This window comes from Streptomyces flaveolus (assembly GCF_014648815.1).
Taxonomy (GTDB): Bacteria; Actinomycetota; Actinomycetes; order Streptomycetales; family Streptomycetaceae; genus Streptomyces; species Streptomyces flaveolus.
The window spans coordinates 111038-330645 of sequence record NZ_BMRV01000003.1; the positions used below are offsets into that span (position 1 = coordinate 111038).

The 219608-nt window shown below is 72.4% G+C and carries 220 protein-coding genes, 9 pseudogenes and 1 riboswitch (2 of these 230 running past the window's edge); of the genes and pseudogenes, 105 read left to right on the top strand and 124 right to left on the bottom strand.

The window, feature by feature from the left end:
• Positions 1 to 50, bottom strand: partial view of a hypothetical protein gene (locus IEZ05_RS08130; protein WP_189229331.1) — the 5' end (the start) only. It extends 211 nt beyond the left edge of the window; 50 of the gene's 261 nt are visible here — the first part of the coding sequence; it begins with the start codon at positions 48 to 50; its stop codon lies beyond the left edge, outside the window.
• A gap of 130 nt (positions 51 to 180) precedes the next feature.
• Positions 181 to 864: a snapalysin gene (snpA, locus tag IEZ05_RS08135; RefSeq protein WP_189229332.1), complete on the bottom strand. Its 684-nt coding sequence runs from the start codon at positions 862 to 864 to the stop codon at positions 181 to 183.
• Between the two features lie 195 nt (positions 865 to 1059).
• On the opposite strand from snpA, the gene IEZ05_RS08140 reads away from it, so the two are divergent.
• Together IEZ05_RS08140 and IEZ05_RS08145 are read left to right on the top strand one after the other, a co-directional pair.
• Positions 1060 to 2049 (top strand): LysR family transcriptional regulator, encoded by a 990-nt coding sequence (locus IEZ05_RS08140; protein WP_189229333.1) that lies wholly within the window; start codon positions 1060 to 1062, stop codon positions 2047 to 2049.
• 81 nt (positions 2050 to 2130) lie between these two features.
• Positions 2131 to 2889 carry a PepSY domain-containing protein gene (locus IEZ05_RS08145; protein WP_189229334.1) on the top strand — a complete coding sequence of 253 codons (759 nt, stop codon included), beginning with the start codon at positions 2131 to 2133 and terminating at the stop codon, positions 2887 to 2889.
• A 75-nt stretch (positions 2890 to 2964) separates the two neighbouring features.
• Here the strand turns inward: IEZ05_RS08145 and IEZ05_RS08150 are convergent, their stop codons facing one another.
• From IEZ05_RS08150 to mdlC, 3 genes are all read right to left on the bottom strand, one after another.
• The gene (locus IEZ05_RS08150; RefSeq protein ID WP_189229335.1) at positions 2965 to 4218 is read right to left on the bottom strand and encodes an MFS transporter; all 1254 of its coding nucleotides are present in this window, start codon (positions 4216 to 4218) and stop codon (positions 2965 to 2967) included.
• 60 nt (positions 4219 to 4278) lie between these two features.
• Positions 4279 to 5733 (bottom strand): benzaldehyde dehydrogenase, encoded by a 1455-nt coding sequence (locus IEZ05_RS08155; RefSeq protein WP_189229336.1) that lies wholly within the window; start codon positions 5731 to 5733, stop codon positions 4279 to 4281.
• 81 nt (positions 5734 to 5814) lie between these two features.
• Positions 5815 to 7395 carry a benzoylformate decarboxylase gene (gene mdlC / locus IEZ05_RS08160; protein WP_189229337.1) on the bottom strand — a complete coding sequence of 527 codons (1581 nt, stop codon included), beginning with the start codon at positions 7393 to 7395 and terminating at the stop codon, positions 5815 to 5817.
• Between the two features lie 94 nt (positions 7396 to 7489).
• Between mdlC and IEZ05_RS08165 the strand changes: the two genes are divergently transcribed.
• The 3 genes from IEZ05_RS08165 (at position 7490) to pgm (ending at position 10990) form a co-directional block, all read left to right on the top strand.
• A complete protein-coding gene (locus IEZ05_RS08165) occupies positions 7490 to 8428 on the top strand; it encodes a LysR family transcriptional regulator (RefSeq protein WP_189229338.1) in 939 nt (312 codons plus the stop codon).
• Positions 8429 to 8629: 201 nt separating this feature from the next.
• On the top strand, positions 8630 to 9058 hold the full coding sequence (locus IEZ05_RS08170) for a hypothetical protein (RefSeq protein WP_189229339.1): 429 nt from the start codon (positions 8630 to 8632) through the stop codon (positions 9056 to 9058).
• 291 nt (positions 9059 to 9349) lie between these two features.
• On the top strand, positions 9350 to 10990 hold the full coding sequence (gene pgm, locus IEZ05_RS08175) for a phosphoglucomutase (alpha-D-glucose-1,6-bisphosphate-dependent) (RefSeq protein WP_189229340.1): 1641 nt from the start codon (positions 9350 to 9352) through the stop codon (positions 10988 to 10990).
• A 27-nt stretch (positions 10991 to 11017) separates the two neighbouring features.
• On the opposite strand, the gene IEZ05_RS08180 is transcribed toward pgm, so the two are convergent.
• On the bottom strand, positions 11018 to 12211 hold the full coding sequence (locus IEZ05_RS08180) for a cytochrome P450 (RefSeq protein WP_189229341.1): 1194 nt from the start codon (positions 12209 to 12211) through the stop codon (positions 11018 to 11020).
• A gap of 416 nt (positions 12212 to 12627) precedes the next feature.
• Between IEZ05_RS08180 and IEZ05_RS08185 the strand changes: the two genes are divergently transcribed.
• Positions 12628 to 13068, top strand: coding sequence for an ATP-binding protein (locus IEZ05_RS08185; RefSeq protein ID WP_189229342.1), 441 nt, complete (start codon positions 12628 to 12630; stop codon positions 13066 to 13068).
• Positions 13069 to 13096: 28 nt separating this feature from the next.
• On the opposite strand, the gene IEZ05_RS08190 is transcribed toward IEZ05_RS08185, so the two are convergent.
• Positions 13097 to 13648: a GNAT family N-acetyltransferase gene (locus IEZ05_RS08190; RefSeq protein WP_189229343.1), complete on the bottom strand. Its 552-nt coding sequence runs from the start codon at positions 13646 to 13648 to the stop codon at positions 13097 to 13099.
• A gap of 168 nt (positions 13649 to 13816) precedes the next feature.
• Here IEZ05_RS08190 and IEZ05_RS08195 point away from each other — a divergent pair, with 168 nt between their 5' ends.
• The gene (locus IEZ05_RS08195; RefSeq protein WP_189229344.1) at positions 13817 to 15724 is read left to right on the top strand and encodes a SpoIIE family protein phosphatase; all 1908 of its coding nucleotides are present in this window, start codon (positions 13817 to 13819) and stop codon (positions 15722 to 15724) included.
• Between the two features lie 162 nt (positions 15725 to 15886).
• Positions 15887 to 15964, top strand: a pseudogene (locus tag IEZ05_RS36195) (hypothetical protein); the annotation flags it as partial.
• Between the two features lie 146 nt (positions 15965 to 16110).
• Here IEZ05_RS36195 and IEZ05_RS08205 read toward each other — a convergent pair.
• The 3 genes from IEZ05_RS08205 to IEZ05_RS08215 are packed head-to-tail and all read right to left on the bottom strand — an operon-like array spanning position 16111 to position 20170.
• Complete coding sequence (locus tag IEZ05_RS08205) at positions 16111 to 16749, bottom strand: response regulator (protein ID WP_189229345.1); 639 nt, start codon at positions 16747 to 16749, stop codon at positions 16111 to 16113.
• Complete coding sequence (locus tag IEZ05_RS08210) at positions 16746 to 17966, bottom strand: sensor histidine kinase (RefSeq protein ID WP_189229346.1); 1221 nt, start codon at positions 17964 to 17966, stop codon at positions 16746 to 16748. The genes IEZ05_RS08205 and IEZ05_RS08210 overlap by 4 nt, the downstream gene beginning before the upstream one ends.
• Positions 17967 to 17971: 5 nt before the next feature.
• Positions 17972 to 20170: an MMPL family transporter gene (locus IEZ05_RS08215; protein WP_189229347.1), complete on the bottom strand. Its 2199-nt coding sequence runs from the start codon at positions 20168 to 20170 to the stop codon at positions 17972 to 17974.
• A gap of 257 nt (positions 20171 to 20427) precedes the next feature.
• Between IEZ05_RS08215 and IEZ05_RS08220 the strand changes: the two genes are divergently transcribed.
• The 3 genes from IEZ05_RS08220 to IEZ05_RS08230 all read left to right on the top strand — a co-directional run bounded on the left by IEZ05_RS08220 (position 20428) and on the right by IEZ05_RS08230 (position 23068).
• Entirely contained in the window at positions 20428 to 20949 is a 522-nt protein-coding gene (locus IEZ05_RS08220; RefSeq protein WP_189229348.1) for a hypothetical protein, read from the top strand.
• A 106-nt stretch (positions 20950 to 21055) separates the two neighbouring features.
• Positions 21056 to 21763: a class F sortase gene (locus IEZ05_RS08225; protein WP_189229349.1), complete on the top strand. Its 708-nt coding sequence runs from the start codon at positions 21056 to 21058 to the stop codon at positions 21761 to 21763.
• A gap of 147 nt (positions 21764 to 21910) precedes the next feature.
• Positions 21911 to 23068, top strand: coding sequence for a SchA/CurD-like domain-containing protein (locus IEZ05_RS08230; protein ID WP_189229350.1), 1158 nt, complete (start codon positions 21911 to 21913; stop codon positions 23066 to 23068).
• Between the two features lie 78 nt (positions 23069 to 23146).
• Here the strand turns inward: IEZ05_RS08230 and IEZ05_RS08235 are convergent, their stop codons facing one another.
• The gene (locus IEZ05_RS08235; protein ID WP_189229351.1) at positions 23147 to 24178 is read right to left on the bottom strand and encodes a methyltransferase; all 1032 of its coding nucleotides are present in this window, start codon (positions 24176 to 24178) and stop codon (positions 23147 to 23149) included.
• A gap of 49 nt (positions 24179 to 24227) precedes the next feature.
• Complete coding sequence (locus tag IEZ05_RS08240) at positions 24228 to 25304, bottom strand: right-handed parallel beta-helix repeat-containing protein (RefSeq protein ID WP_189229352.1); 1077 nt, start codon at positions 25302 to 25304, stop codon at positions 24228 to 24230.
• A gap of 164 nt (positions 25305 to 25468) precedes the next feature.
• Between IEZ05_RS08240 and IEZ05_RS08245 the strand changes: the two genes are divergently transcribed.
• Positions 25469 to 26311, top strand: coding sequence for a restriction endonuclease (locus tag IEZ05_RS08245; protein WP_229869608.1), 843 nt, complete (start codon positions 25469 to 25471; stop codon positions 26309 to 26311).
• A gap of 74 nt (positions 26312 to 26385) precedes the next feature.
• Positions 26386 to 26922 (top strand): cysteine hydrolase family protein, encoded by a 537-nt coding sequence (locus tag IEZ05_RS08250; protein ID WP_189229353.1) that lies wholly within the window; start codon positions 26386 to 26388, stop codon positions 26920 to 26922.
• Positions 26923 to 26949: 27 nt separating this feature from the next.
• Here IEZ05_RS08250 and IEZ05_RS08255 read toward each other — a convergent pair whose 3' ends face one another.
• On the bottom strand, positions 26950 to 27447 hold the full coding sequence (locus tag IEZ05_RS08255) for an SMI1/KNR4 family protein (RefSeq protein ID WP_189229354.1): 498 nt from the start codon (positions 27445 to 27447) through the stop codon (positions 26950 to 26952).
• On the bottom strand, positions 27444 to 28061 hold the full coding sequence (locus IEZ05_RS08260) for an SMI1/KNR4 family protein (RefSeq protein ID WP_189229355.1): 618 nt from the start codon (positions 28059 to 28061) through the stop codon (positions 27444 to 27446). The genes IEZ05_RS08255 and IEZ05_RS08260 overlap by 4 nt, the downstream gene beginning before the upstream one ends.
• Before the next feature lie 233 nt (positions 28062 to 28294).
• Here IEZ05_RS08260 and IEZ05_RS08265 point away from each other — a divergent pair, with 233 nt between their 5' ends.
• Entirely contained in the window at positions 28295 to 28660 is a 366-nt protein-coding gene (locus IEZ05_RS08265; protein ID WP_189229356.1) for a transglycosylase family protein, read from the top strand.
• 111 nt (positions 28661 to 28771) lie between these two features.
• The gene (locus IEZ05_RS08270) at positions 28772 to 29647 is read left to right on the top strand and encodes an oxygenase MpaB family protein (protein ID WP_189229357.1); all 876 of its coding nucleotides are present in this window, start codon (positions 28772 to 28774) and stop codon (positions 29645 to 29647) included.
• 28 nt (positions 29648 to 29675) lie between these two features.
• Here the strand turns inward: IEZ05_RS08270 and IEZ05_RS08275 are convergent, their stop codons facing one another.
• From IEZ05_RS08275 to IEZ05_RS08305, 7 genes are all read right to left on the bottom strand, one after another.
• Entirely contained in the window at positions 29676 to 30641 is a 966-nt protein-coding gene (locus IEZ05_RS08275; RefSeq protein WP_189229358.1) for a YihY/virulence factor BrkB family protein, read from the bottom strand.
• Between the two features lie 294 nt (positions 30642 to 30935).
• Positions 30936 to 32306: an LLM class flavin-dependent oxidoreductase gene (locus IEZ05_RS08280; protein ID WP_189229359.1), complete on the bottom strand. Its 1371-nt coding sequence runs from the start codon at positions 32304 to 32306 to the stop codon at positions 30936 to 30938.
• Positions 32303 to 33058, bottom strand: a complete 756-nt coding sequence (locus tag IEZ05_RS08285; RefSeq protein WP_189229360.1) for an ABC transporter ATP-binding protein — start codon at positions 33056 to 33058, stop codon at positions 32303 to 32305. Before IEZ05_RS08285 ends, IEZ05_RS08280 begins: the two co-directional genes overlap by 4 nt.
• Positions 33034 to 33888, bottom strand: a complete 855-nt coding sequence (locus IEZ05_RS08290) for an ABC transporter permease (protein WP_189229361.1) — start codon at positions 33886 to 33888, stop codon at positions 33034 to 33036. Before IEZ05_RS08290 ends, IEZ05_RS08285 begins: the two co-directional genes overlap by 25 nt.
• A complete protein-coding gene (locus IEZ05_RS08295; RefSeq protein ID WP_229869609.1) occupies positions 33885 to 34985 on the bottom strand; it encodes an ABC transporter substrate-binding protein in 1101 nt (366 codons plus the stop codon). Before IEZ05_RS08295 ends, IEZ05_RS08290 begins: the two co-directional genes overlap by 4 nt.
• 309 nt (positions 34986 to 35294) lie before the next feature.
• A complete protein-coding gene (locus IEZ05_RS08300; protein WP_189229362.1) occupies positions 35295 to 36131 on the bottom strand; it encodes an ABC transporter ATP-binding protein in 837 nt (278 codons plus the stop codon).
• Positions 36132 to 36282: 151 nt separating this feature from the next.
• Positions 36283 to 36999 (bottom strand): S1 family peptidase, encoded by a 717-nt coding sequence (locus IEZ05_RS08305; RefSeq protein WP_189229363.1) that lies wholly within the window; start codon positions 36997 to 36999, stop codon positions 36283 to 36285.
• Positions 37000 to 37234: 235 nt separating this feature from the next.
• On the opposite strand from IEZ05_RS08305, the gene IEZ05_RS08310 reads away from it, so the two are divergent.
• Both IEZ05_RS08310 and IEZ05_RS08315 read left to right on the top strand, forming a co-directional pair.
• Positions 37235 to 38524: a sensor histidine kinase gene (locus IEZ05_RS08310; RefSeq protein WP_189229364.1), complete on the top strand. Its 1290-nt coding sequence runs from the start codon at positions 37235 to 37237 to the stop codon at positions 38522 to 38524.
• Positions 38524 to 39156 (top strand): response regulator transcription factor, encoded by a 633-nt coding sequence (locus IEZ05_RS08315; protein WP_189229802.1) that lies wholly within the window; start codon positions 38524 to 38526, stop codon positions 39154 to 39156. Before IEZ05_RS08310 ends, IEZ05_RS08315 begins: the two co-directional genes overlap by 1 nt.
• 15 nt (positions 39157 to 39171) lie before the next feature.
• On the opposite strand, the gene IEZ05_RS08320 is transcribed toward IEZ05_RS08315, so the two are convergent.
• A complete protein-coding gene (locus IEZ05_RS08320; RefSeq protein ID WP_189229803.1) occupies positions 39172 to 39924 on the bottom strand; it encodes a sulfite exporter TauE/SafE family protein in 753 nt (250 codons plus the stop codon).
• Positions 39925 to 40251: 327 nt separating this feature from the next.
• Here IEZ05_RS08320 and IEZ05_RS08325 point away from each other — a divergent pair, with 327 nt between their 5' ends.
• From IEZ05_RS08325 to IEZ05_RS08350, 6 genes are all read left to right on the top strand, one after another.
• A complete protein-coding gene (locus IEZ05_RS08325) occupies positions 40252 to 41424 on the top strand; it encodes a sensor histidine kinase (protein ID WP_189229365.1) in 1173 nt (390 codons plus the stop codon).
• Positions 41421 to 41822: a roadblock/LC7 domain-containing protein gene (locus IEZ05_RS08330; RefSeq protein ID WP_189229366.1), complete on the top strand. Its 402-nt coding sequence runs from the start codon at positions 41421 to 41423 to the stop codon at positions 41820 to 41822. The genes IEZ05_RS08325 and IEZ05_RS08330 overlap by 4 nt, the downstream gene beginning before the upstream one ends.
• A complete protein-coding gene (locus IEZ05_RS08335) occupies positions 41819 to 42196 on the top strand; it encodes a DUF742 domain-containing protein (RefSeq protein WP_189229367.1) in 378 nt (125 codons plus the stop codon). Before IEZ05_RS08330 ends, IEZ05_RS08335 begins: the two co-directional genes overlap by 4 nt.
• The gene (locus tag IEZ05_RS08340; RefSeq protein ID WP_189229368.1) at positions 42171 to 42764 is read left to right on the top strand and encodes a GTP-binding protein; all 594 of its coding nucleotides are present in this window, start codon (positions 42171 to 42173) and stop codon (positions 42762 to 42764) included. Before IEZ05_RS08335 ends, IEZ05_RS08340 begins: the two co-directional genes overlap by 26 nt.
• Positions 42765 to 42778: 14 nt before the next feature.
• Positions 42779 to 44128: a cytochrome P450 gene (locus tag IEZ05_RS08345; protein ID WP_189229369.1), complete on the top strand. Its 1350-nt coding sequence runs from the start codon at positions 42779 to 42781 to the stop codon at positions 44126 to 44128.
• Positions 44129 to 44333: 205 nt separating this feature from the next.
• Complete coding sequence (locus IEZ05_RS08350; RefSeq protein WP_229869611.1) at positions 44334 to 45455, top strand: tryptophan dimethylallyltransferase family protein; 1122 nt, start codon at positions 44334 to 44336, stop codon at positions 45453 to 45455.
• An 88-nt stretch (positions 45456 to 45543) separates the two neighbouring features.
• Here IEZ05_RS08350 and IEZ05_RS08355 read toward each other — a convergent pair whose 3' ends face one another.
• The 3 genes from IEZ05_RS08355 to paaI all read right to left on the bottom strand — a co-directional run bounded on the left by IEZ05_RS08355 (position 45544) and on the right by paaI (position 48830).
• Positions 45544 to 46842: a flavin-containing monooxygenase gene (locus IEZ05_RS08355; RefSeq protein ID WP_189229370.1), complete on the bottom strand. Its 1299-nt coding sequence runs from the start codon at positions 46840 to 46842 to the stop codon at positions 45544 to 45546.
• A 156-nt stretch (positions 46843 to 46998) separates the two neighbouring features.
• Positions 46999 to 48360: a phenylacetate--CoA ligase PaaK gene (gene paaK, locus IEZ05_RS08360; RefSeq protein WP_189229371.1), complete on the bottom strand. Its 1362-nt coding sequence runs from the start codon at positions 48358 to 48360 to the stop codon at positions 46999 to 47001.
• A complete protein-coding gene (gene paaI, locus IEZ05_RS08365) occupies positions 48357 to 48830 on the bottom strand; it encodes a hydroxyphenylacetyl-CoA thioesterase PaaI (protein ID WP_229869612.1) in 474 nt (157 codons plus the stop codon). Before paaI ends, paaK begins: the two co-directional genes overlap by 4 nt.
• Before the next feature lie 205 nt (positions 48831 to 49035).
• Here paaI and paaA point away from each other — a divergent pair, with 205 nt between their 5' ends.
• Genes paaA through paaE form a run of 5 tightly spaced genes read left to right on the top strand, consistent with a single transcriptional unit; the run spans position 49036 to position 52740 of the window.
• Positions 49036 to 50013 (top strand): 1,2-phenylacetyl-CoA epoxidase subunit PaaA, encoded by a 978-nt coding sequence (gene paaA, locus IEZ05_RS08370; protein ID WP_189229372.1) that lies wholly within the window; start codon positions 49036 to 49038, stop codon positions 50011 to 50013.
• A complete protein-coding gene (gene paaB / locus IEZ05_RS08375; protein ID WP_077797331.1) occupies positions 50010 to 50303 on the top strand; it encodes a 1,2-phenylacetyl-CoA epoxidase subunit PaaB in 294 nt (97 codons plus the stop codon). The genes paaA and paaB overlap by 4 nt, the downstream gene beginning before the upstream one ends.
• A gap of 9 nt (positions 50304 to 50312) precedes the next feature.
• Positions 50313 to 51140, top strand: a complete 828-nt coding sequence (gene paaC, locus IEZ05_RS08380) for a 1,2-phenylacetyl-CoA epoxidase subunit PaaC (protein WP_189229373.1) — start codon at positions 50313 to 50315, stop codon at positions 51138 to 51140.
• Complete coding sequence (paaD, locus tag IEZ05_RS08385) at positions 51134 to 51640, top strand: 1,2-phenylacetyl-CoA epoxidase subunit PaaD (RefSeq protein ID WP_189229374.1); 507 nt, start codon at positions 51134 to 51136, stop codon at positions 51638 to 51640. Before paaC ends, paaD begins: the two co-directional genes overlap by 7 nt.
• Positions 51640 to 52740, top strand: coding sequence for a 1,2-phenylacetyl-CoA epoxidase subunit PaaE (gene paaE / locus IEZ05_RS08390; protein WP_189229375.1), 1101 nt, complete (start codon positions 51640 to 51642; stop codon positions 52738 to 52740). Before paaD ends, paaE begins: the two co-directional genes overlap by 1 nt.
• On the opposite strand, the gene IEZ05_RS08395 is transcribed toward paaE, so the two are convergent.
• Both IEZ05_RS08395 and IEZ05_RS08400 read right to left on the bottom strand, forming a co-directional pair.
• On the bottom strand, positions 52728 to 53663 hold the full coding sequence (locus tag IEZ05_RS08395) for an aminoglycoside phosphotransferase family protein (protein ID WP_189229376.1): 936 nt from the start codon (positions 53661 to 53663) through the stop codon (positions 52728 to 52730). The genes paaE and IEZ05_RS08395 overlap by 13 nt on opposite strands.
• A gap of 69 nt (positions 53664 to 53732) precedes the next feature.
• The gene (locus tag IEZ05_RS08400) at positions 53733 to 54314 is read right to left on the bottom strand and encodes a tellurite resistance TerB family protein (RefSeq protein ID WP_189229806.1); all 582 of its coding nucleotides are present in this window, start codon (positions 54312 to 54314) and stop codon (positions 53733 to 53735) included.
• Between the two features lie 277 nt (positions 54315 to 54591).
• On the opposite strand from IEZ05_RS08400, the gene IEZ05_RS08405 reads away from it, so the two are divergent.
• The gene (locus tag IEZ05_RS08405) at positions 54592 to 55101 is read left to right on the top strand and encodes a GtrA family protein (RefSeq protein WP_229869613.1); all 510 of its coding nucleotides are present in this window, start codon (positions 54592 to 54594) and stop codon (positions 55099 to 55101) included.
• A 227-nt stretch (positions 55102 to 55328) separates the two neighbouring features.
• Here IEZ05_RS08405 and IEZ05_RS08410 read toward each other — a convergent pair whose 3' ends face one another.
• Positions 55329 to 56231 carry an endonuclease/exonuclease/phosphatase family protein gene (locus IEZ05_RS08410; RefSeq protein WP_189229377.1) on the bottom strand — a complete coding sequence of 301 codons (903 nt, stop codon included), beginning with the start codon at positions 56229 to 56231 and terminating at the stop codon, positions 55329 to 55331.
• 64 nt (positions 56232 to 56295) lie between these two features.
• Positions 56296 to 57108, bottom strand: coding sequence for an SAM-dependent methyltransferase (locus IEZ05_RS08415; protein WP_189229378.1), 813 nt, complete (start codon positions 57106 to 57108; stop codon positions 56296 to 56298).
• A gap of 155 nt (positions 57109 to 57263) precedes the next feature.
• On the opposite strand from IEZ05_RS08415, the gene IEZ05_RS08420 reads away from it, so the two are divergent.
• The 3 genes from IEZ05_RS08420 (at position 57264) to IEZ05_RS08430 (ending at position 59698) form a co-directional block, all read left to right on the top strand.
• Positions 57264 to 58463, top strand: coding sequence for an MFS transporter (locus IEZ05_RS08420; RefSeq protein WP_189229379.1), 1200 nt, complete (start codon positions 57264 to 57266; stop codon positions 58461 to 58463).
• Between the two features lie 83 nt (positions 58464 to 58546).
• Positions 58547 to 59128, top strand: a complete 582-nt coding sequence (locus tag IEZ05_RS08425) for a sugar O-acetyltransferase (protein ID WP_189229380.1) — start codon at positions 58547 to 58549, stop codon at positions 59126 to 59128.
• Between the two features lie 12 nt (positions 59129 to 59140).
• Positions 59141 to 59698 (top strand): TetR/AcrR family transcriptional regulator, encoded by a 558-nt coding sequence (locus tag IEZ05_RS08430; protein WP_189229381.1) that lies wholly within the window; start codon positions 59141 to 59143, stop codon positions 59696 to 59698.
• A gap of 46 nt (positions 59699 to 59744) precedes the next feature.
• Here the strand turns inward: IEZ05_RS08430 and IEZ05_RS08435 are convergent, their stop codons facing one another.
• Positions 59745 to 60410, bottom strand: a complete 666-nt coding sequence (locus IEZ05_RS08435; protein WP_189229382.1) for a GntR family transcriptional regulator — start codon at positions 60408 to 60410, stop codon at positions 59745 to 59747.
• A 97-nt stretch (positions 60411 to 60507) separates the two neighbouring features.
• On the opposite strand from IEZ05_RS08435, the gene IEZ05_RS08440 reads away from it, so the two are divergent.
• The 6 genes from IEZ05_RS08440 to IEZ05_RS08465 are packed head-to-tail and all read left to right on the top strand — an operon-like array spanning position 60508 to position 66522.
• Complete coding sequence (locus tag IEZ05_RS08440; protein ID WP_308426900.1) at positions 60508 to 60816, top strand: hypothetical protein; 309 nt, start codon at positions 60508 to 60510, stop codon at positions 60814 to 60816.
• Positions 60813 to 62033: a sarcosine oxidase subunit beta family protein gene (locus IEZ05_RS08445; RefSeq protein WP_189229383.1), complete on the top strand. Its 1221-nt coding sequence runs from the start codon at positions 60813 to 60815 to the stop codon at positions 62031 to 62033. Before IEZ05_RS08440 ends, IEZ05_RS08445 begins: the two co-directional genes overlap by 4 nt.
• Positions 62034 to 62058: 25 nt before the next feature.
• Positions 62059 to 62352: a sarcosine oxidase subunit delta gene (locus IEZ05_RS08450; protein WP_189229384.1), complete on the top strand. Its 294-nt coding sequence runs from the start codon at positions 62059 to 62061 to the stop codon at positions 62350 to 62352.
• Positions 62349 to 65255 (top strand): sarcosine oxidase subunit alpha family protein, encoded by a 2907-nt coding sequence (locus tag IEZ05_RS08455; protein ID WP_189229385.1) that lies wholly within the window; start codon positions 62349 to 62351, stop codon positions 65253 to 65255. Before IEZ05_RS08450 ends, IEZ05_RS08455 begins: the two co-directional genes overlap by 4 nt.
• On the top strand, positions 65248 to 65883 hold the full coding sequence (locus IEZ05_RS08460; protein ID WP_229869614.1) for a sarcosine oxidase subunit gamma: 636 nt from the start codon (positions 65248 to 65250) through the stop codon (positions 65881 to 65883). The genes IEZ05_RS08455 and IEZ05_RS08460 overlap by 8 nt, the downstream gene beginning before the upstream one ends.
• Positions 65884 to 65913: 30 nt before the next feature.
• The gene (locus IEZ05_RS08465; protein WP_189229386.1) at positions 65914 to 66522 is read left to right on the top strand and encodes a DUF998 domain-containing protein; all 609 of its coding nucleotides are present in this window, start codon (positions 65914 to 65916) and stop codon (positions 66520 to 66522) included.
• Positions 66523 to 66565: 43 nt separating this feature from the next.
• Here IEZ05_RS08465 and IEZ05_RS08470 read toward each other — a convergent pair whose 3' ends face one another.
• Positions 66566 to 67237, bottom strand: a complete 672-nt coding sequence (locus IEZ05_RS08470) for a CBS domain-containing protein (RefSeq protein WP_189229387.1) — start codon at positions 67235 to 67237, stop codon at positions 66566 to 66568.
• 177 nt (positions 67238 to 67414) lie between these two features.
• On the opposite strand from IEZ05_RS08470, the gene IEZ05_RS08475 reads away from it, so the two are divergent.
• Positions 67415 to 68077, top strand: a complete 663-nt coding sequence (locus tag IEZ05_RS08475; RefSeq protein ID WP_189229388.1) for a VOC family protein — start codon at positions 67415 to 67417, stop codon at positions 68075 to 68077.
• Positions 68078 to 68100: 23 nt separating this feature from the next.
• Here the strand turns inward: IEZ05_RS08475 and IEZ05_RS08480 are convergent, their stop codons facing one another.
• From IEZ05_RS08480 to IEZ05_RS08490, 3 genes are all read right to left on the bottom strand, one after another.
• Positions 68101 to 70182 carry a SpoIIE family protein phosphatase gene (locus IEZ05_RS08480; RefSeq protein WP_189229389.1) on the bottom strand — a complete coding sequence of 694 codons (2082 nt, stop codon included), beginning with the start codon at positions 70180 to 70182 and terminating at the stop codon, positions 68101 to 68103.
• Positions 70183 to 70318: 136 nt separating this feature from the next.
• Positions 70319 to 71467: a hypothetical protein gene (locus IEZ05_RS08485; RefSeq protein WP_189229390.1), complete on the bottom strand. Its 1149-nt coding sequence runs from the start codon at positions 71465 to 71467 to the stop codon at positions 70319 to 70321.
• Entirely contained in the window at positions 71464 to 72060 is a 597-nt protein-coding gene (locus IEZ05_RS08490; protein WP_189229391.1) for an ankyrin repeat domain-containing protein, read from the bottom strand. The genes IEZ05_RS08485 and IEZ05_RS08490 overlap by 4 nt, the downstream gene beginning before the upstream one ends.
• A 398-nt stretch (positions 72061 to 72458) precedes the next feature.
• On the opposite strand from IEZ05_RS08490, the gene IEZ05_RS08495 reads away from it, so the two are divergent.
• From IEZ05_RS08495 to IEZ05_RS08510, 4 genes are all read left to right on the top strand, one after another.
• Positions 72459 to 73667 carry a Cmx/CmrA family chloramphenicol efflux MFS transporter gene (locus IEZ05_RS08495; RefSeq protein WP_189229392.1) on the top strand — a complete coding sequence of 403 codons (1209 nt, stop codon included), beginning with the start codon at positions 72459 to 72461 and terminating at the stop codon, positions 73665 to 73667.
• Between the two features lie 530 nt (positions 73668 to 74197).
• Positions 74198 to 75526 carry a uracil-xanthine permease family protein gene (locus tag IEZ05_RS08500; protein ID WP_373298742.1) on the top strand — a complete coding sequence of 443 codons (1329 nt, stop codon included), beginning with the start codon at positions 74198 to 74200 and terminating at the stop codon, positions 75524 to 75526.
• Positions 75523 to 76938 (top strand): amidohydrolase family protein, encoded by a 1416-nt coding sequence (locus tag IEZ05_RS08505; RefSeq protein ID WP_189229393.1) that lies wholly within the window; start codon positions 75523 to 75525, stop codon positions 76936 to 76938. The genes IEZ05_RS08500 and IEZ05_RS08505 overlap by 4 nt, the downstream gene beginning before the upstream one ends.
• On the top strand, positions 76935 to 77645 hold the full coding sequence (locus tag IEZ05_RS08510; protein WP_189229394.1) for a sulfite exporter TauE/SafE family protein: 711 nt from the start codon (positions 76935 to 76937) through the stop codon (positions 77643 to 77645). Before IEZ05_RS08505 ends, IEZ05_RS08510 begins: the two co-directional genes overlap by 4 nt.
• A 52-nt stretch (positions 77646 to 77697) precedes the next feature.
• On the opposite strand, the gene IEZ05_RS08515 is transcribed toward IEZ05_RS08510, so the two are convergent.
• The 3 genes from IEZ05_RS08515 to IEZ05_RS08525 all read right to left on the bottom strand — a co-directional run bounded on the left by IEZ05_RS08515 (position 77698) and on the right by IEZ05_RS08525 (position 80684).
• On the bottom strand, positions 77698 to 78738 hold the full coding sequence (locus IEZ05_RS08515; RefSeq protein WP_189229395.1) for a LacI family DNA-binding transcriptional regulator: 1041 nt from the start codon (positions 78736 to 78738) through the stop codon (positions 77698 to 77700).
• 96 nt (positions 78739 to 78834) lie between these two features.
• A complete protein-coding gene (locus IEZ05_RS08520; RefSeq protein ID WP_189229396.1) occupies positions 78835 to 80049 on the bottom strand; it encodes a bifunctional class I SAM-dependent methyltransferase/NUDIX hydrolase in 1215 nt (404 codons plus the stop codon).
• Positions 80050 to 80069: 20 nt separating this feature from the next.
• Positions 80070 to 80684, bottom strand: coding sequence for a class I SAM-dependent DNA methyltransferase (locus tag IEZ05_RS08525; RefSeq protein WP_189229397.1), 615 nt, complete (start codon positions 80682 to 80684; stop codon positions 80070 to 80072).
• Between the two features lie 167 nt (positions 80685 to 80851).
• On the opposite strand from IEZ05_RS08525, the gene IEZ05_RS08530 reads away from it, so the two are divergent.
• Together IEZ05_RS08530 and IEZ05_RS08535 are read left to right on the top strand one after the other, a co-directional pair.
• The gene (locus IEZ05_RS08530) at positions 80852 to 82150 is read left to right on the top strand and encodes an ATP-grasp domain-containing protein (RefSeq protein ID WP_189229398.1); all 1299 of its coding nucleotides are present in this window, start codon (positions 80852 to 80854) and stop codon (positions 82148 to 82150) included.
• A 21-nt stretch (positions 82151 to 82171) separates the two neighbouring features.
• A complete protein-coding gene (locus tag IEZ05_RS08535) occupies positions 82172 to 84217 on the top strand; it encodes a CocE/NonD family hydrolase (protein ID WP_189229399.1) in 2046 nt (681 codons plus the stop codon).
• Positions 84218 to 84246: 29 nt separating this feature from the next.
• On the opposite strand, the gene IEZ05_RS08540 is transcribed toward IEZ05_RS08535, so the two are convergent.
• Together IEZ05_RS08540 and IEZ05_RS08545 are read right to left on the bottom strand one after the other, a co-directional pair.
• Complete coding sequence (locus IEZ05_RS08540; protein WP_189229400.1) at positions 84247 to 85437, bottom strand: GDSL-type esterase/lipase family protein; 1191 nt, start codon at positions 85435 to 85437, stop codon at positions 84247 to 84249.
• The gene (locus IEZ05_RS08545) at positions 85427 to 85999 is read right to left on the bottom strand and encodes a TetR/AcrR family transcriptional regulator (RefSeq protein ID WP_189229401.1); all 573 of its coding nucleotides are present in this window, start codon (positions 85997 to 85999) and stop codon (positions 85427 to 85429) included. Before IEZ05_RS08545 ends, IEZ05_RS08540 begins: the two co-directional genes overlap by 11 nt.
• A 166-nt stretch (positions 86000 to 86165) precedes the next feature.
• Here IEZ05_RS08545 and IEZ05_RS08550 point away from each other — a divergent pair, with 166 nt between their 5' ends.
• Together IEZ05_RS08550 and IEZ05_RS08555 are read left to right on the top strand one after the other, a co-directional pair.
• Positions 86166 to 86819: a TetR/AcrR family transcriptional regulator gene (locus tag IEZ05_RS08550; protein ID WP_189229402.1), complete on the top strand. Its 654-nt coding sequence runs from the start codon at positions 86166 to 86168 to the stop codon at positions 86817 to 86819.
• Positions 86820 to 86899: 80 nt separating this feature from the next.
• Positions 86900 to 87457: a pyridoxamine 5'-phosphate oxidase family protein gene (locus tag IEZ05_RS08555; protein WP_189229403.1), complete on the top strand. Its 558-nt coding sequence runs from the start codon at positions 86900 to 86902 to the stop codon at positions 87455 to 87457.
• 27 nt (positions 87458 to 87484) lie between these two features.
• On the opposite strand, the gene IEZ05_RS08560 is transcribed toward IEZ05_RS08555, so the two are convergent.
• The gene (locus IEZ05_RS08560; RefSeq protein ID WP_189229404.1) at positions 87485 to 87889 is read right to left on the bottom strand and encodes a PGPGW domain-containing protein; all 405 of its coding nucleotides are present in this window, start codon (positions 87887 to 87889) and stop codon (positions 87485 to 87487) included.
• Between the two features lie 150 nt (positions 87890 to 88039).
• Positions 88040 to 88211 (bottom strand): annotated as a pseudogene (locus tag IEZ05_RS08565) ((R)-mandelonitrile lyase); the annotation flags it as partial.
• Positions 88212 to 88344: 133 nt separating this feature from the next.
• Here IEZ05_RS08565 and IEZ05_RS08570 point away from each other — a divergent pair.
• A complete protein-coding gene (locus IEZ05_RS08570; RefSeq protein ID WP_189229405.1) occupies positions 88345 to 89241 on the top strand; it encodes an aminoglycoside phosphotransferase family protein in 897 nt (298 codons plus the stop codon).
• Positions 89242 to 89266: 25 nt separating this feature from the next.
• Here the strand turns inward: IEZ05_RS08570 and IEZ05_RS08575 are convergent, their stop codons facing one another.
• From IEZ05_RS08575 to IEZ05_RS08615, 9 genes are all read right to left on the bottom strand, one after another.
• Complete coding sequence (locus IEZ05_RS08575) at positions 89267 to 90028, bottom strand: ZIP family metal transporter (protein ID WP_189229406.1); 762 nt, start codon at positions 90026 to 90028, stop codon at positions 89267 to 89269.
• 72 nt (positions 90029 to 90100) lie between these two features.
• Positions 90101 to 90892: an alpha/beta fold hydrolase gene (locus tag IEZ05_RS08580; RefSeq protein ID WP_189229407.1), complete on the bottom strand. Its 792-nt coding sequence runs from the start codon at positions 90890 to 90892 to the stop codon at positions 90101 to 90103.
• Positions 90893 to 90984: 92 nt separating this feature from the next.
• Entirely contained in the window at positions 90985 to 91377 is a 393-nt protein-coding gene (locus tag IEZ05_RS08585) for a VOC family protein (protein ID WP_189229408.1), read from the bottom strand.
• A complete protein-coding gene (locus IEZ05_RS08590; RefSeq protein ID WP_189229409.1) occupies positions 91374 to 91682 on the bottom strand; it encodes an ArsR/SmtB family transcription factor in 309 nt (102 codons plus the stop codon). Before IEZ05_RS08590 ends, IEZ05_RS08585 begins: the two co-directional genes overlap by 4 nt.
• Before the next feature lie 33 nt (positions 91683 to 91715).
• On the bottom strand, positions 91716 to 92885 hold the full coding sequence (locus tag IEZ05_RS08595) for a PP2C family protein-serine/threonine phosphatase (protein WP_189229410.1): 1170 nt from the start codon (positions 92883 to 92885) through the stop codon (positions 91716 to 91718).
• 149 nt (positions 92886 to 93034) lie between these two features.
• Entirely contained in the window at positions 93035 to 94477 is a 1443-nt protein-coding gene (locus tag IEZ05_RS08600; RefSeq protein WP_229869616.1) for a vWA domain-containing protein, read from the bottom strand.
• Positions 94474 to 95742 (bottom strand): AAA family ATPase, encoded by a 1269-nt coding sequence (locus IEZ05_RS08605; RefSeq protein ID WP_189229411.1) that lies wholly within the window; start codon positions 95740 to 95742, stop codon positions 94474 to 94476. The genes IEZ05_RS08600 and IEZ05_RS08605 overlap by 4 nt, the downstream gene beginning before the upstream one ends.
• A gap of 106 nt (positions 95743 to 95848) precedes the next feature.
• Positions 95849 to 97288: a hypothetical protein gene (locus IEZ05_RS08610; protein ID WP_189229412.1), complete on the bottom strand. Its 1440-nt coding sequence runs from the start codon at positions 97286 to 97288 to the stop codon at positions 95849 to 95851.
• 115 nt (positions 97289 to 97403) lie between these two features.
• Positions 97404 to 97793, bottom strand: a complete 390-nt coding sequence (locus IEZ05_RS08615; protein ID WP_189229413.1) for a VOC family protein — start codon at positions 97791 to 97793, stop codon at positions 97404 to 97406.
• 154 nt (positions 97794 to 97947) lie between these two features.
• On the opposite strand from IEZ05_RS08615, the gene IEZ05_RS08620 reads away from it, so the two are divergent.
• Positions 97948 to 98829, top strand: coding sequence for a LysR family transcriptional regulator (locus tag IEZ05_RS08620; RefSeq protein WP_189229414.1), 882 nt, complete (start codon positions 97948 to 97950; stop codon positions 98827 to 98829).
• 15 nt (positions 98830 to 98844) lie between these two features.
• Here IEZ05_RS08620 and IEZ05_RS08625 read toward each other — a convergent pair whose 3' ends face one another.
• The 4 genes from IEZ05_RS08625 to IEZ05_RS08640 all read right to left on the bottom strand — a co-directional run bounded on the left by IEZ05_RS08625 (position 98845) and on the right by IEZ05_RS08640 (position 102780).
• Positions 98845 to 99402, bottom strand: coding sequence for a YciI family protein (locus IEZ05_RS08625; protein ID WP_189229811.1), 558 nt, complete (start codon positions 99400 to 99402; stop codon positions 98845 to 98847).
• Between the two features lie 146 nt (positions 99403 to 99548).
• The gene (locus tag IEZ05_RS08630; RefSeq protein ID WP_189229415.1) at positions 99549 to 99986 is read right to left on the bottom strand and encodes a hypothetical protein; all 438 of its coding nucleotides are present in this window, start codon (positions 99984 to 99986) and stop codon (positions 99549 to 99551) included.
• Positions 99987 to 100141: 155 nt separating this feature from the next.
• Positions 100142 to 101362 (bottom strand): amidohydrolase, encoded by a 1221-nt coding sequence (locus IEZ05_RS08635; protein ID WP_189229416.1) that lies wholly within the window; start codon positions 101360 to 101362, stop codon positions 100142 to 100144.
• Positions 101359 to 102780, bottom strand: coding sequence for an MFS transporter (locus IEZ05_RS08640; protein ID WP_189229417.1), 1422 nt, complete (start codon positions 102778 to 102780; stop codon positions 101359 to 101361). The genes IEZ05_RS08635 and IEZ05_RS08640 overlap by 4 nt, the downstream gene beginning before the upstream one ends.
• 106 nt (positions 102781 to 102886) lie before the next feature.
• Between IEZ05_RS08640 and IEZ05_RS08645 the strand changes: the two genes are divergently transcribed.
• Positions 102887 to 103909: an Lrp/AsnC family transcriptional regulator gene (locus IEZ05_RS08645; RefSeq protein WP_189229418.1), complete on the top strand. Its 1023-nt coding sequence runs from the start codon at positions 102887 to 102889 to the stop codon at positions 103907 to 103909.
• A 13-nt stretch (positions 103910 to 103922) separates the two neighbouring features.
• Here IEZ05_RS08645 and IEZ05_RS08650 read toward each other — a convergent pair whose 3' ends face one another.
• Together IEZ05_RS08650 and IEZ05_RS08655 are read right to left on the bottom strand one after the other, a co-directional pair.
• The gene (locus IEZ05_RS08650; RefSeq protein WP_189229419.1) at positions 103923 to 104342 is read right to left on the bottom strand and encodes an SRPBCC family protein; all 420 of its coding nucleotides are present in this window, start codon (positions 104340 to 104342) and stop codon (positions 103923 to 103925) included.
• 62 nt (positions 104343 to 104404) lie between these two features.
• Positions 104405 to 105403, bottom strand: a pseudogene (locus IEZ05_RS08655) (aldo/keto reductase); the annotation flags it as partial.
• A gap of 253 nt (positions 105404 to 105656) precedes the next feature.
• On the opposite strand from IEZ05_RS08655, the gene IEZ05_RS08660 reads away from it, so the two are divergent.
• Positions 105657 to 106757: an NAD(+)/NADH kinase gene (locus IEZ05_RS08660; RefSeq protein WP_189229420.1), complete on the top strand. Its 1101-nt coding sequence runs from the start codon at positions 105657 to 105659 to the stop codon at positions 106755 to 106757.
• A 57-nt stretch (positions 106758 to 106814) separates the two neighbouring features.
• Here the strand turns inward: IEZ05_RS08660 and IEZ05_RS08665 are convergent, their stop codons facing one another.
• A complete protein-coding gene (locus IEZ05_RS08665) occupies positions 106815 to 107282 on the bottom strand; it encodes a MarR family winged helix-turn-helix transcriptional regulator (RefSeq protein WP_189229421.1) in 468 nt (155 codons plus the stop codon).
• Positions 107283 to 107473: 191 nt separating this feature from the next.
• Here IEZ05_RS08665 and IEZ05_RS08670 point away from each other — a divergent pair, with 191 nt between their 5' ends.
• Positions 107474 to 108571, top strand: a complete 1098-nt coding sequence (locus tag IEZ05_RS08670; RefSeq protein ID WP_189229422.1) for an NAD(P)/FAD-dependent oxidoreductase — start codon at positions 107474 to 107476, stop codon at positions 108569 to 108571.
• A 237-nt stretch (positions 108572 to 108808) separates the two neighbouring features.
• Here the strand turns inward: IEZ05_RS08670 and IEZ05_RS08675 are convergent, their stop codons facing one another.
• The 3 genes from IEZ05_RS08675 to IEZ05_RS08685 all read right to left on the bottom strand — a co-directional run bounded on the left by IEZ05_RS08675 (position 108809) and on the right by IEZ05_RS08685 (position 111413).
• Entirely contained in the window at positions 108809 to 109636 is an 828-nt protein-coding gene (locus tag IEZ05_RS08675; protein ID WP_189229423.1) for an aldo/keto reductase, read from the bottom strand.
• Positions 109637 to 109737: 101 nt separating this feature from the next.
• Positions 109738 to 110163, bottom strand: a complete 426-nt coding sequence (locus IEZ05_RS08680; RefSeq protein WP_189229424.1) for a GlcG/HbpS family heme-binding protein — start codon at positions 110161 to 110163, stop codon at positions 109738 to 109740.
• A 41-nt stretch (positions 110164 to 110204) separates the two neighbouring features.
• A complete protein-coding gene (locus IEZ05_RS08685) occupies positions 110205 to 111413 on the bottom strand; it encodes an MFS transporter (RefSeq protein ID WP_189229425.1) in 1209 nt (402 codons plus the stop codon).
• A 259-nt stretch (positions 111414 to 111672) separates the two neighbouring features.
• On the opposite strand from IEZ05_RS08685, the gene IEZ05_RS08690 reads away from it, so the two are divergent.
• Positions 111673 to 113538, top strand: a complete 1866-nt coding sequence (locus IEZ05_RS08690; protein ID WP_189229812.1) for an ABC transporter ATP-binding protein — start codon at positions 111673 to 111675, stop codon at positions 113536 to 113538.
• A 201-nt stretch (positions 113539 to 113739) separates the two neighbouring features.
• The gene (locus tag IEZ05_RS08695; RefSeq protein ID WP_189229426.1) at positions 113740 to 114060 is read left to right on the top strand and encodes a GYD domain-containing protein; all 321 of its coding nucleotides are present in this window, start codon (positions 113740 to 113742) and stop codon (positions 114058 to 114060) included.
• A 129-nt stretch (positions 114061 to 114189) separates the two neighbouring features.
• Here the strand turns inward: IEZ05_RS08695 and IEZ05_RS08700 are convergent, their stop codons facing one another.
• Entirely contained in the window at positions 114190 to 114327 is a 138-nt protein-coding gene (locus IEZ05_RS08700; protein WP_189229427.1) for a hypothetical protein, read from the bottom strand.
• Positions 114328 to 114906: 579 nt separating this feature from the next.
• Here IEZ05_RS08700 and IEZ05_RS08705 point away from each other — a divergent pair.
• Positions 114907 to 115698 (top strand): GNAT family N-acetyltransferase, encoded by a 792-nt coding sequence (locus IEZ05_RS08705; RefSeq protein ID WP_189229428.1) that lies wholly within the window; start codon positions 114907 to 114909, stop codon positions 115696 to 115698.
• Positions 115695 to 115919 (top strand): translation initiation factor IF-1, encoded by a 225-nt coding sequence (infA, locus tag IEZ05_RS08710; RefSeq protein WP_189229429.1) that lies wholly within the window; start codon positions 115695 to 115697, stop codon positions 115917 to 115919. Before IEZ05_RS08705 ends, infA begins: the two co-directional genes overlap by 4 nt.
• 136 nt (positions 115920 to 116055) lie before the next feature.
• On the opposite strand, the gene IEZ05_RS08715 is transcribed toward infA, so the two are convergent.
• Positions 116056 to 116766 (bottom strand): peptidase dimerization domain-containing protein, encoded by a 711-nt coding sequence (locus IEZ05_RS08715; protein ID WP_189229430.1) that lies wholly within the window; start codon positions 116764 to 116766, stop codon positions 116056 to 116058.
• A 360-nt stretch (positions 116767 to 117126) separates the two neighbouring features.
• On the opposite strand from IEZ05_RS08715, the gene IEZ05_RS08720 reads away from it, so the two are divergent.
• Positions 117127 to 118248, top strand: a complete 1122-nt coding sequence (locus IEZ05_RS08720; RefSeq protein WP_229869617.1) for an Lrp/AsnC family transcriptional regulator — start codon at positions 117127 to 117129, stop codon at positions 118246 to 118248.
• 26 nt (positions 118249 to 118274) lie between these two features.
• Entirely contained in the window at positions 118275 to 118484 is a 210-nt protein-coding gene (locus IEZ05_RS08725) for a hypothetical protein (protein ID WP_189229432.1), read from the top strand.
• Between the two features lie 48 nt (positions 118485 to 118532).
• On the opposite strand, the gene IEZ05_RS08730 is transcribed toward IEZ05_RS08725, so the two are convergent.
• Complete coding sequence (locus IEZ05_RS08730) at positions 118533 to 119192, bottom strand: TetR family transcriptional regulator (RefSeq protein WP_189229433.1); 660 nt, start codon at positions 119190 to 119192, stop codon at positions 118533 to 118535.
• 128 nt (positions 119193 to 119320) lie between these two features.
• Here IEZ05_RS08730 and IEZ05_RS08735 point away from each other — a divergent pair, with 128 nt between their 5' ends.
• On the top strand, positions 119321 to 120106 hold the full coding sequence (locus tag IEZ05_RS08735) for an SDR family NAD(P)-dependent oxidoreductase (protein WP_189229434.1): 786 nt from the start codon (positions 119321 to 119323) through the stop codon (positions 120104 to 120106).
• Between the two features lie 130 nt (positions 120107 to 120236).
• Positions 120237 to 120692, top strand: coding sequence for a VOC family protein (locus IEZ05_RS08740; RefSeq protein WP_189229435.1), 456 nt, complete (start codon positions 120237 to 120239; stop codon positions 120690 to 120692).
• 80 nt (positions 120693 to 120772) lie between these two features.
• Here IEZ05_RS08740 and IEZ05_RS08745 read toward each other — a convergent pair whose 3' ends face one another.
• Positions 120773 to 122818, bottom strand: a complete 2046-nt coding sequence (locus tag IEZ05_RS08745) for a TerD family protein (protein WP_189229813.1) — start codon at positions 122816 to 122818, stop codon at positions 120773 to 120775.
• A 244-nt stretch (positions 122819 to 123062) separates the two neighbouring features.
• Between IEZ05_RS08745 and IEZ05_RS08750 the strand changes: the two genes are divergently transcribed.
• The gene (locus tag IEZ05_RS08750) at positions 123063 to 123548 is read left to right on the top strand and encodes an NUDIX domain-containing protein (protein WP_268255179.1); all 486 of its coding nucleotides are present in this window, start codon (positions 123063 to 123065) and stop codon (positions 123546 to 123548) included.
• A gap of 9 nt (positions 123549 to 123557) precedes the next feature.
• Here the strand turns inward: IEZ05_RS08750 and IEZ05_RS08755 are convergent, their stop codons facing one another.
• The 4 genes from IEZ05_RS08755 to IEZ05_RS08770 all read right to left on the bottom strand — a co-directional run bounded on the left by IEZ05_RS08755 (position 123558) and on the right by IEZ05_RS08770 (position 129801).
• Positions 123558 to 125843 (bottom strand): prolyl oligopeptidase family serine peptidase, encoded by a 2286-nt coding sequence (locus tag IEZ05_RS08755; RefSeq protein WP_229869619.1) that lies wholly within the window; start codon positions 125841 to 125843, stop codon positions 123558 to 123560.
• The gene (locus IEZ05_RS08760) at positions 125819 to 127600 is read right to left on the bottom strand and encodes an N-acetylglutaminylglutamine amidotransferase (RefSeq protein WP_189229437.1); all 1782 of its coding nucleotides are present in this window, start codon (positions 127598 to 127600) and stop codon (positions 125819 to 125821) included. The genes IEZ05_RS08755 and IEZ05_RS08760 overlap by 25 nt, the downstream gene beginning before the upstream one ends.
• Before the next feature lie 148 nt (positions 127601 to 127748).
• Entirely contained in the window at positions 127749 to 128939 is a 1191-nt protein-coding gene (locus tag IEZ05_RS08765; protein ID WP_189229438.1) for a carboxylate-amine ligase, read from the bottom strand.
• Positions 128940 to 129144: 205 nt separating this feature from the next.
• Positions 129145 to 129801, bottom strand: coding sequence for a type III effector protein (locus IEZ05_RS08770; protein ID WP_189229439.1), 657 nt, complete (start codon positions 129799 to 129801; stop codon positions 129145 to 129147).
• 127 nt (positions 129802 to 129928) lie between these two features.
• Between IEZ05_RS08770 and IEZ05_RS08775 the strand changes: the two genes are divergently transcribed.
• From IEZ05_RS08775 to IEZ05_RS08785, 3 genes are all read left to right on the top strand, one after another.
• Entirely contained in the window at positions 129929 to 130366 is a 438-nt protein-coding gene (locus IEZ05_RS08775; protein WP_189229440.1) for an Hsp20/alpha crystallin family protein, read from the top strand.
• 103 nt (positions 130367 to 130469) lie between these two features.
• Entirely contained in the window at positions 130470 to 130898 is a 429-nt protein-coding gene (locus tag IEZ05_RS08780) for a DUF2267 domain-containing protein (RefSeq protein ID WP_189229441.1), read from the top strand.
• A 73-nt stretch (positions 130899 to 130971) separates the two neighbouring features.
• Complete coding sequence (locus IEZ05_RS08785) at positions 130972 to 131412, top strand: DUF2267 domain-containing protein (protein WP_189229442.1); 441 nt, start codon at positions 130972 to 130974, stop codon at positions 131410 to 131412.
• A gap of 228 nt (positions 131413 to 131640) precedes the next feature.
• On the opposite strand, the gene IEZ05_RS08790 is transcribed toward IEZ05_RS08785, so the two are convergent.
• The 5 genes from IEZ05_RS08790 to IEZ05_RS08810 form a co-directional block, all read right to left on the bottom strand.
• Positions 131641 to 132402 carry a helix-turn-helix transcriptional regulator gene (locus IEZ05_RS08790; protein ID WP_229869620.1) on the bottom strand — a complete coding sequence of 254 codons (762 nt, stop codon included), beginning with the start codon at positions 132400 to 132402 and terminating at the stop codon, positions 131641 to 131643.
• 121 nt (positions 132403 to 132523) lie between these two features.
• Positions 132524 to 133462 carry a transcriptional regulator CynR gene (gene cynR / locus IEZ05_RS08795; RefSeq protein ID WP_189229443.1) on the bottom strand — a complete coding sequence of 313 codons (939 nt, stop codon included), beginning with the start codon at positions 133460 to 133462 and terminating at the stop codon, positions 132524 to 132526.
• A gap of 122 nt (positions 133463 to 133584) precedes the next feature.
• Positions 133585 to 134085 carry a nucleoside deaminase gene (locus IEZ05_RS08800; protein WP_189229444.1) on the bottom strand — a complete coding sequence of 167 codons (501 nt, stop codon included), beginning with the start codon at positions 134083 to 134085 and terminating at the stop codon, positions 133585 to 133587.
• A 49-nt stretch (positions 134086 to 134134) separates the two neighbouring features.
• Positions 134135 to 134605 carry a cyanase gene (gene cynS / locus IEZ05_RS08805; RefSeq protein WP_189229445.1) on the bottom strand — a complete coding sequence of 157 codons (471 nt, stop codon included), beginning with the start codon at positions 134603 to 134605 and terminating at the stop codon, positions 134135 to 134137.
• A 61-nt stretch (positions 134606 to 134666) separates the two neighbouring features.
• The gene (locus tag IEZ05_RS08810; RefSeq protein ID WP_189229446.1) at positions 134667 to 135260 is read right to left on the bottom strand and encodes a carbonic anhydrase; all 594 of its coding nucleotides are present in this window, start codon (positions 135258 to 135260) and stop codon (positions 134667 to 134669) included.
• Between the two features lie 255 nt (positions 135261 to 135515).
• On the opposite strand from IEZ05_RS08810, the gene IEZ05_RS08815 reads away from it, so the two are divergent.
• The 4 genes from IEZ05_RS08815 (at position 135516) to IEZ05_RS08830 (ending at position 139021) form a co-directional block, all read left to right on the top strand.
• Positions 135516 to 135884, top strand: a complete 369-nt coding sequence (locus tag IEZ05_RS08815) for a hypothetical protein (protein WP_229869621.1) — start codon at positions 135516 to 135518, stop codon at positions 135882 to 135884.
• A gap of 133 nt (positions 135885 to 136017) precedes the next feature.
• Entirely contained in the window at positions 136018 to 136746 is a 729-nt protein-coding gene (locus IEZ05_RS08820; protein WP_189229447.1) for a VOC family protein, read from the top strand.
• Between the two features lie 203 nt (positions 136747 to 136949).
• Positions 136950 to 138371: a purine-cytosine permease family protein gene (locus IEZ05_RS08825; RefSeq protein WP_189229448.1), complete on the top strand. Its 1422-nt coding sequence runs from the start codon at positions 136950 to 136952 to the stop codon at positions 138369 to 138371.
• 107 nt (positions 138372 to 138478) lie between these two features.
• Positions 138479 to 139021 (top strand): MarR family winged helix-turn-helix transcriptional regulator, encoded by a 543-nt coding sequence (locus IEZ05_RS08830; protein ID WP_189229449.1) that lies wholly within the window; start codon positions 138479 to 138481, stop codon positions 139019 to 139021.
• Between the two features lie 49 nt (positions 139022 to 139070).
• Here IEZ05_RS08830 and IEZ05_RS08835 read toward each other — a convergent pair whose 3' ends face one another.
• Genes IEZ05_RS08835 through IEZ05_RS08885 form a run of 11 tightly spaced genes read right to left on the bottom strand, consistent with a single transcriptional unit; the run spans position 139071 to position 149085 of the window.
• Positions 139071 to 140081, bottom strand: coding sequence for an aromatic ring-hydroxylating oxygenase subunit alpha (locus IEZ05_RS08835; protein ID WP_189229450.1), 1011 nt, complete (start codon positions 140079 to 140081; stop codon positions 139071 to 139073).
• Between the two features lies 1 nt (position 140082).
• Entirely contained in the window at positions 140083 to 140310 is a 228-nt protein-coding gene (locus IEZ05_RS08840; RefSeq protein ID WP_189229451.1) for a recombinase-like helix-turn-helix domain-containing protein, read from the bottom strand.
• Positions 140311 to 140348: 38 nt separating this feature from the next.
• Positions 140349 to 141296, bottom strand: a complete 948-nt coding sequence (locus IEZ05_RS08845) for a PDR/VanB family oxidoreductase (RefSeq protein ID WP_189229452.1) — start codon at positions 141294 to 141296, stop codon at positions 140349 to 140351.
• 12 nt (positions 141297 to 141308) lie between these two features.
• A complete protein-coding gene (locus IEZ05_RS08850) occupies positions 141309 to 142934 on the bottom strand; it encodes a thiamine pyrophosphate-binding protein (RefSeq protein WP_189229453.1) in 1626 nt (541 codons plus the stop codon).
• A 9-nt stretch (positions 142935 to 142943) separates the two neighbouring features.
• A complete protein-coding gene (locus IEZ05_RS08855) occupies positions 142944 to 143729 on the bottom strand; it encodes an SDR family oxidoreductase (protein WP_189229454.1) in 786 nt (261 codons plus the stop codon).
• Between the two features lie 16 nt (positions 143730 to 143745).
• Complete coding sequence (locus IEZ05_RS08860) at positions 143746 to 144489, bottom strand: SDR family oxidoreductase (RefSeq protein WP_189229455.1); 744 nt, start codon at positions 144487 to 144489, stop codon at positions 143746 to 143748.
• Positions 144482 to 145003 carry a cupin domain-containing protein gene (locus IEZ05_RS08865; RefSeq protein ID WP_189229456.1) on the bottom strand — a complete coding sequence of 174 codons (522 nt, stop codon included), beginning with the start codon at positions 145001 to 145003 and terminating at the stop codon, positions 144482 to 144484. The genes IEZ05_RS08860 and IEZ05_RS08865 overlap by 8 nt, the downstream gene beginning before the upstream one ends.
• Positions 145004 to 145005: 2 nt before the next feature.
• The gene (locus IEZ05_RS08870) at positions 145006 to 145812 is read right to left on the bottom strand and encodes an alpha/beta fold hydrolase (protein WP_189229457.1); all 807 of its coding nucleotides are present in this window, start codon (positions 145810 to 145812) and stop codon (positions 145006 to 145008) included.
• Positions 145809 to 146618, bottom strand: a complete 810-nt coding sequence (locus tag IEZ05_RS08875; RefSeq protein ID WP_189229458.1) for an aspartate dehydrogenase domain-containing protein — start codon at positions 146616 to 146618, stop codon at positions 145809 to 145811. The genes IEZ05_RS08870 and IEZ05_RS08875 overlap by 4 nt, the downstream gene beginning before the upstream one ends.
• Complete coding sequence (locus IEZ05_RS08880; RefSeq protein ID WP_189229459.1) at positions 146615 to 147580, bottom strand: VOC family protein; 966 nt, start codon at positions 147578 to 147580, stop codon at positions 146615 to 146617. The genes IEZ05_RS08875 and IEZ05_RS08880 overlap by 4 nt, the downstream gene beginning before the upstream one ends.
• 17 nt (positions 147581 to 147597) lie before the next feature.
• Positions 147598 to 149085: an aldehyde dehydrogenase gene (locus IEZ05_RS08885; protein WP_189229460.1), complete on the bottom strand. Its 1488-nt coding sequence runs from the start codon at positions 149083 to 149085 to the stop codon at positions 147598 to 147600.
• Positions 149086 to 149371: 286 nt separating this feature from the next.
• Here IEZ05_RS08885 and IEZ05_RS08890 point away from each other — a divergent pair, with 286 nt between their 5' ends.
• A complete protein-coding gene (locus IEZ05_RS08890) occupies positions 149372 to 150760 on the top strand; it encodes an MFS transporter (protein WP_189229461.1) in 1389 nt (462 codons plus the stop codon).
• Positions 150761 to 150775: 15 nt separating this feature from the next.
• Here IEZ05_RS08890 and IEZ05_RS08895 read toward each other — a convergent pair whose 3' ends face one another.
• The 3 genes from IEZ05_RS08895 to IEZ05_RS08905 form a co-directional block, all read right to left on the bottom strand.
• Positions 150776 to 151201, bottom strand: a complete 426-nt coding sequence (locus tag IEZ05_RS08895; RefSeq protein ID WP_189229462.1) for a VOC family protein — start codon at positions 151199 to 151201, stop codon at positions 150776 to 150778.
• Between the two features lie 102 nt (positions 151202 to 151303).
• Positions 151304 to 152281 carry an RICIN domain-containing protein gene (locus tag IEZ05_RS08900; RefSeq protein ID WP_229869622.1) on the bottom strand — a complete coding sequence of 326 codons (978 nt, stop codon included), beginning with the start codon at positions 152279 to 152281 and terminating at the stop codon, positions 151304 to 151306.
• Positions 152282 to 152763: 482 nt separating this feature from the next.
• Positions 152764 to 152949: a hypothetical protein gene (locus tag IEZ05_RS08905; protein ID WP_189229463.1), complete on the bottom strand. Its 186-nt coding sequence runs from the start codon at positions 152947 to 152949 to the stop codon at positions 152764 to 152766.
• Between the two features lie 61 nt (positions 152950 to 153010).
• Between IEZ05_RS08905 and IEZ05_RS08910 the strand changes: the two genes are divergently transcribed.
• The 4 genes from IEZ05_RS08910 (at position 153011) to IEZ05_RS08925 (ending at position 156935) form a co-directional block, all read left to right on the top strand.
• Positions 153011 to 153772 (top strand): hypothetical protein, encoded by a 762-nt coding sequence (locus IEZ05_RS08910; RefSeq protein WP_189229464.1) that lies wholly within the window; start codon positions 153011 to 153013, stop codon positions 153770 to 153772.
• A 260-nt stretch (positions 153773 to 154032) separates the two neighbouring features.
• On the top strand, positions 154033 to 154644 hold the full coding sequence (locus tag IEZ05_RS08915) for a hypothetical protein (RefSeq protein WP_189229465.1): 612 nt from the start codon (positions 154033 to 154035) through the stop codon (positions 154642 to 154644).
• Positions 154645 to 154911: 267 nt separating this feature from the next.
• Complete coding sequence (locus IEZ05_RS08920; RefSeq protein ID WP_189229466.1) at positions 154912 to 155304, top strand: DUF485 domain-containing protein; 393 nt, start codon at positions 154912 to 154914, stop codon at positions 155302 to 155304.
• Positions 155301 to 156935: a sodium/solute symporter gene (locus IEZ05_RS08925; RefSeq protein WP_189229467.1), complete on the top strand. Its 1635-nt coding sequence runs from the start codon at positions 155301 to 155303 to the stop codon at positions 156933 to 156935. Before IEZ05_RS08920 ends, IEZ05_RS08925 begins: the two co-directional genes overlap by 4 nt.
• 109 nt (positions 156936 to 157044) lie before the next feature.
• Here the strand turns inward: IEZ05_RS08925 and IEZ05_RS08930 are convergent, their stop codons facing one another.
• The 4 genes from IEZ05_RS08930 to IEZ05_RS08945 form a co-directional block, all read right to left on the bottom strand.
• Positions 157045 to 158124: a sensor histidine kinase gene (locus IEZ05_RS08930; protein ID WP_189229468.1), complete on the bottom strand. Its 1080-nt coding sequence runs from the start codon at positions 158122 to 158124 to the stop codon at positions 157045 to 157047.
• Positions 158117 to 158812 carry a response regulator transcription factor gene (locus IEZ05_RS08935; protein ID WP_189229469.1) on the bottom strand — a complete coding sequence of 232 codons (696 nt, stop codon included), beginning with the start codon at positions 158810 to 158812 and terminating at the stop codon, positions 158117 to 158119. The genes IEZ05_RS08930 and IEZ05_RS08935 overlap by 8 nt, the downstream gene beginning before the upstream one ends.
• Before the next feature lie 91 nt (positions 158813 to 158903).
• Positions 158904 to 159608 (bottom strand): VanZ family protein, encoded by a 705-nt coding sequence (locus tag IEZ05_RS08940; RefSeq protein WP_229869623.1) that lies wholly within the window; start codon positions 159606 to 159608, stop codon positions 158904 to 158906.
• A 115-nt stretch (positions 159609 to 159723) separates the two neighbouring features.
• On the bottom strand, positions 159724 to 162168 hold the full coding sequence (locus tag IEZ05_RS08945) for a polysaccharide lyase 8 family protein (protein ID WP_189229470.1): 2445 nt from the start codon (positions 162166 to 162168) through the stop codon (positions 159724 to 159726).
• A gap of 162 nt (positions 162169 to 162330) precedes the next feature.
• On the opposite strand from IEZ05_RS08945, the gene IEZ05_RS08950 reads away from it, so the two are divergent.
• Positions 162331 to 163461, top strand: coding sequence for a substrate-binding domain-containing protein (locus tag IEZ05_RS08950; RefSeq protein ID WP_189229471.1), 1131 nt, complete (start codon positions 162331 to 162333; stop codon positions 163459 to 163461).
• 16 nt (positions 163462 to 163477) lie between these two features.
• Here the strand turns inward: IEZ05_RS08950 and IEZ05_RS08955 are convergent, their stop codons facing one another.
• The 6 genes from IEZ05_RS08955 to IEZ05_RS08980 form a co-directional block, all read right to left on the bottom strand.
• Complete coding sequence (locus IEZ05_RS08955; protein ID WP_189229472.1) at positions 163478 to 164128, bottom strand: DUF7691 family protein; 651 nt, start codon at positions 164126 to 164128, stop codon at positions 163478 to 163480.
• 95 nt (positions 164129 to 164223) lie between these two features.
• Positions 164224 to 165054, bottom strand: coding sequence for an ammonia-dependent NAD(+) synthetase (gene nadE / locus IEZ05_RS08960; RefSeq protein WP_308426902.1), 831 nt, complete (start codon positions 165052 to 165054; stop codon positions 164224 to 164226).
• A gap of 42 nt (positions 165055 to 165096) precedes the next feature.
• On the bottom strand, positions 165097 to 166401 hold the full coding sequence (locus IEZ05_RS08965; RefSeq protein ID WP_189229473.1) for an MFS transporter: 1305 nt from the start codon (positions 166399 to 166401) through the stop codon (positions 165097 to 165099).
• A 261-nt stretch (positions 166402 to 166662) separates the two neighbouring features.
• Positions 166663 to 167265 (bottom strand): HD domain-containing protein, encoded by a 603-nt coding sequence (locus IEZ05_RS08970; protein WP_189229474.1) that lies wholly within the window; start codon positions 167263 to 167265, stop codon positions 166663 to 166665.
• A gap of 60 nt (positions 167266 to 167325) precedes the next feature.
• Entirely contained in the window at positions 167326 to 167964 is a 639-nt protein-coding gene (locus IEZ05_RS08975) for an HD domain-containing protein (protein WP_189229475.1), read from the bottom strand.
• A gap of 137 nt (positions 167965 to 168101) precedes the next feature.
• The gene (locus IEZ05_RS08980) at positions 168102 to 169109 is read right to left on the bottom strand and encodes a GlxA family transcriptional regulator (RefSeq protein WP_189229476.1); all 1008 of its coding nucleotides are present in this window, start codon (positions 169107 to 169109) and stop codon (positions 168102 to 168104) included.
• Positions 169110 to 169459: 350 nt separating this feature from the next.
• Here IEZ05_RS08980 and IEZ05_RS08985 point away from each other — a divergent pair, with 350 nt between their 5' ends.
• Positions 169460 to 171736 (top strand): FlgD immunoglobulin-like domain containing protein, encoded by a 2277-nt coding sequence (locus IEZ05_RS08985; protein WP_189229477.1) that lies wholly within the window; start codon positions 169460 to 169462, stop codon positions 171734 to 171736.
• 283 nt (positions 171737 to 172019) lie between these two features.
• On the opposite strand, the gene IEZ05_RS08990 is transcribed toward IEZ05_RS08985, so the two are convergent.
• Positions 172020 to 172934, bottom strand: a complete 915-nt coding sequence (locus IEZ05_RS08990) for a YceI family protein (protein WP_189229478.1) — start codon at positions 172932 to 172934, stop codon at positions 172020 to 172022.
• 348 nt (positions 172935 to 173282) lie between these two features.
• Between IEZ05_RS08990 and IEZ05_RS08995 the strand changes: the two genes are divergently transcribed.
• The gene (locus IEZ05_RS08995) at positions 173283 to 174662 is read left to right on the top strand and encodes an APC family permease (RefSeq protein WP_189229479.1); all 1380 of its coding nucleotides are present in this window, start codon (positions 173283 to 173285) and stop codon (positions 174660 to 174662) included.
• Here IEZ05_RS08995 and sigJ read toward each other — a convergent pair.
• Complete coding sequence (gene sigJ, locus IEZ05_RS09000; protein ID WP_189229480.1) at positions 174655 to 175596, bottom strand: RNA polymerase sigma factor SigJ; 942 nt, start codon at positions 175594 to 175596, stop codon at positions 174655 to 174657. The genes IEZ05_RS08995 and sigJ overlap by 8 nt on opposite strands.
• 222 nt (positions 175597 to 175818) lie before the next feature.
• Here sigJ and IEZ05_RS09005 point away from each other — a divergent pair, with 222 nt between their 5' ends.
• On the top strand, positions 175819 to 176367 hold the full coding sequence (locus IEZ05_RS09005) for a YceI family protein (RefSeq protein ID WP_189229481.1): 549 nt from the start codon (positions 175819 to 175821) through the stop codon (positions 176365 to 176367).
• A gap of 29 nt (positions 176368 to 176396) precedes the next feature.
• Here IEZ05_RS09005 and IEZ05_RS36200 read toward each other — a convergent pair whose 3' ends face one another.
• From IEZ05_RS36200 to IEZ05_RS09040, 7 genes and pseudogenes are all read right to left on the bottom strand, one after another.
• On the bottom strand, positions 176397 to 176582 hold the full coding sequence (locus IEZ05_RS36200) for an MmyB family transcriptional regulator (RefSeq protein ID WP_308426904.1): 186 nt from the start codon (positions 176580 to 176582) through the stop codon (positions 176397 to 176399).
• Positions 176583 to 176739: 157 nt separating this feature from the next.
• Positions 176740 to 177273, bottom strand: a pseudogene (locus IEZ05_RS09015) (epoxide hydrolase); the annotation flags it as partial.
• The gene (locus IEZ05_RS09020; protein WP_189229482.1) at positions 177246 to 177824 is read right to left on the bottom strand and encodes a hypothetical protein; all 579 of its coding nucleotides are present in this window, start codon (positions 177822 to 177824) and stop codon (positions 177246 to 177248) included. The pseudogene IEZ05_RS09015 and the gene IEZ05_RS09020, both read right to left, overlap by 28 nt.
• Positions 177821 to 179161 (bottom strand): DUF58 domain-containing protein, encoded by a 1341-nt coding sequence (locus IEZ05_RS09025; RefSeq protein WP_189229483.1) that lies wholly within the window; start codon positions 179159 to 179161, stop codon positions 177821 to 177823. Before IEZ05_RS09025 ends, IEZ05_RS09020 begins: the two co-directional genes overlap by 4 nt.
• Positions 179158 to 180156, bottom strand: a complete 999-nt coding sequence (locus IEZ05_RS09030) for an AAA family ATPase (RefSeq protein WP_189229484.1) — start codon at positions 180154 to 180156, stop codon at positions 179158 to 179160. The genes IEZ05_RS09025 and IEZ05_RS09030 overlap by 4 nt, the downstream gene beginning before the upstream one ends.
• Positions 180153 to 180728, bottom strand: a complete 576-nt coding sequence (locus IEZ05_RS09035; protein ID WP_189229485.1) for a hypothetical protein — start codon at positions 180726 to 180728, stop codon at positions 180153 to 180155. The genes IEZ05_RS09030 and IEZ05_RS09035 overlap by 4 nt, the downstream gene beginning before the upstream one ends.
• Complete coding sequence (locus IEZ05_RS09040) at positions 180725 to 181663, bottom strand: DUF4129 domain-containing protein (RefSeq protein WP_189229486.1); 939 nt, start codon at positions 181661 to 181663, stop codon at positions 180725 to 180727. Before IEZ05_RS09040 ends, IEZ05_RS09035 begins: the two co-directional genes overlap by 4 nt.
• 189 nt (positions 181664 to 181852) lie before the next feature.
• Here IEZ05_RS09040 and IEZ05_RS09045 point away from each other — a divergent pair, with 189 nt between their 5' ends.
• From IEZ05_RS09045 to IEZ05_RS09060, 4 genes are all read left to right on the top strand, one after another.
• Entirely contained in the window at positions 181853 to 182077 is a 225-nt protein-coding gene (locus IEZ05_RS09045; protein ID WP_189229487.1) for a hypothetical protein, read from the top strand.
• A 199-nt stretch (positions 182078 to 182276) separates the two neighbouring features.
• Positions 182277 to 182852 (top strand): dihydrofolate reductase family protein, encoded by a 576-nt coding sequence (locus tag IEZ05_RS09050; RefSeq protein ID WP_189229488.1) that lies wholly within the window; start codon positions 182277 to 182279, stop codon positions 182850 to 182852.
• A 77-nt stretch (positions 182853 to 182929) separates the two neighbouring features.
• Positions 182930 to 183766 (top strand): DUF2182 domain-containing protein, encoded by an 837-nt coding sequence (locus IEZ05_RS09055; protein ID WP_189229489.1) that lies wholly within the window; start codon positions 182930 to 182932, stop codon positions 183764 to 183766.
• A gap of 114 nt (positions 183767 to 183880) precedes the next feature.
• A complete protein-coding gene (locus IEZ05_RS09060; RefSeq protein ID WP_189229490.1) occupies positions 183881 to 184537 on the top strand; it encodes a DUF1326 domain-containing protein in 657 nt (218 codons plus the stop codon).
• A 61-nt stretch (positions 184538 to 184598) separates the two neighbouring features.
• On the opposite strand, the gene IEZ05_RS09065 is transcribed toward IEZ05_RS09060, so the two are convergent.
• The gene (locus tag IEZ05_RS09065) at positions 184599 to 185225 is read right to left on the bottom strand and encodes a TetR/AcrR family transcriptional regulator (protein ID WP_189229491.1); all 627 of its coding nucleotides are present in this window, start codon (positions 185223 to 185225) and stop codon (positions 184599 to 184601) included.
• Between the two features lie 133 nt (positions 185226 to 185358).
• On the opposite strand from IEZ05_RS09065, the gene IEZ05_RS09070 reads away from it, so the two are divergent.
• On the top strand, positions 185359 to 186822 hold the full coding sequence (locus IEZ05_RS09070) for an amidase (protein WP_189229492.1): 1464 nt from the start codon (positions 185359 to 185361) through the stop codon (positions 186820 to 186822).
• A 9-nt stretch (positions 186823 to 186831) separates the two neighbouring features.
• Here the strand turns inward: IEZ05_RS09070 and IEZ05_RS09075 are convergent, their stop codons facing one another.
• Positions 186832 to 188049 (bottom strand): MFS transporter, encoded by a 1218-nt coding sequence (locus IEZ05_RS09075; RefSeq protein WP_189229493.1) that lies wholly within the window; start codon positions 188047 to 188049, stop codon positions 186832 to 186834.
• A gap of 68 nt (positions 188050 to 188117) precedes the next feature.
• On the opposite strand from IEZ05_RS09075, the gene IEZ05_RS09080 reads away from it, so the two are divergent.
• Both IEZ05_RS09080 and IEZ05_RS09085 read left to right on the top strand, forming a co-directional pair.
• Positions 188118 to 189149: an ArsR/SmtB family transcription factor gene (locus IEZ05_RS09080; RefSeq protein ID WP_189229494.1), complete on the top strand. Its 1032-nt coding sequence runs from the start codon at positions 188118 to 188120 to the stop codon at positions 189147 to 189149.
• Between the two features lie 294 nt (positions 189150 to 189443).
• Positions 189444 to 189619, top strand: a riboswitch (cobalamin riboswitch).
• Between the two features lie 55 nt (positions 189620 to 189674).
• Positions 189675 to 190058: a (2Fe-2S) ferredoxin domain-containing protein gene (locus IEZ05_RS09085; protein ID WP_189229495.1), complete on the top strand. Its 384-nt coding sequence runs from the start codon at positions 189675 to 189677 to the stop codon at positions 190056 to 190058.
• A gap of 96 nt (positions 190059 to 190154) precedes the next feature.
• Here IEZ05_RS09085 and IEZ05_RS37045 read toward each other — a convergent pair.
• Positions 190155 to 191530, bottom strand: a pseudogene (locus tag IEZ05_RS37045) (erythromycin esterase family protein).
• A gap of 182 nt (positions 191531 to 191712) precedes the next feature.
• On the bottom strand, positions 191713 to 192165 hold the full coding sequence (locus tag IEZ05_RS09095) for a winged helix-turn-helix transcriptional regulator (protein WP_189229496.1): 453 nt from the start codon (positions 192163 to 192165) through the stop codon (positions 191713 to 191715).
• Between the two features lie 93 nt (positions 192166 to 192258).
• Between IEZ05_RS09095 and IEZ05_RS09100 the strand changes: the two genes are divergently transcribed.
• Positions 192259 to 193521 (top strand): MFS transporter, encoded by a 1263-nt coding sequence (locus IEZ05_RS09100; RefSeq protein WP_189229497.1) that lies wholly within the window; start codon positions 192259 to 192261, stop codon positions 193519 to 193521.
• A 20-nt stretch (positions 193522 to 193541) separates the two neighbouring features.
• On the opposite strand, the gene IEZ05_RS09105 is transcribed toward IEZ05_RS09100, so the two are convergent.
• Entirely contained in the window at positions 193542 to 194486 is a 945-nt protein-coding gene (locus tag IEZ05_RS09105) for an NADP-dependent oxidoreductase (RefSeq protein WP_229869625.1), read from the bottom strand.
• Between the two features lie 79 nt (positions 194487 to 194565).
• Here IEZ05_RS09105 and IEZ05_RS09110 point away from each other — a divergent pair, with 79 nt between their 5' ends.
• The 5 genes and pseudogenes from IEZ05_RS09110 to IEZ05_RS09125 all read left to right on the top strand — a co-directional run bounded on the left by IEZ05_RS09110 (position 194566) and on the right by IEZ05_RS09125 (position 198738).
• The gene (locus IEZ05_RS09110; protein ID WP_189229498.1) at positions 194566 to 194964 is read left to right on the top strand and encodes a winged helix-turn-helix transcriptional regulator; all 399 of its coding nucleotides are present in this window, start codon (positions 194566 to 194568) and stop codon (positions 194962 to 194964) included.
• 395 nt (positions 194965 to 195359) lie between these two features.
• A complete protein-coding gene (locus tag IEZ05_RS09115) occupies positions 195360 to 196721 on the top strand; it encodes a bifunctional o-acetylhomoserine/o-acetylserine sulfhydrylase (protein ID WP_189229499.1) in 1362 nt (453 codons plus the stop codon).
• A complete protein-coding gene (gene metX / locus IEZ05_RS09120; protein WP_373298743.1) occupies positions 196718 to 197863 on the top strand; it encodes a homoserine O-acetyltransferase MetX in 1146 nt (381 codons plus the stop codon). Before IEZ05_RS09115 ends, metX begins: the two co-directional genes overlap by 4 nt.
• Before the next feature lie 37 nt (positions 197864 to 197900).
• Positions 197901 to 198084, top strand: a pseudogene (locus IEZ05_RS36215) (cupin domain-containing protein); the annotation flags it as partial.
• 57 nt (positions 198085 to 198141) lie between these two features.
• Positions 198142 to 198738, top strand: a complete 597-nt coding sequence (locus tag IEZ05_RS09125) for a GNAT family N-acetyltransferase (RefSeq protein ID WP_189229501.1) — start codon at positions 198142 to 198144, stop codon at positions 198736 to 198738.
• A gap of 81 nt (positions 198739 to 198819) precedes the next feature.
• Here the strand turns inward: IEZ05_RS09125 and IEZ05_RS09130 are convergent.
• From IEZ05_RS09130 to IEZ05_RS09140, 3 genes and pseudogenes are all read right to left on the bottom strand, one after another.
• Positions 198820 to 199038: pseudogene (locus tag IEZ05_RS09130) on the bottom strand (amidohydrolase family protein); the annotation flags it as partial.
• 94 nt (positions 199039 to 199132) lie between these two features.
• Positions 199133 to 199672 carry a GNAT family N-acetyltransferase gene (locus tag IEZ05_RS09135; RefSeq protein WP_189229502.1) on the bottom strand — a complete coding sequence of 180 codons (540 nt, stop codon included), beginning with the start codon at positions 199670 to 199672 and terminating at the stop codon, positions 199133 to 199135.
• A 66-nt stretch (positions 199673 to 199738) separates the two neighbouring features.
• A complete protein-coding gene (locus IEZ05_RS09140) occupies positions 199739 to 200383 on the bottom strand; it encodes a TetR/AcrR family transcriptional regulator (RefSeq protein WP_189229503.1) in 645 nt (214 codons plus the stop codon).
• A 97-nt stretch (positions 200384 to 200480) separates the two neighbouring features.
• Between IEZ05_RS09140 and IEZ05_RS09145 the strand changes: the two genes are divergently transcribed.
• From IEZ05_RS09145 to gvpJ, 5 genes are all read left to right on the top strand, one after another.
• Entirely contained in the window at positions 200481 to 201443 is a 963-nt protein-coding gene (locus IEZ05_RS09145) for a zinc-dependent alcohol dehydrogenase family protein (RefSeq protein ID WP_189229504.1), read from the top strand.
• 475 nt (positions 201444 to 201918) lie between these two features.
• Complete coding sequence (locus IEZ05_RS09150; protein ID WP_189229505.1) at positions 201919 to 202728, top strand: alpha/beta fold hydrolase; 810 nt, start codon at positions 201919 to 201921, stop codon at positions 202726 to 202728.
• Positions 202728 to 203996, top strand: coding sequence for a PP2C family protein-serine/threonine phosphatase (locus IEZ05_RS09155; protein ID WP_189229506.1), 1269 nt, complete (start codon positions 202728 to 202730; stop codon positions 203994 to 203996). The genes IEZ05_RS09150 and IEZ05_RS09155 overlap by 1 nt, the downstream gene beginning before the upstream one ends.
• Positions 203997 to 204069: 73 nt before the next feature.
• Entirely contained in the window at positions 204070 to 205065 is a 996-nt protein-coding gene (gene ppk2, locus IEZ05_RS09160) for a polyphosphate kinase 2 (protein ID WP_189229507.1), read from the top strand.
• A gap of 169 nt (positions 205066 to 205234) precedes the next feature.
• Positions 205235 to 205612 (top strand): gas vesicle protein GvpJ, encoded by a 378-nt coding sequence (gene gvpJ / locus IEZ05_RS09165; protein WP_189229508.1) that lies wholly within the window; start codon positions 205235 to 205237, stop codon positions 205610 to 205612.
• 43 nt (positions 205613 to 205655) lie between these two features.
• Here the strand turns inward: gvpJ and IEZ05_RS09170 are convergent, their stop codons facing one another.
• A complete protein-coding gene (locus IEZ05_RS09170; RefSeq protein ID WP_229869626.1) occupies positions 205656 to 206183 on the bottom strand; it encodes a GNAT family N-acetyltransferase in 528 nt (175 codons plus the stop codon).
• A gap of 50 nt (positions 206184 to 206233) precedes the next feature.
• Here IEZ05_RS09170 and IEZ05_RS09175 point away from each other — a divergent pair, with 50 nt between their 5' ends.
• The gene (locus IEZ05_RS09175) at positions 206234 to 206830 is read left to right on the top strand and encodes a TetR family transcriptional regulator (RefSeq protein WP_189229509.1); all 597 of its coding nucleotides are present in this window, start codon (positions 206234 to 206236) and stop codon (positions 206828 to 206830) included.
• A gap of 85 nt (positions 206831 to 206915) precedes the next feature.
• On the opposite strand, the gene IEZ05_RS09180 is transcribed toward IEZ05_RS09175, so the two are convergent.
• The 3 genes from IEZ05_RS09180 to IEZ05_RS09190 form a co-directional block, all read right to left on the bottom strand.
• The gene (locus IEZ05_RS09180) at positions 206916 to 207104 is read right to left on the bottom strand and encodes a DUF6381 family protein (protein ID WP_189229510.1); all 189 of its coding nucleotides are present in this window, start codon (positions 207102 to 207104) and stop codon (positions 206916 to 206918) included.
• A gap of 116 nt (positions 207105 to 207220) precedes the next feature.
• Positions 207221 to 208021, bottom strand: coding sequence for an MBL fold metallo-hydrolase (locus tag IEZ05_RS09185; protein ID WP_189229511.1), 801 nt, complete (start codon positions 208019 to 208021; stop codon positions 207221 to 207223).
• 61 nt (positions 208022 to 208082) lie between these two features.
• Positions 208083 to 208649, bottom strand: a complete 567-nt coding sequence (locus tag IEZ05_RS09190; RefSeq protein ID WP_189229512.1) for an RBBP9/YdeN family alpha/beta hydrolase — start codon at positions 208647 to 208649, stop codon at positions 208083 to 208085.
• Here IEZ05_RS09190 and IEZ05_RS09195 point away from each other — a divergent pair.
• Together IEZ05_RS09195 and IEZ05_RS09200 are read left to right on the top strand one after the other, a co-directional pair.
• The gene (locus IEZ05_RS09195) at positions 208648 to 209082 is read left to right on the top strand and encodes a MerR family transcriptional regulator (RefSeq protein WP_229869627.1); all 435 of its coding nucleotides are present in this window, start codon (positions 208648 to 208650) and stop codon (positions 209080 to 209082) included. The two genes, IEZ05_RS09190 and IEZ05_RS09195, sit on opposite strands and share 2 nt — an antisense overlap.
• Before the next feature lie 169 nt (positions 209083 to 209251).
• The gene (locus IEZ05_RS09200) at positions 209252 to 210310 is read left to right on the top strand and encodes a methyltransferase (protein ID WP_189229513.1); all 1059 of its coding nucleotides are present in this window, start codon (positions 209252 to 209254) and stop codon (positions 210308 to 210310) included.
• 33 nt (positions 210311 to 210343) lie between these two features.
• Here the strand turns inward: IEZ05_RS09200 and IEZ05_RS09205 are convergent, their stop codons facing one another.
• Positions 210344 to 210736 carry an SgcJ/EcaC family oxidoreductase gene (locus IEZ05_RS09205; RefSeq protein ID WP_189229514.1) on the bottom strand — a complete coding sequence of 131 codons (393 nt, stop codon included), beginning with the start codon at positions 210734 to 210736 and terminating at the stop codon, positions 210344 to 210346.
• 236 nt (positions 210737 to 210972) lie between these two features.
• Here IEZ05_RS09205 and IEZ05_RS09210 point away from each other — a divergent pair, with 236 nt between their 5' ends.
• Complete coding sequence (locus IEZ05_RS09210; protein ID WP_373298735.1) at positions 210973 to 211527, top strand: YceI family protein; 555 nt, start codon at positions 210973 to 210975, stop codon at positions 211525 to 211527.
• Positions 211528 to 211594: 67 nt separating this feature from the next.
• On the opposite strand, the gene IEZ05_RS09215 is transcribed toward IEZ05_RS09210, so the two are convergent.
• Entirely contained in the window at positions 211595 to 212068 is a 474-nt protein-coding gene (locus IEZ05_RS09215; protein WP_189229824.1) for a DUF6194 family protein, read from the bottom strand.
• A gap of 47 nt (positions 212069 to 212115) precedes the next feature.
• Between IEZ05_RS09215 and IEZ05_RS09220 the strand changes: the two genes are divergently transcribed.
• Together IEZ05_RS09220 and IEZ05_RS09225 are read left to right on the top strand one after the other, a co-directional pair.
• The gene (locus IEZ05_RS09220; RefSeq protein ID WP_189229515.1) at positions 212116 to 212865 is read left to right on the top strand and encodes a MerR family transcriptional regulator; all 750 of its coding nucleotides are present in this window, start codon (positions 212116 to 212118) and stop codon (positions 212863 to 212865) included.
• Positions 212866 to 212994: 129 nt separating this feature from the next.
• Positions 212995 to 213267 (top strand): DUF4190 domain-containing protein, encoded by a 273-nt coding sequence (locus IEZ05_RS09225; protein ID WP_189229516.1) that lies wholly within the window; start codon positions 212995 to 212997, stop codon positions 213265 to 213267.
• Between the two features lie 277 nt (positions 213268 to 213544).
• Here IEZ05_RS09225 and IEZ05_RS09230 read toward each other — a convergent pair whose 3' ends face one another.
• Together IEZ05_RS09230 and IEZ05_RS09235 are read right to left on the bottom strand one after the other, a co-directional pair.
• Positions 213545 to 213988: a MarR family transcriptional regulator gene (locus IEZ05_RS09230; RefSeq protein ID WP_189229517.1), complete on the bottom strand. Its 444-nt coding sequence runs from the start codon at positions 213986 to 213988 to the stop codon at positions 213545 to 213547.
• On the bottom strand, positions 213985 to 214479 hold the full coding sequence (locus tag IEZ05_RS09235) for a MarR family winged helix-turn-helix transcriptional regulator (protein WP_189229518.1): 495 nt from the start codon (positions 214477 to 214479) through the stop codon (positions 213985 to 213987). The genes IEZ05_RS09230 and IEZ05_RS09235 overlap by 4 nt, the downstream gene beginning before the upstream one ends.
• Positions 214480 to 214617: 138 nt before the next feature.
• Here IEZ05_RS09235 and IEZ05_RS09240 point away from each other — a divergent pair, with 138 nt between their 5' ends.
• Positions 214618 to 215040, top strand: a complete 423-nt coding sequence (locus IEZ05_RS09240; RefSeq protein WP_189229519.1) for a DUF6003 family protein — start codon at positions 214618 to 214620, stop codon at positions 215038 to 215040.
• A 90-nt stretch (positions 215041 to 215130) separates the two neighbouring features.
• Positions 215131 to 217815: a SpoIIE family protein phosphatase gene (locus IEZ05_RS09245; RefSeq protein WP_189229520.1), complete on the top strand. Its 2685-nt coding sequence runs from the start codon at positions 215131 to 215133 to the stop codon at positions 217813 to 217815.
• A 35-nt stretch (positions 217816 to 217850) separates the two neighbouring features.
• On the opposite strand, the pseudogene IEZ05_RS09250 reads toward IEZ05_RS09245, so the two are convergent.
• Positions 217851 to 218060: pseudogene (locus IEZ05_RS09250) on the bottom strand (mycothiol transferase); the annotation flags it as partial.
• 79 nt (positions 218061 to 218139) lie between these two features.
• Here IEZ05_RS09250 and IEZ05_RS09255 point away from each other — a divergent pair.
• Positions 218140 to 218586 (top strand): TIGR03618 family F420-dependent PPOX class oxidoreductase, encoded by a 447-nt coding sequence (locus tag IEZ05_RS09255; protein ID WP_189229521.1) that lies wholly within the window; start codon positions 218140 to 218142, stop codon positions 218584 to 218586.
• Between the two features lie 135 nt (positions 218587 to 218721).
• Here IEZ05_RS09255 and IEZ05_RS36220 read toward each other — a convergent pair.
• Positions 218722 to 219120, bottom strand: a pseudogene (locus IEZ05_RS36220) (STAS domain-containing protein); the annotation flags it as partial.
• A gap of 150 nt (positions 219121 to 219270) precedes the next feature.
• Here IEZ05_RS36220 and IEZ05_RS09265 point away from each other — a divergent pair.
• Positions 219271 to 219608: the 5' end (the start) of a PaaX family transcriptional regulator gene (locus IEZ05_RS09265; RefSeq protein ID WP_189229825.1), read on the top strand. It continues 490 nt past the right edge of the window; only the first 338 of its 828 coding nucleotides appear in the window; it begins with the start codon at positions 219271 to 219273; the stop codon falls past the right edge of the window.

Consider the following 219608-nt stretch of genomic DNA (forward strand, 5'->3'; position numbering starts at 1 on the left):
GGTTCCAGATCGCCGAGACCGTTGCCTGCGGGTGCCTTCCGACCGTCCACGTAGGGCTCCTTCGCTGGAGTACTCACGAGTGGGCGTCGGGTACCCCCTCGGGGGTCTCGCAAGCGGTCCGGGCACGGATGCGCGGGGACGGCCCGCTCCGGCCGTCCCCGCGACTGTCCTCACGTACTGTCAGCGCTGTCCGCTCTTCTCCAGCGCCTTGTCCAAGGCGGCCGCGAACCCGTAGGCCCACAGCTGGTTCACCCGGCTGCGCTCGGTGGCGTTGGGGTACGCGTTGGTGCAGGACGGGCCGGGGCCGCCGCCCGACATCAACTCGCTGCACGGGCCGGTGTAGTGGTCGGGCAGGCCGAGCACGTGCCCGGTCTCGTGGGCGGTCACGCGGGTCGAGTCGTACTGCCGGTTCTGTGCGTAGTCGAGGAAGATGTAGCCGCTGCCGTGACCGTCCGTGGAGGCGTACGAGCCGCGCGAGTCGTTGCCCTCGTAGTACGAGAAGTCGGCGCCGGAGCTGCTCTCCTGGAGTCGTACGTTGGACACCGAGCTGTTCCAGATCTGGGCGCTGCGGGATATCTGGGTGCGGAAGCTGGGCGCGTTTCTCGTGCTGTAGTAGACGGTGACGGCGGCCGTCGAGGACGGGTTGGCCGCCCGCTTCTCGGCGACGGACTTGACGACCGCCTCGAAGAACTCCTGGTTGGCGCGGGCGTCTTCGCCCGAGCCGGCCGAGGGCTGGTAGCCGGCCTGCGCCGCGGGGGCCTGGGCCTGGGGAGCGGCGGCCGTCGCGGCCGGGCCGGTGCCGAGCACGGCGGCGGTCAGGCCGAGGCCGACCGCGGTGGACAGCAGGGGCAGGGTGATGCGCATCGATGACTCCTTGTGTGGGGGAGTGGGGAGAAGTCGTCACCGGTGAGTGTGGGGCGCCCAGGAGCCCGCTGTGATGATGGCAACAGGCGATAGGTCCGGGCTATCGCCCAGGTTCTGCCGGAGTGCAGAACTCGCCCTGTTCCGCCGCGTTTTGTTCACCTGGCGCAACCAACTGTTCCGCTCTACGCTCCCTGCATGGAGCTCGAGGTGAGGCACCTTCGCGCGCTGTGCGCCATCGCCGACGCCGGCAGCCTGCACCGGGCGGCACGCCAACTGGGCGTCACCCAGCCCACGTTGAGCACCCAGCTGAGCCGCATCGAACAGGCCCTGGGCGGGCAGCTGTTCGTCCGGGAACGCAGCGGCTGCCGCCCCACCCCGCTCGGCCGCACCGTCCTCGGCCGGGCCCGCCCGCTGCTGGCCGACATGCGGACCCTCGTCCGCGAGGCCCGCGCCGCCGCGGCCGGCGGTGACAGCCGGCTGCGCGTCGGCTCCACCGCGAGCCGGGCCCTCGCCGGCTGGCTGCGCCGGCTCAGACGCCCCGGCCTGGAACCGACGCTCCAGATGGACGTCTCCGCCAACGCGCTGCTGCGCAGGGTCGGCGACGGCCAGCTCGACGTCGCCTTCGTGCACGAGGTGGAGGGCTGCCCGCTGCGCGTCCCCGAGGGCCTGCGGCTGCGGGTCCTGATCGAGCGCGAACCGCAGTTCGTCATGCTGCCCGCCGACCACCCGGCGGCGGTACGCCCCGTCGTCCACCTCACCGACCTCGCCGACGACCGGTGGATGGTCGACCCCACCGTCGACGGCGAATGGGACGGCGTGCACCGCATGCTGCGCGCCGTCGGCCTAGACCCGCGGGTCCTGCACGGCGACTACCACACCGCCGCGTCCCTCGTCGCGACCGGCGAAGTCGTCACCGTCTGCCAGCCCAGCTCCCAGTCCCGCCCCGACATGGCGGTACGGCCCCTGTACGGCGACCCCCTCGGCGTGCGCCTGCTGCTGGCCGCCCGCACCCGGGCCGAACTGGACGCGGTCTACCCCGCGCTCGAGGAGGCGTACTGGGAGGTCGCCCGCCAGTCCTCCGCCTACCGCGAGTGGCTGGAGGGCCCCCGGCCGCCCGCCGTGACCCCGTGCTCACCGGCGTCCGGAGCGGGGACCGACCGGACGGAGTTCGTTCCCGCCCGCTGAAAAAACGGACGATCCGGCCATTCAGGTGTTTTCCCTCCCGAACCGGTATGACAACAGGGCCAAACGGTTACGGAGAGGGGCATGAGCTCTGCGCGACGACTTCCCCCCATGCGTTCGATGGCCGTGATGTGTGCCCTGGGCAGTTCCGTACTGCTGATGACGGCCTGTACCAATGCCGATACGACACGTTCGAGTGTCGCCGAGGCGGCACCGACCGGTTCCCCCACCGGCACCGCTTCCCCGACCAACACCACTTCCTCCCCCACCGCCTCCCCCTCCGCCTCGATGGACGAGGACAAGGCCGAGCGCAAAGCCTTGGTCCCGATGGCCAAGGTGACCTGGGACAAGGCCGCCGACACCGCCGTCAAGGAGGTCTCCGGCAGCAAACTCGTGGACCTCGAACTGAAGAAGACCTCGGCCGAGGCGACCGCGTCCCCCACGGGCTCGCCGATGCCGAGCACCCCGAACCCCGCCCCCAGCACGGGCGCCCCCGAGTGGGAGGCCAAGGTCGCCACCTCCGACGGCACCGTGCACCGCATCGACATCGACGCGGTCAGCGGGAAGGTCTTCCGCACCCAGGCGGAGGCGGACCAGGACGCCGACGACAAGAAGGAGATCGCCGACCGGCTGAGCAAGGCCACCCAGACCCCGCAGCAGGCGGTGAAGGTCGCCACCGGCAAGGCCAAGGGCACCGTCACCGGCGTCGAACTCGACGAGAACGACAACCAGCAGGTCATGTGGGCCGTCGACGTCGTGGACACCAACAACTGGAACGAGACGACCGTCGGGGTCGACGCCACGAACGGCAAGATCCTCAGCGAGAACGTCGACACCGACTGAGCGCCGGTCCGGCAAGCACTTCGGGAGCAGCGGGCCATCCAGCCCGACTGCTCCCTTTCCTCGTGCCGTTCGCTGTCAGACGGCGGCCTCGACGGCCTCCGTCGCCTCGCCCCGCATCCGGCCCGGCAGGGTCAGTACGGCCAGGAAGCCGCAGACCGCGACCGCGGCGAAGAAGTAGAAGCCCCACGGGTGACCGATCCCCGAGGAGACCAGGGCCCCGGTGATCGACGGGCCGACGATCGAACCGATCCGGCCGATGCCGGACGCCGAACCGAGCGCCGTGCCGCGCACGGAGGCCGGGTAGAAGTTCGTCACGTACGCGTAGACGAGCACCTGCGCGGAGAAGACGAACACACCGGTGAGGAAGACGACCGTGTTGAGCAGCAGGTCGCTCTCCATCTTGACGCTCAGACAGGCCAGCATGAGCACCGACACCGCGAACCAGCCCATCGTGGTGCCCTTGATGCCCCGCCGGTCGGCGACCCACCCGCCGAGGACCAGGCCGACCACGCCGCCGACGTTGAGCACGAGGAGCTGGGTGACGGCGGTGGGAACCGGGTAGCCGGCGTCGTTCATGAGCTTCGGCAGCCAGGTGTTGAGGCCGTAGACCAGCAACAGGCCCATGAACGAGGCGACCCAGATGCCGATGCCCGCGCGCAGGTACGCCGGCTTCAGCAGCTCCGTGAACGGCACCCGCGCCGCCCCGTCCCGCTGGGCCCGCACGAAGGCCTCCGACTCCGGCAGCTTGAACCACTGGACGGCGGCGACGACGAGGCCCACGACGCCGAGCACGTAGAAGAGGACCTCCCAGTCGTCGGTGACCTGGAGGGCCAGCAGCGAGGTGATGACGGCGCCGGTGTGGTAACCGGTCATCGTCAGGGTGCTGGCCCGCGCCCGGCGGCTGGCCGGCATGTGCTCGGCCATCATGGTCAGCGAGACCGGCATGCAGGCGCCGAGACCCAGACCGGCGGCGAGGCGCAGCGCGGCGAACATCGCCACGGAGTTCGCCAGCGGCACCACGATGGTGAAGACCGAGAACACCACCACCGAGCCGATGAGCAGGCGGCGGCGCCCCAGCCGGTCGGCGAGCGGTCCGACGCAGACCGCGCCGATGGCCACGCCGACGAGTGAGAGCGTCGCGACGGTGGTCGCGTCACCCGCGGTCATGCCGAGATGGTGGGTCTTGAGCAGGGTGGGGATGATGGCGCCGAGGACGACGAGGTCGTAGCCCTCGAGCAGGACGGTGATCCAGCACAGGAGCACGGTCCATCTGCTGTTTCCGGTGGCGCCGGTGCGGGCCGGCGCGTCGGACGCGGTGGCGGAGGCCATGGTGACATTCCCCCCAGGGACGGGAGTGGGCGAGCGGACGGGGAGGAGCGGGGAGGGTTCTCAGAACGGGTAGTCGGCGATGTCCGGGCGGACCGTGACCCACTGGGTCTCGGTGAACGCCTCGATGTTGGCCGCGGCGCCGCCGAATCGGGAGCCGGTGCCGGAGGCCTTGACCCCGCCGAAGGGGGCGTTGGGTTCGTCGCCCACGGTCTGCTCGTTGATGTGGATCTTTCCGGAGTCGATCCGGTCGGCGAGCTTCATCGCCGTGCCGACGTCGCCGAGGATGCCGACGGACAGTCCGTACTCGCAGTCGTCGACGATCCGCGCGGCCTCCTCCAGCGTGGAGAAGGAGATGACGGGGGCGACGGGGCCGAAGATCTCCTCGCGCCAGGCCGGCATGTCGGTGGTGAGGCCGGTCAGCACGGTGGCGCGGTAGCAGGCGCCGTCGATCTCGCCGCCCGCGGCGACCTTCGCGCCCGCCGCGACGCTGTCGGTGACGATGCCGTGCACCCGCTCCAGCTGACGGCGGTCGATGATCGGGCCGAGCGCGACGTCCTCGCGCGCCGGGTCGCCGACGGGAAGCGCCTCGGCCTTCGCGGCGAGCGCGGCGGTGTACTCCTCCACCAGCGACTCGTGGACGATGTGCCGGCCGGTCGTCATGCAGATCTGGCCCTGGTGCAGATAGGAGCCGAACGCGCCCGCCGAGGCCGCCCTGCGCACGTCCGCCCCTGGCAGCACGACCAGCGCGTTGTTGCCGCCCAGCTCCAGGTGGGCCCGCTTCAGCAGCCGGCCGGCCTGCTCGCCGATCGCCCGGCCGACCGGCGTGGAGCCGGTGAAGGAGACGACCCGGACCTCCGGTGCCTCGACGACCGCCTTGCCGACCGAGCCGTCGCCCGGCAGCAGGTGGAGGACGCCGGCGGGGAGTCCGGCCTCCTCGAAGATCCGGGCGATGGCGACACCGCCGCTCACCGCCGTGCGCGGATCCGGCTTGAGCAGCACCGCGTTGCCCAGGGCGAGGGCGGGGGCCACCGAGCGCAGACCGAGGATGAGCGGGAAGTTGAAGGGCGCGATCACGCTGACGACACCGGCCGGACGGCGGCGCGCCAGTGACCAGCGGGCCTCCTCGGAGGTGAGCACCTCGCCCTGCGGATGCGTCGGCAGGCCCGCGCACTCGAAGCACTCGCCGATCGCGAGCCCCACCTCGAAGCCCGCCTTGGTCCGCACCGAGCCGGCCTCGCGCACCAGCCAGTCCTCGATCTCGGCGGCGTGCTCGGTGAAGAGCTCGCCCGCGCGGCGCAGTACGGCGGCCCGCTGCTGCGGGGAGGTCGCCGCCCACGCGCGCTGGGCCTCGGCGGCCCGGGCGGCGGCGCGTCCCACGTCCTCGGCGGTGGCCAGGCCCACCGCGCCGAGCGTGTCACCGGTAGCCGGTTCGACGACCGGCTGCTCGGCGGGGGCGTCCTGCCAGCCGTCGCTGAAGAACTTCCCGCCCCAGACGTCGCTGTCCAGGAATGTCATCGTCTTCCCCTTCATCGGGATCTACGGGTGCCGAGCGCCTCGGCGGCTCCGGGCGCTCGGCCGGTCGGTCGGGCCGGGCGGTCAGGACGGCGTGGTGAGTGCCGTGTCCACCTGGATCAGCCGCGGACCGTCGGGCCGCTCGGCGAGCGCGGCACGCAGCTCCTCCACACCGCCGACGTGCCGGGCGCGGACGCCGTAGCCCTCGGCGATGCGGGTGAAGTCCAGTCCCGGGATGTCCAGTCCGGGAGCGTCCGGCACGCCGAGCAGGCCGCCGAACCAGCGCAGCGCCCCGTACGTGCCGTTGCGCAGCAGGACGACGGTCAGCGGAACCCGGTGCTGGGCGGCCGTCCACAGGGCGGTGATGCCGTAGTTGGCCGAGCCGTCGCCGACGACGCCGACGACCGGGCGGCCGGGCTGCCCCATCGCGACGCCCACCGCGCCGGGCAGTCCGAAGCCGAGGCCGCCGGCCGCCGGGAAGTAGTAGGAGCCGGGGCGGCGCAGGTCCATCTGGCGCCACCACGCGGCGTTGGTCGACGTCGACTCGACGACGTACGCGGTGTCCTCGGGCAGCTCGTCGCGCAGCGCGGCGAAGACCTGCTCGGGGTGCAGGCTCGGCCCCTCGGCGGTGAGCGGCTCGGGCACCGGCAGATAGGCGCCCGCCGGCTCGGCAGGGGCCTCGAGGGTCTTCAGCAGCAGGTCGATGACGGCGCCCGGGTCGGCCACCAGTGCCTCGCCCATCGGTGCCCGCGCGGCGGCCGAGGCGTCCTCGGTCACCTGGACGAGCCGGGTGCCCTCGGGCAGATACCGGCCGGGCAGGTACTCGTGGTACCGGAACACCGGGGCGCCCAGCACGAGCACCAGGTCGTGGCCCTCGAACGCCTGCGAGACCGGCGCGATGCCGGCGGGCAGCACGCCCCGGAACAGCGGGTGCCGGTTCGGGAAGGGCAGCCGGAACTGCGACGGGGCCGCCCACACCGGCCCGCCCAGGCGCTCCGCCAGCCGGACGGCGTCGTCGAACAGGCCCGCCGAGTCGATGTCCCCGCCCAGCACCAGCGCGGGCCGCCGGGCGGCGGTGACCCGTTCGGCGAGCCAGCGGCTCTGCTCCCCGTCGGGCACGGAGGCCCGCCGCACCTGACGGTCGAGGACGGCGAGGCTGTTGTCGCCGGCCTCGGCGGCCCAGTCGTCGTAGGGGACGGAGAGGTACGTCGGCCGTCGCTGGAGCCGCGCCTCGAAGACGGCCTGGGCGAGCGCCCGCGGCACGTCCTCGGCGCACGCCGGCTCCGCCGCCCAGCCGACCAGCGGCTTCATCAGGGCCGGGGCGTCGACGCTGGCCAGGTTGGCCTCCGGGCCGACGGCCGGCCGCACCTGCTGACCGGCGACGACCACGAGCGGGGTGCGGGAGGCCACGGCGTTCGTCAGGGCGCCCATCGCGTTGCCGGAGCCGGAGGCGGCGTGCAGGTTGACCAGCACCGGACGGCCGGTCGCCTGGGCGTACCCGTCGGCCATGCCGACGACGGCACCCTCGTGCAGCCCGAGCACGTAGCGGAAGCCCTCGGGCAGGCCGGCGAGGAAGGGCAGCTCGTTGGAGCCCGGATTGCCGAAGACGGTGGTGAGGCCCTGGCGCTCCAGGAACTCGTGGGAGACACGACGCACGGATGGCACGGACGTTCCTTTCGAAGTGACGTCCGACACGCTAAGCACCCCGCGACATGGGCACCAATAGATGTTTCGGCGGCCCGATATAGAGTCCATCGATATGGGCACCTTCGATCTCAACCTGGCCCGCGTCTTCGTCCTGCTGTACGAGACCGGCAGCGTCACGGCCACCGCGGAGACGCTCCACGTCACGCAGCCCACCGTCAGCTACAGCCTGGGCAAGCTCCGCCGGCACTTCGACGACGAGCTGTTCCGCCGCACCGGCCGCGGACTGACGCCGACGGCGGGCGCCCGGCGGCTGTACGAGCCGCTGCAGCGTGCCCTCGCGGACATCGACGGGACGGTCCGGCAGGCCGACACCTTCGACCCCGAGACCATGTCGGGCCGCTTCACCATCGCCCTGTCCGACCTCGGCGAGGCGACCCTGCTGCCGCGGCTCCTCGCCGCCGCCCGCGAGCGGGCACCGGGAGTGTCCTTCACCGTGCGCCCGTTCGACGTGGAGGACGCCGAGAGTCATCTGCGCCGCGGCGACCTGGACGCGCTCGTGGCCACGCCGGTGCTGACCTCGCACCGGACCGTGCGCATCCCGCTCTTCCAGGAGCGGTACGTCCTCATGGTCGCCGCCGACCACCCCCGCGTCCGGGGCGACGCGGTCACCCTGCCGGAGCTCGCCGCCGAGCACCACGCGACGGTGTTCGGGCCGAGCGGCCACGTCACGCCCCGCGCGCTCCTGGCGGCGCACGGGCTGCTCGACCGGGTGGTCGTGGACGCCACCCGCTTCTCGATGCTGCCCTACCTGCTGGAGCAGACCGACCTGATCGCCATCGTCCCCGAGTACGTCGGGGAGGTCTTCACCGCCTCCCACCGGGTGCGCCTGGTGCGGCTCCCGTTCGAGACCGAACCGATCGAGGTGGCGCTGTACGCCCGCCACGAGTCCTCGCGCAGTCCGGCGCAGCGGTGGCTCGTGCGGTTCATGGCCGAGGTGCTGGGCGAGCAGGTGAGCCCCGCCCAGCTCCCGCCGACGGCGGCGGTGACGTAGCCGTCACGGCCGGGGCGCTCACCCCTTGCGGCCCGCCCCGCCGAACAGGGCGAGATCGGCGGGGAGTTGGTTGTGGGGCCGACGCCGTTCGCCGGCGCCGGAGCACCGAAGTGCACGGCAACAGGACGAGGCGGCGTCCGGATCCGTGACAGCCGGGCGCGGCACGTGTTTGCCGCCGGAGTGACAGGCAAGGCGGAGTCCATGAGCGATCCGAACAAGGACACGAACCAGAAGACCGACACCACCCGGACGGCCGCGTCCAAGGCGCGCGGTGCCGCGGACCGGGCGACCGCTCCCGCCTCGCGGACCGCGAAGTCCGCCGGCGGCAAGGCCGCTGACGCGGGGTCAGCGGCCAAGGCCGGGGCCGAACGCTCGGCCCAGGCCGCGTCCGGGGCGGTGCAGACGGCGGCCAAGGGCGTCGAGGCCGGCCGGCAGGCGGTCATCACCACCTCGGGGCACGTCGCCACCACGGCGAAGACGGCGTGGACGGTCATCGCCCAGCGCCGCCTCGTCGCCGCGGGCGTGGGCGCCGGCCTGACCGCGCTGAGCGCCGCCTCGTACGCCATGGGCCGTCGCGCGGGACGCCACACGCACGGCCCCCTCACCCGGCTCACCGGCGGCCGCATCTGACGCCCGTCGCCCGGCGCGCCGGGACCGGCGGTCACGCCCGTCCGGGGACGCGGCCGGGCAGGACGGGCCACCGGGAAAGCCGAGCCACCGGCCTCGCGGTCCAGAGCGCCGGCCGGTGGCCGCGCCGTGCCCCGGCGCCGCTGCCGGCGCGGCCGGTTCCGGCAGGTGCCGCACCACCGCCTCGGACATGACGTCCGCCCCGCCCCCGGGCGGGAAGGTCCGCCACCGCTCCCCGGACAGGGGAAGATAGGACCGCGAGCGAATGCATGACCGATGCGGAGGAGTGGGCGCATGCAGCACGACCGGGCCGGGCGGCCGGCCGACCCCGAGGACCTGATCGACGTCGCCAGGCTGGTGACGTCCTACTACGCCCTGCACCCGGACCCGGCCGAGCCCGGGCAGCGCGTGGCCTTCGGCACGTCCGGGCACCGCGGATCGTCCCTGGCGGTGGCGTTCAACGAGGACCACATCGCCGCGACCAGCCAGGCCATCTGCGAGTACCGCGCGGCCCAGGGCACGACCGGCCCGCTCTTCCTCGGCGCCGACACCCACGCGCTGTCCGAGCCGGCGAGGATCACCGCGCTGGAGGTGTTCGCCGCCAACGACGTCACCGTGCTCATCGACACGGCGGACGGTTACACCCCCACGCCGGCCGTCTCCCACGCCATCCTCACCCACAACCGGGGCCGCACCTCGGGGCTCGCGGACGGCGTGGTCGTGACCCCCTCGCACAACCCGCCGGCCGACGGCGGATTCAAGTACAACCCGCCGAACGGCGGCCCGGCGGGCTCGGACGCGACCTCCTGGATCCAGGACCGGGCCAACGAGATCATCGCGGCCGGCCTGAAGGACGTCCGGCGCGTCCCCTACACGCAGGCCCTCGCCGCCCCCGGCACCGGCCGCTACGACTTCCTCGGCACGTACGTCTCCGACCTGCCGAGCGTCCTGGACCTCGACGCCGTCAGGTCCGCCGGAGTACGCATCGGCGCCGACCCGCTGGGCGGCGCCTCCGTCGCGTACTGGGGCCGGATCGCCGAGCAGCACCGCCTCGACCTGACCGTGGTCAATCCGCTGACCGACCCCACCTGGCGGTTCATGACGCTGGACTGGGACGGCAAGATCCGCATGGACTGCTCGTCGCCGCACGCGATGGCGTCCCTCATCGAGCAGCGCGACCGCTTCACCATCGCCACGGGCAACGACGCCGACGCCGACCGGCACGGCATCGTCACCCCCGACGCCGGCCTGATGAACCCCAACCACTACCTGGCCACCGCCATCCACTACCTGTACGCCCACCGCACCGAGTGGCCCGCCGACGCGGGCGTGGGCAAGACGCTGGTGTCCTCCGGCATGATCGACCGGGTCGCCGCGGACCTCGGCCGACGGCTGGTCGAGGTGCCCGTCGGGTTCAAGTGGTTCGTGGACGGACTGGTCGGCGGCACGCTCGGCTTCGGCGGCGAGGAGTCCGCCGGCGCCTCCTTCCTGCGCCGGGACGGCTCCGTCTGGACCACGGACAAGGACGGCATCATCCTGGCCCTGCTCGCCTCCGAGATCACCGCCGTCACCGGCAAGACCCCGTCCGAGCACTACGCCGCGCTCACCGCCCGCTTCGGCGAGCCCGCCTACGCCCGCATCGACGCCCCCGCGACCCGCGAGGAGAAGGCCCGCCTGGCCAAGCTGTCCCCGGCCCAGGTCACCGCCGACACCCTCGCCGGCGAACCGGTCACCGCGGTGCTCACCGAGGCGCCGGGCAACGGCGCGTCGATCGGCGGCATCAAGGTGACCACGGAGAACGCCTGGTTCGCGGCCCGCCCCTCGGGCACCGAGGACGTCTACAAGATCTACGGCGAGTCGTTCCTCGGCCCGGACCACCTCCGGCAGGTGCAGGACGAGGCCAAACTCGTCGTCCTCGGCGCCCTGGGCGGCTGACACCCACGCCTGTGCTCCCCGGGCCGGTCACTTCCGGCCGGCCCCGGCGAGCGCCACGGTCAGCCCGCGGATCTCGTAGCCGCCGATCGCCTCCTGGAAGCCGACGCGCGGCCGGCCGGTCATCCGCAGGCCGTCGAGGGCGAACAGGCGGCTGAGGAACACATCGGTCTCCAGGAGGGCGATGTGCGCTCCGGGACACCGGTGCGGTCCGTCGCCGAAGGAGAGCCCCGCACCGATCTCCGGCGTCCTGCCGGGCCGGACCAGCAGGGGATCGTCGCCCGCGGCCGTCGGGTCGGCGTTGGCATGGTCCAGCAGGATCTCGACGTGCTCGCCCGGACACACCGCCACCGGCCCGTCGGTCGCGTCCAGTCGAAGCTCCTCGGTCGCCCGGCGGCGCAGTTGCCCGACCACCGGCTCCAGTCGCAGCAGCTCCTGGAGGACGGCCAGGCGACCGGCCTCGTCCGCCGAGCGGTAGTGGTCGAGCAGCCCGGCGTCCGTGAACAGGTGCCAGGCGGCCAGACACACGAACTCGCGGGTCGTGACCATGCCGGCCGCGGCGAACGTGAGGCACTCGCCGAGGATCTCCGCGTCCGAGCAGCCCTCCGCGATCAGGTGGGAGATCAGGTCGTCGTGCGCCCGGCGGCGGTGCGCGCGGATCGCGGGGCGGACGTCGGCGAGATGGATGCGCAGCCAGTTGGTGTTCTGCCGCACGAACCAGTAGAGGCCGCGCACACTGGTCAGGCCCGGCTCGCCGAACTCCTCCGGGAAGAACCGCTCCAGCCTGCGGCGGATGCCGGGTCTGCCGTACCGCAGGCCGACGACCTCGCTCACCACGCCGATGGCCAGGTCGAAGGCGAGGTCGGACAGCTGGGCCGCACCGGCCGTGCGCAGGGCCGCCAGCTGTTCCTCGGCGATGCGGACCATCAGCTCGCGGTAGTGCTCGTCCACCCGGCGGGGAGTGAAGAAACGCGCGGTCTGCCGGCGGTGTTCCCGGTGTTCGGGCCCGTCCCGGTAGAGCACGGGCCGGCGGATGCGGGGCGGCAGCTTCTCCACCGTCTCGATGCCGAGACCGGCCTGCACGGTCCCCGGGCCGCGCAGCAGCGCACGCGCCACGGCATAGTCGTGCACCCGCCACGTCCCGTCGTCGGCGCGGCTGACCGGGCACGTCGGCCGGTCCCTGCCCCGGTCGGCCTTGCGCGCGGATCCCGTCCCGTCCTGCACCGGCGGACACCCCCAAGCCCGTTGGCGGGCAGCCCTGGTGACCGCCCGGCCCGACCGTCGTGGCCCCAGGATCGGGCACGCGCCCGTCCGCCGGCCACCCCCGAACCGGGCATGTCGCCGGCCGTCACGACGCGGTGGCCGCGGGAGGCGTCCGCCGTGGTGGTCCAGATGCTCGGCGGTCCCAGCGGTCGACCACGCGTGGGCCTGGACCGACTCGCCGGCCTCCTGGTCCTGGACCGTCCCTCCGACCCGGACAGCACCCCGGCGCGGCACCCTGACGGGTGGCTGCGCGGGTGCGCCCGCGGTGACACGAGGGACGTTCCGGACAGCCCGATGACGACCGTGCCTGATGTTTCCCGGTATTCGGGGGTAGACGGCTGACGTAACGGTCAAGGCTCAGGAAGAGGGCGGATCGGATGAACGGGGCTGCCCACCATGGGGACCGGCTCGGAACGACGCCGGTCAGAGTTTCGGCGGAGTACGAGGGCATTCCCGGTGACATCGCCCGGGGCCGGGAGCTGGCCCGGGGCTTTCTGGCACGTCTGCGGGCGGCCCGGGGGGTCGCCGTGTCCGACCGGACGGTGGACGTGGTGCAGCTCGTGGTCAGCGAGCTGCTGACGAACGCCTGCAAGTACGCGCCCGGGCCGTCTCTGGTCGACCTGGAGCTGGCCGAGGACCGGGTGGAGGTCAGCGTGTGGGACAGCGATCCGGTGCTGCCCGTGCCGGGGGCCTCGGACCCCGGCCGGGTCGGCCGGCACGGGCTGGAGATCGTCATGGCCGTCTGCCAGACGTACGAGGTGCGCAGGGAAACGGTCGGCAAGCGCACGACGGCCGGGGTACGGCTCGCCGACGCATGAGGGCCGGCCGGGAAACCGGGGGCCTCCGTCACGTGCCGGCGGGCCGCCTGCCGGGGCGCGGGAGCCGGTACAGCACACTCCGGCGCAGCGGCCCCTCCGGCACGCCCGGGTCGTCGAAGTCGTCGGCCGGATCACGGGTCATGCCCAGACGGGTCATCACGGCCCGCGAACGACGATTCGCGACCGCCGTGATCGCGAGGACCTCCGGCAGAGCGAGCTCCTCGAAGGCGAAGGTCACCGCGGCACGGGCGGCCTCGGTGGCGTAGCCGTGTCCCCAGTCGGGGCGGGCCAGCCGCCACCCGGCCTCGATCCCGGTGAACGGCATGCCGTCCTCGACCGGATCGAGTCCCGTGAACCCGATGAACTCACCGGTGGCCGCGACCTCCACCGCCCACCATCCCCAGCCCCGCCGCTCGAGATCGGCCTGGAAACCGGCCGCGGACGCCTCACTCTGCTCCCGGCTGAGCACCCCGGGGAAGTACGCGCGGACCTCCGGGTCGGCGTTCATGGCCGCCCACGGGGCCAGGTCGGACTCGCGCCACTCGCGCAGGACAAGACGATCGGTACGCAGCTCGGACATCACGCCAACCTAGAGCGACCGCGTCCGCGGAGCGACCGAATAACGGCTCGCCCGGGCGCCGCCCGGCAGGCCGCCGGCGTTCCCTCCATCGGCCGCCTCCGGGGCGGTTCGTCCACGCCCTCTGAGGGAACCTGGCGGGGTGGACGGCATCGGAAGGCTGTGAGGGTCGTGACGTCACGCTGGGCGGGCCACCGGGAGGGCGACGGACCAGGACACGACGGATCGGACGGTGTCCCCGAGCCCGGCTTCGCCCGCGCCGTCCTCCACGACCTCGGCGCCGGCGTCCTCACCCTCGACCCGTCGGGCCGCATCACCTCGGTGAACCCGTGGGCCGAGCAGATGCTGGGGCGGCCGGCGGCGGAGATGAGCGGACACGACGCGCACGACCTGCTGCACCGGTACGCCGACGGCAGCCCCGTCCCCCGTGAGCGGTGCGCGCTGCGCAACCCCCTGAGCGGGGCGTCCGCCGAGGAGGGCAGCGAGGAGTACTTCCAGCGGGCCGACGGCAGCACGGTTCCGATCATCTGGGCGGCCACCCCACTGGTCGTGGACGGCCGTCCGGCAGGGCTGGTGCTCGTCTTCCACGACTTCAGCCTGCACCGCAGCGCCGCCGAGGAGGCGCAAGGACGCACCGAGGCCCTGGAGACCCTCACCGCCCAGCTGCACCTGGTGGCCGAGATCTCGACGGTGCTGATCCCCACCGAGCGCACCTCCGTCACCATCCGCCGCCTCCTGCGGCTGCTGGTGCCGGAACTGGGAGGGTGGGCCGCCGTCGACGTCGACCCGGGACAGCAGGACGCCCTGGAACGGCTCGCCGTCCGCAGCAGCACCCACCCGCACCGGGCGCGGCGGCTGCGAGGGCCACTGTCCCCGCTGCCGGACCCGTCCCGCGCGGCACTGGCCCGGCTGGTCAACGGCGACCGTCCCGTCGTGCTGACCGCCGAGGACCTGCTCCACGACCCGCGCGCCCCGCTCGCGGCCACCCACCGCGCACTGTTCGAACAGCTCGGCGGCCACACCGCCGTGGTCGTCCCGCTCCGCACCCGGCAGCGGTCCTACGGAATCCTGACCGTCGCCCGCACCGGGGACTCGCCCGCCCACACCGAGGCCGAGGCCGCCCTGCTCGCCGACATCGGCCGCCGTGTCGGGCTGGTCCTGGACAACGCCCGGCTCTACCACGAGCAGCAGAACGTCGCCGAGACCATGCAACGCCAGCTGCTCACCCCCCTCCCGCAGGTCGACCACGTCCGCATGGCCGCCCGCTACTGGCCCGCCGAGAGCGCCATGGAGATCGGCGGCGACTGGTACGACGCCTTTCTGCTCGCCGACGGGGTGCTGGCCCTGGTCATCGGGGACGTCGTCGGGCACGACCTGCAGGCCGCGGCCCACATGGCGGAGGTCCGCAACATGCTCCGCGCCCTGGCCTGGGACCATCAGGAACCGCCCAGCGTGATCATGCACCGTCTCGACGAGGCCGTCACCCACACCAGCGACGCCCCCATGGCCACGCTCGTCTTCGCCCGCGTCGAGGGCCCCGAGGGCGGCCCCTGGCAGCTCCACTGGGTCAACGCCGGCCATCCGCCGCCCCTGCTGATCACGTCGGACGGCGAGACCCGCTACCTGGAGGGCGGCCACGGTCCGCTGATCGGCATGAGCGAGACACTGCGCCTCGGCCTGGAATGGCCCGACGCCCGCGAGGAACTCCCGCCGGAGAGCATCCTCCTGCTCTACACCGACGGCCTGGTCGAAAGCCGTGAGCGCCCGATCGACCTCGGCATGGCCAAGCTCCGCCACCACGCCGGCGTCCTGGCCCGCCGGCTGGGCGAGCGGACCGTCGACGACTTCTGCGACGAACTCCTGGCACGCATCGCGCCCCGCGGCGACGACGTGGCCCTGCTCGCGCTGCGCCTGCCCGCCGCGGGCGTCGGTGCCGCCGGTGACACCGCACCGCCCCCGCCGTCCCAGTCCCCGCACAGCGAGGCCGCCCCCGACCGGGCCGCCCCCGGCTCCCGCCGCGAGCACCCGGAGGTCACCGACCCGACCCACGACGACCCGGAGGACCAGGGCCCGCGGTAGACGCGGCCGGCACCGACGAGAGGGGGAGGTCACCTCAGTGGACGGTGAAGCCACCGTCGACGGGGCGGGCTGTCCCGACGACGAAGCCGGCGCCGGGGCTGCACAGCCACAGGACGGCCGCCGGCGACCAAGCACGACGTGCGCCGCCGCTCGCGCGGACGCATGATCGTCGATCACCCGGCCGTAGGCAGGATGGACCTCGCGTACGACGACTTCGCGCTGCCCGGCGACCCGGGCGTCTCCATCACCACCTACACCGCGGATCCCGGTACGCCCAGCGCCGGCGGTCTCACCCTGCTGGCGACCTGGGCCGACACGCAGAAGCGGCCGCAGACCGTCCACGACGGCGTACGCCGCCCCGCCACCCTCAGGTGTTCGATCCCGTCCTACGGCCGCGGCAGCAGCCCCCGCTCCATGGCCACCACCACCGCCCGCGTCCGGTCGTTCACGTCGAGCTTGGCGAACAGGCGCAGCAGATGGGTCTTGACCGTCGCCTCCGAGATGACGAGGCGTCTGCCGATCTCCGCGTTGGTGAGACCGTCGGCCACCGCCCCGAGCACGTCCGTCTCACGGGCGGTGAGCGGGTCCTGCGCCGGACGCCGCATGCGCGCGATCAGCTTCTCGGCCACCCGCGGCGCCAGCACGGTCTCCCCCCGCGCCGCCGCGTGGATCGCGTCGGCGAGCTGCTCACGGGTGGTGTCCTTGAGCAGATAGCCGATGGCGCCGGCCTCCACCCCCCGCTCGATGTCCTGGTCGGTGTCGTACGTCGTCAGGATCAGCACCCGGGTCCGCGGATACCGGGCGACGATCTCGGTGGTCGTCCCCACCCCGTCGAGCACCGGCATCCTCAGGTCGATCAGCGCGACGTCCGGGGCGTGCCGCTCGACCAGGTCGAGGGCCGCCCGGCCGTCCCCCGCCTCCCCGACGATGTCGATGCCGTCCTCACCCGCGAGCAGCGCGACCACGCCCGCCCGCATGACGGTGTGGTCGTCCACCACGATCACCCGGATCCGTCCGCCGGTCATCGCCTCGCCTCGCCTTCCGTGTCGCCGGCCTCGGCCGGCATGTCCAGGGGTATCACCGCGAGCACCCGCGTGCCGTCGCCGACCGAGCTGGTGACCGTCAGCCGGCCGCCCAGTTCCGCCAGGCGTTTGCGCATCCCGTCGAGCCCGAAGCCCGTCGACTCCTCCGGTACGAAGCCGATCCCGTCGTCGGTGATCTCCAGCTCCACACCGTGGGGCCGGCGGCCGAGGACCACCCCGACCGTCGAGGCCCGCGCGTGCTTGCGGACGTTGGCGAGGGACTCCTGGGTGCAGCGCACCAGCGCGATCCGGGTCTGCTGGTCGCACCGGACGTCCGCCAGGTCGGCGGAGACCGAGAGCCCGGTGTCCTCCGTGAAGCGGTCCAGGACGCGGCGCAGTGTCTGCGTCACGGTGCCGGCCGCCGCCCCGCCCCGCCGCTGCGCCGAGCCCACCAGTTCCCGTGCCTCGGCGAGGTTCTCGCGTGCCGTCGACTCGATGGAGCGCAACTGCTGGGCACTGCGGCCCGGTTCGGTGCCGAGGCCCGCCCGGGCCGCCTCGGCGAGGACCACGATCGACGCGAACCCCTGGGCGAGGGTGTCGTGGATGTCCCGGGCCATCCGCTCCCGTTCGTCCGCGGCCCCCTGACGCTGGTGCGCCTCCGACAGCTCCGCCTGGGCCCGCTCCAACTCGACGATGAGCCGGGCCCGTTCGGAGCTCTGCGCGACCACCGCGTGCGCCCACAGCCCGATCAGCACGCCCACGGCCACGACGATGAGAGTGGACACCATCGTCTCGCCGAAGAACTCCAGCGACCAGCCCTGCCGGGACCAGCTCCCCGCCAGCGTCGTGGCGGTCGCCAGTGCGAGGAACGCCATGGACGCCTTCGGAGTCCGTCCGAACATCCAGTAGTGCGGCAGCGTCACCATGAACAGCGCCGCGTAGCTGCCGCCCAGATACGCGAGGCCGCCCAGCGCGCCCACCAGCACCGAGAGGTACACCTGCGGCCGTACCACGGGGTTGCCGGGGTAACGGTCGAGGATTGCGTAGCAGAGCACCACACAGCCGAGCAGCGCGAGCGCCCCGTACCTGCTCCCGCCGGGCCCTTCCATCGTGGCCAGACCGACGGCCATGGCGGCGAACAGCACCCAGCACACGGCGTTCCAGCGGCGCAGCGAAGCGGACCAGAGGGCGTCGGCGGAGGGCCCGGTGAGAGCGGTCATGCCGGTCAACGTACGTCGGCCACCGGCCGGCCTGATACGGCGAGGTCCGGTTCGGAGGTGCCCTGCGGTCCCGGGCGCGACGGCCACCAGGTCTTCTCGCCGAGCAGGAGCAGCGCCGCCGGCAGGATCATGACGCGAACCACGAAGGCGTCGAGCAGCACCGCGGCCGCGAGGACGAAGCCGATCTGCTTCATCTCGATGATGTGCAGGAGGACGAAGCTCGCGAAGACGGTCGTCATCACGACCGCGGCGCTGGTGACCACGCTCGCCGACGTCCGGATCCCGTCGAGCACCGCCTGCCGCGTGGGCACCCCGGCGAGCGCCGCCTCCCTGATCCGGCTGACCACGAACACCTGGTAGTCCATGGATAGGCCGAACAGGATCACGAAGAGGAAGAGCGGGACCCGCGAGCCGATCGAGCCCGTGGAGTGGAAGTCCAGCAGCCCCTCGGCCCAGGTGCCCTGGAAGACGAGGACGAGCACGCCGAGCGCCGCGGCCGCCGACAGCAGGTTCAGTACGACGCCGATCAGACCGAGCACCACGGAACGGAAGGCGTACACGGTCATCGCGAACGTCACCAGCAGCAACGCCCCGAGAACGAGCGGGAGTTTGCTGTTCTGGTGGGCGGGATAGTCCGCGTAGCGGGCCACGTCCCCGCTGACGCCGTACTCCACGCCGTCGACCCGGCCGACCGTGGCCGGCAGATAGTCGTCGCGCAGATGCGCGAGGGAGGAGCGGGCCTCGGAGGAGTTGCCGAGGTGGGGCACCGTCAGCCGCAGCACGCTGATGCGGTGGTCGGCCGAGGTGCTGATGTCCGAGGCGCCGGAGAACAGCGGGTCCTGGCCGGCGAGCCCGGCGAGCCCGCGCAGCGCCTCGCCGACCTCCCCGGCGCGTTCCGCGTCGGCGCGCACCACGACGTCGTGGGTGACCCGACGGTCGGGGAAGGCCTCGTTGAGGCGGTCGTACACCCGCATCGCGGCGACCTCCCGGGAATGCGTGTCCCGGCTCATCTCCGTGATCTTCAGGCCGGCCAGGGGGAGCGCGAGGGCGAGCAGGGCGAGCACCGAGACGCACAGGGTGGCGAGCGGGTGCCCCGTGGCGGGTCGCAGCAGGGCCGTCCAGATCCGGCCGGCGCCGTCGCCGCGCACGCGCCGGACCGGTTTCCCGTGTTCCGCCCGGCGCAGTGCCCTGCGTTCCGCGCGCCTGCCGAGCACGGTCAGCAGCGCGGGCAGTGCCGTCAGGGAACTGGCCACCGCTATCAGCACCACCACGATGGTGCCGGTCGCCAGCGACGAGAAGATCACGTCGGAGGCCAGGTACAGCGTCGCCGTCGAGGCCACGACCGCCAGGCCCGACACCACGACCGCCCGGCCCGATGTGGCCGCCGCCAGCTCCACCAGCGCCTCGCTGCTCAGCCGGCCGCCGGCCCTGGCCCGTTCCTCCCGCTCCCGTTTCAGGTAGAAGAGCGTGTAGTCGACGCCGACCGCCAGGCCGATCATCAGGATCACGTTGGTGCCGACCCCGGCGTCGGGGGAGAGGTGGGAGACCACCATCGACAGGCCGATCGCCGCCGCGATCGACGACAGAGCGAGCAGCAGCGGCACCGCGGCCATGACCACCGAGCCGAAGGCGATCAGCAGGGTGATCAGGGTGACGGGCAGCGTGATCTTCTCGGACAGCGCCAGGTCCTCACCGCGCTGCCGGTCGACCCCCTTGCTGACGGACGGGCTCCCGGTCTCCTCCAGCAGCAGCCCGGGGTGGGCCCGCTGCACGGCGGCGGTCTGGGCGAGGAGAGCGTCCACCTTGTCCTTCGCCTCGCGCTCCTCGCCCTTCAGGGACACCTCGACCATCAGGATCCGGTGGTCGCCCGACCACACCGGTGCGGTTACGCCCGCCACATCGGGCAGCGTCCTCATCCGGTCCGTCAGATCCCGTGCCGCCGCCTCGGCCACCTGCCCGTCCGTGGCACCCGATCGGGCGGAGATCAGCACCTGCTCGGCGGACCTGCGCTCCAGGTGCCCCTCGGCCGCCATGGCCTCGGCGCGGCCGGCCTCGCCGACGCGATAGTCGGCCGTCCTGGCGCTGTTCGTGCCGACGGCCGTGCCGGTCACCAGGCACAGCACCACGAACAGGAGCCAGCCGACGACGGCCCGCCAGGGGTGCCGTGCGCTCCAGCGCGCCATGCGCACAGTCATTGAGTTCATGCCCGAAAGCCTCGCGGGACGGGGCAGTTGACGGACAGAGGTGTCCGGCTGAACCTGCCGTCCACCGATCGGTGGACGGCGGCGGTGGGGAAGACCCCCGTGCCCGCCGGCCGCATGCTCCGGGCCGGTGGGGTTCACCCGGGTGAGCGCCTTGAGTGGTGGAAGCGAGACGGCTGACTGACGGTAAATCACGTCAGGGCCGGGTCGGATCAGCTGACGAAGCACCAGCTGCCCGGTCGTGGCGGAAGGAATCTCAGATGCGATCTGCTCGCACTCTCCTGGCCACAGCGGCGGCTTCGGCCGTCCTCGTCCTCGGCGCTCCCGGCGCCTACGCGGCCGGTGGCGACTGGGACCACGACGACTCTTCCTACAGCAAGGAGCAGGGCAACGGAAACAAGCACGACGAGCCGCGAGGCGGGATGCACACGGGTGGCGGCGCGCTGACCGCGGTGAACGAGGGTGACTGGGGCGGTTCCGGTGACGGCGGCGGTCAGAAGTCCTGGGGTGGCGGCGAGCAGGAGAAGCCCCACGGCGGGATGCACACGGGTGGCGGTGCGCTGACCGCGGTGAACGAGGGTGACTGGGGCGGTTCCGGTGACGGCGGCGGTCAGAAGTCCTGGGGTGGCGGCGAGCAGGAGAAGCCCCACGGCGGGATGCACACCGGCGGCGGCGGACTGGCCCAGCCGGGCGCGACCGCCGGCGGCCTGGCCGTCCTGGCCGTCGCCGCCACCGGTCTGTACGCCGCCCGTCGCAGGAAGTCGGCTCACGGAGCGGCCTGAGCCATGCCGGGCGCGATAGCGGTCGGGCCGCCACCCGCGCACCGCGTGGCGGCCCGGCTCGCCGCCCGCCCCCGCCCCGCCGCCGTGCCTAGTGAGGTGTTTCCCGATGGCAGTACCCCCCTCTTCACCCGCCGGTGACGCCCCGGCCCCCTCCGGCTCCCGCGGAGGCTGGACGGTGCTGTGCGCCGTCGCCCTCCTGCTCCTCGCGATGAGCCTGCTCGGCGGGCACGACACGTCGGCCGACTCCTCCCGTCCGCCGCTCGCCCCGGGGGCCGGGGCGTCGGCCCCGGCGGTCGCCGCGGACCCGCCCCGCGACGACCCGCCCACCGCCGACCCGACCGCCGAGGAGCGGGCGACGGATCTGCCCCGGTCGAGACCCGTGCGCCTGCTGATCCCGGAGATCTCCGTCGACGCCCCCTTCACCGACCTCGCCATCGGTGAGAACAGGCAGCTCCAGCCCCCTCCCGCGAACGACACCAACCTCGTCGGCTGGTACGCCAAGGGAGTCTCCCCCGGGGAAACCGGCACCTCGATCATCGCCGGCCACGTCGACACCAAGACGTCCGCCGCCGTCTTCGCCCGCCTCGACCAACTGGAGGAGGGAGACGTCTTTCACGTCGAACGCGCCGACGGACGCACGGCTTCCTTCGTCGTCGACAGCCTGGAGACCTACGACAAGGACGACTTCCCCAGCAGCCGCGTGTACGGCGACGCGGACCGGCCGGAGGTACGGCTCATCACCTGCGCGGGTGACTACGACCGCAAGGTCCGGGACTACACGGACAACCTGGTGGTCTTCGCGCACCTGACCTGAGCCCGCCCCGGCCCGGTCCGCGCCGGTCACCCGCGCAGTTCATACGAGTCGCGCGCTCCCGGGGGCGGGCACAGGATCGAGGCACGCTGGCGTCGCATCACCGCGGCCGACGTTCAGTACCGCCCCCGCGAAGGAGATGTGCGCAGGATGACCACCATGTCCACCCCTGCTTCAGAACCGCTGACGCGACAGGTGTCGCACCGTGTCTCCCAGTCCGTGTTCGACGGCTCCAGGCTCCGCGTCGTCCTGCTGGTGGACGTCAACGACGGAGCCCAGCAGCAGTTCCTCGAGACGTACGAGCAGCTGCGCAGCCATGTCGAGTCCGTACCCGGGCACGTCAGCGAACAGCTGTGCCAGTCCATCGAGAACCCGTCCCAGTGGCTCATCACCAGCGAGTGGGAGAGCGCGCCGCCGTTCCTCGACTGGGTGAGCAGCGAGGAGCACGTGCGGATGGTGAAGCCGCTGCACAGCTGCGTCCGGGACACCAGGTCGCTCCGCTTCCACGTGGTTCGCGAGACCGGCGGCCCCGCCGCGGGCGCCGAGGCCGGCAAGGGCAGCCTCCAGACGTCGCCCCGGGTGGGCGACGGCGTGATCCGCCACGCTCTGACGTTCACGGTCGAGCCGGGCAGCGAGGAGGCCGTCGCGAAACTCCTCGCCGACTACGCCGCCCCCGAGCCGCAGGTCGACGCCAACACCCGGCTGCTGCGCACCTCCCTGTTCATGCACGGCAACCGCGTGGTGCGGGCCATCGAGGTGCGGGGCGACCTGCTCGCGGCGCTGCGGCACGTGGCCCAGCAGCCGGAGGTGCGGGCCGTCGAGGAGGCCATCAACCCGTACCTGGAGCAGGACCGGGATCTGAGCGACCCCGAGTCGGCCCGGGTCTTCTACACCCGGGCCGCGCTGCCGGCCGTCCACCACGTGACGGCGGGGCAGGAGGCACCGGAGGCGGAACGGCACGCGTTGTCGTACCCGGCCCGCCCGGGGTGCGGCATGCGGCTGGCCCGGCTGCTGGCCCAGCGGGACGAGGCGGCGGCGGACGACCCGCGCAGCCCGGTCCTGTGCAGCACCATCTTCCAGCGCGACGACGTCGTGGTCCGGCTGATCGACCTGCGGGGTGGTCTCGACGCCTGCGACCCGGCGGTCGCCCTCGGTCTGCCCGACACCGGTCAGGCGGCGGAGCTCACGACGCTGCTGGACGACCCGGACGGTGCGGACGCCGCGCGGGAAGGCGGCGACGACCTCGCCCGAGCCCTCCGGGGCGCCCGGATGGACCCCGTCACCGACCGCCGCTCACCCGGCGTCTGAGCGGCTCCGGACCCGGAACGGCCGGCCGCCGGACCGCGACGAGCGCGGTCCGGCGGCCGTTGTGCTGAGCGAGTCGGCCTACCCGTTGGGCACGGTGCAGTCGAACGCGTGCAGATAGGGGTTGACCGGGCGGATGTCGTCGATGACGAGGCCCGCGTCGGTCAGCCGGCCGACCATGCTGTCGGTGGTGTGCTTGGCACCGCCGACATTGAGGAGCAGCAGCAGGTCCATGGCCGTGCTGAACCGCATCGAGGGCGTGTCGTCGACGAGGTTCTCGATGACCACGACCCGGGCCCCCGGGCCGCCCGCCTCCATGACGTTGCGCAGGGCACGGGCGGTGCTGTCGTCGTCCCACTCCAGGATGTTCTTGATGATGTACACATCGGCCTGGACGGGGATGGCCTCGCGGCAGTCGCCCGGCACGATGCGCACGCGGTCCGCGAGCGCACCGCCCTCGCGCAGCCGCGGGTCGGCGTTCTCGACGACGCGCGGCAGGTCGAGCAGGACGCCCTGCATCGAGGGGTACTTCTCCAGCAGGCTCGCCACCACGTGCCCCTGCCCGCCGCCGATGTCCGCGACCGACCGGCTTCCCGACAGGTCGAGGAGGGCCGCGACGTCCTCGGCGGACTGCCGGCTGGACGTCGTCATGGCGCGGTTGAAGACCTCGGCCGACTCGGGAGCGTCCTCGTTGAGGTACGTGAAGAACTCCTTGCCGTACAGGTCCTCGACAACGTTCCGGCCGGTCCGCACGGCCTCGTCCAGCCGGGGCCACGCGTCCCAGGTCCACGGCTCGGTGCACCACAGGGTGATGTAGCGCAGGCTGTGCGGGTCGTCCTCGCGCAGCAGCAGGGACATGTCGGTGTGGGCGAACGTCCCGTCCTTGTGCTCGGCGAAGACGCCGTAGCACGTCAGGGCGCGCAGCAGCCGGCGCAGCGGCCTCGGCTCGGTCTTCACCGCGGCCGCGAGGTCGTCCACGGTCATGGGGGTCTCGCCGAGGGCGTCGGCGACGCCGAGCCGTGCGGCGGCGCGCAGGGCGGCGGCGCATGCCGCCCCGAACACGAGCTCCCTCAGCCGCATCGGCGGGGGAGGGGCGGTCTGTACGGTCGTCATGTGCCGCTTTCCTTCCTTCTTAGGTCCACGGGTGGCTACGGCCGGGCGGTCAGCACAGTCCCGCGGGCTTGGAGGCCCGGCACGAGTTGCCGCTGAAGGTGTTGCTCTTGCCGGTCTCGGTGCTGACGAGATCGGCCGGCGAGTTGTCGCGCAGCGTGTTGCGGCTGACGTCGTTCTTCTCGCCGGAGACGCCCACGAGGCTCTTGAACAGGACGATGCCGCCCGACAGCGGCGAGGTGCCGGAGTGGCCCTCGACCGTGTTGGCCGTGACCCGGACCTTCTCGGTGCCGGTCAGGACGATGCCGGAGCCCTGCAGGGCGGGCAGTCGCTCGGTCTTCGGGCAGGACTTGTTGTTGCGGACGACGTGGTTGCCGCTCACCACGAGGTCGCCGGCCTTGGGGCTGTTCTCGTCGCCGACGACGAAGACGCCCGCGCAGTTGCCGGTGATGTAGTTGTCCGCCACGGCGAGGTTGCGCAGCCGCCGCACGGTGACGCCGATCCGGTTGCCCTCGAGCCGGTTGTCCTCGACGACCGTGCCGCGGGTGTCCTCGGCGCCCTCCTCGGCCTTGATCGTGTTGGCGAGGAAGATTCCCGCGTCGCCGTTGTCGCGGGCGGTGTTGTCCCGGAAGACGCCGCGGACCGAGCGCTCCTGGGCGATGCCCCAGACGTCGTTCTTGTCGGCCGTCACGTTGCGCACGGTCAGCCCGTCGGTGGCCATCGAGAACACGCCCGCGCGGGCGAACCCGGTCACCTTCAGGGAGGCGACGGTGACGTCCTTGACCTTCTTGTCCTTCGTCCCGACCACGCAGATGCCGTTGCCGTTCTCGGCGCAGGTGCCGGTGGCCTTCTTCGCGCTCGGCTCGATGACCGTGTACCGGCCCATGCCGCGCAGGGTGAGCCCGGGGGTGCTCACCGTGACGCTCTCGCGGTAGGTGCCGACGCTGACGAGGACGGTGTCGCCCGTTTCGGCGGCGTCCACGGCCTTCTGGATCGATTCTCCGGGGTGGACCACGTGGACCGCCGGGATGTGGGGGACGTCCGGGAAGGCGCCCGCCGGAGCCGCACCAAGACCCGTTCCGACCATCGCAGCGGTGCACACCAGGTACACGACATGGCATTTCTTCATATTCCGCACGTTATGCCGGAAGGCTTCCGGGGTGGCGGACGATGAGCCATCCGACGGCGTGTCATGTGACCGGCGCCCACGGGGCGTTCGCCCCGACTGGTCACGCCGCCCGAGGGCAGACGCAGAGGTGATCTTCACATCGGCTCCCCGAGGAGGACCCGCCCGTGACCTCGCCCGAGCAACCGACCCGCCGCCTGCCCGTCGGACGCCGCTTCGACCTGCGCGCGACCGCCATGTTCTTCGGACTCGCCGCCCTCGGCCTCGGACTCGTCGGCCTGGTGGTGCGCATGGCGTTCGGCGTCGCCGAGCACCGTCCCGCATGGGCGGCGCTCCTGTTGCTCGGCGTGGCCGTCGCCCTCGTCATCGGCCGGCGCGGACGGTCCGGCTTCTCCACCGCGAGGCTGGCCCGCCGCACCACGCACGCCCTGGAACAGGCCACGGCGACGGCGCTCGACGCGCTGGACGCGGAGCGCCCCGCCGGACCGGCCCCGGTGCCGGGACGCGGCGCCGAGCTCCCCACGGTGGCGGTCCCCGCCCTCGACGGCCCCGCAGGCGAGGTCCCTGCAGTCGAGGTCCCCGACCACGACGCCCTGACCCCCGACGAGTTCGAGCGGGCCATAGCCGACCTCTGCATACGGGACGGATGCGCCGAGGTCGAGGTCGTGGGCGGGGCAGGAGACCTCGGCGCCGACGTGCTGGCGGTGGCCCCCGACGGCCGGCGCCTCGTCATCCAGTGCAAGCGCTACTGCGAGGACAACAAGGTCGGCTCCGAGGAACTGCAGCGCTTCGGCGGCACCTGCTTCACCGTCCACGAGGCCGACGTGGCGATCCTCGTCACCAGCAGCGACTTCACCGCGCCCGCCGCCGACTATGCCGAGCAGTGCGGCATAGTCTGCGTCGACCGGCGTCGGCTGCGCGCGTGGAGCGAGGGCGTGGGGCCCGAGCCGTGGTCCGCGGAACCCTGGGCGGAGCAGCAGACGGACCTGCCGGACACGGCGTCGCGGTGATGTCCCACGACCTCTCGCCGCGCCGTCGGCCCGGCGCAACGGTTACCCCGCCCTCCGATGGCAACCTGGACGGCATGGGCAAGACCGCACTGATCGTCATCGACATGATCAACACCTACGACCACAAGGACGCCGATCAGCTGATCCCGTCCGTGGAGCCCGTGGTGCCGGTGGTGGCCGGCCTGCTGGACCGGGCGCGGAAGAGCGACGTACCCGTGATCTACGTCAACGACAACTTCGGCGAGTGGCGCTCGCACCACGGGGAGATCCTCGACAAGGCCCTGTCCGGACCCCACGCCCGGCTCGTGGAGCCGCTGCGCCCGGACGAGTCCTCGCTCTTCGTGGTCAAGGCCCGCCACTCGATCTTCTTCGAGACCCCGCTGACGTACCTGCTCCACGAGCAGGGCATCGACCGGCTCGTGCTGTGCGGACAGGTGACCGAACAGTGCGTGCTCTACTCGGCCCTCGACGCGCACATCCGCCACCTCGACGTCGTCGTGCCCCAGGATGCGGTCGCGCACATCCACGCCGACCTCGCGGACGCCGCGCTGCGGATGATGCAGCGCAACATGGGTGCCCGGGTGTGCGACAGCGACGAGCTGTGGGCGTGAGGAGACGGCCCGGGCGAGCCGTACGGGTCACATGCGGTCGGCGACGTGGTGCAGGTAGTGCGCCAGGCTCGGGTGCCGCGCCACCGTGAGGGCGTCGTCGTCCCATGAGCCGACGCGTCCCTCGGCGTCCACGAAGTGTCCGGACGTGTACACCGTCCGGTCGCTGCGGGAGGCGACCGGGACCCACGCGCGGTCCCAGGACCGCCCCCACCGCTGGAGGAAGAGGCCGTGGTTGAGGGGCTCGGTGAACATGGCGTGGATCTGCTGCACCTCGTCCAGGTCGACGAAGTCGTGGCCGTCCATGAACGCGAACCGCACACCGTCCGCGTACAGGCCGTAGGCGCCCTCGTGGATCCCCCACAGGATCCGCAGCGCCTCGGGGACCGGCGTCCCCAGGTCGTCCTCGAGCGCGCGGAGGGCCGCGGGCGGGGCGGGCGGACGCAGTGGGGGATACCTGTCCGGGGTGCGGGAGATCACCTGGTGGACACGGGTCCACGCCGCTCGTATCGCCTGCTCGTCCGTCATCGCGGCTCCACCCGGCCCCGGACGTGCTCGCGGTGCACCGGTCGCCACCCCTCCAGCTCGTCGCGGAGCCGGTCGGCGGGGTTGTCCCAGACGAGATGACCGTTCCAGACGCCCGGTACGTCCTGGGCGGGCCCGGGCCGGCCGCCCGCCCGGTGGAGCGCGTCCGCCTGCCGCTTCAGGTAGCCGGCCAAGGTCATGCCCCGCCACAGCGCGGGCAGGTCCGCCTCCGCCCAGTGCCCCACGAAGCCGGTCCTCGCGTCGTGGAACAGGCCGGAGTACGGGTCGGTGGGGTCGTTGCACGCGAACGGTACCCACGACCGCTCCCAGCCCGACTCCTCCGCGTCCGCCTGCGGACGGCACCGCAGCGAACCGTCGACGCCCAGCGGAGCGTATCCGTCGAGGAAGGCGGGGAGTGTGAAGAGGTAGGTGCCCTCGTTCAGGGACCACCACGCCGCGAGGTCCTCGTGCACGGGCCCGCCGGCGATGCGCTCGAACCGCGCCAGCGCCTCGGCCGTCACGGGCGGGCGCAGGCGTGCGTGGGTGGCGGGGGCATGCTCGCCGAGCCACGAGGTGACGCGTCCCCACTGGCGTACGACCTCTGCCCGTGACCGCATGGGCTGTCCCCCTGCCGACGGGGTCCGTGCCGGGGCACGGTGCCGGTCCCGCGCACCGCCGCACGCGGTGACGGCCGTCGTGGTGGCGAGGGCGGCGAGTACAACACTGCGGCGCCCCAGGCTTGTCGATCTCACCGGACCGACCCTATCGGGGGCGTCCGCGTGCTCCGTCCGGCGCAATGCGGACGCGGTGGGTGCGGCGACCGCCGGTCACCTGATGTAACAGTCTTTGTATGATCTGTAGACGACATGCTCATAGGAGCGCACCGGCCGGTTCGCACGGCCGCGGCATCCCGTCCGTCCTGGTCGCCCTCGTCGCCGCCACCGTCCTGGGGACGGCCACCCAGGCGGCCGCCTCGCCGCCGCTCCTCCGCGCGACGGACTGGGACGCCATCGCCGAATGCGAGTCCAGCGGGAACTGGAAGGCGAACACAGGGAACGGCCACTACGGCGGCCTGCAGTTCACGCAGTCGAGCTGGAAGGCGGCCGGCGGCCTCAAGTACGCGCCGCGCGCGGACCTGGCCACCCGCAAGGAACAGATCAAGGTGGCCGAGCGCCTGGCCCGCATGCAGGGGATGTCGGCCTGGGCCTGCGCCTGACCCCGGCGGGCGCCGACGAGCGGGCCGCGCCGATGCCTCCTTCGCGCGGACCGGGGCAGACTGGTCAGGAGACCCGTCCGGTCCCGGCAGGCAGAGGAGGGCTCGGCAGCCATGAGACGTCCCCCGGTAGACCGCCTCGCCGACCCGCGCGCACGGCTCGGCGACATGATCTTCTCCAGAGTGGCGGGGCCCGAGGGCCGGGACAACCGCGCCCGCATCCACGGCACGCCCGGCCCCCGCTGGTTCGGTCCCGAGCGGCCCGTCAGGCGGGTGCACGGTGACGCCTCGATGTTCATCGGGGGCCTGTCCGCCCTGCTGCTCCAGTCGCTCCACCCGCTGGCCATGGCGGCCGTTTCGGCGCACTCCGGGTTCCGCGGAGACCCCTGGGGCCGACTGCAGCGCACCAGCACCTTCCTCGCCGTCACCACCTTCGGGACGGCCGACAGCGCCCAGGAGGCCTGCGACCGGGTGCGGGCCGTCCACGACCGGGTGCGCGGCACCACCGCCACCGGGGAGGAGTACTCCGCGGCCGATCCGCACCTGCTGTGCTGGGTGCACGTCGCGGAGGTCGACAGCTTCCTGCGCGCCCACCAGCGCTACGGCGCCCGGCCCCTGGACGACGAGGGCTGCGACGCCTACGTGGCCGACATGGCACGCGTCGCCACGGCGCTCGGCGTGCCCGATCCGCCCGTCGACCGCGCCGGTCTCGCCGAGCGGCTGGCCGCCTACCGCGGCGAGCTGCGCGCCACAGGCGAGGCACGCAGCACCGCCCGGTTCCTGCTGCTGAACCCGCCCGTCCCGCTCCTCGCCCGGCTCCCGTACGGCGTCATCGCCGCCAACGCGGTCTCGCTGCTGCCGCGGTGGGCCTCGCGCGCCCTGGGGCTGCCACGGGTGCCGCCGGCCGAGGCGGTCTGCGTACGGCCGCTGGGTACGGCCGTCACCGCCGGGATCCGCTGGGCGATGACCCCGCCCCGCGACGCGGCGTAGCGCCCGGCCGCGCCGACGGGAGGGAGCGTCAGTCCCCCGGCCCCGGATCCGGCCGCACCGGCGCCCGCAGGCCCGCCCGGGCCGCTTCCAGCTGGGCGGCGAACGCGATGCCGAGGAAGAGCGCCACCGCGGTCAGGTTGGCCCACAGCAGCAGCGCGATGAACGCGGTCAGCGGACCGTAGACGGCACCGAACGCGCCGCTGCGCCCGACGTACAGCGCGAGCAGCCACGTCGCGCAGACCCACAGCACCAGGTGGACCGCGGAGCCGAAGGCCAGCCAGGTGTAGCCCGGCTGGTCGCGCCGCGGCGACCAGCGCAGGATCACCGCGGAGGCGACCCAGGCCAGCAGCAGCCCCGCGGGCACCTCGAGCGCGCCCCACCAGCCGGCGCCGCCGCCCGCGCCGCCGACCGACTCCGCCACCGCGTCCCCGACGGCCTCACCGGCGACGAGCACCAGGAACCCCAGCACCATCGGCAGCCCGGCGGTGAGCGCCAGGACCAGCGCCCTGCCGTACTTCCGGGGGAACGGCCGGTCCCGCTCGATGCCGTAGATGCGGTTGGCGCCCCGTTCGATCTGGCCCATGGCCGACGCCAGGTTCAGCAGCGCGAACCCCATGCCCAGCCACAGCGCGAGCGTGCTCCAGGCGTCGCTGTCGGCGCTGCGCCGGGTGCCCTCGAACGCCTTCTCCACGACCTCCGCACTGGCACCCGGAACGATCCGGCCGAGTGTGAGCTCGACGACCCGGCCCACGCCCTCCGTGTGCACCGACGTCGCGAGGCCCACCAGCACGACGGTGAACGGCACCAGGCCGAGGACCACCTGGAAGGCGAGGGCCCGGGCGTTGGTGAAGCCGTCCGCGTAGCGGAACCGGGCGAAGGAGTCGGTCAGCAGCCGCAGGCCGCCGTACCGTCTCAGCGCGGTCAGGGCTTCGTCGCCGGAGAGCTCGTCCCCGATCATGTCCCGCGTCTGCGGCACGTGCACGGCGGTTCCCACGGTCGGCTGCTCCTCGGGTCGGGACGGGCGGGGTCTTCCCCCGTCCGGATGCCCCGTGAACGCGCGGAGCTGCGCCGAGCGGACGACCGACCTCGCCCCCCACGGGGGAGGGGGCCCCACCGACCGGTCCCGCAGGGGTGGCGGGAGCGGCGCGAGGGCGGCCCCGGGCGTATCGGCGTACGGAACGTCCGGGACCGCCCGTCGGCTCCCCCGCAACTGGTTGCCCCGGTCCCGTCACGCGGAAACGGGGCCCGGCGGTCACCGGCGCAAGTGCACGCCCACGGGTTACCCCGGTCAACCCGATGCGACCACCGCGGCCCGGTCCGCCGGCCGGTCCCGGCCGCCGACGGGGCCGACGGCGGCGGGGCGCGGCAGCCCGTAATGCTCCCGCAGCGTGGTGCCCTCGTACGCGGTGCGGAACAGCCCGCGCGCCCGCAGGAGCGGCACCACCTGGTCGGCGAAGAGGTCGAAGCCGCCGGGCAGCCAGGGCGGCATGATGTTGAAGCCGTCGGCCGCTCCGTGCTCGAACCACTCCTGGATCTCGTCGGCGACCTGCTCCGGCGTCCCGGCGACCACGCGGTGCCCGCGGGCACCCGCGAGACGGTGCAGGAGCTGGCGGACCGTCGGCTGCTCGCGGTCGACGATGTCGAGGACGAGACGGAAGCGGCTGCCGTTGCCGCGCTCGCCCCGGGTCTCTATGAGCCGGCGCGGTACGGGGCCGTCCAGTTGGTCCTCGCTCAGTTCCAGCCCCAGCAGCCGCTGCAGCAACTGGAGCGAGTACGCGGGCTGCGTCAGGTCGTTGAACTCCTCGTGCAGGGCGCGGGCCTCCGCCTCCGTCGAGCCGATGAAGGGGCTGATGCCGGGCAGCACGATCACCTGGTCCGGGTCACGGCCGAGCGCCGTCGCCCGCGCCTTGAGGTCGGCGTAGAACTCCTGCCCGCTGCGCAGCGTCTGATGGGCCGTGAACACCGCCTCGGCGTACGCGGCGGCGAAGGAGCGGCCGTCCGCGGAGGAACCGGCCTGGACCTGGACCGGGCGGCCCTGCGGGGAGCGGGGCAGGTTCAGCGGTCCGCGGACCTTCAGATGGCGGCCCGTGTGGTTGATCTCGTGGATGCGGTCGGTGTCGGCGAACAGGCCGCTCTTCTGGTCGGCGACCAGGGCCTCGTCCTCCCAGCTGTCCCACAGCTTCGTCACCACGTCCACGAACTCCCGTGCGCGGTCGTACCGGTCGGCGTGGACCGGGTGCTCGTCGAGGCCGAAGTTCCCGGCCGCCTGCGGTGCGCCGGTGGTGACGATGTTCCAGCCGGCCCGGCCCCCGCTGAGATGGTCCAGCGACGAGAAGAGACGGGCCAGGTTGTAGGGCTCGAAGTAGGTGGTCGAGGCGGTGGCGATCAGCCCGATGCGCTCGGTGGCCGCGGCGACGGCCGACAGCCAGGTGAACGGCTCCAGCCGGAAGCGGCTGGCGTAGCGCACGTTGTCGGCCAGGGACGGGCCGTCCGCGAAGAACACGGCGTCGAACGCGGCCCGTTCGGCCCGGCGGGCGAGGTCCTGGTAGAAGCCGATGTCCAGCAGGCGCCCGGGATCGGTGCCGTGGTGACGCCAGGCGGCCTCGTGGTGCCCGCCCGGATAGACGAACAGGTTCAGATGCAGTTTCCGGGCACTCATGCCGCGCTCTCCTCCTCGACGTCCACTCCCAGCCGGGTGAGCAGCCGGCCGCGCAGGGCCGCGTACTCGGTGCTGCCGTGGCGGCGGGGTGCCGGGAGATCCACGGACAGGTCGGCCGCGATCCGGCCGCGGTCGAGCACCACGACCCGGTCCGCGAGCGCGATGGCCTCGTCGACGTCGTGCGTGACGAGGAGCACGGCCGGCCGGTGCCGCTCGCACAGGCGCCGCAGCAGGGTGTGCATCCTGATCCGGGTCAGCGCGTCCAGGGCGCCGAACGGCTCGTCCGCCAGCAGCAGTCGGGGTTCGCGTACGAGTGAGCGCGCCAGCGAGACCCGCTGCTGCTCGCCCCCGGACAGCTCCACCGGCCACGCGCGTTCGCGCCCCGCGAGCCCCACCTCGGCGAGGGCGTCCCTGCCCCGCGTCTCGGCGAAGGGCCCGTCCAGGCCGAGGACGACATTGTCGAGCAGCCGCTTCCAGGGCAGCAGCCGGGCGTCCTGGAAGACGACGGAGACATGGTCCGGCCGGGTGAGGCCGCCGCTGCCGGCCACCTCGTGGTCCAGCCCGGCCAGTGCCCTCAGCAGGGTGCTCTTGCCGGAGCCGCTGCGGCCGAGCAGCGCCACGAACTCGCCCGGCGCGATGGACAGGTCGAGCCCGTCCAGCACGCGGCGTTCGCCGAAGGAACGCACCAGGTTCTCGATGCGGACCGCCGTCCGGCCCTCGGTCCGGTTCAGCCCGCCAGGGTGCGTCGCCACGACAGGGCCCTCCTCTCCACGAGTCGTACGAGGGCATCGGAGAGGAGACCGAGCAGGCCGTACACGACGAGTCCGACGAGGATCACGTCGGTCTGCCCGTACGTCCGCGCGAGCTCCATCATGTAGCCGATGCCGCTGGTGGCGTTGACCTGTTCCACGACCACCAGGGCGAGCCACGCGGCGGTCACCGCGAAGCGCATGCCGAGCAGGAACCCGGGCAGGGCGCCGGGCAGGACGACGTGGCGCACGAAGGCGAGCCGGCCCAGCCGCACGGTCTCGGCGAGTTCGGCGTAGCGGCTGTCGATGGTGCGCAGCCCGTTGTGCGTGTGGATGTAGACCGGCACGAACACGCCGAGCGCGATCGTGACGACCTTCATCGTCTCGCCGATGCCGAACCAGAGGATCAGCAGCGGTATCAACGCCAGCGAGGGGATGGCCCGCTTGATCTGCACCGGGCCGTCGATCACGGCCTCGCCGATCCGGCTGAGCCCGGCGACGAGGGCGAGCAGCAGCCCGCTCACCACGCCGAAGAACAGCCCGAGGAAAGCCCGCTGGGCGGAGGTGGCCAGGTGGGACTGGAGCTTGCCGTTGTCGATCAGGTCGCCGGCGGTGCCCGCGATGGTCCACGGCGCGGGCAGGCTGCGGACGTCGATGACGCCGAGGCCGGTGCCCGCCGCCCAGAGCGCGAGCAGCAGCGCCGGGCCGATCGCCCACCCGTAGGGCACTGGCCGGCCGGGACCCAGGCGCCTGCGGCGCGGCCGGCGCGGGACGGGGGCCGCCGAGGCGGTCGCCGCCGGCGGTGCCTTCTTGTCGAGGGCCGTGGTGCTCATGACGGCGTCCCTTCGTCGGTGCGAGTCAGGCCGGCGATCGCGTCGGCGGCCACCCGCTCGTAGCGGCGGTCGAAGAGGAGGTCCGCCTCGAAGGGCTCGCGGTCCTGCTCCTTGGCCAGCAGGTCGATGGTCTGCTGCTGACGGCGGACGGCGTCGGTCCAGTCCGCGGGGATGTCCGGGTGGCCGGCCCGCCGCACCAGGTACTCGCCGTCCTCACGGCTCAGGCCCTGGTCCTCGACGTAATAGCCCGCGACCCACTCCGCGGGGTGGGTGTCGACCCAGATCTGGGCCCGCGCCCAGAACGTGACGAGTTCCCTGACCGCAGCCGACTTCTGCGGGTCGGCGACGGACTCGGTGAGCGCCCACAGATGCGCCGGGTCGTCCCGGAGCCCGTGCTTGACGGTCGTGGCGCCCTCCTTGCCGTAACGGGACAGGTAGCGCTTGATGTTGACGTCCGCGATGGGGGCGGCGTCCACCTGCCGGTTGCCGAGGGCCGTGGGATAGACGTCACCGGTGCTCGCGAGTTCGACGAGTTCGACGTCTCGCCGGCCGAGGCCCGCCTTCTGCAGGATGCGCAGGACCAGCGCGCCCTGGGCCTGTCCCGGACTGTAGGCGATCTTCTTCCCGCGCAGGTCCGCGAGCGTGCGGATACCGGCGCCGGGTGCGATGCCGAGTTCGTAGATCGGGTTCTCGAGCGGGTTCTCGCGGAACTTCGCCGCCACCAGTTTGGTGTCGAGGCCCGTCCAGTGGGCGTTGATCGACGGGATGTCCGCGGCCGAGCAGATGTCCAGGGCGTCGGCGCGGAACGCCTCGGAGCACTGGGGGCCGCCGCTGATGTTGGCCCACTTCACCTTGAAGGGCAGCTTGTCGATCTGCCCCGACAGTTCGAGTGCCACCTTGAGGTCCGGTGCGCCGACGGTGAGGGTGGTGTCACGGGACACCGTGGCCGGTATCGCCTCGCCGGAGACGTCCTTGCTGCCTGCGGTGGTCTGCGCCGGGTTCACGCAGGAGGCGAGGGCGAGGGAGACGGTCAGCGTCAGCGCGGCGAGGGCACTCGGCCGCCGGAATCCGGGCAGGGGTGTGCGAGGGGTCATCATGGCCTTCACAGAGAAGAGAAAGCGCCCTGGGGAGAGAAGGGCGGGACGCCGATGCGGTGGGAGCGCATACGGACGGCGGGCAGTGGGGCGGTGGAGCTCAGCTACACACCGCGGTGGCGACGCGCATCAGATCGATGGCCCGCCTCTTCCGGAACTGCCGGGATTTCCGCATGCGCCGGACGTTATCGACGCCTCGAAAACGGGGTCAAGGCCCCTCGGCCCGATCCCCCGTCACTGCAATGACCCGTTCGTCGGTGCGCCACGTTGCGGAAACACGTCGTGCTTCCGCAACGGGCGACGCGTCCGTTGCTATGCGTGGGCCCGCCGGCCCGAATAGGCCGACCAGCGCCCGTCGCGCCGGGTGACCGTGATGTCACGGCCGAAGCAGGCGGTCAGCAGGGGATCGGTCAGCACTCCACGCACCGGCCCCCGGGACAGGATGCGGCCCTCCCGCAGCAGCAGGGCGTGGCTGACCGCCGGGAACAGCTCCTCCAGATGATGGGTGACCGTCACGGTGGCCAGGTGCGGGCGCCCCTCGGCCAGCTGGTGCATGGCCTCCACGAGGTCCTCGCGGGAGGGCAGGTCCAGCGCGTTGAACGGCTCGTCCAGGAGCAGCAGCGCCGGATCGGCCATCAGCGCCCGGGCGATCAGGATGCGCGCCCGCTGCCCGCCGGAGCAGACACCGTACGGCCGGTCCGCCAGTTCCTTGATGCCCAGCTCCGTCAGCAGGTCGTGGGCGCGGAGCCGCACCTCGTCGCCGTACGTCCGCCACAACGGCTGCACCGTGCCGCTGTGCCCGGTGAGCACGACCGTGTGCGCGCTGAGGTCCTGCGGCACCCGCTGGGCCGAGGTGACGTGGCCGATGCGGGCCCTCAGCTCCCGCACGTCCACCCGGCCGAGCCGGCTGCCCAGCACCTCCACGCTTCCGGTCGTGGGGTGCATCAGGGCGCCGAGCAGCCGCAGCAGGGTGGTCTTCCCGGCCCCGTTGGCCCCCAGCAGCGCCCAGTGCTCTCCCGGCCGGACCGTCCAGTCGATCCCGTCGAGGATCAGCTGGTCCGTCGTGTGGCGGCGTACGCTCACGTCCTCGAGGAGGAGCACGGCCGCCTCGGGACCGTTCACCTGGGACTGCGCTGTCTGCCCGGCCATACAGGAGCTCCTCCACTCGCGACGCCGTCGTTCACCTGCACGGTAGATGCATCCACCATGCTCCTGCCGGGGCGTCCGGTACCTGGACGCGGTCGCGCCCGCCCCCGGTGCGACGAGGGCGGGCGCGGAACGCGAACGGGCGGGGGAGAGGTCAGACGCCCGCCACGGACTGGATCCAGGAGCGGTAGGCGGTCACGTTCGTGTACGCCGTCGTGGTCTGCCGGTCGCTGGTCGAGGCGACGCCGACCTGGACGCCGCCGGCCATCATCGGGCCGCCGGAGTCGCCGCCCGCGGTGATGCCGTCGACGGGACGCGCACAGATCGCCGAGCCGTAGTAGGCGTCGTAACAGCCGTTGGTCACGCTGACGTTGGCGACCTTCAGGTACGGGGACTGGCAGTTGATCTCCGAGCCGCACCGGGAGGTGGCGCCCCAGCCGTAGACCTGCACGGTCTGGCCCACCCGCACGGTGCCCGGCTGCCCGAGGCGCGCGTAGGAGGCGGAGACGGAACGGTCCAGCCGGACCAGGGCCAGGTCGGCCGAGGGGTGGGTGGTGGTCTGCACACCGTTCGCCACCGTGCCGCCGGACCGCTGGTCGAGGCTGCCGATGCGGAAGGCCAGTCCACCGCCGCCGACGCAGTGCTTGGCGGTCAGGATCCAGTTGGCGGAGATGATGGTCGCGGTGCAGGTCTCGGCGCCGTTGGAGAACAGCCGGGCCGCCCAGGGGGCGTTCTGCGCGTAGCCGCCGCCGATGATCGGCTGGGGTCCGCCGGCGCCGGGCCGCTGCTCCGCGGCGGAGGCGCTCGGCGCGAGGGCGAGGACGGACAGCAGGACGGCCAGGACGGCGGGGACGAGTCTGGTTATTCGCAAGGCTCCTCGATTCCGACGACACGCGCCGCGGCGCGTGAGGTGTGTGGGGGCGGTCCAGCATTCCGGCCGGGGCGTCTTCGGCACCACTACCGGCTTTCCATAACGCGCCGTTATGCCGCGGGACTCGGTGGACGGGAAAGGTGGTGGGGCAGGCCCGGGGTGGGGCAGGCACTACCCCCGCCGCACCCCCTGGACCGATGGCCGCCGCCGGGGCGGACCTCATACCGTGAGCCGCATGCATCCTCGCAACGTGTGGCAGGCCATGTCCCGGCCCGGCTTCCTGCTGTCCCCGTGGCCGTGGCGCGCGGCCGGGTACCTGCTCACCGGTGTGCCGGCGGGCGTCGCCGCTCTCGTGGGCATCGTGACCACGGCGGTGCTCGGCGCCGTCCTCTCCCTCGTGCTGGTGGGCCTGCCGCTGCTGCTGCTGACCGCCCTCGCCGGCCTGCCCGTGGCCCGCGTCGAGCGCCGCCGGCTGCGCCTGGTCGACGCCGGGCCCGCGCCGGACCCGCACCGCACGGGCACGGGCCGGGGACCGTGGGCGTGGCTGACGACGCGGCTGCGGGAACAGGCGACCTGGCAGGAGCTCGGCCACGCCCTGCTGTTCGCGGTACTGCTGTGGCCCCTGGACGCCCTCGTGCTCACCGTCGCGCTGCTCTTGCCCCTGTCCATGGCCGCCACCCCACTGCTCATGGCCACGGTCGGGGACGGCGAGGAGGCGAAGGTGCTCAAGCAGTGGACGGTCACCACCTGGCCGGCCGCCTGCGGGTTCGCCCTGCTCGGGCTGGTCCTGCTGGCCCTGGGCGCCTACGTCCTGGCCGCGGCGGCCGGCGCCCGGGCCGAGCTGACCCGGCTGCTGATCGCCCCGCGCGGCGGCGGCCTGGACGCCAAGGTGGTCGAACTGACCCGTTCCCGCGTGCGGTTGGTGGACGCCTTCGAGGCGGAACGCCGGCGCATCGAACGCGACCTGCACGACGGGGCCCAGCAACGCCTGGTCGCGCTGACGATGACCCTCGGCCTCGCCCGCCTGGACGTCCCGCCCGGCCCGCTCGCCGACCAGCTCGCCAAGGCCCACCGGGAGGCGGGCCGGGCCCTGGAGGAGCTGCGCGAACTCATCCACGGCATCCACCCCAAGGTCCTCGCCGACTTCGGTCTCGAGGCGGCCGTCGCCGACGCCGCCGACCGCTCCGCCGTCCCGGTCGACCTCGACCTGGAGCTGCCCGGACGGCTGCCGCAGGCCGTGGAGGCAGCGGCCTACTTCGTGGTGTGCGAGGCCCTCGCCAACGTCGCCCGGCACAGCGGGGCGAGCCGGGCGGAGGTGCGCGGCCGGCACCGCGGTGGGCGGCTGTTCCTCGACGTAGCGGACGACGGGCGGGGCGGCGCCCGGGCGGGGGAGGGCAGTGGGCTGACCGGGCTAGCGGACCGGGTGTCGGTGCTCGATGGCAGACTCTCCCTGTCCAGCCCGCCGGGCGGACCGACCCTGCTGCGTGTGGAGATGCCGTGCGAGTGGACCGAGCGCTGCGCGTAGTGCTGGCCGAGGACAGTGTGCTGTTGCGGGACGGGCTCATCGCCCTGCTCGACCGCTGCGGGCACCAGGTCGTCGCGGCGGTCGGCGACGCCGAGGCACTCGTCGCCGCGGTCGAGGAGCACGCCCCCGACGCCGTCGTCACGGACGTCCGCATGCCCCCCGGCTTCCAGGACGAGGGCCTGCACGCCGCGGTGCGGCTGCGGGAGAAGCGGCCCACGCTGCCGGTGCTGGTCCTCAGCCAGTACGTGCAGCGCGCCTACGCCGCCGAACTGCTGGACTCCGGCGACGGGACGGGCGTCGGCTATCTGCTGAAGGACCGGGTCGGCCAGGTCGAGGAGTTCGTCGAGGCCCTGTCCGAGGTCGCGTCCGGCGGCACGGTCGTCGACCCGGAGGTCGTACGGCAGTTGCTGCGCCGCCGCCGGGATCCGCTGGAGCGGCTCACCCCGCGCGAGCGGGAGGTGCTGGCGCTGATCGCACAGGGCAAGTCCAACGGCGCCGTCGCCCGCGAGCTGGTGGTGTCCGAGGCGGCCGTGGGCAAGCACATCGGCAACATCCTCACCAAGCTGGACCTGCCCCCGGCCGACGAGACCCACCGCAGGGTCCTGGCGGTCCTCGCGTATCTGCGGGCGTGAGGCAGGGGCGGCCGCTCAGCGCAGCAGCAGCTGGACGAGCGCGACGGTGCCGATCGTCACGACGAGGCCCCGCAGGACCACGGGGCTGAAGCGGCGGCCCACCTTGGCCCCGAGGAAACCGCCGAGCCCGGAACCGGCCGCGATGAGCACGACCGCCGTCCAGTCGAAGTCCGCCGCGAAGAGGAAGAAGAGCGCGGCGACGGTGTTGACGACGGCGGCCAGGACGTTCTTCACGGCGTTCAGGCGCTGCAGGGGCTCGTCGAGGAGCATGCCCATCAGGGACAGGTAGATGATCCCCTGCGCGGCGGCGAAGTAGCCGCCGTAGACGCTGGCCAGCGTCAGACCGACGAACAGCAGCGGGCCGCCGTCGCGGCGGGCGACGCCACCCCTCCGTTCGCGGCGCCGGCGCACCAGGGCGGAGAGCCGGGGCTGGAACGCGACCAGCACGAGGGCGAGTCCGACCAGCACCGGCACGATCGTCTCGAACGCGTCGGCGGGCAGGGACAGCAGCAGCGTGGCCCCCGCGAGACCCCCGAGCAGGGCGCCGGCACCCAGCCTCAGAACGCGCCCGCGCTGGCCGCGCAGCTCCTCTCGGTAGCCGATGGCCCCGCTGACCGAACCGGGGATGAGACCGAGGGCGTTGGACACCGTCGCGGTGACGGGCGGCAGGCCCGCGGCCAGCAGCACGGGGAACGTGATCAGCGTCCCCGAGCCGACGACGCTGTTGACCGCCCCGGCCCCGACGCCCGCGGCGAACACCGCCGCCATGACCTCCGGCGTCACGCCGCACCGCCCCGGACCGGCGGGCCGCTCCGCGGGAAGGTGTCCTGTGCATCTGTCACGCGGCCGACTGTACCCACCGCGTACGACGTGATCCTTGTCGGTCCCCAACAGGTCCTGCACGCACACTTCTTGACGTAAATTCACAAGATCCGACGGTGATACGATCACCGCGTTTGCGGAGCGGGCGGATGGGTGAAAGACGGCATCCCCGACTTCAGGGACGGCCCACGCAGCAACCCGGCGCGGGCGGTCCGCCGGGCCGCCCGCACGGACGGGAATTCAGCAAGCCGTCAGTCGCCTGAAGAGAGTCTTATGACGGAATACACAGGGAACCCACTGGTGTGGGTCCTCCTCGTCGCCCTCGCCGCCGCCGCCGTGCTCATCAGCCGTCAGCGCAGGGCTGCCCGAGCGTTGCGGCAGGAAGTGCAGGGCCTGAAAGACCATTACACGGAGCTGGAGAACGATTACGGAAAGTCCGTGCGGGCGGCTCAGGAGCAGGCCGAGGACGAGACGAAGACCGTCCTGAAGTCCGCCATGCGCACCCTCCAGGGCCTGGCCGCCGAACAGCAGCTGGTCCTCACCCGGCTCCAGACCAAGTACGGCGACTCCGCCCTGCTGCAGGACCTGCTGGAGATCGACCACACCAACTCGCAGTTCGGCCGGCGCGCCCAGTCCATCGCGGTGCTGTGCGACGGCTGGCTGGGCGGGCGGCGCGACACCGCCTCCGTCTACGACGTCGTCCGCAGCGCCCAGGGCAGGATCCGGCACTTCCGGCGGGTGGAGATCCTCTCCCAGGTCGACTTCGGCATCACCAGCCGGGCCGTCGAGCCCGTCGCCCTGGCCCTCGCCGAACTCCTCGACAACGCCACCAGCTACTCCAGCCCGGACACCGTCGTCGAGATCAACATCCGCACCGTGCCCAAGGGCATCTGCGTCGTCGTCGACGACGCCGGTGTCGGCATGAGCGACGAGGAGCGCACCCGCGCCGAGAAGCTGCTCTCCAGCGAGCGCGCCTCGGGCGTGGCGGGGCTGGGCAACCCCCCGCAGTTCGGCTTCGCCGTCATCGGCCTGCTGTGCGAGCGCTTCGGCTTCGAGGTGTCGGTGGACTCCTCCTCCCCCTACGGCGGCGTGCGCGCGGTCGTCCTGCTGCCGCACGAGCTGCTCACCGCCATGCCGGAGAAGAAGGCACCGGCCCCGGCCGCCGCGGGCACGGCCCGGCCGGTCCTGGACGGCGGGCCGGAAGCCTCGCTCACCTCGTCCCAGACCAGTGACGGCCTTCCCCGACGACGCCGCAAGCGGCCGATGGCCATCGTGCCCGGCAACACCCCGGCCCCGCGCCCCGCCGGCCGCTCCGAATCCGAGCAGGCACAGATCATGGGTGCCTTCCAGCGGGGCACGCAGTCCGGCCGCGTCAGCCGGTCCGAGGACCCGGACCGGACGAGCAGAACACCTGGTGCAAGCAGCGAAGGACATGGAGTCTCGTGAACGACGATCTGTCATGGATGCTCGACAGCGCCCTGGAGATTCCCGGGGCTCTGCACGCGGTCCTGATATCCGCCGACGGTCTGCTGATGGCCCGGACGCAGGACTTCGACAAGGACGACGCGGACCGGGTCGCCGCAGCGATGAGCGGCGTGCAGTCGCTCAGCCGGACGCTCGCCTTCTTCTGTGAGGACCCGCACCAGGCGTGGCGGCAGACCCTGGTCGAGTTCGACGGCGGCTGGGTGTTCCTGATCTCCGCCGGCGAGGGCGCCTACCTCGGTGTCTCCGCCTCGCCCGAGGTCGACATGGCGGACATCACCTTCCGCATGCAGCAGCTCGTCGCCCAGCTCGGCAAGCGCCTGACGACACCGCCGCGCGAGAACCTCGGCGCCCACTCATGACCGGCCACGACGGCTGGCAGCCGGAAGCCGCGGAATTAGTACGGCCGTACGTCATCACCAAGGGCCGCGGCCTGCCCGACGACGAGCAGCTCTCCCTCATCACCCTGGTCACCGCGTCCGCCGACCACGCGCAGCGGCCGACCCGGCTGTCCCCCGAGGAACAGAGCCTGCTGGACCTCTGCTCCGCCGGCTACCTCTCGGTCGCCGAGATCGCCGGGCACAGCCACCTCCCGCTGGGCGTGGTGCGGATCCTGCTGGCCTCCCTCATGGAAGGCGGCTACCTCACGACCCGCCCGCCGGTGGCCCGCGCCCGCCTCGCGGACAAGGAGATCCTGGAGGAGGTGCTCAATGGTCTCCGCGCCAAGTTTGGATGAGCAGGCGTACGTCCGCGGCGGAGCGACCCAGACCGCGGTCAAGATCCTCGTCGTCGGGCACTTCGCCGTCGGCAAGACCACCCTCATCGGGTCCATCTCCGAGATCGAGCCCCTGTCCACCGAGGAGACGATGACGCAGGCCGCCGAGTCGGTCGACGACCTCAAGGGGGTCCAGGGCAAGACCACCACCACGGTCGCCATGGACTTCGGCCGTCTGACCATCAGCGACCGCGTCGTGCTCTACCTCTTCGGCACGCCCGGCCAGCAGCGCTTCGTCCAGATGTGGGAGGACATGGCCCGCGGCGCGCTCGGCGCCCTGGTGCTGGTCGACCCCGAACGGCTGGCGGACTCCTTCCCCGTGATCGACCTCATCGAGCAGTACGGACTCGAGTACGCCATCGCCGTCAACCACTTCGACGGCGCCCCGCTGCGCGACGAGGCGGCGCTGCGCGAAGCCCTGGACCTGCTCGACGACACCCCCGTCGTCACCTGCGACGCCCGTGACGAGAGGTCCTCGGCCGCCGCACTGACCACTCTGGTCCGCTACTTGCTGGACCACACCCGCTAGGAACTGAGAGCAACATGGACGCTCACGACACGGTCCCGGTGCCCCCGCCCGGGTGCCCTGCCCACGGCTCCGGCGGCCGGGTGCCGCTGTACGGGCCGGAGTTCGCCGCCGCCCCCCAGGCGTACTACGACTACCTGCGCCACTACGGGCCCGCCGCACCCGTCGAACTCGCCCCGGGCGTGGAGGCGACGCTGGTCACCGACTACGCCGCCGCCCTGCAACTGCTGCAGGACTCCGGGACCTACCGCAAGGACGCGCGCCGCTGGCGGGCCTTCAACGAGGGCAAGGTCGCCCCGGACAGCCCGGTCGTCCCGCTGCTCGCCTACCGGAACAACTGCATGTTCTCCGACGGGGCCGACCACCTGCGGCTTCGGCAGGCCGTCACCGACAGCATGGCGCGCGTGGACACCCGGCGGCTGACCCGGAGCACCGAGCAGATCTCCGGCTACCTCATCTCCCAGTTCGCCGCCCGCGGTTCCGCCGACCTCCTCGGCGACTACGCCAAGCAGCTGCCGCTGTTCGTGTTCAACGAACTCTTCGGCTGCCCCGCCGACATCGGCGACCGGGTGCTGTTCGGCATCTCCGGCATGTTCGACGGGGTCAACGCGGAGAAGGCCACCGAGGTGCTGTTCCAGGCCGCGGGCGAGCTCGTCGCGCTCAAGCGGGGCAGGCCGGGCGACGACGTCACCTCCTGGCTGATGCAGCACCAGGCAAACCTCACCGACGAGGAGATGGTCCACCAGCTGGCGCTGCTGCTGGGTGCCGGCGCGGAACCGCTGCGCAACCTCATCGGGAACACCCTGCACCGGCTGCTCACCCACGACCGGTACGCCCGTGAGGGCGGTCTGATCGACGAGGCCCTGGACGACACGCTGTGGGAGAACCCTCCCATGTCGAACTACGCCCCGCACTACCCGGCCGGTGACGTGGAACTCGCGGGACAGCCGCTGCAGTCGGGCGACCTGGTGCTGGTCAGCTTCGCCGCGGCCAACACCGGACCCGCCCTCCAGGCCGCCCGGCAGGCCGGCAGCAACCGCGCCCACCTGGCGTGGAGCGCGGGCCCGCACGCCTGCCCCTCCAAGGAACCGGCCCGTCACATCACCGTCACCGCCATCGAGAACCTGTTCAACGAGCTGCCCGACGTCGAACTCGCCGTTCCCGAGGACAGCCTGACCTGGCGGCCGGGCCCCTTCAACCGTGCCCTCGCCACCCTCCCGGCCCGCTTCACCCCGGCGCAGTCGGGCCGGCGCCCCGACCCCCGCAGCGGCCCCGGGGCAGCCGCGCCGGAGACCACGGCCGGACCGGCGCGCACCCCCGAACGAGGAGGCATGTGGAGCCAGTTCCTCAACTGGCTCACGCGGTGATATCCGCAACATCCGCACAACCCGCCGCTTTCGCATAAACGTTCAACGGCACGGGTAGTGAGCACGCGGCTCAAAGTTGCTCACGAGTAGAAGGAGGTGTCGTGGACCACATATCCACGAACGCCGCTTCCCCGCCGCCGATCTCCCCGATACCCGCCCGAACGGGCGGGTATCGTCTTGTGCGCCTGCGACGAGGGACGGGCCGGTGACGGCGGAGTCCACGGGTGGCGGACTGCCGAGCACGCTCGGCGCCTTCACGAGCGGTCAGCTGCGAAGACTCGGCGCGGTCGCGGGCCTGTCCGAGACCGACCTCGACACCTACGCACACGTCCTGACGGACACTCTGGGAGCGCAGAGCGACCGGTCGCTGGCGTTGCCGCCCCCCAACCGGACCTTCCTGTCCGACGACCACACCCCGGTGGAGTTCTCCCTCTCCTTCCAGCCGGGCGCGGCCCCCGCACTGCGGGTGCTCATGGAACCAGGCTGCGGCGCAGACAGCCTGGCTCACAACGGTCGCGTCGGGCTCGAGACGGTGCGGGCGATGGCGAAACGCTGGAACTTCAGCACCGGCCCGCTCGACGCGGTGCGGGACCTGTTCCTGCCGCGCTCCCCGCAGGGCCCCCTGGCCCTGTGGTGCGCGCTGGAACTGCGGCCCGGCGGCGTGCCCAAGGTCAAGGTGTACCTGAACCCGGCCGCCTCCGGGCCGGAGCGCACCGTGGAGACGGTGCGCGAGGCCCTGTACCGGCTGGGGCACCGGCAGGCGTTCGCCACGCTCCCCGCCGCCGACGGCTATCCGTTCGTCGCGCTCGACCTGGGGGACTGGGAGGAGCCCCGGGTGAAGGTCTACCTGCGGCACGACGACCTGACGGCCGGGCAGGCCGGGCGGCTGTCCCGGATGGACCCGAGCCCCCACCCCGCCGCGATCGAGGACTTCTTCCTCACGGCGGCGGGCGCCGCCACCCGGGTGGCGCGGCTCGACGGACGGCCCGGTCTGACGTGCCACTCCTTCACCGACACCGGCACGGCACGGCCGAGCGGCTTCACCCTCCACATCCCCGTCCGGGACTACGCCCGGCACGACGGGGAGGCCCTCGCACGGGGCGTGAGCGTGCTGTCCCGGTACGGCGTGGGCAGCCCCGTGCTCGGCCGGGCCCTGGCCGCCGTGACCGGGCGCCGGCCGGAGGACGGCGTGGGCCTGATCGCCTACCTGGCGCTGGCCCACCAGCAGGACCGCGCGCCGCGGGTGACGGCGTACCTCTCCGCGGAGGCGTACGCGGTCAGGCCGCCGGTCGCCCGGGAGGTGCGGGACCCGGTGGCGGTGCGCTGAGCGAAGCGCTCGGCAGGGCCGAGGGCCCCTCGGTGGACGTCACCGGGGGGCCCTCGGCGTGGACGGAGCGCGTGGGCGCGCGCGGCGGCTACACGTTGAGCGTCTCGCGGAACTCGCTCAGATAGGGGCCCACGTCGACCTGGATCGAGGCGCCCCGGGTCCTGCCGTAGCGCTGGGCGATCCCGTCGAGGTACGCGCCGATCTCCTCGCGCATCTCGTCCGCCCCGGGCAGCGCGGCCTCGCCGTCGATGATCCGCGACACCCACTCGGCCTGGGCCTCCACCAGCCGGGTGATCGCGCCCACGGGCCGCACCAGGCCGACGAAGTACAGGCCGGGCCGGCCGGCCGGGACGACCCGCCGGTACAGCTCCACCGCGCCGTCCGGCCCCAGCGGGCAGCCCGCGGGCAGGAAGGGGAAGGTCATGTGGAAGCCGGTGCAGTAGACGACCGTGTCCGCCTCCACGGCGGTGCCGTCGGTGAAGACGACCCGGCCGCCGTCGAAGGAGTCGATCGCCGGCTTCGGGGTCACCGCGCCGTGCCGGATCCGGCTGAGGATCTCGTCCGAGAGGGTCACGGCCGAGGAGAATACGGGGTGGTCGGGCTCGGGGAGGCCGTAGTCGGCGAGCCTGCCCCGCGCGACGAGCAGGGCCTGCTCCACGAAGCGGCGCTGCTCGGCGAAGGACATCGCGGACCACCAGGGCGCGTCGGCGATCTCGTCCACGGACATCCCGAAGAGCTGCTTGGGCACGATGTGCAGTCCCCGGCGCACGGACAGCACGGTCCGCGCGGCGTGCCGGGAGAGGTCCGCCGCGATGTCCACCGCCGACGCGCCCAGGCCGACCACGACGGTGCGCTGTCCGGCGAAGTCGCTGCCGTCGCGGTAGTCGAGGGAGTGCAGGATCGTTCCGGCGAAGGAGGCGGCGCCCGGCGGAAGGGGGTCGGGCAGGGCGGGCTCGCTGTGGTGCCCGGAGGCGACGATCACATGCTCGAACCGGCGCGACGTCGCCTCGCCGTCCGCGTCCCGGCTGTCGACGGTCCACATGCCGTCCGCGTCCTGGCGTACCGAGACCACCTCGGTGCGCAGCTCGACGCGGTCCAGCACCCCGGCCCACTCGGCGAACGCCCGCAGATAGGCGGCGACATCGCTGTGCCGCGGATAGAGGGGGTACGACGACGGCATCGGGAAGTCGGCGTAACAGGTCAGCTGCTTGGCCGTGTTGAGGTGCAGTGACAGATAACCCGGGCCCCGCTCACCCGCCTGCGGCTGGCGCCAGATCCCTCCGACGTCGGGAGCCTTCTCCAGGCAGACGAAGTCGATACCGCGGTCGTTGAGGGCACGGGCCACAGCCAGCCCCGACAGACCGGCACCGATCACACACACTCGCACGGGCTTTCCCCTCAGGACGGACACAAACCTCCCCCGATCATGCATTCATTGCCCATCCGCCTCTCCGTGCACACCAGTACGCAGGGCGAACTGCTGTGTCCGTACTCACGTTTCGCCCGGCGCGGCCGACGGCCGCGGTCCGCGCCGGGCGCACGGTCACGACCGGCGGAGATCCTTCACCCGGCGCAGCTTGCCGACCGAACGCTCCAGCATCTCGGGGTCGACGACGGTCACCTCGACGGTGATGCCGACGCCGTCCTTCACTCCCTGGCCGATCGCCCGCGCGGCGGCCTCGCGCTGCTCGGGACCGGTGTCCGGGCGGGCCTCGACCCGGACGACCATGTGGTCCATGCGCCCGCGCTCGGTGAGCTGGATCTGGAAGTGCGGCGCCACACCGGGGGTGCGCAGCACGATCTCCTCGATCTGGGTGGGGAAGACGTTCACCCCGCGCAGGATGATCATGTCGTCGCAGCGGCCGGTGACCTTCTGCATCCTGCGGAAGGCGGGCCGGGCGGTCCCGGGCAGCAGCCGGGACAGATCACGGGTGCGGTACCGGATGACGGGGAGCGCCTCCTTGGTGAGCGAGGTGAAGACGACCTCTCCCTCCTCGCCCTCGCCCAGCACCGCGTCCGTGAGCGGGTCGACCACCTCGGGGTAGAAGTGGTCCTCCCACACGTGCAGCCCGTCCTTGGTCTCCACGCACTCCTGCGCCACGCCCGGGCCGATCACCTCGGACAGGCCGTATATGTCGACGGCGTGGATGTCCATGCGCTCCTCGATCTCGCGGCGCATCTCCTCGGTCCACGGCTCGGCGCCGAAGATGCCCACCTCCAGCGAACTGGTGCGCGGGTCGATGCCCTGCCGCTCGAACTCGTCGAGCAGGGTGAGCATGTAGGACGGCGTCACCATGATGATCTCGGGCCGGAAGTCCTGGATGATCTGCACCTGCCGGGCCGTCATGCCGCCGGAGGCGGGGATCACCGTGCATCCGGCGCGTTCGGCGCCGTAGTGCGCGCCCAGGCCGCCGGTGAACAGGCCGTAGCCGTACGAGATGTGGACCTTGTGGCCCGGTCGGCCGCCCGCGGCCCGGATCGACCGGGCGATGACGTCCGCCCACATGGACAGGTCGTCGTCCGTGTAACCGACGACGGTCGGGCGGCCGGTGGTGCCGCTGGAGGCGTGGACGCGCCGCACCTCGGACATCGGGACGGCGAACATGCCGAAGGGGTAGGTGTCCCGCAGGTCGGCCTTGGTGGTGAAGGGGAACCGGGACAGGTCCGCCAGGCTGCGGCAGTCGTCGGGCTTCACCCCGGCCGCGTCGAACTTCTTCCGGTACAGCTCCACGTTCTCGTAGGCGTGCCGCAGGGTCGCGCGCAGACGGTCGAGCTGGAGTGCGCGCAGCTGCTCGCCGGTCAGACGCTCGCCGTCGTCCCGCAGGTCCTGGGGGAGGGGTTCCCCGAGACGGGAGGCGGGGGCCGTGGTGGCCGTGGGTCCGCCGGTCGTCGGTTCGCTGCTCATCGCGACTCCTTCGTCGTGCCCGGCGTTCCGTCCGCAGCCGGATCCGCCGCCGTGTCCTTCGTCGAGTCCCGGACGCTGCGGCTGCGCCCGCGGAACTCCGCGATCACTTCCTGGCCGCGCCGCACGCTCACGTCGTAGACGCCGCTGCGGCCGTACCGGGTGCGTTCCTCGGCGGTCGCCACCAGCACGTCGCCTTCGCGTGCCGGGGCGACGAAGACGATGTCGGCGCCGGCGGCGACGGTCACGGGGCCGTGGCTGTTGCAGGCGCAGGCGAAGGCGGTGTCCGCGAGCAGGAACAGGTAGCCGCCGTGGGCGATCCGGTGGCCGTTCACCATGGCCGGGGTCACGGTCATGCGGACCACGGCGGTCCCGGGGCCGCATTCGAGCAGCTCGATGCCGAGGCGACGGGACGCCTCGTCCGCGGCGAACATCACCTCCGCCGACGGCGTCGTCCCAACGGCCTGTGTCACGCCTTCCACCACCTTGTTTCCCGACCGAACATTCGGTTACCGTGCGGCACGGCCTAGTAATCCAGCCACATCGTGGCCTGTCAAGAGCACGGACGCCCGTCCCGCGCCCTCGGTCGGGGTGGTCGCCGACCGCGGGTCTTGCCCGGCCCGGAGAAACACGTCAGACTGGTACCGAACGAATGGTCGGTAGGGGAAGCTGGTATCGATGACCACGACACACACCGCCGAGGCGCCGCCCCCCGAGGGGCTGCAGGAGCACTTCGACGCGACGATCGCGCACGACCAGCGGATCGAGCCGCGCGACTGGATGCCGGACGGCTACCGCAAGACCCTGATCCGGCAGGTCGCGCAGCACGCGCACTCGGAGATCATCGGCATGCAGCCGGAGGGCGAGTGGATCACCCGGGCGCCGTCGCTGCGCCGCAAGGCGATCCTCTTCGCCAAGGTCCAGGACGAGGCCGGTCACGGGCTCTACCTGTACTCGGCGGCCGAGACCCTCGGCGCCGACCGCGCGGACCTCACCGAGCGGCTGATCGAGGGCCGGCAGAAGTACTCGTCGATCTTCAACTACCCGACCCTCAGCTTCGCCGACGTCGGCGTGATCGGCTGGTTCGTCGACGGCGCCGCGATCTGCAACCAGGTGCCGCTGTGCCGCAGCTCCTACGGGCCGTACGCGCGCGCCATGGTGCGCATCTGCAAGGAGGAGTCCTTCCACCAGCGGCAGGGCTACGAGCTGCTGATGACGATGATGCGCGGCACCGACGCCCAGCGCGAGATGGTCCAGGACGCGGTGAACCGCTGGTGGTGGCCGTCCCTGATGATGTTCGGCCCGCCCGACGACAACTCGCCCAACTCGGCGCAGTCGATGGCCTGGAAGATCAAGCGGCACAGCAACGACGAGCTGCGCCGGCGCTTCGTCGACATGACCGTCCCCCAGGCCGAGAAGCTCGGTGTCACCCTGCCCGACCCCGAGCTGCGCTGGAACGAGGAGACCGGGCACCACGACTTCGGCACCCCCGACTGGGACGAGCTGATGCGCGTCATCAAGGGCGGCGGCCCGTGCAACGCGCAGCGGATGGAGCGGCGGCGCACCGCCCACGAGGAGGGCGCCTGGGTCCGCGAGGCGGCCACCGCCCACGCGGCCAAGCAGGCCGCCCGTACGGAGAAGGGAGCGGCGGCATGACCTCCGCGAAGCAGGACTGGCCGCTGTACGAGGTCTTCGTGCGCGGCAAGCGCGGCCTCAACCACGTCCACGTCGGTTCGCTGCACGCCGCCGACGACGCGATGGCCCTCACCCACGCCCGGGACCTGTACACCCGGCGCAACGAGGGCGTGAGCATCTGGGTGGTCCGCTCCGAGCACATCGCCGCCTCCACCCGCGACGAGAAGGACCCCTTCTTCGCCCCCAGCGCCGACAAGGTCTACCGCCACCCCACCTTCTACGACATCCCCGACGACGTCCCCCACATCTAGGAGCAGGGCATGAGTGACGACCACGTCTACATGACCCTCGCCGAGGGACACGAGGACGACACCCGCTGGGCCTACGGCACCGGCTTCGAGGACCCGCTGCACGGCGTGGACACCACCGTGCCCGAGGGCGTCGACACCGGTGAACTGGCCGCCCAGTGCGTGGCGCTCGCCGACGACGCCCTCGTCTCGGCCCAGCGGCTCGCCGAGTGGGTCACCCGCGCCCCCGAGCTGGAGGAGGAGGTGGCGCTGGCCAACATCGGCCTCGACCTCCTCGGCCAGGCCCGGCTGCTCTACTCACGGGCCGGCCAGACCGACGGCACCGGCCGCGACGAGGACGCCTACGCCTACTTCCGCGACGCGGACGACTTCCGCAACGTGCGCCTGGCCGAACTGCCGCGCGGCGACTTCGCGTTCGCCGTCGTCCGGCTGCTGGTGCTCTCCGCCTGGCGCCTCGCGCACTTCGAGCGGCTCGTGTCGCACCCCGACCCGGTCCTCGCGGCGGTCGCGGCCAAGGGCGTCAAGGAACTGACGTACCACCGGCAGTACGCTGCCGAGTGGGCCGTACGCCTCGGCGACGGCACGGACGAGTCCCACCGCAGGATGCGCACGGCACTGGAGCAGGTCGCCCCCTACCTCGGCGAGCTGCACGCCGCGTACGACGTGCGCGACGAGCTCACCGACGTCCTGCGCCAGGTCACCGAGGCGGCCGGACTGGCCATGCCCGTGTACCGGCCGCTGCCCGGCTCCGGCCGCGACGGCGAGCACACCGAGCACCTCGCGCCCCTGCTCGCCGAGTTGCAGAGCGTGGCCCGCGCGCACCCGGGGGCGACATGGTGACCACCCGGCCGGACACCCGGCACGCCCGGCGCATCGCCGAGCGGGTGCCGGACCCGGAGCTGCCCATGCTGACCCTCGCCGACCTCGGTGTCCTGCGCGACGTCGAGATGACCGAGGACGGCACGGTGGTCGCGAGCCTGACCCCCACCTACTCCGGGTGCCCCGCCATGGCCGAGATGAGGGCGGACGTCGCCGCGCGACTGCGGGAGGCGGGGTACGAGCGGGTGGAGATCCGCACGGTGCTCAGCCCGCCCTGGACCAGCGACTGGATCACCGAGTCCGGTCGCCGCAAGCTCACCGAGCACGGCATCGCCCCGCCCGGCGCCGCGCCCCGCGGCCCGGTCTCCCTCGTGCTGTCGCCCACCCGGCGCACGGTGCCCTGCCCCCGGTGCGGTGCGGCGGACACCGAGGAGACCTCCCGTTTCGCCGCCACGTCCTGCAAGGCGCTGTGGCGCTGCCGGGCCTGCCGCGAACCGTTCGAGTACGTCAAGGAGATCTGATGGCCCCGACCGCCCCCGCCTCGGCCGCACGCGTCCGCCGCCGCCCGGCCTTCCACCGTCTGCGCGTCGCCGCCGTCCAGCGACTGTGCGCGGACGCGGTGGCCGTCGGCTTCGACATCCCGGACGAGCTGGCCGGGGAGTTCGCCTTCGCGCCGGGACAGTCGCTCACGCTGCGGCGCGAGATCGAGGGCCGCGACGAGCGCCGCTCCTACTCGATCTGCTCACCGGCCGGCTCGTCGCCGCGCATCGGCGTCCGCGTGGTGCCGGGCGGCCTGTTCTCGTCGTGGCTCGTCAACGAGGTGCGGCCCGGTGACACGGTCGAGGTGATGGCCCCCACCGGCCTGTTCACCCCCGACCTGACCGCTCCCGGCCACCACGTGCTCGTCGCGGCGGGCTCGGGCATCACGCCGATGCTGTCCATCGCCGAGTCGGTGCTGGCCGCCGACGACCGCTCCACCGTCACCCTGTTCTACGGCAACCGCCGCACCGACACGGTGATGTTCGCCGACGAACTGGCCGACCTGAAGGACCTGCACCCCGCCCGCTTCCAGCTCGCCCACGTACTGTCCCGCGAGCCCCGGGAGGCCGAGGTGCTCTCCGGCCGGCTGGACGCCGAACGGCTCTCGGCGCTCGTCGACGCCCTGGTCGACGTCCCGAACGCCGACCACTGGTGGCTGTGCGGCCCGCACGGCATGGTCCTCGACGCCCAGCAGGTCCTGACCGGCCTCGGCGTGCCCCCGGACCGCGTCCACCGGGAGCTGTTCTTCGCCGACGACGAGCCGATGCGCGAGGTGCGCCACGAGGAGGCCGGACCCGAGGGCCCGGTCAGCGAGGTCACCATCACCCTGGACGGCCGGTCCACGACGGCCTCCCTGTCCCGGGAGCGAACCGTCCTCGACGGAGCCCAGCAGACCCGGCCCGACCTGCCGTTCGCCTGCAAGGGCGGCGTCTGCGGCACCTGCCGGGCCCTGGTCACCGACGGCAAGGCCGACATGCGGCGCAACTACGCCCTCGAACCCGCAGAGGTCGAAGCCGGCTACGTCCTGACCTGCCAGTCGTACCCGGCGTCCGACACGCTGACCGTCGACTACGACACCTGACCCGGCGTCACGGCGTCCCGCAGCCCGGTCTCCTCCAGCACCGCCCGGATCACGTGCCGGGCGTTGTGCGCCATCGCCGGATTGGTCCGGTGGTAGTACGGCAGCGCGATCAGTGCCTGCGAGAGCGTCCGGCCCCGGCCGCGCCGCCAGGTCGCGTCGTCCACGCCGAGCGCCTCGCGGAAGACCTCCCTCGCACCGGCCGGCAGCAGATTCCACGCCGGGAACAGATCACAGGCCGGGTCGCCCACGCCCGCGCAGCCGAAGTCGATGACGGAGGAGAGCCTGCCGGCCTCGATCAGCAGATTGCCCGGCATCAGGTCGGCGTGCAGCCACACCGGCGGCGCGTCCCAGGCCGGGGCGCGCAGCGCGTCGTCCCAGACGGCGGTCACGGCATCGGCGTCGACGTCCTCCCGGGGAATGCGGCGCAGGTCCTCGATCGCCGCCCGGGTCGAGGCGTCGAGGGAGGCGAGCGGGCCTCCGCGGTACGCCGGGGGCGCTCCCGGCAGGGTGATGCTCCGCATCGCCGCGACGAACCCGGCCAGATCCTCGGCCAGGCCCACCGGATCGCTCAGCGCTCCCTCCTCGGGGATCTCCCCGGGCAGCCACCGGTACACCGACCAGGGCCACGGGTACCCCTCGGCGGGTTCCCCCGCCCCCACCACCTCGGGGACGGACGTGGGCAGCAGGGGCGCGAGGCGGGGCAGCCAGTGACGCTCCGCCACCACGTCCGCGGCCCCGCCCTCCACGAGCGGCAGCCGGACGACCATCCGGTCGCCCAGCCGGTACATGGCGTTGACCGTGCCGCCGGACGGATACCGCCGCACCGGCAGGCCGGCCCACCGGGGGAACCGTCCGGCGACCAGCCGCCGTACGAGATCGTCGTCGATGGGGTGCGTGCCGGGACGTGCCTGCCCTGAACTCATGGGCGCCATCCGATCGCCGGGCGCCGACGCGCGTCAAACGCTTTCCCGTCGGGCGGCCCGGCAAGGCGCTCAGACGCCGAACTCCGTGGGGGACAGTCCCAGCGCGGTGCAGGCCTCGCGCACCGCGTACTGCTCGGCCGGCTCGAAGACCCCGTCCGCGCCGGCGACGACCATGCCCGTCTGGACGACCGCTCGGGCCTCCGCGGGCTTCTTGGCGGCCTTGGCGATCACCTGCAGCGCCTCGGCCCTGCCCGCCTCGAAGTTGCTCAGGAGCCGGTCCACATGCTGGTTGAACCGCTGCCGGAGCTGGTCCGCGGGGAAGTTCTGCAGGACCTCGTTGGAGACGATGAGCTCCTCCACGCGCTGCCGCTCGGCCGGTTCGACCCGGCCGTCGGCCGCCGCCACCAGCGCGCACATGGCCATGCTCGCGTCCCGGTAGGCGCCGCTCTTGAGCTCCGTCTTCACCGACGCGAGCTGGGACTTGAACAGCCCGATCAGCTGGGCCTTGGAGCCACCGGAGGACGACGAGCCCGGCCGGCCGAACGCCTGCTGTCCCTGTCCCTGTCCCTGTCCGTGCCCGCCCGTTCCCCGCGCGCCCTGGGACTGCTGGAGCGTCTTGGCCTGGTCCTTGATCCGGTCCCACATCGCCACTCGTGCCACCTCGGCTTCTGCTGCGTATCCGTCTTGGTCTGCGGTCGCGTCACAGCGCGGTCCGTCAGGTTGAACGCTCCCGGGCCGGGAACGGTTCCCCAATCGTAAAGGAAAAGCAAAACCGCTTGAGGGAAGGCGCCCGACCGGGCTCCGGGCGGTCCCGTGGGCGCCCGTAGTAGGCTCCCCACCCACGGCCGCCGGAAGAGGACGGCGGGCATCGACAGCTACGGTGACGTGCTGACACCACCGACCGATGATCTGCGGGGGAGCGTGACGCGTGGCTCGGCCGAGGACGTCCGGAACCCCCCGCACCGTGGTGGGCCACGCCCCGGCGCGGGACTCCGGGCGGGACGAACCGGTGCCCGACGCCGCTCCTCGGCGAAGGGGGTGGTCGCGCGAGGTCGGCTGGTTCGTCGCCGTCGGCATCGTGTCGACGGTCGGTCAGGCGCTGGTCTACTGGCTGCTGCGCACCTGGTGGCCCCCGGTCGTCGCCAACCTCGTCTCCCTGCTCGTCCTGACCGTGCTCAACACCGAGGCCAACCGGCGCCTGACGTTCCGGCATGCCCCCGTCGGCCTCGCCCGGGCCCATCTGGGCGCCGGCGGCCTCTTCCTGCTCGGCTACCTGGTGACGTCCGGTGCGGTGCTGTGGCTGGGACACGTGGACCCGGGCGCGTCACCGGCTGCCGAGACCGTCGTCCTGACCGGCACGTCGGTCGTGGTCACCGCCGTGCGCTTCGCCGTTCTGCGACTGGCCGTCTTCCGCGGTCCCCGCGGCCGCCGGCACTGACGCGCGCGGGCCGCCCGGCGGGCGGGGCCCGGTGTGCGCCCCCGGCGCGACTGCGCTAGAGTCTTCCCAGGTCGTCCAGCCACCACTCGGTGGATGTCCGCGCGTTGGTCGTCTAAGGCAAGACGTCCCGCTTCCTGCGGGGAAATGCAGGTGCAAGGCCTGCCCGGCGCTCCATCCCGAACCCCCGTCCCTGGATCCCAGAGGCGGGGGTTCTCGCTTGTGCCCGGTCAGAGGGCGATCCCGGCGGCGACGGGCAGGTGGTCGCTGCCGGTGGCCGGCAGGGTGCGGATGTGACGGACCGTCGCCGACCGGGCCATGACCTGGTCGATCCTCGCGACCGGGAAACCGGCCGGGAAGCTGAACGCGAGGCCGCGTTCCGCGGTGTCCAGGCGGGCGGTCAGCGGGCTCAGCCCACGATCGTCGACCGTGCCGTTGAGGTCGCCCAGCAGCAGCACCTTGTCCCGTCGCTCGGCGCCGATGACCTCGCCCAGCAGGCGGGCGCTCTCGTCGCGCCACGACGACGCGAGTCCGGTCGCCCGGACGCGCACCGACGGCAAGTGGGCGACGTACGCGGCGATCTCACCGCGCGGCGTGTGGACCACCGCCCGCAGTCCACGGTTCCAGGACCCCGTGATCCCGCGCGGTCTGATGTCCACCGGCCGCGCCCCGGTCAGCGGATGCCTCGACCAGAGCCCGACGGTGCCCTGGACCGCGTGGTACGGATACCGGGCGGCGAGGGTCCTCTCGTACACCGGCAGCGCCTGGGGCACCAGTTCCTCCAGCGCGATGAGATCGGGCCCGGCGCCGGCCAGGGCGCGGGCCGTGCCGGCGGGGTCGGTGTTCTCGTCGCTGACGTTGTGCTGCACCACGACCAGGTCGTCACCGCCGGCCCGCGCCGCGGGCAGCAGCAGTCCGCCGAAGTGGTGCGTCCAGGCGGCGACCGGCAGCAGCACGGCCACCAGCGCGACGGCCGAACGGCGCAGCAGTGCCAGGCCGAACAGCACCGCGACCACCAGGCCGAGCCACGGCAGGAACGTCTCCAGCAGACTGCCCGCCCGCCCGACGGAGTTGGGCACCGCGCCGGGGAAGGCCAGCAGCGCCGCCGTCAGCACCGCCGACGCGGCCACCACCCGGCCCTTCGTCCAGCCCGGTGTGCCGTGGCGGCGAAGGGCGTGCGGCGGGCGGTCGCGGGGATCACGGCTTGCGGGCGAGACCGCCGTGCTCACCGATGGGCTCGGGGGCGGGGGAGAGGACGTCCGGGCGCCAGAGGGGGACCGACACGACTCCGGGTTCCACGAGATCCAGTCCGTCGAAGAACGCCGTGATCTCCTTCACGGTGCGCAGCACGTACGGCGCGGCGCCGCTCTCGTTGTAGGCGTCCTGCGCCCGCTCGAAGTCCGGGTCGACGCCCCGCGAACCGTCGTTGACGGACAGGTAGCTGCCCGAGGGCAGCGCGTCCATCAGCCGGGTGACGACGGAGCGCGCCACGTCGTAGTCGGGGATGTGGCCCAGGATGTTGCTGAGGACGAGCGCGATGGGCCGGTCGAAGTCGAGTGTGCCGGCCGCCGCGGCCACGATCCGGTCCGGATCGAGCACGTCCGAGTCGATGTAGGCCGTCGCCCCTTCGGAGGTGGAGGTGAGCAGCGCACGGGCGTGCGCCAGCACCATCGGGTCGTTGTCCACGTAGACGATCCGGGTCTCCGGGGCGATCCGCTGGGCGACCTCGTGGGTGTTGTCCGCGGTGGGCAGGCCGGTCCCGACGTCCAGGAACTGGCGGATGCCGGCCTCGGCGACCAGGTGGGTGATGTTGCGGCGCAGGAAGGCACGGCTGCTGAGGGCGATGGTGACGATGCCGGGGAAGGCGGCGGTGTACGCGTCACCGGCCTGCTCGTCCACGGGGTAGTTGTCCTTGCCGCCCAGCCAGTAGTTCCAGATCCGGGCCGAGTGCGGCACCGAGGTGTCGATCTTCTGGTGCGCGGGTCCGGGCGTCGTCACAGGGTCGCTCATGAGGAAGGTCCGTCTCTCGGCCGAGGCGTGAACTGTTCCGTCACAACCTACGTCCCAACGTTCCCTCTTCGTACCGGGGTTCGCTCATCGCCCGGCGCCGGAGCGCACGGGGTGGATGAGTGTACGTTCGTACGTTCAACGTATAGGCTCCGTGCATGACTGTTGACGTCCTGCGTCGGCCCGGCCCGGTGGAACGGCGGGCTCGCGCCGCCGTTGCCGCGCTGTTCTTCACCAACGGCGCCCTGTTCGCCAACCTGTTGCCCCGGTATCCGCAGATCAAGGCGGACCTCGGCATCGGCAACACCGCCTACGGGCTGGCCGTCGCGGCGTTCCCGGCGGGCGCCATCGGGGCGGGACTGGCGGCGGGAGTGGTGATCCGCCGCCTCGGCTCGGCGCGCGCGGCGGTGGCCGGCACGCTGCTGACCGGCGCGGGTGTCCTCGCCGCCGGCCTGGCCGACTCCGTGGTGATGCTGGCGGCCGCGCTGTTCCTGGCCGGAGCCATGGACGCCGTCACCGACGTCGCGCAGAACGCCCACGGGCTGCGGGTCCAGCGCCGCTACGGACGTTCCATCATCAATTCCCTGCACGCCGTCTGGTCCGTCGGCGCCGTCACCGGCGGCTGCATGGCGGCCGGGGCAGTCGCGCTCGGCCTGTCGCTCGGGCAGCACCTGGCGGTCTCGGCGGCGCTGTTCGCGGTCGTCGCCTGCGCCGCCCTGCGGTACTGCCTGCCCGGCCCCGACACCGCACCGGACACGGCGCCCGGTGACCGCGCCCCGGGGCGGGGGCCGGAGCGGACGTCACGGCGTACCGTCCAGGTGCTGGCGGCGCTCGTCCTCATCGCCACGGCCGGCACCCTCGTCGAGGACGCGGGCAACTCCTGGGCCGCGCTCTACCTCTCGGGCTCACTGCACGCGTCGGTGGCGCTCGCGGCGTCCGGCTACATCGCTCTGGTGGGAGCGCAGTTCATCGGCCGCCTCATCGGCGACCGGCTCGTCGACCGCTACGGGCAGCGCGCCGTGGCCCGTACCGGCGGTCTCGTCGCCGCGCTCGGCATGGGCCTGGCGCTGGCCGTGCCCACGGTGCCCGGGACGGTTCTCGGCTTCGCCGCGGCCGGGTTCGGCGTGGCGACACTGGTGCCCGCCGCGATGCACGAGGCCGACGAACTGCCGGGTCTGGCGCCCGGATCGGGGCTGACCGTCGTCTCCTGGCTCATGCGGCTGGGCTTCCTGCTCTCGCCGCCCGTCGTCGGACTGGTCGCCGACGCGGCCGGCCTCCGGGTGGGTCTGCTCGTCGTGCCCCTCGCCGGGGTCGTCGTGCTGCTCACCGCACACGTGCTGCGGCCCCGGCGGCGGTGACCGGCCGCCCGGGGGCGGACCGGACCCACGGCCGCCGCACGGGTTCCGGGACGTCCACCGACCCGAGGTGTACGATCGTACGCATGGCGCCGGACCACTTCGCACAGGACCCCCGCACCAACCTCGAACGCATGCTTGCGGGCGACCTCTACATCGCCGACGATCCCGAGATCGCCCGCCGGCAGCAACTGGCCGTGCGGCTGGCCGCCCGCTACCAGGCCGCCTACGCGGAGGACGTCGACGCCGCCCGGCCGATCCTCGCCGAACTGCTCGGCTCCCTGGGCGAGGAGGCACACGTCAGGCCGCCGCTGTACGTCGACTACGGGAGCAACATCACCATCGGGGCCCGCACCTTCGTCAACTACAACCTGACCGCGCTCGACGTCGCGGCGATCACCATCGGCGAGGACTGCCAGATCGGGCCCGGCGTGCAACTGCTCACGCCGACCCACCCGCTGGAGCCGGGGCCCCGGCGCGACAAGCTGGAGGCGGCCCGCCCGATCACCATCGGGGACAACGTCTGGCTCGGTGGAGGCGCCGTCGTCCTGCCCGGCGTCACCATCGGCGACAACTCCGTCATCGGCGCCGGCGCGGTCGTCACCAAGGACGTCCCCGCCGACGTGGTCGCCGTCGGCAACCCCGCGCGCCCGGTCCGTGACCTCTGAGATTCTTCCGCCATGGCTACCGGACACGCGGACCCCCAGCGCCGCGAACGCATTCTCGACGCGACCCTGGACCTCATCGCCGAAGAGGGCCTCGCCCAGGTCTCCCACCGGAAGATCGCCGCACGCGCCGGTGTCCCGCTGGGGTCGATGACCTATCACTTCAGCGGCATGGACCAGGTGCTCCGCGAAGCGTTCGGCCGCTTCACCGACCACATCGTCGCCGTGTTCGACGCCCACCTCGCCGCCCCGGCCGACCGTGACCAGGCCCGACGGGCGGTGACCGACCTGGTGCACGCCCTCTCCGAGGGAAGTCCCCGCGACCTCGTGCTCACCCAGGAGCTCTACACCCTCGCGGCGCGCCGGCCCGCCTACCGGGAACTCACCCAGGAATGGATGCGGCGCAGCCGCATCCACCTGGAGAAGCACTTCGACCCGGACACCGCCCGCCAGCTCGACGCCCTCATCGAGGGCCTGACACTCCATCGCGCCCTGGCCCGCGAGCCGCACGACCGGGCCCTGACCCTCGAAGCCGTCACCCGCGTCACCACCACGGGCCGGCCCGCCGTCTAGGGCCGGGCCGTGTCCGCGACCGCAGACCGGGGACGTGGAACGCGGTTCAGACGGCCTTGCGGATCGCCTGCTCGAATCCGGCGACATGGCTGGCGGCCAGCTCCGCCGCCTTGTCGGGGTCCGCGTCGATCACCGCGCGCAACAGGGGGCCGTGCTCGACGACATGGCCGGCCATGCCGGGCAGCCGGTCGACGAACAGGCACCAGATGCGGGTGGCGAGGTTGTCGTAGCGGACGAGGGTGTCCTCGAGGTACGGGTTGTGCGTTGCCGCGTAGACGGCGCGGTGCACCTGGAGGTCGAGGCGCATCAAAGCGTCACCGGCCTGCCCCGAGGTGGCCTCGCGTTCCAGCCGGCGCAGCAGCTCGCCCAGTGCCGTCCGGTCGGCGGCGGTGGCGCGTTCGGCGGCGCGTGCCGCCGCCAGCGGCTCCAGCTCCCGCCGCACCTCGGAGATGTCGGCGAGGTCGGTGATGTTGACCTCGGTGGCGAACGTGCCGCGCCGCGGGTACGCCACGATCAGCCGCTCGTACTGGAGGCGCTTGAGCGCCTCCCGGACGGGGGTGCGGCCGAAACCGAGGCTCTGGGCCAGCACGTCCTCGTTGACCGGGGCGCCGGGCGGGATCTCCAGCATGATCAGGCGATCGCGGATGTCGCGGTAGGCCCGCTCGGCCAACGTCGGCTCGGCGGCCGGCGACGAGACTCTTTCCTGGTACATCCCGCACCCCTTGACCCGTTACGCAGCGCTGGCCTACCTTACCGCAGAGCACTGATATATCAGTGTACGAGCAATCGCATCCCAAGGTGGTGCTCAGATGACAGCGAGTCCGTCGACGGCGCGTCCGCCGGTCACCGAGGACAGCGCGCCCGCCTCGCCCCCGGTGCTCCCCAGCGCCCTGTCCGCCGTGGACCCGGAGACGGTCTCCTCCGGCCTGCGCATCGATACCCCCGCCCTGGCGACCCGCGGGTTCGGCACGGACGCCTTCCGGGAGGCCGCGGACGTCATCGCGCTGCCCCTGAAGGACGACCTCACCGGCGAGCGGGCCGGAGCGTTGCGCGGCCGGGTCACCGAGCTCACGGCCGTGTTCCCCCTACACGCCGACCTGGACGGACTCGCCGGATGACCACGACGCAGCTTCCCGAACACCCCGACTGGCTCTGGCGCACCCCGGACCCGCGCCCCTCCTACGACGTCGTCGTCGTCGGCGCGGGCGGCCACGGCCTGGCCACCGCCTACTACCTCGCCAAGAACCACGGCATCACCAACGTCGCCGTCCTGGAGAAGGGCTGGCTGGCCGGCGGCAACATGGCGCGCAACACCACCATCATCCGCTCCAATTACCTCTGGGAAGAGAGCGCGGCGATCTACGAGTACGCGCTGAAGCTGTGGGAGCGGCTGCCCGAGGAACTGGACTACGACTTCCTGTTCAGTCAGCGCGGCGTCCTCAACCTCGCCCACACCCTCCAGGACGTCCGCGAGGGCGTGCGCCGCGTCAACGCCAACCGCCTGTGCGGCGTGGACGCCGAGTGGCTGGAGCCCGAGGACATCGCCAAGATCTGCCCCGTCCTCAACCTCTCGCCCCGCGTCCGCCACCCCGTCCTCGGCGCCACCTTCCAGCCCCGGGCGGGAATCGCCAAACACGACCACGTGGCCTGGGCACTGGCGCGCCGGGCCGACGAGATGGGCGTCGACCTCATCCAGGGCTGCGAGGTCACCGGGTTCGTGAAGGACGGCGAGAAGGTCGTCGGCGTGGAGACCGGCCGGGGCCGCATCCTGGCCGGCCGGGTCGCCCTCGCGGGCGCCGGGCACAGCTCCGTCCTCGCCGAACGGGCCGGCTTCCGGCTGCCGGTGCAGTCGCACCCCCTCCAGGCCCTCGTCTCCGAACTGCACGAACCGGTGCACCCGACCGTGGTGATGTCCAACCACGTGCACGTCTACGTCTCGCAGGCACACAAGGGCGAACTCGTCATGGGCGCCGGCGTCGACGCGTACAACGGCTACGGCCAGCGCGGCTCCTTCCACGTGATCGAACAGCAGATGGCCGCCGCCGTCGAGCTGTTCCCCGTCTTCGCCCGCGCCCACGTGCTGCGCACCTGGGGCGGCATCGTCGACGTCACCCCCGACGCCTCCCCGGTCATCGGCCCGACCCCGGTGGAGAACCTGTACGTCAACTGCGGCTGGGGAACGGGCGGTTTCAAGGCGACCCCGGCCGCCGGCTGGACCTTCGCGCACACCGTCGCCACCGGCGAACCGCACCCGCTGAACGCGCCCTTCGGCCTCGACCGCTTCACCACGGGCGCCCTCATCGACGAACACGGCGCCGCGGCCGTCGCCCACTGAGCCACATCACCGAGAGAAGGCCACCGTGCTGCTCCTGAACTGTCCTTGGTGCGGTCCGCGCGACGAGACCGAGTACCACTACGGGGGACAGGCCCATGTCCCCTTCCCCGAGACACCCGGCGAACTCGACGACCGGCAGTGGGCCGAGTACGTCTTCTACCGCGACAACCCCAAGGGCCCCTTCGCCGAACGCTGGGTGCACAGCACCGGCTGCCGCCGCTGGTTCGACGTGGTGCGCGACACGGTCACCAACGAGGTGCTGGCCGTCCACCGCCCCGGCGAGCCCCGCACCGCCGGGCCGGACGGAGGCGACCGATGACCGACCAGGACCGGGAACAGAGCTTCCGGCTGCCGCACGGCGGCCGCGTCGACCGCGGCACCCTGCTGCACTTCACCCTCGACGGACGCGAGCTGACCGGACACCCTGGCGACACCGTCGCCTCGGCGATGCTGGCCTGCGGCGTGGTCGAGGTCGCCCCGTCGATCTACCGCGGCCGTCCCCGCGGCATCGTCTGCGCCGGTGTCGAGGAGCCCAACGCGCTGCTCCAGATCGACGGCGAGTGCTCCGAGGGCATGCTGCCGGCGACCACCGTCGAGCTGTACGACGGCCTGTCCGCCACCACCCTGTCCGGCCTCGGCCGCCTCGACCCCACACCCGACCCCGCCGAGTACGACAAGAAGTACGTCCACACCGACGTCCTGGTGGTCGGCGCCGGACCGGCCGGGCTCGCGGCGGCCACCGCCGCGACGGGCTCCGGCGCCCGCGTCATCCTCCTCGACGACCAGCCCGAACCCGGCGGATCCCTGCTCTCGGGCCGCGACCGACGGGTGGGCGGACAGCACGCACCAGACTGGATCGCCGACGTCCGCTCGCGGCTCGCGGCCGCCCCCGAGACGGTCGTCCTGCACCGCACCACCGCCTTCGGCTCCTACGACGACAACTACGTCCTCGCCCTGCAGCGGCGCACCGACCACCTCGGACCCGGCGCCCCCCGCGGTGTCTCCCGGCAGCGGCTGTGGCACATCCGGGCCCGCCAGGTCGTCCTGGCCACCGGCGCCCACGAACGGCCACTCGTCCACGCCGGGAACGACCGCCCCGGCGTGCTGCTCGCCTCGGCGGTGCGCACCTACCTCAACCGCTACGCCGTCGCGCCGGGCTCCCGCGCGGTCGTGAGCACCACCAACGACAGTGCCTACGACACCGTCGCCGACCTCCACGCCCACGGCGTCGGCGTCGCGGCCGTCGCCGACGCGCGCCCCGGTCTCTCCGCCCGGGCCGCCGAAGTGGCCGAGGCGACCGGGGTGCGGGTGCTGACCGGCAGCACGGTCGTCGACACCGCGGGCCCGGGCCGGCTGACCGGTGTCACCGTCCAGGGCATCGACACCGACGGCGGACTCACCGGCGTGCCCGAGACGTTCGCCTGCGACCTGCTCGCCGTCTCCGGCGGCTGGAGCCCGGTGGTGCATCTGCACAGCCAGCGCCAGGGACGACTGCGCTGGGACGAGGACCTGGCCGCCTTCGTGCCCGACGGCACCGTGCGCGACCAGCGGATCGCCGGCTCGGCGAACGGCACCTACGGCCTCGACGCCTGCGTGGCCGAGGGGGCGCGGGCCGGCGCGCGGGCCGCGACCGACGCGGGCTTCCCCGTGCCCGTGCCGCCGGAGCCCGCCGCCGCGGAGGCCGGAAGCCCCGGCGCGGTGCGCGCCCTGTGGCTGGTCCCCGGCCGTGACGGCACCACGGAACCGGGCGCGTGGGAGACCCACTTCGTGGACCACCAGCGCGATGTCACGGTCGCCGACGTGCTGCGCTCCACCGGCGCCGGGATGCGCAGCGTCGAACACGTCAAGCGCTACACCTCGCTCGGCACCGCCAACGACCAGGGCAAGACCTCGGGCGTCAACGCCATCGGGGTGATGGCCGAGGTCCTCGGCGGTGCCTCGCCCGGCGAGGTGGGCACCACCGCCTACCGGGCGCCGTACACCCCGGTGGCCTTCGCGGCGCTCGCCGGCCGGGAGCGCGGCGACCTGTTCGATCCCGTGCGCACCACCTCGATCCACCGCCGGCACGTGGCGCTCGGCGCCGAGTTCGAGAACGTCGGCCAGTGGAAACGGCCGCGGTACTACCCGCTCCCCGACGAGGACATGGACACCGCCGTGGCGCGCGAGTGCCGCGCCGCCCGCGAGGGCGTCGCCTTCATGGACGCCTCCACCCTCGGCAAGATCGAGGTCTGGGGCCGGGACGCGGGCGAGTTCCTGGGCCGCGTCTACACCAACGCGTTCAAGAAGCTTCCCGTCGGCTCCGCCCGTTACGGCGTGATGTGCAAGCCGGACGGCATGATCTTCGACGACGGTGTGACCCTGCGTATCGAGGACGACCGCTACTTCATGACCACCACGACCGGCGGCGCCGCCGCGGTCCTGGACTGGCTGGAGGAGTGGCTGCAGACCGAGTGGCCCGGCCTCGACGTGCACTGCACCTCGGTCACCGAGCAGTGGGCGACGGTCGCGGTCGTCGGCCCCCGCGCGCGGGACGTGGTGGCCCGGCTCACCCCGGACCTCGACCTGTCCAACGACGCCTTCCCGTTCATGACGTTCCGCGAGACCACACTCGCCTCCGGCATCCCGGCCCGCGTCTGCCGGATCTCCTTCTCCGGCGAACTCGCCTACGAGGTCAACGTCTCCGCCTGGTACGGCCTGGACCTCTGGGAGCAGGTCCACGCCGCGGGCCGCCCCTACGGCATCACCCCGTACGGCACCGAGACGATGCACGTGCTGCGGGCCGAGAAGGGCTACATCATCGTCGGCCAGGACACGGACGGCACGGTCACCCCGCAGGACGCGGGCATGTCCTGGGTGGTGTCCCAGCGGAAGGAATTCATCGGCCGGCGCTCCCACGCCCGCTCCGACACCGCCCGCACCGACCGCAAGCACCTGGTCGGCCTGCTGCCCACCGACCGCCGCACCCGGCTGCCCGAGGGCTCCCAGATCATCGCCCCGGACGTGCCCGTGTCCCCCGCCGGCGGCCCGGTGCCGATGCTCGGCCACGTCACCTCCAGCTACCACAGCCAGGCCCTCGGCCGGCCCTTCGCGCTCGCCCTCGTCGCCGACGGACGGAACAGGATCGGCGACACCCTGCTCGCGCCGGTCGGCGACGACCTCGTACCGGTCCTGGTGGCCGACCCCGTGCTCTACGACCCCGAAGGGACCAGGCGAGATGGCTGAAACGACCCTCGAAAAGAGCCCCGCACCGGGACCGCCCGCCCTGCGCCGCAGCCCGCTCGCCCACCTGTACGGGGCGATGCGTGCCGCCGGTGTGGAGGGCGCCCGTGGCGTCCGCCTGAGCGAACGGCCCTTCCTCACCATGGTGAGCCTGCGCGTCGACCCCGCGTCGGCGGCGGCGACCCGGGTCGGCACGGCACTCGGTGCCCCGCTGCCGGCGCACTGCGGCGACACCGCGCGGACCGGCCTCCACAGGGTGCTGTGGCTCGGCCCCGACGAATGGCTGGTGCTGTCCCGCACGGACGGGGCGGCCCTGGTCCGGGAGATCCGCGACGCGCTCGCGGGGGATCCCGGCTCGGCCGTCGACGTCTCGGCCAACCGGACCACGCTCGAGCTGGGCGGCCCCGCCGCACGGCAGGTCCTGGAGAAGGGCTGTGCCCTGGACCTGCACCCGCGCTCCTTCGGGCCGGGGCGAGCCGTGACCACGCAGGTCGGACCGGTGCCCGTGGTGCTGTGGCAGACCGACGACGTGCCGACGTACCGGCTGCTGCCGCGCTCCTCCTTCGCCGACTACCTGGCGCACTGGCTCATGGACGCGATGCGCGAGTTCCGCGCCCCCGCGGTGCCCTGACGACGCTGGTGGTCGTTTTAGGGTGGTTCGATGCGAACCGTTCCCAGGTGGGTCTTGTTCACGTCGGGGTGCGCGCCCCTCCTGCTGATCGGAGGGTGGGCGGTCGCGGCGTCGCTGACGGGGCCCGCCTACGACCCCTCCACCCAGACGATCAGCGTCCTGGGGTCCTACGGAGCGTCGGGGTTCTGGGTGATGAACGGGGCGTTCCTCGCGCTGGGGCTCTGTCATCTGCTGACCGCGTGGGGTCTGCGGGCCGCGTCGGCCGCCGGCCGGGTGGCGCTCGGCGGGGGAGGACTGGCCGCGTTCGCGGTGGTGCTGCTGCCGGCGCCCAGCAGCGGGGGCTCCCTGCGCCACGGCACGGTGGCCGTGGTCGGATTCACGCTGCTGGCGCTGTGGCCGGTCCTGGCCATGGACGGCGACGGGAGCGCCCCCTGGGCGCTGAGACCCGCGCCGTCGGTCGCGGCGACCGTCCTGATGGCCGTCGGCGGCGCGTGGTTCCTGTTCGAGATGACGCGGCACGGTGCGGCCGGTGTCGCGGAGCGTGTGGTGACGTTCGCGCAGTCCCTGTGGCCCTTCGTGGTGGTGAGGTCCTGCCTGTCGCGCAACGGGGGAAGCGAGGGGCCTGGGCGGAACCGGTGACGGACCTCGTCCCGCTCATCGCCTCGGGCGCCCCGTCCGCCGTTCAGCGGTCGGCGGGCGCCGGGCCGTCGCCGTCGGCCTCCCCCGTGGGCCGGAACTCCACGGCGACGACGCCGTCGACGCGCCGGCACAGCTCCTCCAGCACGGAGACGGGCACGTGCCCGGGGAGACGGCCGCTGAGGACGACGTGTCCGTGGGTCACGTCCACGTGCACGGAGGAGGGCGGCAGGCGGAGGGTCTGCACCAGGGCCTCCTCGATGATCTCGGTCCGGATCGCCCGGTCCTTGCGCAGGAAGACCCGCAGCAGGTCACTTCTGCTGACCACCCCGATGAGCCGCCCGCCCTCGTCGACCACCAGGAGCCGCTTGATGCCGTGCCGCGCCATCGCGCGGGCGGCCTCGACGACGCTCCAGTCCTCGCGCGCGCAGACGGCCGGCGACGTCATCAGTCCCGCCGCGTCGGTGGCGGAGGCCTTCCCGCCGCCGGGCGGGGTCTCCGCCCCGCGCCCGGCGGACCCGTCCGGCTCCCCGCCCCACATCTTCTGCAGGAGGTCCGCCTCCGACACCACCCCCACGGGCCGGTCCGCCGAGTCCACCACGGGCACCGCGGTGATGTCGTAGTCCTGCAGCAGGTGGGCGATCTCCTTGAACGGCGTCCCGCGCTGCACACGGACCACGGCGTCGCTCATCACATCGCACACCCTCTGGTGCTTCATTACAGGACTTCCTCTCCGCTGCCGGACCTGCGTCGACCGGCATCCGACCTTCTCACCACCTGAAACGTCCCGCGAGCCGCAAGCGTGCCCCTGTCCGCCGACAGCGCACCGGGCGCCCGTCGGGCCGGTCAGTTTTCGAGAAGCGCCGAGGACCCGGCCGCCCCTACCGTCGAAGACATGAACGCCATCGACTCCGTCACCCTGGAAGTGGCCGACACCACGGCCGCCGCCCGCTTCTACGACGCCGCCTTCGGTCTGGACCCGTCGCAGGTGCGGTTGCGCGCCTCCGAGGCCCCCACGACCGGCTTCCGCGGTTTCACCCTGTCGCTCGTGGTGTCCCAGCCGGGCAACGTCGACGCGCTCCTCGCCGCCGCCCGCGACGCCGGCGCCACCGTCCTCAAGCCCGCCGCGAAGTCGCTGTGGGGCTACGGCGGCGTCGTCCAGGCCCCGGACGGCACCATCTGGCAGCTCGCGACGTCGGCGAAGAAGGACACCGGGCCGGCCACCCGGGACGTCGACGAGATCGTGCTCCTGCTGGGTGTCGAGGACGTGAAGGCCTGCAAGCAGTTCTACGTCGAGCAGGGCTTCGCCGTGGGCAAGAGCTTCGGCGGCAAGTACGTCGAGTTCGCCACCGGCGAGGGCACCGTGAAGCTGTCCCTGTACAAGCGCCGCGCGCTGGCCAAGGTCGCGGGCGTCCCCGTCGACGGCACGGGATCGCACCGGATCGTGCTCTCCTGCGCCACCGGCCCGTTCACCGATCCGGACGGGTTCGTCTGGGAAGCCACCGCCCCGCTGACCGCCGCCGGCCCGGGAGCCTCGGACGGCCCCGGGGTCGGCTGAGGAAGAGGCGGTGACCGCCCCGGTCAGGGCGGCGGCAGGGTCACCTCGCACCACACCGTCTTGCCGTTGCCCCGCGACTCCACCCCCCAGGCGGTGGCCAGTTCCTCGATCAGCATCATTCCGCGGCCGGACGTCGAACGTTCGGTCGCGGCCCGGCGCCGCGGCGAGACCGGCGACGTGTCGGTGACGGCCAGCCGCACGGTGGGGCCGCGGTCGGTCACCGGCGACACCGTGAGGGTCGCGTCGCCCCGGGCGTGCAGCAGGGCGTTGGTGGCCAGTTCGCAGGCGAGCAGCTCCGCCGTCTCCGAGAGCGGGCCCAGCGACCAGTCGTCCAGCGCCGTACGCAGCGCCAGCCGGGCCGTGTGCAGGGAGTCGGGGTCGACGGACCTGATGGCGACCTCCAGCCGCTCGCTGACCTCGGACGCCCGGCGGTTGCGCCGCATGATCAGCAGCGCCACGTCGTCGTCCTCCCCCGTGTGGGCGCTCATGGAGCTCAGCACGTGGTCGGCGAGGTCGTCCGGCTCCACGGGCCCGGTGGCGACGGCGGCGAGCAGTCTGTCGCAGCCCTCGCCGATGTCGGCGGTGCGCGACTCGACGAGCCCGTCCGTGCACAGCAGGAGGGTGGATCCGGCGCCCAGCACCAGCTCGGCGGCGGGGTGGCCGGGCTGCGACCCCGGGGACGACAGACCGAGCGGCAGGCCGCCGGGGGTGTCCAGCCATGTGCAGGTGCCGTCCGGACGCCGCAGCACGGGGCCCAGATGGCCGGCACGGACGATCACGGTGCGTCCGGTGCGCGGGTCGATCTGCACGAGCAGGCAGGTCGCGAAACGGTCGGTGTCCAGCTCGGTGAGGAACGCGGAGGCACGGGCGACGACCGTCGTCGGCGGGTGGCCCTCGGCCGCGTAGGCCCGCAGGGCGATGCGCAGCTGGCCCATCACGGCGGCGGCCGTCACGTCGTGACCCTGCACGTCGCCGACGACGGCGACGACCCGGCCGTCCGGGAGCGTGAGCGCGTCGTACCAGTCGCCGCCGATCCCTCCGCGGGCACTCGCCGGACGGTAACGGGTGGCCGAGACCAGCCCGGGCGTCGGCGGCATGTGCCCGGGAAGCATGGCGGTCTGCAGCCCGGCCGCCAGCTCGTGCTCCCGGTCGTACAGCAGGGCCCGCTGCAACGACTGGGCGACGACCTTGCCCAGGGCGTTCAGGACCGTCCGCTCGTCGTGCGTGAACGACGCCTTGCCGTCGAAGGTGAGGCCGAGGGCGCCGATCGGGGTGTCGTGTGCGATCAACGGCTGGTACACGGCGGCCGTTGCCCTGGAGAACATCCTCAGGTACGGCCGCAGCGCCGGGTAGCGCTCGGTCAGCTCGTCGCGGTCGGTGATGAAGACAGGCTCGCGGGTGCGCACCGCCTCGGTGAGCGGCAGCGGCTGGTCGAGCCGGGACAGGTGGAAGTCGCGGACGAGCTGCCCGCTCAGACCGTTCGAGCCGATCAGCTCCATCCGGCCGTTGTCGACCAGCCCCAGGACGATGCTCGAGGCGCCCAGCCGTTCCAGCAGCCGGGCCGACGTGAGAGCCTCCGCGAGGTCGTCCACCGTGACCGTGGGCATGAGCGCGTCGCTGATGTGAGCGACGATGTCGGCCTGCCTGCGCCGGTCCTGCCTGGCCTGGTGCAGCTGCTCGGTCTGGTCGATGGCCCGCAGCTCCTGGCTGGCGTCCCGCACGATGCCGATGACCCGCAGGGGGCGCCGCTGGGCGTCGCACACGACGTGCCCCTGGGTGTGCGTCCAGCGCAGCCAGCCGCCGGGATGGCGGACGCGGAAGTACAGACTGAAACCGGACCGGTCCTGCAGGGCCCTGTCCACCCGGGCCTGCACCGCGGGCAGCTCCGCCGGGAGCATGCGCTCACCGAGTGTGCTCAGCCTGCCGTCGAACTCGCCCGGACGGAAGCCCATGACGTCGAGGGCTGCGTCGTCGTAGTGCATCACCCCGCTGGGCACGTCCCAGGTGAAACTGCCCATGCCGTTGACGGCGAGAGCCACGTGCGCGGCAGCCCGTCCGTCACCTTGTGCGGAAGTGTCGCCGCGTCGGCCCCCGGAGTGCTCCATCGCTGCCTCCCGGCAGGTCGCGTCGCATCGGTGCGCCCCGTCCCGAGGCGGCCGGACGCCACCGAGCCGGCATGTCCTCCTCCCATTCTGCGCGCGTGCGGTCCGCGGCGCGCGTCCGCGACGGCGGGGACGACGCTCAGAGGACCGCGATCCCCAGCGGCCGTTCGCCCGCCGCGAGGCGCCGGGTGGTGCCGGAGTCCAGGTCGACGACGGTGATGCCGTTCCAGTAGCCGTCGCGGGTGAAGCCGCCCGTGACGTAGGCACTACGGCCGTCGCGCGACACGGTGATCCCTTCGTGGGGGCCGTCGAGGGGAATCACCCTTTCCTGGCCCCGTGCGGTGCGCACCGTCAGCGAGGGGCCCTCGTGCCGGTCGGGGTCGATCACCCCGGTGCCGACGACGAGCAGCGTCCCGTCGGCGGTGACCGTCACGCCGTGCTGGTGGGTACGGGCGGTCATCCGCTCGACGCGCGACGCGCCCGACCCCGGGTCGACCACGACCAGACGCTCCCCTTCGAACGGAAGCAGCAGCTTCCCGTCCGACCCGCGCACGGCGGCGTAGTGCGGCTTGAGCCAGGAACCCAGTCCGCCCTCGGTGCCGTAGGGGGCGACCTCGATGCGCCGGGTCCGCAGGGAGCGGGCCGTCACGACGGTGACGTCGAAGGAGTCGTGGTTCGTCACGTACACCTCGCGGCCGTCGCGCGAGACGTCGACGTCGAACGGACGGCGGCCCACCTCGGCGGAGCCGGTGACCAGCAGGGTGCGAGTGTCGATCACCTCCAGGGCGCCGTCGCCGGCGGGCCGGTTGACGCCGACGTACACATGGCGGCCGTCGGGGGAGAGGGCGATCCCCATGCCGCCGCCCCGGTACTCGCCGTAGGCGGGCTCTCCGATGCCGTCCGACCGGTAGGGGATGCGCGCGAGCCGCTTCCGGGTGCCGGTGTCGACGACGGCGACCCCTTCGGCGGTGGCGACCCAGGCCCGTCCGTCCTGGCCGACGACGAGTCCGTACGGCGCGGTGCCGACCTCCGTGGAACCGAACGCGCCCCGGTCCGGATCGACGAAGGTGACGGTGTCGGAGCCGAAGTCGGCGACGATCAGCGAACCGGCCGGTGTGCGGGCGGACGGCGAGGACGGCGCCGGGTTCCCGGCGGTACTCGGTGCCGCCGCATCCGTCCGTGACGCGGCGGTGGTGCCGGTGCCGGCCGCGTCGTGGCGGGGAGCGGCGCACCCGCCGCCGAGGGCGACGGCCGCGGCGAGCGCCGTCAGCAGGGCGGCCCGCCTCACCGGACGGCCCTCAGCAGAGCGGCGATCTCCGTGGAACCGCGCCGTTCGGCGTGCTGGAGCGGGGTCACCCCGTCGCCGTCCGGCAGATCCGTGGTGGCGCCGGCGGTGATCAGCAGCTCCACGATCTCCCGGTGCGCCAGGCCGCCGTCGCCGAGGATCACGGCCTCCAGCAGGGCGGTCCAGCCGAGCCGGTTGACATGGTCGACGTCGATGTCCGTCTCGCGGAGCACGGCACGGACGTAGTCCACATGTCCCCGCTCGCTCGCCGGGATGAGGGAGACGCCGCCGAAGCGGTTCACCACCGTCAGGTCGGGACCGGCCGGCAGCAGGGCCCGCATCATCGCGACACTGCCGGTGACACCGGTGACCAGCCAGGGACTGTCGAGACGGTCGTCCTGTGCGTCGGGGTCGGCGCCCGCGGCGACCAGCATCTCGGCGGCCGCCACATGGTCGCCGAGGGCGGCCAGCAGCAGCGGGGTGCGACGGTGCCCGTCACGTGCCTCGACCGCCGCGCCGGCGTCCAGGGCGGCCTGCACGGCCCCGGCGTCACCGCGCTCCGCGGCGTGCAGGAGGGCGCGGTCGGGATCGTTCATCGTGAACTCCTCGCGTTTCAGGGGAGGGGGGAGGCGGCCCCGGCCCGTCGTCCGGGGCCGGTTCACCACCGTCCCGCTCGCCGTCCATCCTGACCTCCTCTCCCGGCGGCCGGCGTCGTCGCTCCGGCTGGACGCGGTGCGCACGACGGGGGACACCGGGGTCGTCCGATCGGACGACCCGCCCACCACCCAAGTCGCGAACCGGCCGACGCACGGGGTGCCGTCAGTGGGGGACGGCAGGGTGCCTCGACCGGACGGAAGCCTGGAGGAATGCGTCGAGCGGCGCCAGCGGGGCCGACCGCATCGTGAGACCGGGGGGCCGCGCGGGAATGACAGGAGGAAAGCCGTCGTTGGCACCTGTCATGCCCGAATCTTCCCCGCGGCCCGCGGTGCCCCGCATGCCACTCGCCGTCTACATTCTCGGCCTGTCCGTATTCGCCCTCGGCACCAGCGAGTTCATGCTCTCCGGGTTGCTGCCGCCCATCGCCGACGACATGGACGTGTCCATCCCGCAGGCGGGACTGCTGATATCGGCGTTCGCGATCGGCATGGTGGTCGGTGCCCCCCTGCTCGCGGTCGCGACGCTGCGGCTGCCGCGGAAGATCACCCTGGTCGCCCTGATCTCGGTCTTCGGCCTCGGCCAGGTCGCGGGCGCACTGGCACCGACGTACGGGGTCCTCTTCGTCTCACGCGTCGTCAGCGCCCTGGCGTGCGCGGGCTTCTGGGCGGTGGGCGCGGCGGTCGCGATCGCGATGGTGCCGCAGACGTCGCGGGCCCGGGCGATGGCGGTGATGATCGGCGGACTGTCGATCGCGAACGTCCTCGGCGTCCCGGCGGGCGCGTTCCTCGGTGAGCACCTGGGATGGCGCTCCGCGTTCTGGGCCGTGGGCGCGGCGTCCGCGATCGCCCTCGTCGGAGTGGCGACGAAGATCCCCCGCATCCCGCTGCCCGAGCAGCGGCCGAGGCTCAAGGGCGAACTGGCGATCTACCGCGACCGCCAGGTGTGGCTCTCCATCGTGGTGACCGCTCTCGCCGCGGGTGGCGTGTTCTGCGCCTTCTCCTACCTCGCGCCGCTGCTCACCGACGTGTCCGGCCTGGCGGACGGCTGGGTGCCGACCGTGCTTGCCCTGTTCGGCGTCGGCGCGCTGGTCGGCACGACGATCGGCGGACGGGTCGCCGACGCCCACCTGTTCGGCGTGCTGCTCTCCGGTATCACCGCCTCGACCGTGCTGCTGGCCGCTCTGGCACTGTTCGCCTCCACCCCCGCCGTCGCGATCACCTTGTCGTTCCTGCTGGGAGTCTCCGCGTTCTACACCGCCCCGGCGCTCAACGCCCGCATGTTCAACGTGGCGGGCGCCGCGCCCACGCTCGCCGGCGCGACGACGACCGCCGCGTTCAACCTCGGCAACACCGGCGGCCCCTGGCTCGGCGGCACGGTGATCGACGCGGGCCTCGGCTTCGCCGCCACGGCCTGGGCCGGTGCCGCGATGACGGCGGTCGGGATCGCCCTCGTCGCCGTCTCGCTGCGCCTGCACAGCCGTTCCCGCATCGTGATGGGCGCCCTCGCCACGGAGCCCGTCGGCACGGACCACACCCAGCGGGTGTGACGACCGGACACCCGGGAACGTCCGCCCGCCGCACGCCGTAGCGCGGCGGGCGGGGCGGTTGGTGCGGACGCACGGCGGACGCGCCGCCCGCGTCCTGCCGCGCTCGGCACTCCCGGGCCGAGCCGCGGACCCGTCCCGGGTACCGCCCCCGGTCGGAGAGCCCCCGCGGGAGCCGGTGCGCGCCCCCACCCTTGACGGTCGGTCGGAGGGGTCACATACTGACGGCCAAATCGATTTGGCCAAATCGATTTGGCTCTCCGTCCAGGGCCGGATCGCGGCTGAAATCCGAGCGTGCCCGTATGCCCGAACGGAGCCCGAACGTGTCCAGTCCCCGCCAGACCCGGCCCCCGGCCGGAGCCTCACCGACCTCACCGACCTCACCGGCCTCCGGCCGCGAAGCGGCCGCCCAGCCACCGGGCGACCCCGCCGTCGCTCCCGCCGGGACGGCCGGTCACCCCTCCGGCACCGAGAAGTCCGTCCGCCCCGACCACACTCAGCCGGCCCCCACCGAGGGGCCGCCCCGGCCCGCCGTGCACCCCGTGGACGAGGCCCGTCCCCTGGGGCGGATCCTGCTCTTCGGTGTCCAGCACGTCCTCGTCATGGCCGCCACGCCCATCTCGGCGATCTTCCTGATGAGCGCCACTCTCCGGCTCGACGCCGGTCTCACCGTCGACCTGCTCTCGGCCGCCTTCGTCCTCTCCGGCGTGGGATCGCTCCTCCAGTCGCTCGGTTTCTGGAAGTTCGGACCTCGGCTGCCGTTCGTGATGCTGCCGGGCGGGGCACCGCTCATCCTGTTCCTCGCGATCGCCGAGCAGCACGGCCTGCGCACCGCCACCGGCGCGGTGGTCCTGACGGCGGTGTTCTCCTTCGTCGTCCTGCCGGTCTTCTCCCGGCTGCTCGCGTACTTCCCCGCCCTCGTCATCGGCACCATGATCGTCATCGTCGGCGTCAACCTGGTGAAGGTCGGCGCGGTCCTCGTCACCGGACAGCCCGGATCGCCGGGCTTCGCCGATCCCGCCAACCTCGGTCTGGGCATGGCGACGATCGGGTTCACCGTCGCCTTCTACCTGTTCTTCAGCGGCGTCGGGCGCCAACTCGCCGTGATGCTCGGCCTGCTCGCCGGCACCGCGCTCGCCGCCGCGACCGGCGCGCTCGACGGGCGAGGCCTGGCGGGCGGCAGCCTGGTGAACCTGCCGCACCTGATGCCCTTCGGCTCACCCGAGTTCAACCTCGTCGCCGCGCTGCCGCTGATGCTCTACAGCCTGGCCTCCATGGCCGAGGCCACCGGCCAGACCGTCATCAACGCCGAAGCCGTCGGCAAGGAGATCGACAAGCGGACCGAAGTGCCGAAGACCGTCCGCGGGGACGCGCTCACCTCGCTCTTCGGCGGCTTCTTCGGCCTGCCGCTCATGGTCACCAGCGGGGAGAACATCGGCATCGTCCGTGTCACCGGAGTCCGCAGCCGGTTCGTCACCGCCGCGGCCGGCGTCGTGCTCATCGTCATCGGATTCCTCGCCCCCGTCACCCGCGCGATCAGCGTGATCCCGACCGCGGTCGTCGGCGGCACCGCCATGATCGTCTTCGGCGTCATCACCGTGCTCGGCATCCAGATGCTCGGTCGCTCCGACCTCGACCGGCACACCAGCACCTTCGTCTGCGCCGTCGCCCTCGCGCTGGGACTGCTGCCCATCCTCGTCCCCGGCGTGTACGGGGCCTTCCCGGCCAATGTCCGCATCCTCCTCGAAAGCGGCGTCGCCGTCGGCACGTTCACCGCCGCCGTCCTCAACATCCTTTTCCACCACGTCAGGCCCGGCGTCGCCGCCCGTCTGACCTCCGCACGCACAGGAAGCGACCGATGAACCCACCCGATCGTGACGCCCTCGCCCACCCCGGCCCGCTCCTCCTCGTACCCGGCGCGGTCCTGTTGCCGGAAGGCCCCGCCGACGGCTGGGCGGTCCTGGTCGACGACGGCCGCTTCGCAGCCGTGGCACCGGCTGCCGAACTGGAGCGTGCGTACCCGCTGCTGCGGACCGTACGGCTGCCCGGCCACCTGCTGATGCCCGGCTTCGTCGACGCCCACCACCACCTCACCCAGAGCTTCGGCGCGGCACTCGCCTTCGGGGAGCCCTCCGAGATCTTCCGCCGGGTATGGGTACCGCTGGAGGGCGCGCTGGACGAGGAGTCCGCCTACACGGCGGCCAAACTGGCGGCACTCGAAGCACTGCGCGGCGGGTTCACCACCGTCGCCGACGCCGGCACCCGCGCCGACGTCGACGTCGACGTGATCGCGTCGGCCGCACGCGACGCCGGAATCCGCTGCGTGCTCGGACTGATCTGCAACGACGCGGACGACGGAGACGCCGCCGGACCGGCCGTCCTCGAGAACGCCGAGAAGCACCTCGCCCGCTACACCGGCGACGCCCTGATCCACCCCTCCCTGGCCGTCTCGATCCCCGAGGCAGCCACCGAACGCACCCTGCACGCCACCGCCCGCCTGGCCGCCGAGGCCGGCACCGTCGTGCAGATCCACGTCAACGAGCACCTCGCCGGCGTGGAACGCTCCCTGGTACGGCACGGGCTGCGGCCCCTGGAGCACCTGCACCGCATCGGCGCGCTCGGCCCCCAGCTGCTCGCCGCGCACGCCACACTCCTCACCCCGCGCGAACTGACCCTGCTCGCCGACACGGGAACCGCCGTCAGCTACAACCCCGTCGCCAGCGCGTGGAAGGGCAACGCGGTCGCCCCCGCGACGGCCATGGCCGAGCGTGGCGTCCGCTTCGGACTCGGTACCGACGGCACCCGAGGCGACGGCTTCCGGCTCGCGGACGCCGCCGAGTTCGCCCAGCGGCTGGCCTACGGGCTGGCGACCGGCGACTCGTCGTGCGGGGCCGGCTGGACGTGGCTGGAGCGCGCCACCCGCGGGGGCGCGGACGCCGTCGGGCTCGGCACCCGCACCGGCACCGTCGCGCCGGGCGCGGCGGCCGACTTCCTTCTCGTCGACGCCGACACCCCGGAGACGGCGCTCTCCTGGGACCTGCCGTGGGAGCTCGTCCGACGCGGCAACCGGGACCAGATCACCGCCGTCTTCGTCGCCGGGCGACTGCGCATGTGGCACGGCCGGCCCGTCGACTGGGACGGGCCCGCACTGGTGAGACGGGCCGCCGAACTGGCCCGCGCCACCGTCGCCAGGGCCGGTGTCACCCGGGTGCACCCCACGTCCACGGCGTCACGGGCGCTGAGCATGCCCCAGGAGCGGAGCACGACGAAGTGAGTACGGAAATGCTGGCGGTCCTCGGCGTGACGGTGGCCGTCGCCGCGTTCGTGCAGGGCAGCAGCGGACTGGGCTTCGCGCTGATCGTCGCGCCTGTGGCCGGGATCCTCGACCCCGGTCTGGTCCCGGTCTTCGTCCTGGCGTCGATGATCCCGCTCAACGCGTACGTCGCCTGGCGCGAACGGGCGTCGCTCGACCTGCGCGGCGCCGGCTGGATCACCGGGGCGCGGCTCGCCGCCACCCCGGCCGGACTGGCACTGCTGTGGCTGATCCCGGAACGCAGTCTCGGCCTCTTCGTGGGCGTGGCCACCGTGCTCGCGGCCGTCGTCAGCCTGACCGCCCCCGCGTTCGCCCCGGGGCGGGTCGCGTACGTCGGCGCGGGCGCCGTCACCGGGCTCACGGAGACCGCGACCGGCGTCGGCGGGCCACCGCTCGCTCTGGTCTACCAGCACCGGCCGCCCGCCGAGCTGCGCTCCACGGTCGCCGCATGCTTCCTCGTCGGTGAAGTCGCCTCGCTGGTACTGCTGTTCGCGACGGGCAAGGCACAGGCCGCGGAGCTGGGGCAGGCGACCCTGCTGCTGCCGGCGATCGCCGTCGGCGCCTGGCTCAGCCGCCTGGTGCACCATCGACTGGACGCGCGCAGGATGCGTCTGTTCGTGCTCGTCTTCGCGCTGGTCTCCGGGCTGGTCCTGATGTTCGGGGCCTGACGGGTCCCACGGGCCGCTCACCGGCTCGGGTCCGGACGGCCCGTGCCGGACCTCAGGGTCGGGCAGCCCGTACCGACGAGGCACGGGGGATCACCCGCGGCTGCGGGGACACCGCCACCGACGGAGCGGCGGTGTCCCCGCGCAGTCGTCCGAGCAGCAGCTCCACCGCGTCGGAAGCCGCCCGGTCCAGGTGCAGGTCGACCGCTGTCAGGGGCGGTTCGCAGGTGCGGGCCCGCAGGCCGTCGTAGCGGGTGACGACCATGACGTCGTCCGGCACCCTCCGCCCGCTGTCCCGGATCGCCCGGACCGCGCCCACCGCGAACGCGTCCACCAGTGCGCAGACCGCGTCGGTCTCCGGGTGCTCGGCGAGCAGGGCGGCACACCGCTCGTACCCCGCCTGCTCACCGCCCGACTCCGGCACCCTCGCCACGACCGGCGTCCAGCCGTGCCGCTCGGCGGCCCGTTCGTAGGCGGTGAGCGCGTCGACGGACGAGTGCCGGGTACCGGAGCCGACGATCAGCGCCGGATGCTCGGCCCCCTGCTCGTGCAGGTGCGCGAGCAGCAGCTCCGCCACCAGATCGCCGCGCAGGTCGACGTAGGGCGCGTCCTCGTCCGGCGACACCGGCCTGCCGAGCGCCACGTACGGCAGCCCGCGTTCGCGCAGCTGGGCGGCCGCGGCGTCGCCCACCTCCGGCTCCACGACGATGGCACCGTCGATGTCGACGGAGTACAGCGCGGAACCCGACTGCACGGGCGGCACGAGGACGAGGGCGTAGTCGTGGAGGAGGGCGCTCTCCGCGGCGGCCGCCGCGACCTCCATGTAGAACCCGAGCCGGGACGGCCCGCCCGCCACCGCGAAGGGCATCGAGGAGGCCAGCGCGATGGCCTTCGCCTGTCCGCGCCGAAGCCGCTGCGCCCGGAGGTTGGGGCGGTAGCCCAGGTCCGCCGCGGCCTGCCTGACGCGCTCCCGCGTCCGGGGATCGACCTTGCCGAGCCCGTTCAGGGCGTGCGACACGGTCGTGCGCGAGACGCCTGCGACGCGTGCGACGTCGGCGATCGTCGGCGGCTTCGGGCCGGGGGCGGAAGTAGCCATCTGCGCGAAGACTCCTCGCTGGCGTGGACGGTTGACGCTGACCATCTTCGCCGACGCGCCGCCCGGCCGGACGAGGTCCCCGGGCCGGGACTCGGGTCAGTCCGTCCCGTCCGGCTGCGCGGGGAGCGGAGGCGGATCCGCGAACGGCGTGAAGTGGGCGGGCGGGTGATCGATGGGAGGCAGGTCGGGGCGCCAGGAGGTGAGGATCTGGGCACTGCACTCGAACAGGCCCTGCGGCAGCCCGTCCAGCGGCCACCAGCGCCAGTCGCCCACGCTCTCGCCCGGCTGGTCGCGGGGATCGCCCTGCCAGGCCGAGACGACGGCGCCCACGGTGACGCGCACCACGTCGCCGACGTGGTCGACGAGCGTGCCCAGCAGTGTCACGTCCTCGGGGCGGGCGCGCAGCCCGGTCTCCTCGGCCAGCTCCCGCACGACCGTCTCCCGCAGGGCCTCCCCGGGCTCGACGGTGCCGCCGGGCAACTCCCATGTGCCGTGCCGGTGCCGGCCCAGCAGCAGACCTCGCGGCCCGAGCACCACGGCGCCGACGCCGATCGCGGCGTGGGGCGCGGGCGGCCGGTCGGTCCGCGGCCGGCTGGACACGGCGGAGGCGCGGGCCGCGCGGCGGCGCCGGGCCCGGATCAGCTGAAGAACCCCCGGGTTGTCCCTGTCCGGGGCGCGGAGCAGCTCGCACCCCTCCACCCCGAAGCCGTGCTCGCCCAGCAGCTCCTCCCACAGCCCGGGTGCGAGCACCCACATCACGGTGGGAATCGGCGCCTCCTGCCGCAGCCGGATCAGCTCCGGGCGCGACACCACCTCCTCGGACGGGCCCAGCCCGTCGGCGTCGGTGTGCAGAGCCGAGAAGACGAGGGGAGCGCCGTCGACCAGTCCGTCCCGCAGCGCCGGCAGCAGGTGACGGGGATCGATGCAGGCGAACGTACGCAGGCCGTACGCCGCGTCGTAGGGCCGCACCCGCCGCAGGTGCTCGGCGACGTCCGCGCACAGGAAACGGACTCCGGGTTCCGAGCCGTGATCGTTCAGCGCCCGCCGGTGCTGGGTGGGGGACAGGTCGACGCCGTCCACGAGGGCGCCGTACGCGCGGGCCAGGTGGACGGCATGATGACCGGGCCCCGATCCCACGTCGAGGACCCGCTTGCCCCGGATGTCGCCGAGGACCTCCGCTCCCGGACCCACACCGGGCCAGAACCCCCAGTCGATCCGGTCGGGCACGGGAGGCGACCATCCGTGGTCCAACTGCCGCTGACCGTAGACGGTCCAGGACTGTGCGTGGACGGGGTCCGACGTCACGGGCATCTCCTTCTTGAGGGAGGGCGTCAGGGTCGCAGGGCGTAGCAGCGGAAGGACGGCTCGAGCTCGCTGACACGCACCCGCGACCACCGGGCGGTGAGAAGTTCCACGTCGGCCGCGCCGGCCTCCCAGGGCTTGGGTGGCTCCTGCCCGGCGGTGTGCACGGAGGTGACCACCCAGAACACACCGCCGGGCGCGAGGAGACGGCGCACCCGGGACAGAAAGGCGGGTTTGTCGGCGGCCCAGCGGTAGACGAGCCGGCAGGTGACGACGGCGAAGGCGGAGTGAGGCAGCCGGTCGGGCTCGACGGCGTCGAAGTCCATGACGCGCAGGTCGAGTCCCGGGCGCCGCTCGCGGGCGGCGGCCACGGCGGTGGGGGAGCAGTCGATGCCCGTGGCCCGGTAGCCGAGCCGGTCCAGGTGCGCCGTGAGTTCCCCTTCGCCGCAACCGATGTCGAGCGCCGGCCGGCCGCGGCCGGCACCGAGATGCCGGCGCATCGCCTCGGACTCGGCGCCGTCGATGGCCCGGTAGCGCCGGCCCCGCTGCCAGAAGGGCTCCCAGTACGAGGCCGCGCCGCACGCCGGGTACGGCGTCCCGGTGGACGTCACGAGACCCGGCCCGCGCAGACGTGGACAGGGCATCGGCGGTGGGGCACCCGCGCCCCGGGTGAGGAACACATCGCCCTGAACCGTCCCCATGTCGGGACGTCGTCACACGCTCGACGTGGCGAGCGCTGTCCGGGCGGCCCGCGTCGCGAAGGTTGACCGGACGGTGGCCGGGTACCCCGCCGATCTTGGGAAGGAGAACCATGTCTGACCAGAAGGTGAAAAACGTCTTCGTACTTGGCCTGGACGAGGCCAACCTTCCGACGCTCCAGGCGGTGCCGGGCGCCGAAGCGCTGCGCTTCCACCCCCTGTTGACGGTCGAGGAGTTGCAGGGCGGCGAGGTGTCGCTGCCGGATGTCACCGAGAAGGCGCAGCAGGTGCTGGACGCCTTCGACGGAAGCATCGACGCCATCGTCGGCTACTGGGACTTCCCGGTCAGCACCCTGGTGCCGATCCTCGGCGAGCGCTACGGCACCCGCACCACGAGCCTGGAGTCGGTCGTCAAGTGCGAGCACAAGTACTGGAGCCGTCTCGAACAGCAGAAGGTCACCGACTGCCACCCGCGCTTCGGACGGGTCGACCTGGAGGCCGACCCGCCGCGTCCCCCGGGCGACCTGCGGTTCCCGATGTGGCTGAAGCCGGCCCTGTCCTACTCCTCCGAACTCGCCTTCGGCGTCAAGGACGAGGAGCAGTTCCGCCGCGCCGTCGACGAGATACGGCAGGGCATCTCCCGGGTCGGCCGCCCCTTCGAACGCGTCCTGGACCGCATCGACGTGCCGCCCGAGATGGACGGCGTCGGCGGCCGGGTGTGCCTCGCGGAAGAGTCGCTGACGGGTATTCAGGTCGCCGTGGAGGGCTACGTCCACCAGGGTGAGGTGACCGTCTACGGCACGCTGGACTCCATCGACTACCCGGATTCCCCGTGCTTCCTGCGCCACCAGTACCCCTCCACGCTGCCGCCGCAGGTGATCACCCGGCTCCATGACGTCACCGAGCGCGTGATGCGCCGCATCGGCTTCGACTCGGCCACCTTCAGCGTCGAGTACTTCTACGACCCCGGCAGGCAGGAGATCAACCTGCTGGAGATCAACCCCCGCCACTCCCAGTCGCACGCCGAACTGTTCGAGTACGTGGACGGCGTGCCCAACCACCACCCCATGCTCGCGCTCGCGCTGGGCGACGACCCGCGCATGCCGTACCGGCAGGGCCGGTACGCCACGGCGGCCAAGTGGTACTACCGCTGGTTCACCGACGGCGTCGTGCGCAACGTGCCCTCGCCGAAGGACATCGCCCGGATCGAACGCGACACACCGGGAGTGCGTATCCATGTCCTCCCCGAGGAGGGGCAGCGGCTGTCCGACCTGTCCCAGCAGGACAGTTACAGCTACGAGGTGGCGCACATCTTCACGGGCGGCGATGACGAAGCGGACATGCGCAGGAAGTACGACCACTGCGTGGCCGCGCTCGGTCTGACATTCGACGAGCCGCACGACGGACAGTGAGGACAAGGAGTACGCCGGACCATGCGTTACGTGACCCACCTGCCCTGCACCACGAAGGAAGAGGAACACGTCGTCATCCCCATGTCCGACGGCGTCCGCCTGTCGGCGCGCATCTGGCGCCCCACGTCGTCCGACCAGGAACCCGTGCCCGCGGTGCTGGAGTACATCCCCTACCGCAAGCGCGACCTCACCTCCGTCCGCGACTCGATCCACCACCCCTACCTCGCCGGGCACGGGTACGCCTGCGTCCGCGTCGACCTGCGCGGCACCGGCGAGTCGGAAGGCGTGCTGAGGGACGAGTACCTGGAGCAGGAGCAGACCGACGCGGAGGAGATCCTGGCCTGGCTCGCCGACCAGCCCTGGTGCGACGGCACCACGGGGATGATGGGCATCTCCTGGGGTGCCTTCGCGGCCCTCCAGGTGGCGGCCCGGCAGCCGCCGAGCCTGAAGGCCATCGTCATCGCCTCCTTCACCGACGACCGGCACGCCGACGACATGCACTACATGGGCGGGGCGATGCTGTCCGACAACCTGGCCGAGGCGGGCACCATGTTCGCCTACGGCACCTGCCCGCCCGATCCGGCCGTGGTCGGCGACCGCTGGCGCGACATGTGGCACGAACGGCTGGAGCACACCCGGCCGTGGGTCCTGGAGTGGCTGCGTCACCAGCGCCGCGACGACTACTGGCGGCACGCCTCCGTCGCCGAGGACTACCGGGCCGTGCGCTGCCCGGTGCTCGCCTCCAGCGGGTGGGCGGACGGCTACTCCAACGCCGTCACCCGGCTCCTCGCCCACCTGGACGTGCCCCGCAAGGGGCTGATCGGCCCCTGGTCGCACAAGTTCCCGCACCTCGGCGAGCCCGGCCCCGCCATCGGCTACCTCCAGGAGGTGGTGCGCTGGTGGGACCACTGGCTCAAGGGCGTCGACAACGGCGTCATGGACGGCCCCATGCTACGGACGTGGATGCAGGACAGCGTGCCGCCGTCCACGGCGTACGAGGAGCGGCCGGGACGCTGGGTGGCGGACCCGAGCTGGCCCTCCCCGCACGTCCACCCGGTCGCGCACCCCCTCACCCGGCACCGGATCGCACCTCCCGCCGAGCAGGGCGCGGAGACGGAGACAGCCGGGGGCGGTGACGCGCTGACGGTGCAGTCACCGCTGTCCGTCGGTCAGTTCGCCGGCAAGTGGGCGTCCTACAACGCGCCGCCCGACCTGCCCTACGACCAGCGGGAGGAGGACGGCGGTTCGCTCGTCTTCGAGACCGAACCACTGACCGAACGGCTGGAGATCCTCGGATCGCCGACGGTGGAACTCGACCTGTCGGTCGCCGAACCGGTCGCCATGGTGGCCGCCCGCCTCTCCGACGTCCACCCCGACGGAGCCGCCACCCGGGTCACCTACGGCCTGCTCAACCTCACCCGGCGCGACAGCACCGAACAGCCCGAGCCACTGGAGCCCGGCCGGCGCTACCGCGCCACCGTCCAGCTCAACGGAGTGGCGCAGAGCTTCCCGCCCGGACACCGCATCCGGCTCTCCCTGTCCACCTCCTACTGGCCGCTCGCCTGGCCACCGCCCAGGCCCGCCCGGCTGAGCGTGTACGAGAACTCCAGCACGCTCACGCTCCCCGTCCGCCCGGCGGACCGGCCCGACGACGCGCCGGCCGACCCGTTCGACGAGCCGGAGGGCACCCCGCCCCTCACCACGACCCGGCTGACGCCCCCCGAGGCACGCTGGGACGTGAAGCGCGACCTGATCGGCTACAACGCCGAACTGGACATCGTGAAGGACGCCGGCACGGTCCGCTTCGACGAGATCGGCCTGGAGGTCGGCCGCAGGGCCCACGAGCGCTATGCCGCCGTCGCCGACGACTTCACCTCCGTCAGCGGCGAGTCCACGTGGACCATGCGGTTCCGGCGCGAGGACTGGGACGTGCGTGTCGTCACCCACACCCGGCTCACCTGCGACGAGGAGGACTTCTTCGTCGACGCCACGCTGGACGGCTGGGAAGGCCGCCGCAGGGTCTTCTCCCGCACCTGGAACGAACGGGTGCCGCGCGACCTGCTCTGAGGGGGCCGGTGGCCGCGCGCGTGCCGCGGTCAGCCGGCCGTGGCGGCGAAGGGACCGCCGTCCGCGAACACCAGCCGTGCGAAGTTCTCGCCGATGCGGCGGTGTCCGGCGGGATCGGGATGGACCTCGTCCGGCAGCGGGAACTGCGCGTAGTCCTTCTCGCCGTACAGGGCACGGCCGTCGAGGTAGTGCAGGTGGGCGTCGTCGGCGGCCCGCTGTTCGACGATCCGGGCGAGGGCGTCGCGGATCACGTTCAGCGTCAGGCGCCCGGCGGCGCGTTCGGCGGGATCGCCCGTGGCCTTGAACCGCACCGTCCCGCCGTCGAAGTCGGGCGCGAGAGGGCCGGGGGTGTCCTCCTGGACCGGACACAGGATGGGCGACACGACCAGCAGCGGAGTGGTCGGATGCCCCTCGCGGACGGTGTCCAGGAAGCCGTGCACCGCGGGGGTGAAGGCACGCAGGCGCATCACGTCGGCGTTGACGATGTTGATGCCGACCTTGAGGCTGATCAGGTCCGCGGGGGTGTCCCGCATGGCGCGGGCGGTGAACGGGTCCAGCAGCGCGCTGCCGCCGAACCCCAGGTTGACCAGCTCCACCTGGCCCAGACTCGCGGCCAGGGCCGGCCAGATGGCGGTGGGGTGGGCGGCGTTCGAGCCGTGACTGATGGAACTGCCGTGGTGCAGCCACACCCGGCGGCCGTGGTCCGGCATCGCCTCGACCGGGGCGTCGGTGCGCAACGTGATCAGCTCGGTGACCTCCGTGTGCGGAAGCCAGATCTCGACGTCCTTGTCACGGGCCGGCAGATCGGTGAACCGGGCGGTGCCGGGCGGCCCTTCGGTCAGCTCGGCGCGCTGGGTGACCATGTCGACGACCGTGCGGACGTTGCCGCCGGCGACGGTGGCCTGGGCGGCGAGGCGGCCGTCGACCAGCAGGTCGTAGACGCCGTCCGCCGGGGCCGGAAGACCCCGGTAGGCCCGCTTGGTGGGCAGGGTGACCAGTTCGACGGTGGTGGCCCGGGTGCGGAAGACCAGCCGCACGCCGGAGGGCTGCGCCTCCGCCACGGCCAGTTGGTCGTCGGGGATCTGCCGGCGGGCCCGGGCCGGCAGACGATGCGGCAGCAGGCCGTGCGCGGTCGGTTCGACGTCCAGGAAGCCGCGCAGGAGGTCCGCGGTCACGGGTGTGGTGACCCAGCCGTGGTCGGTGTCGTGGTCAGTGCTCATTGCCTTGGTTTCGTAGAAGGGCGTCGAGTGAGTCCAGGATCCAGTCCCAGGACTCCTGCGAGTCGACGGCGGTGTGGGCGAAGCCTCCGGCCGTCTCCAGGCTGACGTAGCCGTGGAAGACACTGCCGAGCATCCGGACCGCGTGCGTCTGGGCCGGCTCCGTCAGGTCGTAGCCGCGCAGGATCGCCCGGGTCATCTGCGCGTGCCGGACGCCGGCGCTGGCCGCCGCCGTCTCGGGGTCGAGCCGGAGCCGGGCGGCGGCATAACGGCCGGGGTGTTCGCGGGCGTAGTCGCGGTAGGCGTCCGCGAAGGCGGCCAGGGCGTCCTTGCCGGCCCGCCCGGCCAGCGCGGCGGCGACCCGGTCGGCGAGTTCCTCCAGCGCGAACAGGGCGATCCTCGTCTTGAGGTCGTGAGAGCTCTTGAGGTGCGAGTACAGACTCGCGACCTTGACGTCGAAGCGCCGGGCGAGCGCCGAGACGGTCACCTGGTCGAAGCCGACCTCGTCGGCCAGTTCCGCGCCCGCCCGGGTCAGCCGCTCCGGCGTCAGCCCTGCTCGAACCATGACCTGCCTCCCGTCAGCCGAAAGCCATTATGCGCCTACCTAATGCTTATAGGCAAATGGCTGTGGGCTTCGGCAGTGGCCCTGGGGCGGGAGGTCAACGGGTTGCGTGATACCTTCTAACGAAACTTTGAGCATGTACCCATAGTGACGAGAAAGGGCGCGGGCCTTGGAGAAGTCGCAGGCGAAGACGCCGCGGGAGCGCTACCGCGCCGAGGTGCGGGCGGAGATCAAGGAACACGCCTGGGAGCAGATCGCCACGGCGGGAGCGTCCGCGCTCTCCCTCAACGCGATCGCCAAGCAGATGGGCATGAGCGGACCCGCGCTCTACCGCTACTACGCGGGACGCGACGAGCTGATCACCGAGCTCGTCAAGGACGCCTACCGTGGCCTCGCCGACGCTCTGCGCGAGGCGTCCCGGGCCGGCGCCGACCCGGCGGGCCTGGCCCACGCCCTGCGCGGCTGGGCCCTCCAGCACCCCCAGCGGTACTTCCTCATCTACGGCACCCCCGTCCCCGGCTATCACGCGCCCGAGGAGACCGTCGCCATCACCTCCGAGATGATGGCGCTCCTGCTCGACGCCTTCACGGCGCTGCCGGGGGACAGCCCGGCGACGCCCTTCGACGCCCACCTGGAGCACCACCGTGACTGGGCGGGCGGCCACCCCGCCCGCCCCGCGGTCCTCCATGAGGCCCTGGCCTTCTGGACCCGTCTGCACGGAGTCCTCTCCCTGGAACTCGCGGGTCACTTCGCCGCCATGGGCTTCGACCCCGCCCGGCTCTTCGCGGCGGAACTGGACGACCTGCTGGCCCGCCGGACCTGACGTCGTGCGCGGCGGGGGCCGCGGAGCGATGATTCCAGGGCGCGAAACGGGTCGTTACAGGAGAGGGAAGGAGAACCGCCATGCCGACACAAGGTCCCCCCGAGCACCCCACCACCGAGCTGGACGCCCGCTACAGCTCCGCGCTCAATCCCCGCCCGGGCGCCGAAGACGTCACTCCCACCGAGTGGGCCGAGGCCCAGCGGCACCTGGAGGCCGCCGAGATCTTCTGGGTGTCCACGGTCCGGCCCGACGGACGGCTGCACGTCACCCCCGTGATCGCCGCCTGGCACCGCGGGGTGCTGTACTTCTCCACCGGCGCGGAGGAGCAGAAGGCCAAGAACCTCGCCCATGACGGACACTGCGCGCTGACCACCGGAGGGAACTCGCTCACCCAAGGGCTCGACCTCGTCATCGAGGGCACGGCGGAACCGGTGGCCGACCCGGCGGTCATCGAGGAGATGATCGCGGCGTACGAGGCGAAGTACGGACGGCACATCACCGCGCCCGAGGGCACCTTCCACGGGATCGGGGACGCGATCCGCAAGGGGGACGTCACGGTCTTCGCGGTGGCCCCGGCCACGGCGTACGGCTTCGGCCGGGACGACGGGGTGTACAGCCACACGCGCTGGGCGTTCTGAGACCCTGCCGGCACGGCGCAGGGCCACTCACCGACGACCGGCGCGGACGCGGCGGTAGCTCCAGACCAGAAGGGCGAAGAGGACGAGGCCCGAGACGATCAGGCTCGCCCCCGTGGCCCATCCGGCGAACGGGACCTGGGGAACCAGCCCCCACACCACACCCGCGCCGACGAGGCACAGTCCCGCCAGGACCGAGCCGGCGATGCGCCACAGTGAGGAGACACTCTCCTCGACCGCGCGCATCGCCTGCCGGCGGACGGGAGCGACGAACCGGTCCAGCGCGGGTACGGCACGGGACAGCAGCACCACACCGGCGAACACGAGCAGCAGCCCGGGCCCGGGCAGCACCAGTAGAGCCACACCGACCACCACCAGCACGGCGCCGAGAACACCCAGCGCCACTCGCCGGACCGATTCGACGCTCTGCGTCATGTCGTCCCACTCTCCTGAGCTCAGCACGGCCGGCCCCGGTCGGCCGGCCCCACGGGGACACCCGTTCCCGTGCGGGCGATGCCACCGCGCCTCTGTTCCCGGTACGGCGGGAATCCATGCCCCCGCGGGAGCGACGACCGGGTTCTGCCGTCAGTCCCGGACGCCGTCCGGGGCGGTGGCGTACCGCTCGTCGGTGATGGGCTCCAGCCAGGTGGTGCCGTCGCCGGCGACCGGGGCGAGGTGGGCCATGAGGGTGGTGTCCGTGGCGCCGTGCCAGTGTTCCTCCCGGGGGACACTTCACCGTCCCGCCGGCACGGACGCGGCCGTCGCGGGCCTGGGCCGCCGCAGAAGACCCACGCACCGCGGAACCAAATCCGGTCGACAGGCACAGCGGCGACGGGCTGTGATGCCTCCAACGCCCGCTGCACGGAGCAGGCCGGCCGCAGGAGCTGCACTTGGACACCGCGCCCCCCGCAGACACACGCCCCGAGATCGACTTCACGCTGGTCAGGCGCCTGGTCGACACCCAGTTCCCGCAGTGGGCAGGGCTCCCTCTGAAGCTGCTCGACCCGGCAGGCTCCGATCATGTGATCTACCGGCTGGGTCAGGAGCTGACCGTCCGTCTGCCCCGCCACGCCGGGGCGATCGGACAGGCCAGGAAGGAGTTCCGGTGGCTGCCCCGGCTTGCCCCGCACCTTCCCCTCCCCGTTCCGTTCCCGGTGGCGGTGGGGGAGCCCGGCCTCGGCTGTCCGTGGCCGTGGGCGGTGTCCCGCTGGCTGGAGGGCGAGGTGGCGACCGTCGAGGCCCTGGCCGACTCCACCGGGGCCGCGGTCGCGCTGGCGCGGTTCCTGGCCGCCCTGCAGCGCTTCGCGCCCGAGGACCTGACCGCCGAAGACGTCGGCGACCTCGCCGGCCGCCCGTTGGCCGACCGGGACCGCGCGACGCGGGCGGCCATCGCCCAGGTGGACGGCGTGTTCGACGCCGCGGCGATGACCGACCTGTGGGACGCGGCGCTGAACGCCCCCGGATGGGACGGTCCTCCGGTCTGGTTCCACGGTGACTTCCACACGGGCAATCTGCTGACCGTCGACGGCCGCCTCAGCGCCGTCATCGACTTCGGCGGGCTCGGCATCGGTGACCCGGCCCGCGATCTGATGATCGCCTTCACCCTGATGGCAGCCGGCAGCCGCGCGGCGTTCCGCGACGCGCTCGGCGTCGACGACGCCACGTGGACGCGGGGCCGCGGCTGGGCCCTGGCCACCGGCTTGAACGCCTACCTCTCCTACGCCGCCGTCGACGCCCGGGTCGCCGCGCAGACCACCCGTCAGATCACGGCGGCCCTCGTCGGCTGACCCGGAGCCGTGCGACCGTCGCGGCTCAGGCGTGGGACAGGGCGAACGAGACGAGGAAGCCGCTCACCGTGACCAGTCCGATGGCCAGGTGGGCGTCCTCGAAGGCCTCCGGGATCATCGTGTCGGCGATCATGGCGAGGATCGCCCCGGCCGCCACCGCGGTGACGGCGGCGATCACCGCCGGGGAGAAGGCCCCGACGACGGTGTAGCCGAGGACGGCGGACACGGTACTGGCGGCGGCGATCGCGCCCCACACCCCGAAGACGTACCCCTTGCTCCGACCGGATTTCCTCATCCCGGCCGAGCTGGACAGCCCTTCGGGCACATTGCTGATGAACACGGCCGCCACGGTCACCAGACTGACCGCGCCGCCGTCGAGCAGGCTCACCCCGATCACGGCCGATTCCGGGACCCCGTCCAGCAGTGCCCCGAGCGCCAGGGCCAGCCCCGAGCCGCCCTGTTGCGCCTCGGACGGCTGGGTGTGCGCCGTGTGGTGGCCGGAGCGTTTGCGGTGCCGGGCGCCGCGGCGGGCCAGCCAGATGTTGCCGGCGGTGTAGGCCAGCGCGCCGAGGATCGTCCCGATCGCGGCCGGCGCCAGTCCGGCCTGGTCGTAGGCCTCACCGACCAGTTCGAAGGAGACCGCGGAGATCAGCACCCCCGCGCCGAACGCCATGACCGTGGCGATCACCTTCTGCGGCACCCGCACCCCGAAGCCGACCGCCGCCCCCAACAGCAGCGCCGAGCCCGCCAGCAATCCCCACAGTCCCGCCTGCACTACCTCGATCATCCCTTGCCGGTACCCGGCGGCGCCCCCACGATTCCGTCGGCGCGTGGAACCCCCAGGAGCCGGAGGCGTGCGTCAGGGGCCCGGGGCCTGCGCGCGCCGGAGGGGCATCATCGTCTCGACCGCGTCCTGCGCCAGGTGGTCGAGGATCAGCCGGTTGACGAGGGCCGGCTTCTCCAGCGGCGCCAGGTGGGAGGCTCCCGGCACGACGGCCAGCTGGGCCTGGGGGAGCGCGCCGTACAGGGAGTTCGTGTGCTCCAGCGTCATCATGTCGTCGTCGCCGACGAGGACGAGGGTGGGTGCCTGGACGCGGGCCAGGTCCTCGGCGGTGAGGGTCGGCTGGGTGCGCCACATGTCGGTCAGCTTCGCGGCGACCGTCGGCCAGTGATCCGCGCCGTCCGGCGCGACGGCCTCGTACATCTCGCGGAAGAAGGCCAGATCGGGCGCGTCCGGCGTCATCGTGTCGAGCATCGCGGGCTCGACGAAACACTCGGGGCCGGGACGGAAGTTGGCCCCGATCACCACGGCCTTGCGCACCAGGTCGGGCCGTGCCGCGGCGACGAGCAGTGCGACGACGCCCCCGTCGCTCCAGCCGACCAGATGGGCCGCTCCCCGCACGACCGTCTCGAGGAAGTCGACCGTGTCGCCGGCCATGTCCTGGTAGGTGAGCGGGCCCTCGACGTCGGGGGTGTGTCCGTGCGCCCGCCGCTCGGGAAGGAAGAGGCGGTACTCGGCGGCGAGGTCGGCGCGCTGCGCTCCCCACGTGTCGTTCGTGCAGAAGCCGCCGTGCAGCAGGACCAGCGGATCGCCGGTCCCCTCCGTCTCGTACCACGTCCTGACCCCAGGAAGGTCCGCGTAGTCGCCCATCGTGTCCCGGCCCTCTCCGGACTGCTGTCCTCAAGGGGCCAGTCTCGGCCGCGGCCTCGACGCCCGCAACCGCGTGCACGGGCCCGGACCGCTCACTGCGCCTGCGTCGCGAGCTGGATCAGGTTCCCACAGGTGTCGTCGAGGACGGCGGTGGTGACCGGGCCCATCTCCAGCGGCTCCTGGGTGAACCGGACGCCGAGGCCGCGCAGACGCTCGTACTCCGCCCGCACGTCGGCGACGGCGAACTGGGCGAGCGGAATGCCGTCCTGGACGAGCGCGTCGCGGTAGGGCTTGACGGCGGGGTGGCCGGCGGGCTCCAGGAGGAGTTCGATGCCGTCGGGTTCGTCGGGCGAGACGACGGTCAGCCACCGGTCCTTCTCGCCCACCGGGACGTCGTGCCTCTTCACGAAGCCGAGGATCTCGGTGTAGAAGTGCAGGGCCTTGGCCTGGTCGTCGACGAAGACACTGGTCAGTCGGATCTTCATGGGGTGATTTCCTCGGGTCCGGGTCCGGGTGCGTCGGGCAGGGGCCATCGCTCGGTGATCTGCCGCAGCGGGGCGGTGTTCAGGTCGTGGAACTTGTAGCGGCCCTCCCGCCTGGTCTCGACGAGCCCGGCGGCCTCCAGCACGGCGAGGTGCTGGGACACCGCCTGGCGCGAGAGGCCGAGCCGATGCTTCATGCTCAGCCGCGAGCAGATCTCGAACAGTGTCTGTCCGGACTTCTCCGCGAGCTCGTCGATGATGGTGCGACGGGTGGGGTCGGCCAAGGCTTTGAAGAGGTCGTCGGCCACGGCCGCCAGCATAGGCAAGTGGGTACTTGCCTATCAAGTCATGGTGGGCTGGAAGGCGATCGCGATGACGTCGTCGCACAGGGCGGGTGCCCATCGGACGAGATCGTCCTGGAGGAAGGTGATGAGGCCGGCGGGGGAGACCGGGCGGTCCTCGTCGTCGCAGTAGGCCTGGAGCCGTTCGCGCAGCGGGTAGAAGGTGCCCGTGCCGCTGCGTGCCTCGGTGACGCCGTCGGAGTAGGCCACCAGGATGTCGCCGGGCTCCAGCGCGCGTTCGACGGTGTCCGGGGATGCGAGCAGCAGGTCGGCCATGCCCAGGGGCAGGCTGTGCTCGGTCTCCACGACCGACGCGGTGCGGCCCCGGACGGCGAGCAGCGGCTGGTGTCCGCGGTCCAGAATCCGCACGGCGCCCCCGTCCGGGGAGAACTCGAGCAGGACGGCCGTGGCGAACAGCTCGTCCGCCAGTGCCACCCCGTCCGCGGGCGGGGCAGCCGGCCGCATGCGGCTGATGGGGTCCATCGGGGGGTTGTCGCGGTCCAGTTCCAGGGCCACGTCGATCCGGTCGGCCACCTGGGACAGCGTCGGATGGAGCTGCGCCGCCTCCTGGAAGGTGGAGATCACCGTGGCCACGGTCTGGGCCGCACCGATGCCCTTGCCCTTGACGTCCCCGACGATCACGCGGACGCCGAACGGCGTCGGGCGGACGCTGTAGAGGTCCCCGCCGATGAGGGCTTCGTCATCCGCGGCCCGGTAGAAGCCGGCCACCCGTAAGGGGCCGATCCGGTCGGGCAGGGGACGGAGCAGTGCCAGTTGCACGGCTTCGGCGACCGCCTGGACGTGGCGGAAACGCCTCTCGGCCCGTCGGCGTACCTCGCAGAGCACGACGGAAAGCAGGGTGACGAAACCCAGTACGACCAGCGCCACTACGGTCAGCGGACCGACGTGGTCCTCGAGCTGCTCGGTGACGACCAGCAGGACACATCCGGCGACACCGGTGGCGGCGACACCGATCGGCGGATAGGTGAAGATGGCCAGTACCACCGAAGCCGACAGCAGCGGTCCGAAGAAGTACCGCGGTGGCGTCGCCTCGTCGAGCGCCATCGCCATCACGATCAGGGCGGGCGGGAACCAGCGCAGCCATCGCGGCGGCCAGGGATGCTGCTCAGCCCGCCGCCGGTACTCCACCGCAGCCCGACCCGCACCCACAGCTGTCGCTCCCTTCCCGCCAAGCGTCCCGGCAGGCCCGAGGGCCTTGGCGAGCATCATGCCCGAGCGGACCCGCCCCGGACGGCACCAACCCACCGCTCAGTGGCTGCGGAGCACAATGCCCCCCTTCCTCACACCGCCCGGCCCCGTCAGCCGATGGTGACGACACGCGCCCAGGGCGGGGGTGCGTCCGGGACGTAGTCGGGGTCGTTCTCGTCGGGGCCGTCGGCCGGGCGGGGGAAGAGCCCGACCACCGTGCGGCAGGGAGGCTGCGCGGACGGCCACGGCGTCTGACCGTCCGTCAGGGCGACGATCACGTCCGGGCGGGGCCGGGACCGCAGTGCCCGCGCGAAACCGGAACGCAGGTCCGTACCGCCACCGCCGAGCAGCTCCATGTGCTCGGCGCGGCAGAGCGGGACGGCCACCCCCGCCGCCGCGTCGCAGGAGATCACGGAAACCAGGTCCCGCCGCCCGCCCACCGCCTGCGAGATCGCCGCCACCTCCAGCAGCGCGCTGCCCAGCTCCGCGTCGCTCACCGACCCGGAGGTGTCGATCACGACGCAGACCCGGGGCGGCGTCCGGCGCAGGCTCGGCAGCAGCACCCCGGGCACACTCGCCGACCGGCGGGACGGACGCCGGTAGCTGTGGTTCTCGCCCACCCCCGGCCCGCCGGCCGCCGAGCGGACCGCCGCCCCCAGCAACTCCCGCCACGGCTGCGGCGGGTGGAAGGCCTCGTCCGCCCAGCGGCGCCACCCCTCCGGTGCGTCGCCGGGGCGCCCCTTGATCCCCTCCGCGACCCGGAAGCGGACCGCGTCCCGCTGCTGCCTGCTCAGCCCGTGCGCGCCGTCGGGACCCAGCTCCCACGGCCGCTCCTGCCCGTCGGCACCACTGCCGCAGTCCAGCCAGGCCAGGTCCGGGGCGAGCCCGGACATCGACGCGGTCCGCAGGTACTCCTCCATCAGCAGGCCGGAGGGCAGCCGCAGCAGCGAGGGCAGCACCGCGCCTCTGGGCCTGGGCAGGCCGTCACCGTAGATGTCGTCGTTGATCTCGAAGTCGGCGGCGATGTTCCGCCGCAGCCTTGCCCAGCCTTCGGCCGGGGGGACCCCCATATCGCTTCGCTCGCCCGGCCCGCACTCCTCGTGCTCCCGCGCGTACCGCTCGCCCCGCCCGTGATGGTCGCGGAGCAGGTGGGAGACCTCGTGGACCCAGACTCCCGCCAGTTCCTCCACGGGCATACGCGCCACGAAGGCGGGGGAGACGTAGCAACGCCAGTGCGCGTCCACCGCCATCGTCGGCACCGACCGGTCCTCCACCACGTGCAGGGCGAAGAGCGCGTCGGCCAGGTAGGGACGGACTTTCACGGCGTGCAGCCGGGCGGCCAGCAACTTCTCCTTGTCCAGCCGGAGTCCCGGCCGGTCGGCCGCTTCCGCGGGCCCGGTCCCTGCCCCGGTCCCGGGCCACGGCTCCGGCAACGTGGCCCGCACCGGGCGCGGCGGCGGGGCCGGCGGCATCGGGTACGGCACCGGCCGTTTCCGCCGGGACGCCGGACCCGGCAGTGGACGCGGCTCCGGTCGCCGCACGGCCCCCGTCATCGGCGCGCCCCCGCCGTCCGCGCGGTGCCGGCCGCCTCCGCGACCCGCTCCACCGACCGGTCCGCCCGCCGGGCGAGGCCGACCACCCCGGCCAGCCGCTCCACCGCGTCCGGCACCTCCCAGTCGTCGCGCCGCAGCGCCGCCAGCGCCGTCGCCGGGGCGACCAGCAGATCCGGTGCGCCGGTCTCCAGCGCCCGCACCAGCACCGCCCAGCCGGCCTCCCAACGCTCCCGCCGCGGCCGTGCCCCGACGGCGGCGACCACCGCCTCCAGCGTCGCCTGCCGCAGGTCGCCCCGCTCCGGCAGTTCGGCGGCGGCCGGGTCGGCGAGCAGTGACTCCGGGTCGGGCAGGTCCATCCGGTCCAGATGCGCGAGGAGTTCGAGGCCCGGTCCGTCGCCCACCGCGCCCCGCACCAGCAGCGCCAGCACGTCCCGGGAGACGGAGGCGGCCGTGCCGAACGCCAGCAGCGTCAACGCGGCCTCCCAGCTGCGGGGCGAGGGCCAGGCACCCCCGCGTCGCGCGTCGCTGCTCGGCAGCCGGTGGATCAGCGTCGGCCGGGCCTTCAGGAAGCCGCAGACCGCCCGCCGGGCGAACGCCACGGCCTCCGGCAGCCGCTCCGCCTCCAGCCGGGGCAGCTCCGCCCGGGGCCAGACCCCGCCCAGTCCGCGCACCACCACCTCCCTGTCGTGCACCCAGTACAGGTGCACGAACCGGTTGGCCAGCGGCGGACTCAGCTCCCAGCCGTCCGCAGCGGAGGCGCGCGGATTGGCGGCGGCCACGATCCGTACACCCGGCGGCAGTTGCAGCGCACCGACCCTCCGCTCCAGAACGACCCGGAGCAGCGCGGCCTGCACGGCCGGGGTGGCGGTGGAGAGCTCGTCCAGGAAGAGCAGGCCGCGCCCGGCCCGCACCAGTTCCACGGCCCACTGCGGCGGCGCCATCGGCACCCCCTGCACGGCGGGGTCGTCGCCCACGATGGGCAGCCCGGAGAAGTCGGACGGCTCGTGGACACTGGCGATCACGGTGGTCAGCGGCAGGTCGAGGGAGTCGGCGAGCTGGGTCAGGGCCGCGGTCTTGCCGATGCCCGGCTCGCCCCAGAGCAGGACGGGCAGGTCGGCGGCGACGGCCAGGGTGAGCGCCTCGAGGTTCTCGTCGGGGCGCGGTTCGGTGGTGGTCGTCCGCAGCAGGGACAACAGAGCCTCGGCCACGTCGAGTTCGGAGCCGGTGGTCGCGGCGGAACCGGGCAGGAAGGTGCGGGAAGACATGGGCATCACCTGGGTGTGAAAGAGGGAGGGACGGGAGAACCCGTCCCGAAGGTCGTGGGACATGCGGCATGTGCCGCGGCACGGGGAAGGGGCGTGGGGCGCCCGGTCAGGCGGTCAGGCCGGTACGGGGCCGCACCCGGCTGCCGCGCTTGCGGCGCATGGCGAGCGGCATGTGGCGGTCGACCCGTGGACGGCGCTGCGCATCGGCACCGGCAGCGGGGTGCACGGCAACCAGCCCCGAGCGGAAGAGCCCGTGGTCGATACGGCGGACCGCGGCCGACTCCAGGACGTCCCGCAGCGGCCCGTCGCGCAGGATCGCTCCCGGGCCGAGCAGCGCCTCGACCACGGCCAGCGCCCCCATGGCGTCACCGTGCGCGAGCCGTTCCCGGACCGCGGGCAGGGCCTCGGGACTGCGGTGCACCGCGTCGATGGCCCGCAGGCAGGGCAGCGGCGGTCCACCGAGCGCCACCAGGAGCTCCTCCCGCCGCACCTGTTCCGCGTCGTGGTCGATCGCCGTCAGCACCCCGTCCCGCAGGGCGATCCGGTGGATCTCGCCCCGGCACTCCACCCGGTGCGGATCACCCGACTGGTGTACGAGGCCGGCCATGGTGGCGGAACCCGCCGGCACGGGCGGTGAGCCGTGCCCCGTCAGCGCCGCGGCGACGAGCGGGTGCAGCCGTCCGGCCGCGACGAGACCCGCCCGCAGCAGTGCCAGGTCCGGCAGGACCCGGGCCGCGGCCTCCGGCAGCACCGGGAGTGCCGCGACCTCCTGCGCCGGCAGCGCCCCGGGCAGGGGCCGTGACGTCGGGGCGTGACTGTCGTCGGGGGCGACGAGCTGGAGCACGGCGCGGCTGCGCGGTCCGAGGCGCACGGAGAAGGCGCCACGCGGGAGCCCTTCCGCCCGCAACAGGTACTCCGCCTCGGACGCCCAACGCCCCACTGCCCAATGGTCGTTGGACAGCTGGTGGACGGATGGTCCTCCGGGCCCGCGGGACGGTGCCCCGGCCGCGCCGCACCGCCGGGCCAGCTCGCCGCTCCGCCCTGCGTCCCAGAGATGCCGGTGCAGGTCGAGCCGGAAACGCCGGTCGGGATGCGGATGCGGGTGGTGCCCGAAGCGGTCACCGCCGGACCCGTCCCACAGGGCCAGGGACATGCGCTGCCCGGCGTCCGCCCGGGCGGGCGGTGTCCCCGCCACCAGGTGCGGCGTCGTCGTGCCGGAACCGCGATAACGGGCGAGGGAGATCGTGAGGCCGGGTCGCAGCCGCCCGTCGGGGGCGATCCGGGGCATGTGCCAGCGCAGCAGATCCGGCGCCAGCCGGCGCAGGTCCGCCCGAAGGCGGTGGGCGAGGTCGGTGCCGTGGCGGTCGCGCACGGCGCGCAGATCGAGGTCGACGTCGATCCGGGCGGCGGCACAGGCCCCCGCCCAGTCACCGACCGCACGCCGTGCGGTCGCGGTCTCGATCATGGACGGTGGCACGGCGTACTCGCGCACGCGCTGCCACATCAACAGGTGGGCCGGAACACCGTTCGCGGGGTGAAGTGCCATCAGCACTCACCCGAGGCGAACGATTCCCCCAATCCGTACGAGGAGAAGTTCATCATCGCGGGCATGCTAACCACCCGGGTGATGGTCTGTCACTCGCCTTTCGCCGCGGGGGTCCTCAGTCGTTCTGCGGGTACCAGCGCAGTTCCACGGTGTTGCCGTCGGGGTCCTCCACGTAGAGGGAGACGGCGGTGCCCCGGGCGCCGAAGCGCTCGCCGGGGCCGTCCAGCACGGTGAACACGCCGGAATCGATGACCTGCTGCCAGTCGAGGGGCTCGACCACCAGGCAGATGTGGTCGACGTTGGAGCCTCGCGGGCCGTCGGCGGGTGCCTCGACGAGGTCGATGATGGTGGTGGGGCTCACCCGCACGGAGGGGAAGGGCGCCTTGCCGTCCCGCCACTCCTCGACCCGTACGGGCTCCAGGCCCAGAGGACCGGTGTAGAAGGCGAGCGAACGCTCGACGTCGGCGACGTTGAGGACGAGGTGGTCGAAGGCGATCACGCGCATGGGTGTCTCCGCAGGTGAAGGCGCCCGGGGCGCCGAGGGGGTTATGAGGGGCCGGCGTCGGTGTCGTCCGGCCCGGATTCCAGCATGGCCGAGCGGGCATCCAGCGGTCCAACGCATGTTTGTCATCCGATCCATCGTGCTTCACGATCCACGAATGGATCTCCAGCAGATGCGCTACGTCCTCGCGGTCGCGGAGACCGCCAGCTTCACCCGCGCCGCCGAACGGTGCCACATCGTCCAGTCCGCGCTCAGCCACCAAGTCGCCCGGCTGGAGAAGGAACTGGGCGCCCGGCTGTTCGAGCGGACCAGCCGCCGGGTGCGGCTGACCGCCGCCGGAGAGGCGTTCCTGCCGGCCGCGCGCCAGGCCCTGGAAGCGGCGGAACGGGCCCGGGCGGAGGTGGCGGCGGCCACCGGTGAGATACGGGGCAGGCTCACCGTCGGGTCGATCCCCACGGTCGCCGCCGTCGATCTCCCGGCAGTGCTCCGCGACTACCGCCGGCGCTACCCCCAGGTGAGGATCAGTCTCCGCGCGGGCTCCAGCGAGCGCCTCGTCGAGCAGGTGCGCGACGGCACACTCGACGCGGCCTTCCTCGGCGTACAGCCGGGATTCCGACTGGAGGGCGTCCACGACGAGGAACTCGCCCACGGTCGGCATGTCGCCGTGGTCGCCCCGGACCACCCGCTGGCCGCGGAGGACGAGGTGGATCTTCGGCTCCTCGCGGGCGAGGTGTTCGTGGACTTCGCCGAGGGCAGTGCCGCCCGTGCCCAGTCGGACCAGGCGTTCGCGGCGGCCGGCCTGCGCCGCGAGGTCACCTTCGAGGTGTCCGGGGTCGAGTTGATGGTCCGGATGGTCCGCCACGGACTGGGCGTCGCCCTGTTGCCCGCGGCGTTCACCACCGAACTGCACGGGCTGCGCTGCGTAGCCATCGCCGACGGGCCCGTACGGGTGGAACGCCTCGTCTGGAGACGCGTCACCCCGTCCCCCGCAGCCTCCGCCTTCCTCTCCCTGCTCGGCGTGCGCGCCACCCGTCCGTAACAGGTCGGCCGGCCCTCAAGGCTGCGAAGGGCGCCCGCCGAACTGCCAGTTGTGCACCTCGATGCCGGCGTACTGGTCCATGGTCAGGACGGCACGGGCCGTCTCCGGGTCCGGTGCCCGGACCAGCACCGCCGTGCCCAGCCAGGTGATGCCGTCGTCGGACAGCAGCGGCCCGTAGGCGATCAACTCGTCCCGACCGGGCGGCACCTCCAGGTCGGCGGCCCGTCCCGTGCCGAGACCGAGCACCAGGTACCGGTTGCCGCCGGTCCGGCCGCCGGGGAAGTCCCACATGGTGCGCCCCAGCGTGTTGTGCCACCGTCGCAGCAGCACGTCCCGGTAGGCGCCGGCCTGGTAGTTCGGCTCGTCGAAGGCGAACGCGCGGGCAGCGGCGGGGTCGGGCAGGTCGACGATGTGCAGGCTTCCCGTAGGTGTGTCACCGTCGTCGGCGAGGGTCGGGCCCCGCGCGATCATCTCCTTCGCGTACCGGTCCATGTAGGACCAGTGCTCTTCGGTCAACTCGTCGCGCAGTGCCGCGGAACCGGGACGGTCGCGGTGGTAGCAGAGGAACTCCATGCCCAAGGATCTCTGCGCGGAGGTGGCCAGGTCGAGCGGTTTCGCTGCGGCGGCCACTCGGCCGTCGTGTCAGTGACGTCGGACTCAAGCCCTTTTCGCGCCGTCATGTCAACAGACGCAGGTGTTCGAGGCCCGGTGACGCGTGGTCAGGACGGCGCGTCCGACTGCCGGTCGGCCGCCGACGCGCCGGCACCCTGGCGGCAGGCCGCGTCGTGCAGGTCGCCCAGCGAGGTCCACCATCGCTCGCAGCAGTCGTGGACGGCGATGCGGTGGGACGCCGCGGACCGGGTGCACTCCGGACCGTGCGCGAGCGTGCCCGAGGTCCGCCAGAACGCGCAGCACGGTGCCGGGGCGGCGAGTGGTCCCGCCGGGCGAGGCCGGGCGAGCCGCTCGGCCCGCCGTGCCCGGGTGATCCGCCGCTGGTGCTCCGCACGGGCGTCGGCGGCACAGCAGGCGAAGACGGCCACGCCCAACAGGCCCGGCAGGGACAGCAAGGGGTGGTACGTGGCCGCGTAACCGGCGCACCCGAGAAGCAGGACGGCGACTGCGCTGCACGCGCGGGCGGTGTGCAGGGTCGGCGGCACGAGGACTCCCACTGGTCGGCGACGTTCAAGGCTCGGGATCCCGTATGCCCCGTCGTCACCGCCGTACGTGTCCGGGCTGCCGCACAACAGGACGGGCGCGGGAACCGAGGTCGCGGCTCCCGCGCCGCCCGGCCCGCGTCGGCCGGGCGCCCGGGTCACCCCGCCTCTGCCGCCGCCCGGCGACGGGCCACGCGGTCGAGGAAGCGGCCCCGCTGTACGGGGTCGGTGGCCAGATCCACCCCGACCCGGGCCAGGGCGGTCGCGCCGTCCAGGACGGCGCGGTCGGCACCGGGCCCGGCCCCGTAGCGGGTGAAGTCCGCGGTGTGCTGGAGGGCGCCCCCGGTGTCGTACCCGATGCACGGGTGGATCGACGGCACGACGTGGGACACGTTGCCCATGTCGGTGGAGGCCATCGGCTCACCGTGGCGGGCCACCGGGTTCCGGCCGAGCGCCCGGACCGCCTCCACGTAGGCAGAGGTCAGGAACGGGTCCTGCCGCAGGTCGGCGAAGTCGTGACCGTGCGGTACGAGTTCCAGCTCCGCTCCGGTGGCCAGCGCGCCCGCTTCGAGGCAGGCCCGCACACGGCGCCGGGCGTCCGCGAGATCCCCGGTGGTGCGGGCCCGCACCTCGTAGCGCGCACGGGCGACCTCGGGGATGACGTTGACGGTGTGCCCGGCCTCCAGGACCACGTCGTGGACCAGCGTCCCCGGCGGCAACTGCTGACGCAGCAGGCCGACCGCCGTGTGGGCCAGCGTAACGGCGTCGAGGGCGTTCACACCCTGCCAGGGCGCGACGGCGGCGTGGGCCGGCGCCCCGCGATAGGTGACGTCCCAGGCGCCGACGGCGAGAGACGAGGCACCGACCGAGTCCTCCGGTGCGGCGTGCACCATCATCGCCGCGGCGGCGTCGTCGAACACCCCTGCCTCCAGCAGCGTCACCTTTCCGCCGACGTCCTCCTCGGCCGGTGTGCCCACCAGTTTCACCGTGACGCCGATGCTGTCGGCGACCGCTGCCAGACCGAGCGCGGCCCCCACGGCCGCGGCACCGTTGACGTTGTGTCCGCAGGCGTGCCCGATGCCCGGCAGCGCGTCGTACTCGGCGCACAGGCACACCACGAGGTCGCCGGTGCCGTAGGTGGCGACGAGGGCGGTCGGCAGCCCGGCCGCTCCCCGCGCCACCCGGAAGCCGGCGTCCGTGAGCAGGTCCGCGATCTTGGCGGCCGACCGGTGCTCCCGCAGCGCCGTCTCCGGCTCCGCGTGGAGGCTGTGGCTCAGTCCCACCAGGGCTTCGCCCCAGGAGCGGACGGCGTCCGTGGCGGCGGCCAGGGCATTCTCGCGTGCGGGCGTCCGCGGCTGTTCGGGTCGGGTGTGCGTCATGCCGCCTTCTCCTTGTGTGTGATGCGCGGTGCGCGGGGGACGGCGGAGGAAGCGGGCCCGCCGCGGAACAGCAGGCCGAGCAGTGCCCCGCCCAGGGCGACCGCCGCGCACGTCCCCCAGGACCAGAGGTATCCCGCCCCCGCGACACCGCCGCCGGAGGCGGGATGCCCGGCGAACAGGGCCCCGATGAGCGCCGCCCCGATCGCCGCCCCCAGGGAGAGCGCCAGTTCGTTGATGCCGACGGACAGGGCCGTCTCCGACGCGTCCACCACCTCGACCGACAGGGTGCGTGTGACGGCCTCGAACATCCCCGTCGCCACCCCCACCAGCAGCGCCCCCACGAGGTATTGGGGCAGGGAACCGTGGAACAGCATCAGGTAGACGAAGCCCGCCGCGCCGACCCCGCCCCCGGCGACGAGGGTCGCCCGGTCCCCGACGAGCCGGGCCAGCCGAGGCGACGCCGTGGATCCGCCGACGCCCGCGACGACCATCGCCAGGGACACCAGAGAGATGGCCCGCGATCCCAGCCCCATCCCGTAGCCCCCGGCGTCCGGCTCCGAGCCCAGGAAGACCGCGTTCGCGCCGAGGAAGCCGATGGCGCCGAACGCGGCGCAGAACGTGTGGGCGCTGACCACGGCCAGCCGCGGGTTGCGCAGCAGGGCCAGGTCGACCAGTGGATGGTCCGCCGTGTGTTCGACGCGGATCCACACGGCGAGGAGGGCCACGGCGGCGGCGGCGGTGAGCAGCGAGGAAGCCGACGCCCACCCCCAGGTGCCGCCCTCCGTCAGCACCAGGACCGAGGCGCCCAGACCGAGGGTCAGCAGCACCGCGGCCGGAGTGTTGAACCGGCCGGCGCGCGGAGCGGTGCCGGCGGGCAGGACGAACGCCGCGACCAGGGCCATGACCGCGAACGGCACGGCGGTCCACAGACCCGCCGGCGCGTGCTCCTCGCTCAGTGAGCCGGCGACGAAACCACCGGTGCCGATGGACAGCAGCAGCGCGCCGACGAGCACCGACATGCCGGAGCGGCCGTGCTCCGGGGCCCGGGAGCGCAGGATTCCGGCCAGCAGCGGAAAGAAGCCGACGACGGCGCTCTGCAGCGTCATGCCGAGCGCGAGCGTGGCGGTCGTCGGCCTCAGGGCGATGAGCAGAGACCCCGTGGCCACCATGGCGACGGCGATCCGCAGCAGCCGCCGGTGGCCCCAGATGTCTCCCCAGCGCGACAGCAGCGGGGTCAGCACCGCGAACGCGAGCTGCGACAGCAGATAGAGGTTGCCCTGCCCCACGCCGCCGAGTCCGACGTGGCGGCCCACGACGGGCAGCAGAGGCGTCAGATAGCCCTGGACGACGCCGCTGCAGACCACGATCACCGTCATGGTCGCGAGCAGGCCCCGGTTGCGACCGATGGCATCCGGCACTGTGTCACCCTCTTTCCTTGGCTGGAACACGACATGGTGACTACAGTGCGAGCGCTGGAGGAATCGGCCGCCGACTGGCGGGAAGCGTGCGGGAGGCCCGGCCGGGATGAAGGAATCGGGCACAGCCAGCGAACTGGACCTCGCACTCGTGCACGCGCTCCAGATCCGCCCCCGTGCCTCCTGGGCCGATCTCGCACCCTCGCTGGGCGTCGCGGCGGTGACGCTGGCCCGTCGCTGGGAGCGGCTCACCGAGCGGGGGCTCGCCTGGCTGTCAGCCGTGCCCGGGCCGGCCTTCTCCCACTCCCGGTGCACGGCGTTCGTCCTCGTCGGCTGCCGGCCTGCCGCACGGGAGCGGCTGGCCGACCGGATCGCCGGACTGAGCGGGGCGGTGACCGTCGAACTCACCACGCCCGGCGGTGCCGACCTGCTGCTGGACGTGCTGGCCCCGGACCTGGCCGCCCTGCACCGCTTCGTGGACGAGCGGCTGGCCCGGCTGCCCGGGGTGACCGGGGTGGAGTGCCTGTTCGCCACGTCGCTGTACACGGAGGGCAGCAGGTGGCGGCTCGGCTCACTGGACTCGGCCCAGCTCTCCGAGCTCGGCCGGCCGGTGACGGCGGACCGGGGCACCGCACCGCCCGTCGCCGCGCTCGACGACATCGACCGCGAGCTGCTCGGGCTGCTGGCCCTCGACGGGCGCGTGGCACTGGCGGAGCTGGCCCAGAGTGCGGGGACGAGCGCCGCGACCGTCCGGCGACGGCTGGGCCGGCTCACCCGCTCGGGGGTGGTCGCGTTCCGCTGCGACGTGGCTCCGGCACTCGTCGGGCTGCCGGTCCCGGTGACCTTCCGCGGCCGGGCGCCGGCCAAGGACGTCAACGCGCTGCACCGCACGCTGGCCACCCTCCCCGGATGCCGGCTCGTCGCCGCCGTCACCGGAACCGCCAACGTCCTGGCCACCTACTGGCTGCCGGACGTCGGAGCCGTCCAGCACCGCGAGACGGTGATGTGCGAACGCCTTCCGTCCCTGGAGATCACCGATCGGGTCATCGGCGTCCGTACCGTCAAACGCATGGGTCACCTGCTGGACGCCGGTGGCTGCCGCACGGGAACACGGGCGATCCAGGTCTGGTAGGGCGGCCCCGGTGTCAGGCCGCGAGGGTCCGGTGCAGGGCGTCGAGGCCGTCCCGGTAGATGCCGGTGAAGAGGTCGACGACCTCTTCCTCGGTGGCGCCCTCGGGGTTGAAGCGTCCGGACCACTGGACCTCGGCGATGTCGTCGCGGCCGGGGACCGTGTGGACGCGGAGGGTGGAGACGTACCCGTCGACCGGGAACGGCGCCTGGAGGATGACGTAGCTGTAGTGGCGCTCGGTGTCGTTGAAGTCGACGAGCCGTTCCACGATCACCTCGCCGTCCGGGTTCGTCAGTCGGCGGACCCGGCCGCCCTCGAGCGGGGTGCTGCGGGGGATGTAGGGAAGCCAGTCGGGCAGGGCGTCGAAGCCGCCGACGAGGTTCCAGACCTCGTCGGGCGAGGCGGGCACGGTGCGGCTGACGGAGGTGGAGGCCATGGTGTTTCTCCTGGACGGGTGCTGGGGTGGAGCTCTCGGGGTGGGAGGCCGGCGGGGTCAGGCGCCGTCGGGGAGCGGGGCGGCCGGACCAGACCGGCGGCGCGCAGGTCGGTCCAGAACGCGGCCGGGACGGTCTCGTCGAGGGCGGCGAGGTCCTCGGCGATCCGGCCGGGCCGGGTGGCGCCGGGGATGACCGCCGACGTGACCGGGTGGGCCAGGGAGAACTGGAGGGCGGCGGCCTTGATGGAGATGCCGTGCTTCCGGGTCAGATCCTTGAGGCGGGAGACCTTCTGGACGATCTCCGGCGGGGCCTGCTGGTACTCGAAGTGGGCGCCGCCGGCGAGGATGCCGGAGCTGTAGGGGCCGCCGACGACCATGTCGACGTTCTGCTCCTGGGCCATGGGCAGCAGGCGCTGGAGGGCGTGTTCGTGGTCGAGGAGGGTGTACCGGCCCGCGAGCAGGAAGCCGTCGGGCCGCGGCTCGTCGAGGGCGAGGGTCAGCTCGATGGGTTCGGTCTTGTTCACGCCGAGGCCCCAGGCCTTGATGACGCCCTCGTCGCGCAGGCGGGACAGGACGCGGAAGGCTCCGGTGCGGGCCTCCTCGAACTTCTGGATCCACCCGTCGCCGTGGAAGTCCTGGGCGATGTCGTGGACCCAGACGATGTCGAGGCGGTCGACACCGAGGCGCTCGAGGCTGCCCTCGATGGAACGCTCGGTGGCGTCGGCGGTCCACTCGTGGAGGATCCTGTTCGGGTTCCCGTGTGCGAACAGGCCGCCCTTCTCCCCGAAGTCGGGGACGTCGGACTCGGGCTCGTCGAGGATGACTCGGCCGACCTTGCTGGACAGGACGTAGGAGTCGCGGGGCTGGGTGGACAGGAGCCGGCCGAGACGTTCCTCGGCGAGGCCGGCGCCGTAGAAGGGGGCGGTGTCGTAGTAGCGGATGCCCTGGTCCCAGGCGGCCTGGACGGTGGCGTGGGCCTCGTCGGGGATCGCGCGGAACATGTTGCCGAGCGGGGCGGTGCCGAAGCCGAGACGGCCGGGAAGGATTCCCTTGAGGGACATGGTGGTGCCTTTTCGATCGGGTTGGCGACTCCGCTCGCGGACCGCGGCAGTGGATGCGCGGCGGTGCCCTGTCGGAGCCGGACGAACGGCGCAATTAGATGCAGGAGCGCCTTACGGGTGAAGGCAATAATTGCAGACGCCTGGTAATGCAAGTGGGTGCCGCAACGAGCCCTGTCCAGTGGGCCCGGTCGCCGGGCTGCCGACCGGGGCGCATCCTGGAGGAACCTGGCCCCTCGCCCGGGAGGAAGTCACCATGGCGGTCGAGCGCGCCGGTCTCGTCGTCCACAAGGGACGTCCCGAAGCCGTGGAGGCCTCGCGCTCGGTGCGGGCGTGGTGCGACGACCACCGCATCCCGTGCGCCGAGATCGACGTCTGGGACGCCGCCGAACAGCGGCGCAGCGCCCGCGAGGAGTTGGAGGCGGCCGGGAATCCGGACCTGATCGTCACCCTGGGCGGTGACGGGACGTTCCTGCGCGGGGCCCGCCTGGCCGCGCACAACGATTCCCTGCTGCTGGGCATCGACTTCGGCCACGTCGGCTTCCTCACCGAGGTGCCCGCACGTGACGTGCTCCAGGCCCTGGACGCCGTCCGCGAATCCCGCGTCACCGTCGAAGCGCGCATGCTGCTCACCATGCGCGCTTCCAGGCCGCTCTCGCTTCCCCGGGAACTGGGTCCGCTGCTGCGGTACGGCCGCAGGCCGTCCCTGCCCCCACCGCAGGTGCGTCCCGGGTGCGAGGCCGGCGGAGGGTGGGGGGTGGCACTCGACGTGCTCGGACTGAACGAGGTCGTCGTGGAGAAGTTCGCCCGGGACGGCCGGGTCGCCGCCGCGGTCTACTTCGCCGGGAGGCTGCTCGCCTGCTATGCCGGCGACGCGTTGCTGGTGGCGACACCGACGGGCTCGACCGCCTACAGCTTCGCCGCGAGCGGACCCGTGGTCTCGCCCCGTGCGGAAGCCCTGGTCTTCACGCCCGTCGCGGCCCACATGGTCTTCAACCGGTCGGTCCTCGCCGCGCCTGACGAGCCGATCGCCATGCGTCTCCTGCCGCACTCCGGGAGCGCGGCGGTCAGTGTGGACGGCCAGCTCCGCGGTGTACTGGAACCCGGAGACTGGATCGGCGTCTATGCCGCGCCGAGTCCGCTGCGGGCGGTGCGCCTGGGGCCGACCGACTTCTACGGTCGCCTGCGCGAGCGGCTGCGGCTGACCGACGCGCCCGCCACGGCGTCCGACGCCGGCGTGCCGTCGGCCTGGCCGCTGACGGCTCCGCCGCCGCACGACCTGGACCACCTGAACCTGCCGACCCTCTCGCAGGGCAGGCGCCTGCCCGCCGTCCGGCGAGCCGACGGCGGTGTCTGACCCGCTGTGGTGCGGCGGTGAGGGGGTCGGGCCGCACGGTGAAAAGCGCGGTCGGGCCTACCGCCGTCCCGCCGGAACGTCCACCGCTTCCACGGCCTCGACCAGTGAGGTCAGCTCGGGGTTCTTGGCGGCTTCGTCGAGCGCTTCCCGCAGGGCGGTGTCGTTGGTCGGCCGGGCTTCTTCCAGGAGTTTCAGGCCGGCTTCGGTGACGTCGGTGTAGATGCCGCGGCGGTCGGTCGGGCACAGGTACCGCGAGAGCAGGTGCCGGTCCTCGAGGCGGGTGACCAGGCGGGTGGTGGCGCTCTGGCTGAGGACGACCGCGTCGGCGACCTGCTTCATCTGCAGGTGCCCGCCGTCGCCGTCGTGCTGGCGGCTGAGCACGTCGAGCAGCGAGTACTCCCGCACGCTCAGATCGTGCTTGGACTGCAGGGCGCGCTCGATGTGTGCCTCGATCTTGCCGTGCAGGAGGGAGAGGGCACCCCATCCGCTGGCGAGAGCGGTGAGCGCGGGGTCTGTGGCGGTCATGGGAGCCAGGTCTCCTTCCGAGGGGGACTGCGTATACAGCATAAGCCATGAAATGAAATATTCGCAAGGATCAATATAGCGCTAATGCAAGTATTTTTCGCGCCGTAACTGGGCTGCTTCGCCGGGGGCGGTGCCGCCATGATGGCCGACGGCGGGTGACAGCACGGCAGTCGATCCAAGGGGAGCGGTAGATGCGAGCAGTCGTCGTCGGATGCGGTATCGCCGGTGCGGCGGCCGGCTACGAGCTGGCGCGCGAGGGCGTGGACGTGGTCCTGGTGGATTCGCGGGCCCCCGGACGCGCCACATCGGCCGGAGCAGGCATCGTCTGCCCGTGGTCGTCCCGGGCCGACGACGAGGACTGGTACCGGATCGCGGTCGCCGGAGCCGAGCACTATCGCGATCTGCTGGCGGCGCTGGCCGCTGACGGTGAGACCGACCTCGGCTATCGGCAGGTCGGTGCCCTGCGTCTGGTCCAGGAGGCCGAAGCCACCGAGACCTTCCGTCGCGTGGCCGAGCGTGCCGCGCAGTCCCCGTCGGCAGGCGAGGTGGAGCTGGTCGGCGCTCGCCGGGCCCGCGACCTCTTCCCGCCCCTCGCCCACGAAGGCCCGGCGATCCGCATACCGGGAGCGGCGCGCCTGGACGGCCGCTCGGTCCGCGACGCGATGATCCGCGCCGCCGCCCGGCACGGCGCACGGCTGACGGAAGGAACGGCCACGATCGTCGCCGACGGTGCCGTGCGCGGAGTGCAGGTTGCGGACCGGTTCGTCGAGGCGGACGCCGTGGTCGCGGCGGCCGGGGCCTGGTCGCCACGCCTGCTCGAACCGCTCGGCGTCCGGGTGCGCATCACACCCCAGCGCGGCCAGATCGTGCATCTGCGGCTGCCGGGAGCGCGGACCGGGGACTGGCCCGTGGTGCTGCCCGAGTCGCACCACTACCTTCTCGCCTTCGACGACTCACGGGTCGTGGTCGGAGCGACGCGCGAGGACGGCTCCGGGTTCGACCACCGGGTGACCGCGGCGGGGCTGGCGGAGGTGCTCGGCGAAGCGCTGTCGGTGGCTCCCGGACTGGCGGACGCCACCCACCTGGAGACCCGCGTCGGGTTCCGCCCCGTGGGTCCCGACATCCGGCCGGTGCTCGGTGCGGTGCCGCAGATCGACGGGTTGGTCGTGGTCAACGGTCTCGGAGCGTCCGGGCTCACGATCGGCCCCTACGCGGGCTCGATCGCCGCCCGTCTGGCCCGTGGGGTGGACACGGGGATCGACCTCTCGCCGTACGACCCGCTGCGCTGAACCCGTCTCGACGGCCGAGGCCTGTCCGACCATGCCGGCCGCCCCGGACCCGGCCGACGCGCCGGGGGAGGGGCCACCCCCCTTTCGGGGTGGTGCCGGGCACGGGCGACGCGCACACGGCTGCGAACGCGGGCTCGCGCGGGCGGGACCTGCCATCCGCACCCGCGCGAGCCGGAGCAACCCGGCGGGGCGCCGCGGAAGTGCGCCGCCCCGCCGGGCCGGTCGGCAGGGACCGGGTCAGTTGAGCTCGTCCGGGTGCGGGCCCGTGCGCAGATCGCGGTCGAGTCCGGCGATCGCGGTCATCTCGTCGTCGGTGAGGGTGAAGTCGAAGACGTCGAGGTTCTCGCGGATGCGGGCGGGCGTCACCGACTTGGGGATGACGACGTTGCCGAGCTGGAGGTGCCAGCGCAGGACGACCTGCGCGGCCGACTTGCCGTGCCGGGCCGCGATCGTGGTGATCGCCTCGTCCTCGAGGACGGCACCCTGCGCCAGCGGGCTCCACGCCTCGGTCACGATGCCGAGCCGGGCGTGCGCGGCGCGCAGCTCGGTCTGCTGGAGGCCGGGGTGCAGTTCGACCTGGTTGACCGCCGGGACCAGGTCGGAGCCGGCGAGAAGGCGCTCGAGGTGCGCGGGCTGGAAGTTGGACACGCCCGCGGCGCGGATCCGGCCGTCGGCGACGAGCTTCTCGATGGCCTTCCAGGACTCGCGGTACAGGTCACGGGCGGGCGTCGGCCAGTGGATCAGGTACAGGTCGACGTGGTCGAGGCCCAGCTTGTCCAGGCTCGCGTCGAAGGCCTTCAGCGTGGCGTCGTATCCCTGGTCGGCGTTCCAGAGCTTCGTGGTGACGAACAGGTCGTCGCGGGCGATCCCGGAGTCCGCGAGGGCGCGCCCGACGCCGGCCTCGTTGCCGTAGATCGCGGCGGTGTCGATGCTGCGGTAGCCGGCCTCCAGGGCGGCGCTCACCGCGGCGGTGGTCTCCGCGTCGGGGACCTGGAAGACGCCGAAGCCGAGCTGGGGGATCTCGACGCCGTTGTTGAGGGTGACGGTGGGAACGGTGTGGTTCATGGGGGATTCCTTGCTTGCTTGCAACAGAGGTGAGGCTGCGGGGTTCCGAGGGGACGGCGGCCCCGCACCCGGTGGGAAGCGGCGGTGTGCCGCGGACGGCGTCAGCCGAGGACTGCGACGGCGGTGGTGGCGAAGCCGTGGTCCTGGTCGGGGGTGCCGCCGCCGACGCCGATGGCGCCGATGACGCGCCCGTCGCGGTGGAGGGGGAGTCCGCCGGCGATGAAGAGGAGGGGCTGGTCGAGGGCGGTGGGGAGGGTGTGGAAGGGGCCTCCGGGCCGGACGAGGTCGACGAGGTCGGCGGTGGGGGCGTCGAGCTGGAGGGCGGTGTAGGCCTTCCGGGTGCTGGTCTCGCCGGAGATGAGGACGGCGCGGTCGTCGCGGCGGAAGGCGAGGAGGTGGCCGCCGGCGTCGAGAACGGTCACGCTGACCGGGACCGCGGCGGCTTCGGCGGCGCCGCGGGCGGCGGCGACGAGGGTCTCGGCCTCCGCGGTGGTCAGCGGCGTGAGGGTGGTGGCGGTGGTGCTCATGCGGGGTCCTTCGGACGTACGGGGGTGTGGTGCGGGGCCGCTCAGTGCCCGGCGGGCACTGCGGCGTGTTCGGCCGCCGTCGACCTGGCGGCGACGCGGCCCGCGGCCCTGCGGCGGTCGAGGTGGGCGGCGACGAAGGCGAGGAGCAGGGCGGTGCCGGAGAGGATGGCGCCGATCCAGTTGGGGGAGGTGTAGCCCAGGCCGGCGGCGATGACGAGGCCGCCGAGCCAGGCGGCGAGGGCGTTGCCGAGGTTGAAGGCGCCGATGTTGGCGGCCGAGGCCAGGGTCGGGGCGGCCGAGGCCTGGTCGAGCACCCACTTCTGCAGCGGCGGCACGGTCGCGAAGCCCAGCGCGCCGATCAGCGTGAGGGTGATCGCGGCCGGCACCTTGTGATGCGCGGTCGCGGTGAACAGGAGCAGGGCGAGGCTCAGACCCGCCAGGGCGATGAAGAGCATCGGCATCAGCCTGCGGTCCGCGAACCGGCCGCCGAGCAGATTGCCGAGGAACATGCCGATCCCGAACAGGACGAGCAGCCACGTCACCGCGCCCTCGGTGTAACCGGCGACCTCCGTCATCATCGGGGTGATGTAGGTGATCGCGGCGAACACACCGCCGTAGCCGAGGACCGTCATCGCCATGGCGAGCCAGACCTGGACGTTCTTGAAGGCCGCGAACTCGTTCCGCACGCTCACCGATGCGGAGCGGCCCGTCTCGGGCACCAGCTTCGCGACGCCGAGGAATCCGACGACGCCGAGCGCGGCGACGATCAGGAACGTGACGCGCCAGCCGGCGGCCTGGCCGATCGAGGTGCCGCCGGGGACGCCGACGATGTTGGCCACGGTCAGGCCCATGAACATCAGGGAGATGGCCGAGGCCTTCTTCTCGGGTGCCACGAGGTCGGCGGCGACCACGGAGCCGATGCCGAAGAACGCGCCGTGAGCGAGGGAGGCCACGATCCTGCCGACGAGCATGAGGCCGAAGGTGGGGGCGAGGGCCGAGAGGGTGTTGCCGACGACGAACAGTGCCATCAGGAACATCAGCATCTTCTTGCGGGACACCTTGGTGCCCAGCACGGTCAGCAGCGGCGCGCCGATGACGACGCCGAGGGCATAGCCGGACACCAGCCAGCCGGCGGTCGGGATGGTGACGCCGAAGTCACCCGCGACCTGGGGCAGGACGCCCATGATCACGAATTCGGTGGTGCCGATCCCGAAGGCCCCGATGGTCAGAGCCAGGAGTGCTAGAGGCATGGGAGCTGTCTTCCAGGTGATTGCGTGAGGCGCTTACGTTCGAAGACAATAGTTGCAGACGCCGTATAGATGCAAGCGCACTCTGAATCGGATCGGATGTGCCCTCGCCTGCAACCGTGGGTCCGGTCCGGCGGGGGAGCCGCGTCGACCGGTCGTCCTGAATGCCGCGGTGTCCGGTTCTCACTGGTCCGCGGTAAATGCCTGGACTGAGAACCTCGCTCGACGGGAGACTTCCGACCTCCGAACCTCCGGGAGCGTGATGGGAACAACGGACACGCGAGCGCCGACGCCGGGCAGGAGCGCGGTCGTTCTGGCACTGCGCCGCTACGGCCGGGAACTGCTGCGCCTACGAGAGCTGGCCCTGCCCGCGCTGCTGCTGCCGGCCGTGGGAAACATCGGCATCCGCTACGTCGCCCCGCTGCTGATCGCCAAACTGGCAGGTCAGGCCGCCGACGACAGCGGCCTCACCCTCACCTCGGCCCTGCCGTACGTGCTGGGCTTCGGCGTGACCTTGCTGCTCGCCGAGGCCGTGTGGCGGGTCGGGCAGCACTGCCTGAACCGTGTGGACGCCCTCGGCATGGAACACCTGTACGTGGAGGGCATGGACGAACTCCTCGCCAAGGACGCGGCGTTCTTCCACGACAACTTCGCCGGCTCCCTGACCAAACGGGTGCTGAGCTTCGGCAAGCGCTTCGAGGACTTCGTCGACACGGTGACGTACCGGATCGTCGGCAGTCTCGTGCCCCTGGTGTTCGGTGCCGTGGTGCTCTGGAGCTACGAACCGATGCTCGTCGTCGGCCTGCTGGTGATGATCGCGCTGACCGTGCTCACCGCGACGCCGTTGATCCGGCGCAGGCAACGGCTCGTCAACCACCGTGAGGCGGCGATCGCCCGGGTCTCCGGCCACGTCGCCGACAGTCTCACGAACATGGAGACCATCCGGGCCTTCGCGGCCGAACGGCGGGAGGCCGACGAACACCGCAGCCGCGTCGCGGACTCCCGGCGTCTGACGCTGAGGTCCTGGGACTACGGCAATCTGCGCGTCGACACCCTGATCGCCCCCATGTCCGTGCTGACCAACGTGCTGGGTCTCCTGGTCGCCATCGCCTTCGGTGGCCCGGGCCAGGGCGTGGAGGAGGTCGTCGTCGCCTTCACCTACTACTCCAACGCGACCCAGATCATGTTCGAGTTCAACCAGATCTACCGGCGTCTGGAGAGCTCGATGACCGAGGCCGCGCAGTTCACGGAGCTGCTGCTGGATCCTCCCACCGTGCTCGACCCGACGGCACCCGAACCGCTCCTGCCGCGGGACACCGGCATCCGCTTCGAGGCGGTGACCTTCGCCCACGCGGGTGCGAAGCCCATCTTCCAGGGACTCGACCTGGACGTGCCCGCGGGCGCACGGATCGGTCTGGTCGGCAGGTCCGGCGGCGGCAAGACCACGCTCACCCGCCTCCTGCTGCGGATGTCGGACATCGACGGCGGACGCATTCTGATCGGCGGTCAGGACATCAGCCGACTGCGCCAGAGCGACCTGCGCTCACTGATCGCCTACGTCCCGCAGGAACCCGCCATGTTCCACCGCAGCCTGCGCGACAACATCGCCTTCGCCCGGCCCGGCGCCACCGACGACGAGATCCACGCGGCGGCCGCGGCCGCACACGTCACGGAGTTCGCCGACCACCTCCCCGACGGTTTCGCCACCTTGGTGGGGGAGCGGGGAGTCAAACTCTCCGGCGGGCAACGCCAGCGCGTCGCCCTGGCCAGGGCCATCCTGCGCGACGCCCCGATCCTGCTGCTCGACGAGGCGACCAGTGCCCTGGACTCCGAGAGCGAGCTCCTCGTCCAGGACGCCCTGTGGCGGCTGATGGACGGACGCACGGCCCTCGTGGTCGCCCACCGCCTGAGCACCGTCGCCGGCATGGACCGTCTCGTCGTCCTCGACCACGGAAGCGTCGTCGAACAGGGCACCCACGGGGAGCTGCTCGCGGGGAACGGTGCCTACGCCAAGCTGTGGCAGCACCAGTCGGGCGGCTTCCTCGGCGAAAGCGAGTCGGCCCTCGGGTCGGTCCCGGGAGCCGGTCCAGGCGGCCTGCCGGGACCGGCCGAGCCGGCGCCCATGTGACCGAGTCGGCCGGGCCCCTGCTGTCCGGCCGCCGGACCGGCGCGCCGCGCCCGGTCACCCGGCGGATTCGCGCCGCCCGCGCGTCCGCCGCCCGGGTGGGCAGCTCCCAACGGGTGAATCCGGCCTCTCGCCGACCGGCGGCCGACGAGACAGCGGGAAGGCCACCTGTACACCGACATCCGATGGTCACGGAGCGCCCCCATGCCGAAGTTCCTCATCCATGCCACCTACACGTCCGAGGGCTCGAAGGGCGTCCTCCAAGAGGGCGCGAGCGGCCGGCGCGCCGCCGTCGACCAGGTCGTCACCAGCCTCGGCGGGAAGGTCGAGGCCATGTACTTCGCCTTCGGGGAGGCCGACACCGTGCTCATCGTCGACTTCCCCGACGCGGTCTCCATGGCTGCCGTCAGTCTCGCCGTCAAGGCCGGCGGTGGCGTGCAGACCCGTGCCACGCCGCTCCTCACTGTCGAGGAGGTCGACGAGGCCGCCCGTCGGCAGGTCAGCTTCCGCGCCCCCGGCGCGTGACGTCACGCCACCGCCCCGGACCCGCTCCGACCCCGCACGGGGTCGAGCCGTCCGCTCAGTGGGGCCCCTCCCGGGCGTTGCTTCCGCCCCGGACCCCACTGCTCGGCCACCCGTCGGCTTCCCGGGCCGTCACACCCAGGGGCGGACGGACCCGTACAGGTCGATGCCGGCCTGCACGGTGCGCAGCGTCCAGTACACGGCCGTCATGCCGGCCGCCACGACGACACAGCCCTTCCGGAACCTGTACCACCCCTTCCACTGGCGCATCGCGTACCTCCCTCGTGCGTACTGGCGTGGGGCCAGGACCCGGTCCGCACTCTCGGGACCGCGGTGCTCGAGAGGCGTAGGCCGATGCCGTGGGCGGCGCCGCACGGAACAGGAGAAGTAGACGATTCGGGGGCTGGGCACCGCGCTTCACCAGGAGCAGGGCCTGTGACACGCACGATGCGGTCTCTCACCTGAGGATCTGCTGATTCGGGATAGACGTCGCTGATCTTCTCTGCCTCAGATGATCCTGCTGTGCCCCATGTCGCGCTCAGTTTCCCGGGGTGTGTCGTCGACCAAGCCCCCGGACGGCTGCGTCCCGGCCCTGGATGGCCTGCGGACTCGTCTGCTGTGGACGCCTCGGGTAGCAAGGTCATGTTCGCGTTGCGCGCTCACGGAAAATGGTTCGAGCGAGGCGGTGTCCCGCTGCTACTTTCGTGATGGACCGTGAAGTCGTCGTAGGAGGTGACCCCGTGAACGCAGTTACCCGTGGGTGCTCCCTCGACCCGTCACGGTCCGGCGGCTGACGTTCGGTGCCGCCAGGAGCGCCTGAGATCGAGGCACTCCTGGAGGGAGACTCCGATGGACACGAAGCCTTTCACGTCCGGCCCGAGCGACAACGCGGTGCTGATCACACGCGTCGCGGACGGGCAATGGCACGCGCTGGACGACGACCTGGTGGTCGGCCGGGGACATGCGGGGCGCCGACCCGACGGACGGTTGTTCGTCAGCATCGACGCCTGGCACGAAACCGTCTTCGACCGGCTCGCCGAGACGATGTCGGCACAATTGCCCGCGCCGCTGTACACGGTGGTCGACGAGGCCGACGTCGAGCTCACGGCACGCTGGCAGCGGGCCGGATTCACGATCCGGCGCCGCGAAGGGGAGTACGTCGTGCCGACCGACCCGCAGGTCACGGGGCTCGAGGCAGCCCTGCCGCCTTCGGGTGTGACGATCGTCCCGGCCGGTCAGGCGGACGAGCGTCTGCTGCGGGCGCTGGACCGCGCGGTCCGGGAAGAAGTCGAGGCGACCGTCGGGTGGCAGTCGATGCCCGCGGAGGTGATTCCCCGGCCCGAAGGCGACACCGTCGTCGATCCGTCGAAGTACGCGGTGGCCGCGGCGCCGGACCGCTACCTGGGGCTGATCCGGGTGGTGATCCCGATCCGGCCGCGCATCGGGCTGCTCGCCGTCCGGGCCGGCGAGCAGCGCCGCGGCATCGCGCGGGCGCTGACGGCCCACGCGCTGGAGACGCTGCACCGCTCCGGGTTCGGCTCGGCCTGGACCGAAGTCCAGGAGTCGAACGAAGCGGCCGTGGCGCTGTTCGAGGGCATCGGTGCCCGGCTCATGGGCAGCAACCTGGAACTGGTGCGATGACGAAGAACAGGAACGTCGTCGAAGTCGAGGGCAAGGTCGTCGAGTGCCTGCGCAGCGCCATGTTCACCGTGGAGCTCGAGAACGGCCACCAGGTGCTCGCCCACATCAGCGGGAAGATCCGCAAGAACTACATCAAGATCATGCTGGAAGACCGGGTACTGGTGGAGATCCCGCCGTACGACCTGACACGCGGCCGGATCGTGTTCCGGTACCGGAACTGACGCAGATCGCCCCGTCCGCCGCAGCTGACACCCGGGGCCCCGGTCACGGCGTTACCGTGCCCGGGGCCCCGACGGCGGCTCGCACCACCCGCTCCCGCCGGGAGACCGGGCAGGCGTCCGTCGCGGACCGCTGCCCTCAGGTACCCGCCGGGTCGCCAGGCCGAAGCAGCCACGAACCGGCGACGGTCAGGAGGTGGCGTGCGCCGGAGGCGACGGCGTGGCGGTCGGACGGCGCGTAGCGCGGGGAGTGGTTCATGACGGTGCCCGGCGGGAGCGTGCCGCGTTCCAGGGCGGCGACGGCCTCCGCGCCGAAGTCCTCCGGAGCGGTACCGCCGAAGTGGAACATGACCGACGGGCAGCCGGCCGCCGCCGCGAACCGGCCGAAATCCTCGCTGGCGGAGAGCGGGGCGGGCAGGACTCGGGTCAGGACCCCCTCGTCGCCGAGGGCCGCCAGGACGCGCGCGGTGGCGTCCGCGTCGTTGACCGTCAACGGGAAGGAGTCGTAGGTCCTCACGTCCGGTGCCCGGGTGGCGCCCTGGGCGTCCGCCTCCGCGCGGACGATGCGCCCGAGGTCGGCCAGGGCCTGCTCGCGCGTCTGCTCGTCGAACGTCCGCAGGCTGCACCGCAGTTCCGCGACGTGCGGAATGACGTTGGGCACGGTTCCGGAGTGGACGGCACCGACGGTCAGGACAGGCGACGGCGACAGCGGTGCCATCCGGGCCGAGAGGGTCTGCAACCGCATGACCACCGCAGCCGCCATCACGACGGGATCGGTGGCGAGGTGGGGGGCGGACGCGTGCGCGCCCGCACCGTGCAGCGTGACGTCGATACTGTCCGCAGCCGCCATGACGGTGCCCGGCCTCGTGATCACCACACCGGCGGGGAGCGGGCCCACGTGCTGGCGACGGCAGAGCCAGATTGATCACCTGACGGTCGATGTAATCGACGGCCCAGGCGACGAAGAGCAGGACCGCGGTGGTCCGAGTGGTCCGGTGCACAGGAGGGCCTCCCGCTCCCTGAGGCGACGCTTGGCGCACACCCTGCACCGGCCGCCGTTCACCACCGCCACATCGCAGGAATCCGGCAGCCGAGGGGCCGCGGCGCCGGAAACCGCCGGATCGGCACCACCACCGCCCGGCGGCCGCGGCGGCCGGTGCCGGGCGCGACGGTCTTCAGTCGCGCCGTCCGCGCTGACATCATGGCGCGCGTGCTGTCCACCGACACCGCCCCCACGCTGCCCGGCGGCGCCGGGCCCGCCACCCTCGCCGACGGGATCACCGAACTGAGCGAAACCGATCTGGCGTTGGTCGAGGCCCTCCAGCTGGACCCACGGGCACCCTGGTCCCGGATCGGCGCGGTCATCGGCATCGACGCCACCACCGCGGCGCGCCGCTGGCGGCGGCTCACCGACAGCGGCGCGGCCTGGATGACGGCGTATCCGGCGCAGCACACCTCGGTGATCGGCTATGTGGACCTCGCCTGTGACGCGGGCGCCGTGGACCCGCTGACCAGGCGGCTGCAGTCCTGGGGACCGGTGTTCAGCCTGGAACGCACCACGGGGGAACACCCGTTGTTCCTCGGCGTGGCCGCCCGCGACCTGCCGTCCCTGGACGACTTCGCCGTCCGGCAGCTGGGCGGCCTGCCCGGCGTGCGCTCGGTGCGGCTGAGTGTCTGCACCGTGGTGCACCGGGAGGGCAGCGGCTGGCTCGTGCACACCCTCAACGCACGGCAGCGCTCGGACCTCGGCGGCGGGGGCACGGCCCCTCGCCGTCCGGGGCCGCGCACCGGGCCGCACGAGAGCGACCGCAGACTGCTGCTGGCCCTCGGCGTCGACGCCCGCCGGGGCCACGCGGAGCTCGCCCGCGTGTGCGACCTGACCGAGACCACGGTGCGCCGGCGACTGCGGCGCATGATCGCGGGCGGCGAGGTCTACTTCCGGTGCGACCTGACCCAGCACCTGGCCGGCTGGCCGGTCATCGCCACCTTCCGCATCACGGTCCCCGGCCCGGGGACGGAGGCGACGGCGAGAGCGCTGGCCGCACTGCCCGAGACCCGGCTGTGCTCGTCCGTGACGGGCTCGGACAATCTGCTGCTGTCCGTGTGGCTGCGCTCGCCCGGGGACTGCGACGCCCTGGAGGAGCGGATGCTGCGCCGGCACCCCGGCCTGCGGATCAGCGAGCGGAACATCACTCTGCGCACCGTCAAACGCATGGGCCGGCTGCTGGACGAGGACGGCCGGGCCCGCGGCCACGTGCCGATCACGGCGGCCGAGGCACGTGTCCGAGGGGCGTGCCCAGGGGACGCCGGCCGAGCGGACGAGCTGCGCTGATGCCCGGATGGGTGGACCATGGAGTCATGACCAGGCGTCTTGTTGTGGTCGGGCGGCCGTCGCCGAGCGGCGGTCGCAGGGTCCGTGCGGACGGGGAGATCCTGGGGCTGGCGTACGACCTGCGGGACGTCGAGGAGTTCCTCCGCCGTGTCGGGCTGGAGGACATCGACGTGGTGACGTCGGACCTGATCGAGTGGCGCGGCGGGGGCCCGGCGGTATGGACGGTCCGGACGTGAGGTGCCGATGCGCCTCGGGGGCGGCACAGGCGCGTGCAGCGCCCCGCGTCAGGACGTGACGGTCAGCAGACGCAGGCCACCGGTCAGTTCCCGCAGGCATCGCACCACGAGCTCCGCCGGAGAGACCGTGTCGGCAGCCTCCGTGTCCGTCAGGGCCCACGTCTCCAGTGCCACGCGGATCGCGTCGGTCGCCGCGGCGGCGACCAGCCGCACCTCCAGGGGGTCGGGATCCGGCCCCGCCAGGCGGGTGACGATCGGCAGCAGCTGCTCCTCCGACTCCTGATTCACCCGGTACCAGACCGCTCGCAGCGCGGGGTCGTTCCGGGCCGCCCGCAGCAGCCCGCGGGTCCAGCGCAGCCCTTCGTCCTCCGTCGCGGGCCCCGGGGGAGACAGGGACGCGACCGCCGCGGACTCCAGGGCCTGCGCGAGCGCCACCTGCGCACCGGACTCGGCGAGCAGGGCCCGCCAGTAGTCCCCGCCGGACGACAGCAGTGGTCCGACCGCGTCCTGCTTGCTGCGGAAGTACCGGTAGAACGTGCGCAGGGCGACGCCCGCCCGGTCCGCGATCTCTTCCGCCGTCGTGCCGTCGGGCCCCTTCTCGGTGAACAGCTCGGCCGCGGCACGGGCGATGTCCAGCTGCGTCGCCGCCTTGCGGCGCTCGGTCAGCGAGGAGGTCGAGGCGGAGCGGGCCGGCCGGGACTGGTTCATGGATGAAGCGTACGCGGCCACACCTCCCTCAGGCACGTCACGCCGCTGTGTCAAAACGTGCCACTAAGGCGTACGGTGGACATCGCCCGGCGACGCCGCGGCAGCACACGCACCAGAGGGAGAACCCCATGAACCGCTTTCAAGGACGTCGCGCGCTGATCACCGGCGGCGGCTCGGGCATCGGCCAGGCCACCGTGCTGCGCCTCCTGGCCGAAGGCGGCGAGGTGGTGGCCGCGGACGTGAGCGAGACGGGGCTGAAGGACACGTACGCCAAGGCGGGCACCGACGCCGAGCGGCTGACCACACTGCCCCTGGACATCTCCGACGAGGCGTCCGTACGCACCGGTGTCGCCTCCGCCCTCGAAGCCCTCGGCGGCCTCGACGTCCTGGTCAACGCGGCCGGCATCCTGCGTTCCTCGCACACGCACGCCACGTCCCTCGCCGACTTCACCCGCGTCATCTCGGTCAACCTGACCGGCACGTTCCTGATGATCCGCGAAGCGATCCCGGCGCTGCTGGACGGCAACGCCCCGGCCGTCGTCAACTTCAGCTCGACCTCGGCGATGTTCGCCCACCCGTACATGGCGGCCTACGCGGCGAGCAAGGGCGGCATCCAGTCCATGACCCACGCGCTGGCGGCCGAGTACGGCAAGCAGGGCATCCGGTTCACCGCCGTGCAGCCCGGCTCCATCTCCTCCGGCATGACCGACGGGTCGGGCGAGAGCCGGCAGAGCCAGGGCCCCGGCCTGCCCGAGGACACCGACTGGAGCCTGTTCGCCAAGCTGTCTCCCGCGCTCGGGGACGGATTCGCCGGACCGGAGGCCGTGGCAGGCGTCGTCGCCATGCTCGCCTCCGAGGACGGCGCGTTCATCACCGGCACCGAAATACGCATCGACGGCGGAACCCACTTCTGAGCGATCGCGAGCGCCGCGGGCCGTCCCCCTCCCCTCGTCGCCGGCTGGCACCGGTGCACCCATGCCTACACACGGCGAAACGGGTCACTCGGCCGGAACGACGAGGGGGGCCGCCCGGAAGGACGCCGCGATGACGACACGGGGCAACCTGCCCGCGCCCGAACACGGGCTGATCCTCACCCACTTCCTCACCGTCCGCGATGTCGCCGTCTCGCGGCGCTACTACGCCGAGATCCTCGGTGGGGAAGTCGTACTCGAAGAGAACCCGGCCATCGTCAAGGTCGCCAACAGCTGGATCATCATGAACCCGGGCGGCGGCCCGACCCCCGACAAACCCGGCGTCACCCTGGAGCCGCCGTCCACCGAGGACACGGTCTCCAGCTTCCTCAACGTCCGCGTGGCCGACATCGCCGCCTTCCACGCCGCCGCCACCGCCAAGGGCGCGCGCTTCCTCACCGAGCCCCTCGACAGGAAGGCGGAGCTGCGCTGCTACCTGCGGGACCCGGACGGCTACCTCATCGAAGTAGGCCAGGCCACAGGCATGCTGAACGGCATCTTCGCCGACCCACCGACGGACACCACGTAGCGCACGCGGCGCCCCGGACAATCCGCCGGTGAGGCCGCTCCCGGCCGAGGCCACCTGCGCGTTCCAGCGTCGGCCAGGTGTCAGCCCGTGGCCGCGCGTTCCCTGGACGATGCCCGGCGCGCTGCCGGAGCGTCCAGGTGGACCACGACGCTGGTGTGGAAACGGTGCACCGCGTCGTCGACGCTGCGGATGAAACCGGACTCGGCGTTACCGCGGCCGCTCCCCATGCCCTTGAACAAGGACAGCCGGAAGCCGGTGATCCGGGTGTCGTTGTCCCTCGGGAGCAGGTCCGCCGGTTCGGGGCGGAGCCGCTCCAGTGTTCCGCGTGGGCCTCCGGCCTCGCTGTCGACGAGCGTTTCGATGTGCAGGTCGGCCGGCGCCTCGGCCAGGCGCCGGACGAGTCGCTTGGCCCAGCTCAATGGATAGCCTTGCTCGGGCGCCGGGATGTCGATGGAGGTGCGCACCTTGCCGGTGCGCAGGTCGGCGATGATGGCCAGGACGCCGGGGGTGCCGTCGATGCGCAGCTCCGCATGGAGTCGTCCGTCGAGGCACAGTTGGTCGGCGAGGCGGTTCCGGCGTTCCTTGGGGTCGGTCCCGCGCTTGGCGCGCTGGACGGGAAGTACCTTCTGCCCGAGCTCGCCGCCCAGTCTGAGGCAGACCTGGCGGACGAGCCTCTCCCAGCTCTCGACCACCTCGAGCGCGCGTGCGTCGCCTTGGCAGAGGGTCTCGTCGTCGATTCCGTTGCGCACGGGAACCCAGGCGGGGCCCATGTTCTGAAAGCCGTGGCAGCCGGAGTTCTCGTGCTGCAGGTAGTGCAGCAGTTCCTGGAGAAGCCAGGCGTGCGCCGCGTTGCTCACTCCCTCGTGCCGGATGAGCATCTGCGCCTGGTGGGCGACTTCTGCCCAGGAAAGATGCCAGAGGGCCACCTTGTGCTTGCGCCGCTTGTCGATCTTGACGTCGACGAGTGGGCTTCCTTCCAGCGCGACGTCGTTCGTCAACGTGATCACGGCCTCGTAGCCGCGGCGTGCGGCGATGTCCATGTAGGCCTGCACCTGCTCCGCCTTGAGGGCGTTGCCGTTGGTCTTCGTCTCGACCAGCGCGGTCCACAACTTGCCCGCCCGCTCCACGCGGATCACGCCGTCCGGGCGCCGCGGACTGTCACCGTGGGGCAGGGAGACCTCCGTGAACGTCTCCATCCGACCCGCTGGCGCCCCGAATCCGGCGGTGAGCCTCCTGCTGAACTCCGGCACCTGCGCCATCACCGACAGCAGCACCGAGGTGGCACGCATCTCACGGTCCCGGTCGCTCTTGAGCGCCGAGAGCGGGAAGAGCCGGGCCGGCCTCCAGGAGTCGTTCTCCGCCAGGGTCTTCTTGACCGTCTTGGGGAGGGTGACCTTCTTCTTGGCAGTACGGGGGCGAGAGGCCTGCTTCTTCGGCGGCTCCGCGGTCTCGCCTTCAGCACGACGGGGAGCTGGGATGGTGTCCAGCGTGGCCGACCGGTCCGGCTCCGCGACCGGCGTCGGCTCCGTGGCATCCGGCTGCTCGTCGCCTTCGGTGCCGTCGAGGGCTCCTTCCGCCTCCGTGGCCGCGTCGTCCTCGATATCCACCCCGAAGTCCGTCGCCAGCCCCGCCAGACCGGTTTCGTAGCCCTGACCGACGGCACGGAACTTCCACGCGTCTGCCCGCCTGTACAACTCGCCGAAGATGACGGCCGTCACCGAGTCGGCGTCGTCGACGGCGAACCGCAGGAGGTTTTCGCCGACTCCGTCGGCCAGCGTGATCTTCACGTCCTCGAGTTCACCGAAGCGGGCTCCCTCGTACCGGCTCGCAGCGACGACGATCCGATCGATCTCGGACGGCACCGCGGTGAGGTCGAAGCTGATCCGGTCCTCGCTGCCGTCCGCCGTCGGCGTCTTGCCCAGAAGCTGCACGCTCCCGTCGGCGGCCACCGGGTGGTTGTAGAAGTAGAAGTCGCTGTCGCTGCGCACCTTGCCGTTCGCGTCCAGGAGCAGGACCGACACATCCGCGTCGCCCTCACCGGTAGGGCTGACCCAGCCCAGACTGACGATCACCGAACCGACATTGTCGCTCAAGTCCGTCAGGGCCACGTTCGAACCCTTGATCATTTCCTGCACAAAGCCCCCAACGGCGCACCTCGGGCATGCGGAATGCTCCGCCCCATCCGTCCCCTTGCGCGACACAAGATGACGAGTCGCGCGCAGATAACTGTAGTACGCACAAAGGCTCGGTCGTGGAGATCTCGTGAAGTCGAGTGCCCCTTGAGAGACGGACATTGACGGGACGTCATGACGGGAGCGCACTCCCCGTACGGCTAGTGGCACGGTCGTGACGACGAGGCATCGATCCGCTGTGCGGGTGGTCTGCTTGGATCCCGCCGGTCGTGTGCTACTGCTTCGCTGGCGTGACCCGGTCGACGGGACGCTGCTGTGGGAGCCACCTGGGGGTGGCGTCGAGGCCGGTGAGACGCCGCTCGAAGCGGCACGGCGCGAACTGGCCGAGGAGACCGCACTGGACCCGGCGGCGGTTCTGGAACGGTCCGTTCCTGTCGAGCGGGACGTGCGGTGGAAGGGGATGAGGTTCGTCGGTTCGGAGGACTTCTTCGTGGCGCGTTTCGCCGAGGAACAGCCTCCGCCGGTGCGGACCGGACTGCTCCCCGACGAGCAGGTCGGTCTGGACTCGTATCAGTGGGTGTTGTGGTCCGAACTGGACCTGCTGCCGCACCGCTTGGAGCCGCCCGGGTTGCTGACGGTGCTCGCCGCCCTCGTCCCGGACGGTCCTTGGCGCACGGGAGCCCTCAGCTGCACCTCCTGGCCCTCAGGTCCCGTGCCCGGCTGAGACGGCTGGTCAGCCGTGCAGGTGACGTTGCAGCCAGTCCGCTGCCGTGCGGCGGAACAGGCGCCGGTTGTCCGCGCGCAGGAAGTCGTGACCCTCGTCGCGCAGGGTGAGCAGTTCGGCGACATGGCCGCGTTCGCGTGCGGCCCTGACGAACTGCTCCGACTCACCCGGCGGGACGTTGGTGTCGTGTTCCCCGTGCACGGCGAGCACGGGAACGCGCAGTGCGTCGATCCGGCTCATGGGCGAGAGCGAGCGCAGCAGTTCGCGGTCGCGTTCGGGATGGCCGTACTTGTGCGCCGCGGACTGCGCGATCCAGGGTTCGGTGCCCTCGAAGAACGTCGCGAAGTCCGACATGCCACAGACCGCCACCCCGGTACGGAACAGATCGGGGTGCCGGACGAGCGACGCGAAGGTGAGGTAGCCGCCGTACGAACGGCCCATGACGGCCAGCCGTGACGGATCGGCCGGTCCGGCCAGTACGGCGTGGGCGGCGCAGTCCGCGATGTCGTCGAGCGCGGCGAACCGGCCCGCGCCCAGGTCGGCGTCGACGAACGACCTCCCGTGGCCGGAGGAACCGCGGACGTCGGGCGCGAAGATGTCGATCCCTCGCCCCAGGATCTCGTGGTAGAGGGGGTTGAAGACGGGGCGTTCCTGCTCCTCCGGACCGCCATGCAGGTGGATCACGCAGGGTGCCGGCTGCGCCGGGCCGCGACCCGGCGCACGGTAGTACCAGCCGCTCAGGCTCAGCCCGTCGCGCGCCGTCAGGCTCAGCGGAACCGGTCGCACGGGCGGGCGGCCCGGGGGAACGGCGTCCTCGTCCCTGGACGACCACGGGGTACGCAGCAGGGACACGCCCTCGGCAAGCCGCCACACGCCGGGGCGGCGCTGTGAGCCCGACAGGGCCAGCGTCAGTCTCCCCGGGCCCATCGGCACGATCCGGGTGACCACTTCGTGCGGCAGGGGCACGGGATGGGGCGGCCCGATGACGGCCCCGGCCGTACCGGACGGGAAGGTGTCGACGATCTCCACTTCGCTCGCGCCGAGCATGTTCCAGGTGAGCACGGCGGTGCGGCCGTCCTGGGCGAACTGCAGCAGTTCGAGGTCACTGCCCTCGCGCTCGGCCGCGACGGACCACCCCCGCGGGCCGCCCCGGTCGTCGAGGCCGGCGGCGATCAGCGCCGCGAACTCCCGGTCGGCGTCGCTTCGCAGCCAGACGGTGTCCGCCTGGGGGGAGAACCTGCCGATCCAGGGATCGCCGTCGGCCACCGGAACGACGTAGGTGGTGGCGAGGTCGGCGGTACGGACGACCACCGCCTCGCGTCGTCCGCGGGGGCCGCGGCGCACCAGGGCGAGCCGGCCGTCGGGGCTCAGATCGCACACGCGCAGGGTCGCCGCATCCGTCTCGGTGGCGAGGAGGACCGGCGCGGCGGACCCGTCGGGGTCGATCAGGTAGGCGGACAGTCCGTCACCGAAGCCGGACGTCACGGGCGCCCGGGTGGACGCCGTTGCCTCGGCCCGGACGGTGTGAGCCGCCCACCCCGACTCCTCGCCGGTGACCGCCGTGGTGCCGAGAAGCACGGCTTCACCCTCCCGGCCGGACCAGCCCACGGTCGGGAGCCGGCCGACGTGCCCGCCGGCTTCGTCCGCGAGGCCGGCCGAGTCCTGGGCGACGGGCGCGACCGCCGGTACGGCCACCGTGACGGCGACGGCCGACCCGTCATGGGCCCAGCAGCCCAGGTAGGCCGAGGTGCCGGGTTCGGCTCCCGCCAGGATGCGGCGGCCGGAACCGTCGGGACGGACACACAGCACCCGCAGGTGCTCGCCGCCGCCGGGAGCCGTGGTGTAGGCGATCCAGCGGCCGTCGGGCGACCAGGACACCTCCCGGACGGGGTCCGGCCCGGAGTCGAGCAGCCGCACCTCGTCGCCGTCGACGGGGCCGGTCCACAACTGGGGCACACCCCCGCGGTCGCAGATGAACGCCACCCGCGTGCCGGCCGGGTCCGCCGAGGGGTACCAGCAGCCGTGAGCGGTGAGCCGTGTCGTGGCGTCACGGGGCCCGGAGGCGTCGGGCAGCTGAACCCGGGCGGGGGCGGCGTGCGGGGAACCTCGGTCGCCCGCGTCCCGGCCCGCCGGGTCGGTGCCGTGGGGCGGCCGGGGGGCGCCGTCCTGTGCCGGCCGCGCCGCGGCGCCCGGCGCCGCCCGGGCCGCGTCGGTCCACGCGGCGGGCGCCGCGCCGATGCCGTCGCCACCGTACGGGGCGCGCTCGCGGGTCATATCCCGTGCGTCTGCAGCCATATTTCCAGCAGAGCCACTTGCCACAGGGCGTTGGCCCCGCGCTTCGTGCGGTGTGCGTCGGGAGCCGCCAGGAGCTCGGCGAGGTACGACTCCTGGAACAGTCCGCGCCGCTTCGCCTCCGGGGCCGCCAGGGCTTCACGGACGCGGTCCAGGACGGGGCCGGCCATGTGAGTGATCGCCGGGACCGGGAAGTACCCCTTCGGGCGGTCCACCACCTCCTGAGGCAGCAGTTTGCGGCCCGCCTCCTTCAGGACCCCCTTGCCGCCGTCGGCCAGCTTGAGCTCCGGCGGGCAGGCCGCGGCCAGCTCCACGAGCTCGTGGTCCAGGAAGGGCACCCGCGCCTCCAGGCCCCAGTCCATGGTCATGTTGTCGACCCGTTTCACCGGGTCGTCCACGAGCATGACGTGGGTGTCCAGTCGCAGCGCCGCGTCCAGCGCGGTCTCCGCGCCCGGCACGGCCATGTGTTCCCGCACGAAACGGCCGGAGACGTCGTCCGCAGGAAGCATGTCCGGCTGCAGGATCCGGGCGAGATCGGCGTGCGACCGGTCGAAGTACGTCTCGGCGTACCGGTCGGGTTCGTCCTCACGGGCGACGGAGGCCAGGTCCGGGTACCAGTGGTAGCCCGCGAACACCTCGTCGGCCCCCTGCCCGCTCTGGACGACCTTCACGTCCTTCGCCACCTGCTCGGACAGCAGATGGAACGCGACGACGTCATGGCTGATCATCGGCTCGCTCATCGCCGCGACCGCCCCGTCCAGGGCCGTCGACACCCGCTCGGAGGGGACCATCAGCTGATGGTGATCGGTGGCGAACTCGCCGGCGACCAGGTCGGAGTACCGGAACTCGTTCCCCTCGGCGCCGCCTTCCGACTCGAAGCCCACGCTGAACGTCGCCAGGTGCCGCTGCCCCTCGTCGGAGAGCAGCGCCACGATCAGACTGGAGTCGAGACCGCCCGACAGCAGCACACCCACGGGCACGTCGGCGACCATCCTGCGGCGTACGGCGGTGCGCAGCGCGTCGAGGACCGCGTCACGCCATTCGCTCGGACTCATGTCCCGGTACTCGGGGCGGCGGGTGTACGACGGCTGCCAATAACGGTGGTCCCGCTGCCTGCCGTCCGCTTCGACCACGCGCACGGTGGCGGGAGGGAGCTTGCGCACGCCGGCCAGTACGGTACGGGGCGCCGCCACGGTGGCGTGCCAGCTCAGGTACTGGTGGACGGCGGCCGGATCCAGCGAGGTGTCGACCTCCCCGCCCGCGAGCAGGGCCGGAAGCGACGAGGCGAACCGCAGCCGTCCGGGCGTCCGCGCCACGTACAGCGGCTTGATGCCGAGCCGGTCACGGCCCAGGACCAGCCGGCCGGTGCGGTGTTCGACGACCGCGAAGGCGAACATGCCACGGAAGCGGTCGACGCAGGCGGTGCCCCACTGCCGGTACGCCGCGAGGACGACCTCGGTGTCGGAGGTCGACCGGAACCGGTGACCGAGCCCCAGCAACTCCTCGCGCAGGTCCTGGTAGTTGTAGATGCAGCCGTTGAAGACGCCGGTCACCTCCTGGTCGGCGTCCGTCATCGGCTGCGCCCCCTGGTCGGACAGGTCGATGATCTTCAGTCGCTGATGGGCCAGCGCCACCGCGCCCTGCGACCAGAGCCCGTGACCGTCGGGTCCCCGGGCAGCCAGGCGGTCGCTCATGCGCCGCACGGCCGCCAGATCGGGCCGCCTGCCGTCGAAGCGTATTTCCCCGCTGAGGCCGCACATCACGCACCACCTCCCCGCTGCTCGTCGGCGGTCCGCGTCCATGGCCTCTGCTCGGTCGCGACCGTCGGAACCTGGGCCAGGCTGGTCGACATGTGTCCGTGTCTCCTTCTCGGTGGGGGTGGGAGTCCGTCCCTGCGGTGTGTCCGTGTCAACGGCCGGGTGTCCTGGCCGGCCGGGCGAGGGGAGCATCGGCGCTCACCTGGCCGGGCGATATGCGCCCGGCCAGTCGCTGAGCAGGCCGGTGGCTGCCTCGGCCGCCGCCCCGGGTCTCGGCGATCAGCAGGTCCGTGCAGGCCAGAAGGACGTCCGTCTCGGCGACGCGACGCAGGCGGCGGGCAGCGCTGCCGTCCGTCAGAGCCTGCTCCGCGAGCGCCTGAACGGTCCCCCAGTCGCCGTTCGCCGTGAGCACCGGGCGCAGCTTGTTCAGCAGGCCGTGGACGACGTGGGCCGCGGACGCCTCGTGGCCCGTGTCCGGATCGACCAGGCTCCCTTCGAGGCCGGACCTGGCCGCCCGCCAGGTGGCGGCACGCAGCCACTCGTGCCGGCCCCGGCAGCGGGGAGCGGCCGGGCTCTCCAGTCGCTGACGTGCTTCGGTCACCAGGGCCCGGAAAAGTCCCGCAACCAGCACGACCGTCTCCGCACGCGGACAGGAGTCGCAGATGCGCAGTTCGAGGGTCCGCTGATGGTCCGAGGGACGGATGTCGTAGTAGATCATCCCCGGGTCGCTGATCACGCCCGAGCCGACGAGGCTGCGCACGGCGGCGTCGTACGCGGCGGCGTCGGCGAAACAGCCGATCGGTCCCGCGGTGGGCCACCGCTGCCACAGCATCGTGCGCCAGCTCGCGTAACCGGTGTCGGCGCCCACCCAGAACGGGGAACTCGCCGAGAGGGCGAGCAGCACGGGCAGCCACGGTGACACCTCGCACATGACCCGTACCGCGGTGTCGCGGTCGGGGACGTCGACGTGGACGTGTGCTCCGCAGATCAACTGCTCGTCGGCGACCATCCGGTACTCGTCGGCCATGCGGCGGTAGCGGACTCCGTCGGTGGGAGGCGTGTCCCCGGGGCGGCCCAGGGGGACCGTGCCCGCGGCCACCACGGCCAGCCCATGAGCGGAGGCCGCCGTGTCCAGGGTCCGTCTGGTGCCGGTCAAGTCGTCGTACAGACCGTCCAGAGACGTGTGCACCGCACTGTTGGTCTCCACGGCCGACTGCTGCAACTCGGTCGTGAAGGTCTGTTCGGGGAGGCCGTCCAGTACCGCGTCGGCCCGTGCCGCCAGCAGGCCCGTCTCCACCTGCACGAGATGGAACTCCTCTTCCACGCCGATGCGAACGGTCACGACGCCTCCTCGTGACGACCGACACCTGGTCGCCGCCGTCGGGAAGGGACCCGGCCGGAGCCGAAAGGCGGCCAGCTGTGCCACTCGGAGTTCCCACTCGCGTCGCTTATAGACGTTCGCGCTCGTCCCCGGAGCTTCCGCAGACCCAGGGCACGCAGGTCAACGGCGAGGAACCGCTCGCGGTCGGCGCCCGGGGGAGTCGCCTCTACTCCGCAGGGGACCGGCGTTCGCCGTTCTCCGCCTCGCGGAGTCGGTCCGTATGACGTGTCAGCGTGTCGATGCGCCCGACCAGCTCCGAGTGGTCGTCCGCCAGGTGGTCGCGGGCGCCGGCCAGGGGGCCGATGAGGCCGGCGGCGTCGTCGTGGCCCAGGGCCCGTACGAGGGGGGTGCGCGCCTCGGCCGGGAGGCCGGTGAGGGCGGCGATCTGGCCGGCGAGCTGACGCAGGTCGGCGGCGTTGCCACGGGCCCAGGCGGAGACGGCACGGTCGGCGGCGCGGCGGTCCCGCGTGGCCTGCACGCGCTGCTCGCCGGTGGTGCCGGGGGCACCGGGACGCAGGCGCAGGTAGCGGCGTTCGGCGGCCTGCCGGCTGGCGACGCCGAGGGGCTCGGCGAGGTCGGCCCAGCTGGCCCCCGCCTCACGTGCCGTCTCGATCAGTCCCGTCTCCCAGCCCGCGAGCTGGGTGCGCAGCTCACGCAGCAGCAGCAGCGCGGCGAGCGCCTGGTCGGAGCTGACCTCGGCGGGCTGCTCTGCAGACTGCGGTGCCTGGGCGCCGTGAACGGCCTCCTCGATCGCCGCCAGTGCCGCCTCGGCAGCGAGGAAGGAGGCGGGCCCGGAAGCGGATTCCCGGGGATCTGCGGCCATGGTCACCTCCGCTCGGTCATGTCACCCGTTGGATGACAGATTCGCTTGTCATCGTTCCGATGACATGCTACAAGAAATACAGGAACCAGCGCATGAGCGGATCTGCTCGAACTGGAGGTGTTTCCCGATGCTGATGCGCACCGACCCCTTCCGCGAGTTCGACCGGCTCACCCAGCAGCTGTTCGGCAACACGTCCGGCACCTGGTCGCGTCCGACGGCGATGCCCATGGACGCCTACCGGGAGGGCGACGCGTACGTCATCGCTCTCGATCTGCCCGGTGTCGACCCGGATGCCATCGACATCGACGTCGAACGGAACATGCTGACCGTCCGGGCCGAACGCCGTCCCGTCACCAAGGGCGACGACGTCCAGATGGAGCTCTCGGAACGCCCCCTGGGCGTCTTCTCCCGACAGGTGATGCTGGCGGACACCCTCGACACCGAGCACATCAGTGCGGACTACGAGGCCGGCGTGCTCACTCTGCGCATCCCGATCGCCGAGCGGGCCAAGCCGCGCAAGATCTCCATCGGCGGCGGCGCGGAGCGCAAGGAGATCTCCGGCTGAGGCAGAGCCACACCCCCGGCGGTGGAGGACGGACGGCTTCCCCCCGCGCCGTCCGTCCTCCGCCCGCGCGTCCGCACGGACTGCCCAGCGGAAGGAGAACCCGATGGCCATGCAGTGGAACGTGTTCCTCGACCAGGTGCAGGAGCGCGGCGAGTACCCCACCCGCGTCGAGGCGGAGCGTGCCGCGCGCACCGTGCTGGGGCTTCTGGGCGCACACCTGGTGGGCGACGTGCGCGCCGAACTGGCCGCCAGGCTGCCGGAGACCTTCGCCCTGATCCTCCTCAACCCGCTCCAGGCCGCCGAACCCCTGTCCGCCGACCGGTTCGTCCGCGCCACCGCGGCGTGGATCGAGGGGGCCACGGAACAGACCGCGGCCTGGGACGTCGGCGCCGTGCTCAGCGTGGCCGCCGACGCGGCGGGCGAGGAACTGACCCGCCACGTGCTGCTGCAGCTCCCGCCCGGATACGACCTGCTGTTCGGCCGGCCGCAGGACGCGACGGCCACGAGCCCGGCCCGCACCTCCGGTGACTGACGCCTCCGGACCCGCCGGTCACCGGCCGACTTCGTCAGACAACCCCATGAGCAAGGAAGGCACCCTTTCACCGATGCAGCTCAAGACGGCCCCAGCGGCGAGCACCACCGAACCGGGCATGTCGTTCGTCCAGATGATCGAACAGGTCCGTTACAACGGTGCCTACGCCACCCGCCAGAGAGCCGAGGAAGTCGTCTCCGCCGTGCTGGCCGCCCTCGGCCGTCGCATCACCGGTGAGGAACGCGTCGAACTGGCAGCGCGCCTTCCCCGTGAGGCGGCCGGGATCTTCGCCGCGCAGATCCCCGAAACCGAAGCGATGACGGGCTGGACCTTCGTCAGGGATCTCGCCACCCGCACCGGGGGCACCTTGGCGACCACCCGCTGGGACGTCGGCTCCGTCCTGGGCGTCGTCGCCCGCCTCGCCGGCCAGGACCTGCTCGACCGCATCCTCGCCCAGCTCCCGTCCGGCTACGCGATCCTCTTCGGCCGCGCGGAACTCACCCAGGCGGCCTGACGGCCAGTCGGCCAACGTGCCGGTGAGCGTGCTGCCCCCCCCGGGGGGCTGGCCGAACTGGAGCACTGGGCCCGTGCCGGCTTCCGCGTTCGGGTCGCCCCTGGCCCGCCCGTGGGAGCACGGCCCCTGCACCCGGTACGTGCGCGCCGACGGCAGACGCGTCCGCTTCGACCGGGGCGGGCTCCGGTCCTCGAGGCCCCGGTCAGGAACACTCCTCCAGCGGGACGATCAGCCGGACCCGGTCCCGCTTCCGGCCTGGGGTCCGTCGCCCGACGTCGCGTGACGCAGTTCGACGCAGCATTCGCCTTCCCGGGGGGCCAGCACGGCCTGCACCGAAGGGGCTCGGAGGCCTTGCAGGTAGCCGGTGAGGAAGGCGTGGTTCATGCCGCAGACCAGGTCGGGGGCCTGGGCGGCGAGCGGGTGGAAGGGGCAGTTGCGCAGCCGGAGCCGGTCGCGGTCCTCGCGTGCGGGTTCGAAGCCGTGCCGGTCGAGCATCCGCTCGCACAGCGTCAGGCCGCGCTCGGCGCCGAGACGGCCGGGGCGCAGCCGGGTGCGTTCTTCCTCGCCGAGTTCCTGGCCCCGTCGTCCGGCGGTGCGCATCGCCGCCTGGGCCGCGGTCTCGTCCTCGCCCTCGGTCACGACGGCCTGAAGGAGCAGGTCGGCCAGGAGTTCGTGGCGGCGGTCGGGGATGCTCACGTGGATCGGGGTGTCCGTGGGCTCGTAGACCTTGGGCTGCCGGCCCACCTTGCGGACCCCGGTGGGAGAGGCGTAGCGGGCGCGCAGCAGGCCGGCGTCGACAAGCTTGTCGAGGTGGAAGGCGGCGAGCTTGCGCGAAATGCCGACGCTCGCCGCCGCCTCGTCGCGCGTGACCGGGCGGCGAGCGCGGCGGATGAAGGCGAACATCTGCCGCCGGGAGCCCTCGCCGAGCGCGCTGACGGAGTCGATCGCGGCATCGCCGGAGGAGATCGGCGGGGTCATGTCGGAGGTCACCCCTTCACGGTAACGCCAGTGCGCGTGGTCTGACGCTCGTCCGTGTGGACCTGTGCTGGAGCACTTGGCCGGCCCGGGGAACAGGACCAAAACTTGTTGGTGAAAGTGCGGTGCGCGCCGATCAGGGCATCGGTGACGGTGACCGCTGTCCGCCCGCCTCCGACCGGTATCCGCGTTGTTCCACCACGTCGTCGATGAGTCGGATGAACGCGCGCACGGCCGCGCTGCGGTAGGCGTGGGCCCTGCTGAGGAGGGTGACCTCGCGCGGGGCCAGGGCGGGGCGGAGCGGCACGGGACTCAGGTGGGGGTGGTCGTGGGTGACGGCGTCGGGGAGGACGGTGGCGAGCGGGGTGCGCTGGACGATCTCGATGAGGGCCTGAATGGAATTGGCCTCCATGGCGATGCGGGGGGTGACCTGATGCGCGGTGAAGTACGCGTCGATGTGGCCGCGCGTGGCGAAGTCGCCGCTGAGCAGTACCAGCTCCCTGTCCGTCAGCTCCTGGAGGTCCAGGGGCTCCTGGGCGCGAGCGGCGCCGGGATCGGCGCGCACGACGAGGCCGAGGGCCTCGGTGTACAGGCCGGTGGCCTCGATTCCCTGCTGGTGTGCGCCGGCGAAGGCGATCCCGAGGTCGATGTCGTCGGCGAGCAGGGCGGATTCGATGCTGTCCTGGGTCGTCTCCCGGATGGTGAGGGTGATGCCGGGGTGACGGTCATGGAGTTCCGCCGCGAGGGGGCCGATGAGGTAGGCGGTGAAGGAGGGGGTGGCCGCGAGTCTCAGGTGGCCGCGGGAGAGGTCCTCGACGTCCTGGAGGGCACGTTCCCCCGCGGCCAGGTCACGCAGTGCACGGCGGGCGTGCTGGACATAGGTGTGACCGGCGTCGGTGAGCCGCACACTGCGCCCGGTACGGTCCAGCAGCTGCACGCCGAGCGTCCGCTCCAGCTGCCTGACCTGCTGGGACAGGGTCGGCTGGGAGATGTACAGCTCCTCCGCGGCCCGGGTGAAGCTGCCCTGGTCGGCGACGGCGAGCAGGTAGCGCAGGTGACGCAGTTCGACGGACACGTCGCAAATATACGGGCGCGTGCGGCCGGCCGGAGGCACGCCGGCGGGCCTGTGCGGCGAGGTCCGGCGGGCCTCCGGCCGGGTCCTCGCCGCATGCGCGGCCGTGCTCGGCGTTACCGGCTTCAGCCGGCGGTGGGAGCACCGGCGACGCGTCGATCGCCGCCGTTGCGGTCCTGCCAGAGCCGGTACACCTCCACCGCGGATTCGCGGGGCTCGTAGCGCATGGGCAGCCGCCTCTCGTCCCAGTTCTTGGCGAACTCGTCGTAGAACGTGTCGAGTTCGAAGTACTTGCGGTCGTCCACGTAGTGCGGTTCGTAGGTGTCCCGGGTCGTGAGGAAGACGACCTCGTCGGGCGAGCAGTAGTACAGCGCGCCCAGGCACATCGGGCAGGGCTGAGCGAGCACGTAGATCGTGGTGCCGACGAGGTGTTCGGTGCCGAGCTCGGTACAGGCCTCGCGGATGGCGAGGATCTCGGCGTGCGCGGTCGGGTCGTTGGTCTGGGCGACCCGGTTCGGGCTCTCGGCGAGGATCTCGCCGTCCTTGACGATGACGGTCGCGAACGGGCGGCCGCCCTCGGTGACATTGCGGCGCGCGAGGTCGATGGTGCGTTGCACGAAGTCCATGTCAACTCTTCTCTGCTGGCAGGGGGGAGTCAGAACCGCATCAGCGGCATCAGAAAGGCTTGAGCGGCAGGTACTTGCCGTCCAGCGTGATCACAGCACGCTCGCCGCCCTCGGGGTCGGCGACCTTCTTGACGTCCAGCTTGAAGTTGATCGCCGAGATGATGCCGTCGCCGAACTCCTCGTGCACCAGGGCCTTCAGCGTGGTGCCGTAGACCTGGAGCATCTCGTAGAAGCGGTAGATGGTCGGGTCGGTGGGGATGCCGCCGGCGAGGGAACCGCGCGTGGGGATCGTCTGCAGGAGCAGCACCGCGTCCTCGTCCAGGTCCAGCAGCTCGCCGACCGCACGGGCGGCAGCCTCCGGCAGGGCGTGCTGGCCGAGAACGGCCGCGGTGGTGAACGCCACCGACAGGCCGGAGGCGTCGGCGATCTGCTGCCAGGTGAGGTTCTTGCGGGTCTTGGCCTCGACGGCGGCCGCGGCCACGGCCTGGCGGGCGGCGGGGTCGAACTGGGCGTGCGTCATGACGTTCTCCTTCAGGTACGGAAGAAAAAGGGGGGGTGTGGAAGGGCTGGGCAGCCGAGTGTCAGGCCGCGTCCGCGACGCTGTGGCCGCCGGCGCCGAGTACGTCGACGCCTCCGGACGCGATGTCGAAGACCCAGCCGTGCAGGCGGACGGAGTCCTCGGCCAAGGCCTTGGCCACGGAGGGATGCGTGGCCAGGTTCGTCAGCTGGGCCAGCACGTTCGCGCGCACCAGGCTCGGGACGTCACCCGGCGTGGTGACGCGGGCCCGGGAGGTGTCGGCGTGCCGCAGCCACTGGGCGACCGCGGGCACCGGGCCGAAGTCCTGCCGTTCGGCCAGTGCGGTCATGGCGCCGCAGGCCGAGTGTCCGCACACGACGATGTCCGAGACACCGAGTACCGCGACCGCGTACTCGACGCTCGCGGTCACCGCCTCGGCCTGCGGGCCGTAGGCCGGGACCAGGTTTCCGGCCGTCCGGATCACGAACAGTTCACCCGGCTCGCTGTCCGTGATCAGTTCCGGGACCACGCGGGCATCGGAACAGCCGATGAACAACGTGTGCGGCGCATGGACTCCGGCCAAGTGCGCGAACAGGTCCGCCTTGCGCGGGTGGACGTTTCGCTGGAAACGCTGGACGCCCTCGGCGAGGTCACGCATGGGTCACTCCCTTCGATGGGTGGTGCCGACCTCCCGTGGCCGACACGAACCACCATGCGTGACGTGGACCTATAGAGTCCAAGATGCAGTAGCGATACAACCTATTGATGACATCAATAGTGAGTCCCAGCCGGTCCGGTGCCGTCCGGTCCTGGACGACTTCCCGAGTGGTCGTGCCGTCCCGTCCCGGAGACGAGGGACTTCGATCTGGGCGCGTTGGTCGAGCGCACTCCCGCGCCCCGGTTGCGTGCGGCGATGGCCGCCCAGTTGCGCAGACTGGCCGCGGAGACAGGGCTGGACGCCTGCACCGAAGTGACGCAGACCCTGGCGGCCGTCCAGCGCGGCGAGACCCCCGAACTCACCGAGGACGACACGCTGGACCTGCGCATGCGTACGCTCGCGGCAGTCCAGCCCGCCCTGGAACCGTCCTGGCGCCGGGACCGGAACGCGCCCGAACTGCCCACCGCACGGGACGACTTCCAGGCCCGGCAGCTCCGCGCCGACGCGGCGGACACGCTGCGCCGCTTGCTCCAGCTGCCGTTGCCGATCGCCGCGGCATCCGTCCTGCACCGCAGGCTCAGCGAGGACTGGCGCAGTGAGCCGGCCCGGGACCTGGCGGCGTGACAGCAGCGGGGTGTGGCCGGACTCCCCGCGACGGAAACCCGGATGCGGGTGCCTTACGGCCGCCCTAGGCTGCGCTCGCGGGGGAGGGGTGAGACCCCCGCATCGGCCGTCGGTGATCGGAGATGCACGGGGTATGACCAGTCAACTGTCCGCGATCTGTTTCCGTGCGACCCACCCCTCGGCCCTGGCGGGGTTCTGGTCCGGCGTCCTGGGCTGGGAGCCGGCCGACGGACCGGACGGCGACGTCGCGATCCTGCCCCCTGACCCCGCCGGGTTCCGCATCCGTTTCCTGCCGGGTCACGAGCCGAAGACCGGGCAGAACCGGGCGCACTTCGACCTGACGAGCAGCTCCCCGGAGGATCAGCGGCAGACGGTGGCCCGGGCGCTGGAACTCGGCGGGAGCCACATCGACGTGGGCCAACGCCCCGAAGAAGGACACGTGGTGCTCGCCGACCCGGACGGCAACGAGTTCTGTGTCATCGAGCCGGGCAACAAGTTCCTCGCCGACACCGGCTTCATCGGGGCGCTGGCCTGCGATGGTACGCAGGAGGTCGGCTACTTCTGGAGCGAGGCACTGCGGTGGCCGCTGGTCTGGGACCAGGACCAGGAGACCGCGATCCAGTCACCGAGCGGCGGTACGAAGATCACGTGGGGTGGTCCTCCCGTGGCTCCGAAGACGGGCACGAACAGGCTGTGCTTCGAGCTGACACTCCCCGCCGACGGCGACCGGGAGGCGGAGACCGCCCGCCTGGTCTCGCTCGGCGCGACGCGCACCGGCACCGACACCGGCGAGGACGACGGCGACCGGGTGCTGCTGCTCGACCCCGACGGCAACGAGTTCTTCCTGCGGACGTCCCGGTAAGCGTCCCCACGCGGGCGCCGTGCGCGAGGTGATGACCCTCTCACAGGATGCTGTTTACATGTAGTTGACCTGAGGGTGTTGCAATCCCTTCAGTGGCCGACCATGCTGCATAACTGTATGCAGCGCGGTCGGGGGGTGCCCGGTTCCCGTTGCCGGAAAAGCTCCGCCGGCCCTTGGCCGTCGCCCCGCAGAACGGAGTAACCATGGCCGCCCTGGTCGAACGGCATTCCATCGACGTCGTCCCGGACGAGGAGCGGCACGGGACGGCGTTCTCGCAGTTCACCCTGTGGCTGGGCGCCAACCTCCAGATCACGACCGTGGTCACCGGCGGCCTCGCCGTGGTGTTCGGCGGCGACGTGGTCTGGTCACTGGTCGGACTGTTGCTGGGCAACCTCCTCGGCGGAGGCGTCATGGCTCTGCACTCGGCCCAGGGCCCACGGCTGGGACTGCCGCAGATGATCTCCTCCAGGGCGCAGTTCGGCGTCCGCGGCGCCGTGGTGCCCCTCCTGCTGGTCGTCGTGATGTACATCGGCTTCTTCGCCAGCGGCTCGGTGCTCGCCGGCCAGGCGGTCGGCAAGCTGACGCACCTCGGCACCGTGCCCGGCATCATCGTCTTCGCCCTGGTCACCGCGTTCATGGCCACCGTGGGGTACCGCATGGTGCATGCCCTGGGGCGGGTCGCCAGCGTGGTGTGCGCACTGGCCTTCGTGTACCTGGGCATCCGGCTGTTCCAGCGGATCGACCTGGGAGAGGTCGCCCACCAGCACTCCTTCGCCCTGCCCATGTTCCTGCTGGCGATGTCGCTGTCCGCCTCCTGGCAACTGGCCTTCGGCCCCTACGTCGCCGACTACTCGAGGTACCTGCCCCGCACCACCCCCGCCCGCACGACCTTCTGGTGGACCCTGTCCGGCACGGTGCTGGGCGCCCAGTGGTCGATGAGCTTCGGCGTCCTCGCGGCGGCCTCCGCCGGCACGGCCTTCGTTGACGACCAGGTGGGCTATGTCGTCGGGCTCGGCGGCACGGGGCTCATCGCGTCGTTCCTGTACTTCGTGATCGCGCTGGGCAAGCTGTCGATCAACGTGCTCAACACCTACGGCGGCTTCATGTCCATCGTGACCAGCGTCAGCGGCTTCCGGGGACAGCGCGCCGTCTCACAGCGCGGCCGCATGCTCTACATCGCCGCCATCATGGTGGCCGGGACCCTGCTGGCCCTGGCCGGACGGAATTCCTTCCTGGACTCCTTCGCCGACTTCCTCCTGTTTCTGCTGGCCTTCTTCACACCGTGGTCGGCGATCAACCTCGTGGACTACTACCTCATCTCCCGCGAGCGGTACGACCTGCCCGCGCTCAGCGACCCCGACGGCCGCTACGGCGGCTGGCGCCTGCCCGCGCTGTCCGTCTACGGCATCGGCCTCGCCGCCCAACTGCCCTTCCTGTCCACGAGCTTCTACACCGGCCCCCTGGTCACCACGCTGGGCGGCGCCGACATCTCCTGGATCGTCGGCCTCGTCGTCCCGGCCGGCCTCTACTGGCTCGTCGGCCGACGGCAGCCCGGCACGGCCCGGCCCACCACAGGCCCGGCGTCCCGCGCGGACGAGCGTGAGGGCGCCGGCGACGTGCGGTGAGGACACCCATGCCGTCCGCCGGGCGATCCGGTGCCGTACGCGGAATATTTCAGGGCTAAGATTTCTGGAAGAGTTCCGCGACGGCTGGTGACATGGGGAGGCGCGGCATGGCGGTGAAGAGGGCGGCCCAGCGGGACGCCGTGGCGGCGATCATCGAGGACTGGGCCCGGGAGCGGCCCGAACTGGACACGTCCCCCCTCGAAGTGCTGGCCAGGCTGCACCGCACCTTCCTGCGCTACAACACCGAACTGGCCGCCGGCATAGAGCGGCACGGACTGGCCGTGGCCGGCTTCGACGTGCTCACCGCGCTGCGCCGGGCCGGCAAGCCCTACCGGCTGACCGCGGGACAGCTCGCCGACTCGGGCCTGATCTCCTCGGCGGGTGTCACCCTGCGGATCGACAGGCTGGAGAAGGACGGCCTCATCGTCCGTGAACGCGATGCCGGGGACCGCCGGGTCGTCTACTCGCGGCTCACCGACGCCGGTCTGGCCAAGGTCGACGAGGTGTTCGCCGAGCACCTGGACAACGAACGCCGGATGCTGAGGGACCTGTCCCCGGCCGAGCGGCGCCAACTGGCCCGTCTGCTGTCCAAGCTGGAGCGTTCCATCGTCGACTCGGGCGAGACGGAGGCGGGGGAGGGCGGGAGCTGAACTCCCGGCGCCGTCCCCCGCCCCCGCGGGCCGCCCGGTCCCGGTCCGGTCAGCCGGCGGCCTGCGCCTCGGCCTGCTGCCGGTACAGGCGGCGCAGGCGTACGACGCCCAGGTCGTGCTGGTAGAGGTTCTCGAACCCGTCGGCGTCGGCCGGCATCGCCTCCAGCATCACCCGGTCCTGCTCCAGGACCTCCCAGTGCCGCTTCTCGATGAGCGTCCGGTACAGGAACCGCCAGGTGTCCCGCTGCCAGCCGGACACCTTGCGGTAGCGCCAGAAGAAGACACCGGTACGCCCGGCGTCCACCGGGCAGGCCATGCCCACGATCCCGAACGGACCGCCGGGGCCCGCGGACGGCGGGTACGGGATGGACAGGTCGACCCAGTCGACGCCGGTCCGGCACAGCTCGACCCAGTCGAAGTTGACGCCGCGCTGGTCGGTCTTCTCGAAGAAGTAGCCGCGGTCGGTCTCGCGGATGCGGAACTTGGCCTGGGTGTCGCCGTCGTACATCGTGTGCGACTCGTGGTGCAGGAACGCCCCGTGCATCGGGTCCATCAGGTTCTCCACGGCGAAGCGCCACGGCACGTTCCACTCGGCGTAGCACAGGATCGCCGCGATGTCCGGGTCCGTGAGCGGCTCGGGGAGGGTGAGGGGGGCGGGCTCGGGATGCCGCTCGTCGCCGAAGTAGGCCAGGATCGCGCCGGCCACCTCGCGCACGGGCAGGGAGGTGACCAGCTTCTTGCCCTCCAGGTTGCAGCCGGGCAGCCCGGGCACGGAGGCGACGGTGCCGTCGCCCCGCACCTCGACCCCGTGGTACCAGCAGGCCACCCGGTCGCCGAGGTGTTTGCCGAGGGAGAGCGGGGCGCCGCGGTGGGGGCAGCGGTCGGCGAGCAGGGAGAGCGTGCCGTCGGCGGTGCGGAACAGCAGCCAGTCCTCGCCCAGCGCGGTGACCCTGCGCATGCCGCCGGGCTCGACGAAGTGCGAGGGGACGACCGGGTGCCACTGGTTGCGCAGCCCGTGGGCGTAGACGTGGTCGGCGGTGACGTCGGTGGTGAGGCTCATCTCAGGCTCCCAGGCGGTGCATCTCGGTACGGAAGGTCTCCTCGGTCCAGGGCGCGCCGTCGGGGGTGCGCACCTGGCGGGCGTTGAGTCCGGCGACGACGTCGGCGAGGTCGTGGCCGTCCTGGGTGAAGATCTCTTCGAGGGTGCGCGCGAGCTTCGTCTCGTACGGGGTGGGTTCGTGGGTGCGGGACTGGTGGGGGTCGAGGTACGGCCAGGCGCCGGCGGTCATGAGGGTCTCCGGAGGGACGACGGGACGGGGGGAGGGGGTCACAGGTCGAGGACGAGCCGGTCGGAGGCGCAGCGCGAGACGCAGATCATCATCGTCTCGCCCGCGCTGTGCTCGGCCTCGGAGAGCAGGAAGTCGCGGTGGTCGGGGGTCCCGGCGAGGACCCGGGTCTCGCAGGTGCCGCAGATGCCGTCGCGGCAGGACGAGGGGACGGACAGACCCGCCGCCTCGACCGCCTCCAGGACGGAGGTGTCCGCGCCCACCGGGACCGTCAGGCCGGACCGGCGGCACTCCACCTCGAAGGCGGCGTCGTCGCCGGACCGCTCCACCGCCGGAGCGGCGAACCGTTCCAGCCGCAACCGGTCCTCCGGGCACGCCTCCTGCACCGCCGCGAGCAGCGGTTCCGGACCGCAGGCGTACACGAGCGCGTCGGGCGCCAGGCCGGCGAGGGCCGAGGCCAGGTCGATGTGCCCCAGCTCGTCCTGCGGCACGAGCGTGACCTCGCCGCCGGTGAGCCGGACCAGTTCGTTGCCGAAGGCCATGGAGGCGCGGGACCGCCCGCCGTGCACCAGGCGGTACGGGATCCCGTCGCGGTCCGCCTGGCGCGCCATGGCCAGGATCGGGGTGATGCCGATCCCGCCGGCGATGAACACGTAGGACCCGGCAGGCTCCAGCGCGAAGTGGTTGCGCGGGCCGGCCGCCTCCACCGTCTGGCCGGGACGCAGTTTCGTGTGGACGTGGCGCGAACCGCCGCGGGAGGCCGGCTCGTCCAGGACGGCGATCCGGTAGGAGTCGGAGTCGGCCGGGTCACCGCACAGCGAGTACTGACGGACCAGGCCGCCGACGCGCAGGTCCAGGTGGGCGCCGGGGGACCAGGCGGGCAGGGGCTTGCCCGCCGGGTCCGCGAGCTCGACGGACAGCACGCCGTCCGCCTCCCAGGTCATGCGGCGCACGAGGAGTTCGAGCCGCCGCTCTTCGGTGTCGCTCATCGGTGGGCCTCCCTACGCGGTGGGGATCGTGACGGGCGGGGTGAACGGGGTCTTCATCGGGCCGAGCGCCGCGAGGTCCACCTCGACGAGGGTCGGCCCGTCGGCGGCGAGGGCCGCCCGGATCACCCTGTCGGCGTCGGCTTCCGCGGCGATCCGCGCGTACGGCAGCCCGCAGGCCGCGGAGAGCCCCACGAAGTCGGGGGTGTGCAGGTCGACGCCGGAGCGGCGGTCGCTGTAGCGGTCCTGTGTGTTGCGCAGGACGCCGTAGCCCCCGTCGTTGAAGACGAGCAGGAGGAGCCGGGGCCGCTCCTGGGCGAGGGTGAGCAGTTCGCCGAGGTGGACGGCGAGACCGCCGTCCCCGGCGATGACCACCGTCGGCTCGTCGGGGCGGGCGAGCGCGGCGCCGATGCCCATGCCGAGCCCCTGGCCGATGCCGCCGCCGCGCGGGAAGACGTTGGCGCGCGGGTCGTGCAGCGGCAGCAGCCGGTTGCCCCAGGTGGAGGAGGGGATCGTCACGTCCCGGGCGACGACCGCGCCGCGCGGCAGGGCGGCGGCCAGCGCGTCGCAGACCGCGGCCTGCGGGCCGATGCCGTCGCGCAGTGCCACCCGGACCTCGTCGCGCACGGCACCGACGCGGGCGGTCCAGCCCGGTTCGGCGGGTGCGGCGGCCCCGGTCAGGGACGGCAGGACGCGGGCGGCGTCACCGTGCAGGGCGTGCCGGACGGGGTAGACCCGGCCGAGCGCGGCGCCGTCGACGTCGATCTGGATGTGCGCGCCGGGGAGCCTCAGGCCGTAGTCGGCCGTCTCGTTGGACCGGAAGTGGGTGCCGACGGTGACCAGGGCGTCCGCGTCGGCGAGCAGGGACCGCACGGCCGGCGTGGTGGCGAAGTTGCCGACGACCTGCGGGTGGTCCTCGGGCACCGAGCCGCGCCCGGAGTTGGAGGTGATCAGTCCGGCGCCGGTCGTCTCCAGCAGGGCGAGCAGTTCCCGCCGGGCCCGGTTCGCGCCGCCGCCCGCCCAGATCAGCGGGCGCCGGGCGGCGGCCAGCAGAGCCTGCGCACCGGCCAGTTCGGCGGGGTCCGGGGCGGGAGTCCCGGCGGTGGCCGTCGTGCCCGGGGTGTCCTGCTGGGCCGCGTACTGGAGGTCGACCGGCCATTCCACGCTGGCCGGCCCGCCGGGCACGGCCAGCGCCGCGGCGGCGGCCTCGCGGAGCAGGCGCCCCGCGCTCCCGGCGTCCGGCACCGTCGCCGCGTACGCGGACACGGCGGTCAGCATGCCGAGCTGGTCCCTGGTCTCGTGGATGAAGCCGCGTCCACCGCCCAGGTAGCGGCTTTCGATCTGCCCGGTGACGTGCAGCACGGACGTTCCCGAGGCGAGAGCCTCCACCAGGGAGCCGGCCGCGTTGCCCGCGCCCGTCCCGGTGGAGGTGAGCGCGCAGCCGAGGCCGCCGCGGGCCCGGCCGTAGCCGTCGGCGGCGTTCACGGCGGTCGCCTCGTGCCGCACGGGCACGAAGCGCAGCTCCCGGTCGACGGCCTCGACGAGCGGCAGGTTGTGCACGGACACGATGCCGAAGACCGTGTCGATGCCGAGTTCCTTCAGGACGGCGACCAGCAGGTCGCCCCCGTTGCGGTATGTCATGCGTGCCTCTCAGAGGATGCCGCGGCCGACCCCGCCGCAGACGTCGATGGCCGTTCCGGTGATGTACGAAGCGCGCGGCGACAGCAGCGTCACGACGGCGTAGGCGACCTCCTCGGCCCGGCCCAGCCGGCCGAGCGCCACGCCCCGGTCGGCGGCGAGCCGCGCCTGCCACTCCCCGTAGTCCAGGCCGGAGTCCGCAGCGGCGTGCCGCCGGGTCCACTGACCGGTGTCGATCAGACCCAGGCAGACGGAGTTGACCCGGATGCCCTCGGCGGCGAGTTCGACGGCGAGCGACTTGGAGAGGTTGAGGATGCCGGCGCGTGCCGCGCTGGTGGTGATCAGGCGGGGCTCGGGCTGCTTGGCGAGGACCGCGTTGACGTTGACGACACTCGCCGCGTCCGAGTCCCGCAGGTGCGTGCGGGCGGCCTGGAGCGGATGGAGCACGCCCGCGAACTTGAGCTCCAGTTCGTCGCGCCAGTCCTCTCCCGTGGTGTCGTCGAGCCGCTTCATGCGGGACTGGCCCGCGTTGTTCACCAGCCCGTCGATGCGGCCGAAGCGCTCGGCCGCCCGGTCGACGAAGCCGTGCACGGCGTCCGCGTCGCGTACGTCGCACGCGGCGGTCAGCAGCCTGTCCCCGCCGTCCAGGCGGGCGGCGGCGTCGGCGAGGCGGCCGGTGTCCCGGCCGCAGGTGGCCACGTTGGCCCCTTCGGCGAGCAGTGCGCGGACCGTGGCCAGGCCGACGCCCGAGCTGCCGCCGGTGACCAGGACGGTCCGGTCGGCGAGACCGAGATCCATGAATCGCTCCTGTGTGTCAGTGCATGGTGAAGCCGCCGTTGACGGCGATCACCTGGCCGGTGAGGTAGCGGGATTCCTCGCTCAGCAGGAAGGAGACGAGACCGACGAGGTCGTCGGGCTGCTGGGGGCGGGAGATCGCGCGGTGGGTGGCGTACAGCGCGTGGCGTCCGGCGGGGACGGACTCGGTGGCCTCGCACTCGGTGAGGCCGGGGGCGACCGCGTTGACGGTGATGCCGTGCTCCCCGAGCTCGCGGGCCATCCCCCGGGTGAGGGCGAGGACCGCGCCCTTGGAGGCGATGTAGTGCGCGAGGCGCGGGGAGCCGTACAGGGCCGCGTCGGAGGCGATGTTGACGATGCGCCCCGGCCGGGCGAGCAGCGGATGCAGGGCCTTGGCGACCAGCCAGGGGCCGCGCACGTTGACGGCCATCAGCCGGTCCCAGACCTCGACGTCGATGTCCTGGAACTCCTTGCCGCCCACGCCGTTGGCCAGGGCCGCGTTGTTGACCAGGCCCCACACCGGGCCGTGCGGCGCCACGGCCTCGGCGAGCCGGACGACCGACGCGGGGTCCGCCACGTCGCAGGGGACGTAACGGGCCTCGCCGCCCTCGGCGCGAACGGCGGCGGCGGTGCGCTCGCCCCACTCCTCGTTCAGTTCGGCCACGACCACGCGGTGCCCGTCGGCGCCGGCCCGGCGGGCCATGGCCTCCCCCAGACCACGGCCCGCCCCGGTCACGACGACTGTCCGCACCGTGTCAGTCACGGGTGACGCCGTACAGCGGCGAGTACTCCGGGTAGGTCGGCACCTGCGGCTTCCGCGTGCCGATGATCACGCAGAACAGCGCGTCGGTGTCGCCCTCGTTCTTCAGCGAGCGGGTCACGCCGGCCGGCACCACGATCATGTCGCGGTAGCCGAGCGTGCGGTACTCGGCCTCGTCGGGGCCCCGGTGGATGCCCACGCGGACCTGTCCCTCCAGGACGAAGAACGCCTCCTCGACGTCGTGGTGGGTGTGGGCCGGGCCCTCGGCGCCCGGCGGGAGCAGCATGTTGGAGAAGGTGAAGCCGCCGGAGGGGATGATCCGCTGGTCGTCGTCGTGGTTGCCGGTGGCACCGGAGCCGACGTAGCGGATCTGCGCCCGCCGGTACTGGGGGCCGGCCTTCTCCTGGAAGGAGAGGGTGCCCCAGTCGGGCTCGCGCGAGTCCTTGCTCGCGATCAGGGAGTCGGTGTACTTGCCGAGGTCGCCGCCGTTGTCGTACGCGGTGGTCTCGAGGGGCATGGTCAGTCCTCCGTCAGGTGGGTGGTGCGCCGGTTGGTGACGATGTGCAGGTGGGACAGGACCCAGGCGTTGAAGCGCTCGGGCTGTTCCTGGTGGGCGAGGTGACCGGCGTCCTTGACGATCACGTACGCCGTCTTGTGCAGGCCCCCGGCCAGCGCCTGGGCGGCGTCCGGTCCGGTGACCCGGTCCTGGTCGCCGCACAGCACGAGGGCCGGGGCGGTGACGCGCGCCAGGTCGGCGCGCAGGTCGGCGGTGGCCATCGACTCGGCGGCGTGGGCGTAGCCGGGCAGCCGTACGGCGGCCGCCATGATGTCGACGACGCGGCGGACGAGGCCGGCGGGCGCGTCGGGGGAGACCAGCCGGGGCCCGCGCCGCTCGGCGAACCCCCGCGCGCCCAGCCGCTCCAGCTCGGGCACGCGGGCCCGCATCGCGGCCGCCTTCTCCGGGTCCGTGCCGGAGCCGGCGCTGGAGTCCGCGACGATCAGGGAGGTGACCAGGCGCGGGTGGCGCAGGGCGAGCCGGAGGGCGACGACCCCGCCCCAGGAGACGCCCAGGACGTGGGCCGGGCCGCCCCGCCGCCGGATGACCTCGGCGGCGGCGTCGGCGAACCCGTCCAGGTCCAGGGGCCCGTCCGGGTCGGGCGAGCGGCCGTATCCGGGGGCGTCCCAGGCGACGACACGGAACTCGTCGGACAGCGCGGCCAGTTGCGGCGCGAAGGAGGCGGACGACGAGCCGATGCCGTGCAGGCACAGGAGCAGGGGCCCGTCGGTGCCGGCCTCCTCGACATGGACCTCGGCCGGGGCGGTCACAGGATCTGCCCCGGGCGTCCGGCGATCGCGCCGAGGGAGCGCAGGACCGCGTACGGGACGACCGCGCTGGTCGCCGGGGTGTCGGCGTCGGGGGTGTGGGACGCCTCGAAGCGGTAGGCGCCGTGCGGGCCGGAGGCTTCGATGACGTGCCGGGTGCGGACTGCCGCAGGGTCGGCGACGACGCGGACCCGGACGGCGTCCAGGTCGCCGACGGCGAGGGCGACGGAGGCCGCCACGTTCGTCGACCTGGGGAACTTCACCGGCACCTCGCGCGCGGTGCCCCTCATCACCTCGACCGGCCCGGTGGCGGTACGCAGTCGGTTCAGCAACTCCGCGTCCATCCAGGGCTGTTCGAGTGTGCCCGGGAGTTTCGTGGTCGTCAGCGTGACCTCGTCCAGGGGACCGAGCGCCCGCACGGCCTGGAGGAGGTCGAGGCCGCCGACCGCGCCGCCGGTGAAGTACACCCGGCCCGGCCCGGCGCCGAGGAGCCGCTTGGCGAGGTCCTCGTCGGTGAGGGCGCCGGTGGAGGCGACCAGCAGGTCGGTGCCCGCGGTGAGCACGCGCTCGCCCCACTCGCGGACGACGCCCTGGCCGGCGGCCTCGACGATCAGGTCACAGTGGGCGATCGCCGTCTCGAAGGGCACCTGGTCGACCGGAGCGGCCTCGCCCAGGGGGCGGTTGTCGACCACGCAGCGCAGTGCCGCTCCGGGCACCTCGCCCGCGGCGAGGGCGGTGCCGACGACCCGGCCGATCGCGCCCCAGCCCACCAGGCCGACCTTCACGGGCTCGGTGACGGTGCCGCTCATGCGGAGGCTCCTTCGGGGACGGAGGGTTCGGCGTCGACCGGAGGCAGGACGGGGCTGCCGTCCGGGGTGCCGGCCATGTGGGCGCGGATCAGCCGGGAGGGCGGGCCCGCGGTGCCCCACAGGTCGGACAGCTCCGGGACACGCCGCCACACCTTGCAGATCCAGCGGTCCTCGACGACCTGCGCGACCTCGGAGGTGTACTCGCAGACCAGGCCGGCCGGGTCGGTGAAGTAGGAGAAGGTGTTGTTGCCCGGGCCGTGCCTCCCGGGCCCCCACTGGGGCACGACGCCGTGGTGGCGCAGCCGCCCGATGCCCCGCATGAAGTGGTCGACGGAGCTCATCTCGTAGGCGACGTGGTTGAGGGAGACCCAGGGCGCCTGGTTGAAGGCCACGCAATGGTGGTCGCTGTTGCAGCGCAGGAACGCCATCTGGTGCTCGGACCAGTCCGAGACGCGCATGCCCAGGACCTCGCGGTAGAAGGCGACGGAGGCGTCGATGTCGGTGGTGTTGAGCACGACGTGCGTCACGCCGACGGGCACGGCGCCGTCCTGCCCGCGGGGCGGGACGGCCCAGGTGTCGGCGGACAGTTCGATCAGCCGGCCCTCGTGGTCGTGGAAGCGCAGTCCGTATCCGCCACCGACCTGGTCCAGCGGACCGGGCCCGGCGGCCGGGCGGATGCCGCGGCGTTCCAGGCGCCGCGCGGCCTCGTCGATCTCCGCCGGGGTGGCCACGGCGAACGCGAGCCTGCCGAGGCCGGTCCGCTCGGACCGGGTGAGCTGCAGGGCGTGGTGTTCCGGGCCGGTGCCGCGCAGCCAGCTCGTGCTGTGCCCGGCCTCGACGACCTCCAGCCCCCACGCCTCCTCGTAGAAGTCGGTGGCGGTGGTGAAGTCGCGGGTGAGCAGTTCGACGGAGCGCAGGGCGCGCAGCCGGGCGATGGGGGGTTCGTGCGGGTCAGGGGACATGTTCTTCTCCGGGAGTGTCAGCCGGCCCAGGGCAGGGGAGCTGTGGCGGTTCCCCAGTACAGGGATTTCTGGCGCTGGTAGGCGCGGATGCCGTCACGGCCCTTCTCACGGCCGAGGCCGCTCGCCTTCATGCCGCCGAAGGGGGTGGCGATGCTGAACTGCTTGTACGTGTTGATCCAGACGGTGCCCGCGTCGATGTGGCGGGCGATCCGCCAGGCTGCGCGGTGGTCGCGGGTCCAGATACCGCAGGCGAGGCCGTAGACGGAGTCGTTGGCCTGGCGGACCAGGTCCTCCTCGTCGTCGAAGGGCAGCGCGACCAGGACCGGGCCGAAGATCTCCTCCTGGCAGGTGCGCGCGTCGCCCGGCAGCCCGTCGAGCACGGTCGGCAGGTAGTAGGCCCCGTCCGCGTACGCGGGGCCGTCCGGCGCGTCACCGCCGCACAGCACCCGGGCGCCCTCCTGGCGGGCGAGGTCCACGTAGCCGGCGACGCGGTCGCGGTGCGTGGGGTGGACGAGCGGGGCGACCTGGGTGTCCGGGTCCGTGCCGGGGCCGACGCGCAGTTTCCGTACCCGGGCGACGAGTTCGCCGACGAAGTCGTCGTACAGCGGACGCGCCACGAACAGCCGGGACCCGGCGACGCAGGACTGGCCGCTGGAGGAGAAGACGCCGAACATCACGCCGGCCAGGGCCTGTTCGACGTCCGCGTCGGCCAGCACGACGGTCGGTGACTTGCCGCCGAGCTCCAGCGACACGGGCATCAGCTTCTCGGCGGCCGCCCGGGCGAGGGACCGGCCGGTGGTGGTGCCGCCCGTGAAGGCGACCTTGCCCACGTGCGGGTCCCGCACGATCGCGTCGCCGACCACCCGGCCGGGTCCGGGCAGCACCGACAGCAGGGCCGGGGGGAGGTCGCTCTCCTCCAGCGCCGCCGCGACGATCCGTCCCAGGGCCAGCGACACGAGCGGGGTCCACTCGGCCGGCTTCAGCAGCACCGCGTTGCCCGCGGCCAGCGCCGGGGCGAGCTTCTGGGCATCGCTGGCGACCGGGGAGTTCCAGGGATTGATCGCGCCGACCACCCCGATCGGCTCGTGCACGCTCATCGTCACGTACGCGCCGCGGGAAGGGGTGAGCGCGTCCTCGGCGGTCTCCAGGGCGGCGGCCGTGTACCGGAAGGTGGCCGCGGCGCTCGCCACCAGCGCGCGGGTCTCGGTCAGTGCCTTGCCGGTGTCCGCGGTCTGGAGGGCGGCCAGGTGCTCGGAGTCCTCCTCGATCAGGGCGGCGACGCGGTGCAGCAGACGGGCCCGCCGGTGGGGCAGCAGATCGCGCCAGCGGGGGTCGGCGGCGGCCAGCGCCCCGGCCCGTGCCGCTTCGGCGACCTCCTCGGCGGTCACGGCGTGCACCGTGGCGAGGGGGAGGCCCGTGGCCGGGTCGGACGTCTGCGTCGCGGCACCCGAGCCGCGCCGCCACCGGCCCGCAACGAGCGCTTCGTCCGGGGGAGTTCGGAGCATACCGGGGCCTCCTGCACGAGGGTCAAGGGGAGCTGTCTGAGCGAGCACTTGGGTAAGTGCTAGAAATCTAAGGGCTTAAATATCTCGGCCGCAAGAGGTGTCGCGGAACAGATCGCTCGTTAATTCGCTGCTTCAGGCCTTGACGCGGTCCCGCTCGCCAGGGATACAACTTAAGCGCTTAGAAGCTTGGCGCTTACCTGACGTTCCGTCGGCCGCTGCCCCGCACTTCTGCGCCGCTGCTCCCGCGCCTGCCGTCCCCTGCCCCTGCGACCAGCGGAGTCCACGCATGACGACCGAAGCAGTACCCGACAGCACGCTCCGAGCCTCCATAGCCGCCCGCTTCGAGCGGCTCCCCCTGTGCCGCTGGCACGTCACCGTGCGGCTCGTGGTCGGTGCCGTCACCTTCTTCGAGGCGTTCGACCAGCTCCTGATCGCCTACGCCCTGCCCGAGCTGCGCGGCGAGTGGCACCTGTCCACCTCCGCCGCCACGCTGCTGCTCACCGTCGGCTCGATCGGCATGCTGGTCGGCGCCCTGCTCTCGGGACGCATCGCCGACCGGATCGGCCGCGTCCGGGTGATCGCCCTGTGCGTGGCCCTGTCCAGCGTCGCCAACCTGGCGCTCGCCTTCGCCCCCTCGCCGGAGGCGTTCATGGCGCTGCGGTTCGTGCAGGGCCTGGCGATCGGCGGGGAGGTGCCGGTCGCCGCCACCTTCATCGCCGAGATCACCCGCAGCCACAAACGCGGCCGCTTCGTCCTCCTGTACGAGCTGGTCTTCCCGGCCGGCCTGACCGTGGGCGCCCTGGCGGCGGCCTGGCTGGTGCCGGTCCTCGGCTGGCGGTGGATGTACGGGCTCGCGGCGCTGCCCGGAGTCCTCGCCTACGTGGTGCACCGCGTGGTGCCCGAATCCCCGCGCTGGCTCGCCGACCGCGGCAGGACCGAGGAGGCCGCCGCGGTCATGACGCGGATCGAGACGGCCGTGGAGCGGGCGACTGGCGCCCCGCTGCCTCCCATCGCCTCGCCGCCGCCCGTCGCCGGTGCCGCCGGCAAGGCGGGTTCCGCCGGCGGACTGCGCGGCCTGTTCACCGGCCGCTACCGGCGCCGCACCCTGGTCGTCGGCGTCCTGTGGTTCACCGGGTACTTCGTCAACTACGGCATCACGTCCTGGCTGCCGACCATCTACCAGAACCGCTACGACCTCGCCCTGTCCGACGCCCTGCTGTACTCCACGGTCACGTCCTGCGCGGGACTGCTGGGCTGCCTCCTGGCGGCCCTCACCGTCGACCGGGCCGGCCGCCGCCGGGTGATCACCGGCTGTCTGGGCGGCTCGGCCGCGGTCCTGCTCGTCCTCGCCTGGCTCGGCGCGGACACCGCGGTGCAGGTCCTGGTGTGGACGTCGTTGGCCGCCGTGTTCTTCTTCGGCTCCAACATCTGCCTCTACCTCTACACGCCGGAACTCTTCCCGACCCGCATGCGGGCCCTGGGGAGCAGCGTGGGCGGGGCGCTCAACCGCCTCGGCGTGATCCTCGGCCCGATCGTCGTCGGTGCGGTCTACGCCGGCGGGAGCATCGGCACGGTCTTCCTGACCCTGGCCGCCGTGTCCCTGACGGGCGCGGTCGTCGCGGGCGCCTGCGCGGAGGAGACGGCCGGGCGGCGACTGGAGGACGTGTCGCCGTAGCGAGGTGCCCCGGGCTCAGGCGACCGGCTCGCCGATGCCGAGCAGGTTCCCCTCACTGTCACGGAACCAGGCGCCCCGCTCGCCCCGGGCGCCCTTGCTCGGGTAGTTCCCCTCGACCTCGGCGATCCCGTCCCGGGTCCGGAACCCGGGTGCGTCGACCTCCTCGAACACCACGCCGCGCTGCCGGAGTTCCGACACGACGGTCTCGATGTCGTCGACCTCGAAGGCCATCTGGGTGAACGTGCCGGGCGAGGAGCCCGTCGAGCGGAACAGCACGAAATCCGCGCCCGCGCACCGGTACAGCAACCCACCGGGCCGCTCGTCGACGGGCCGCAGTCCGAGCCGCTCGGCATAGAAACGCCGCGCCCGGTCCAGGTCCTGCGCGGGAAGCCTGGTCGCCACGCGGGCCCGGGCCAGAGGTTTCCTGTCGTCCGTGTCCATGGTCCCACTGTGCCGTGAGGGAACGCCGCGGGGCGGGAGGCGGCCCCGTGCGGTCGGCGGCGCCGTCGGCGAGGACGGTGGCCCTGGACGGTTCGGCAGGTGTCAGTCCGCCTGGACCAGGAACCGCTGATCGGCCTCGCCGGTGCAGCGTTCCTCGACCGCCTCCGCGCCCTCGGTGGTGAGGTCGTCGGCGATGCCGATGCACCGGCTGCCCGTGACCGGACGGATCCGGACACCCTCGGCGTCTTCGGCGGGGTCGGCCTCCAGGCGGAAGAGGGTCGAGTGGGTGCAGTCGTTCCGGGGTTCGAGCATGCCCTTCACCGGACCGGAACTCATCACCGTCAGGCACCCCTTCCCTTCCTCCGGATGGTGCCACTGGATGCGGTAAAGACCCTCGCCGACCGGCTCGAGATACGTGCGCGGCACAGTGCTCCGCGCACAGGGGAGCTGGACGGCGAGGGCGCTGGCGTAGGCCCCCTTCCGGTCCCGTCCGTCGGTGAGGCAGAGGTCGGGCGTGCGGGCGGGCCGGACGGTGACCCAGCCGTCGGTGGCGGTCGCAGCGGTGTCCGACCCGTCGGAGCCGTGGGGGAGCAGCCCCCAGGCGGCCACGGCGAGCAGCGGGAGCGTGAGCGCGGCGACGAGCGCGGCCGTGCGACCCCTGCTCCGGCGAGGCCGCGGAGCCGTGGGTTCCGCGGCCTGCGGTGGGGCCTCGTCGGTGTCGGTGCCGGTGTCGGTGCTGTTGCTGTCGCCGTTGCCGGCGTCCGGCCCGGGGCCCGGCGCGGTCGCGGGGCCGGTGACGACGCCGGCGGCGATCCGGTCCCTCGCGTCCAGCCACGCGCCGACCCGCCGGCCGTCCCCGCAGGCGCGGACGAACGCGGCCAGCAGATCGGGCCGCGGCAGGTTCGTCCGTCTGAGGATGTCGGCCAGCGTGCTGCGCGCCAGCACGTCGCCGTTCCGGGCGGCCTGCTCCTCCAGTTCGCGAAACGTCCGTCCGGAAAGCGCCTTGAGCCGCCGCATCGACGCGACGAACTCCGCGGCGTCCTTCGCTTCGTGCGGCGACAACTCCCCCAGGTTCCCCATGAAGGTCATCTTGCTGTGACGGCGGCAGGAGGGGCAATGGTCTGTTCGGCCACGCAGGGCTGTCCGGGACGTGATGCGGACATGCCCCTGACCAGCCCGGACAGTTCTCCCCTGTCCGGGACAGCCGTCGGCCGTTGCCCCGGCCGGCGGGCGGACGGCAGTCTTTGTGACGCCCGGGGCCCGTGGGAGCGGGCCGTACCGGCCGCCGACCGCATGAACAGGGGGATGGGGGGCGCTGGTGGGGCGGACGAGTCCGCCCCACCAGCGGGCGCACGCCGGCCGGCCGTCATGCCGACGAGTTCTGGCCCGACCCGGGTTGACGTCCACCTCGGAGGCGCAGGTGCAGGGTGAGTGGACCGGGAGGGTGGCCGCGATGCCGTCCGGCGGCCGGATCGGGCCGTACACCGTGGACTTCCCGCGGGACGAGGCGCGGGAACTGGCCGAGGAACTCGGCGGTCGATGACCCCGCTCGCCTGCCCGCCTCACGCGATGAGGCAGGTGTAGCCGCCGCTCTGCCCGATGCCGATACGGCCGGTCGGCGGGAGCAGGGCCGGGTCCGGTCGTCCGACGGCGGCCAGGGAGCAGGCGGGGTCGCCCACCACTGCCGCGGCGGCCATCCGCCGGGCGGCGGCCACCGCGGCCGGGGACGTGTACCACGTCGTGGTCACCGCTCGGCCGTCGCCCGGTGTCGGTGCGGGGGACGCTGTGGGGGTGGGCGCCGGTGTGCGGGTGACCGACGCTCCGGGCGGTCTCGGCTCCGGCCGCGGTGCCGTCGTATTCCGGGTGGGTGCCGGCGCGGAGGACCTGGGCGTCTTCGCGGGTGCGGAGGGACGGGGTGCCGCCTCGGTCCGGGTGGGTGCCGGCGCGGTGCGACCGGGTGTCGGCTTCGGCCGGGCGGGCGGCGGAGCGGAGGGACGGCGGGTGGTCTTCGGCGTCCGCCCGGCCGTCGGGGTCGCGGCGGTGGTCCGGGGAAGCGACGTCGTCGGTTTCGGCCGCGGGGTGGCGCCGGCCCGCGAGGGCGGTGCGGAGCGGTCGGGTGTCGCCCGGGGCGTCCGCGCGGCCGTGGGGGCGACGGCACTGGCCCGGGGACCCGACGGCGTCGGCTCCCGCCGCGGCGTCGTCCCGGGCCGCGAGGGCGCCGCGGAGGAGGGGGACACCGCCCCGGCCGTCCGCCTGGTCGTCGGGGCGGCGGTGCTCCGGGGGCGGGACGTCCGGTCGTCCGGCGCCGGTGGCCGGGGACCGGCCGGCGTCGTCGGGGCAGGTTTCGAGGTGCGGGACGGCCTCGGCCGCGCCGTGCTCGACGTCTCGGGCGTCGATGTCAGGGACGGCAGCGGCGCCAGCGTCGGCAGGGAGAGGTCGGACGAGGCCGACGGCGACGGACGCGGCGTACCGTCGTCCTGCGCCACCCACGCCCACACGCCGGCGCCGCCGAGGACGAGGACGGCGGCGCCGCCCGCGATCCACGGGGCCCGTCGGGGCGGGCGTCGGTGACGGTTCATAGTCTTCACCGTCTCCTGCCCGCAGACGGGGCGCTCGCTGGAACGCCCGGGTGTTGCGCCTCCCGAGCCGCACCCGGCCCTGCTCGCCGGTAGGCATGTCCGAAACTCACCCCCCACGGGGATGCTCCCTGCCGCCACGGGTATGTCTCGTCCACGCGCATGTGCGGAGGGTTGGGGGGAGCTGGCCCGGTGACATGGTGCCGTCCGGGAACCGGTGGACAGGAGTCGAGGAGGGCCCGGCGGCGGCAGGCGGTGCGCCTGCTGAGGGCCCAGGGGAAGTACGGACCCGAGCTGCGGGAGGTGCTGCCCGCCCTGACCGGAGCGGTGCTGGCGGCGTGCGGCGCGTTCGCCGGCCTCGTGGTGGCCTACCGCCTGACCGGCCCGGCAGCGCCCGTGGCCGCGCTCGGCGTCGCGGCGGTCGTCGTGCCGGTGGTCGTCGGGCGCCGTCGGCCCCTGTCCCGGCGCCGCCGCGGGTACTACACGCCGGAGGAGATCGCGGAGTTGGACGTCGACGGTCTCGCGGTGGCCGTGTGCCGGATGCTCCGCCGGGACGGCTGGACCGTACGGCGGGCGGCCGATGACGGTGTCCGACCGCGCGTGCAGGCCCGCCACGACCGCGGGCACCGGCTGGAGGTGGCGTTCCGTCCCGTCGCCGAGCCGCTCCCGGACGAGGACCCGCCGCTCGCCCCGGCACCCCGCGGCGACCGCCCGCCACGGCTTCGGCTGGTCGTGCACCGCGGCTCGTTCACCCTCCGCGACGTCAGGTGGGCGCGGGCGAGCGAGGACACCCGCCTGATGGACGGCACCCTCCTGAGACGATGGGCGTACGGAACCCCCTTGCACCGGCTGATCGACCTCCGATGAGCCGTAGACGTACGCCCGAGCACCTGTACGACGAACTGGGGAGCGACAGTGCCCGGAAGAGATCTCTCCCGGCACCCCACGGCACCCCCGGCACAGCGGCACCACGGGTGACGACCGAGGACGGCGGCGGCACGGGCCGCCACGGCAGGGTTCGACGGAAATCCCTCCCCGCGTGCCGATACCCCGCATAGCGTGCGGGGACCCGAACCGACCCCCACCCTCGTGCGGTCCGTGAACGTCGGGCCCCGGCCGCCCCAGGAGTTCGAGATGTCCTACGACAGCTCCGAGTTACACCTCTTACGACAGCAGAACGGACGGGCCCCCTCAGCCGCCCCGCACCTGCCCGCGCCCGCCGGCTACCACCGCGCGCTGCGGATCCTGCGCCGCGCCTGCCGCTGGCAGCGCAGGGTGGCCACGTTCGCCGCCCTCGGGTACTTCGCCGTCTTCCTGACACTCACCGTCGAGGCCCCCTCCCTGATGGCGCGCCCCGTCCTCGGCGGTCTGCCCACGGGCCTGCTGCTCGCCCTGGTGCAGGTTCCGGTCACCTGGCTGGCCGTGGTCCTGTTCGAGTACACGGCGCGACGGTACGTCGACCCCCTGGCCCGGAGAGTCAGCCGGTACGGAGGCCCGGACGGCGGCGACGGGAAGCCGCGGGGATGACGGACCTCGGCGGCTCCGCGCAGTCCTGGTCCCTCGTCGCCTTCTGCAGTGTCGTCACCGTCACGCTGCTGCTGTGCGTGGTGACCGGCCCCGACCGTGACGACCTGGAGGAGTTCTACACCGGCTACCGTTCGCTGTCCCCGATGCGCAACGGCCTGGCCGTCGCCGGCGACTACATCTCCGCGGCGACGGTGCTCACCATCGGCGGTGTCATCGCGCTGTGCGGTTACGACGGTGTCGTGCTGGCCCTCAGCACCCTGTTGTCCTTGCTGCTGCTGATGGTCCTGCTCGCCGAGCCCCTGCACAACACGGGCCGCTTCACCATGGGCGACGCCCTGGGCCGGCGCATGGCGGGGCGGGCCGTACGCGTCACCGCCTGCGCGGTGACCGTGCTCTCGCTGGTGCCCATGATGATCGTGCAACTGGCGGGTGTGGGACAGCTGCTGGCGTTCACCCTGGGCTTCTCCGGCAGCTTCCTGAAGACGGGATGCATCGTCGGGGCCGGCACGCTGATGATCAGTTATGCGGCCCTGGGCGGGATGAAGGGCACCGCCCTGATCCAGATCCTCAAGACGGTGATCCTCCTGGGCTCCGGGCTCGTGGTCGCCGTGCTCATGCTGCACGCCTTCGGCTGGCACCCCGGGGCGATGGTCGACACGGCCGCGCGGCGCAGCGGGGCCGGTGAGGCGTTCCTGCGGTACGGGCTGCAGTTCGCGGACGGGCCGCACCCGGGACCCGACATGATCAGCACCCAGGTCGCCATCGTGCTGGGCGGCGCCTGTCTGCCGCACGTCACCATGCGCATGTACACCGCGGGCAGCGCCCGTCAGGTGCGGCGCACCATGTCCTGGGCGGTGTCGGCGGTGGCCCTGTTCATGCTCGTGATCACCGTCATCGGCATCGGCGCCACGGCGCTCGTCGGCCGGGAGCAGATCACCGCGGCCGACCCGCGCGGCAGCACCGCCTATCTGCTGGGCGCCCGGGCCGCGTTCGGCCCCGAGGTGTCCCGGGCGGAGAGCCTGCTGTTCAGCACGGTCACGACGGCGATCTTCCTGACCCTCCTCGCGTCGGTGGCCGGCATGACGCTCGCCTGCGCCAACTCGCTGGCGCACGACGTCGCGGCCTCCCGCCGCAAGGGCATGACGCCGCCGCGCGAGATGACCCTGGCACGCGTCTCGGCGCTGATCGTCGGCGTGCCGGTGGTGCTGCTGGCGGCGCTCGCCCAGCACCGCAGCCTGCAGCCCCTCGCGACGCTGTCCTTCTGCATGGGCGCCTCGGCCATCGCCCCGGCCCTGGTCTACTCGCTGTTCTGGCGCCGTTTCAGCCGCACCGGCCTGTTGTGCACCCTGATCGGCGGTTCGGTCACCGTCCTGGTGCTCATGTCGGGCACCCGGCTGGTCTCCGGTTCGCCGACCTCGGCTTTCCCGGAGGGCGACTTCGACTGGTTCCCGTTCACGACGACCGCCCTGGTGTCGGTGCCGCTGGGCTTCGCGTTCGGCTGGCTGGGTACCGTCCTGGGCGGACACCGCGGCGCACAGCGCGAACGTGACCGGTACGCGGCCGTCGAGCAGCGCATCCTCGCCGGACCACCGCGACGCCGGCCGGCATGGAGCCCGGACGACACCCCCTAGGATCTGCGGCCGGTGGCGACGGCCGGGCCCGACGCGTGTCCGTCAGACCGCCGGTGACGGCGACGGCCCTGGCCGACCGTGAAGCTGGAGTCCTCGCCGGAGGTCCCGTCTACGGCAGGCCGGGAATCCGCACCGTGACGAGGAGCCCGCCGGCGGGGCGGGGGACGAGGGCGAGAGTCCCGCCGTGCGCGCGGACGATGCTGTGCACGAGGGCGAGCCCGAGGCCGGCGCCGGCGTGCTCGTCGGCGCGTACGCGGTCCGTTCCACGCCGGAAGGGTTCGACGAGGGTCGGCACCAGATCCGGCGGGAGCGGAGGACCCGTGTTCTCGACCCGCACCACGCTCACGTCGCCCTCCGCCGCGGTGTCGACCGTCACGGTGCCGCCGGCGGGGAGGTTGTGCACGACGGCGTTCTGGACGAGGTTCGTCACCATCCGCAGCAGGAGTTCCGCGGAGCCGCGGGTCCGGGTGGCCCCGCCGGTGACGTCGAGCGTGATCCCGCGCTGCTCGGCGAGGGGCAGCAGGGTTTCGGCGGCCTCTTCGGCGACCAGGGACAGGTCGACGCTCTCGCGGGTGAAGTTCCCGCGGTCGCTGCGGCTGAGCAGCAGGAGGGCCTCGGTGAGGTCGATCGCCCGGGTGTTGACCGCGTGCAGGCGTTCGACGAGTTCGCCCCGGTCGCGCGCGGGGTCCTTGCGGGCGACGTCGAGCAGCGCCCGCGAGACGGCCAGCGGGGTGCGCAGTTCGTGGGAGGCGTTCGCGGCGAACCTCTGCTGTTCGGCGACATGGGACTCGAGCTGTTCGAGCATCGAGTCGAACGCGTCGGAGAGTTCCCGGAACTCGTCCTGGCGGCCCGTCATGCGGATCCGGTGCGACAGCGACCCGCTCCCGGCCATCCGCGCCGCGTCCGTGATCTGCGTGAGCGGGGCGAGCATCCGGCCGGCGAGGATCCATCCCCCGACGAGGCCGAACACGAGCAGGAAGGCCATCGCCACGGCCGCTGCGGGGGCGAAGGTGTGCACGAGGAGGTAGCGGTTGGGCGAGATGCCGAGAAGACCCTGCGAATTGTCGGGTACGTACCGCAGCAGGAACATCCACACCACGGCCAGCAGGAGAGCACCGGCGACGGCGAGGAAGCCGGCGTAGCTGAGGGCGAGTTTCAGCCGGACGCTGAACCCTGGACGTCTAGGCATGCGCACGGCCGGGGCGGGTGGTGCCGGGTCCGGTGTCGATGCGGTAGCCGACACCCGGCACCGTGGCGATGATCCACGGTTCGCCGAGCCGTTTGCGCAAGGCGGAGACGGTGATACGGACGGCGTTGGTGAAGGGGTCGGCGTTCTCGTCCCACGCCCGCTCCAGCAGCTCTTCGGCGCTGACGACCCCGCCCTCGGCGGCGACGAGTACCTCGAGCACGGCGAACTGCTTGCGGGTGAGCGCGACGTAGCGTCCGTCGCGGAAGACCTCCCGGCGGAAGGGGTCCACGCGCAGGCCCGCGATCTCGCGGACCGGGGGCCGGGCGTACGCGCGTCTGCGGTCGAGCGCCCGCAGCCGCAGGACGAGCTCCCGCAGTTCGAACGGCTTGGTCAGGTAGTCGTCCGCGCCGAGTTCGAACCCGGACGCCTTGTCGTCGATCCGGTCGGCGGCGGTCAGCATGAGGATCGGGATGCCGCTGCCGGAGGCCACGATGCGCCGGGCGACCTCGTCACCGGAGGGGCCGGGGATGTCGCGGTCGAGGACCGCGAGGTCGTAGGAGTGGACACTGAGCAGCTCCAGGGCGGAGTCGCCGTCGCCGGCGATGTCGGCGGCGATCGCCTCCAGCCGGAGACCGTCACGGACGGCTTCCGCCAGATAGGGCTCGTCCTCCACGATCAGTACACGCATGTCCGAAGCCTAAGCACCACACATATCGCGGACGTATGCGAAGACGGATGCACAGACGTACGCAAAGACGTGTCCACGCCGGGCACGCGACTCAGCCCGCCGGAGCCGGCGCGGGACGAGGCCGGTCCGTCGACGCCTGGGCCGTGGTGCGCCACCAGCGGCGCGACGCCAGCCCGGCCAGCACGCAGCCCGCGGCGTTGACCAGGACGTCGTCCACGGAGGACACCCGGTCGAGGCTCAGGACGTACTGCGCGGTCTCCACCAGGACCGAGCAACCCGCCCCGAGCGCCAGGACCCGCGGCACGGACGCCAGGGCCGCCCACCGCATCGGGGCGAAGAACCCCAGCGACGCGAAGACCAGCAGGTTGCCGACGATCCCGAGGGTTCCCATCGTGACCAGGTCCCGCAGCGGTACCAGGCTCACCCGGGCCGGGACGACGCCCGCCCCGCCGCCCGGCATCATGGTCAGCCACAGGAACGGCACCGTGCCGTGGACCATGCCCACCTCGGCCAGCGACATCCGCCACGCCGGCGCGACGCCCGCGGCACGCCGACGGCGCGCCAGAGCCCACGCCACCAGCACGGCCAACGGCAGCGCGACCAGCGTCATGAGAACGACACCGTTGAACGTGTCGAAGCAGCCGTGCCACCGCCCGGCCATGCACCTCGGAGCGGACATCATGAGCGGCCCCCGCATGACGAACGCGGCGCTCGCCAGGCCGAGGACCGCCAGGCCGGGGAGCACGATCCTGCGCGTGCGACGCAACGATGCCGACAGCGATGCTTTGTGGTTCACGCGCCTATTGCAGCCGGGGGGCTGTCGCGGTGGCGTATGCGCTTTTCGATACGCCCGCGATACGCCACCTTCCCGGACACGGCCCCCGGCGGCGCCGAGGGGCGCCACACCGTCGTCACCCGGTCCGCACGGTGACCTTCTGGGTGGCGCCCGCCTCAGCGGTGAGGTCGCCGAAGGTGAGGGTGAGGTCGCGGCCGGGCACGGCCCGCTCGACCGTGCCGGACCGCGAGAGGACGGAGGTCACCCGGTGCCGCCAGGTCACGGTGAGCGTGGTCAGGGTGCGGGTCGGGTCGGAGACGCAGACGACGGCGGTGCCGTCGCGCCGCTTCCGGACCAGCACCGAGCAGGGGGCGTCGGCGGTCAGGTCGCCGACCGTCCCGGCGGCCCAGAAGTTGACGGCGGTGACACCGAGGGAGGGGACGCGGACGCCCTGGGCCCGAGGCGAGTTCGCGAGCGTGCTGAGCAGGCCCCGCGCGCCGGCGGCCCGTGCCGCGGTACGGGCGGCACCGGCACCGGGCAGCATGACGTAGGCGTAGGTGCCGTCCACCGGATCGGTGCCGTGGTCGACATACAGGGTGAGGTAGCGGTCGGTGCAGGGGGCCGTGGAGGAACCGGTCCTGATGTCGCTCCACCGGCCGGTGCGCTCCTCGCGCAGGGCCGTGACGCGACCGCCGGCCGGGAAGACGTAGCCGCCGTGGCCGGCGATGTGAGCCCACCCCGGGTCGGTCAGCGTCTCGCTCCAGCCCGTTGTCGCGGGCTTGCGGCGGCCGTCCACGGTCAGGGCGTGGGTGCCGGTGGCACCGAGACGACGGTTGTCGATCACGGTGTTGACCGCCTCGCCGTCCGACGCGGTGACGCCGGCGCCCAGACAGACGATGCCCTCGTCCAGGAAGAACCAGGACTTGCGGGCCACCAGCGTCGAGGCGATGCCCTTCAGATGCTGGCCCACCGCCGCGTACGTGCCGTCGGTCGTGCCGCCGACCCACTTCACCGCGGGCCGTTCGGCGCCCCACTGGCCGCCCTGACCGTCGGCGAGCCTCTTCTGCGAGGCGGTGATGCCGGGCAGGCGGTAGGGGTCGACGGTGGCCCAGAAGGTCTGCGAGTACTGCTCGTTGGCGTAGTCGTCACCCCACCAGGACAGCCAGCCGGCTCCCGTGTGGAATCCGCGCAGGTTCTCTCCGTTGCCCCACTCGTAGTGTGCGATGCGGTCGGACGCCATGGACAGACAGGCGGCCCACCCCCGGCGGCGGTGCACCGCCCGGTCCTGGGACGGGAAGAGGCGGTGCTCGACCGGCTCGGGCAGGGGCTTGACGGTGGAGTCGGCCACGACGCTCTGGAGCTGGGCGAGTTTGTGGACGCCGAGCATCGGGTCGGTGTGCGGCGGGCTGAAGTAGGCCCGCTGGATCCAGCCCTTGGCCAGGGCGCGCCAGCGGGCGTTCTGCTCGCTGCTCGCGGCCCGGCCAAGGGCGATGATCGAGGCGATGACCGAGTGGCCGCGCAGATGGTCGTCGTTGGCGCCGGCCGCGTCGCCGGGCGGCAGCCCCCGGGAGATGGCGCGTCCGGAGACGGCGTCCATGCACAGGCCGTTGTAGAGGAAGGGAGCCCACGCCCGTTCCACGGTGTCGAAGTAGTTCTCCCGGGCCGGGTCGGTGATCTCCCACGGAGAACCCGCGAGCAGCGCGAACAGCAGGCTGAGGCCCGTGAACAGGTCGGCGCCGTACGAGCCGGCGTAGGGCACCCAGGTGTGCTGGACGAAGGAGCCGTCCCGGTAGAGACCGTCCCCGGTCGTCACGTAGGGGAAGACCGGGGAGAGGGCGTCGGCCGCGACGGTGAGCCGGTCCGCGTCCTCGCCGACCAGACCGCTCAGCGCGATGGTGCGGCACAGGTCCACGCGGTTGGCGCCGGTGGAGGTGCCCGTGTAGGACGCGACCGCGCTGTCCGGCACGAAGCCGCGGACGGCCTCGGTGATCGCGGCGATCAGGTCGGCGTCCAGATGGTCGTAGAGGATGATCGCCGCGTCCAGAAGGGCCTGCGGGCCGCCGATCTGCCAGTTGTACCAGTTCCCGTAGCGGGCCTGGCCGGTGTGGTACACCTCGGTGACCACGTGCCGGATGCCGGCCACGACGTCCCGCGCGAGAGCGTCGTCGCCGGTCAGACCGGTGCCGGGCTGGGCGTAGGCCTCGGCCATGGAACGCAGCCGCTGGAGGGTCAGCTGGATCTGCGCGGAGTAGGCGTACGACTCGGTGTCCGTGTCGGGCTCCGGGTCCAGCCACACCATGCCCGGCCACAGGGAGCCCGGCGCGGGCCGCATCGCGGTCCGCCAGGCGGCTGCGCTCGCGCCCAACTGGGCGAGTTTGGAGGCGAACGGCTCCGCGGTGGGGCTGAAGCCCGAGCCCAGGATCAGTCCCCGCCAGGTCGCCCTGAGCTTCTCGAACTCGGCGGAGGCGGCGTGGGCGGCGCCGGTCGGGACCGCCAGGGAGGTGGCTCCGGCCAGGCCCAGCGCGGCGGCGGCACCCCCCGTCGCCTTGACGAATCCGCGGCGGGACCAGGGTGTCGGCATGGTGTCTCCAGGGACGCAGGGGAGGGGCGTGGGGCGTGGAGGGCGAGTGAGGGGTTTCTAGCATGATGCGAGCAAGACGCTCAATACGTAAGACTCGAAAGAATCAATCGTTGGAGTACGGTGGGACGCGCACCAGCCGGGGGATCATCAGGAGGACGACGGATGCGGTCGCATGTCAATCAGCGCCATGAACGGGTGCTGGAGATCGTGCGCAGGCGGGGCGGTCTGCGCGTCACGGAGCTGGCGCAGGAGTTGGGCGTCTCCGCCGTCACCGTGCGCCGCGACGTCGAGGCGCTGGCCGAGCAGGGGCGGCTGACCAGGCTGCACGGTTCGGTCTCGTGGCCCGGAGCGTCAGGACCCGGCCCGTCGGCCGCGCCGTCCCGGATGCACGCCGCGGCGGCCCGCACCGAGGACACCGAACCGCCGGAGATCACCGGACTGGTCCTCGGCATGGTCGTGCCCAGCATGGAGCACTACTTCGCCGAGCTGGTGCGGGGCGCCCAGGACGCCGTGGCGGCCCGGGGCGGCCGGCTGGTGCTCGGGATCGCGCACTGGCGTCCCGAGGAGGACACCGCACAGATCGGGCGGATGCTCGACGGCGGTGTCGACGGCCTGCTGATCCAGCCCAGTTGGGGGCGCGGAGTACCCAGCTGCGAGCAGGAGGAACAGTTGCTGGCGCTGAGGATCCCCGCCGTCCTGGTGGACCGGCGTGTCCCCCTCGGGGGGCGGCTGGCCGGGCTGGACAGCGCGCGTTCCGACCATGTGCTCGGCGGAGCCGCCGCCGTCCACCACCTCGCCGGGCTCGGGCATGAGCGGATCGCCCTGCTCGCCCAGGACAACCCGACAGCACCGCAGGTCAGGGAGGGATACGAAGCCGCCGTCGCGGCACGCGGTCTGTCCGTGCTGCCGCCGGTGACCGTCGACCCGGACGATCCGGCCGCCCTGGAGGCCGCCGCTCGGGCGCTGTACCGGTCGGTGACGGACGACGGGGTCACTGCCGCGATCGTGCACAACGACCAGACCGCGATCGGTGTCGTGCAACGACTGCGTGAGCGCGGTCTGTCCATCCCGGCCGACGTGTCGCTGGTGGCGTACGAGGACGAGATGGCGGCACTGGCCGACGTGCCGCTGACCGCGGTGGCGCCCCCGCGGCAGGCCGTGGGGGAGACCGCCGTGGAGATGATGCTCTCCCGGCTCGGCGCGGGTCCGGACGCGTCGGCCCCGAGCCGGCACGTCTCGCTCGTGCCCCGGCTCACGGTGCGCGCGTCCTGCGCCTCCCCGCGATCGTCTTGAACGAAACGATCGTTTTTCAGGTGAGGCTGAAGAAGAGCGTGTCCTGGGTGTACCAGTCGATCTTCTTCGTGGCGTACTCCCACTCCTCGTGCTCGAACTCCAGCTTCTCCGCCAGCCCCTGGACGTCGTACCGGAAGTCCGCGGGCAGCCGGTCCAGGACGGCACGGTAGGAGTCCGCCGCGGACTTGGTCCTCGCCAGCGGCAGATGGCCGATGCACGGGTAGCCGTCCACCGAGCCCGGGACGAAGGGGAAGTCGTCGGGCGGCCCGCCGAAGAGGTAGCCGTGCGGAAGCAGGTCGGCGGGCACGCCGAGGGACCGCATCGCGTCGTCCACCAGAGCGAAGAACGTCGAGGGCTTCGAGTAGGTGCCCAGCTGGGCGGGGTCGGACGCGTTGTGGTCGATGATGTGCTGCAGAGCGCAGTGGTAGGCGTTGCCCGCGCACTCCGCGTCCGAGTCGGTGCGCCCGGCGATGAGGTGGTCGAGGGCGTCGGGGATGGACAGACCCCAGTCGACGCCCTGGCGGTCGAGGTCGTCCTGGTGCGCCCGGGCGTCCTCGCGTATCCCGTCGAGACGTCGCTGCCGATCCGCCGTCAGGTCACCGTTGCTGCCCAGGAAGGCCAGGACGTCGGCCTTGTCCGCGGTGGAGTACGTGATGTTGTGACTCATGATCGCCATAGTGCCAAGCGGCACTGACATCCGGTGCCCCTGGGAGCCCGAAGCCCGCCGGGCGGGCATCCCGGCGGGCGTCGACACCGCTTCCGTCAGGGCGCGATGGGCAGTTGGCGCTTGTGCTCGGTGAGGTGGTAGCGCCCGACGATCTTCTCGAAGACCGCCTCGTCCACCGGCTTGCCCTCCAGGAAGTCGTCGATGTCGTCGTAGGTGACTCCGAGGGCGTCCTCGTCGGCCTTGCCCGGGTCGAGGGTCTCCAGGTCGGCCGTGGGCGTCTTCCACACCAGCTCGGCGGGGGCGCCGAGCGCGTCGGCGACGGCGCGCACCCGGCGCTTGGTCAGGCCGGTCAGCGGGACCAGGTCGGCGGCGCCGTCGCCGAACTTCGTGAAGAACCCGGAGACGGCCTCGGCGGCGTGGTCGGTGCCGACGACCAGGCCGTCGTGCGCCCCCGCCACCGCGTACTGGGCGATCATGCGCTGCCGGGCCTTGATGTTGCCGAGGACGAAGTCCTGGTGGTGGTCGTCGCGGAAGGCGACGTCGGCGGCGACCGCGGCCGCCAGCGCGGCGTCGCTCGCGGGCTTGATGTCGACGGTCAGCACGTGGTCGGGCTGGATGAAGGAGAGCGCGAGCTGGGCGTCGTGCTCGTCGGCCTGGGCCCCGTAGGGCAGCCGCATCGCGTAGAAACGCGCTTCGTGACCCGCGGCACGGGCCCGCTCGACGGCGAGCTGGCACAGGCGGCCGGCGGCCGTGGAGTCGACGCCGCCGCTGATACCGAGCACGAGGGACCGCAGGCCGGTGGAGGTCAGCCGCTCGGCGAGGAAGGCCACCCGGCGTTCGATCTCCTGCTCGGCGTCGAAGTTCTCTGCCACCTGGAGTTCCCGGGCGATTTCCTGCTGCTGGGCGATGGACGCCGGCTCGCTCACGTCTGCTCCTGATCTGGTTCGCGGTGTGCTGCCGTAACCAGCCTACCCAGATGCTCCGAGCGCATGATGCGCGGTCGGAAGCTCCCGCCCCAGGCGTACGAGCGGGGAGAGAGCCATCACCACCGGGGACAGCAACATGCCCGCGGCCGTCACCAGGAGACTGGTGCGCAGCCCCCACCCCTCGGCGAGAAATCCGCCGAGCAGTGAACCCAGCGGGGCCGCCCCCATGCCGACGAACGTGATGGTGGCGGTCGCGCGGCCCTGCATCCCGTCCGGAGTGACGGCCTGCCGGACGGCCATGACCGTGACGTTCACCAACTGACCGCCGCACCCGAACACGAAGCCGACCGCAAGGAGCGAGGTGACCGTCACCGCCGACGAGCCGTGCAACGCGGGAACACACAGGAACGCGCCGTCACCGAGCGCCGCCGCACACACGAGCACCACGCCATGGCCGAACCGCCCCGGCAGGCGCGCGGCCAGCACCGAGCCCAGGAGCGCACCCGGTCCCGCCACCGCGAGCGCCAGCCCCACGACGGTGCCCGACAGGTGCAGTTCCCGCGGCAGGAAGAGGAGATAGACGGTCATCACGGCCGCGAAGGAGAACTGGAAGGCGGCCGAGGCCAGGCACACGCTGCGCAGCGCGGAGTCACGGGCCACGAACCGCAGGCCCTCGTGGATCCGCCGCCAGACCCGGGGCGGGTGTTCCGGACGCTCCGGGACCGATTCGGCTCGGCGGATCCGCCGGACCGACAGGAAGGACAGCGCGAAGAACAGCGCGCTGAAGGCGGCGGCGATCGGCGCCGACAGCAGCGACACCGACGCACCGCCGAGAGCGGGACCGCCGATCTGCGCCGCGGAACGGCTGCCCTCCAGCGCACTGTTGCCCTGCACGAGCCGGTCGTGTGCCACCAGGCGTACGAGGGACGTCTGGTACGCCACGTCGAAGAACACGGACAGGGCCCCGACGGTGAAGGCGAGCGCGAGCAGACCGGGAAGGCCCAGCAGGCCGAGGAGGCCGGCCGATGCGGCCGCGCCCAGGGCCAGGGTCCGGCCGGCGTCCGTGAGCACCATCGTCGTGCGGGTCCGCCACCTGTCCACGCAGGCGCCGGCGAAGAGCGAGAGCAGCAGGACCGGCGCCTGCCCCACCGCGCGAAGGACGCCCAGCTGACCGGCACTGGCGTCGAACGCCAGGACCGCGAAGAGCGGCAGGACCACCAGACTTGCGTGTTCACCGAGTTGGGAGGCCGTCTGGCCGATCCAGAGCCTGCGGAAGTCGGCGTCCCGCCACAGGCTGGAGGGAACAGGCCGACCGGAATCGGATGCGAAGGAGGAAGCGGACGGCACGGGAATCCCTTGTGTTGCCGGCAACAAGGCCCGCCGCCGAGCACACGAGGGGCGCACCGGCGGTTCGGACGGGGAAAGGCTCGCTGTGCCGCAGCATCAAGGGCAGCACGCGATGACAGGCCGGTCACGGCCTACGACGTCAACGCGCGCTCGGAAGACCGACCATGTCTCGACTCCTCCTGGGTGTCTCCGTGCCCGAACCCTAGCCGTGGGCGGCGCGCCGCGAAAGACCGCCCGGGGCGCCGGGGCGGTGGACGGCGGTCACGGCCGGGCGGACATGTCACCGCGCGGCACCGGCACGGCCAGGTCGGGGTCGCCGAACTCCGCACGCAGGGCCTGGAAGGCCGTGACCTTCTCCTCACCGAAGCGGCGCACCTGGGAGGCGTACTCGCCGGCGGTCAGGAACGCCGTGGGCCGGGACTTGCTGTGGAACTTGTCCGCGTACATGACCAGCCGCTCCTCGTCCGTCACCGCCACGTAGTCGGCGACGGGCAGGGGAAGGCCCTGCTTCAGGACGTCCTCCTTCGTGACCCCCACTCCGGTGTGGTGGGAGCAGAAGCGGCGCAGCGTCTCCGGGAAGCCCTCGTCTTCCAAAATCTCGTGGCCGAGCAGCCCGTGCCGGATGTAGTTGCCGTGGTCCAGCCGTCCGTCGTCCCCGTAGAGGCGGTAGACGCCGATGTCGTGCAGCAGGCAGCCCGCGCGGACCAGATCGGCGTCGAGATGGCCGAGGCGCGGCGCGGCGAGCAGTTGTTCGGCGATGCTCCAGACGATCTCGCAGTGGGTGTGCACGAGGTCGAACGCCTCGGCGGTCGGCGCGTACTTCTCGTGCAGCGCACGGATCTCTTGGGTTCCCGGAATCCTCACCGGGGGAGCGTAACAACGCTCGTACGGGAGGCCGGGGCCGGTCGCCGTGCCGACCTGCGGTCACTCGGGCCAGGCGGAGTTCTCGATGACGTCGACGAAGTCGGTCCGCCGGAATCCGGGGACGAAGTGTGCCAGGACGTCCGCGTTCACCGTGCCGAAGGTGGTGTCGGGGCGGTGCCGGAAACCCTCGGTGAACGCCTGGAGGATCTGCCGCTTGAAGTCCGGCCGGGGATGGGCGGCGGTGACCTCGTCGATCTGTGCCTGCGTGACGTTGGCCAGGTTGAGGCCGAGCACATCGGTCTCGACGCCCGCGGTGGTCGCCGCGATCTCCGGTGCCATCTTGTACGGCACCTCGGGCGTGGTGTGCAGGGCGATGGCCGTCCAGACCGTGTCCGCGTCGCCCTCGGAGAGGCCGTGGGTCAGCAGGAAGGCCCTGGCCTGGTCGGCGCCGTCCATCTCGAAGCGCTGGTCGTCGCTGCGGTAGGGCGGCACGAGGCCGGTGTCGTGGAACAGTGCCGCCACGTACAGCAGCTCCGGGTCGGGCCGCAGGCCGAGTGCCGCGGCCTGGAGGCTGCCGAAGAGGTACACCCGGCGGGAGTGGTGGAAAATCAGGGGCGGTGTGGTGTCGCGGATGAGTTCCGTCGCGTCCTGCACGAGCTTGCTGTCGGGGATCTCGATCCCGGCGATCTTCTCGGTCATGGCTGCCTTCCCTGGGGGACGCTGGTGTGGGACCTGCGGTGCAGGACCTGACCTCAGCTTGCGCCGGACCGGGCCGTCCCGTCCGCTGGGGGACGGCCGAGAACCCCTCGGAAACGGCCATGGTCCACGCTGTCGGCTCACCCTCCGGTGGTGCGGGTGCGGGTGCGGGTGCGGGTGCCGGGGGCCGGTGTGGTGGTGGCGAAGCGCCGCCGGTACCGGGTGGGGGACAAGCCCAGATGGCGGGCGAACGCCCGGCGCAGGCTCTCGTAGCTGGGAAAGCCCGACAGCGAGGCGGCCTCCGTGGCGTTGTGCCCGGCGTCGAGCAGAGCCTTGGCCAGGTCGAAACGGATCAGTTCCACGTACTTCATGGGCGTGGTGTCCAGCTCGGCGCGGAACATGCGGGTCAGGTGCCGTGGGCTGACCCGCACGCGCGCGGCGAGTGCCGGCAGGCTGTGGTCGGCCGTCGGATCGGCCTGGACGGCCTCCTGCACCAGCCGCAGCACGGGTGCGCGGGGAGCCGGGCCCTGGAGCGAGGCCGAGAACTGGGACTGGCCGCCGGCCCGCTGCATGTACACCACCAGTGAGCGGGCCACTGTCCTCGGCAGGTCCGGTCCGTGGTCCTCCTCCACCAGGGCGAGGGCGAGGTCGATGCCCGCGGTGACGCCGGCCGAGGTGTAGGTGGTGCCGTCCTTGACGAAGATCGCGTCGGGCTCCACGCGCGTCGAGGGGCAACGGCGTGCCAGCACGGTGGTGTGCTGCCAGTGCGTCGTCGCCCGCTTGCCGTCCAGCAGGCCCGCGGCCCCCAGGACGAAGGCACCGGTGCAGACCGAGGCGACCCGCCCGGCCCTGCCCGCGAGCGCCTTCGCCGCGGCACTGAGGCCGGGATCCACGGGCGGGCCGGGCAGCAGGTCACCACCCACCACGAGCAGCGTGTCGTAGGCGGCGACGGCGCCGGCGTCCGCGTCCACCGGGACGCGCATGCCGATGGACGAACGCACCGGCGTCCCCCCGGCCGAGACGACCTCCAGCCGGTAGCTCGCGCCGAACCGATTGGCCTCGCTGAACACCTCCGCCGGCCCGGACAGATCGAGCATCTTCATGCCGTCGAACACCAGGATGCCCACGCTGTGCGGTCCGGATGCCATCGCTTCTCCCTCCCGGTCCGTGCCGGCACCCCACGACCAGGTGAACCGGTGAGGCGCTCGACCGCCTACAGGCACAGTTGATCACATGGGCCGCGGCGCACCGGCGCGGTATCTCAGTCGCCGAGGAGCCGCTTCGCCCGTAGGCGGGCGACGCGGCTGTGGTGGATGCGCTGCTCCGGCTCACCTGGACCGCGGTGTGCCGGTCCGCGCGCCCGTCACCCCCCCCGCCGCTGTGACAGTCCTGCGACACGAGCGGCACACATTACCCACACAACTCCCGCGCAGTGGCGTACTGTTGACCGAGTTCACACCCAGAACGAGTGTTGACGGTTTCACACGAGGGGGTTCAGGTGTCCCATCACCTGCGCACGAACAGTCACACCCGGCGCGTCCGCCGTACCACCACCGCGGCGGCCGTCGCGGCCGTTCTCGCCGCGGGGCTGACGACCGTACTGCCGGCCACGGCTCACGCCGCGGAGGCGAACGAGGTCCTCGTACCCGCGCCCGACGCCTACGGCGAGGGGACGGAGACGGTCCTGGCGACCGGCGCCCAGGGCGTGCTCCACCGAGAGGGCGGCAGTTACCTCTGGACGACGACGTACAACGGGACCACCAAGCCCGTCCCGGAGCTCGACGGCGTCCCGCAGGACGCCATCGTGCGCGGCCACGACGGGTTCAACCGCGTCGTCCACACCAGGCCACGCGAGGACGGCGGCACGGACGTCGTACGGATCGGCATCGAGGACCCGGCCAACACCAGCACCGTCAAGGTGCCCGCCGGATACCTCAACCCGCGCATCGGCAACGGTTGGGTGCTGGCCACCGTCGACCGGGGAGACGGCACGTACCAGTTGCGCGTCGCGCGCGGCGGCGACCCGGCGAGCGACCCCGTGGTGCAGCTGCCCGCCGGAGCCACCACCGGCGCCGAGCCGATGCTCCTCGGCGCCTACGACAACCAGCTGCTCATCGGCTACCGCACCGCCGACGGCACCCAGGGCTACGGCACGCTCACCGCGTACAACGGCAGGGTCGTCCCGCTGCCCGTGACCGGCGAGGCGAGCAGTTTCCGGATCACGCAGACGACCGTCAGCTGGTTCTCCCGCGAAGGAACCCCGGGCGTGCGGGTCATGCCCCGGGGCAGCACCGCCGCCCCGCGGATCGTGCCACTCGCCACGCAGACTCCCGACAGCCGGGTCACCTCCTTCGTGGTGGGCGACAACGTCCTCTGGTACGAGGGCGCCGGCGGCCCCCTGCACCTCACCCCGTTCGCCGGAGCGGAGACCGAGCGGACCCTGCTCAGCGACGTGGAGCAGGCGTTCCTGCGCGCCGAGGGCACCGGCTCGCTGGTCGTGCTCGGCAAGGACGCCGACGGCAAGCGCGCCGTGCACCACTTCGGCGTGAACGGCCTGGCACTCGTCTCCGGCCTGACCCTGCGAGAGGTACCCGGGGGCAAGACGGCGGACGGCGCGATCACGGCGCTGGGCCTCGACCGGGGGAGACTGCGGTACGTCAACTCACTGGCCGGCACCCGGACGCTGCACGGCAAGAACATCGGCACCGGTCTCGATCCGGCGGACGGCGCGGCACTCGCCGACTTCCCGGGCCTGGAGGCCGGCCGCTTCGCGGACGGTACCGACGAGGGCCTGGCCCGACTGACCGCCGATCCGGCCACGGGCACCGACGTGCTGGTGACCGGCGACGACCCGGAGCACCCGACGGACAGCTTCCCGCTGCCGGGGACGGGCGGCCGCATCCTGGACACGGCACCGGAGTTCGTGCTCTACGAAGCGGGTGCACGGCAGTACGTCGTCGACACGGCCCGCGACCTCGTCGTCCGCGAACAGCCGGCGCAGGCCGCCGCACTCGACCAGAAGAGGCTGTTCAAGGCGGCGCTCAACCAGCCCGGCAAGGTCAAGGAGATCAACGTACGCTCCGGCGACCTGATCCGAACCGTCGACCTCGGCACCGCCTGCGTGCCCGACGAACTCCAGTACAGCGGCTCCCTGTTGTACTGGAGCTGCGCCTCGAAGGACGCGGCGGGCGTACGCGACCTGGCGACCGGGCACACCTACCCCGCCCCGGCGACCAGCGTCCTGCTGGGCGACCGCTTCACGGCCCACCGCGACACGTCCGGCGAGCTGCGTCTGACGGCCCTGCGGACGGACGGCGGTACAGCCGACCTGGGCACCGTCACCGGGCTGAAGCAGCCCGCGGAAGGCGACGGACGCGGCTCCACCTGGACCGTCGACGCGGGCGCCGGCAAGCTGGTCTGGGTCGACGCGGACGACACCGTGCACGTCACCGCGCCGCAGCACGAGGTCTCCGCGCTGCGCGTCGCCCGCACCGCCGCTCCGCGGACGTCGGCCGGCGAGTGGGCCGCCGCATGGTGGCTCTCCAAGCCCGCGGCCTCCTGGCAGGTGACGCTCACCCGCCGCGCCACCGGCGAGGTCGTCCGCACCTGGACGGGCGAAGGCACCCTCAGCGCGGTCCGGGTCACCTGGGACGGCACGTCCGAGTCGGGCACCCCGGTGGCGGCCGGCGGCTACTCCTGGCGGCTGACCGCCACGCCGGCGGACGGCACGGGCGCGGACGCGACGGCCTCGGGCGTCGTCAAGGTCACCGACTGAGCCCAGCGCCGGACAGGCGCCGGCCCCCTTCCCCGAGCGCGCCGGGGAAGGGGGCCGGCGCCCGCCGCACGTGGCACCCGAGGGGCGCCGAGAGGTGGGCACGGCGTCCGGAACACCCGACAACCGGCGGATGACCCCCGAGGCGGCCGGCGGTGAGTCGTCCAGGTCGGTACGGGGGAGCAGCGAGACGAATGCTTCGAGTCCGGGATCCATGCCGCCCGTCGAATGGGCGCCGCCCTGCGCCGTGGCCTCGCCGAGCGAGGTCACCGAGGCGGCCGGTCGCCTACTCCGGGGGCGTGGGGGTGTCGTGGGTGCGGTACATCGCCTGTACGTCCAGTTCCAGTTGGACGGTCGGCCCGACGACCGCGATGCCACGGGCCAGCATGGAACGCCAGTTGAGGGTGAAGTCCTCCCGGTGCAGTTCCGCCTTGGCGAGCGCCGCGCAGCGCAGTTCCTGGTCGTAGCCGCCGTTCACCGTCCCGAGGTAGGTCGTGTCGAGGCCGACGGAACGGCTGGTGCCGTGCATGGTGAGCGTGCCGTGCAGCGTCCACTTGGAGCCGCCGCGGTAGGCGAACCGGCTGCTGGTGAAGTCGATGTACGGGTAGCGCTCGACGTCCAGGAAGTCAGCGGAACGCAGGTGGTTGTCACGGGTGTTGTTGCCCGTGGTCAGACTGGCGGCGTCGATGCGCACCGAGACATGGGAGTCGGCCATGTTCGGTGCGACGCGGATACCGCCTTCGAAGCGGGTGAAGCGGCCGTGGACGTGCGCCATGCCCACGTGCTTGGCGATGAAGCGGATCGCGGTGTGCGGAGGATCGAACAGCCAGGTCCCGGCAGTCGGCAGTTCCAGCTGACGGGCGGACTCCAGCGCGACACGCACGGGAGGCAGCGCCACTCCGGCGGTGATGTCGATGCTCTCGCGGGCCGGCGACAGGCCCTCGGCCACCGTCATCACGCTGTAGGAGCCGGCCGGCAGCGTGGCCATGAACCAGCCGTTCGGGTCCGTGGTCCCGTGGGTCGCGACGCGGTGGCTGTCCAGGGCGGTCACCGTGACCTCGGCTCCGCCCATGGGCTGGCCCATGGGGTCGACGACCTCGAAGCCGAATCCCCCTGCCCCGGGCGGCAGGGGGACCGAGAGGCTCGATGGGGCACCGGACGCGCCGCGGGAACGCCGGCGTCGGAGCAGCCCGAGGGCCATGGAGTTCACCTTTCGTCACATGTGTCACCGTCGCGGCCCGCTCGACCTCGCACGTTCGCGGTCGTCAAGAACCTCCCGGAACGGGTTCAGAGGCGGTGGGGCGCCGGTTCGTTAACGATCATAAAGCCGTAGCCGAATGGGAACTCACTCAGGGTGTTGAGCTGGAGAAACCATCTCCTGGCTGATTATGTGGCGCACATCAGCACATCAATGAGGTAGATCGCCACACATGGGGCTCGACGGTTTGCAGTGGTGCTGTGGCGAAGAACACGGAGTGAGGAGCCGGTCCTGTTCGACGCGTCGCACCCCATGAGCGTGGTCCCCCGGGTTCGGGGGACCTGAGGCGGCATGGCGAATGTCGGAAAACACCTGTCGGCGGACGTGCCGGGCCCCGCGCTCAAGCGCGCCCTGACCACCCCGCTCCTGTACTTCTTCATCCTGGGCGACGTTCTCGGCGCCGGCGTCTACGTCCTGGTGGGACAGGTGGCCGCCGACGCCGGGGGAGCGGTGTGGGTGCCGCTCGTCGTCGCCCTGCTGCTGGCGCTGCTGACCGCCGCGTCCTACGCGGAGCTGGCGACGAAGTACCCACGGGCGGGCGGAGCCTCCCACTACGCCACCCGCGCCTTCGGGCCGTTCGCCGGGTTCGTCGCGGGGTTCTGCATGCTCGCCGCCGGCATCGTCTCCGTGGCCGCACTCGCCCGGGGCTTCGGGGGCGACTACCTGTCCGCCTTCGTGACGCTGCCGGTGGGCGCCGTCGCCGTCGTGTTCCTCGCCGCGCTCGCCCTGGTCAATGCCCGCGGCATCAAGGAGTCGACCCGCGCCAACGTCGTCGCCACCGTCATCGAGGTGGGCGGTCTGGCCGTCATCGTCGTCCTCGGTGCGTGGCTGCTGCTGCGCGGCGACGGCGACGTGGGGCGGCTCGGCCGGCTGGGCACCCCGGAGAAAGGAGCCGCGGCGGCCGTTCTGAGCGGCTCCGTGCTGGCGTACTACTCCTTCGTCGGGTTCGAGACGTCCGTGAACGTCGCCGAGGAGACCCGCGACCCACGGCGTTCCTACCCCCGTGCCCTGTTCGGCGCCCTGGCCACCGCGGGGGCCGTGTACGTCCTGGTGGGCCTGGCCGCGTCCGCGGCCGTACCGACCTCCCGCCTCGCCGAGTCGAGCGGGCCGCTGCTCGAAGTCGTCAAGGAGGCCGGAGGAGTGCCGACGCGCCTGTTCGGCGCCGTCGCGCTGGTCGCCGTCGCGAACGGTGCGCTGCTCACCGGCATCATGTCTTCCCGGCTGGCCTACGGCATGGCCCGGGACGGCCTCCTGCCCGCCGCGCTGACCAAGGTGCTGCCCGGCCGCCGTACGCCGTGGGCCGCGATCGCGGTGACGACCCTGCCGGCGATGCTCCTGGCGCTCACCGGCAGTGTCGCCACCCTGGCGTCCACTCTGGTCCTGCTGCTGCTCGTGGTCTTCTTCATGGTGAACACGGCCGTGCTCGTCCTGCGCCGCGATCAGGGCGGCGCCGATCACTTCCGCACCCCGACGGTGCTGCCCGTACTGGGTGCCGCCTCCTGTGTCGTGCTGGCCACGCAGATCGAGGCCGAGGTGTGGCTGCGCGGACTGGTGGTCGTCGCCGTCGGAGCGGTGCTCGCCGCCCTCGCCGCCGCACGACGAGCCGGGCGCGGCGACGGGGAGGGCGGCCTTCACGGCACCGGTCCCGATCGGCAGCGCGACATCAGGTAGCCGCTTCCCTCCAGGGGCGGAGCTTCTCCGGGTTCCGCACCCCCCAGATGCGGGTGATCCGGTCGCCGCTGACGTCGAACGCCATCACCGCCACGGTGACGTCGTCCAGTTGAAGCACCACACCGGGCTGGCCGTTGACCGTACGCTCCAGAAGCGCCAGGCCGGGTGCCCTGTCGGCGAGATCGACGAGGTAGCGCGCGACCTGTTCGCCGCCTTCCACCGGCTGGAGCGCGGCGTTGACGAGGCCACCGCTGTCGGCGATCGCCGTGACGCCGGGGTCGAGGAGCCCGACGAGGGCTTCGATGTCCTTGGCGGCCCATGCCTGCTTGAAGTGCCGGACGACCTCGGCCCGCTGGGCGGCCGGAGTCGCGGGTGCCTGTGACGCGCGGAGGCGGCGGCGGGCCGACGAAGCCAACTGGCGGCACGCCGCGGGAGTACGGCCGACGATCTCGGCGACTTCGACGAAGGAGTAGCGGAAGACGTCATGGAGGACGAACGCGACGCGTTCGGCCGGGGTCATCGATTCGAGCACGACGAGGAAGGCCATGGTGATCGACTCGTCGAGCGTGACACGGTCGGCCGGGTCCGCCGTACGCCCGGCCGTACGCCCGTCGGCCCACACCGTGGAATCGGGCAGCGGTTCCGGGATCCATTCGCCCACATAGCGCTCTCGCCGCGCCCGTGCCGAGCCGAGCTGGTCGAGACAGATACGGCCGGCGACCTTCGTCAGCCAGCCGCCGGGGGAGTCGACGGCCTCCCGCGCCTGCGGGGACAGGGCGTACCAGCGGGCGTACGTCTCCTGCACGACGTCCTCGGCGTCGGCGAGGGACCCGAGGAGCCGGTAGGCGAGATTGATCAGCTGACGCCGCTCGCTCATGACCACGCTCAGGCCCGGGTCGAGCGGACCGTCTCCCGGCTCGGACTGGTTTTCCATGGTGGCGTCGCTCCCTCGTCCGTTGCTGCTTTCTCCCCTACGACGAGACAGCCCTCCGGAATGTGAGGTGCGCACGTCGCCTCACATTCCGCGGGGCTGCCTCGTCGTACTGCTGGGACGAACCCGCTCCCACGCACGACTGTTCCGCCGAGGTGGCGCAACGGCCCGGCGACCAGCGCCGCCGTTCTGTCCGCCGAGGCACACACCTTCAGGAGAGCAAGCATGACGACCTCCATCAGGCTCAGCGAGCTGACCGGCGACTACGACCTCGACAGCGCCCACAGCCGCATCGGGTTCGTCGCCCGGCACACGATGGCCACCAGGGTGCGCGGGCAGTTCGAGGAGTTCGAGGGCGAGGCGTACCTGGACGGCGACCACCCGTCCAAATCCAGCGTACGGATCACGATGCGGGCGCAGAGCATCCGGACCGGCAACCCGCAGCGCGACGACCTGCTGCGCGGCAAGTTCCTGGACGCGGCCGACCACCCTGCCATCGCCTTCACCTCGACCGAGGTGACCCAGGTCGACGGGACCCACTACAGGGTCACCGGGTCCCTGGCCATTCGCGGGGTGGCCAAACCGGTCACTCTGGACGTCGAGCTGACCAGCGGCGCGAGCGACCCCCGGGGCAACGCTCGGGCCTGCTTCCGGGGCAGCGTCACGATCAACCGCAACGACTGGGGCGTGAACTGGAACGCCGGGACCACTGCCCTGGTCAGCCCGAAGGTCGTACTGGAGCTCGAGGTCACCGCGATCCGGCGACCGTCCTGACGGAGGCTCCATCCGCAGCCGTGCGGGTGTCAGGAACGGGCGCTGAGTGCCCGCTGGGACACGGGCAGGTTCACGGACCGGTAGGTCAGCTCCAGCTCGCCGACCTCGGGGTGCTGGAGCCGTTTGACGCCGTCGTGGCGGATGCGGACGTCGCGGCTGAGGGCGCCCTGGCCGGCTCGCTGGTCGGAGGCCGCCTCGGCGACCGCCGCCGGCACACGGTCACGATCGTGGCCGCCGTCGAGGCCACCCTCCTGCTGCCGGCGATCTTCCTGCCGGCGGCTAGCCGTGCCGTCTCCGCGTTCGACCTCGGTACGGCCATCGGCCACTGGATCGCAGGCCTGCGGAAGCGGCCTCTCGGGGGAACGGTCGGGTTCACCGATCGGCGGTCAGCACTGCCGCGAGGCCTTCTCGCAGATCCTTCACGAAGTAGGCGGGGACCTCCAGTGACGGGAAATGGCCTCCGGTCACGGGGGAGTTCCATCGGACGATCTGCCGGTAGCGCTCCTGCGCCCAGGGCCGCGGGGTCTTCTCGATGTCGCGGGGATACATGCTGATCGCTGATGGAACGTCGACCCGCAGGCCGGGGTCCAGTGAGTTGTGGCTCTCGTAGTAGATACGGGCCGCTGACGCCCCGGTCCGCGTCAGCCAGTACAGGGTGACGTCGTCGAGAACGCGATCCCGGGAAATCGTCTCGAACGGACTGTCCTCGGTGTCCGACCACTCGGCGAACTTGTCGAGGATCCAGGCAAGAAGCCCGACCGGTGAGTCGACGAGCGAGTAGCCGATGGTCTGCGGCCGGCTCGCCTGCTGCTTCGCGTACGCCGCGCGGTGGCGCCAGAAATCGCGGGTCTCCTCGGTCCACTCGCGCTCGACCGCTGTCAGCCCGTCCGTCGTCCCCGCCATCGGGCGCCCATCACTCCGGCACCGACCAGCGCCACACCCGCGACGACCCCGGCCGCAATCACCCGCCCCACGCCGAACCCCGCCCCGGCCACGGGAGCCGCCGCGGCAGTCAACACCACCCCGGCCCCGACACAGGCCCCGAGGGCCTCTCCCCACACCCGGGCAGCCCCGCGCCCCCACCTCCACGGCCAGGTCTCGCTCGCCACCAGGTACGCGACCAGCAGCCCCGCCACCCCGGCCCTCTCCGACCAGGCCGGATCCCCATTCGCCGCGACCACCACCACGCCACACGCCAGCACCGTCGTCCGGTGCCGCACCAGAGCGTGCGGGAGGCGCAGCGACTCCAGCGACGGCCGCCGGTCCACCGCCGGCGCCGCCCACACCGCGCAGGCGACCGCGCAGCCGAACAGCACTGACTCCCGCAGCCCGTCCACCGTCGCCCACGGCCGCCACGCCATCACGACGGCCGCCACCCCGAGCACCCGCACCGGGACGGTCCCGAGCCAGTACCCCACGTACTCCCGAAGGCCCACCCGCGCATCGAGCACCGTCACCGGCCCCGCCCCCGACTCTCGATCCGCCCCGACAGCAACGGCGCCAACGCCAGATCCAGCGACTCGCCCACGACGTGCCGCAGTACCGGCACCCCGCTGTCCCGCAGCGCGAACCGCATCGCGTCCCGGTCCGCGTGCCACAAGCGCAGCCCCAACTCGCCCGCCGCGTCGCCGGGTTCGACCAGCGGGTCTCCGCTCGGGATCTCCACGACGACCGGCCGGCGTCCCCGCCCCTGGAGGTCCCGCAGCACCTTCAGCACCCGTGCGTCGCTCAACGGAGTGAACACGTAGACGAGCGCCCCCTCCGGCAGCGCGGGCGGCGGCACCCGCTTCAAGCCGGGTCCGTCGAAACGCCGGTCCTTGCGGACGTCGAGGACGCTCTCGACGAGGCGGTAGAACGCCGCGTCCCCGGTGCCCGGCGTCAGCCACCGCGTGGTGCCCCCGGTCGAGACGACCCCCACCCGGTCGTGGGTGCGCAGATAGGCCCGGGCGAGTCCGGCCGCGGCGCGCACCGTCTCGTCCAGGGACGACACCCCGGTCACCGGGTCGACGACATCCCCGAACGCGTCGAGCAGCATCACCGTGTCGGCGGCCCGCTCGGCCGCGAACCGGTGCAGCTGCACGGCCCCGCGCCGCGTCGTCGACGGCCAGTGGATCCGCCGCTGCCGCTCACCGGGCACCCACGGCCCCACCCCGACGACCTCGACACCCTCTCCGGCCTGCAACGAAGCATGCTCACCGAGACGCTGCGGCAGCCGCACCGGGATCGGCGTGAACCGGGCGTGCGTGGCGAGCGGGAACACGGACACCTCGGCCGCCTCGACCCGCACGGTACGGCGCACGGTGCCCCCGGCGTCGTACACGTCGAGGTCCACCGGACCGAGCGACCAGCGCCCCCAGCGCAGCGCGGTGTGGCGCAGCGTCACCGAGGACGGGCCGATCACGACCTCGTCCAGCCGCAGACCGGGACCGAGCGTGACACCGGGGTCGAGACGGACGGCACCGCCGTCGTGGGCCACCGAGACGCGGACGGTGACGGTGTCGCCCTCGAAGCAGCGCCTCGGCTCGACGGTCAGCGACGTCTCGATCCGACGGGCGTACGCGCGCGGCAGCGCGAGCGCGAGCAGTACCAGCGGCGCCGCCGCGAGCGCGAGCAGCCACGCCCGGCCCGTGAGCAGAGCGGCGGACATCGCGACGACGGCGACGGTCAGCAGGCGCAGCGTCCGCTCGCCCGGGCGCGGCCCGCCGGGCGGCGTGTGCGGCGGCCGCGTCGGCGAGGTGCGCCCCTCCAAGGCGCGGACCACCGCGGGACTCGGCCGCGGCGCCGGCACGGTCACGACGTCACGGCGGCCGTACGCCGCGTGGACGGCGTGCCGACGCTGTCGACGATCTCGCGCAGCACGTCGTCCGTGGACACCTCGCGCACCCACAACTCGGGCCGCAGTGACACCCGGTGGGCCAGCGCGGGCACCGCAAGGTTCTTGATGTCCTCAGGGACGACGTAGTCCCGGCCGTCCAGCACGGCGCGGGCGCGCGCCAGTTGGACCAGGGCCAGGCCGCCGCGCGGCGAGGCGCCGATGCTGATCTGCGGGTGGTCGCGGGTCGCGCCGACCAGCGCGACGGCGTACTCCAGCAGGTCGTCGTCGATCTCCACCCGCTCCACGACGGCCCGCCACGCCAGGACGTCGGCCGGCCCCGCGAGCGTGTCGAGCACGGCCTCCGGCGCGGCCCGGTCGATCCGGGCCCGCAGCATCGCCAGCTCCTCCCGGGCGGCCAGGTAGCCCATCCGCACGCGCAGCTGGAACCGGTCGAGCTGGGCCTCGGGCAGGGAGTAAGTGCCCTCGTACTCGACCGGGTTGGCGGTCGCGATCACCAGGAACGGATCGGCGAGCGGCCGGGTTTCGCCGTCCACGGTCACCTGCGACTCGGCCATCGCCTCGAGCAGCGCGGCCTGTGTCTTGGGCGGCGTCCGGTTGATCTCGTCGGCGAGCAGGAGGTGCGTGAAGACGGGACCGGGGTGGAACACCATCTCTCCGGTGCGCTGGTCGTACAGCGGCGTCCCGGTGACGTCCGACGGCAGCAGGTCGGGCGTGAACTGGATGCGGCGGAAGTCCAGGCCGAGCGTGGTGGCGAAGGACCGTGCCAGGAGGGTCTTGCCGAGCCCCGGCAGATCCTCGACGAGTACGTGCCCGCCGGCCAGCACGGCGAGCATCACGTGTTCGAGCGCGTCCGCCTTGCCGACGACGGCGCGGCCGATCTCGCGCAGTACGGCACCGGCCTGCTCGCCGACCTGCCCGGCGGTGCGGGTCCGAGGCGTGGAGGGACTCGTCACGTCGCATCTTCCTTACGCATACGGGGGGTACGGGTGCGGGGTGCGCCGAGTGCTTCGAGCCGGTCGACGAGGCGGCGCAGCACGTCGACGGGAACGTCACCGTCGGGTCCGGTCCGGGGCGGCTCGGGCCCCAGCCACGGCCACAGTTCGGGCCCGATCAGCTCGGCGGCGCGCTCCGGCTGCAGCTCGAGCGAGACATGGTGGTGCTCGGCGAGCGCGGCGGCGTACAGGCGGCGCAGGTCGGGCCGGAGCACCGCGCGGTAGTAGAGAGCGCCGTCGGGCCCCGTGGCGGTGTGGATGTTCCGTCGCCACTCGCCCATCCCCGGCGCCCGTGTCCGCAACAGTCGTACCTCGTCCCGCCGTCCGGGATCGAAGGCGCCCGCCCCGGCGACGTAACGGGCGACCACCAGCGCCGCGACGACGAGCACGGCCACGACGGCGCCGGCCGCCTCGGGTCCGTCGAGCAGCAGGACGAGCAGGACACCCGATCCGGCGACCGCCCCGCCGAGCAGCCCGAGCCGGCGCAGCGGGAGCAGCTCCGGCCCCGGAGTCCGGTCGGCGGCCCGGTTCACCGCGCGGTCTCCCGGTCCTGGAGCAGCGAGGCGATGTCTTCCAGGGCCTCGGCGGCGGCCTCGCGGTGCGGGGTGCCCATCGGGTGGGAGGAGTAGCGGGCCTCTCGGAACAGCGCGGTGAGACGCGGCGCGGCCGGGCTCGGGGCGAGGCCCGCGGCGGCGGCGCGGGTGAGCAGGTCGGCGGGGCTGTCGGAGGCGTGCCGCTGCACGCCGGACGCGACGAGGGCGTCCTCCATCGCGGCATAGCAGGCGATGACGGCCGCCCGGGCGTCACCGGCGTCGGCCAGAGCGCGCCGGCCCGAGCGCACGGCGGACAGGAGCAGACGCGCGTCGTCGTCCTGGGTGGGACCACCCGACGGGCTGGGGCGCGGCGGCACCGTCAGCCCGAACCGTCGCAGCCGCCGCACGACGGCCACCGTGACGACCACGACGATGAGTACGGCCAGCAGACCGAGCACGAGGTACAGCGGCAGGGTCAAGGCGTCCCCCGAACCCGTGTCGGGTGTCGACCTGTCGCGGGCCGGCGGCAGGGAGGGGGGCGACACGGGGGAGGGCTGGACGTCCACCGGGGTGGGCGGTGTGCTGTCGTGCGCGAACCGGTGCAGTACGAGGGCAAGGACGCCGATGACGACCGGCCCGGCGAGCAGCAGCGGCACGGCGACCTCGCGCAGGCGCTCCTCGCCCGGCGGCAGCGCGGTGCGGTCGGCGCCGATCCGGGGGCGAAGGCGCTCGGCGACGCGCATGACCCCCACCGTCCAGGCGACGGACAGCCCGATCGCGACGATGCCCCAGTGGCCGAGCGGCCCCTTGCCGGAGTGCAGCAGACCCTCGGCGGGCCGCAGCACGAGCGCGGCGACGGTCAGCGCCCCGACGACCCCGGCGGCGACCACCGCCCCGGGCACCGCCCGGCGCCCCTCCCGCTCCCCCTGCTTCATGCATTCCCCCGCTGAAGCCTGCCCCCGAACGTCAGTTCACCGTATCCTGGCACATCCCGACGGACCCACCCCAGGGCACGGCTCGGCCGAGGCTCCCGTCAGCTGGTGGGGCGTTGTGCCGCCCGCGAGCGCCTGTGCGCCCCGCAAGCCCACTGCCGAACACGGGCCGCGCGCCGCACGGTCGTACGCATGGGGGCTACCGGGCAAGGGGAGTGCGTGGGCCGCGGGGACGGCAGCGGATGCCCGTACGGGGCAGTACTGACAGTCGACACGGGTGTGGAGTACCGCTGCGACGACTGCCGGCACCACTGGGAGCTGGACGAGACGGAGCCGGACCGGCGGGCGGGGGAGGACGACGCACTGACCCGGCCCATCGGTGACCCCGGCGAGGCAGGCCACGGCGCCGCGGCGTAGTCACCGGTCTTCCGGGCGTCCGGTCGCCCTGACAGCGGCGACCACTGACCACGTGCTGTGCGGGTGATCGTGGCTGACTGCCGTGGCAGGAGCGATGAGTTCCGGCAGAGCGCCGGGTCTATGGGTGTGACGGTCGCCGAAGCCCGCCCGAAGACGATCGCCCGTCCCTCACCGATCTTTCGCATCCAAGGAGCACGACATGACCGCGACCTACACCTTCGACGTCTTCTCCAGCCTCGACGGCTACGGCGCCGCCAGTGCCAACTGGACCGGCTACTGGGGCAAACAGGGCCCCGAACTGCTCGACCACCGCCTCGCCCTGTACGACACGGATCAGCGGATGGTGTTCGGGGCCAACACCTACCGGCTGTTTGCACGGATGCTGGCCGAGAGCACCGAAGAGTCCGACGTCCGTGACCCCTGGGTCACCCGGATGAGGAGCCTGCCGGCCACCGTGATCTCGACGACGCTGGAAGGCCCCCTCGACTGGCCGGACGCGACCGTCGTGAGCGGAGACGCCGTCGACGTCGTCGCCCGGCTCAAGAAGGAGTCCGACGTACCCTTGCGCTCGCACGGCAGCCTGTCGATGAACCGCGCGCTGATGGCCGCCGGCCTGGTCGACCGCTTGCAGGTGACGCTCTACCCCGTCATCACCGGTCAGACCGGGCTGGACCCGATCTTCCAGGATGCGGCCGACTTCGACCTGGAGCTGATCGAGCACCGGACGCTGGACGGCCACATCCAGGAGCTCACCTACCGGCCCACCCTTCACTGACGGAGCTCACCCGCAGCGGAGTCGCGGTGCGGCGGGAAGCGTGCTGTGCTGGGAGGGGTACGCAGGGGAGTTCACCGATGGGTCGTCTCCGGGCTTCCGTTCTCGTCTCCGCCCGGTCACCCGCACCGACCGGAGCGCGAGGGGGGCTGCTGCCGACGCGGGATCTCGCGGTCGCGTGGTTGCTGGTCGTCCTGATCGCCGTACCAGCCTGGATACTCACCGTCGGGCAGGCCCGGGACATGGGGGTCGAGCCCGGCACGATGGGGATGGCACTCCCGCTGTTCCTGTTGCTCTGGGTGACGATGATGGCGGCCATGATGCTGCCGTCCATGGCGCCGGTGGCCCTCACCTGGGCGCGGGGGATCGGGCGGCGCTCGTCCGGGTGGAGCCGGGCGGGGCGCACGCTGGAGTTCACGGGCGGGTATCTGCTGGTGTGGACGGCGTTCGGGCTGCTCGCCTACGCGGCACTGGCCTTCACCGGGGACCTGGTGGACGATCATCCGGCCGCGGGGCGCTGGATCGGCTCGGTGGCCTTCCTGCTGGCGGGCCTCTACCAGCTGGGGCCCCTCAAGAACGTCTGTCTGCGGCACTGCCGCGACCCCATGAGCCAGCTGGTGCGCTACGCCGGGTTCCGGCAGCCGGCCCGCGATCTACGGGTGGGCCTTCACCACGGCGGTTACTGCGTGGGCTGCTGCGCCGGGCTGATGGTCGTCCTCGTGCCGCTCGGGGTGATGAACGTGGCGGCGATGGCCGGCCTGGCGGTGCTGGTCTTCGTGGAGAAGCTCTGGTCACGGGGGCCGCTGCTCGCCGGAGCAGTCGGCGTCGCCCTCCTCGTCCTCGCCGTACTGGCGCCGTTCCAGGACTGGCTGCTGCCGGGGCTGCAGGAACCGGCTCCTTCGATGGACGGCATGTGAACATGTGCGGCAAGCTGGAGGAGAGAGGCCGCCTCGCGATCCGCGTGCGGGCTCGGGACGTGCGGTCTCGCCACTCCGAAGGAGCTCCCTCGGGCTCGACGGGAGGCAAGCGAGATGACGGAACAAGTCACCACCGGGACCCGCTGGCATCTGGCCGGCGACTGGTTCGACGTGTGCAAATGCGCCATACCGTGCCCCTGCACGTTCGCTCAGCCCCCGACCTACGGTGACTGCGAAGGCGTGCTGGTCTGGCACATCCGCGAGGGCAACTACGGCGACGTACGGCTCGACGATCTCAACGTCCTGATGCTGGGCGCCTTCACGGGCAACGTGTGGGCCGGCGAGCACAGTGACGCGTACGCCGCGGTCTTCCTCGACGAACGCGCCGACGAGCGGCAGCGCGCCGCGCTCGGGACCGTCTTCGGAGGTGAGGCGGGCGGCTGGCCGGCGCGGTTCGGGGAGATGCTCGGGCCCGAGATGCGCGGCATGGACATCGCGCCGATCCGGGTGGAGATCGACGAGGACCTGGCCACCTGGCGCGCCGAGATTCCGGGGCGGGTCACGGCCATCGCCGAGGCGCTCACCGGCCCGACGACCCCGGAAGGCGCCCGCGTCCAGGTCCACAACGCCCCGGGCGCCGAGGTCGGACCGGGCCAGGTCGCCACCTGGGGCCGGGCCACCACCGACCGCGCCGACGCGTTCGGCTTCTCCTGGGAACGCTCGGGAAAGTCGAGCAAGTACTTCCCGTTCGACTGGACGGGACCCGAATGAGAGCGGGGATCGAGAACAGCGCAGGGCCAAGCGTGCCGGGTCAGGAACCGGTCCGAGACTGTCAGTCGGTGGCCGCCCCGGATGCGCCGCGGGGGGAACCGCAGCGATCCACGATCCCCTCGACGATTCTCATCAGGCGGTCCCCCGCCTGATCGATGCTTCCGTTCTGCGTGCTGACCTGCGCGCCTTCGAGCACGAAGGTGATCTCGGCCGCGGCCTGCTCGGGGTCGGGCAGCCCGGCCTCGGCGCACATGCCGACCAGCCTGCGGGTCTGGTGGGCCTTGTGCTTCTCGATCACTTGCCGTGCGGGATGGGAGCGGTCGGGCAGTTCGGCGAGCGTGGTGATGAACGGGCAGCCTCGGTGCGAGACGGCCGGCAGTCCGTCGGCGATGAAGCGGGCCAGGCCCAGGATCTGCTCCCTGGGCTGACCGGGGTGTTCGGTCTGGACCCGGTCGAACGCCGCCTGGTAGTCGGCGGAGACGATCCGCATCCACTCCGCGACCAGTGCGTCCTTGGTTTCGAAGTGCCGGTAGACCGCCATCTTGGTCGTCTCGGCCCGCTCCGCGATCGCCTGGACGCTCACGCGCCGGATCCCCTCGCTCTGGAAGAGCTCTTCCGCCGCGTCGAGGATGCGCTCACGAGGCGGCAGTTTCGCCACCCTGCTCGGCCTTCCGGCGGTCGATGCCATGACTGCTCCGTGACGTCCGGTCGGGGGGTGGGGCCCCTGCCTCCACTACTGACACGGTACCAGCTCGTCCCGTGCGATACCGTTGAGTATCATCCGGTACTGATCAGTATCGCTCGTTGCGCTGGGAGTGAGAGTGAGAGTTACCGAGTACGTGGACTTCGACGCCGTCGGGCTCGCGGAGCTGGTGGCCAAGGGCGAGGTGACGCCCGCAGAACTGCAAGCGGCCGCGCACGAGGCGGCGCAGGCGGTCAACCCGCGGATCAACGCCATCGTGGAGACCTGGCCGACCGACGACGAGCCCCGCCCCGGCAGTACACCGCTGGCGGGAGTCCCTTTCCTGATCAAGGACATCGGAGTCTCCATGGCCGGGCGGCGTAGCGAGCTGGGCAGCCGCCTCGCGGCCGGCAATGTCGCGCGCGCAGACTCTTCCCTCATGCTGCGCTTCCGTAGCGCCGGCCTCGTGACGTTCGGGCGTACCGCGACACCGGAGATGGCCTACAGCATCACGACGGAACCAGTCCTGTACGGCGCGACCCGCAACCCGTGGGACCTGAAGCGGAGTGCGGGCGGATCCAGCGGGGGCGCGGCCGCGGCCGTCGCCGCCGGGGTCGTTCCCCTTGCGCACGGCACCGACGCCGCCGGCTCGCTCCGTATCCCCGCCGCCTGTAACGGCCTCTTCGGGTTGAAGCCCACCCGCGGCCGGGTCTCCATGGGGCCCGACTTCGACGAGCTCTTCAACGGCCTGGCCGTGCACGGCAGCGTCAGCCGCACGGTACGCGACAGCGCGGCGCTGCTCGACCGGGTCCGCGGCCCCGAACCGGGTGACCCCTACTTCGCCCAGCAGCCGTCCCGGCCGTACGCGGAGGAAGTCGCCCGCCATCCGGGCTCCCTGCGGATCGGTGTCCTCACCCAGGCATGGGGCGGCCGCCGCACCACCGCACCGGTGTCCGACGCGCTCTCTCGTACCGTGCGGCTGCTCGAATCGCTCGGCCACCGGGTGGAGGAGGCCACGGTCGACCTCGGGGTCGGCTGGGAGGAGTTCGTGCTCGCCAACGCCCGTCTGTTCACGGCCAACCTCGCGGCCTCGATCGACGAGCTGGCCGACGCCTTGGACCGGCCCGTCGACTCCTCGACCCTCGAACCGGTGACCCTCGCCGGCTACCACTACGGGCAGCGGGTCGGTGGCGCCGAGTTCGTCACCGCTCTCACGGTCCGCAACCGGGTCGCCCGGAGCCTGGCACGGTACTTCGATGCCCACGACATCCTGCTCACGCCGACCTTGCCGGAGCTCCCCGTGCCCTTGGGCACGTATGCCGAGGGCGCGGAGGCGCTGGACGGGCTCGGCTGGATGCGTCGCGTCCTCGACCGCTCGCCGTTCACCATGCCGTTCAACACGGCGGGCACGCCCGCCATGTCCGTGCCCGTGACGGCCGACGTCGGGACGGGGCTCCCGATCGGTATGCAGTTCGCCGCCGGATACGGCCACGAAGGCCGTCTCTACCGCCTCGCCGGGCAACTCGAACAGGCGAGCCCGTGGTCGGGCCGCATACCCACGGTCTGGGCCGGGAACCAGGCGGGCCACCGCGAGACCGTGTGAAGGCGGAACCTACTCCGTCGGGGTCTCCGCCGGGACGCCCGGACGCGTGTCGGCGACGGCCGGCCGTCGTTCCTCGTGCCGGCCCAGCGCCGCGAGGGTCAGGGTCACGGTGACGGACGCGGCCGCCATCAGCGTCATCGCCGCGGCCGGTGAGGTGAGTTGGGCCAGAGTGCCCGCGAGGACGGCGCCGACGCCCTGCAGGGCCGTCATGCCGGTGGCGTGCAGGCCGAGAGCCTGGCCCGTCAGGTCGTCGGGGGTGAGCTTCATCAAACGTTCCTGCAGTACCAGGCTCGCGGCGAAGCCGACGGAGGCGACGGTGACCGCCACGGCCGACAGTGCCACTCCCGGCCGCAGGACGAAGAACACGTACGGAACGGCCAGCAGCAGGCGCAGCGGGGTCGCGAGACGGCGACGCACCGCGGCCGGAACCAGGCGGCCCACCGCCATGTCGCCCACGAACATGCCGAGCGCCCCGAACGCGTACAGCGTGCCGGCGGCTCCGGGGGCGTAGGAGACGTAGAGCGAATCGCCGCCGACGATCAGGCCGTTGGGAACCCACAGACCGAGGTACGTCAGTCGACGGGAGCGTGAGGACCACAGGAAGGCGTTGGTGCGCCAGGTCGCCGAGACGGACGGGCGGCCCGAGGAGCGCGGCGGCCGGGCCGAGAGACCCAGGCGGGTGACGAGCGCCGACACGGCGTACACCGCCGCCGCGAGGAGCAGGCAGGCACGGGGGGACAGGAGCACCAGCAGCGCGCCGCCCGTCGCGAAACCGGCCATCTGCATCAGGCCCCAGAGCATGTTGTACACCGAACGGCCGAGGACATAGCCGTCCTTGGACAGGATCTCGTTCATCAGCCCGCCACGCACCCCACCGCCCAGCGACGCGACCAGGCCCTGCAGCAGTACGACGGCGAAGACCGCCCAGACGGGCAGACCCGGCAGCGCCAGCACCGCCGTACCGGCCGCGAAGGCGAGACCGAGACCGGACAGGACCGCCCGCGGAGGCAGGCGGTCGGCACCCGAGAGCAGGAACACGCCCCCCAGCAACTGCGCGAGTTGCGGGCCGAACATGCTCACCGCCGACAGGAACGGGGAGCCGGTGGCCCGGAACACCATCGTGCCGAGGGCCAGGCCGCCGATCGTCTGGGCGGCGGCGAAGGCGGCGAAGGAAAGCAGGAACGGGGTGAACTCCGGGGTGCGGAACAGGGAGCGGTAGCTGCGCATGCGTCGCAGTCTCGGATCGGCCGGGGCGACGTGGGTACTGTTTCGCCGACACGCGAAAGGTCGTACACATGGGCTTGTGGCAGATCGGCACCGACACCCTCGCCCGCAGCCGGTTCGTCCTCTCGCCGTTCGCCGAGACGTTCGCGAGCCTGAAACTGCTGCACGCGGGGACCGGTGCCCACCAGGGCGAGGAGGCCTGGCTGCGCACGCACCTGCCCGGCTACCGCGCGCGCCTCGCGGCCGACCCGGTGGCCGCCCCGCTCGTGCGGGCGGCACTCGGCACCTCCTGGATCGCCGACTTCATCTGCCCCACCTCGGGCATCGGCGAGCGCTTCGAGGAGACCGTGACCCGGGTGCGGGCGACCCCGGCCGGGCAGGCTCGGGCCGACCTCCGTGTGTCTCTCGGCGGCCCGCTCCCCGCCGCGCTGGAGCGGGACGACCTGCCCGAGCGGGCGACCGCGCTCCTGACGTACGTCTGGGACGAGACGGTACGGCCGTACTGGGAACGCCGGCGGCGCATCCTGGAGGCCGACACGGTCGCCCGCATGGCGCAGGTGAGCCGGGGCGGCTGGGCGGCCGTGCTGGACTCGCTGAAGCCGGGGGCGCGCTGGATCGGGGAGAGCCGCCTCCAGGTCAACCCGAACGCCTACCCGCCACGGGACATCGCCGCCGGGGCCGACCTGCTGTTCATGCCGGTCACACCCAGGACCAGTTGGGTGTCGTGGGAAGGGCAGGAACGGTACGCCGTCGTCTACCCGTGTCTCGGCGTGCTCGCCGACGACCACGGCCGGCGGCCGGTCCCGGCCGCCCTCGGGACGCTCGTCGGTACCGCGCGGGCCGGTCTGCTGGTGCTGCTCGGGACTCCCATGAGTACGACACAGCTGGTCGCCGTCACCGGGAAGGGCCTGGGATCGGTGGGCGGGCATCTGCGGGTGCTGCTGGACGCGGGACTGGTGCAGCGGCGGCGGTCCGGGCGGTCGGTGCTGTACGTCCGTACGGCGGCCGGGGAGGTGCTGGTGAAGGCCTCGGGGGCCGGTGCCGACGACCACCGGGAGCCGGAACCGCGGAAGGCCGGGAGCCCGCCCGTACGAACGCCGTGAGGCTGGACCCAAGAGCGCCGTCCCTCGGCCGGACGGTCACGCGGCGCAGCGGGAGTTCCCGTTCCGACCTGCGCCTGAGATGTCGCGGCAGCCGCGCAGCGCCAGTTCGATCGCCGTGCCACGCCTGACATCGACCGGCCGAGCCCACTGCACCGTACGGCGCCCCCGGCGGGGGCGCCGTCGTGTTCCGGGACGGTTGTCAGGCCGAAACCGCCGGCGGCCAGCCGCGGTTTCGTCAGCAGTCCCCGGTGCTGTACACGATCCGTCGCCGCCCGGGCGGCCCGGCCGCGGACTTGATAGCCTCATCGGGCCAGTCGAGCCACACCCGAGGCCAGGGAATCCGGTGCGAATCCGGAACTGACGCGCAGCGGTGAGGGGGACGGGCGGGGCACGACGCCACTGGGAGACCGGGAAGGCGCCCCGACCGGACGAACCCGAGTCCGAAGACCTGCTGGCACCTCCGCACCCCGGCGTGGAGGAACGTCCGTAGGCCAGGCTCCGCGTACGAGCCCCGACCCCAAAGGCATGCCCGTGCTCCGCAGCCCCGCCCTTCACCGCACTCCTGCCCGTCCCGCCGAACCGGCACCGTGCCGCGTCGTCGTCTGCCGGGACTGCTGCTGCGGTACTTCGAAAGTCACCGGTGTGGATCACGACCGGCAACTCGCGCGCCTTGCCGAGGAGGTACCCGTCCGCGTCTCCGACTGCCTCGACGTGTGCGAACACGCCAACGTGATCGTCGTCCAGCCCTCCGCCGCGGCCCGCGCCGCAGGGGCCCGCCCCGTCTGGCTCGGCCTCGTCAACGACCCCGACGCCACAGAGGACATCGCCGCGTGGGTCCGGGCCGGCGGTCCCGGCATCGCCGCCTGCCCCGACATCCTCGACCTCTACGTCTTCACGCCACCCCGCTGAGCCAGCTGGAGGTCCAACCCGCGGCGGACCCGGCGCCCTGTGGCCGGCTCCGACTCGACCCGGGCTTCTCCTGCGTGGCAGGGACAGCCGCCTTCGTCACGGCGCGGGTGTACGCGCGCTGAGCATGTCCGCAGCCCGGACCCGGTGGAGGTGGATCAGGATGTCGTAGGCCCGCCCGAGGGAGAGGGTGGGCGGGGGGTCGGGGGTGAAGGTGGATCCGGCGTCGTACGTCGGCCGGGCGCGGCCGAGCCAGGTGCGCGCCGCGGCGGGCGCGGTTCGCAGGTCGAGGTAGAAGTCCCGGTACCTGACCCGGTCCAGGGTGTACTCGTTCGTGCCCGGGGGTGCCGCCGGGACGGTCACCGGTTTCCAGTCCTCGTCGAGGGAGGCGTCCTTGGTGAGGAAGGAGCCGCCGGCGAAGCTGAAGCCGATCGCGGCGTAGTCGCGCCCCAGGCGTTCGCGCAGCACGGCACCCTGGGTCCGCGGGTACATGTCCGGATGGGTGGAGAGGTATCCGATGTGGCCGTTGTGGGCCGACAGCAGCATTCTGTGGCCGGTGTGGCGCTGCCACCACAGGACGTTGTCGGCCATGGCCTGGTCACGCAGGCGCTCGGCGGCCGTGATCGAGGCCGGATCGGCGAGGTCGACGGTGGCGAAGGCGAAGGTCTGCGCGATGTTCCGGGCGTGCCGCACCGTCCACGCGTACGCGTCGTCGCCGGCTTCCTCGTACTCGGAGACCAGGTCGAGCGCCTCCTGGGCACGTGCGGCGTTCTCCCTTCGTTCTGCGACCGGCATGCGCAGGTAGGCGAAGATGTCGTCGAAGGGCCGCAGCGTCGTGTACAGCTCGGTGAGCCTAGGCAGCGCTTCCGGCCGGGTCCCGCGGACGGACGACAGCACGCGCTCGAAGATGTGGTCTCCGAGCCCGGGTGCTCCGATGTCGCCCCCATGAAGCGGACCCGGTGGCCGGGGCGGCGGCGGTTGTGCTCGCGCATCCAGTCGATCAGGCTGACGAACTCCTCGCGCTCCCACGGAGATCCGGCCAGTGTCTCCTGCGCGATCCTCCGCGGGTCACCGGGTCCACCCTGTAGGTATGCGTCGATTCTCAGCCCCGCTGACCAGCTCATCTCGAGGGCGAACGTGGTGAAGCCGCGCTCCTCGACGAGGTGTCGGAAGACGCGTTCCTTCATGGCGAAGAACTCGTGCGAGCCGTGCGTGGCCTCGCCCAGCCCCACCACCTTCGCGTCTCCGAGCATGGTGCTCAGCGCCCGGAGGTCCGTAGTCCTGCCGCCGGGGTCCGTGCGGCGCAGCGGGTGCGCGTCCCGTTCCAGGGAGCGTACGACGACCGCTTCCCGGTCTGCCCCGGCAGAGGCGGCCGATGCCGCGGAAGCCGCCGGTGCGGCCAGCACCGTCGCGGCGAGCGCTCCCGCGCGTGCGAGCAACTCGCGACGGCCGGTCGTCTTCCGGTACTCGAGCATTGCTGATCACTCCTCGTGTGCGACGGCTTCTCGAGCCGATGAAGTGATCTTCGTGTGCTGTGGCGCGCGGCGCGCTGGGGTACGCCACCGCTTTCGTACAGGTGGCAGCCCCGCCGGCTGGTGGGGGATACCCCCACCAGGAAGGAGGAGCAGGCGTGGCTGCGCCGAGTCCCCGGCTCGGATCACCCGTTGGTGATCTTCTGGACGATGGTGTCATCGGGGCTCAACCGGCGCCCGTCGGCGGACAGTACCTCCAGTGGGCGCAGGCGCTGTTCCTGGCGGCGGTCGACCAACTGTGAGTGCGGTTCGCCGGGTTCGAAGAAGTTCTGTTCGCCCCATTGCCGCAGTGCCACGATGACGGGGAAGAGCGCCTTGCCCTTCGGGGTCAGTGCGTACTCGCGGTAGGCGCTGCCGTCCGAGGCCGGGACGGATTCGAGGACCCCGCCGGCGACCAGGGTGCGCAGACGCGCGGCGAGGATGTTCTTCGCCACGCCGAGGCTGCGCTGGAACTCCCCGAAGCGCCGGCTTCCGTCGAAGGCGTCCCGCACGATCAGCAGGGACCACCAGTCGCCGATCGCGTCCACCGACCGGGCGACGGGACATTCGCTGTCGTCGAAGCGCGTTCTGCTCACCATGGCGTCCCTCCTTCTCACGATGGTTGCAACATGCTACCAGCTCGGTTAGCGTCCCTGCTGGTAGCAAGATGCAACCGGTGAGTGGAGAGGTGGATGCTCATGCCCGACAGCGGTGAAGCTGTGACATCAAGGACCGCAGCCGGAAGCGAGAAAGGCTCCGCCTTCGTCCTGTCCCGTGGCGTGGTGCTCCTGTTCGCCGTCGCCTGTGGTGCCGCAGTGGCCAACGTCTACTTCTCTCAGCCGCTCCTGGTCACCATGGGGCATGACCTGGCCATGAGCCCGGCGCTGGTCGGCAGCGTGGTCACCCTCACGCATGTCGGATACGGGTGGGGACTCTTCCTCCTCGTGCCGCTCGGCGACGTGGCCGACCGCAGACGGCTCGTGGTGGCCCAACTGCTGCTCCTGGTGGGGGCACTGGCGGTGGTGGCCGCGGCCCGCACGGCGGCGATCCTGCTCGTGGGCATGGCAGCGGTGGGGCTCCTCGCGGTCGTCACGCAGACGCTCGTGGCCTTCGCGGCATCACTGGCCCCGCCCGCCGAGCGCGGACGGGTCGTCGGTCTGGTGACCGGCGGCGTGGTCATCGGCATCCTGCTCGCCCGCACCGCATCCGGGTTCCTGGCCGACATGGCGGGCTGGCGCTCCGTCTACCTCGCGTCTGCGTCGCTCACCGCTCTGCTCGCCCTCGTCCTGCACCGAGTGCTGCCGCGCCACAGTGACGCTCGGCCGACGACTCCGCGCTACGGGCAGCTCCTGCGCTCCACGATCACCCTGTTCGCGCGGGAACGACTACTGCGGCTCCGAGCCCTGTTCGGTCTGCTGATCTTCGCCGCCTTCAGCACTCTGTGGAGCAGCATCGCGCTGCCGCTCAGCGCGGCCCCGTACTTCCTGTCCCACGGCGCGATCGGCATGCTGGGGCTGATCGGTGTCGCCGGCGCCCTGGCCGCAACCGTGGCGGGCCGTCTGAACGACCGTGGACTCTCCCGGAGGACCACCGGCATCGCCCTGGCGCTGCTCGTCGCCTCGTGGCTGCCCTTGTCCTTCACCCGCAGCTCGCTCTGGGCCCTGATCGTGGGGGTGATCCTCCTCGACCTCGCCGTGCAGGCGGTCCATGTCACCAACCAGACCCTGATCTACACGCTGCACCCGGACGCGGGCAGCCGGCTGATCGGCGGATACATGGTCTTCTACTCGATCGGCAGTGCCACCGGTGCCATCGCCGCGACCTCCCTGTACACCGTGGCCGGCTGGGACGCCGTATGCGCACTGGGGGCCACGTTCAGCTGCCTCGGACTCGTCCTGTGGGCGTTCACCCGGGACAGCATGCCGGACCGAACGGACCGCCCGGCAGACGGGTGAGCCCACGATGCCGGGGTGCCTCAGGGAACCAGAACCAGGCGCCCTCGCACTCCGCCCGCCGCGAGCCGGTCGTGCGCCTCGGCGGCGCGCTCCAGAGGCAGGATCTGGGCGACCCGCAGCGTCAGACCCATGACGGCGAGCTCGGCCAGCGCGGCCCCGTCGGCGCTGATCCACTGCTGGTGGACCCGGATTCCGCGCAAGGGGGGCGGGACCGAGCCGCCGACGACCGTGGCGAAGGCTCCTCTGGTGCGGACGGCGGCCAGGGCACGGACGCCCTGCCCCGCGGTGTCGAGCGCGCCGTCGGTGCCGCCCGGTACCAGGCGGCGGACATCGGACGCGAGGTCGGACGCGTCACGGCCGACGACCCACTCGGCGCCGAGGCCGCGGACGAACTCCTCGTCCGCGGAACCCGCCTGGGCGACGACGCGCAGACCGCGCCGTACCGCCAGTTCGACCGCGAAGCCGCCGACCGCCCCGGTGGCTCCGGTCACCAGCACGGTGTCGCCCGCGTCGAGACCGAGCAGGTCGAGCGCCTGGAGTGCGGTGAGTCCGTTCAGCGGCAGCGTCGCCGCGGCCGTGGCACTGGCATCGCGGGGTGCCGGGGCGACCGCTGTGGCGTCCAGGACGAGGTACTCGGCGTAGGCCCCCAGGGACACGTCGAGCAGGTCGCGCAGCCCGATCACCCGCTGCCCGGGCACCAACGCCGCCACGCCCGCGCCGAGTCGGTCGACCACACCCGCCACGTCCCATCCGATGCCTGTCCGCTCGCGCGCGGCCATCAGCCCGGCCTCGACGAGCGCGCCGGAACGGGTGACCAGATCCACGGGATTGACGGTCGCCGCCTCCACGCGGATCCGTACCTGCCCGGGGCCAGGCTCCGGCAGAGGAACCCTCACCGTCTCGAGTACCTGGGGCCCGCCGTAACCGCGGGCCACCACCGCCCGCATCGTCTCTTCAGCGCTCATGCCGCCCACCGTAGGAAGCGCTACTCTCCATTGGGAAGTACGCACTTCACGGTGCGTACGGCACCGAGAGGAGTGCGTCATGCCCACCCGCACGGCCGCCCGGCGACGGGCCGAGGCGAGCATCGCCTACGACGCCTACCTTGCCGACTGTCCCGCCCGGCAACTGCTCGACCGCATCGCCGACAAGTGGGTGAGCCTCGCCGTCAACGCCCTCGCGGACGGGCCGCAGCGGTACAGCGAACTGCAGCGCCGGCTGGCGAGCGTGAGCCAGAAGATGCTCACGCAGACGCTGCGCCACCTGGAACGCGACGGGCTCGTGTCGCGGACCGTGACCCCCTCCGTCCCGGTCCGCGTCGAGTACGCGCTCACCCCGCTCGGGTGCTCGCTGCTGCCGGTCATGCGCGCGATCAAGGACTGGGCCGAGGAGCACATGGACGAGGTACGCGCCGCCCGCGTCACCTACGACACCCCGGACTGACGGCCCGGAACGGGCGGTCCGGAGCGATGTCTCCGCCGGCGGGCGACGGAGACGACGGCCGTTGTATTGCGGCCGTGTGTCAGGATCCGCGTCGCTGCCCGCTGTGCTGGTGCTTCGGCGCCCGCGTGTGCTTCCCTGGCCTCATGACCGTGCTCGTGACCCGCCGCCACGTCGACTACGTGCGTGTCACCACCACGGGTTGTAGCGCTCAGAGCTGACGCCTCGCTCGAGCCTCCGGCCCGCCTCTCCTCCGTGCCGCACCGACCGCTGCCCTCGTCCGGGCACGGTGTTCGGTCACGCGCCTCTTCCCCCGCGCCGTCGGCGCGCCGCGATGCCCTCTCGCGGTGCGCACCCGTGCGTCACGTACCCCGCCCTCCGTGCAAGGGAGCAGCCCCATGAGCCAGCCGATCGACTCCGTCACCGCCGGTCACACGCCCGACGAGGAGCCCACCGGGCCCGACACCTCCGCCTGGTCCTTCGAGACCAAGCAGATCCACGCCGGTGCCGCACCGGACCCGGCGACCGGCGCCCGGGCGACGCCGATCTACCAGACGTCGTCGTTCGTGTTCCAGGACACGCAGCACGCCGCCGACCTGTTCTCGCTCGCCGAGCCCGGCAACATCTACACCCGCATCCACAACCCCACCCAGGACGTCTTCGAGCAGCGCATCGCCGCGCTGGAAGGCGGCGTCGCGGCCGTGGCGCTGGCGTCCGGACAGGCGGCGCAGACCCTGGCGCTCCTCACGCTGGCCGGCTCCGGCGACCACATCGTCTCCAGCGCCTCCCTGTACGGGGGCACGTACAACCTGTTCCGCCACACGCTGCCCAAGTTCGGCATCGAGGTGACCTTCGTCGACGACCCGGACGACGTGGAGGCCTGGCGGGCGGCGATCCGGCCCGGCACCAAGGCACTGTTCGCCGAGACGCTGGGCAACCCGCGCGGCAACGTGCTCGACGTCCGGGCCGTGGCGGACGTCGCGCACGAAGCCGGCGTCCCGCTGATCGTGGACAACACCGTGCCCACGCCGTATCTGCTGCGGCCCATCGAGCACGGCGCCGACATCGTCGTCCACTCGGCGACCAAGTTCCTCGGCGGCCACGGGACCACCATCGGGGGCGTCGTCGTCGACGGCGGGACCTTCGACTTCGGTGCCCACGCCGAGCGCTTCCCCGACTTCACGGAGCCCGACCCCAGCTACCACGGCCTGCGGTACTGGCCCGCGCTGGGCCCCGGCGCCTTCGCCGTCAAGCTGCGGGTCCAGTTGCTGCGCGACCTCGGCCCCGCCCTCTCTCCGCACTCCGCGTTCCTGCTGCTCCAGGGCGTGGAGACGCTCAGCCTGCGCATCGAGCGGCACTCCGCGAACGCCCAGGCCCTGGCGGAGTGGCTGGAGCAGCGCGACGAGGTCGCCGCCGTCCACTACCCGGGCCTGCCGTCCAACCGCTGGTACGAAGCCGGCCGGCGCTATCTGCCGCGCGGCGGGGGCGCCGTTCTCGCCTTCGAACTGCGTGACGGTGTCGAGGCCGGCAAGCGATTCGTGGACGCCGTCGAACTGTTCAGCCACCTCGCGAACATCGGGGACGTCCGCAGCCTCATCATCCATCCGGCGTCCACCACCCACAGCCAGCTGGACGAACGGCAGTTGGAGGCCACCGGTGCCTCGCCCGGCCTGGTGCGGCTCTCGGTGGGCATCGAGAACCTCGCCGACCTGAAGGCCGATCTGGAGGCCGGGTTCCGGGCGGCGAAGGGCGCGTCCTGAACACCGTGCTGACGCCTTCGCAGGTCCCCCTCCCGCCGGCCTCCGGGGCCTGGCGGGAGGGGGACCCGCCCGGGCGTCGCCAGTGGTACGAGCACGAGACGCCGCTCCGCCTGGAGGCAGGCGGCGAACTGCCCGCCGTGCGGCTGGCCTTCGAGACCTGGGGACGGCTCGCGCCGGACCGCTCCAACGCCGTACTGGTCCTGCACGCCCTCACCGGTGACAGCCACGTGACCGGCCCCGCCGGGCCCGGACACCCGACTCCCGGGTGGTGGGACGGGCTCGTCGGTCCCGGACGGGCACTGGACACGGACCGCTGGTTCGTCGTCGCCCCCAATGTCCTCGGCGGCTGCCAGGGCAGCACGGGACCGGCCACCCGCCGTCCCGACGGACGGCACTGGGGCGGCGACTTCCCGTTCCTGACCCAGCGCGACCAGGTCGCCGCCGAGGCCGCTCTGGCGGACGCGCTGGGCATCGACCGCTGGGTCCTGGTGGTGGGCGGATCGATGGGCGGCATGCGGGCGCTGGAGTGGGCCGTGGCGCATCCCGGACGGACGGGCGCGCTGCTGCTGCTCGCCACGACGGCCGCCGCGAGCGCCGAGCAGATCGCGTGGGCCGACATCCAGCTGCGTGCCGTCCGCTCCGACCCGCACTGGTGCGGAGGGCACTACCACGGCACTGCGCGAGGGCCGCACGCAGGACTCGGTCTCGCCCGGCGGCTCGCCCACGTCACCTATCGCAGCGAGCCGGAACTCCAGGTCCGCTTCGGCCGCTCCCCGCAGGGCCAGGAGGATCCGTGGTCGGGCGGCCGGTACCGGGTCGGGTCGTACCTCGACCATCACGCCGCCAAGCTGGTACGCCGCTTCGACGCGGGCAGCTACGTCGTGCTGTGCGAGGCGATGAACAGCCACGACATCGGCCGCGGCCGTGGCGGGGTACGCGCCGCACTGGGCCGGGTGACCGCCAGGACCCTGGTGGCCGGGGTCGATTCCGACCGGCTCTACCCCCTTGCGCAACAGGCGGAGTTGGCGGCGGGCATCGACACGGCCGACGGCCTCCGGATCATCGAGTCCCCCTGTGGCCACGACGGCTTCCTCATCGAGGTGGCGCAGGTCGCCGCGCTCGTGGCGGAACTCCTGCCGTGAGCCGGCCCGCTCGCCGCGTTCCCGGCGGGCACGAGTCGGACACTCGGACCCACAGCCGGAAGAGGTACGTCTGCGCACCTCCCCGGGCGACTACATCTTCGTTCCCCCGTACGTTCCGCACCGCGAGGGGACCCGGACCCCGCCGAGGAAGCCGTGGTCGTCATCGCCGGCAGCACACACAGGAGGTGATCGTGGTCAACTTGCCGCACCTGTGCGCCCTGAGGCCGAAGGCTCCTGACGGTGAAGCCGCCCGCGCGGGCACGTGCGAGGATCGCGGGGTGAACGATCTGCGCCTTCGCCTCGCCGAGGAGAACGACCTCGCCACCCTGGTCCGCCTGCGGGACGACGCGGCCCGCTGGATGCTGGCCCAGGGCATCACCGGCCAGTGGCGGCCCGGCGAGTTGGGCCAGGACCACTTCCGCGGGGTCATGGCGAGCGGAGAGGTCTGGCTCGCCGAGGCCGACGGACGGGTGGCCGGGGCGTGGGAGTTGTGGTGGCAGGACGAGGACGCCTGGGGACCGCGGCCGCCGGTGGCCGGCTATGTGCACCGCCTGATGGTGGACCGGGCGAGCGCCCCGCCGGGAACGGGGCGTGCCCTGCTGGACGCCGCGGAGCGCCGCGTCGCCGAAGTGGGGCGGGAGTTCGTGCGGCTCGACTGTCTGGCCGTCAACGCGCGACTGAACGCCTACTATCTGCGAGCCGGTTACCGGGTCGTCGGCCACAGGGCCGGCAAGCCGCAGCCGGGCGGTGCGCCGAAGTCGTTCACCCTCCTGGAGAAGGCCTGTGGGCCGGCCGCGGGTACCGATGACAGGGTTCCGACGGCAGCTGCGGCACCGGGCGCGAGTTCACGGCGCTGCGGTCGACAGGTGTCCTGAACCCCGCGTCTTCTCCTGCGAGCTCCGCCACGGGGGGCTGACACGGACGGCGGCGCAGGCGCCTGCGCCGCCCTGTCCCGCTCAGGCACGGTGCACGACCGTCCCGCCGGTCATCGTCAACGCGACCGGCGCCTCGCCCAGTTCGTCCGCGGGCGCGGTGACGGGGTCGACGGCGAAGGCCGTGAGGTCCGCCCGGAAGCCCGGCGCGATGCGCCCGGCCACGTCCTCCTCGCCCACCGCGCATACGGCGTGCGACGTGTACCCCTCCAGGGCCATCAGGCCGGTGAGTACCTGCTCGGCCCTGACCGGTTCGAAAACTCCGTCATTGGACGACGGTCTGAGCCGCAGCCCCGCCCGGAAGCCCCGCAGCCGACGGTCCGGGCGCCCAGCACCGTCAGATTGCCGCCGCGTAACACCGGACGGCCACCTTCTGCTCCGGGCTCCACTGCTGTTCGACCGTGGCCAGCAGTTGCCAGCCGAGACGCTCGTACAGGGCTGCCGCCGCAGTGTCCGAAGCCACCACGTCGAGCACCGGATGCACACCACGACCCTGGGCTTCGGCGACGGCCTGCGCCATCAGCAGCGCACCGATCCCGTGGCCGCGGGCCCACGGGGCGACGAACAACCGGTTGACCACGGCGGTTGCGTCGATACTCATCCCCGCGCGGGCGCTCCACAGCCCGGGTGCCGCGTCTCCCGCGTCGCTCCGGGACAGGCCGACATGGCCGGCGACGCGGCCGTCCAGTTCCGCCACCCATGAGGCGATGAGCGAGGGCGGTGTGAGCCACGCGTCCGGGAAGTCGGGCCAGTTCACCGGATAGCCGTCGTGCTCATGGACCTCTGCCAGTACCCGCACGCAGTCACCGAGGTCGCGATCAGACCGCTGTCGGACACTCGGTGATGCGTCCGCGCCGGACACGCTCTCGCTCTTCACCGTGGCATGGAAACACAGCCCGCAGACCAGTGACCAGCGACTTCCGCAACAGGACGCGCCGGGCGCTTATGGCGTGCCGGGCGCGTGCGTGAGCCGGAGGGGTGGTGCCGGCGGCAGCGGCGTAGGCGCTCCCGTCTCCGGCGTGGCACGGAACGCCTCGATCACGTAGGCGGCGAAGCGGCGGGAGGCCGCGATCTGGGCGGCACGGGGCGTGTCGTGAAGGCCCCGGTGGGCCATGAGCATGAGGATCAGGTCGTCGACGACGAAGCCGGGGCGCAACCGGCCGGTCCCCTGGGCGCGGCGGGCCAGTTCACCGACCGCGCGCAGAGTCCGCTCCCGGTCGGCGGCGAAGTCCATGGCCTCGGGGAAGGCCGTCATGAAGGCGTCGGCGAATCCCCGGCTGTGTGCGTGGAGTTCGCAGATCCGCTCGATCAGGCTTCGCAGCCCGTGCCACGGGTCCGGGTCCCTCAGTGCGTCGCGGACGGCGGCATGGCAGGCTCGCCGCTGCTCGGCGAAGGTCTCCGCGATCAGTTCCTGCTTGGTCGGGAAGTGGCGGTACAGCGTGGCGGGGCCGACGCCCGCATGCCGGGCGACCTCGCGCATCGGTGCACTCAAACCCTCTTCGCCGAACACCGCGCGGGCCGCGTCCAGGATGTGGGCCCGGTTCTCGCGGGCGTCGGAGCGCACGGTCCGAGGCAAATGGCTGGTCATGGTCTCTCACTTTAGCCAAACGGACGGGGGCGTCCGTTACGTTCCGATGGCGGTGCCGCCGCCACGATCCGTCCCGCCACCGACCCGAGGAGCAGAGTTGAAAGCCGTTGTGATCAGGACGTTCGGAGACCCCGATGGCCTGGAGGTCGTCGATGTGTCCGTACCCGTTCCCGCTCCTGGGCAGGTGCGGATCGCCACGGAGGCGATCGGGGTCGGCGGCGTGGACGCCGTGATCCGCCGGGGGACGCTCGCCGCCTACGGCTTCCGGGAGGGCCACCTCCTCGGCAGCGAGGTCGCGGGAAGGGTCACAGCGGTGGGAGAGGGCGTGGACCCCTCGTGGACGGGGCAGCGGGTGTGGGCGTTCACCGGCCTGTCCGGCGGGTATGCCGAGCAGGCCGTCGCCGCGGTCGAGGACGTCCTCGCGCTCCCCGACGGCCTGACCGGTGCCGACGCGGTGACCCTCGGCGGCTCCGGCGTGGTCGCCCACTTCGCCCTGGAGCGGGCCCGTTTCACGCCCGGCGAGACGGTGCTCGTGCGCGGGGCGGCGGGCAGCATCGGGATCACGGCGGTCCAGCTCGCAGCCAGGGACGGCGCGAGTGCCGTGGCGGTCACCACCTCGTCGGAAAAGCGCGGTGCCCGCCTGCGGGACCTGGGCGCGACCCATGTCCTGGACCGTTCCGGCGAGGGCGGCCCGGACGCACCGGCGGGCTTCGACGTGGTGATCGATGTCGTGGGAGGTCCCCAGCTTCCCCTTTTCCTGGACAAGCTGAACTCCAACGGGCGGTATGTGGCCGTCGGTGTGGTCGGTGGGCAGCCGCCGGCGGACTTCGGGCAGCGGCTGATGGACGCCTTCCGCAAGTCGCTGTCGTTCGCCACGTTCAGCTCCGACACCGTGCCGGGCCCCGACCGGCAGGCCGTGCGGTCGTCCCAGTTCGCCGATGCCGCGCAGGGGGACCTGCGCACGGTCGTGCACGACGTGTTGCCGCTGGACCAGGCGGTGTCGGCCCACCGCGAGATGGACGCGGGGGAGGTGTTCGGCAGGGTGGTGCTGGTGCCCTGAGCCGGGCAGGCACCACCGGCTCCACGGCCCCTGCCGGCGCCGCAGGAGCACCCGGCGGGGGACGACCGGCCCAGTTCTCCGTGACGGACGACTACTTCGCCTACTCGGCGTACGACCTCTGGGGCGCGCTCGGCTCCTGGACCGGCCCGGGCAAGGTGCGGGTGGCCGCCACGGGAGACGTGGTGGCGGGGCAGAGCACCTTCCGGCAGGGCCTCCTGCTCGGCGGGCGCCCAGCTGGCACCGTCACTCGGAGACGGACAGCGCATCGCCTGGCTGGACACCTCGGCCGCGGCCACGGACGTGGTGACCCGGCCCGAGTTCGCGGGGACCTGCGAGGAGCAGCCGCCCGGCGCCCCGCCCGTCACCGCTCCCCCCTGGAGGGGAATCGGCCCGCTCAGTCCTCCGCCCCCAGGTGGAGGTCCTGGGCGGTCTCGGTGTTCTCGCGGTATTTCCCGCGTCTGCGACGATGGGCTGTATGGACGTGCTCAGCAGAAACCGGGTACGGGTGTCCGGCCGACCGGGCGGGCCGGTGGTCATGCTGGCCCACGGCTTCGGGTGCGACCAGAACCTCTGGCGCCTGGTGGTGCCGGCACTGGAGCCCGAGTTCACGGTGGTCCTCTTCGATCACGTGGGAGCCGGCCGCTCCGACCTCTCGGCGTGGAGCCGGGAGCGGTACTCCAGCCTCGACGGTTACGTGGAGGACGTGCTGGAGATCTGCGGGGAGCTGGATCTGGGGCCGGTGACGTTCGTCGGACACTCGGTCAGCGCGATGATGGGCGTGCTGGCCGCTGCCCGGCACCCGGAGCGTTTCGCGGGCCTGGTGCTGCTCGCTCCCTCGCCCTGCTTCGTCGACGATCCGGCGGCCGGCTACCGCGGCGGGTTCAGTGCCGAGGACATCGAGGAACTGCTGGAGTCCCTGGACGCGAATTACCTCGGCTGGTCGGGCGCGATGGCCCCGGTCATCATGGGCAATCCCGAGCGGCCGGAACTGGGCGAGGAACTGACCAGCAGCTTCTGCGCCACTGACCCGGAGATCGCCCGGGTGTTCGCACGCGTGACATTCCTGTCCGACAACCGCGGCGACCTGGCGCATGTCACGGTGCCCACCCTGGTCGCTCAGTGCTCCAGCGACGCCATTGCCCCACCGGAGGTCGGCGCCTTCGTCCATGACCGGATCAAAGGCAGCCGGCTGGTCACTCTGCAGGCCACCGGACACTGCCCCCAGCTCAGCGCCCCCGAGGAGACAGCTGAGGCGATCATCGACTTCGCCGGGAGTCTACGGTGATGTGCGAGTCCGACGGTGGCCAGGGCAGCGACCCGGATGACGGAGAGCGCTCCGACGACACCCGCATGTTCCCCTCGATGCTGGAGGACAGCTCCGACGACCTGTACGACAACGCCCCGTGCGGGTACGTGTCCACTCTGCTGGACGGGAAGATAGCCAAGGTCAACGCCACTCTGCTGGGCTGGCTGGGCTACGAGCGCGGTGACCTGGTCGGCCGCAGGACGTTCTCCGACCTCCTCACCGTCGGTGGGCGGCTCTACCACGAGACGCACTTCGCGCCCCTGCTGCGTATGAAGGGGGAGATCAGCGGCATCGCCCTGGAGATGCAGGCGGCCGACGGCATCCGCCTGCCCGTCCTGGTCACCTCGACGGTCAAGACGGGCAGCGACGGGCAGCCCCTGCTGATCCGCACCACCGTCTTCGACGCCCGCGACCGCCGTGCCTACGAGCAGGAGCTGCTGCGCGCCCGCCAGGAGTCCGAGCGTGAACGCGCACGCCTCCGGCAGCTCGCCACCACCCTGCAGGCGACGCTGCTGCCGCCCACCCTGGCGAACGTACCGGGCCTGGACGTGGCCGCGCACTACCACGTCGCCTCGATCGACGAGGTCGGCGGCGACTTCTACGACCTGTTCCCCCTTGCCGCCGGCACGTGGGGACTGTTCCTGGGCGACGTGTGCGGCAAGGGTGCCGCCGCGGCGGCCGTCACCTCGCTGGCCCGCTACACCCTGCGTGCCGCTGCCGTGTACGACCCCGACCCCGCGACGGTCCTGAGCAATCTCAACACCGTGCTGAATCACGAGTACAACGGCACGGACCCACGGTTCTGCACCGTCATCTTCGGACTGCTCACCCCCGACCGCGAGCAGGGCGGCTTCCACATCACCCTGGCCAGCGGGGGCCACCCGCCCGCTCTGCTGATGCGCGCCGACGGAAGTGCCGACTACCTGCCCACCCCCGGCGGCCAGCTCATCGGCGTCCTGCCCGACGCCGACATCGCCACCACCAGCCTCCGCCTCGACGCGGGCGACACCCTGCTCCTGCACACCGACGGTCTCACCGAGGCGCACACCGCCGTCCGCGGCGACCGCTACGGCGACGAAGCCCTCCTCGAATTCGGCCGGGCCCTCGCCCCCACCACCGCCCAGCAGACCGTCTCGGCCATCCAGGATCTTCTCGACACCCTCGGCAGCGGGGTGGACGACGACACCGCGGTCCTGGCAGTCCACGTCCCCCGCCTCGATCGAGGCGAGCAGCCGGACAGGGGATGACGGCCGGGGCAACGGGGTTCATCGACGCTCCGCTGGGCACCGGGGCTGTGAGCGGACAAGAGAGGGGAGTGGGGTGGCGAACGACAGTGAAGCGGGAGCCGGCACCGGCGGTTCCGAGACCACGGTCGAGTCGGAACTGCTGGAGGGGCTGTCCGTAGACGATCAGCGTCCGGAACGACCGGTCCTGCTGAACGCCGACGGCAGCCCGCTGGAGACGTGGCGGGAGAACCATCCCTACGACCGCAAGATGCGCAGGCGCGAGTACGAGCAGACCAAGCGCGTTCTCCAGATCGAGCTGCTGAAGATGCAGCGCTGGGTCAAGGAGACCGGCCGCCGCGTCGTCGTCGTGTGCGAGGGCCGGGACGCGGCCGGCAAGGGCGGCACCATCCAGCGCTTCACCGAACGCCTCAATCCCCGCGGCGCCCGGGTGGTCGCCCTGGAGAAGCCCACCGAGCGCGAGGCCGGGCAGTGGTACTTCCAGCGGTACATCTCCCATCTGCCGGCCCGGGGAGAGATCGTGTTCTTCGACCGCTCCTGGTACAACCGGGCCGGCGTCGAACGCGTCATGAACTTCTGCACGGAGGCCGAGTACCGGCACTTCCTCGGACAGGCCCCGATGTTCGAACAGCTGCTGACCGACGACGGCATCCTGCTGGTCAAGTTCTGGTTCTCCGTCTCCCGCGCGGAACAGCGCACGCGGTTCGCCATTCGGCAGGTCGACCCGGTGCGCCGCTGGAAGCTCTCACCGACCGACCTGGCCTCCCTCGACCGCTGGGACGACTACACGACCGCCAAGGTCGACATGTTCCGCGCCACGGACACCGCGCACGCGCCGTGGACGGTGGTGAAGAACAACGACAAGCGCCGCGGCCGGCTCGAGGCCATGCGGAGCCTGCTCTACCGCTGCGACTACCCGGCCAAGGACGTGGACGTCGTCGGCAAGCCAGACCCGCTGATCGTCGGTGCCGCGGACACCCTGCTGGAGCCCGGCGAGGAGCAGACGGCCCTGTCCCCGACCCCGCTGACCGGTCACGGCGACGGCCCGGGACTGCATCCCCCGCAGCTCTGAACCGAGGTCGGTGTGGTGCGGGCACCGCCCGTACCCGGACGTCTGTTTGACGAGCGGGTCGAGGGTATCCGCATCAGGGAGGCTGCCCGCCGGGCAGAGTCCCGGCGGGCCGGGGCCGCGGCGGGTCGGCGAGGCGGACCCACCATGCTGGGGGAAGGGACTGGTCGCGGTGACCGTAGTGGCGCGGCAGGGCGGCGGGGGAGGCTCCAGCGGCCTCTACGACGTGCTGGAACTGATTCTCGACCGAGGGCTGGTGATCGACGCGTTCGTACGCGTCTCCCTCGTCGGCATCGAGATATTGAAGATCGACGTGCGTATCGTGGTGGCCAGCGTCGACACCTATCTGCGCTTCGCCGAGGCCTGCAACCGCCTCGACCTGGAGGCCGGACCGCGCAAGCCGGCCGGGCTGGCCGAGCTTCCGGGACGCATGAAGGAGTCGGGGGCCCGCGGTGCGACCAAGGGACTCCTGTCGGGGGCCGCGGAGACGATCTCCGACGCCTTCCAGCAGGCCCGGGCCGAGAGGCAGACCGGAGGACGCCGAAGGTGACGGGGTCCCCCCGCGCCACCGCGTGCTGCGGCCAGGTCCCGCGTCAGAGGTCGAGGGCCCAGTTCTGGCCGACGAGGGCGTGTCCCAAGCTGTGCTGGGGCTCCTCGTTCACGAGGACGAACCCGCAGTGTTCGTAGATTCTGCGGGCGGACACCAGGTTGTCGGTGGTCCACAGGGTCACGCTCCGGTAGCCGGCCTCACGGGCGAAGGCGAGGGACCGCTCGACGAGCCGGGTGCCGAGACCCAGGCCCCGGGCGGCCGGGGTGACGAGCAGGACGCGCAACTTGGCCACACCCGGCTGGTCGGCGGCGACCACGAACACGCAACCGGCGCGTTCACCGTCCACCTCGGCGATCCAGGCCGCCTCCTTGTCCGGGGAGCGCTCGGCGGCGTAGTCGCCGACGATCTTCGCCACCAGTGCCTCGAAGCCGGTGGTGAAGCCGAACTCACGGGCGTACAGCTCGCCGTGGGTCATCACCACCCAGCCCAGGTCACCGGGACGGTCGGCAGGGCGGACCACGACCTGCCGCTGCTTGGCTTCCTCCGGCATGTCTGCGCTCCGCAAGGTCATGTCGCCGTACGTTACTGACACGACTGTGTCAGTACCCTTAGGCTAGGTCCATGCCTCCGAGGACCGCAACCCCGTCCGCACGCCAGACCCAACTGCTCGAGGCCGCCTACGCCTACGCGCTCACCCACGGCTTGGCGGATCTGTCGTTGCGCCCGCTGGCCGAGGCCATCGGCTCCAGTACCCGGGTGCTGATGTTCCTGTTCGGGAACAAGGACGGACTCGTGCGGGCCCTGCTGGAGCGGGCCCGCAGCGATGAGCTGGCCCTCCTGGCAGACCTCCGCCGGACCGGCCGACCGGTCGGCCTGGTACCGGCGGCCGAGCGGGTGTGGGCCTGGCTCGCCGCCGACGAACACCAGCCGCTGCTGCGTCTGTGGGCCGAGGCCTACGCCCGCTCCCTCGTCGAGCCCGACGGCCCCTGGGCCGGGTTCGCCAGGTCCACCGTGGACGACTGGCTGGACGTCCTGGCGGCCTGTCAGTCGCCGTCAGAGCGGGACAGCGGGGACGGTGCCGTCCGCCGCACCATGACGCTGGCGGTCCTGCGAGGCGCGCTCCTCGACCTCCTCGCCACCAAGGACGAGGAAAGGGTCACCGCCGCCGTTCACCGACACCTGACCCTGCTGCGCAGCGAGGAGCGCGGCGACGCGTGATGCCGGGTCGGCGGGCCCGGGCCGATGTCGAGCGGCGAGAGCGGCGGCCCCACCGGGGTGCTCTGCCCGGGCCGGGCTGCTCCTTCTACTCCCAGGGGTAGATGTCCCCGCTGCGCATGCCGCTCTCCTGCTCGCACCGGGACTCCAGCGAGCGCGACTCCTCCCTGAGTCGGGCACGCTGCTGCGGATCACTGGTCCGCTCCGCGGCGTCAGCCAGGTCCTTGGCCTTCTCCCGCATGTGCCGCAGCCGCTCGCGCGTTTCTTCTGAGCTCATGGTCGATCACCTCGAGAGTGGGAAACCCCGGGGCGAGCGGTGGACCGGCGCGGCGCGGCTCGCCCTGTCTCCAGGGTGCGCCGGTGACGTCCTGCCCGCAGCCCGGGTGTGCACCCTCACCTCTGTCCGACGCCGAGGACGAGGACGAGGAGATCCTCGCCCCCGACGAGCTTTCCGGAGTAGCCGCGCTGCGCGGCCTTCCAGCGGCGGGTAGGGGTCGTCGCGGGGACCAGGTGGTTCAGGACCAGGTGCTTGGCGCCCGCCGGCTCCGCGACGTCCCGGCCGACGTGCTCGATCGTGGTGTGGCTCGTGAGGAGGTGCTCGCGCATCGCCTCGCGCTGGGCCTCGGGGAGGGCCGTCACGAGCTGCTCCACGAACCGCGGGTCGATCACCTCGTGGACCAGGACGTCGGTGCCCCGGGCCAAGTCGATCAAATTGTCGCTGACACACGTGTCGCCGGAGAAGACGATCGAGCCGTCGGGGGTGTGGAAGCGGAAGGCGAAGGCCGGAGCGGTCGGACTGCGGTCGACGAGCGTGGCGGTGCCCCGGACGTCCTCGTCCTCCCAGACGGACAGGGGCGCCCGCAGGCGCGGGGGCTTGCCGGCCGGATCGACGGTCCACACGCCGTCGAGATCGATGTCGTGCACCGAGAACAGGTCGTCGGGGCTGCCGAAACCGCTCTCCCGGGCACGTCCGTTGAAGTCGGCGGCGAAGGCCTGTCCCAGGTAGCCGGTCATGGCGGAGATGACCGGGGCGGGCCGCTCCGGTTGAATACCGCGGGCGCGGGGCCGGCCCGGAGGGAACATGACGGGCAGCACGCCGCGATCGCCCGGACCGAAGACCTGGATCGGCTCGGTGTCGGTGACGTACGCGCCACTGTGCGGTGGACTCGGGCCCGGCGGAATCCCCTGGCTCATGGAAAGTGCTGATGCCGCCGATCCATGAGGTGGATGCCGGGGCCCCGCGCCCGCCGGGCCATCACGACGCGATGGCTTCCCGGGCCTCGCGCAGCGAGGTGACACCGTCGGAAGCGAGGAAGTGACCGCCTCCGGGGACTATGTGTGCGGGGACTCCGAGCAGGCCGGCAAGGCGGTCGGTGTGACCGGGCGGTACGTACGGGTCCGCGTCCGACCGGATGATCGTGAGCCGGTCGATGCGGTCGCTGATTCCTGCCACGTCACAGCCGTGTCCGATGTAGGCGTCCAGCTCCGGCAGTGCGGGCAGTCGATCGACGAAGCCGGAGACCAGCACGAGCGTGCCGACGCGCCAGGGGCTCGGCAGGGAGCGCAGATGGCGCAGCACGGTCAGGCAGCCCAGGCTGTGCGCGACGACGATCGAGTGCTCGTCGAGCGTGCCCAGTTCGGTGCCCACGGCTTCCGCCCACTGCTCGGGATCCGGGTCATGCGGGTTCGGAAGGGCCGGGACCGTGGTCGGGATGCCGTCCGCTCGCAGTCGCTCGGCGAGCCAGCCGAACCAGTGGTCCTCGGGGGTCGCGCCGTAGCCGTGGATGATCGAGGCACGCTGCCGGGTTGTTCCAGGTGTCATGCCGCAGGACGGTACGGCTTCACGTCAGCGTGAAGGTCAAGTCGAGGAGGAGGAACCGACGGTGCTGATCAGCGAACTCGCCGTGCGGACCGGGGTGAGCGCGCGAGCGCTGCGTCACTACGAGGACCGGGGGCTCCTGGTCCCGGCCCGCAACAGCAGCGGGTACCGGGACTACTCCGAATCCGATGTCACCCGCGTGGCGCAGATCAGGACGATGATCTCCGCCGGCCTGGGAACCTCGACCATCCAGCGGTACTTCGACTGCGTCCGTACCGGCGATCACGGCATCGCACTGGAGATGTGCCCGGATCTGCGGGCTGAACTGGACTCCCTGGCCAGGCGCCTTGACGCCAGACAAGCCGAACTCCGCGAGACCCAGCGACGTTTGAGCGCGCTCGTATCGACCGGTGGCGGCGCGCCGACGGCGCCCTGACCGGCTCGTGCCGGGCGACGGGCACGCTTGCCGGGGGCTACGCGGATCGGGTGAGCCGGCCGGCCGGAGCCGTCACCGCCCGTCGTGGCGGCGATCCAGGGGAGCAGCCCAGTGCTTTGCTTTCCGGGCCGGTCGCACTCCGCGGTCGTGCTCGGCCAGGAGGGACACCGTGGCAGCGCAGCGCGCATGGGACGAAGCGAAGGCCGAAGCCTTCATGGAGAAGGCGCTCGGGGACATCAGCGGGACGATGACCCTCGGTCTGTGCCACGTGGGCGACCGGCTCGGCCTGTTCAAAGACCTCGCAGCCAACGGCCCGGCCGACAGCCAGGAGCTCGCGGACCGCTTGGACCTGAACGAGCGGTACGTCCGTGAATGGCTGCGCGGCCTGACCGCCGCGGGTTATCTGGAGGAACCGGAGTCCGGGCGCTTCACCCTTCCCGCCGAGCACGTCCCCGCTCTGGCCGACGAGTCCGGGCCCATGTTCCTGGGCGGCGTGTATCAGATGATGCCCGCCGCCCTGGCGCCGTACGAACGACTGATCGAGGCGTTCCGGAGCGGGGGAGGGGTACGGCAGAGCGACTACCCGGACATCCTGTGGGACGGCATGAGCCGTTTCACCGGCAGCTGGTTCGAGAACGTGATGGTCGACGACTGGCTGAGCACCTTTCCGCACGTCGTCGAGAAGCTGGACCGTGGCATCGACGTCGCGGACGTGGGATGCGGCGCGGGCCGTGCCCTGATCGTGCTGGCCCAGAGGTTTCCCCGCTCCCGCTTCACGGGCTTCGACATCTTCCCGGCCCAGGTGGAACGCGCCCGGACCAACGCGGAGGAGGCCGGTGTCGCCGATCGAGTGACCTTCGAGACGGTCGATGCCGCCCGAGGGCTTCCCAGGCGCTACGACCTCGTCACCACCTTCGACGTCATTCACGACGCGGCGGAACCGAAGCGGCTCCTCTCCGCCCTCAGGGCCGCGGTCAAGGACGACGGCGACTACTTGATGCTGGAGATCAACTGCGAGGACAACGTGGGCCCCGTGGCGGCGATGTTCTACGGATTCAGCGTGTTCTACTGCATGACGACGTCCCTCGCGAGCGGCGGAGCCGGCCTCGGGGCGCGCGGTATGCCCGAGGCCGTCGTACGGAGCCTGTGCACCGAGGCGGGCTTCAGCGCCGTGGCCCGGTCCACGGCGGAAGACCCGTTCAACGTCCTCTACGACATCACGCCGTAGCCCTGGAACGGCTGAAGGCGGTGTTCCCCCGGCTCAGCCGACCTTCACCTCGGTGTTCTGGCACGCGTGCAGCAGCCACCTCCCGTCATCCTGCTTGGTCATGACGTAGAGCGGAGCGCCTTCCGTGTCGCCCGTCGCCGAGTGGTAGATCTGCCGGACCTTGACGGCCGCCACATCGGGCCGCAGGAACTGCATGTGCACGGCCTCGTAGGTGACCTCACCGTCCCAGCTCGCGGTGGGCAGCACGGCGCGCGTGAACTCGGCGATGGCATCGAAGCCGATGAGGACCTTGCCGTGGGCGGTCGTCCAGACGGCATCCGGATGGAACAGCGCGAGGAATCCCTCCGTGTCCTTGGCGCGCTGCGTGCGCTCGACGGTGGCCACGACCTGCTCGATGGAGTGGATGTCCGCGTTTTCGGTGGTCATGCGGATCACTCTGGTACCTCGAGTCGACTTGAGGTCAAGAGTGCGGCCACGGGCCGACCGGACGGCCCCCGGGTGCCGAGCGCGATCCGCCGGAGGCCCGACGGCACCTGGGTTCTGCACGTCCACCCCAGGGACGACAGGCCCGCGTGTCCGGTCTGCCGTGGAGCGGCCAAGCCCTAGCGTGGAGCGGCAATGATCCAGGCCGGCCGCCGGCATCCAAGCCCCACGGAGGAATCTTGACGACCACCGACCTCGCCGACCTCACCGGCGACTACGTCCTCGATCCCGCCCACAGCCGCATCGGCTTCGTGGCCCGCCACGCCATGGTGACCAAGGTCCGCGGTGCGTTCCACCAGTTCGAGGGCTCCGCCCACCTGGACGGCGCCGAGCCGGCCCGCTCCACTGCCCAGGTCGTGATCAAGACCGAGAGCATCGACACCGGCGTCGAACAGCGTGACCAGCACCTGCGGACCAACGACTTCCTCGACGCCCCCACTTACCCCGACATCACCTTCCGGAGCACCTCGGTCGAGCCGCGCTCCGACACCGAGTTCCGTGTCACCGGCGACCTCACCATCAAGGACACCACCCGTCCGGTCAGCATCGACGTCGAGTACACGGGCCGTGCCGTCGACCCCTTCGGCAACCAGCGGGTCGGTCTGGAGGGATCGGTGACCATCTCCCGCAAGGACTTCGGCGTGACCTGGAACGCGCCCCTGGAAGGCGGCGGCGTGCTGGTCGGGGACAAGATCGTCCTGGAGCTGGACGTCTCCGCGATCAAGCAGAGCTGACAGCGGCCGGGCCGGCCGGCCCGGCCCTTCGCGGCAGGGGCGGGAGCGGAACGCCGGACCGTGAGGGTCAGTCTCCAGTGGCTGTCTGTTCGTGTCGTCGCGCGAACCGGGCACGAGCGGCGTCGTGCGCGCTGCGCAGAAGCCGCAGAACGGTGTCCGTCGTCCGCTCGCCGGGTGTGACGACGCAGATCCAGCCGAGCTCGCCGTACACCGGGTGGGGCATCACCGTGTCGGCGGCCGCGTGGTCGCGAGAGCGGCTGAGGCTGCGTGGCGCCTCACCTGTGAGCTCCTGGAACGTCGCACGGTCGACGTGGATGTTCACACGCCAGCGGCCCGGAGGGTCGAGGTCGGAGGCGGTGTCGTCGGGGTAGTCCTTGGTGATGATCGTCCCGTACGGCTGGACGTTGTGAGGCACCTGGCCGTCGGGGGAGTAGTAGAAGAACGCGTCCCCCCACGCGATCTCGGGCGCGTCGCCTCCCGGCTCCGGGGCGAGGACGAGTGCGCCGTCGAAGGCTCGCACGGTCGCGATGATCTGTTCCATACTCATGGTTCAAGCATGACCTTCAAGTGCTTATGTGGGGTTGACCGGTGCGCGAGACCACGAACGGTTCGCAGCGAGTGCCGCTCCGGACGGTCGATGTCGCCAGAGACTCGGGGTACTCGGTGCAACAGGTTCGCGACCTGGAGCGGCTTGGCGTCATCCCGCCGGCCGCACGATCGAAGAACGGCTACCGCTCCTATACGCCGCTTCACGTGCAGGCTCTACGCGCCTACCGGGGACTTGCCTGTGCTGTCGGGCCGGTCGCGGCCCGGCAGATGCTCGCGGAGCTGCGAACAGCGACCATCGCGACGGCAGCCTCGGCGATCACCGCGGTACACGTCCGTCTCGCACGGGAACGGGATGAGGCTCTGCGCGCGCAACAGGCGCTGCGCGCGATCCGAACCGAAGCGGAGCCCGGCGAATTCGAGCGCGAGGGTGACGCCATGACGATCACCGAGCTCGCCGGCGCACTCGGGGTGCGTCCCTCGGCCCTGCGGTTCTGGGAACAGGAGGGGCTGGTCGTTCCCGAGCGGGTGACCTCACTGCGGGCACGTCGCTATGATCTCTCGGCGATCAGGGCGGCCCGGATCGTCGCGGCCCTGCGCGGCAGCGGCTACGGCATCCCCGCAGTGCGCGACATCATGGGGTCCCTGCACCGGATCGACGGCGTGGAAGAGACCCAACGCATCCTGCGGCAGCGTCTCGACCAGATCGCGGCGAGGACCGTGGCGCTCCTGCGTGCGGGCACTGATCTGGCGGCCGTCGTCATGTCCGCCGAGGATGCGCCGACCGCGTAGTACACGGCAACTTCCCAGCGGCCAGAAGTACTTGCCCTACGCGGCACAGGCATGCAACGGCCGGGAGGGGCAATCAGAAAGGAACCGAAGGAGTAAAAGAAGCCAACTGCGACAGTTTGGGAGATACCGATGTCGTCCTACAGCCGAACGAGCGCGCACAAGACGAGCCGGACGAGCGGGCTGGCGATCGCGGGTCTGGTCTGCGGCATCGTCGGCCTGTTCTTCCTGCCGATCATCCTCGGACCGCTGGCCATCATCTTCGGTGCCGTGGCGCTGCGTCAGACCGGCTCCGCGATGGCGAAGTGGGACATCGGCCTCGGAGTGGTCGACATCGTCCTCATGATCGTGATGTTCGCCGTCGCGGCCAACAACGGCGGCAGCTTCACCTGGAACATCGGCTGACCCTCCCCTCCACATCCACCCCTCACACCCGGCCGGGGGCCGCGCGGAATGCCGGCGCGGCCGTGGGCGTTGTGAGGGGTGTGGTTGTGAAGGGGACTGTGACCCCGGGCCTCATCTCATACCTGCGGGGACGATCGTTCGGCTGAAGCCCCGCAGTGCTTTCCGCCGCGGAGGCGACCGCCCTTCACAACCACCCCGGTGAACCGAGCCCGGGGAATGCCCTGCGGGTCGCCGCAGGGCCGTGACCGGCTCGCCCGGTGGTCAGGCGGTCAGGCGGTCAGGTGGTCAGCGCGGTGAGCTCCGCGTCGGCACGCTCGGTGACCAGGGCAAGCACGCGGCCGGCGGCCGCGAGGTCTTCGGCGGGGATTCCGCCCCAGATGCGGGCGGTGATGGGGGCGGTCTCCGCGCCGACGGCGGCGAGCAGCTCGCGCCCCGCTTCCGAGGGGCGCAGGTGCGCACCGTCCGCGACGAGAAGCTGCTCGGCCAGCAGTTCGTCGAGAGTGGCACGGACGGCGACCGGATCGGCCTTGAGGGAGCCTCGGACCTGGGTGACGAGATCGTCCACCGTCTGCGGGGTGCCGGCGGTGACGGCGGCGCGCAGGGCGATCTGCTGCTGGAACGTGACGCCGTGCCGGGCCAGGACGTGCTCCAGGATGCCGCGGGCGGCGTAGTGGGCCAGGCCGAGGGCGCGCGAGTCGGCGACGGGTGCGGTGGTGGTCATGGTGTGGTCCCCTCAGTGCTTTCGTCGTTCGGTACGGAAGGTGCGAGAGGTGCGTCGAGCAGGGCCCTCAGTTCGTCCGTGAACGCGCGCGTCCGTGCGGACTCGAGGCCGTCGAGCGGCTCCAGCAACTGGTCAAGCAGTTCGTGGACCACCGCGATGGCCTGCCGCGTGACGGTCCGGCCTTGCTCGGTGAGGGCGAGCTGCACGGCGCGCGGGTCGCGGGGATCGCGGGTGCGCTCGATCAGGCCGGCCGACTCCAGGGCGCGCGCCAGCTTGGAGACGTACAGCGCCTCCAGGCCGGTGTGGTCGGCGAGCCGGCGCTGACTGGGCCGCTCACCGGTGCGCTGCATGCCGTACAGCGATGCCACCAGTGAGTACTGCGCGTGTGTGAGGCCGAGCGGAGCCACGGCGCGATCGACCGCGACGCGCCACTTGTTGGCGAGCCGCCAAACCAGGAAGCCGGGCGTGTGGCCGGGTGAACCCTTGCTCATGGAAATAGAGTACATGGCTACTATGTCCATGGCTACTATTCGCGGGGGTCGAAGAAGATCACCCCGATGAGGCGGCCCGGGGTGGGTATAGGGAAGGCCTGCGGACCAGACCCGCCTGCCCCTCTGAGGAAAGAGAAGATGACCGACGACGCCTACCTCGTTCTGCTGGACGGCCCGGACCTGACACTCGGAACGCCCCCCGCGGCTCTCGGGGAGCTGACCTGCATGCAGACCCCCGCCGTGCGCGCCTGGCTCGACGCGCAGGGTGTCACCGCCTCGTCCCCTGAGCTGCGCCTGCTGCCGCCGGAGGAGACGCGGTCCATTCCGGAGGGCGCCGAGCGGCTGCCCGTCCCCCTCGGCGAGGACGAACTGAGCCGTCTGCGCCACCATGCCGCGCCGGAGGACGTCGCACGGCTGGAGGAGGAACTGCTGGCGTACCGATCCTGCGCGGACGGCCGCGAAGCCCTGCTCACCCGCGCGCTGGCGGCGGGCGTGCCGGCGCACCGCATCGCGGAACTGACCGGCGAGGACCTGGCCACCGTCAAGGCGATCGCCCGCTGACACCGCCAAGGCCTCGCCGCCGCCCCGGCCGGGATGCCGCGCCCCTCTCTTGTCGGGCGATACCTGACCAATAGGTGCTAAAACTGGTGAATGCGTGAGGGGACGAGCGGCGCGTCACCGAGACCACGGAAACTGGGGCTGCACAGCGTTGCTGCGCAGGTCTTCGTGCTGCAGTTGCTGGTGGTGCTGCTGCTGGCCGCGCTGAGCGTCATCACCCTGGTGTACGAGACACGGAGCCAGGCGGTGCGCGGTGCGCGCCACGAAGTGCTCGCCGTGGCGGCGGGCTTCGCGAGTTCTCCCGGTGTCGCGGCGGCTCTGCAGGGCCCGGATCCGACAGCGGCACTGCAGCCGATGGCCGAAAGGGCACGTCGGACCGCAGGCGTGGACTTCGTCGCCGTCCTGAGCCGGGACGGTGTCCGCTACACCGACGCCCGGCCCGACCTGATCGGCAAGCGAGCGAGTGGCGATTTCAGCCGGGCACTCGCCGGCGAGTCCTACACCGAACTGTTCAGAGGAGCGCCGACGGACGCCGTGCGCGCGGCCGTGCCGGTCACCGACGCGGACCGGAGGGTCGTGGGCATCGTCACGGCCGGCCTGGAGATCAGCACGGTGAGCAGCACCTTCTACCGGCAACTTCCGCTGCTGGCAGCCGGTGCCGCAGGTTCACTGGCGTTGGCCACGGGCGCGGCGTGGCTGGTGAGCCGGCGGCTGCGCCGGCAGACGCACGGGCTCGGGCCGACCGAGGTGACGCGCATGTACGAGCACCATGACGCGGTGCTGCACGCGGCGCGCGAGGGAGTCCTGGTGATCGGGGAGGACGGCCGGTTGCTGCTGGTCAACGACGAGGCACGGCGGCTGCTGCACCTGCCCGCGGATGCGGAACAGCGGCCGCTGCGCGACCTCGGCCTGCCTGCCTCGATGGCGCGGCTCCTGGCGTCCGGGCGGAGTGTGGACGATGCCGTTCAGCTGGTGGGCGGCCGCTTGCTCGCGGTCAATGTGCGCCGGACCAGCCGCGACGGGGGCGGTTTGACCAGTGGCGTCGCCACACTGCGTGACACCACCGAGCTCCGTGCCCTCGCCGGGCGAGTGGACGTGGCACGCGAGCGACTGGAACTGCTGTACCGGGCGAGCGCGGAGATCGGCAGCACCCTGGACGTGGTGCGCACCGCCGAAGAGCTGGCGGATCTCGTCGTCCCGCAGTTCGCGGACGTGGTCACCGTCGACCTCTTCGACCCGGTGCTGCGCGGGGACGAACCCGCACCGGGCGTCGCGTCCTCGGTACGGCGCGCGGCGCTGCGCGGTGCGGTCGAGGCCTGGCCCTGGCCCGAGGCGGGCAGCAGCCGGGAGTACGGGCCGCTCGCCCAGCAGCGGCAGGCGACCGTGGGTGAGGACGCTGTTGTGGTGCCTGATCTGGCACGGTCACAGGACTGGCGGGTACCGGATCCGGAGGGCGCGCGGCGCGTTCTCGAACTGGGCTTCCACTCACTCATCACGGTGCCGCTGCGTGCGCGGGGAGTCGTGCTGGGCTTCGTCATGTTCTGGCGCGGTCGTCTCCCTCCGTTCCAGCCGGACGACGTATCCCCCGCGGAGGAACTGACGGCCCGCGCGGCGGTGTGCATCGACAACGCGCGCCGCTACACACGGGAGCACGCCACCGCCGTGTCGCTTCAGCGCAGCCTGCTGCCGCGGGACCTGCCCCGACAAGATGCCGTGGAGGTGGCCCACCGCTACCTCCCGGCCCGGTCAGGTGTCGGGGGTGACTGGTTCGACGCCATCCCCCTGTCCGGGGCCCGGGTGGCCCTGGTGGTGGGCGACGTGGTCGGGCACGGTCTGCAGGCCGCGGCCACCATGGGCAGACTGAGAACCGCGGTCCTCAACTTCTCGGCTCTCGATCTGCCCCCGGAAGACCTCCTCTTCCATCTCGACCAACTCGTCAAACGCCTGGACGCCGCAGATCAGTCAGGTGGCGAGGAGCAGGCCGTCACCGGCGCGACCCTGCTGTACGCCGTCTACGATCCGACCAACGGCCGGTGCGCCCTGGCCGCTGCCGGGCACCCACCGCCCGCACTCGTCCTGCCCGACGGCTCGGTCGAGTTCGTCGACGTGCCGGCGAATCTGCCACTCGGGCTGGGGAGCGTTCCTTTCCAGACCGCCGAGATCGCCCTTCCGGCAGGAAGCCGCCTGGTTCTCTACACCGACGGGCTGGTGGCGAGCCGGAGCAGGAACATCGACACCGGACTGGAGCTGCTGCGGTCGGTCCTCGCCCACACGGGGCCGAGCTGCGAGAGCACGTGCGGTACCGTCATCGACGCCATGGTGCCGGACAGGTCGCGCGACGATGTCGCCCTGCTCGTGGCGGCCACCCGTCGGTTCCCGGCCGAGGACATGGCTCAGTGGGAGGTTCCCTCCGACTTCGCAGCCGTCGGTGCCGTCCGCGCCCAGTGCATGCGGCAACTGGAGAGCTGGGGACTCGACGACACGGGTTTCACCACCGAACTCGTCCTCAGTGAACTGATCACGAACGCCGTACGGTACGGCGCACCGCCCGTCACCGTCCGACTCCTTCGGCACCACGTCCTGATCTGCGAGGTGTGCGACGCGAGCAGCACCGCGCCGCGCGTGGTCCAGGCAGCCGAATTCGACGAGGGCGGGCGGGGCCTGTTCCTCGTGGCTCAGCTCGCCGATCGGTGGGGCGTGCGGTACACCGAACACGGCAAAGTCATCTGGACCGAGCAGTCGCTCGCCCAGGTCTCAGACCTGCGGGCCGAGGGCTGAGCGACTGCCGGGACCCGCGGCGGGCTGCTGGGGGATCAGCGGCCGGTCGTGCCGTCGGCGAGCTCCCGGAGGATGTCCGCGCGGCCCGCGTGGCGGCCTGTCTGCTCGATCATGTGGGCGAGCGCCCAGCGGAGGCTGGGAGCGGGGCGGTCGGGCCGCCGTCGGGGGACCGGTGAGGCGAGGCTGGGGTACGCGTCGAACGCCTCGTTCACCCGCCCGACCGCGTCTCGGTGGCGGGCGAAGATAGGGCCTGTGGGCCGCGAATGGCTCTCCGTGCTCACCGGTCGCCCCAGCCTTGCCGATCATGGTTGGTAGCCTCGCGGAATGACCGCGATGTTCGATGAAGCCGTCCGTGCCCGCCTGCAAGCCCCCAACATCTGGTACGTCGGCACCGTGTTCGCCGACGGGGCGCCGCAAGTCAGCCCGATGTGGGTGGACTTGGAGGGGGAGGGAGAGCTGTCCTTCAACACGTCGGTGGGCCGGGTGAAGGAGGAGAACCTGCGCCGTGACCCCCGTGTGTACCTGTCGCATGCCGACGCCACCGATCCCTTCGACCGTGTGCAGATCAGTGGTGTGGTGTCCCGCTTCGTCGAGGGCGAGGAGGCACACGACCGGATGGACCGGTTGGCCCGGAAGTACCTGGGCAGTGAGCGCTTCGAATGGATCATGCCGGGGGAGCGGCGCGTCGCGGTGATCGTACGACCGGTCAAGGTGCGGCACATCGTCGGGGTGGAGCGATTCCGGCCGGGCGGTCCTGTCCCCGGATCCTGACCCGCGGGCAGTGATCGCAGCGTCGCCGCCGGCAGGAGACGACCGCCATGACTCGGACGTCGCCTCCGCAGGCGACTCTGCCGCCGACGCCTCCGGGTGCGAAGTCGTCAGATGCTCGTAGGTACCGGTGAGGTCGAGCAGGCGCTGCAGTGCGGGGCCGATGTTGTCCGGGTGGAAGCTGATGCGGTCCCGGCACGCCAGACGGTGTATCAGCAGCAGGACGGACAGCCCCGTGGAGTCGACCGCGCCCAGTTCCCGGCAGTCCAGCCGAAGTTCCCGCGCGTCCGGGTGCTCGTGCAGGGCCCGCTGAGCGGCGTGGAGCACCGCGTCACCGTTGTCGTAGGTCAGGGGCGGGCGGTGAGCGCGGTGCGTCCGGCGTCGAGAGGACGGCGGGTGCGGGGAAAATCGCGCAGTTGTTCTTCCAGTGGGGCCAGGCCCGGCAGGATGGAACGGCCGGCACGCCGCGGGCTGCGAGGATGTCGACGACGTGGGCGATGTCAGCAGCCTGCCAGGCCCCGTGGAGCACCCCGCCATCAGAGAATCCGGAGGGCCGACCGGGCGAGCACCGCTCAGGGCGACGAAGACGAGCCGTGAGAAACGACGTCTGGGCACACGACCCTCGGCCTTTCGGCCTCCCGACCGTCGTGCAGGGCGCGCCTCGGCCGGAGGTACCGTGGCCGCGTGATGCGTGACGACTCGCTGCGGCCGCAGTCCCTGATGCTGACCTTCCTGGGCGACGAGATGCTGGGCCGGGACGTCTGCGTGTACTCCGGCAGCCTGATCGACGTCTTCGCGCGGGCCGGGATCGGTGAGCAGGCGACCCGTTCGACGCTGACCCGCATGGTGGGCCGGGGACTGCTGCGCCGCCAACGCGAGGGCCGCCGTATGTACTTCGGGGTGACCGAGCGCGCGGAAGCCGTGCTGCGCGACGGCGAGCGGCGCGTCTGGCACACCGGCGCCGTCAACCGGCAGTGGGACGGTACCTGGACGATGCTCGGCTTCTCGCTGCCGGAGTCCTGGCA

Excerpts from the sequence above, each read along its gene's own strand:
- IEZ05_RS08185 (WP_189229342.1), top strand. The coding sequence starts at position 12,628 with ATGAACGGGGCTGCCCACCATGGGGACCGGCTCGGAACGACGCCGGTC.
- IEZ05_RS08475 (WP_189229388.1), top strand. The coding sequence starts at position 67,415 with ATGAACGCCATCGACTCCGTCACCCTGGAAGTGGCCGACACCACGGCC.
- IEZ05_RS08825 (WP_189229448.1), top strand. The coding sequence starts at position 136,950 with ATGGCCGCCCTGGTCGAACGGCATTCCATCGACGTCGTCCCGGACGAG.
- IEZ05_RS09085 (WP_189229495.1), top strand. The coding sequence starts at position 189,675 with ATGCCCGTGCTCCGCAGCCCCGCCCTTCACCGCACTCCTGCCCGTCCC.
- IEZ05_RS08685 (WP_189229425.1), bottom strand. The coding sequence starts at position 111,413 with ATGCCTCTAGCACTCCTGGCTCTGACCATCGGGGCCTTCGGGATCGGC.
- IEZ05_RS09055 (WP_189229489.1), top strand. The coding sequence starts at position 182,930 with ATGGGTCGTCTCCGGGCTTCCGTTCTCGTCTCCGCCCGGTCACCCGCA.
- snpA (WP_189229332.1), bottom strand. The coding sequence starts at position 864 with ATGCGCATCACCCTGCCCCTGCTGTCCACCGCGGTCGGCCTCGGCCTG.
- IEZ05_RS08165 (WP_189229338.1), top strand. The coding sequence starts at position 7,490 with ATGGGCACCTTCGATCTCAACCTGGCCCGCGTCTTCGTCCTGCTGTAC.
- IEZ05_RS08555 (WP_189229403.1), top strand. The coding sequence starts at position 86,900 with ATGCCGACACAAGGTCCCCCCGAGCACCCCACCACCGAGCTGGACGCC.
- IEZ05_RS09205 (WP_189229514.1), bottom strand. The coding sequence starts at position 210,736 with ATGACCACCGAAAACGCGGACATCCACTCCATCGAGCAGGTCGTGGCC.
- IEZ05_RS08865 (WP_189229456.1), bottom strand. The coding sequence starts at position 145,003 with ATGCCCCTCGAGACCACCGCGTACGACAACGGCGGCGACCTCGGCAAG.
- IEZ05_RS08700 (WP_189229427.1), bottom strand. The coding sequence starts at position 114,327 with ATGCGCCAGTGGAAGGGGTGGTACAGGTTCCGGAAGGGCTGTGTCGTC.
- IEZ05_RS08540 (WP_189229400.1), bottom strand. The coding sequence starts at position 85,437 with ATGAGCACTGACCACGACACCGACCACGGCTGGGTCACCACACCCGTG.
- IEZ05_RS09155 (WP_189229506.1), top strand. The coding sequence starts at position 202,728 with ATGTGCGAGTCCGACGGTGGCCAGGGCAGCGACCCGGATGACGGAGAG.
- IEZ05_RS08950 (WP_189229471.1), top strand. The coding sequence starts at position 162,331 with ATGCGGTCGCATGTCAATCAGCGCCATGAACGGGTGCTGGAGATCGTG.
- IEZ05_RS08235 (WP_189229351.1), bottom strand. The coding sequence starts at position 24,178 with ATGACGACCGTACAGACCGCCCCTCCCCCGCCGATGCGGCTGAGGGAG.
- IEZ05_RS09095 (WP_189229496.1), bottom strand. The coding sequence starts at position 192,165 with ATGGTGAGCAGAACGCGCTTCGACGACAGCGAATGTCCCGTCGCCCGG.
- IEZ05_RS08635 (WP_189229416.1), bottom strand. The coding sequence starts at position 101,362 with ATGACGCACACCCGACCCGAACAGCCGCGGACGCCCGCACGCGAGAAT.
- IEZ05_RS09080 (WP_189229494.1), top strand. The coding sequence starts at position 188,118 with ATGGGCTTGTGGCAGATCGGCACCGACACCCTCGCCCGCAGCCGGTTC.
- IEZ05_RS08895 (WP_189229462.1), bottom strand. The coding sequence starts at position 151,201 with ATGGACACGGACGACAGGAAACCTCTGGCCCGGGCCCGCGTGGCGACC.
- paaK (WP_189229371.1), bottom strand. The coding sequence starts at position 48,360 with ATGAGCAGCGAACCGACGACCGGCGGACCCACGGCCACCACGGCCCCC.
- IEZ05_RS08220 (WP_189229348.1), top strand. The coding sequence starts at position 20,428 with ATGCGATCTGCTCGCACTCTCCTGGCCACAGCGGCGGCTTCGGCCGTC.
- IEZ05_RS08190 (WP_189229343.1), bottom strand. The coding sequence starts at position 13,648 with ATGTCCGAGCTGCGTACCGATCGTCTTGTCCTGCGCGAGTGGCGCGAG.
- IEZ05_RS08980 (WP_189229476.1), bottom strand. The coding sequence starts at position 169,109 with ATGGCATCCGGACCGCACAGCGTGGGCATCCTGGTGTTCGACGGCATG.
- IEZ05_RS08150 (WP_189229335.1), bottom strand. The coding sequence starts at position 4,218 with ATGGCCTCCGCCACCGCGTCCGACGCGCCGGCCCGCACCGGCGCCACC.
- sigJ (WP_189229480.1), bottom strand. The coding sequence starts at position 175,596 with ATGGAAAACCAGTCCGAGCCGGGAGACGGTCCGCTCGACCCGGGCCTG.
- IEZ05_RS08675 (WP_189229423.1), bottom strand. The coding sequence starts at position 109,636 with ATGAACCACACCGTTCCCACCGTCACCCTCAACAACGGCGTCGAGATC.
- IEZ05_RS08810 (WP_189229446.1), bottom strand. The coding sequence starts at position 135,260 with ATGCGTGACCTCGCCGAGGGCGTCCAGCGTTTCCAGCGAAACGTCCAC.
- IEZ05_RS08230 (WP_189229350.1), top strand. The coding sequence starts at position 21,911 with ATGACCACCATGTCCACCCCTGCTTCAGAACCGCTGACGCGACAGGTG.
- IEZ05_RS09100 (WP_189229497.1), top strand. The coding sequence starts at position 192,259 with ATGCTCATGCCCGACAGCGGTGAAGCTGTGACATCAAGGACCGCAGCC.
- IEZ05_RS08525 (WP_189229397.1), bottom strand. The coding sequence starts at position 80,684 with ATGCCCTGTCCACGTCTGCGCGGGCCGGGTCTCGTGACGTCCACCGGG.
- IEZ05_RS08335 (WP_189229367.1), top strand. The coding sequence starts at position 41,819 with ATGACCGGCCACGACGGCTGGCAGCCGGAAGCCGCGGAATTAGTACGG.
- IEZ05_RS09190 (WP_189229512.1), bottom strand. The coding sequence starts at position 208,649 with ATGACACCTGGAACAACCCGGCAGCGTGCCTCGATCATCCACGGCTAC.
- IEZ05_RS08505 (WP_189229393.1), top strand. The coding sequence starts at position 75,523 with ATGAACCCACCCGATCGTGACGCCCTCGCCCACCCCGGCCCGCTCCTC.
- IEZ05_RS08850 (WP_189229453.1), bottom strand. The coding sequence starts at position 142,934 with ATGACATACCGCAACGGGGGCGACCTGCTGGTCGCCGTCCTGAAGGAA.
- IEZ05_RS09185 (WP_189229511.1), bottom strand. The coding sequence starts at position 208,021 with ATGAGCCAGGGGATTCCGCCGGGCCCGAGTCCACCGCACAGTGGCGCG.
- IEZ05_RS08755 (WP_229869619.1), bottom strand. The coding sequence starts at position 125,843 with ATGGCTGCAGACGCACGGGATATGACCCGCGAGCGCGCCCCGTACGGT.
- IEZ05_RS08930 (WP_189229468.1), bottom strand. The coding sequence starts at position 158,124 with ATGCCTAGACGTCCAGGGTTCAGCGTCCGGCTGAAACTCGCCCTCAGC.
- IEZ05_RS08480 (WP_189229389.1), bottom strand. The coding sequence starts at position 70,182 with ATGGAGCACTCCGGGGGCCGACGCGGCGACACTTCCGCACAAGGTGAC.
- IEZ05_RS08465 (WP_189229386.1), top strand. The coding sequence starts at position 65,914 with ATGCGAACCGTTCCCAGGTGGGTCTTGTTCACGTCGGGGTGCGCGCCC.
- IEZ05_RS08625 (WP_189229811.1), bottom strand. The coding sequence starts at position 99,402 with ATGGAGTTCCTCTGCTACCACCGCGACCGTCCCGGTTCCGCGGCACTG.
- IEZ05_RS08620 (WP_189229414.1), top strand. The coding sequence starts at position 97,948 with ATGGATCTCCAGCAGATGCGCTACGTCCTCGCGGTCGCGGAGACCGCC.
- IEZ05_RS08690 (WP_189229812.1), top strand. The coding sequence starts at position 111,673 with ATGGGAACAACGGACACGCGAGCGCCGACGCCGGGCAGGAGCGCGGTC.
- IEZ05_RS08855 (WP_189229454.1), bottom strand. The coding sequence starts at position 143,729 with ATGGATCTCGGTCTCGCCGACCGGACCGTCCTGGTCACCGGCGGCAGC.
- IEZ05_RS08575 (WP_189229406.1), bottom strand. The coding sequence starts at position 90,028 with ATGATCGAGGTAGTGCAGGCGGGACTGTGGGGATTGCTGGCGGGCTCG.
- IEZ05_RS08585 (WP_189229408.1), bottom strand. The coding sequence starts at position 91,377 with ATGAAGATCCGACTGACCAGTGTCTTCGTCGACGACCAGGCCAAGGCC.
- IEZ05_RS08875 (WP_189229458.1), bottom strand. The coding sequence starts at position 146,618 with ATGAGCGGCACCGTCACCGAGCCCGTGAAGGTCGGCCTGGTGGGCTGG.
- IEZ05_RS08560 (WP_189229404.1), bottom strand. The coding sequence starts at position 87,889 with ATGACGCAGAGCGTCGAATCGGTCCGGCGAGTGGCGCTGGGTGTTCTC.
- IEZ05_RS09175 (WP_189229509.1), top strand. The coding sequence starts at position 206,234 with ATGCCTCCGAGGACCGCAACCCCGTCCGCACGCCAGACCCAACTGCTC.
- IEZ05_RS08600 (WP_229869616.1), bottom strand. The coding sequence starts at position 94,477 with ATGACGGGGGCCGTGCGGCGACCGGAGCCGCGTCCACTGCCGGGTCCG.
- paaD (WP_189229374.1), top strand. The coding sequence starts at position 51,134 with ATGGTGACCACCCGGCCGGACACCCGGCACGCCCGGCGCATCGCCGAG.
- IEZ05_RS08515 (WP_189229395.1), bottom strand. The coding sequence starts at position 78,738 with ATGGCTACTTCCGCCCCCGGCCCGAAGCCGCCGACGATCGCCGACGTC.
- IEZ05_RS08430 (WP_189229381.1), top strand. The coding sequence starts at position 59,141 with ATGGCTACCGGACACGCGGACCCCCAGCGCCGCGAACGCATTCTCGAC.
- IEZ05_RS08605 (WP_189229411.1), bottom strand. The coding sequence starts at position 95,742 with ATGTCTTCCCGCACCTTCCTGCCCGGTTCCGCCGCGACCACCGGCTCC.
- IEZ05_RS09075 (WP_189229493.1), bottom strand. The coding sequence starts at position 188,049 with ATGCGCAGCTACCGCTCCCTGTTCCGCACCCCGGAGTTCACCCCGTTC.
- IEZ05_RS08835 (WP_189229450.1), bottom strand. The coding sequence starts at position 140,081 with ATGAGCCTCACCACCGACGTCACCGCCGACCACGTCTACGCCCACGGG.
- IEZ05_RS08420 (WP_189229379.1), top strand. The coding sequence starts at position 57,264 with ATGACTGTTGACGTCCTGCGTCGGCCCGGCCCGGTGGAACGGCGGGCT.
- IEZ05_RS09115 (WP_189229499.1), top strand. The coding sequence starts at position 195,360 with ATGAGCCAGCCGATCGACTCCGTCACCGCCGGTCACACGCCCGACGAG.
- IEZ05_RS08270 (WP_189229357.1), top strand. The coding sequence starts at position 28,772 with ATGAGACGTCCCCCGGTAGACCGCCTCGCCGACCCGCGCGCACGGCTC.
- paaC (WP_189229373.1), top strand. The coding sequence starts at position 50,313 with ATGAGTGACGACCACGTCTACATGACCCTCGCCGAGGGACACGAGGAC.
- cynS (WP_189229445.1), bottom strand. The coding sequence starts at position 134,605 with ATGACGCACGCCCAGTTCGACCCCGCCGCCCGCCAGGCCGTGGCCGCG.
- IEZ05_RS08425 (WP_189229380.1), top strand. The coding sequence starts at position 58,547 with ATGGCGCCGGACCACTTCGCACAGGACCCCCGCACCAACCTCGAACGC.
- IEZ05_RS09245 (WP_189229520.1), top strand. The coding sequence starts at position 215,131 with ATGCGTGAGGGGACGAGCGGCGCGTCACCGAGACCACGGAAACTGGGG.
- IEZ05_RS08495 (WP_189229392.1), top strand. The coding sequence starts at position 72,459 with ATGCCACTCGCCGTCTACATTCTCGGCCTGTCCGTATTCGCCCTCGGC.
- IEZ05_RS08580 (WP_189229407.1), bottom strand. The coding sequence starts at position 90,892 with ATGGGCGACTACGCGGACCTTCCTGGGGTCAGGACGTGGTACGAGACG.
- paaB (WP_077797331.1), top strand. The coding sequence starts at position 50,010 with ATGACCTCCGCGAAGCAGGACTGGCCGCTGTACGAGGTCTTCGTGCGC.
- IEZ05_RS08140 (WP_189229333.1), top strand. The coding sequence starts at position 1,060 with ATGGAGCTCGAGGTGAGGCACCTTCGCGCGCTGTGCGCCATCGCCGAC.
- IEZ05_RS08820 (WP_189229447.1), top strand. The coding sequence starts at position 136,018 with ATGACCAGTCAACTGTCCGCGATCTGTTTCCGTGCGACCCACCCCTCG.
- IEZ05_RS08780 (WP_189229441.1), top strand. The coding sequence starts at position 130,470 with ATGGCCATGCAGTGGAACGTGTTCCTCGACCAGGTGCAGGAGCGCGGC.
- IEZ05_RS08440 (WP_308426900.1), top strand. The coding sequence starts at position 60,508 with ATGACAGCGAGTCCGTCGACGGCGCGTCCGCCGGTCACCGAGGACAGC.
- IEZ05_RS08740 (WP_189229435.1), top strand. The coding sequence starts at position 120,237 with ATGACGACACGGGGCAACCTGCCCGCGCCCGAACACGGGCTGATCCTC.
- IEZ05_RS09235 (WP_189229518.1), bottom strand. The coding sequence starts at position 214,479 with ATGAGCAAGGGTTCACCCGGCCACACGCCCGGCTTCCTGGTTTGGCGG.
- IEZ05_RS08255 (WP_189229354.1), bottom strand. The coding sequence starts at position 27,447 with ATGACGGACGAGCAGGCGATACGAGCGGCGTGGACCCGTGTCCACCAG.
- IEZ05_RS08445 (WP_189229383.1), top strand. The coding sequence starts at position 60,813 with ATGACCACGACGCAGCTTCCCGAACACCCCGACTGGCTCTGGCGCACC.
- IEZ05_RS08225 (WP_189229349.1), top strand. The coding sequence starts at position 21,056 with ATGGCAGTACCCCCCTCTTCACCCGCCGGTGACGCCCCGGCCCCCTCC.
- IEZ05_RS08995 (WP_189229479.1), top strand. The coding sequence starts at position 173,283 with ATGGCGAATGTCGGAAAACACCTGTCGGCGGACGTGCCGGGCCCCGCG.
- IEZ05_RS08955 (WP_189229472.1), bottom strand. The coding sequence starts at position 164,128 with ATGAGTCACAACATCACGTACTCCACCGCGGACAAGGCCGACGTCCTG.
- IEZ05_RS08920 (WP_189229466.1), top strand. The coding sequence starts at position 154,912 with ATGTCCTACGACAGCTCCGAGTTACACCTCTTACGACAGCAGAACGGA.
- IEZ05_RS08460 (WP_229869614.1), top strand. The coding sequence starts at position 65,248 with ATGGCTGAAACGACCCTCGAAAAGAGCCCCGCACCGGGACCGCCCGCC.
- IEZ05_RS09105 (WP_229869625.1), bottom strand. The coding sequence starts at position 194,486 with ATGAGCGCTGAAGAGACGATGCGGGCGGTGGTGGCCCGCGGTTACGGC.
- IEZ05_RS08760 (WP_189229437.1), bottom strand. The coding sequence starts at position 127,600 with ATGTGCGGCCTCAGCGGGGAAATACGCTTCGACGGCAGGCGGCCCGAT.
- IEZ05_RS08650 (WP_189229419.1), bottom strand. The coding sequence starts at position 104,342 with ATGGCCTCCACCTCCGTCAGCCGCACCGTGCCCGCCTCGCCCGACGAG.
- IEZ05_RS08695 (WP_189229426.1), top strand. The coding sequence starts at position 113,740 with ATGCCGAAGTTCCTCATCCATGCCACCTACACGTCCGAGGGCTCGAAG.
- IEZ05_RS08715 (WP_189229430.1), bottom strand. The coding sequence starts at position 116,766 with ATGGCGGCTGCGGACAGTATCGACGTCACGCTGCACGGTGCGGGCGCG.
- IEZ05_RS09005 (WP_189229481.1), top strand. The coding sequence starts at position 175,819 with ATGACGACCTCCATCAGGCTCAGCGAGCTGACCGGCGACTACGACCTC.
- IEZ05_RS09255 (WP_189229521.1), top strand. The coding sequence starts at position 218,140 with ATGACCGCGATGTTCGATGAAGCCGTCCGTGCCCGCCTGCAAGCCCCC.
- IEZ05_RS09060 (WP_189229490.1), top strand. The coding sequence starts at position 183,881 with ATGACGGAACAAGTCACCACCGGGACCCGCTGGCATCTGGCCGGCGAC.
- IEZ05_RS09240 (WP_189229519.1), top strand. The coding sequence starts at position 214,618 with ATGACCGACGACGCCTACCTCGTTCTGCTGGACGGCCCGGACCTGACA.
- IEZ05_RS08310 (WP_189229364.1), top strand. The coding sequence starts at position 37,235 with ATGCATCCTCGCAACGTGTGGCAGGCCATGTCCCGGCCCGGCTTCCTG.
- IEZ05_RS08170 (WP_189229339.1), top strand. The coding sequence starts at position 8,630 with ATGAGCGATCCGAACAAGGACACGAACCAGAAGACCGACACCACCCGG.
- IEZ05_RS09195 (WP_229869627.1), top strand. The coding sequence starts at position 208,648 with ATGCCGCAGGACGGTACGGCTTCACGTCAGCGTGAAGGTCAAGTCGAG.
- paaE (WP_189229375.1), top strand. The coding sequence starts at position 51,640 with ATGGCCCCGACCGCCCCCGCCTCGGCCGCACGCGTCCGCCGCCGCCCG.
- IEZ05_RS08745 (WP_189229813.1), bottom strand. The coding sequence starts at position 122,818 with ATGATCAAGGGTTCGAACGTGGCCCTGACGGACTTGAGCGACAATGTC.
- IEZ05_RS08205 (WP_189229345.1), bottom strand. The coding sequence starts at position 16,749 with ATGACCGGCGGACGGATCCGGGTGATCGTGGTGGACGACCACACCGTC.
- IEZ05_RS09215 (WP_189229824.1), bottom strand. The coding sequence starts at position 212,068 with ATGGAACAGATCATCGCGACCGTGCGAGCCTTCGACGGCGCACTCGTC.
- IEZ05_RS09110 (WP_189229498.1), top strand. The coding sequence starts at position 194,566 with ATGCCCACCCGCACGGCCGCCCGGCGACGGGCCGAGGCGAGCATCGCC.
- IEZ05_RS08145 (WP_189229334.1), top strand. The coding sequence starts at position 2,131 with ATGAGCTCTGCGCGACGACTTCCCCCCATGCGTTCGATGGCCGTGATG.
- IEZ05_RS08725 (WP_189229432.1), top strand. The coding sequence starts at position 118,275 with ATGACCAGGCGTCTTGTTGTGGTCGGGCGGCCGTCGCCGAGCGGCGGT.
- IEZ05_RS09170 (WP_229869626.1), bottom strand. The coding sequence starts at position 206,183 with ATGACCTTGCGGAGCGCAGACATGCCGGAGGAAGCCAAGCAGCGGCAG.
- IEZ05_RS09180 (WP_189229510.1), bottom strand. The coding sequence starts at position 207,104 with ATGAGCTCAGAAGAAACGCGCGAGCGGCTGCGGCACATGCGGGAGAAG.
- IEZ05_RS08900 (WP_229869622.1), bottom strand. The coding sequence starts at position 152,281 with ATGGGGAACCTGGGGGAGTTGTCGCCGCACGAAGCGAAGGACGCCGCG.
- IEZ05_RS08785 (WP_189229442.1), top strand. The coding sequence starts at position 130,972 with ATGCAGCTCAAGACGGCCCCAGCGGCGAGCACCACCGAACCGGGCATG.
- IEZ05_RS08830 (WP_189229449.1), top strand. The coding sequence starts at position 138,479 with ATGGCGGTGAAGAGGGCGGCCCAGCGGGACGCCGTGGCGGCGATCATC.
- IEZ05_RS09150 (WP_189229505.1), top strand. The coding sequence starts at position 201,919 with ATGGACGTGCTCAGCAGAAACCGGGTACGGGTGTCCGGCCGACCGGGC.
- IEZ05_RS08325 (WP_189229365.1), top strand. The coding sequence starts at position 40,252 with ATGACGGAATACACAGGGAACCCACTGGTGTGGGTCCTCCTCGTCGCC.
- IEZ05_RS08240 (WP_189229352.1), bottom strand. The coding sequence starts at position 25,304 with ATGAAGAAATGCCATGTCGTGTACCTGGTGTGCACCGCTGCGATGGTC.
- IEZ05_RS09045 (WP_189229487.1), top strand. The coding sequence starts at position 181,853 with ATGGGGGCTACCGGGCAAGGGGAGTGCGTGGGCCGCGGGGACGGCAGC.
- IEZ05_RS08470 (WP_189229387.1), bottom strand. The coding sequence starts at position 67,237 with ATGAAGCACCAGAGGGTGTGCGATGTGATGAGCGACGCCGTGGTCCGT.
- IEZ05_RS08840 (WP_189229451.1), bottom strand. The coding sequence starts at position 140,310 with ATGACCGCCGGCGCCTGGCCGTACCTCGACCCCCACCAGTCCCGCACC.
- IEZ05_RS08885 (WP_189229460.1), bottom strand. The coding sequence starts at position 149,085 with ATGCTCCGAACTCCCCCGGACGAAGCGCTCGTTGCGGGCCGGTGGCGG.
- IEZ05_RS08265 (WP_189229356.1), top strand. The coding sequence starts at position 28,295 with ATGATCTGTAGACGACATGCTCATAGGAGCGCACCGGCCGGTTCGCAC.
- IEZ05_RS08670 (WP_189229422.1), top strand. The coding sequence starts at position 107,474 with ATGCGAGCAGTCGTCGTCGGATGCGGTATCGCCGGTGCGGCGGCCGGC.
- IEZ05_RS08215 (WP_189229347.1), bottom strand. The coding sequence starts at position 20,170 with ATGAACTCAATGACTGTGCGCATGGCGCGCTGGAGCGCACGGCACCCC.
- IEZ05_RS08455 (WP_189229385.1), top strand. The coding sequence starts at position 62,349 with ATGACCGACCAGGACCGGGAACAGAGCTTCCGGCTGCCGCACGGCGGC.
- IEZ05_RS08250 (WP_189229353.1), top strand. The coding sequence starts at position 26,386 with ATGGGCAAGACCGCACTGATCGTCATCGACATGATCAACACCTACGAC.
- IEZ05_RS08290 (WP_189229361.1), bottom strand. The coding sequence starts at position 33,888 with ATGAGCACCACGGCCCTCGACAAGAAGGCACCGCCGGCGGCGACCGCC.
- IEZ05_RS09065 (WP_189229491.1), bottom strand. The coding sequence starts at position 185,225 with ATGGCATCGACCGCCGGAAGGCCGAGCAGGGTGGCGAAACTGCCGCCT.
- paaA (WP_189229372.1), top strand. The coding sequence starts at position 49,036 with ATGACCACGACACACACCGCCGAGGCGCCGCCCCCCGAGGGGCTGCAG.
- IEZ05_RS08490 (WP_189229391.1), bottom strand. The coding sequence starts at position 72,060 with ATGAACGATCCCGACCGCGCCCTCCTGCACGCCGCGGAGCGCGGTGAC.
- IEZ05_RS08845 (WP_189229452.1), bottom strand. The coding sequence starts at position 141,296 with ATGAGCGACACCGAAGAGCGGCGGCTCGAACTCCTCGTGCGCCGCATG.
- IEZ05_RS08775 (WP_189229440.1), top strand. The coding sequence starts at position 129,929 with ATGCTGATGCGCACCGACCCCTTCCGCGAGTTCGACCGGCTCACCCAG.
- IEZ05_RS08395 (WP_189229376.1), bottom strand. The coding sequence starts at position 53,663 with ATGAGTTCAGGGCAGGCACGTCCCGGCACGCACCCCATCGACGACGAT.
- IEZ05_RS08945 (WP_189229470.1), bottom strand. The coding sequence starts at position 162,168 with ATGCCGACACCCTGGTCCCGCCGCGGATTCGTCAAGGCGACGGGGGGT.
- IEZ05_RS08880 (WP_189229459.1), bottom strand. The coding sequence starts at position 147,580 with ATGTCCCCTGACCCGCACGAACCCCCCATCGCCCGGCTGCGCGCCCTG.
- IEZ05_RS08520 (WP_189229396.1), bottom strand. The coding sequence starts at position 80,049 with ATGCCCGTGACGTCGGACCCCGTCCACGCACAGTCCTGGACCGTCTAC.
- IEZ05_RS08535 (WP_189229399.1), top strand. The coding sequence starts at position 82,172 with ATGCGTTACGTGACCCACCTGCCCTGCACCACGAAGGAAGAGGAACAC.
- IEZ05_RS08320 (WP_189229803.1), bottom strand. The coding sequence starts at position 39,924 with ATGGCGGCGGTGTTCGCCGCGGGCGTCGGGGCCGGGGCGGTCAACAGC.
- IEZ05_RS08545 (WP_189229401.1), bottom strand. The coding sequence starts at position 85,999 with ATGGTTCGAGCAGGGCTGACGCCGGAGCGGCTGACCCGGGCGGGCGCG.
- IEZ05_RS08660 (WP_189229420.1), top strand. The coding sequence starts at position 105,657 with ATGGCGGTCGAGCGCGCCGGTCTCGTCGTCCACAAGGGACGTCCCGAA.
- IEZ05_RS08770 (WP_189229439.1), bottom strand. The coding sequence starts at position 129,801 with ATGGCCGCAGATCCCCGGGAATCCGCTTCCGGGCCCGCCTCCTTCCTC.
- IEZ05_RS08735 (WP_189229434.1), top strand. The coding sequence starts at position 119,321 with ATGAACCGCTTTCAAGGACGTCGCGCGCTGATCACCGGCGGCGGCTCG.
- IEZ05_RS08890 (WP_189229461.1), top strand. The coding sequence starts at position 149,372 with ATGACGACCGAAGCAGTACCCGACAGCACGCTCCGAGCCTCCATAGCC.
- infA (WP_189229429.1), top strand. The coding sequence starts at position 115,695 with ATGACGAAGAACAGGAACGTCGTCGAAGTCGAGGGCAAGGTCGTCGAG.
- IEZ05_RS08925 (WP_189229467.1), top strand. The coding sequence starts at position 155,301 with ATGACGGACCTCGGCGGCTCCGCGCAGTCCTGGTCCCTCGTCGCCTTC.
- IEZ05_RS08610 (WP_189229412.1), bottom strand. The coding sequence starts at position 97,288 with ATGGCACTTCACCCCGCGAACGGTGTTCCGGCCCACCTGTTGATGTGG.
- IEZ05_RS08340 (WP_189229368.1), top strand. The coding sequence starts at position 42,171 with ATGGTCTCCGCGCCAAGTTTGGATGAGCAGGCGTACGTCCGCGGCGGA.
- IEZ05_RS09040 (WP_189229486.1), bottom strand. The coding sequence starts at position 181,663 with ATGAAGCAGGGGGAGCGGGAGGGGCGCCGGGCGGTGCCCGGGGCGGTG.
- IEZ05_RS08295 (WP_229869609.1), bottom strand. The coding sequence starts at position 34,985 with ATGATGACCCCTCGCACACCCCTGCCCGGATTCCGGCGGCCGAGTGCC.
- IEZ05_RS08415 (WP_189229378.1), bottom strand. The coding sequence starts at position 57,108 with ATGAGCGACCCTGTGACGACGCCCGGACCCGCGCACCAGAAGATCGAC.
- IEZ05_RS08975 (WP_189229475.1), bottom strand. The coding sequence starts at position 167,964 with ATGACCGAGAAGATCGCCGGGATCGAGATCCCCGACAGCAAGCTCGTG.
- IEZ05_RS08155 (WP_189229336.1), bottom strand. The coding sequence starts at position 5,733 with ATGACATTCCTGGACAGCGACGTCTGGGGCGGGAAGTTCTTCAGCGAC.
- IEZ05_RS08935 (WP_189229469.1), bottom strand. The coding sequence starts at position 158,812 with ATGCGTGTACTGATCGTGGAGGACGAGCCCTATCTGGCGGAAGCCGTC.
- IEZ05_RS08435 (WP_189229382.1), bottom strand. The coding sequence starts at position 60,410 with ATGTACCAGGAAAGAGTCTCGTCGCCGGCCGCCGAGCCGACGTTGGCC.
- IEZ05_RS08615 (WP_189229413.1), bottom strand. The coding sequence starts at position 97,793 with ATGCGCGTGATCGCCTTCGACCACCTCGTCCTCAACGTCGCCGACGTC.
- IEZ05_RS08815 (WP_229869621.1), top strand. The coding sequence starts at position 135,516 with ATGGCCGCCCAGTTGCGCAGACTGGCCGCGGAGACAGGGCTGGACGCC.
- IEZ05_RS08800 (WP_189229444.1), bottom strand. The coding sequence starts at position 134,085 with ATGGACTTCGTGCAACGCACCATCGACCTCGCGCGCCGCAATGTCACC.
- IEZ05_RS08680 (WP_189229424.1), bottom strand. The coding sequence starts at position 110,163 with ATGAGCACCACCGCCACCACCCTCACGCCGCTGACCACCGCGGAGGCC.
- IEZ05_RS09050 (WP_189229488.1), top strand. The coding sequence starts at position 182,277 with ATGACCGCGACCTACACCTTCGACGTCTTCTCCAGCCTCGACGGCTAC.
- IEZ05_RS08530 (WP_189229398.1), top strand. The coding sequence starts at position 80,852 with ATGTCTGACCAGAAGGTGAAAAACGTCTTCGTACTTGGCCTGGACGAG.
- IEZ05_RS08990 (WP_189229478.1), bottom strand. The coding sequence starts at position 172,934 with ATGGCCCTCGGGCTGCTCCGACGCCGGCGTTCCCGCGGCGCGTCCGGT.
- IEZ05_RS08280 (WP_189229359.1), bottom strand. The coding sequence starts at position 32,306 with ATGAGTGCCCGGAAACTGCATCTGAACCTGTTCGTCTATCCGGGCGGG.
- IEZ05_RS08300 (WP_189229362.1), bottom strand. The coding sequence starts at position 36,131 with ATGGCCGGGCAGACAGCGCAGTCCCAGGTGAACGGTCCCGAGGCGGCC.
- IEZ05_RS08345 (WP_189229369.1), top strand. The coding sequence starts at position 42,779 with ATGGACGCTCACGACACGGTCCCGGTGCCCCCGCCCGGGTGCCCTGCC.
- IEZ05_RS09225 (WP_189229516.1), top strand. The coding sequence starts at position 212,995 with ATGTCGTCCTACAGCCGAACGAGCGCGCACAAGACGAGCCGGACGAGC.
- IEZ05_RS08665 (WP_189229421.1), bottom strand. The coding sequence starts at position 107,282 with ATGACCGCCACAGACCCCGCGCTCACCGCTCTCGCCAGCGGATGGGGT.
- IEZ05_RS08260 (WP_189229355.1), bottom strand. The coding sequence starts at position 28,061 with ATGCGGTCACGGGCAGAGGTCGTACGCCAGTGGGGACGCGTCACCTCG.
- pgm (WP_189229340.1), top strand. The coding sequence starts at position 9,350 with ATGCAGCACGACCGGGCCGGGCGGCCGGCCGACCCCGAGGACCTGATC.
- IEZ05_RS08645 (WP_189229418.1), top strand. The coding sequence starts at position 102,887 with ATGAAGGAATCGGGCACAGCCAGCGAACTGGACCTCGCACTCGTGCAC.
- IEZ05_RS08705 (WP_189229428.1), top strand. The coding sequence starts at position 114,907 with ATGGACACGAAGCCTTTCACGTCCGGCCCGAGCGACAACGCGGTGCTG.
- IEZ05_RS09140 (WP_189229503.1), bottom strand. The coding sequence starts at position 200,383 with ATGACCAGCCATTTGCCTCGGACCGTGCGCTCCGACGCCCGCGAGAAC.
- IEZ05_RS09230 (WP_189229517.1), bottom strand. The coding sequence starts at position 213,988 with ATGACCACCACCGCACCCGTCGCCGACTCGCGCGCCCTCGGCCTGGCC.
- IEZ05_RS08210 (WP_189229346.1), bottom strand. The coding sequence starts at position 17,966 with ATGACCGCTCTCACCGGGCCCTCCGCCGACGCCCTCTGGTCCGCTTCG.
- IEZ05_RS08730 (WP_189229433.1), bottom strand. The coding sequence starts at position 119,192 with ATGAACCAGTCCCGGCCGGCCCGCTCCGCCTCGACCTCCTCGCTGACC.